The organism is Cellulomonas sp. NPDC058312 (assembly GCF_042880135.1).
Classification (GTDB): Bacteria; Actinomycetota; Actinomycetes; order Actinomycetales; family Cellulomonadaceae; genus Cellulomonas.
In genome coordinates, this window is the sequence record NZ_JBHVZE010000001.1 from 57,672 (window position 1) to 284,605 (window position 226,934).

The following is a 226,934-nucleotide window of genomic DNA, read 5'->3' on the forward strand; positions in this document are numbered from 1 at the left end:
TCGACTAAAGAAGCACGATTTTGCTGCGTTTGCTGATAGCGTCTGTACGCAGCGACTTTCACGCATCGCCGAATTTCAGGGATCAATGCAAGACGCTCTCCCCAAGGTCACAGCAGAAGACGAGGCACGGATTCTCGGCGCACAGCAGCGCCGTCAGCAGGTGAGGGCGCAGATCGGCAATGCCGAGCGTCGCCGTCAGTTCGATCAGTGGACGGATCTACAGGCCGTTTTCGTCGGCTACTGGTCCGGTGCAATGCGTGTCACCGTGGATGATGCAATCGACGAGTTCGTGCTCGAACCGTCACTGTGGCGCAAGAGGCTCAATAATCATCAGAACGCGATGCTGTTTACTCTGAGGCGCGGAATGGTGGGGCAGAGGAAACTGTATGCAGGCTGGGAGACCTTCGTCGCTCTTGCCGAGGGCAATATACGATATTTGCTGCAACTCGTCGGCGAAGCGCTCTCACGCCACATTGCGGACGGGAAGCAGTTGACCGCTCCGGTGTCCCCAGAGATTCAGACAGCGGCAGCGCAGCAGATCGGGCTTCGCATTCTGAAGCAACTCCCCGGCATGGCCGCTCAAGGGGCTCAACTCGCCAAACTGGTCCTCGGGCTGGGACGAGTCTTCCAGGTTATGGCAAGTCAGCCTGAGGGGCACACGCCTGAAATCAGCCAGTTCCGGACCGAAGGCAGCCCTAGCCAAGAGGCGCAGGAGTTGCTAGACGCTGCCGTAATGCACCTCGCCTTGGTCCGCTTCCCGGGCGATAAGCGTGCTGCCAACTCTGGCGAGACCAGCGACTGGAACTACATGCTCCATCCGATATTCGCGCCGTATTTCGTGTACAGCCACAGGCGCAAGCGCCGCATGACCGTAAGCTCGCGGGACTTAATAGCGTTGACCAAGAACCCCAGTCCTACAATCGGCAAAATACTACAAAAGCACAGCCGAAACGATAGAGCTGAGCCGCTTCCCGAGCAGCTGGACCTGTTCGAAGGATTCTACGGTGCCGCTTATTGATGAGCCGCTGCTCACCTTCGAGTACGCACAGGGTTCCTTCTACCCGGCTCCCGGCTCTGGGTATATTCATGGTGCGACAGGTGAGGAGCGCGCAGGCCTACCGACTCCATGGCTTGACGAGCTTCGCCGTCAGGGTACGCGAATATTCTCTGTCGTCGACGAGTCGCGGGACGCTTTCGATGTTGAGGATAGCGGACGCCGTACTCACGTGTCACTGCGGTCCGCTCAGGAAGTGCAACGGTTTGTCGCGTCACTCCCCGGCGCAGTCTATTTGGACATAACGGCACTTACGCATCCGACCTGGGCGCGGATTTTGGCGGCACTCGTCGTCGATAGAGATGAGCACTACGTCGTATATTCAGAGCCACTGCGATATGTAAGGCACGCGAATCCCGCTCACGGAATAATCTACGACCTTTCCGAGCGGATCGAGGGTATCGCGCCCCTTCCGGGTTTTGCGCGGTTCGCCGGTCCCGTCTCAGATGAAGGCAACGTAGTGGCCCTTCTGGGGTTCGAGGGCGCCCGCCTTGGGTACTTGATCGAACGACTCCAGGTTTCACTGACCAACGTGGTTCCTGTCGTGGGCGTTCCGGGCTTTATTCTCGGTCACCCGTTCGAGTCGCTCGCTGGGAACCGAGACGTTTTGACAAGCGACTACGTACATGGGCGGACACGATACGCGAAGGCGAATTGCCCTTTCGACGCGTTTCATCAAATTCATTCGGCGTTTGAGGACGGCGCGTGGGAGTATGGTCGCGTCGCGCCGATCGGTACAAAGCCTCACGGGGTCGGCGCTGTCCTCTATGCGCTGAGTCATCCGAAAGAGGTGGAACTCGTCTATGATCACCCTGTTCGGTCGGCTAAGCGGAGTCAAGGCAAAGGAAGAGTGTGCGTGTACAGCACCGGGGCGTTTTGCCGGTCGGACCTGTTCCTTGCTTCGAATCCAGGTGCCGATTCGTGATTGACGTGCACTATACGCCGAATTGGCTGGCGAAGGCGATGATCGAACTGTTGCCCGAGGGCACGTCGAGTGTCGGTGATTTCTGCATGGGGGAGGGCGCGCTCCTTGAGGCCGCGGAGGCGCGTTTTGGGCAAGCGGCGGCGTATTTTGGAAGCGATATCGATGCGCGAGCAGTAAGGCGCGCGCGCGCTGCCCATTCGAACTGGGTTGTGAGTTTGGCGGATCTGCTTTCGGTTTCATCGCTGAAATCGAGTCGCGCATGGTCTCCGGACTCGTTTGATGCGATTGTGCTCAACCCTCCGTTTAGCTACCGTGGCGGATCGGGTGCGCTTATCGCGGTTCCGGCGCTGGGAACGATACGAGCGAGCCCGGCCGTGGCATATGTCGATAATGCTCTGCGAGCTCTCGCTCCGGGTGGGACGGCGGTGCTGCTGCTACCTGCCAACACGCTGTCGTCGGAGAGGGATCGCGCTTGGTGGGCGTACGCGAGAGGTCGCTGGTCGGTCACCGTTGAGTTAACGAGTGGGCCGCGGGATTTTCCAGGGGTAGTTGCTCGTATGGCGGTCGTGCGCCTGTCGCCGAGGCTCGACGGTGTCGCTCTTGCATCGGATCCGATGCAAGCCGAATCCGCATGGGGTCGTCCGCTCTCGATCGTTCGGGGTCGCGTTCCGGTGCATTCATTGGGTCGCTTCTCCGTGGGTAGCGACGACGGCGTCCCGTTTGTGCACTCAACGGATCTTCGAGGCGACTTGCAGATCCACGGCCGCCCGCGCGTCGTGGCGCGGCTTGGAACTCGAGGGCCGCTCGTTCTTCTGCCCCGGGTCGGGGCCTTGAAGCAGGAGAAGATCGTAGTGTGGGTCGATGCGGCCCCGATTGCTCTGAGCGACTGCGTCTTCGGGCTTAGAGTTCCGGTCGAGCAGGTTGTCATTCTGGCCAAACAACTTCGTGATCGTGCGGACTTGATTTCAGGTCGATACGGTGGATCGTGCGCCCCGTACCTCACGATCAGTCGGCTGTCCGAATTGCTCTCCGAATTAGGCTGGGATCCGGCGCACGTTGGGGCGCAAGCTTGATGGAAGGGTTTGTGGTGCGTGGCTGGAGTGAGCTGCTGCCGCCTAGAGATACAGCGGACTTGACTCGCCGGGTGGGGTTTACCACCGACGGAGTGCTGTGGCGGCGCTTCATCTGGTTTCACGCGCCCCCGGCTACCGCGTGCCACTGGGGCGTTGGCTTCTGACAACGACGCGTTCCCGACCCAGTTAGCGGTGGGAGGAAGTGCGATAGCGCTTAGCGTCCCATAAACGGGGCTCGGCGCTCTCGGAGCCAGGGATCCCAGCACGGTCAGTTGCTCACGCTGAGCTGTGGTTCGCGATCACCGGGTGGGGCGACCTGCTCCCGTCCCGGGCGGGCGGCGCACGGACGATCGGTGCGGCACCGCGCGAGGGTCGCGCGCCCGCATGGCAGATCGCCATCGCCATCGCCATCGCCGCCGACGACGACCGCTTTGGCGAGGTCTCCCTGCAACACCCCGACGACCTCACGATCAGTACGTACGCGGACGGCTGGGATCTCGTCCGGCAATGCCGCGCTGACCTCGACGTGGTCCTACTGGACGCTGGTGCGGCTTCGACACGGCCCACCGCATTCGCGAGGTCGGCCGGCGCCAGCTTCGTCTTCTGCACGCTGATGGCCCAGCTCGCGATCCGCGGGTACGAGGTCGAGGTGCTCGGATACCTGGTGAAGCCCGTCCCGTACGCAGCGTTCTCGCCGAAGCTCGGCAGCTGGTACGTGGTAGCCGTCGAGCTTGACTTCGCCGTTCGCGATACGAGCGACCTGAACAGCCTGCATGGTGGCTTCAACGGCGTCGACGCCAAGGGTTTGGACCGCGACGCCGATCCAGAACGACGGCACCGTCGGCCAGCGGCTCAACTACCTGAGTCCCGACGGCGAGGAGGCGTAGCCGGGCAACCCCGACGTCCAATTCGCCGATACGCTGACCCGCGACCAGAGGTTCGAGATGCACTAACCGCGACGACGGACGCCCCGACGGTCGTGAACATGACGAGCACCTACTGGAACCGCCAAGGGGAGGTCATGTCGTCGATCTTGAACCACGAACTCACCCTGGCGGCCAGCGCCTACGCGCCGGTCGACTCCGGATTGATCCCCACCGGGAAGATGGCGGAGATGTTTGGGCAGGTTTACGACACAACTGGGTGCTCGACTGGCCCGAAGACGGCGGTTTGCAGCGCGCCGCCCGGCTGCGCAACCCCCGACTTCGGGCGGGCGCTGCCGACGTACACGAACGGGCTCGGCATCCAGTACTACACGGGCAGTCGTCCTTGACGCGACGCTCGTCGTCACCGGCGGGTACGTTTACCGGGAGTCCGAAGGGCTGGCGCTGGAAACCCAGCACTTCCCGGACTCGTCCAACCAGCCGCGGTTTCCGAGCACGACGATGCGGCCGGGAGCGGTGTACGACACGACCACGGTGCTGGACCTGTCGCGGGACCGGTGTCAGTTAGCCGTGGCGACTACTGGTCGGACTGTGGGAGCGGTCGCCGGGGGTGCGACTCCTGTACGCCAGATGCGGCGGAGTCTGATGTCGGCTCCGCGCCCTCGCCCGCCAGCGCCGCCATCCCCGCCCGCAGCACCGCCACGATCCGGTCCGTGTCGTACACCGCCCCGTTCCACGTCCCGCCGCTGACCTCCTGCAACGCCGCCCACAGCCGGGTGTCGTCCGGGAGCAGGGGGTGCGGGGCGAGGTCGGGGTGCGGGTCCCGGGCGGCGAGCACGCGCGCGCCCTCCTCGGGGGTCAGCCGCGTCGCGGCGTCCCCGACGTAGTCGACCGTCCCCTCCAGCCGCGTCACGTCGATCCGGATCTCCACCAGGTCGCCGTCGCGGAGCCGCCCGAGGGGCCCGCCGGCGAGCGCCTCGGGGCCGACGTGGCCGATGCAGGCGCCGGTCGAGACGCCGGAGAACCGGGCGTCGGTGACCAGCGAGATCTCCTTGCCGTAGCTGAGGTGCTTGAGCGCGGAGGTGACCTGGTAGGTCTCCTCCATGCCGGTGCCGAGGGGGCCGCCGCCCATGATGACCATGATGTCGCCGGGGTCGACGGCGCGGTCCTTGATCGCCGTGATCGCCGCGGCCTCGGAGGTGAACACCCGCGCCGGGCCGAGGTGGTGGAACACGCCGTCGACGACGCGGGACGGGTCGATGGCGGTGGACTTGATGACCGAGCCCTCGGGGGCCAGGTTGCCGAGGGGGAACGTGGCGGTCGCGGTGAGGCCCCGCCGCCGGGCCTGGTCGGGGCTCATGATGACGTCGTCGGGCTCGACGCCCTCCTGGTCGCGCAGCAGGGCGTGCATGCGGGCGCGGCGCTCGGACCCGGCCCACCAGTCCAGGACGGTGTCGAGCGTCTCGCCCGTGGCCGTCAGGGCGTCGAGGTGCAGCACGCCGAGCGCGCGCAGGTGCAGCATCACCTCGGGGGTGCCCCCGGCCAGGAACATCCGGACGGTCGGGTGCTGGACCGGCCCGTTGGGCAGCACGCTCACGATGCGGGGCACGGCCTTGTTGACCCGCACCCAGTCCTCGACGGTCGGGCGGGGGACTCCGGCGGCGTGGGCGATCGCGGGCAGGTGCAGCAGCAGGTTGGTGGACCCGCCGACGGCGGCGTGCACGGCCATCGCGTTCTCGAAGGCCTCCGGCGTGAGGATGTCCCGCGTGGTCAGGCCGCGCTCGCGCTGCCGGAGGACGGCGCGCGCGGACTGCCGCGCGATCTCCGCCCAGACCGGCTCGCCGGACGGGGCGAGTGCGGAGTGGGGGAGCGCGAGGCCGAGCGCCTCGGCGACCACCTGCGCGGTGCCGGCGGTGCCGAGGAAGTGGCAGCCGCCCCCGGGCGACGCGCAGGCCCGACACCCGAGCTCCGCGGCGTCCTGGAGCGCGAGCTCCCCGTTGGCGAACCGGGCGCCGAGGGTCTGCACCCGGGCGAGGTCCTCGCCGCGGACGGGTGGCAGGGTGACTCCCCCGGGGGCCAGGACCGTCGGCAGGTCGTGCTGCGAGGCGAGCGCCATCATCGTGGCGGGCAGGCCCTTGTCGCAGGTGGCGACGCCGAGGACCGCCGCCCGGGTCGGCAGCGACCGGATGAGGCGGCGCATCACCATCGCGGCGTCGTTGCGGTAGGGCAGCGAGTCGAACATCGCGGTGGTGCCCTGCGCCCGGCCGTCGCACTGGTCGCTGACGTACGCGGCGAACGGCAGCGCCCCGGCGTCCGCGAGCGTCTCGGCCGCGGCCCGTACCTGGTCGACCAGCTCGAAGTGCCCGGAGTGCAGCCCGAGCGCGACCGGCTCGCCCGCCTCGGACCGCAGGCCCCCGGCGGTCGACACGATCATCACCTGCGGCCCGAGCATGTTCGCCACGGGCCAGCCCATGCCGGCGTTCTGGGTCATGCCGAAGACGTCGCCGCTGGGCGAGGTGCGCAGCCCCTCGGCGGTGAGCGGCAGCCGGCCCGCGGGCCCCTCGGCGTGGCTGCGCAGCGTGTAGATGCCGTCGTGCGGCTCGAGCAGGGACTCCCAGGACGTCACGGCATCTCCTCGACGGCGGCCATCAGGGCGACCAGGGCGTCGACCTGGGCGGGGGTGGCGGGCAGGTGCGGGGGCGTGCAGGTGCGGCCGAGCGCGACCCCGCGCCGGACCATGCCCTCCTTGAGCAGCGGGAAGAACGGCACGCCGATCGCGTACAGGTCCATCAGGCGGTCGACCTTCCGCTGGGCGACGGCAATCGCCGCCGCGTCCCCGGAGTCGACCGCCCGCAGGTACGCGGCGCTGATCTCGGGGTACAGGTTCGCGAGCCCGCCGATCACCCCCGCACCACCGGAGGTCACCACGTGGTGCAGGTTCTCGTCGAACCCCGCGAGCACCCGGAAGTCGGGGAACTCGGGCAGCAGCGCGGTCAGCAGGCGGCGGGTGTGGCCGACCTCGAGCACGGTGTCCTTGTAGCCGACGATGTTCGGGTGCCGGCGCAGCAGCCGGCGGACCACGTCCGGGCCGACGTCGTACCCGGTGCGTGCCGGGAAGTTGTACAGGTAGAGGTCGCCGTCGACCTGCTCGGCGACCGCCGAGTAGTACGCCTCGGTGGCGGCCTCGTCCAGCGCGAAGTAGGACGGGCCGACCACCATCACGGCGGGCGCCCCGGCGTCGAGCGCGTACCGGCTGAGCTCGACGGTCTCGTCCAGGCGCGGGCACGCGGTGCCGACGATCAGGTCGGCGCGCGGCGCGACGTGCTGGACGGCGAGGTCGACGAGCGCGCGCTTCTCGTCGGGGCGCAGGGCGAAGAACTCCCCGGTGCTGCCGAGCAGCACGATGCCGTCGACCCCACCCCCGAGCACGTGCTCCCAGACGGCGAGGTTGCCGTCGTGGTCGAGGCTGCCGTCGGGGTGCAGGGCGGTGACGACGGGCGCGTAGGAGCGGGCCACGGCGCTCACCACACCCGGACGCGCGTCGCGCCGGCGTCGAGCCGCGCCAGCGGGCCGGGCGGGTAGGGCGTGCCGGTGACCTTCCGGGTGCCGACCAGGTCCAGGTCCGCGACCAGGGGGGTGCCGTCGGGGTGCTCGAACGCGGCGCCGACGATCCGCACCCGGCCGAGGTCCGCCCCGGTGACGACCGGCACCCGCGGTGCGACGAGCGCGGCCGGCAGGTCGAGCTCGAGGTGCACCTGCGCGCCCTCCTCGACCACGCGGACCGGCGCCGGGCCGGGGGAGACGACGGCGTCGACCTCGTGGGACGCGGGCCGGGCGCCGTCCGCGTAGGCGTTGGACCGCAGCGGCACGGCCTGCCGCTCGTGGTGGAACCGGGAGTGGTCGCCGGACCCGGGGGCGCCGACCCGGTCCAGGTACTCCGCCCACGTCGCGGGCGCTCCCTCGTACGCGTGCGTGCCGAACGTCTCCGGCGGGTGGCCCTCGAGCACCAGCGGGGCGTCCGGCCCGTACACGCCGCCGCGGGCGCCGACGAACAGGTTGCCCGTCCAGCGGTCGTCGCCGGCGTAGACGAACGCGTATCCCGCGACCTGGGTGGAGTGCGGCACGTGGTACGGGGTCGCGCGGTCCAGCACGGGCTGCACGCGGACCGCGCCGAGCACGAGGTTGTGCAGGAACGCGGTGCCCTGGCTGAACAGCTCGACCGCGATCGGCGAGGCCAGCACGTTGTGGTCGACCGTCGCCGGCCCGTGCGCGACCTCGACGAACAGGTCCCGGATGTTCCGGTACAGCAGGTTGCGGCTGACCCGGGTGCCCTGGACCTGCCAGTCGAGCCAGATGCCCAGCGTCGTGTCGTGGATCCGGTTGTGGGCGATCGTGACGTCCAGCGGGGCGTGCAGCTTGATGCCGGCGATCTCGTAGCCCGAGAACTCGTGCCGGGTGCCGATGTGGTGGATGTGGTTGTCCTCGATGGTCGAGAACGCGCAGCCCAGGTGGCCGACGACCCCGTTCTGCCCGCAGTCCCGGATCTCGTTGCGGCGCACGACGTGCGAGCCGACGTGCTCGGCGTCCCAGCCCTGCTGCCGCGCGGTGAACACCGACTCGATCTGGTACTGGTAGCCGGGCTTGTCGCCGCGCTCCGTCGCGAACCCGTCGCCGCTCGCGGCGTTCTTGCCGAGCGAGATCCCGGCGCACCGGGAGTCGCGGACCAGGTTGTCCTCGATGACCCAGCCCTTGGCCCAGTTCGGTCCGACCAGGCCGACCTGGTCGGCGGTCGGGGGCGCCCACGGGGTCGCGGCCTGCGCGAGCTCGAAGCCCCGCACGGTGATGTAGTCGAGGTGGCTGCGCTCGGGGTAGAAGACCGCGGGGCGGACGTTGACCTCGACCACGCCCGTGCCCGGGTCGGCGCCGCCGAAGCCGGCCCAGATGGTCGTGAGGTCCTCGCCCACCTCGGCGTACCAGACCAGGTCGGGGTCGCCGTCGTCGACCACGTCGGTGTCCAGCGCGGTCCACTGGTACCGGGTGCGGGCGGGGCGCGCGGGCGGCGCGAGGACCGCGTCCCGGTCGGCGACCTCGCGCAGCGCGCGGCCGTCGAGGTACACCGCGCCGCGGTGGACGACCGGGCCGGGGTGCAGCCAGTCGCCCGCCACGGGCTCGTCGAACGGGTTGAGGTCGCCGAACAGGGTGTGCGGCACCTCGGCCCGCCAGACGCCGCCCTCCTCGTGGATCCACCCGGCGACGACCTCCGCGCCCGTGATGACGACGTGCTCGCCCGGTGCGGCCTCGAACGTGATCCGGCGGTCCTCGCCCGTACCGCCGCGCACGGGGCGCACCCACTCCCGGTAGGTGCCCGCGTGCACCCGCACGGTGTCCCCGGGCAGGGCGGCGCGGGCGCCGCGGTTGATCGTCCGGAACGGGGCGGCGGCGGTGCCGGCGGCCCGGTCGGAGCCGGTCACGGCGACGTGGAACGTGGTCACGGGGTCGTCCTCCGGTTCGTACCCGGGTGGGTCGCGCGGCGGGCGTCGGTGCCCGTCGGCGGACGAAAGTTTTTCTCCACGCCGGTGTGCTCGGACCGACTGTAGGCGCGCGTCCACGCACAGGGAAGCCGTTCTGGAGCGTGACGCGGTGCTTCTCGCGAGGAAACTATTTCGCTAGGGTGGGCCGCATGCCTGCTGACCCCCGTCGCCGACCGACGCTCGCGCAGGTCGCCGCCGCCGCCGAGGTGTCGACGTCGACCGCCTCGAAGGTGCTCAACGGGCGCCCGGGCATCTCGTCCGCGACGCGCCGACGGGTGGCGGACGCCATCGAGCGTCTGGGCTACGCGCCGTCCACGGGCCCGCGCCCCGGCACCCCGCCGCCCGGGGTGGCGGTGGTGTTCCGCACGCTGTCGGACCTCTACGCGATGCGCGTGCTCGAGGGCGTGGTGGCCTCCGCCCGGGAGCACGACATCGAGGTGGTCGTCGACGTCGTCGACGTCCCCGGTCCCGGCACCCGGCCGCTGTCACCCGCGTGGATCCACCGCCAGGCCGCGGGCGACCGCGCCGGCGTGGTCCTGGTCACCACGCAGCCCGCGCCGGAGCAGCACGCGCTGCTGCGCGACCTCGGCATCCCGACCGTGCACATCGACCCGGCGAACCCGATGGACGACTCCACGGTCTCGGTCGGCTCGACGAACTTCTCCGGCGGGGTCCAGGCCACCCGGCACCTGCTGGACCTCGGGCACCGGCGGATCGCGTTCGCCGGCGGCGCCGAGTCGTTCCTGCCGTCGTCCGAGCGGCTGCAGGGCTACCTCAGCGCGGTGCGTGCCGGGGAGGGGCGGGTCGACGAGTCGCTCGTGCGCTCGCGGGCGCACACGTTCGCCGCCGGGCTCGCGATGGCCGACGAGCTCCTCGACCGGCCGGACCGGCCGACCGCGGTGTTCGCCGCGTCCGACTCGATCGCGCTCGGGGTGCTGGCGTCCGCGCAGCGGCACGGCCTGCGCGTCCCGGAGGACCTGTCCGTCGTCGGCTTCGACGACAGCCCGGCGGCGGCCTCCGCGGCGCCGCCGCTGACCACCGTGCGCCAGCCCGTCGTCGAGATGGGTCGGGTCGCGCTGCGCACGCTGCTCCAGCTGGCGCGCGGCGAGCGCGTGGACTCCCACCACGTCCAGCTGTCGACGACGCTCGTGGTGCGGGAGTCGACGGCGCCGCCGGGGGAGTCCGGGCGGGCGTGACCCTCAGGCGGGCGCCGGGCCGGTGCTCGCGCGGACCGTCAGCGACGTCGCGAGCTCCACGTGCCGGGACGCCGGGCGCCCGCCGTCGGCCATCGCGAGCACCGTCCGGACGGCCATCCGCCCCATGTCCTCGAGGTGCTGGTGCACCGTCGTCAGCGGCGGGGTGGTCCAGGCGGCCTGCGGGGTGTCGTCGAATCCGGTGACGCTGAGCTGCTCCGGGACCCGGACGCCGAGCGCGTGCGCGGCGGCCAGCACGCCGACGGCGATCTCGTCGTCGCCGGCCATGATCGCCGTCGGCGGCTGCGCGGACGTCAGGAGGTCGTGGGCGTGCCGCGTGCCGGTGGCCACGTCGAACCGGTCCGCCCGGACCAGCGCCGGGTCGACCGCGAGCCCGGCGGCGTCGAGCGCGGCCTGGTAGCCGTAGAGCCGGTCGCGGGCGGCGTCGGAGCCCTCGGGCCCGCCGACCCACGCGATGCGCCGGTGCCCCTGCCCGATCAGGTGCTCGGTCGCCGTGCGCGCGCCGGCCCAGTTGCTCGACCCGACGCTGACCATGTGCTCGTGCCGGGTGTCGACGGGGTCGACCATGACGAAGGGCATCGACGCGTCGCTCGCGGCGCGGATCAGCCCGTCCGGGTACGAGAGCGTCAGCCCGACGATCCCGACCACGCCGGCGGCCCGCTGGTCGGCGACCCACTCGCGCGCGACGGCCCGGTGGGTGCGCGCGGAGCGGTCGGGCGCGAGCCGGGAGAGCAGGTCGACGTGCTCGTCGGTGGCACCGGCGAGGGCGCCCTGGAGCACGCCCAGGATGTACGGCGAGGCGGGGATGTCGAAGACGACCGCGACCGCCCGCCGGTCCGGGCCCGTCGCCGGGGTGGTCGTGGGCCGGTACCCGATCTCCGTGACCGCCGCGAGCACGCGCTCCCGCGTCTCCGCCGAGACGTCGTCGCGCCCGTTCAGCGCCTTGGAGACGGTCGCCTTGGACACGCCTGCGGCTGCGGCGACATCGGCCAGGGTGGGCCGTCGCCGGTCCGCGTCACTCGACATGCTGCTCCTTCTGGCCGAAACATTTTCGAGACTTGCGCGTGGTTCGTGGCGTCTGCGACGAGTTCATGCCCGACTCTGGACAGACTCCACGCCGCTCCTCTACGTTCGACCCACGATACCCGTTGCGAAACGGTTTCGGACTAGTGAGGGCCGCATCGTCGCTGCCCTGCCGACCACTGGAGGTCTGCGTGACTGTCGACGCACCGGCGTCAACCCTACTGATCGACGGCCGCCCCGCGGCCGACCTGCCGCTGCGGCACGTCTGGAACGCCTGCCTCGGCGCCGGCCGCGCCAACGAGGCGCTCCGCGCCGACTGGCAGGAGCACTTCCGCGAGGCGGTCGACGTGCTCGGGGCCCGCTCCGTGCGGTTCCACGGGATCTTCCACGACGACATGTTCGTCTACCGCACCGCGAACGGCGGCGGGTTCGGCCCGCCCACCCCGCTCGAGAAGCCCGTCCACACGTTCGCGTACGTCGACAAGGTCGTCGACGCGATCCTCGACACCGGCGCCCGCCCGTTCGTCGAGCTCGGCTTCATGCCCCGCGAGCTCGCCCGGGACACCGAGACGCTGTTCTGGTGGAAGGCGCACGGCAGCCCGCCCACCGACATGGGCGCCTGGGTGGACCTGGTCACCGCGACCGTCGAGCACTGGATCGGCCGCTACGGCCTCGACGAGGTGCGCCGCTGGCCGTTCGAGGTCTGGAACGAGCCGAACCTCGTCCCGCACTTCTGGACGGGGACGCGCACCGAGTACTTCCAGCTCTACGAGGCCACCGCCCGGGCGCTCAAGGCCATCGACCCCGGCCTGCGGGTCGGCGGGCCGTCGTCGTCGGTGTTCGTCCCCGACGCCCGGTACGACGGCGAGGTGCACGACCCGTCCGTGGAGGGCGCGACCGCCGAGGCCCCGGACCCGGACGTCCTGCCCTGGAAGCCCGTGTGGGTGCGCGAGCTCATCGCGTACTGCGCCGAGCGCGACCTGCCGCTGGACTTCCTGTCCACCCACCTCTACCCGACGGACTTCGCGTTCGACACCCAGGGCGTCGGCCGCCCGATCAGCCGGCACCGGGACGCCACGCGCGACGACCTGCGGGTGCTGCGCGCGATCCTCGCCGACAGCCCGTACCCCGACGCCGAGGTGCACATCACCGAGTGGTCCACGTCGCCGTCCAGCCGCGACCGGATGCACGACACCCTGTACGCCGCGACGTACATCGTCCGGGCGTTCCTGCAGTGCCACGACCTCGCCGACTCGATCTCCTACTGGACGTTCACCGACGTCTTCGAGGAGGGCGGCGGCGGGATCGGCCCGTTCCACGGCGGGTTCGGGTTCGTCAACGAGCAGGGCATCCACAAGCCCACGTTCCACGCGATGGCCATGCTCAACCGCCTCGGCGGCACCCTCGCCCTCCAGACCGAGCACGGGGTGGTCACCCGCACCGCGGACGACGCCGTCGCCGCCGTGTTCTTCAACTACCCGGAGTCGATGGGCACTCGGTCCGTCGGCAGCGCGAGCAGCCACCTCGACGCGCGCCGGCACGCCCACGAGGGTCCGGCCCGGCGCGTCCGGCACACCGTCGCCGGCCTCCGTCCCGGCGCCGCCTACCAGGTGGAGGTGCTCGACCACGAGCACGGCGACGTCGCGCACGCCTGGCACGAGCGGGGCGAGCCGCTCAACCTGACCCGCCAGGACGTCGCCGAGCTGCGGGAGGTCGCCGACGACCTCGACCGCCGCACGATCGCGGTCGACTCCCGCGGTGTCCTCACGATCGACCTCGAGCTGGCGCCCTGGGCCGTCGCCTCCGTCGCGCCCGTCGCCTGACCCCCACCCCCTGACCCGCACCACCCCGGAAAGGACCTCTCCATGAGGATCACCCGCACGTCCGTCGCCACCGCCGTCGTCGCCGTGTCCGCCCTCACGCTCACCGCCTGCGGCGGGGGCAGCAGCGCCCCCGAGGCGGCCGGCGAGGGCAACAAGCCGGACCAGCTCACCGTCGCCGCGTGGATGGACTTCCCGCAGGACCTCCTCGACTCGTTCGAGGAGGAGTACGGCATCGAGGTCGTGGTCAACTCGTTCCCCGACGGCGCGTCCGCGCAGACCGTCCTGCGCAACGGCCTCGCCTCCGACGGCGCCGGCCTGTCCGACGTCCACCTGGTCGAGCTCGACTGGTGGACGGAGATGATGGCCGTCCCCGAGGACTGGGCCGAGCTGCCCGAGATCCCGGACCGCTGGGTCGACTGGAAGGTCACGCAGGGCTCGGTCGACGGTGTCGTCACCGGGTACGGCACCGACATCGGGCCGCTGGCCATCGCGTTCAACCAGGACATGACCGCCGCCGCGGGGCTGGCCACCGACCCCGCGTCGATGGGGGACCTCATCGGCGGCGACGACGCCACGTGGCAGACCTTCCTCGACGCCGGCCGCCAGTACGTGGCGGTCAGCGACAACTACTTCGTCGACTCGCTGACCAACGCGTTCCAGGCCGCGATCAACCTGCTCCCGGCCGCGTTCGAGGACCCTGAGTCGGGTCTGCCCTACGACCTGGCGGACAACACCGAGGTCAAGGAGCTGTTCGGCATGTTCGCCGACGCGGCCGAGGACGACATCTCCGCGGGCATCGCGATCGGCCACGCCGACTGGGGCGCCGGGTTCCAGAACCAGCAGTGGGCGACCGTCGTCACCCCCGCCTGGATGACCGGGATCATCGCCGAGAACGCCGTCGGCGTGGACGGCTGGCGGATCGCCAGCACGTTCCCCGAGGGCGGCGGCAACTGGGGCGGCTCGTTCTTCGCCGTGCCCGCCACCGGCGAGAACACCGCCTGGGCCACCACGCTCGCGGACTACCTGACCTCCCCGGACGCCGCGATCGACTGGTTCAACACTACCGGCCAGTTCCCGTCGCAGCTCGAGGCGATGTCCGCGCCCGAGATCGCCGAGGCGCAGAACCCGTTCTACGGCGACCAGCAGGTCGGGCAGATCTACGGCGAGCTCGCGGCCGCCGCCGGGGACGCCGCCGCCGGCGGGTACCGAGGGGAGAACTTCGCCGGCATCCAGACGCTCGTCACCGACGGCATCCGGCTCGTCGAGTCGGACAGCGCCACCGCGCAGGAGGCCTGGGACACCGTCGTGAGCAACTTCGAGGCCCTCGGCTTCGAGACCGCGAGCTGACCCGCCCCGGGAACACGACCGTCACGGAAGGCTCAGCCATGTCATCGAGCTCCAGCCCGCCGCACGGCGCGCGCCGCATGGGGTGGGGTCAGCGGTTCTCCCGGTGGGACATCCGGGTGTCGCCCTACCTGTACGTCTCACCGTTCTTCCTGCTCTTCGCGGTGTTCGGCGCGTTCCCGCTGCTGTTCAACGTCGTCGTCGCCCTGCACGACTGGCACCGCCGCGCCGGCATGGGCGACTTCGTCGGGCTCGACAACTTCACCTGGGTGCTGCGGCAGCCGCTGTTCTGGCGGTCGCTCGAGAACACCTTCTGGATCTTCCTGTGGGGCGGGATCCCGCAGCTCGTGCTCGCCCTGGTGATCGCCGCGGTGCTCGACCAGAACCTGCGCGCCCGGACGTTCTGGCGGATGAGCGTGCTCGTCCCGTTCGTGGTGATGCCCGTCGCGACGTCGATGATCTTCGGGCAGGTGTTCGGGCAGTTCGGCCTGCTGGTGCCGAACCTGCACGACCTCGGGATCCTCACCGGCGTCGACTCGCCGTTCTTCCAGGACCGGATGCTGTCGCACGCGGCGATCGGCTCGATGGTCGTGTTCCGCTGGACCGGCTACAACGCGCTGATCTTCCTCGCCGCGATGCAGGCGGTGCCGCGCGAGCTCTACGAGGCGTCCACGGTCGACGGCGCCAGCCGGACCCGGCAGTTCTTCTCCGTCACCATCCCGAGCATCCGCCCGACGATGATCTTCGTGACGCTGACCATGACGATCGGCGGGCTGCAGATCTTCGACGAGGCCCGGATGTTCGACGGCGGCGGGACCGGCGGCGGCAAGGGCGGCGCCGACAACCAGTGGACGACGGTCGTCCTGTACCTCTACAACCTCGGGTTCGGCGACTGGCAGGACCGCCTCGGGCAGGCCGCCGCCGTCGGGTGGATCTTCGCGGTCATCATCGCGCTGTTCTCCCTCGGCAACTTCCTGCTCACCCGCTCGATCTCGTCGACGCAGACTCGGTCGTCCCGGGTCACCCGGGCGCAGCACAACACCGCTGTCGCCCGGGCGCGGGCCATCGCGGCCGGGGCGCCGCGGGAGCCCGTCGCGCCCGAGCCGGGGGCCGTCGACCGGACCGAGAAGATCCAGGAAGGAGCGAACCGGTGAGCACAGGCTTCATCGAGAACACCGCGGGCCGCGGGGCCGCCGTCTACGCGCAGAAGCGGGCGGCGCGCGGCCGGCCCGTCCGCCCCCACGAGTCCAGCGGGCGCCGACCCGGCTGGGTCACGTACGGGCTGCTCACGGTCGTGTTCGTCGTGTCCGTCTTCCCGCTGTACGCGTCCGCGATGTACGGCTCGTCGACCACACAGGAGGTCGCCCGCGCCGTCGGGACGCTGCCGACGTTCTTCCCGACGCTCGTCCTGCTCGAGAACTTCGGTGAGGTGGTCAACGCGTCGCAGTTCAACTTCTGGACGGCGTTCGCCAACTCGGTCCTCGTCGCCGTGTCCGTCACCGCGTCCACGGTGTTCTTCTCGACGCTCGCAGGCTTCAGCTTCGCGAAGCTGACGTTCCGCGGCCGCAAGGCCCTCTACGTCACGGTCATCGCGACCATGGCGATCCCCGCGCAGGTCGGCACCATCCCGATGTTCATCATGATGAACGACTTCGGGTGGATCGACTCCCTGCTCGCGCTGACCGTCCCCACGCTGGTCACCGCGTTCGGGGTGTTCTGGATGACCCAGTACCTCCAGGAGGCGCTGCCCTACGAGCTCATCGAGGCCGCCCGCGTCGACGGGGCGTCGATGTTCCGGACGTTCTGGTCCATCGCGATGCCCGCCGCCCGCCCCGCCGCCGCGACGCTCGCGCTGTTCACGTTCGTCGGGTCGTGGAACAGCTTCTTCTGGCCGTCGGTGGTGATGCGGTCGCAGCTGACGATGCCGCTGGTGGTGCCGCAGCTGAAGGGGGCGTTCACGACCGACACCGGGCTGGTGATGTCGGGGGTGTTCCTCGTGGCGGCGCCGCTGCTGGTGGTGTTCGTGGTGGCGGGGAAGCAGCTGGTGTCGGGGGTGATGGCGGGGGCGGTGAAGGGGTGAGGCGGGCTCAGCGCCGGTGGTCGGCGGCGTGGTCGGCATCGGGGTCGGTCGGGACCCCGTACAGCGGGTCGGACAGCCGCGACCAGTCGCCGAACTCCGGACGGTCGAGCCAGAACCCCGTGACGGGGGCGTCGTGGAGCTGGACCTCTTCGGCGACCGGGTTGCCGGACTCGACGTAGAGGACGGAACCGCTGCCGTCGGGGGCGAAACGGGCGATGGTGTGTCCGAGGGACTCCAGGCCGCTCAGGTAGAAGCTCTCGTCGTCGGGATAGCGGTAGTCGAGGGTGGTCTCGCGCCACAGCCGGCCGTCTCGCTCGACGTAGTCGATCTGACGGTAGAGAGTCCCGGCGGGCGTGAAGAACGAGCACCGGAAGTCGCCCGTCGTGGACGCACCGATGACCCACCGCTGCCGAGGGCGGTCGTCGTCCAGGCGCTCGCGCGCGTCCACCACGCACACGAGCTCGGCGCGCTGCTCGTAGGCGGACCGAGCCCGGACCTCGTCGTACCAGCCGACGCCGGGGAACGGCCGTCGGGTGTCGCTGCTCCAACGGCCGGTGTACAGCACGTCCGACATGGCGCTCCTCAGGGGTGAACTCGGTAGATGGTGCCGTTCGGGTCACGGATGGTGATGTCGAACTGGCTCGCCCGTTCCAGCACCGTCTGCGGTATGGGAGTGGTCTGCACCGGTACCTCGAAGACCGGGCGGCCCATCAGTCCACCTCCGACCGCATGACTGCCGAGCTGTGATCGGTTGCCGGGTGTGTCCGAGATCCGGAGGGAAGGCTCGAACGGGTTGTACTTCTTCATGATCTCGTCGATGTAGCGCTTGCCCGAGACCTCGGTGATCTCGCCCAGCTGGGTCCAGCGTCGCGAGACGACGAACTCCCCGGGAGAGTAGGAGTCGAGCCGGTAGCGCGCGCCATTCGCGGCGTCGTCGATCCACACCTCGCGGGCGACGTACCGGTCGTAGTTCTGCCAGTTGAACTGCTGGCCGCGGTAGAGCGGGCGAAGCCACTCAGGTGTCGAGGATCGAGCGACGAGCTGCTCGTACATCGCCACTCGTTCCGCACTGAGTGCGGTGAGCCCGCCGCGACTCGCGCCAGTTCGCCCACCTCCGAACGCGAAGACGCTCGCCATCTGGACGGCTTCAGTCGTGCTGTACGCGTCGGCATGCCACGGGTTGTCGCTCGGGCGGAGCCAGTCCATCACGCCCGTCCCGCTGGGGCCCACTTCCGCGCACGCGTGCAAGGCCGATGCGGTGATGCGCTCGGAGTCGGCGACAGCGCGAAGCGTCGAGGCGAGCCCGAGCATCGCCTCGGACTGTGCCGGCGTCGGCCCACTGGCCGCCGAGTCATCGGGGAGGCAGCGCAACTCGGCGAGATAGCCGTCTATGCAGAGCTGCGCGCGCTGGCGTGCCTCGATCAGCACCGACGCGTGGCGGTCCAGCGCGTCTGCGGCGACCGCGAGCGTCTCCGACGCGACGATCAGGCGAGATCGGAGCATTGCGAGAGTGCCGGAGAAGCCGTCGGCAGCCTGTCCCTCCCAGGGGCCGATGTCGACGCGTCCCACGTCGGACGCAGCAACGTCCAGCGAGTGACCGACGGATCGTGTGTGCGCCGCGTCGCTCTGCAGCGCAGCCGAGTCGCCGGGGATGAGGTCTGCGGCACTGGTCCCGAAGCCGATCTGGAACGTCGTCATCCGAGAGGCTCGTCGATGAGAACCGGGTCGTACTGCTCGAGCCGGCGGAACGACTCGGCGACGCTGGCATCGATCTCGTCGTAGGTGCATGCGTTCTCACGGACTCCGGCAGCGAGCTCCGCGGGCGACTCTCGGGCGAAACGCAGCCCCACCGTCCACGAGTCGAGGAAGGCGCGCGCAGCTGACTGGAGCGCGGCGTCGCCGTAGTCGGCCGTGTGGCTGAGCACAGCTGCCGTCGTCGGGCCCTCGAGGTCGGCACTGACGGCGTCGAGGCGGTCGGCGACTGAACGGAGCTTGTCCGTGTTGACGCGCATTCCCAGCATTCAGGCCCCCTCCACCTGTTGATCAGCCTGAACATGATACGAACCGAGAAGCGCCCGAGAGGCCGGTTCCGCGGAGGACGTCGATCAGGCCGGCGTCAGGCGACCGGAGGCGCCCGAGCAAGCGACTCGCGCGCGGTACTGGCGCAGCGAGGGGCGATGGCTCAGAGCACGAACACGACCCCTCGGATGCGGCACTCGCTGGGGGCGGCGACGACTCCGGGTCGTTCCTCGTGAGCCACCGTGCGCCTAACTGGCGTTGTCCCTCGCGTGCAAGCCGACGAGGTTGCCCGGGGACCGTGCGTCGTCCACGAGCCACGTGCCGTCCGTTCGCGGCACCCAGTGGCCGTGGTCGAGCGCCCAGTGCCACCACCCGATCCGCTCGGCGAGGGTGATGGTGTGCCCGAGCCCGCCGTCGGCTGCCCAGACGCCGGTCGGCGAGCCGGGCGCTGCGGGCTCGCGGCAGTCGACGATCACGGGTGTCGTGCCCTGGATCAGCGCGACCCACTCCCGGTGGAACCGCCAGTCCAGATCCGGTCGTGCAGGGTCGACGTCCTGGTCCCAGGTCGCCTCGTGGGCCTGCTGCGACCGTTCGAGCGCGGCTCGCAGGCCGCAGAACACGCCGGTCGGGGTCAGGCTCGGCCTGCCCCAGTCGTCCTCGTACCGCAGCCGGTCGCCGTCGTGCCACATCCACCACGCAGCCGCGTCCGCACTGAGGACGACGTCGAACTCGGCTGCGACCTGGTCGACCTCCGCCCGGGTGAGGCCGGGGCGGAGTCGCTCCACGACGGGCACGCCGAGGTCACGCAGCCGCTGCTCGAAGCCGGCGAGCGCTCGGGTGACCTCGGCTGCCGTCATGGGGGTCCTCCTCAGGTCGGGTTGCGGACCGCCAACGTCGGCATCGTGGGTGCGGATGCGGGCACCGGGACGGCGAGGAAGTCATCCCCGCTCTCGATACCGCGACCGGTCAGGAGGCTGCGGTGCGGCCCGTCCTGGCGCTGATTCTGCCGTCATTGACCTGCTGCGCAGACGGTCCTAGCGTCGATCCTGACCGCACCGCCCCTCCCGGCCCCCGACCCCACCCACGTCACCACGGGTCGCCGCGCCGCGGGACGACGACGTCCCAGGGGGCGGCGCAGGCCGACGTGGACTGGGGGATTCACATGCGCATGCGTCTACTCCGTCGCGGCCTGGCGGGCACCGTCGCCCCGCTCGCCGTCGCAGCTCTGCTCGTCTCCGGCGGTCCCGCGCAGGGCGCCGACGACTCCGCCGACCGCTGGGGCGGGGACAAGGGCGGCGGGCACCACGACAGCGCCACCATCACCGCCGAGCCGTGGGGCACGACCGCCGACGGCACCCCCGTCGAGCGGTACACGCTCAGCAACCGGGGCATGACCGTCCGTATCCTCACCTACGGCGGCATCATCCAGTCGCTCGACGTCCCGGACCGGCGCAACAACCCGGTGGACGTCGTCCTCGGGTTCAGCGACCTGCAGGGGTACATCGACAACAACAACCCCGGCCCGTACTTCGGCGCGATCATCGGCCGGTACGGGAACCGCATCGCGAACGGGCAGTTCGAGCTCGACGGCCAGACGTACACCCTCGCGCAGAACAACAACGGCAACCACCTGCACGGCGGCATCGAGTCGTTCGACAAGAAGGTCTGGGCCGCTACGCCGATCCAGGGCAACCGCAGCGTCGGGCTCCAGCTCGACTACACGAGCGTCGACGGCGAGGAGGGCTACCCGGGCAGCCTCGACGTCCAGGTCACCTACACGCTGACCCGCGAGCAGCGCCTCGAGATCCACTACACCGCGACGACGGATGCCCCGACGGTCGTGAACCTGACGAACCACACCTACTGGAACCTCCAGGGCGAGGGCACCTCGTCGATCCTCGACCACGAGCTCACGCTGCCGGCCAGCGGGTACACGCCGGTCGACGCGGGTCTGATCCCGACCGGGGAGATCGCGGACGTGTCCGGCACGCCGATGGACTTCCGGTCCGCGACAGCGATCGGTGAGCGGATCCGCGAGCCGTTCCAGCAGCTGCTGTACGGGCAGGGCTACGACCACAACTGGGTGCTCGACCGGCCAGACGACGGCAGTCTGCAGCTCGCCGCGCGGCTGCGCGACCCCGACTCCGGGCGGACCCTGACGATGTACACGACCGAGCCGGGCATCCAGTTCTACTCGGGCAACTTCCTCGACGCGACGCTCGTGGGCACGGGCGGGCACGTGTACCGGCAGTCCGACGGGTTGGCGCTCGAGACGCAGCACTTCCCGGACTCGCCGAACCAGCCGCAGTTCCCGACGACGACGCTGCGGCCGGGGGAGGTGTACGACACGACGACGGTGCTGGATCTGTCGCGAGGGCGGCGGTGACTGGAGTTGGGATGCACCCGGTGGTGCCGGGCTCGGGCTGCCTGGCCCCACGGGGTGATCCAGCGACGCGCTAGAAGTGCGCCGCCGGAGGACTCATGGCAGAGCCATCCGATGCCGATTTGGTCAGTGTGCGGTGTTTCAGAGGGCCGCACCTGAACCGGATCCCGGGGGCGCGTGCGTGACCAGGCTGTCTCTCCTCAACGACGTCCGGGCGGTCGTCGGAGCCATTGAAGAGTTTGCCGAGCTCGGGCGGGAGGGTTTCCTCCAGCGCTACGGATTTGCACCGAGTCGTGAGTACTTCCTGCGTGTCGATGGTGCCCTCATCGACACGAAGCCCTTGGTTGCCGCTGCGTACCGCCGCCAGTTCCCAGATCACAGGGACCTTCTCCCCGCGGACTTCTCGGGCGGCGTGGATGGAGCAGCCAAGGTTTTGCGACGCCTCGGGTTCGAAGTGGTGACCCGAGCACAGGCGCGCCCTCCGGTTCTGGGGGACTCGTACGCGAGTCGCACGTCGCTCTACGAGCAGTACGGCGGCGATAAGGTCGCCGGCATCGTGACCCTTCCCGGTGACTCGACTGTGAACGTTTTTTCGGATGCCGACGGCCCGTACGACGATGATCCGCCTACGCTTGTGGCTCCGTTTGGCTACCGGGGGGAGGGGCTGTCCGGGCCTCAGGAGCTCACTCAGCGGGGTAACGCGCACTTGGAGCGCGCGCGGACCGCTCGAGAGCCTGTTCGCTTCTGGTATCGACCTGTTGGTGGCACTTTCTCCTTCCTGACGTGGTGCGTGGTCTTGGGGCGGACATGGATCGACGGCAGAGATGCGAAAGGTCGCCCCCGAGTCGAGCTGGAATGGATGCTCGAGGCAGTACCGGGACCCGCGTCCGAGCAGTGGCCCGCGGCGATCGTCAACGTCATCGACGAAGCGGATGCGACGACCGAAAACCACCCATCGGGACCGGAGGCGGCGCGAGAGCCCACCTACGCCGAGTTGCTCGCGCGGGTGGAGGCTCGCGGGCAAGGACGAAGCGGTTCGCGGGCTCCTCGCGTCGACTATGCGCGTAGTGCGGCAGCCAGGCGGGCCGTGTTGATCCGTTCGGGCGGGCAGTGCGAGAGCGCGCGATGCACGGGCATGCCTGGTGAGCCCAACCGCCAGGGCGAGCCGATCCTCGACGTCGATCACATCAGGGATCTGGCGAGGGGTGGTGCGGATCATCCGCTCAACATGGTCGCACTTTGCCCCAACTGCCACGCCTCGAAGACGCGAGGTGCTTTTGCACTACGGTGGCGCTCCGAACTTGCACGCGTAGCGGCGGCAGCCAACGCCCGCGCGCTGGATCGCACGTAGGCCCGCGCGGCACCTGAGCGCGTGACAGCCGATGCGCACGAGTGGGCAACAGCGATCGGAGACCGGCCGCGCGCCGGAGACATCGACGTGCGGCTCGCCCAGGACCGCGGCGATGACGGCAGGGGCGGTGCCACGACCTACGACGAGCTGCGCATCAGGACGACCCAATGCTCGGTCGTGGTCACTCAGCCCTTAGCGCATCCTGCTGCCTCCCACCAAGGTGCGATCAGCGGGTCGACCTCGGCGAGGGAGCCGGCGTGCCCCGATCAGCGGCTGTCGTCTTCGAGCCGCGACCGAAGCCGGTCTAGCAAGGTCAGGCCCGCCAGCCAGTACTCGTACGTGTTCGGCCACTGACCGAGCAGTTCGTCCGACAGCCAGTAGACGGGGTGCCCGCCGTCGGTCGCCGGCCCGGCGCGGTCGATCACGAAGACCGCGCGTTCGCACACGTGGATGGGGTAGATCGTGTCGCGCGGGGGGGAACCCCGACACGGCCCCGCCTTCGAAGGAGGCGTCGATCATCGCCATCGCGCGCTTCCACCGAGGGCCTCGACCCAGCTCGCGCGCCGGGAGGATGTCGCCGTAGGCGAAGACATCCGGCCAGCCGTCGCCCTCGCGGAGCAGCGACGTGTGCTGCGCGTCGAGCGTGAAGCCGACGCGCTCCTCTGCTGCGGCGAGGTCCCCGTCGGTCGCGCGGACGTCCGGCAGCGTCTCGGGGAAGAGGTCCGGTGCGATCCGCGAGATCTCCGTGCGGCGGATGAGCATCTCGCCGACAAGCACACCCCAGGACAGCGTCTGGCTCGTCACTCCGGTCTCCCGTCCCAGGTCCCGCGGACGACCCTGCCGTCCTGGATCCGTGCTGCAGGCCGACGCGCGGTGCGCTCGGCAGCGGGATCGCGCACCTCGTCGATCGAGATCTGGTTGCGGGCGATCGTTGCCAGGCAGTAGCCGAAGACGTTGGACCACGTGTCAACGACCTCTCCGTGCAGCCAGTAGACCGGGCAGCCCTGGTCCGTTGCGGGTCCGCCACGCCAGATCACGAACACGTCGAGATCGGAGACGTGGAACGGGTAAACCGCGTCTCGCGGTGGGAACGACTCGAACGGCCCGTCCTCGTACATGACGTCGAGCAGCTGCTGAGCTGCGGACCATCGCGGACCGGCCCCCAGGTCGGCTGTCGTGAGCAGGTCGCCGTTGCCGAAGACGTCGCCCCACCCATCGATCTCACGCAGCAAGGCGGCATGCTGAGGATCGAGCTCGAACCCGAGCCGGTGCTCGGCCCTGGCGATCTCCTCGTCGGATGCGTGCGGCCCGGGTGCGGGCATCGGACGCACTCGCGGTGCGACGTCGCCCGCTGCGATGCGCGCCTGCAGCATCTGGCCGATCGTGATTCCCCACCGGCGGCGGTCGATCATCCTGGACTCCGATCCCCGTCTCCTCGCACGATGGTGCCATCCGCCGCGGTCAGGAACGCCACGGCTCAGAGCACGAACACGTGCGCGGACACCGTGGTCTCGAGCGCCACGGCGACCGCGAGGTCCCGCGCGTCGGCCCTCGGCTGCAGGCGGAACCGCAGGCGCGGCACCAGCGTCACGACGGGCGAGCCGTCGCGCCGAAACACCACGCCGCGTCGTCCGGTCGCCGCCATCGTCCACTCCGTGCCGGGCCCGGCACCCGGCTCGACGCCGGTGGCCTCGGAGCGGGACCGCGGCGGCTCCTCGCCGGTGCCGACGCGGGCGCTGACGACCTTGCCCGCCCGCGTCAGGCTGCGGGGCAGACCGAGCAGCGGTCGGCGCAGGGCGGGCTGGTCCACCACGCCCCGCTCCGACCCGAGGGTCAGGGCGAAACCGTGCCACGGGAACGCCTCGAACCCGGTGGTGGTCTGCGGTGCGCCCGTGCGCTCCCGGCCGACGACGTCGAGGATCGTCACCGTCGGCACGCCGTCGCCCCAGGTCACGGTGCCGTGGTGCGCGAGCGACCACGCCGCGAACACGTCGCCGAACGGCGAGAGCACGCGCAGGTGCGCCGGGGCGCCGAGCGGTCCGGCGGGTCCCTGCCCCGGGCGGAGCTGCTGCGCGACGAGCTCGGTCACCTGGTGCTGCCGGCAGACAGGAACGCCCTGAGCGACCGCCACCGCTCGGTCGGCGAGCGGCCGACGAGTCGGTCCCCGCGCACCTCGCTAGCCGCGGACATCGAGCCCAGCGACTCGATCGCGACCTCGTTCAACCGCACGATCCCGCGGCAGAACTCGCTGACGTTCGCCCACTGGTCGACGAGTCCGTTCCCGATCCAGAGCACCGGGTGACCGCCGTCGGTCGGCGGTCCTGCGGCCCAGACCACGAAGACGTCCCGGGTGGACGTGTGCACGGGATACACCTGATCGCGCGGCGGGTAGGTCCCCGCGGGCGCGGCGAGGTAGAGGTCGTCCAGGGCGTCGTTGGCGAGCGACCAGCGTGGACCCGCCCCGAGGTCGGCGGTCGAGAGCAGGTCTCCCATGCCGAAGGCGCCGACCCACCCGTCGGCTCGACCGAGCAGGGCGGCGTGCTGGGCGTCGAGCGCGAAGCCGAGGCGGCCCTCCGCCGCGCGGATGGCGTCAGCGGTCGGCCGGGCACCGGGGAACGTCATCGGGTAGATCGCCGGGGCGGCCTGTGCGAGGGCCATCCGGCTCTCGACGAGCTCGCCCAGGAGGGCGGTCCACCGTTCGGTCGTGACCACTCCGGCCTCCTTTCTCCGCTGCCTCGCCCAGGGTGCCATCAGCGAGTCGGTTACCCGCGGGGTACGGGCGAGCGACCGACGGCTGGGCGGTGCCGCACGTGCGCTCAGCTGTTCTCGAGCCGCATGTAGATCGACGTCGCCGAGGTGTCCAGCTGGTCGGTCAGGTAGACCCGGCGTCGCCTGCCCGGCGCACGCAGCACCAGGCGCGCACCCACCAGCGCCGACCCGCGGCGCACCTGCGCGTCGGTGCCTGCCGTCGGCCAGACCTCCGCGGGCGCCGACACCAGAGCGGAGTTCGCCGAGGGATGCGGCTCGAACCGGATCTCGTCGTCGGTCACGACGAACGCGACGGACCCGAGGGTCGCGGGGCGGTGCTGGAGCCTGCGCCGCCCCCACAGCACCAGGGCCGCTCGTCCGATCAGGAAGACCAGCAGCACGAGGCTGCGTGGCTCGAAGCCCTGGGTCACGTTCACCGCGACCCACGGGACGACGAGCAGCAAGGACAGCAGCACGGCGAGCTGGATGGCCGCCCTGCTCCGGCGGACCGGGTCGGCGATGGCGGCGCTGCTGGCGGAGCCGCTCACCGCGTCGACGCTGCGGCGGCGGGAGGTGCTGCGGCGGCTGGACATCGTGGGGCTGCGGTTGTCGGAGGCTGCGGATCACCACGCGACCGCGGCGATCAAGCGGTGGACGTGAGCCTTTGCGCCTGACCAGTTCGAAAACGGTTTGCGCTAAGACACCGGTGTGCCTGAGCGATCGCGTCGGAGTTTCACGACCAGAACTCGGGTGGCATAGCTGTCATGTACGGATACATGTCCGTAGACCCGGCCCAACGAGCAAGGGGCTGGACCTCTGCGGACGTCGGACTGATGCTGCAGAGCGTCATCACCGATCCGCGATGGGTGACCGAGAGCAGGTGTTCCTCATCTGCGTAACCGAGGACTCTGTGGCTGCCACTACCCGGAGGTGTCGGCCTCCGGGTAGACGATCCTGCGCCGGGCAGCGGCGGGAGCGGACGTTCTTCGCCGTGGCTGAGACGGTGCTCGACGATCCGTCCTTGACGGTCGAGAAGTAGGCGGTCACCGTAACGGTGCCATGCGAGAGAGCCGAGTAGCTGTGCGCCTTCGATCGTGTGCCGGATGTCGCCGGTCGTGGGGTCGAGAATCAGCGTTGTGGGAACGCCCGGCGCTTTCGACATGAGCGAGACAGCGATGAGCGAGCCGTCGGGAGCCCATTGGATGGGGCGGTCGTCTGACGACTTCGGCATCGATGCACGTGCCGTCAGTACGGACCTCGAGGCGTCTCTCGAGGTGTCCACCAGATGGAGCGTGACGTGCACCGGAATATTGGCGGTGGCACGCTGCCGATCGAGGAAGCGATCGGGTCCGAACTGATCGCCGACTGCGTAGAACTCATCAGGCCGCCACTGCTCAGCGACGACGACCACCGTGGCGTCTGGCGAGGTCGCGAGCTCGTGCCGCCATTCCCAGCCGCCGCGCGGCTCGAACGCGAGGCGCGCGGGCTTCAGATCGCGTAGGTCGATCCGGTAGATACCCTCGCAGTATCGGCGCTCCAGCATCGGGATCGCGGCGTCCGACCGCAGCGCCTCAGCCTCGGTGAGCACTGCGTGGCCTCCTGGCTCAGCGACGGCGATGGCAGCGTCTGAGGGCGATCCGATGCGAGGGAGGGGCCGAAGGCGGCCTGAGTCGGGGATCCAAGCCCACGTCCGGCCGTCGGCGTTCACCAGAGCTGCGACGGGACCGCTGGACGGTGGCAGCTCCTCCGCGACCAGCGCGGCGTGCCAGCGGGGTGTGCGAGCCGACTTCTCGCCAGGGGCTGTCATGCATGGGACGCTATCGGCGTGCCGGGCATCCGGCGGCCGTTCGGGTGAAACCCCACGGGTCGACGGGTGACGTCCAGACAAGTGCGCCGAGCTACCGGGTGAAACCTCTAGGGTCTGGGCCATCGTCACGTCACAGGGGGGTTCACAGCATGGGTCTGCTGCACGAGTAGGTGAGACCTGATCTGTGGTGCCGGAAGGCCGACGAAGGACGTCCCGTGACACGCCTCCATCGCCCGCGAGCTGTCCCCGGCGTGTGCGCGCTCCTGCTCGTCACCGCCTGCTCGGCCGGCCCGAGCCAGGGGGAGCGTCAGGCAGCCTCAGACGCTGCAGCGTCGCAGGTCGAGTCGGTCGCCGACCAGGTCGTCGCCGAGTTCGTGCGGACGTACCCGGACTCGGAGTTCGCCCTCGAGCCTGCGGGATCATCGGGCTACCAGCACTGGAGCGACTGCGACAACCTCGTCCCTCCCGCCGACGGTCCGTCGAACGTCCAGTGGATCGCCCGCCGGTCGTTGGTGGTCGAGCCGCAGCAGGAGACGTTCTCTCTGCTCGCTCCGGTCGTGGAGGCGATGCAGGCGGACGGCTGGGCGACGGTGACGGCTCCTGCCGATCCGGATCATGTGGTCGTCCTGGAACGGGACGGGTACGCGTTGACGATCGGCGGCGATCTCGAGGTCGACGAGGGGCGCGTCTCCAAGGTGGGCCTGGACCTGGTGTCCCCGTGCATGGCTGCGCCGGACGGCCTCGGAGCCTGACCGGATGCGGCGTCCGATGGACGGCATCGGGAAGAGGGTCGGCGTCGGAGGGCGGAGTCAGCACGCTCGTCGTGAGCCCATCGCGGCGGCGGTCGTCCCGTCGGTGTCGCGGTACCTGTCGGCAGCCGCGCCGAGCTCGTGGCCCGCCGTGGTGAGCCGCGACCGGAACCGGGACAGCCCCGGTGCCGGCGACGATATCGTCGCCCGAGCACCCAGCCGCGACCAGTCACCCGGAGGACGGACCCGTGAGGTCTCTGCTGTCGAGCCGCTGGCTCTGGCCGGTCGCGGCGAGCCCCCTGCTCCTCATCGGCGTGCTGGTCGCCGTCGGCGGGGGGATGCACCGGCTCGTCGCCGGAGCGGCGCTGGTCCTCGGGTGGGGTGTGACCATCCCGTTCGGCGCGGCCGAACGCAGGTGGCGGGCGAACCCCACGCCGCAGCTGCAGCTCCTCGCCGCCGGGTGGGCGCTCCTCGTCGTCGGGGTGGTCGTCGGCGGGCTGTGGTGGGGAATGTCGCTCGACTCCGAGGCCTGAGGCATCTCCGATGAGCGCACCGACCCCGAAGGGCACGGCCTTCCCGGCTTCTCGCGAGGACGGAACCGCAGACGATCAGCCGGGCCCCGTCCGACACAGAGACGCTCGAGCCCCGCATCCGGGAGAGGTGATCGATGACTGACCCGCAGATCGCCGAGACGCTGCGGCTGGCCAGGACGGAATGTCTCTCGAAGGGGTTCCTGGAGGGCCTCGATTTCCACGTCGAGGGGTTTCCGGCCAGCCTGAGCAGCGAGTACTGCGAGCTGGGCCATGCCGACGGGGCCTACGAGGTCCGGTACTGCGACACGGGGGAACGGCGCGTGCTCACGCGTACCGCCTCCGCTGACGAGGCGCGGACGGCGTTCGTCGACGAGGTCGGGGTGCTCGCCGCCGATCGAGGTCACGGCTCCGCGGCAGCTCGGCCGCCCGAGAAGTCGTGGGTCGTCGGGCTGACGGACGAGGAGGCCATGGCGGAGTACAAGCGTCGGTACGGGCTGTCCTGAGAAGCCCGTGTCGCACGGACGTCCGCACGTCCTCCACTAGGCTCGCGGCGGGGGTGGCAGATGCCAGGGGAGTTCACGCGCCGCCTGCGGGCGGTCGTCGCGCTGGCCGTTCTCAGTGCGAGCATGACGGCCTGCGTGCCCGGCTCCGGCTCGGCCGGCCCGACACCCACGGGGAGCACCGTGTCGACCGCATCACCGGCGAAGGCAGGCACCGGCGAGGTCCGCCACGACCTCACCCCGCTCACGGACCGGATCCCGTCGCTCACGGGGGCGCCGTCGGCGACCTGGATGAGCGGCACGCTCGGGGACGAGCGGGCCCCCGGGCCGTCGCTCTACTGGATCGACGCCGTGGTCGAGTTGCCGGCCGGCAGCGCCGACGCGCTGCGGACCTCCTGGGAGCTCCACCCGGCGGCTGAACGGCCCGACGTCATCGGTGGCCTCGCCGAGGCGATGCCGGACGGCGTGCTGCTGACCGGGACGGCCCTCGACGACGCGTTCGCGTCCGGCGGCTGGAGCACGACCGTGTACCTGGAGGACGGCGGCGACCGCGTCGTCCTGCTGATCGTCGGCGAGTAGGTGGACCGCATCGTCCTCCGGCGAGCCGCCTCGCAGCACGCGGGGGCTCGGGCACCCGCGAGGATGTCCCCGTGACACCCCCGACCCCGTGCGCGCACTGCACCGCCCTGGCCCAGCGCCACGAGCACGAGCCGCTGATCGTCGACGACGCCGCGACCTGGACCCGGCTGTGGCGCTGCTCGCGGTGCAGCACCCTGTGGCTGGAGGGCGACCGCCTGGCCACCCCGATCAGCGAGGCGGACGCCGACGCGCGGGGGCGGTGGCGCGACTACGACCGCTGGATCGCCGGGACGACGGTGCGCCGGCTGCTCCAGGACTACCGCGCCGGCCTCCTGGGTGACGTGCTCTTTGGGCTCGCGATGCTGCACCACGACGTCCTGAGCGTGAGCGGGGACGCCGAGGACGCCGGTGACCTGGTCCTGTACAGCGGTGTCGACGCCGCCCAGGCGGACGGCCGCGACCCGACGACGCTGACGTGGGTCCCGGTCGCGCGTCGTCTGGGGGTCGGCGGCGGCGGGAGCCGGGTCCGGATCGACCCCGCGTCGCCGTGGTGGTGCGACCTCGGCCCGGACATCCGGGGGTACCTCGCCTCCGTGGGTCGGCGGACGGTGCTCCCGACGGATCCGGCCGCGCGGCCGGACGGCGACGTGACGGTCGCCGAGACGCTGGCGAGCGCCAGGGCCGAGTGCCTCGCGTCGGGCTGCATCGAGGGCCTCGACTTCCACGTCGAGGGATTCGCGACGCGGGTGAGCAGTGAGTATCTCGACCTCCGGCACGCGGGCGGGTTCTACGAGATCGTGTACAGCGACATGGGCCGGTCCCGAGTCCTCGCGCGGAGCGCGTCGGCGCACGACGCGCGCACGGCCTTCGTGGCGAAGGTGGCGGTGCTGGCGCAGGGACGGGGCCGCGGCCCGGCGACGAGCATGCCGCCGGAGACGTCGTGGGCCGACGGACTCGACGACGAGCAGTACCTCGTCGAGTACAAGCGGCGATACGGGTTGACCCAGACCGGCACCGGCGTGACCGAGACGCTGGCGAGCGCCAGGGCTGAGTGCCTCGCGTCCGGCTGCGTCGAGGGCCTCGACTTCCACGTCGTGGGCTTTCCGGTCGACCTCAGCAGCGAGCACTACGACCTCGGTCGCCCCGACGGGGCCTACGAGGTGCGCTACTCCGACATCGGCAAGAAGCGTGTGCTCCTGCGGTCCGAGTCCGCTGACGACGCACGGGCGCTGTTCGTGGAAAAGGTGGGACAGCTCGCCGCCATCCGTGGCCACGGCTCGGTGGCCCTGCGTCCGCCGGAGAAGTCCTGGACCGAGGGGCTGACGGACGACGAGGTGCTTGCGGAGTACGACCGCCGGTACGGCCTCGCCTGATCCCGCACCTCACCCCCCGACCAGCCCCCGCACCACCCGGCTCACCGGGATCGCCCGCGCCCCGAGCACCACCTGCAGCTGCCCGCCCTGCGTCACCACCATCACCACGTCGCCCACGCCGCGCACCCCGTCGGTGTCCACGACCCCGTGGTCCCGCAGCACGAACCGCAGCCGCGACGCGCACGCCGTGACCGCCTCGACGTTCCCGGCCCCGCCGACCAGCACGAGCAGCTCGGCGCCGAGCTCCGCGTCGGTGCTCACGACGCCCCCACCGCGCCGGCGAGCCGGGACACGTGCAGCGTCAGGTACAGGACCTCGTCGCCGGTGACCGTCCACGCGTACCGCTCGCTCAGCAGCTCCTGGATCGCGACGGCTGCGGCGTGCGCGGCGGGGTTGGCCCCGCGCACCGCGTCGAGCAGCACGCCCTGCATGTCGGGCGGGGCGACGCCCTGCTGCTGGCGGACGAACAGGTACCGCAGGTGGGTGATGAACCGGGCGACGTCGATGGACTCCTCGTCGACCTCGATGCCGAGCCGGGTCCGCACGATGCCGAGGACGGCCCCGAACACCTCGGTCATCTCGACGGTCCGGGACAGCTCGCCGGCGCCGAACTGCGCGTTGACGAAGTGCAGCGCGAGCGGGACGGCCTCGAGCGCGGGCAGGTCGACGCCGGTGGCGTCGCGGACCATCGTCAGGGCCTCGCGGGCGAACGCGACCTCGCGGGGGTAGAGGTGCAGGACCTCCCACTGCAGCGGGTAGGTGATCTGCACGTCCTGGCGGGCCCGCTGGAGCGCGAACGAGATGTGGTCGGCGAGCGGCACGACGACGTGGCCGGTGATGTGCGGGCCGAGGCGCTCGCGGGCGGCGGTGACGATCCGCTCGGTGAGGTCGATGTCCTCGGCGGGGATCTCGTCGACGAGGGCGACGATCCGCTCGGGGGTGGTGCTGCCGCCGGCGACGAAGGTCCGTTCGACGACGTCCTCGCGCACGGCGTCGCCGGGGCGGACCTGGAACGCCAGGCCCTTGCCCATCAGCACGACCTCCGTGCCGGCGTCGTCGGCCGCCAGCAGGACGTTGTTGTTGAACACCTTGGTCACCCGCACGCGTGTGCTCCTCTGCCGTCCCGGGCGTCGGCGCCCGGGTGTGCCGCCGCCCCGGACCGGGTCCGGGGCGGCGGCGTCCTTGTTCGTCCTACCAGGTCTGCCTGCGGGCGTCGAGACTCAGATCGTCACCCGCAGCAGCGCGTCACCGGCGCCGACGTGGCCCTCGGCGGCGGTCCGGACCTCGGCGGGGTCGGCCCCGCCGGTGACCACGACGACCGTGCTGGTGTCGTGCCCGGCGGCGCGGACGGCGGCGAGGTCGACGTCGGCGAGCAGGTCGCCGGCCCGGACCTGCGCGCCGGTGGCGACGGCGGGGCTGAACCCGGCGCCGCCCATCTGCACGGTGTCGATGCCGACGTGGATCAGCAGCTCGACGCCGGTGCCGGTCCGCAGGCCGTAGGCGTGCGGGAGGACGGTCACGACCTCGGCGTCGACGGGGGCGACGACCCGGCCGTCGCTGGGGACGACGGCCGCACCGGCGCCGAGCGCGCCGGAGGAGAACACCGCGTCGGGGACGGCCGCGAGCGGGACGACGGTGCCGGCGACGGGGGCCAGGACCTCGAGCACACGGGTCGCGGTGAGCGTCGCCGTGCCGCCCGACGAGACGGGGGCGGTGTCCTCGGCGGGCGCGGGCGTGGGCCGCGCGGGGGCGGTCGAGGCGGGCGGGTTCGGGATGTCCGTGAACCCGAGCACGAGGGTGAGCACGAACGCGATCGCGATCGCCAGGCCGCTGCCGAGCAGCTGCATCCCGAAGCTGCCGATGCCGATCGTCGAGGTCAGCGTGATCGCGCCGGGCAGGATGAACCCCTCCGCCGCAGAGCCGCCGGCCGCGGCGATCGCGCCGCCCACGGCGCCACCGATGCACGCGTAGATGAACGGCTTCTTCAGGCGCAGAGTCACGCCGTAGATCGCGGGCTCGGTGACGCCGGCGAGGAACGCCGAGACGGTCGCGGGGCCGGCGACGCCCTTGAGGTCGCGGTTGCGGGTCTTGAGGAAAACCGCGGCGGCGGCACCGGACTGCGCGAGCACGGCGGGGAACAGCGCGCCCATCAGCGGGGAGTAGCCCTGGCTGACGATGTCCTGGAGCATCACCGGGACGAGGCCCCAGTGGACGCCGAAGATGACGAACACCTGCCACAGGGCGCCCATGATCGCGCCGCCCGCGGCGGGGCTCAGGTCCCACAGCCAGTTGACGCCGGAGGACAGGCCGCGGCCGACCAGGTCGGAGACAGGACCGATCGCCAGGAACGTCAGCGGGACGATGACGAGGATCGTCAGCATCGGGTTGAGGAAGTTGCGCAGCGTCTCCGGGAGCACGCGGGTGAGCAGCCGCTCGACCTGGGACTGGGCGTAGACGGCGAGGATCGTCGGGATGACCGCCGACAGGTAGCTGATCATGACGACCGGGATGCCGAAGAACGTCAGCTCGCCGCCGCCGGACGCGAAGGCGTTCAGCGTGACGGTGGCGCCGTCGGGTCCGGGGATGACCGCGATGGTCGACGAGTACAGCAGCGCGCACGCGATCGCGACGGACACGTACACGTTCGCCTTGAACTTCTTCGCGGCGGTGATCGCGAGCAGGATCGGCAGGAACTGGAACACGGCGTCCGCGGCGGAGAACAGGATCGCGTAGGACGACGTGGCCGCCCACTCGGGGGAGGCCTTCACGACGACGGCGAGCAGCGCCTTGAGCAGGCCGGTGCCGGCGAGCACCCACAGGAACGGCGTGAAGATGCTGGTGATGAGGTCGATCGCCCGGGCGAGGAACCCGCCGGACGAGGCGGCGGCCTCGGTGGCCACGCCGCGGGCGTCGATCGCCTGGTAGACGTCGGCGACGGTGTTGCCGATGACGACCTGGAACTGCCCGCCGGCCTCGACGACGGTGATGACGCCCGGGGTCGCCTCGACGGCGGGCCGGTCGGCCAGGTCCCGGTCCTTGAGCCGGAACCGCAGCCGGGTCGCGCAGTGCGTCACCGACGCGACGTTGTCCGCGCCGCCGACGCCGCGCAGGACGTCGTCGGCGATGGTCTGGTACTTGCTGGCGGATGCCACGATTCCTCCTCGAACCCGTGTCCACGCCGGCTGGAAGGTGTCCCCGGGCAACAAAAAAACCCGAGTCGGCGGAGGCGGGGCGTGAATGCCCTGCTCGTCCACGACTCGGGTTTTGCCTGTCGCCAGTAACAATCCCGGTCCTGCGCGGTCGCCGATGTCACGGCGACTGGCGCAGAACCTAGGGGTGCCGGGCGGGGCCTGTCAAGGCCAGTTCTGGAGCGGGTCGTCGGGCGGGCGGGGTCCGCCTTGACGCCCGGGCGTGGCCGCGGGTAGGAATGGCGTCGTCCCCCAGGATTGTGACTGACCCGATCAGGCAAGACCTGCGATGCGCCGGCGTTCCCCGCCCGGTGCGCGCAGGTCTTTTTTGTTGCCCGGACCAGGCGCTCGACCGCACAGGAGCTGCTCGTGCCGCACCGCACCGTGACCATCGCGACCACCACCGGGCTGCACGCCCGCCCCGCCGGAGCCTTCGCCCGGGAGGTCGCCGCGACCCGGGTGCCCGTCCGCATCGGCCGACCCGGCGCCGAGCCCGTCGAGGCGGCGAGCCTGCTGCTCGTCATGGGCCTGGCGCTCCAGCACGGCGAGGACGTCGAGCTCAGCGCCGAGGGCGACGGCGCGGACGCCGCGCTCGACCGCCTGGCCGCCCTGCTCGCGACCGACCTGGACGCCGCCACCGCCTGACCGGCGGGTCCGTCCCACCCCCACGTAGCCGCACCACCGTCCCGCACGCAGAGAGGCGTCACCGTGACCAGCACCGACACCCCGTACCCGCCCGGATTCCTCTGGGGCGGCGCGACCGCCGCCAACCAGGTCGAGGGCGCCTACGACGAGGGCGGCAAGGGCCTGTCCATCCAGGACGTCATGCCGCGCGGCCTGATGGCCCCGCCCACCGACGGACCTACGCCGGACAACCTCAAGCTCGCGGGCATCGACTTCTACCACCGGTACGCCGACGACATCGCGTTGTTCGCGGAGATGGGCTTCGGCGTCTACCGGTTCTCGATCGCGTGGAGCCGGATCTTCCCGCGCGGCGACGAGGCCGAGCCGAACGAGGAGGGCCTCGCGTTCTACGACCGGGTGCTCGACGAGTGCGAGAAGCACGGCATCGAGCCGCTGGTGACGATCTCCCACTACGAGACGCCGCTGCACCTCGCGCAGACCCTCGACGGCTGGGTCAGCCGCGAGATGGTCGACCACTACGCCCGTTACGCGCGGACCCTGTTCGAGCGGTACGGCTCCCGGGTGCGGTACTGGCTGACGTTCAACGAGATCAACTCGGTGCTGCACGCCCCGCTGCTCAGCGGCGGCATCCTCACCCCCAAGGACCAGCTCGCCCCCACCGACCTGTACCAGGCGATCCACCACGAGCTCGTCGCCAGCGCCCTCGCGACGAAGATCGCCCGCGAGGTCGCCCCGGACGCGCAGATCGGCTGCATGCTCATCGCGATGCCGACGTACCCGATGACGCCCGCCCCGGCGGACGCGCTCGCGGTGATGCACGCCGACCACCTCAACCTGGCGTTCGGCGACGTGCACTGCCGCGGCGAGTACCCCGGCTACCTGCTGCGGCACCTGCGCGAGATCGGCGTCGAGCTGGACATCACCGACGAGGACCGCGCGACCCTGCGGCACACCGTCGACTTCGTGTCGTTCTCCTACTACATGAGCGTCTGCGAGACCGCCGACCCCGAGCTCCGCCAGGCCGGCGCGGGCAACATCATGGGCGGCGTCCCGAACCCCACGCTCCCGGCGAGCGAGTGGGGCTGGCAGATCGACCCCGTGGGCCTGCGCGTCGTGATGAACCAGTTCTGGGACCGCTGGCGCAAGCCGCTGTTCATCGTCGAGAACGGCCTCGGTGCCAAGGACGAGCTCGTCGAGGTCGACGGCGTCCCGACCGTCGTCGACGACTACCGGATCGCGTACCTCAACGACCACCTCGTCCAGGTCGGCGAGGCGCTGCGCGACGGCGTCGAGGTGCTCGGCTACACGACCTGGGGCTGCATCGACTGCGTGTCCGCCAGCACCGCCCAGATGAGCAAGCGCTACGGGTTCGTCTACGTCGACCGGCACGACGACGGGTCCGGGACGCTGGCGCGGCACCGGAAGAAGTCGTTCGGGTGGTACCGCGAGGTGATCCGGACCAACGGGGGGAGCCTGGTGGGCTGAGCGCGAGGCGCGGACGATTTTCGTGTACGTTATTTGCATGAGCGAGGAGCCGACGGTGCACGGCACCATCAACGGAGTCCCGATCGACGACGCCCAGGTCCAGGCGTGGGCCGACGAGGCCGAGGCCGGATACGACCTTCCGATCACCCGGCGGCGTGGACGACCGGCGGCAGGGCGCGGTCCGGGACGTCCGGTGACCGTTCGTCTGGACGACACGCTCCTGGCCGCGTTGACCGAGCGGGCCAAGGAGGAGGGCTTGTCCAGTCAGTCCGACGCGATCCGCGCGGCGGTCCGCTCGTGGACGCGGACCGCGTGAATCTGCACGCCGCGGCGCGCAAGCACTTCTCGCGGGACCATCTCGACGACGGCGACGTCCGCCACGCGGCCGAGAACGTCATCCACCGCGAACCGCTCGACGACGAGGACGACCCCCGACGGTGGCTGCTCCTCGGCTACGACCGAGACGTGCGGATCCTGGAGATCGTCGTCCTGGTGTTCGACGATCCGGCGCACAACCCGCCTCTCGTCATCCACGCGATGAAGGCCCGCCCGCAGTACCTCGCCCTGCTCCGGTAGCTCACCCGCAGCCGCCAGGCCGCTCCCGGTCTGCCTTGGTACCGTGACGCCCGCGTGTCCAGCACCGGCCCCGGGGGAGTCACCGACGTGAGCAGCACCGCAGCATCGAGCGGCGTCGTCGCCGTGCGCGCCCTCGACCCGGCCGCGGGTGGCGCCGTCGTCGCGCGCCTCGACCGGGGCACGGGCGTCCTCGATCCCACTCGGCACTCGCTGCGGAACCGTCCCGTCGACCTGAGCCGCGGGGCCTCCGTGGTGCTCACCTCGGACAAGCGCCGCACCGAGCTGATGGCGTCGCGCGGCCTCGGCTGGACGTACGCGGTCGTGCCGCTGATCGAGGTGCACGGCGGGACCGCCTACGGGGTGCCGGCCGACGTGGCGCGCGCCCTCGCGGACGAGCTCGTGACCCGCGGCGTGCGGGAGACCACGGCCGTGATCGCCCCGCTGCGCGCGCACGCCGACCACCTGGACCAGGGCCTGCCCGTGGCGTCGTCGCCGCTGGGCCGGTACATGGGGCTCGGCGGCGGGGGCCTGAGCGCCCTCGGAGACTTCTGAACCCGGACGACGGAGGTACACCCCCATGAGCGTGGACGTCTCGATCGCGGCGCTGGACACCGCGGCCACGGACCTGGAGACGGTGGCGTCGGAGCTGCAGGCGGTGGACGTCGCCGGCGCGTTCGGCGGGATCGAGGCGGCGCTGCCCGGCTCGGCGATCCCGGACGCCGCGGTGTGGGTGTCGACCCGGCTGGGTGCGGCGGTGCAGGTGCTGGGCGACAACGTCCGGGGGATGTCGGCGAGCGCGTCCGGGTCCGCCGACGGGTACCGCACGGCCGACAGCTCGGTGCAGGACCGCTTCGGCACGATGGTGCCCCGCTGATGGCGGCGCTGACGCTCGAGGTCGTCCGCAGCTGGCGGCCCGAGGCGCTCGCCGACGCCGCGACCGGGGTCGGGACGGCCCAGGAGGCCGTCGACGCGCAGGTCCGCGCGGCGAAGACCGCGATGACCCGGCTCACCGACCACTGGGACGGAGACGCCGCCCAGGCCGCCGCGCAGCGGATGGCGAGCGAGGCGACGACCGGGTTCGCGCTCGCGGACGCGCTGGAGTCGGCGCGCACGGCGCTGTCGTCGGGCAGCACCGACCTGGCGCGCGCGAAGTCGGCGCTGCTGTCGACCGTGGACACCGCGACCGCCGGCGGGTTCCGTGTCGACGCCGACGGCCGGGTGACCGCGCCGACGCTGCCGCCGGTGATGACCGCGCCCGGCGACCCCGAGGGTGCGGGGGCGAAGCGCGACGCCGACCAGCGGGCCCTGAACGACGACGCCCAGGTGCACGCCGACGCGATCGCGACCGCCCTGCAGGACGTGGCGACCACGGACCAGCGGGTCGCGGACACGCTCGCGGCCGTGGAGGTGCCGCAGACCCTCCAGTCGGCCGTCGACGCCTACCTGCAGCGCGCGTTCGCGAGCGGCGACGTGATCGGCGCGTTCGGGAGCGTCACGGCGGGCGGCATCGCGCTGGCCCAGGTCATCAAGGGCGTCCTGAAGTCGGCCTCCAAGGGCAAGGCGTTCCTCGACTTCCTGAAGGCGTCGTCGGCGCCGATCACGCACTACGCGGCGATGGTCGAGAACTTCGCGAAGGCCGACGCGGCGCTGGACGTGTTCAAGAACGGCAAGGCGGTCAACCCCCTGCTCGCGCGGATCCTCGGCCCCGGGGCGGCCAACGCGATGCGGGTCGCGGGCAAGGCGTTCCTGCCGCTGACGGTCGCGACCGGGCTTGTGGACGCGGTCACGGGCGGCGGCTACGACGGCGCCCGCGGCTGGGCGACGCGCGGCTTCGGGCTCGCCGGCGCCGCGGGCGCGGGCACGCTGATCGCCGTGGGGACGGGCGCGCTGGCGCTCGGCCCGGTCGGCCTCGCTGTCGCCGGCGGCGCCGTGCTCGCCTACGGCGCGTGGAGCCTGGGCAACCTCGTGTGGGACAACCGCGAGGCGATCGGGGACTTCTTCGTCTCCGCCGGCGGCGCCGTGAAGGACGTCGCGGTGGGCGCGTGGAACGCGACGACGGACGCGGTGTCGGACGCCGCCGACTGGGCGGGAGACCAGGTGGACAAGGCCAAGGACGCGGTGACCGACTTCGGCAAGGGCGCGCTCGACGTGCTCTCGTTCGGGCTGCTGTGAGCGCCGCCGACGCCCCGGTGGCCGTGCCGGTCGAGGTGCTGACCGACGAGGAGCTGGCGATCCTCGCCGGCCCCGGCGGCCTGGTGGTCTCCCCGTACCTGGCGACGCTCGCCGAGGCGGACCGCGAGGTCGCCCTCCGCACCGCCTACCGCGGGCTGCTAGCGCGCGGGGTCGTCGACCCGCCGACCGTCGAGGCGTTGGCCGCCGCCGTGGGCGAGCCGACCGTGGAGCTCCAGGTCCGCGAGGACGTGCTGTCCCTGGTGACGCTGCGCCGTGGGGCCGCCGCGACCGTGTGCGTGGCGCGGACCACGGTGCTCGGGCAGGACTACTGGTACGCCCACGTGGTCCGTGACGTGGTGCTCGTGGAGCAGGTGACGACCGACGGGCAGCACCGGTTCTCCCTCGCGGCCGCCGACGTCCTGGGCGACCTGCTGCTCGACGCGGTCGCGCACCCGGAGACCGGCGACGGCACCGGTCCGGCGATCGAGCTGGCCGACCCCGCCGAGCCGCCGGACGCGGTGGTCGAGGCGCTCGGGCACGCGCTCGCGCGCGCCGACGTCGTGGTCCGGACCGCCGACGACCGGGAGCCCGAGCTGCTCGGGCTGTTCACCGGCCCCGGCGGGGCGTGGGTGCTGTCCGCGGCCGCCGGGTCGGGATCGGCGGTCGTCGCGACGCCGACCACCCGCGCGGTGCTCGACGCCCGGGTGCACGACCTGGCGCGTCGTGCGGCGGCCGTCGCAGCGGCCGTCGCGGCCGCAGCCGCCGGGGAGGCCGGGGCGCCGTGACCGGCGACCTGGTCCGCATCCCGGGGTTCAGCTCGCGGTCCGCCCTCGGGTGGATCGTCGCGACGGTCCTCGCGGTCCTCGCGGTCGGCGGGTACGTCGGCGTCACCCAGCCCGAGAACCGGATCTACGTCGTGACCGTGCTCCCCGCGCTGGCGGTGTTCCTCGGCGTGCTCGTCTGGCAGTCGACGTGGCTCGACCCCGACGGCGGCACGCTGCTCCGCGTCCGGTGCCGCACCTGGCGGCGGGAGGTCCGTCTCGCCCCGGGCACGACCGTGTCCCTGGTGCCGAACGGCGGCGGGACCCTGCTGCTCCGGGCCGCACCCGCGCAGGGTCGTGGCCTGCACGTCCAGCTCGTCGCCCGGACCGACTACCTCGACGCGTCGCAGCCACCCGCGCTGCTCCGCCGGATCGCCGACGCCGTCGAGGCGCACCGCGCGGGCGGCGCCGGGCCGGTCGCCGCCGCGCTGCGGTCGCAGGCCGACCACCTCGACGCGGGCGGCACCGTCGCCGGCTCGCCGCTCGCGGGCCTGATCACGACGGGCGTGCTCGGTGCGGCCAAGGCCGGCGGCGCGGGCGCGGTCGGCGGGCACCTCGGGTGAGCATGTGGCACACCTGGTCGTTCCGCATCCCGCTGCGGGCCGACCTCGACGCGGTGACGCTCCGCGTGCTCGAGGCGGTGGCCCGGGACACCGCCCCCGCCCCGGAGGACCTCGCCCGCCTGCACCCCGTGGTCGCGCACTACCTCGGGAACTGGACCCGCTTGCTCACCGGCGAGGAACCACCCTTCGTCGGCCCGCCGTTGCGCCTGTCCGGGCACTGGTCGGGCGACCGCGTGCTCGCGGTGGACTTCAGCCAGCACGACGACGAGTTCGCGAACGGCGGCTACGTGCTGTGGGCCTGGGCGCTGCAGCTCATCGCGCGGCCCGGACGCGGACGCGTGCTGATCGGGCACCACGCGCCCGACCGTGACGACCTGACCTGGTACCCGGTCGTCGCGGGCCCCGACGGTGTCGACGAGGGCCGCGGCCGGGTCCTCACCTGGGCCGAGATCGAGCGCGGCTGGGCGGAGATGCTGGACGACACGTCGTGGGCGACGTACCCGGACTGAGCGACGCCCAGGCGCCTCGCCGGAGCGACCTACACTCGAACACGTGTTCGACCCGTCCCGCCACGTGCCGCCGTGGGAGGGCTACCGCTCCCTCCCGACCGCGGCGTGCGGCGAGCCGGTCCTGGCGGCACGACAGCCGATCCCGGTGCAGGTGTGGGTGATCGACGCGACCGGCAAGGACCGCTGCATCCACGCGCAGGCCACCGCGTGGACGACCCGCGCGGTCCGCGTGACGTACACCGACGACCGCGGCCGGATCGGGATGATCTGGGTCTGGGCGTCCGCGGTGGCCCGCGACGCCCCGTCCCCCCGCTACCGCTCCCGCCGCTGACCCGCCCGGGTCGTGCGCCCTCGGGTGGGGCGGTCCGTGATCGGTACGGTGTCGGGGTGGTGAAGCGTGCTCGCTCCGGGACGCCGCGCGGTCGGGTGGTCGCGGTCGGTGGCGTCGTCCTCCTGCTCGGCGCGTGCGGTGCGGACGCCGACGCGCGGAGCGGCACCGGAGAGGTCCGCCACGACGTCGAGCCGCTGCTGGACCGGGTCCCCGCCCTGGCCGGTGCGACCTCGGTCAGCTGGTCGAGCGGCGCGCTCGGCGACGCCGACGTCCCGGGCCCCTCGCTGTACTGGATCGACGCGGTGGTCGAGCTGCCGACCGGAGTCGCCGCGGACCTGCGGGCGTCCCTGGACCTGGCGCCCGCGACGGAGCGGCCCGACGTGGCGGACGCGCTCGGCGAGGAGCTGCCGATCGGGGACCTCCTCGCCGGGGCGGCCCTGGACGACGCGTTCTCCGCAGCGGGCTGGCGGTCCACCGCCTACCTCGAGGCCGAGGGCGACGACCTGGTCCTGCTCGTGGTGGGGGAGTAGGTGGACGAGGTCAGCGGCGCTTCGCGCGGCTGGCGCCGAACCGGCCGCCGAACACCAGCGAGATGCCGAGCACGAACCCGACGTCGTACCAGTTCCCGTTGTTGAACACCTCGTACGGCGTGACGGTGTCGGTGAACAGCGACACGATCCACGTGACCGGCAGGATCGCGCCGTGCCACACCCCGAGCCAGAAGCCGGCCGGCTCGGTCGCGCCGGGTGCGACGGCACCGGTCTGCGGGTTGACGCCGGCCGCGCACGCGGACACGACCAGCAGCACCACCACCGCGAGTCCGAGGCCGGTGAGGGCACGGGTACGACGCCTGGGCTCCATGCGCCCCATCGTGGCACCGCCCCTCGCGCGCCGACCCCTCGCGGTCGGGAGCGGGTCGGTGTCGGAGGGCGGGGCTACCGTCGGGGGATGAACGTGGTCCTCATCCCGGGTTTCTGGCTCGACGCCTCCTCGTGGGCGCCGGTCTCCGCGGCTCTCTCGGCCGCCGGACACACCCCGCACCCCGTGACGCCCCTGGGCGCGGGTGGCGCGGCGGAGCAGGTCGCGACGATCACCCTCGCCGACCAGGCGGCCGCGGTGGTCGAGATGGTCGACGGTCTCGACGGGCCGGTCGTGGTCGTCGGGCACAGCGGCGGTGGCGCGGTCGCGCACGCGGTCGCGGACGCCCGGCCCGACCGGGTCGAGCAGGTGGTCTACGTGGACAGCGGCCCGTTGGCGGACGGCGGGGTGGTCAACGACGAGCTGCCGGTCGTCGACGGCGTGGTCCCGCTGCCGGACTGGGGCGTCTTCGAGGAGGAGGAGCTCGACGGCCTCACCGACGAGATCCGCGCGGACCTCCGGGCGCACGCCCTGTCGGTGCCGCCGCTCGTGGCGGGCGGGCCGCAGCGGCTGCACGACGAGCGGCGCTACGAGGTCCCGGTCACGGTGATCTCGTCGACGATGCCGGAGGCCGTGCTGCGGGACCTCATGGCGAAGGGCCACCCGTACGTCGCTGAGCTGGCGAAGGTGCGGGACGTGACCGTCGTCGAGCTGCCGACCGGCCACTGGCCGCAGCTGAGCCGCCCCGACGACCTGGCGGCCGCCGTGGTGCGCGCGGTCGACGGCGAGAAGGACGCCGAGGAGGCGATGGCCGTCCCGACGTGAGCCGACCCACCCCGCGCTCACCCGGACGCGCCGCCGCCCACCAGCGTGGATGACACGTCAGGGGCGTCTCGCCTAGCATCGGCGCGACTCGCCGGAGCCCGCCCGCGACCAGGGGACCGTCGGGCTGCAGCACCTGGGCTCCGGTCGGCCGACGTCCCCCGCGCCGCGGGGGCGCAGACCCCGGGGACCAGCATCGTGATCAGGATCGGCATCGTCGAGGACGACCCGGCGAGCTCCGCGCTGCTCGTCGACCACCTCGCCCGGTACGAGCGCGAGCACGGCGAGACGTTCGCCGTGACCCGGTTCCCGGACGGTGCGGACGTCGTCGCGGGGTACCGGCCGGTGTTCGACATCCTGCTGCTGGACGTCGAGATGCCGGGGCTCGACGGGTTCAGCGCGGCGGAGCGGATCCGGCAGGTCGACCGGGACGTGGTCATCGTGTTCATCACCAACATGACGCAGCACGCGATCCGCGGGTACGAGGTCGACGCGCTGAGCTACGTGCTGAAGCCGGTGCCGTACTTCGCGTTCTCGCAGGAGATCCGTCGGTCGGTCGCGCGGCTGCGCCGCCGGTCCGCGGACTACCTGCTGCTGGCCGTCGACGGCGGGCTGGTGCGGGTCGCGACGGACGACATCGTGTTCCTGGAGTCGGCGAAGCACCGCACGACCGTGCACACCGTGGACGGCCGGTACTCCGTGGTGAGCCCGCTCAAGGGCCTGGAGGCGGAGCTGGCCGGCAAGAGCTTCTTCCGCAGCAACAGCGGGTACGTGGTGAACCTCCGGCACGTCCTCGGCGTGCAGGGCAGCAGCGCGCTGATGGTCGGCGGGCACGACCTGCTGATCAGCCGGCCCCGCAAGAAGGCGTTCCTCGCGGCGTTGACCGACTACCTGGGGGCGCTGAGCTCGTGATCGTCGAGACCCTGCCGGACATCCCCCGGGTGCTGACCGGCCTCGCGGAGTGGGCGGCGTGCCTGGTGTACGTGCTGCTGCGGCGGCACCGGCTGCCGGTCGCGCGCCTGGTCCTCGTCGCGGCGACGGCGCTCGGGGTGGTCGTGGCGGTGCAGGTGCTCGCGGACGAGCTGCCGCGGGCGCTGTGGCCGCTGGGCATGGCGTCGGCGGTGGCGTGCATGTTCGCGTTCATCGTCACGGCCGCGCGGGTGTCGGCCCGGGACGCCGGCTACTTCGCCGCGCGGGCGCTGGTGCTGGCGGAGCTGGTCGCGGCCGCGCACTGGCAGATCCACTGCTTCTTCTTCCTGCCGGCGGACCGGCCGGGCACGGCGTGGCAGGCGGTGTTCTTCGTCGTGGCGTACGGGACCGCGTTCGTCGCGGCGTACCTCATCGAGTCCCGGCACTTCCGGCCCGCGCAGCCCCTCGACGTCACCACCGGGGAGCTGGCCTCGGCGGTCGCGATCGCGCTGGTGACGTTCTTCATGAGCAACATCAGCTTCCTCAGCGCGAACACGCCGTTCAGCGGGCGGCTGGGTCTGGAGATCTTCTACATCCGGACGCTGGTCGACCTGTGCGGGTTCGTGGCGCTCTACGCGCAGCAGGGGCAGCGGCTGCAGCACCACGCCGCGGCCGAGGTGAAGGCGATCGACGAGATGCTCCGCCGCCAGCACGGCCAGTACCTGCAGTCCAAGCGGAGCATCGAGATCGTCAACCGCAAGTACCACGACCTCAAGCACCAGATCGGCGTGATCCGCGCGGAGGGCGACCCGGGCCTGCGCGCCGACTACCTCGACAGCCTGGAGGCGAGCGTCTCCGGGTACGCCGCGCAGGCCGACACGGGCAACGGCGTGCTCGACGTCGTGCTGACGACCAAGAGCCTCGAGTGCGCGGAGCGGGGTATCGACCTGACGTACGTGGTCGACGGCGCGGCGCTGGACTTCATGTCCGCGATGGACGTCTCGGCGGTGTTCGGCAACGCGCTGGAGAACGCCATCGACGGCGTGCTCGCCGTGCCGGACCCGGAGCGGCGGCTCATCAAGGTCGCGGTGTTCGTGCGGGACCGGTTCGTGATGATGACGTTCGAGAACTACTTCACGGGCGAGCTGCGCACCGAGGACGGGGACATCGTGACCCGGCGGTCCGACCGGGACCGGCACGGGTACGGGCTGAAGTCGATCCGGTACACGGCGGAGAAGTACGGCGGCTCGATGACGGTGAACACCGAGGACGGCTGGTTCGTGCTGCGCATCCTGGTGCCGATCCCCGCCACGACGATCACGACGACGGCGCCCGCGCCGGCCCTGCCCTGACCCGGTCAGGCCGTCGCGACCACCCGCGCGAGCGCGCCCGCGGCGACGGACCGCTCGAGCACGGCCCCGCTCGCCCACAGCGACTGCGCGGACGCGATCGCCATGTGCATGTCGAGGTACAGGTACGACCCGAGCCGGCCGCCGAAGTGCACGTCGGGCTCGTCGGCGGCCAGGTCGCGGTAGGCGCGCAGGCGCTCGCGGTCCTGCGGGGTGGCGACGGGGTAGTACGGCTCGTCGCCGGCCTGCGCCGCCCGCGACCGCTCGCGCATGACGACGGTCGCGTCCTGCGCGTGCCGGTCCTCACGCTCCGGGTGGTAGTGCCGGAACTCGTGCACCCGGGTGTAGGGGACGTCGAGGTCGGCGTAGTTCATGACGCTGGTGCCCTGGAAGTCCCGGACCGGCAGCGTCTCGGTCTCGAGGTCGAGGGTGCGCCAGGCGAGCGGCCCGGCGTGCTCGTCGAAGTACCGGTCGACGGGGCCGGTGTAGACGACCGGCAGCTGCCCGCGGGCGCCGGCCTTGCTGAGCGGCTGCGTGGCGTCGAAGAAGTCGGTGCCGAGCCGCACGTCGATCCGGGGGTGGGAGGCCATCGCCTCGAACCACGCGCCGTAGCCGTGCGCGGGCAGGCCCTCGAAGGTGTCGGAGAAGTACCGGTTGTCGTAGGTGTACCGCACCGGCAGGCGGGCGATCACGGAGGCGGGCAGCGACCGGGGGTCGGTCTGCCACTGCTTGGCGGTGTAGTCGCGGATGAACGCCTCGTACAGGGGGCGGCCGATCAGGGAGACCGCCTTGTCCTCGAGGTTCGTGGCGGTCGCGCCGTCGACCTCGGCGGCCTGCTCGGCGACGAGCGCGCGGGCCGCGTCGGGGCTCATCGCGGTGCCGAAGAACTGGTTGAGCGTGCCCAGGTTGATCGGCAGCGGGTACACGGTGCCGGCGTGCGTCGAGTAGACCCGGTGCCGGTAGTCGGTGAAGGCGGTGAACCGGCGGACGTAGTCCCAGACCCGCTCGTTCGAGGTGTGGAAGATGTGCGACCCGTACCGGTGGACCTCGATGCCGGTCGCGGCGTCGACGCTGCTCCACGCGTTGCCGCCGAGGTGGTCGCGGCGGTCGACGACCGTGACGTGCAGGCCGGCCTCGGCCGCGCGCTCGGCGATCGTCAGCCCGAACAGCCCCGCGCCGACGACGAGCAGGTCCATGCGGGGCGCCTTCCGGGGCGGGGGAGCGGCTCGGGTGGCCGCGCGGGCGCCCCGAGTGTAGGACGCGCGCGAGGACCGCGGGACGAACGCCGAGGAACGCGACAGTTCGTGCGCCGGAACCGACAGATCGTGCCCCGGCCAGGGAGGGTGCACCGCCCGGACGGTTGGCTGGCCCCAGCCTCCGCACCGCCCGGCGACGCTGTCGGACCGGGGGCCTACACCCACGACAGTGTTCGAAGGAGAGACTCCTCGTGAGCAGCAGAGCGGCGAAGAGGCCGATGTCCAACAAGAAGTTCCTGGCGATCTGGGCACCCGTGCTCGGGCTGGTCCTCGTCATCGCGATCGTGGCGAACATCCTGCTCGGGGTGTACTCGAACTGGGTCGCCTCGCAGCTCGGCACGGGCACCTACACGGTGACCAACCCCGACGGCACCGAGGACTGGGACACCACCTACGACGAGGCCGACTACGCGACCGCCGACGAGGCCGCGGAGGCCGCCGACGCGCTGGTCCAGGAGATCGCCGCCGAGGGCATCGTCCTGATGAAGAACGAGGGCCAGGCCCTGCCGCTCACGGGCGACGCCCCGCAGGTGACCCTGCTCGGTCGCACCGCCGCGGACCCGGTCTACGGCGGCTCGGGCTCCGGCTCGACGGACACGAGCACCGCGGTCGACGTCCGCCAGGGCCTCGAGAACGCGGGCATCGCCGTCAACGACACGGTGTACGGCGAGCTCGAGGCGTTCGCGCAGGACGCCCCGAAGACGAACATCGTCATGGACCTGCCGGCCGACTCCGTGTACACCATCGGCGAGATGCCGGTCGCGGACTACTCGGACGAGGCGCGCGCGAGCTTCGCGGACTTCTCCGACGCCGCGGTGGTCGTCATCGGCCGCGCCGGCGGCGAGGGCGGCGACCTGGCGACCTCGATGGAGGGCTGGGACGACCACTACACCGAGGGCCAGCACCAGCTCGAGCTGAACCAGGACGAGAAGGACCTCCTCGCCCTCGCGAAGGAGAACTTCGACACGGTCGTCGTCGCGATCAACGCCTCCACCAGCATGGAGCTCGGCCCGCTGGCCGAGGACGCGGGCGTCGACGCGGTGCTGCAGATCGGCTCCCCGGGGCAGAGCGGCCTGAACGCGCTCGGCCGGGTGCTGACCGGCGAGGTCAACCCGTCCGGCCGCACGGTCGACATCTACCCGGCCGACTTCACCGCCGACCCGACGTTCCAGAACTTCGGCAGCTACCAGTACGAGAACATCGCGGGCCTGAGCACGGACGCCGCCAAGGGCGTCGACGGCGGCGCCTACTTCGTCCAGTACGAGGAGGGCATCTACGTCGGCTACCGGTACTACGAGACCGCGGCCGTCGAGGGGTTCCTCGACTACGACCAGGCCGTCGTGTACCCGTTCGGCCACGGCCTCAGCTACACCACGTTCTCCCAGGCCGTGACCGGCACCGAGCTCGGCGCCGTGGACGGCGAGATCAGCGTGGACGTCGAGGTCACCAACACCGGTGCCGTCGCGGGCAAGCAGGTCGTGCAGCTCTACTACTCGGCGCCGTACACGCCGGGCGGCATCGAGAAGTCCTCCGTCGTGCTCGGCGCGTTCGGCAAGACCGACGTCCTCGAGCCGGGTGCCTCCGAGACCGTGACGCTGACGCTCGCGGTCGAGGACATGGCGTCCTACGACTACCGGGACGCGCGGGCCTACGTGCTCGACGCCGGCGACTACGTGCTGACCGTCCAGGACGACTCGCACACCGTGACCGCGGGCACCGAGCCGATCACCTACACGGTCGACGAGACGGTCACCTACTCCGGTGACGACCACCGCGCCTCCGACGAGGTCGAGGTCACGAACCAGTTCGACGACGTGAGCGCGGCGTTCGTGGACACCGCCGAGGAGGGCAAGATCCTCAACCTGTCCCGCGCGGACTTCGCCGGGACGTTCCCGACGGCGCCCACCGCGGCCGACATGGTCGCGACCGACGAGACCGTCGCCGCGTTCGGGAAGTACGACGCCGCCGCGGCGGCCGAGGCCTCCGACGCCACGATGCCGACGCAGGGCGCCGACGGCGACCTCGCGCTGATCGACGTGCGCGGGCTCGACTACGACGACCCGCAGTGGGACGCCCTGCTCGACCAGATCACGGTCGACGAGATGACGAGCGTCATCCTCAACGGCGCCTACAACTCCGGCGCGATCAACTCGATCGCCAAGGAGGTCGCGAACGACTACGACGGCCCCGCCGGCTTCAGCTCGTTCATCAACGACGCCATCTCCGGCGTGGCCTACCCGTCCGAGGTGCTGCTCGGCCAGACCTGGAACGCCGACCTGGCGCACGCGATGGGCGTGTCCATCGGCAACGAGGCGCTGACCCTCGACGCCAACGGCTGGTACGCCCCGGCGGTCAACCTGCACCGCTCCCCGTTCGCGGGCCGCAACTTCGAGTACTACTCGGAGGACCCGGTGCTGTCCGGCGTGCTCGCGACCTCGGTCGTCGAGGGGGCCGCGACCAAGGGCGTCTACACCGCGATGAAGCACTTCGCGATGAACGACCAGGAGACCAACCGCGTCAACCACGGCGTGTCCACCTGGGCGAACGAGCAGGCGATCCGCGAGATCTACCTCAAGGCCTTCGAGCTCCCGTTCAAGGACGCGACGGTCGAGATGGACTACATCGCGGACGACCAGGGCACCGTCGAGACGCGGGAGATGCGCGCCGCCACGGCCGTCATGAGCTCGTTCAACCGCATCGGCAGCACCTGGGCCGGCGGCTCCGAGGCGCTGATGACGAACGTGCTGCGCGAGGAGTGGGGCTTCCGCGGGTACGCGATCACCGACTTCAACCTGTACGAGTACATGTACCCGGACCAGGCCATCAAGGCCGGCTCGGACCTCATGCTCACGTTCCAGCCGATGAAGTCGCTCGAGGACACGACCTCCGCCGAGGCCGTGACCAACATCCGCACCGCGACCCACAACATCCTGTACACCGTCGCGAACTCCAACGCGATGAACGGTGTCGCCTCCGGCGCGACCCTCGACTACACCCCGCCGACCTGGCGGTACGTGCAGATCGCGGTCGACGTGGTGCTGGGTCTGCTGCTGGTGCTCGGCGCGGTGTACGTGGTCCGCCGCGTCCGCCGCCACCGCGGCACCGAGGCCGAGGCCGCCACGGCCGACGCCGACGTCACCTCCGAGGACCCCGCGGGCACCACCGCCCGCTGAGCCCTACCGGGGAGGGACCCGGCCGGCTCGGCACCCGAGCCGGCCGGGCCCCCGACCGGTCAGCCGCACCACCCCGCCGCGCGGCGTCGCCGTCGCGCGGCACCCGCAGCACCACCGCGCACCCGAGGACGCACGCGATGATCGAGAACCTCACCCTGCTGGAGAAGGCCGCCCTGCTGACGGGCAAGTCCGTCTGGGAGACCCACGACCTGCCACGCCACGGCGTGCGGTCGCTCTGGCTGGCCGACGGCCCGCACGGGGTCCGCAAGCAGACCGGGGCCGCGGACCACCTCGGCATCGCCGAGTCCCAACCCGCCACCTGCTTCCCGACCGCGGCCGGCGTCGCGAGCACCTGGGACCCCGAGCTGGCCGAGGAGGTCGGGCGCGCGCTCGGCGCCGAGGCCGCCGCGCAGGACGTCGACGTGCTGCTCGGTCCGGGCCTGAACATCAAGCGCTCGCCGCTGGGCGGGCGCAGCTTCGAGTACTTCTCCGAGGACCCGCTGCTCGCGGGCCGGATGGCCGCCGGCATGGTCCGCGGGATCCAGTCCCGCGGTGTGGCGGCCTGCCCCAAGCACTTCGCGGCGAACAGCCAGGAGCTGCGCCGCATGGTCTCCGACTCGGTCGTGGACGAGCGCACGCTGCGCGAGATCTACCTGACCGGCTTCGGCATCGTCGTCGAGACCGCGCGGCCGCGCACGATCATGTCGGCGTACAACCTGGTCAACGGCACGTACGCCCACGAGGATCCGTTCCTGCTGCAGCAGGTGCTGCGCGACGAGTGGGGCTTCGACGGTGCGGTCGTGTCCGACTGGGGCGGCTCGAACGACGTCGTGGACGCGGTCCGCGCCGGCGGCACGCTCGAGATGCCCGCCGCCGGGCTCGACTCCGTCCGGCAGATCGTCGAGGCGGTCCGCACCGGACGGATCAGCGAGGCCGACGTCGACGCCCGCGCCGCCGAGGTGCTGCGCCTGGTCGCCGACGCCCGCGAGCCCGGCACCGCGCCCGCCGTCGACACCGACGCGCACCACGCGCTCGCCCGCCGGGTGGCCGCCCGGTCCGCCGTGCTGCTCCGCAACGAGGACGCGACGCTGCCTCTGGCCCGCGGCACCCGCGTGGCCGTGATCGGCGACTTCGCGCGCACCCCGCGCTACCAGGGCGCCGGCTCGTCGGCGGTCAACCCGACCCGGCTCGACTCCGTGCTCGACGTGATCGGCGACTCCGGCCTGGAGATGACGGCGTTCGCGCCGGGCTTCCGCCGCAACGGCACCCCCGACGCCGCCCTGCGCGCCGAGGCCGTCGCGGCCGCCCGGGGCGCCGACGTGGCGCTGCTGTTCCTCGGCCTGGACGAGATCGCCGAGTCCGAGGGCCTGGACCGCGAGCACCTGCGCCTGCACGCCGCGCAGACGGAGCTGCTGGCCGCCGTCGCCGAGGTCAACCCGCACGTCGTCGTGGTCCTGTCCGCGGGCGGCGTGGTCGAGATGCCGTGGCTGGCGCAGACCCGCGCCCTGGTGCACGGGTACCTGGCCGGGCAGGCCGGCGCGGGCGGGCTGCTGGACGTGCTGACCGGCGCCGTGAACCCGTCCGGCCGGCTGGCCGAGACCGTGCCCGCGCGGCTCGCGGACACGCCCACCGCCGCGACGTTCCCGGGCCGGCAGCGCACCGCGGAGTACCGCGAGGGCTTGTACGTCGGCTACCGCTACTACACGTCCGCCGGGGTGCCGGTGACGTTCCCGTTCGGGTTCGGCCTGTCGTACACGACGTTCGCGTACGCCGACCTGGTCGCGACGCCCGAGGCCGCGACCGTGACCGTCACCAACACCGGGACGGTCGCCGGCGCCGACGTCGTCCAGGTCTACGTCCGCCGCGAGACCCCCGGCGTGCACCGCCCCGACCGCACGCTCGCCGGGTTCGCCCGCGTCGAGCTCGCGCCGGGCGAGTCCGCGACGGTCACCGTCCCGCTCGGCGACGCCGCGTTCCGGCACTGGGACCTCGGCACCGGGGCGTGGCAGGTGGAGCAGGGCACGTACGCCGTGCTCGCCGGCGCGCACGTCGACGACCTCCCGCTGGCCGCGTCGGTGGCCGTCACCGGCACGACGGCCGCGGTCGTCGACGCGCACGTCCCCGACCGGTACCGCACCGGTGCCGTGGCCCAGGTGCCGGACGCCGACTTCGCCGCCCTGCTCGGCCGCCCGGTGCCGCCCGCCGCGTGGGCCGGCGAGCTCACCGCCAACGACGCGCTCGGCCGGATGCAGCACGCCCGCAGCCCGCTCGCGCGCCTCGCCTACCGGGTGCTCGCGGCGCTCCGCGACCGCGCCGACCGCAAGGGCAAGCCGGACCTCAACATCCTGTTCCTGCTCAACATGCCGCTGCGCGCCGTCGGGAAGATGACCAACGGGATGGTCAGCGCCGAGATGGTCGACGGCCTGGTCCGGATCGTCAACGGCCGGTTCCTGGCCGGCGCCGGGGCCACCCTGCGCGGGTTCGTCCGCAACCGCCGCGCCAACCGCGCCACCGCCCGCCGGCTGCGCGGCGACGTCTGACCCGCCCGAGCCCCGGAAGAGAGAGAACCACCCCCATGCTCACCCGTCTGAAGGCCTCGTGGAGCGCCTTCGCCGAGAAGCGGCCCGGCGTCGCCCAGTTCGTCGTGTTCTTCGTGCTCAGCAACGGGATCACCGTGCTGCAGCTCGCCCTGATGCCCGCGATCAAGTGGCTGTTCGGCATGACCTCGCTGGTCGACACCACGTTCCAGGTCTGGCCGATCGGGTCCAACCCCGACGGCTCGCAGTACTTCGTGTTCGACTACGCCGCGGGCGCCCTGCCGTCCGGCGGCGGCGGGCTGGCATACTTCCTGGCCGTGCAGATCACTCTGCTCATCGCCCAGATCATCAACTTCTTCGCCCAGCGCACGATCACCTTCAAGTCGAACAGCTCGATCGCGAAGGCGGCCACCTGGTACGCCATCGCCTACGTCGTCATCACCCTCGTGGCCGCGGCGCTGCAGGGCCTGTACAAGGCCCCGATCTACGAGCTGTTCATCGACTCGTGGGGCCTGGGCGGCACGGGGGAGACGCTCGCGGACGTGGTCACCATGATCATCAACGCGGCGATCTCGTTCTGGGTGTTCTTCCCGATCTTCAAGGTCATCTTCAAGCAGGAGCCCGAGGATGGCGCACCGGCCGCGGCCGGTGATCCCACGGAGGTGCGCGCGGCGTGACACCCACGGCGAGCCCGGTCCTGTCGGTCGTCGTCCCCGCGTACAACGCGGAGGCGTACCTGGCGCGCGCGCTGGACTCGCTCGTCGGGTTCGGTCCGCAGGTGGAGGTCGTCGTCGTCGACGACGGCGCGACCGACGGGACCGCGGCGCTCGCCCGCACGTACGTCGACCGGTACCCCGGCGAGGTGCGGCTGCTGCGCAAGCCCAACGGGGGCCACGGGTCGGCGATCAACGCGGGCCTGGACCACGCCCGTGGGGCCTACCTCAAGGTCGTGGACGCCGACGACTGGCTCGACCGGGACGCCCTGGTCGAGGTCCTCGCGACGCTGCGCGGGTTCCTCGACCGGGAGCGCCCCGTCGACCTGCTCGTGTCGAACTTCGTCTACGAGAAGCAGGGCAAGAAGACCAAGACCGCAGTCCGGTACCGCGGCGCCCTGCCCGCCGACCGCGTGATGGGCTGGTCGGCGACCCGCGGGTTCGGCAAGCGGCAGTACCTGCTGATGCACGCGTTGATCTACCGCACCGAGGTGCTGCGGGCCGCGGGCCTGCGCCTGCCCGAGCACACGTTCTACGTCGACAGCCTCTACGCCCTGGTGCCGCTCGCCCACGTCGAGACGCTCTCCTACCTCGACGTCGACCTGTACCGGTACTTCATCGGCCGCGCGGACCAGTCGGTGCAGGAGGCGGTCATGCTCCGGCGCATCGACCAGCAGCTCCGGGTCAACCGGCTGATGCTCGACCACGTCTCCCGGGTCCGGGTCACCGACCGGCGGCTACGCGCCTACCGGCTGCACTACGTCCAGCTGATCTGCGTGGTCTCGTCGATCCTGCTCATCCGGTCCGGCACGCGCGCGTCCCTCGCCGAGCGCGACCGGCTCTGGTCCGAGCTCCGGCAGCAGGACTTCTGGCTGTACCGGAAGGTGCGCTGGACCGTGCTCGGACAGCTCGCGAACCTGCCGACGCCCGCCGGTCGGCGCGTGTCGGTGCTGGCGTACCGGGTGGCGCAGCGGGCGATCGGCTTCAGCTGACGCCTGGGCCGCAGGTGTCGCCGAGGTAGGACCGCCGCGTCGACGTAGGACGCTGCGCCGACCTGTCTCGGCGCGGGCGTCCTACGTCGACGAGCGCGGACGCGCGGCGACCGGCGGCGGGAGCGCGCCGCGTGCGTCAGGGGAGGTCGGGCGGGGCGTCCAGGGTGGCGGTCGGCTCCGCGGTGGGGGTGGCCGTGGGGGCCGTCGGGGGCACGGTGATCGAGATGTGCACGGTCGCCTCGCTGCCGAACTGCGCCGACGCGTAGCCGACCGCGGGTCCGAGCAGCGCCGCGCCGACCAGCAGCGTGCCCAGGACGAGCCGCGCCCAGCGCCCCAGCACCGGCCCGTCGCCCGGGTCCCCGGTGCGGGCGTCAGCCGAGGAGGAGCGCATCGTCGTGGAGCTCACGGGCGGAGGGGCGGAGCTCGCCGGCCTCGCGGCGGGCCCGGCGGTCGTCGACCAGGGACAGCACCTCGAGGGTGGCCAGGGCGGCGAGCGGCGGGGCGAGCATCGCGGCGCGGCCCTGCGCGGACCCCGCCCAGTCGAGCACCCAGCCCCAGCGCGGGTAGACGTGCAGGATGATCCCGCGGACCTGCGACAGCGGCGTCGCGTCGGGGTCGGGGTCGATGTTCGCGTCGCCCTTGGTGAAGATGTACGGCCGGGTCAGCGCCTCGCCGGTGGTCGGGTCGACGGTCTGGACCATCTTCCCGGTCGCGAGGTCCTGCTGCATGACCGGCAGGTTGCGCAGCGCGATGATGCGGTGCGTCACCAGCTGGTCGGACCCGGCGGGCCAGAACGTCGCGACCTGCCCGACCCGCAGCTGCGACGGGTCGTCGATCCGCCGCATCACCACGGCGTCGCCCGCGTCGAACCCGCCCTGCTCGGACCCGGCCATCGACCCGGAGGTGACGATCAGCAGGCGCTGCCCGTTCGCCTGGAACCACAGCGGCACCGCGAGCGACCCGGCGTAGGCGAGCCCGCAGACGACGATGACCGTCCACAGCGCCGTGCGCAGCGCGCGCCGGGGCGTCGTGCGCAGGGCCGCGCGCAGCCCGGCCGCGTGCCGGGGCGGGTCCGCGTGCGGCGCCCGGCGCTCGACCGTCGGGTCCGGCCTGTCGGTCATCGAGGGGTCAGCGCCTCACCTGTCGTCGTCGGTCGGCTGCGTCAGGGGGTGGTGCGGTGCGGGTCCGTGGGGTCCTGCGTCGCGAGGAACGTCAGTGCGATGTCGGCGCTGCTGTTCTGGTACGCGTTGCCGAGGTCCTCCGGCAGCGACACGCGGACGCACAGGTCCTCCGCGGCGCCCGCGATCAGGCTGCGGTCCCCGTCGACGACGAGCGTGGGCGTCCCGGCGAGCGGCGCGGCGGCCGAGCCGATCGCCGTCGCGGCGGCGACCCCGTCGGTGGTGCAGGACGCGGCGGGCAGCGCGAACACGTCCAGCGACAGCGCGCCGGCGAGGCCTGCGGCGTCGCTGCTGGTCGCCGCGTACTGCACGTCGTAGACGAGCGCGAGGGAGCCGGCGTTGGTCACGGTGACGGGGCTGACGACCTCGTCCCCGGGGGCGAGGTTGCCGGGGGGCAGCGTGAAGGACGCGTCCTCGCCGGCGGTGATGTCGACGCTGCCGGTGGTGATGCCCGACCGGCCGGTGTCGTCGTTGTCGGTGAAGATCGCGGAGGTCACGAGCGACGTCATGCCGAGCCCGGCCATGCCGAGGATCGCGACGGTGGTGATCAGGCGTCGACGCCGGGCGGGATCGCGCCGCGGGGCGGGCGGCGTGATCATCTCGCGGAGCAGCTCGTCCATCCGGGTGGTCATCCTCACGGGTGAGTCGAAATCGGGCGTACCAGGCTCTATCGGTCCGATGGTGGCTCACCTTGAGCCGTTCTGCCCGATTCGCGGGTGACGGCCGTGACGGCGGGTCGCGGCACCCGGTCACGCGGCAGGTCCTCGGGGCGCAGCTGGTCGGCGGGCACGGCGCGGGAGTACAGGTAGCCCTGCGCCTGGTCGACGGTGAGCCGACGCAGGACCTCGACGACCGCGAGGTCCTCGACGCCCTCCGCGACGACCTGCAGGCCGAACGAGTGCGCGAGGTCGACCATCGCCTTGACGATCACCTCCGAGCCGTCGCGGCCGTCGCCGTGCAGGTCCGCGACGAACAGGCGGTCGATCTTGAGGCCGTGCACCGGCAGGTCCCGCAGCTGGGAGATCGACGTGTTGCCGATGCCGAAGTCGTCGATCGACACCCGCACGCCGATCTCGCCGAGCCGGTGCAGCACGGGCACCACCCGCGAGGGGTCGCTGACCAGGGCGGTCTCGGTGATCTCGACCTCGAGCAGCCGGGCGGGGACGTCGTGGCGCAGCAGCAGGTCCTCGATGACGTCGACCACGGCGTGGGACGTGACGTCGTGCGCGGACAGGTTCACGGCGACCGGCACGGGGTCGCCCTGCTCGGCCCAGTCGGCGAGCTGCGCGACGCAGATCCGCAACGCGTACCGGGTCAGGTCGTGGATCAGGCCGGACTGCTCCGCGAGCGGGATGAACAGGTCGGGCGGCAGCATCCCGCGGGTGGGGTGGTGCCAGCGCATCAGGGCCTCGAGCCCGACGGTGCGGCCGGTGCGCAGGTCGATCTTCGGCTGGTAGTGCAGCTGCAGCTCGTCCTCGACGCCCAGGGCGCGGTGCAGGTCCCCGAGCAGCACCAGGCGGGCGGGGGAGGAGTCGTCCTCGTCCGGGGAGTACACCGAGACCCCGAGCCGGTGGGTCTTCGCGGTGTACATGGCGACGTCGGCCATCCGCATCAGCGACGACGCGTCCTCGGCGTGGTCGGGCAGGCACGCGACGCCGATCGAGGTGTCCACGTGCAGCGCGAGGTCGCCGAGCATGAACGGCGGGACGAACAGCTGCCGCACCCGGCGGGCGGTGGCGTCGGCGTCCGCCGGGGACCGGACGTCGGGGAACAGGATCGCGAACTCGTCGCCGCCGAGCCGGGCGACCATGTCGTCCGACCGCAGGGCGTCGCGCAGCCGGTGCGCGATCTGCTCCAGCAGCTCGTCGCCGCGGTCGTGGCCGAGGGAGTCGTTGATGTCCTTGAACCGGTCGACGTCGAGCAGCGCGAGGCCGACGGTGGTGCCGGAGGCGTGCGAGTCGGCGATGGCGCGCTCGAGGCGGTCGGCGAGCATCCGGCGGTTCGGCAGCCCGGTCAGCGAGTCGAGCAGGGCGAGCCGGGCGTTCTCGAGCGCGGACGACTGCAGCCGGCGGGAGGCGTTGAACACGGTGCGGAACAGCAGCAGCCAGAGCAGGACGAGCCCGCCGGCCACGACCAGGGTGACGGTGCGGGTCGCCGAGGCGACGGCGTCGGAGGTGCCCTGGTAGTCGAGCATCACCTCGGCGGCGCCGACGACCATGCCGTCGTGCTGCACGGGGACGTAGACGTCGAGCAGCGTCGACTCGCTGCCGCCGAACTCCTCGCCGCGCACCTCGGTGACGACCTGCGCGTCGGGCTCGCGCTGCCGGACGGCGGCGTCGAGCCGGTCGCCGTCCGGGAACCCGGTGGTGTCGGCCTGGGAGTCGTAGAGCAGCGTGCTGTCGACGGTCCACAGCCGCAGGCGGCGCAGCTCGCGGAACCCGGCGACCTGCTCGGTGATCCGGGCGGACTCGTCCGGGGGCAGGACGCCGATGGTGAACGCCTCCTGCGGCACGCCGCCGGTGGCGTACGACTCGATGCTGCGCGCCAGGGCCACGCCGTCGCGCCGGGCCTGGTCCTGCATGACGTTCGCGGTCACCAGGACCAGCGTCACGCCGAGCGCGAGCATGGCGACGACGCTGACGACGGCGAAGTACCGGGTCAGCGGCCAGCGGCGGTGGGCGGTAGCCAGCTCGGGCCTCGAGTCGTGCGCAGGGGCGGGGTCGCTCCGGGTCCGGGCGGCCTCGCTGCCGACCCTACGGGCGAGATGTCGCATATGGCGAGAAGATCCTCGTTGCGGCGTTTCGTCGGATTTGCCCAGGGGATGAAATGCCCGGTCACAGGTGCTCGCACCCGTCCGGCGCCTCCCGCGGGCGCGCCCGGGGAGGTAACGTCCCGAGCGCCCTTGCCCCGATCACCTCACCCCGGACGGACCTCGCCCCCATGCACGAGCTCGCCCTCTGCGCCGTCGAGACGGACGACCGCACCGTGCTGAGCGGGTACGTCCGCACGTTCGAGGACGGCGTGCTCTGGGTCGGCACCGAGGGGCTCGTGCGCGGCGTCGGCGAGGACGAGACCTACCTGCTGCGTGTCCTGGACGACGCCCGCGGCGAGTGCGTCTACCAGGGCACGGTCGCGCGCGTCTCCGGCGACACGGTCGCGTTCGTCGAGGTGGAGCTGCTGTCGACGCTCCAGAAGCGCGAGGTCGCGCGGGTCGCCGTGTCCGTCGAGTGCGAGGGCTACGCCCGGGTCGCGACCGACGACGACGCCCCCGGTGCGCACACGCCGGACCCCGAGGACGGGGACAAGGACGCCGACGAGATCCGTGTGACGTTCACCGTGCTCGACGTGTCCGCGCACGGGATGCGTATGATGAGTCAGACCGTGCTGCCGGAAGGCAGCATGGTGAGGTTCGTCTTCCCCGAGCTGTCGGACGCGTTCTGGCTGCAGGCGGTCGTCGTCCGTGCCCAGCCCTCGCGCACCGGGACGCACTACGGCTGCCGGTTCGTGGAGACCTCCCCGCGGGAGACGGACGAGCTCTTCCGTTACGTCCTGCGCACGCAGGGCGCCCTGCGCCGCCAGCAGAAGCTCGCCTGACTGAGCCGCCGGCGCCGGTCGCCGCCCCGTACGTGGGGACGACGGACCCGACCCGACGCCGGAAAGGCGACCCCTCCATGCCCAGCTTCACCGACCTCGGTGTGCCCGCCGCGCTCGCACGTTCCCTCGAGCAGCGCGGCATCACCGAGCCGTTCCCCATCCAGGCGGCCACGCTGCCCGACACCCTCGCCGGCCGCGACGTGCTCGGCCGCGGCCGCACCGGCTCCGGCAAGACCATCGCGTTCGCGCTGCCGGTCGTCGCCCGCCTGTCGGACTCCAAGGCGCAGCGCGCCAAGGCCCGACCGCGCGCGCTGATCCTCGCGCCGACCCGCGAGCTCGCCACCCAGATCCACGCGACCATCGAGCCGCTGGCCGCCGTCACCCGCCTCAGCTCGACCACCGTCTTCGGCGGCGTCGCGCAGAGCCGCCAGGTGTCCGCGCTCAACGGCGGCATCGACATCCTCGTCGCCTGCCCCGGCCGGCTCGAGGACCTCATCAAGCAGGGCCTGTGCTCGCTCGACTCCGTCGAGATCACCGTCCTCGACGAGGCCGACCACATGGCCGACCTCGGGTTCCTGCCCGTCGTGAAGCGCCTGCTCGACCAGACCCCGCGCGGCGGCCAGCGGCTGCTGTTCTCCGCGACGCTGGACAACGGCGTCGACACCCTGGTCAAGCGGTACCTCGACCGGCCGACCACGCACTCGGTCGACCCCGACGCCGCCGCGGTCAGCACGATGACCCACCACGTGCTGGTCGTCTCCGACGCGGACGCCAAGAAGTCGGTCGTCACCGAGCTCGCCTCCGGCGTCGGCCGCCGCGTGCTGTTCACCCGCACCAAGCACCAGGCCAAGAAGCTCGCCAAGCAGCTCACCCAGGACGGCATCCCCGCCGTCGACCTCCAGGGCAACCTCGGCCAGGGCGCGCGCGAGCGCAACCTCGCGGCGTTCACGTCCGGCGAGGTCAAGGTGCTGGTCGCCACCGACATCGCCGCGCGCGGCATCCACGTCGACGACATCGAGCTCGTCGTGCACGTCGACCCGCCGGCCGAGCACAAGGCGTACCTCCACCGCTCCGGGCGCACCGCCCGCGCGGGCTCCGGCGGCGACGTCGTCACCGTGCAGCTGCCCGAGCAGGCCGGCGACGTCCGCGACCTGACCCGCAAGGCGAAGATCACCGTCACCCCGCAGCGCGTCGCCCCGGGCTCGCCCGTGATCGCCGCGCTGGTCGGCGACGTCGCGGCCCGGGTCGCCCCGTCCGCGGCCCCCACGGTCCCGGCCCCGGCGCGGCAGCGCGCCGCGGGCACCGGAACCTCCGGCCCGGGTCGGCAGCGCCGGCGTGGCGGTGCCGGCGGCGGTCGCCCGGCCGAGCAGTCCTCCCGTCCCGCCGAGGGCGGTCGCGGGCGCGGCGGCTCCGGGGGCGGCGCGGCGTCCGGCGGCGCGCGCTCCGGCGGCGCCGGTCGCGGTCGCGGCCAGGGCGTCCCGGCGCTCGGCGGCTCGATGGTCCGGTGGAGCTCCGGCGGCGACGCCCCGTCCACGGGCGGCTCCGGGCACGCCGGCGGCGGCGCGCGGTCCGGCGGTGCCCCGCGGTCCGGTGCGGCGCGGTCCGGCGCCCCGGCGCGGTCCGGCGGCGGCGCACGGTCCGGCGGCGGCGAGGGCGGCGGGCGCGGTCGTGGTCGCGGCGGCGCCGGTCGTGGTCGCGCGGGCCAGTAACGACCTGAGCAGCACGTCGTCGACGGGCGGCGCGGGGACCGGCGGACAGCCGGCCCGCGCCGCCCGTCGGCGTCTGCGCGACCCCGGCCGCGCGCCGCGAGCGCGCGGAACACCCGGGCGCGCCACGATGTTCACCCACCTGCGTGCACCGCGGCCGACCCGGTCCGGTGCCGTCACGAGAGGAGTGCCGCGATGACGGAGCAGAAGGCCTACGAGGTCACCAAGGACGAGCAGGAGTGGCGGGTCGAGCTGAACCCCGCCGAGTTCCAGGTGCTGCGCCTGGCCGGCACGGAGCGGCCGTGGACCGGCGAGCTGCTCGACGAGAACCGCGAGGGCGTGTACCGCTGTCGCGGCTGCGGGAACGAGCTGTTCCGCTCGGACACGAAGTTCGACTCCCACTGCGGGTGGCCGAGCTTCTTCTCGCCGCTCGCCGGGGACAAGGTCGAGCTGATCGAGGACCGGTCGCTCGGCATGGTCCGCACCGAGGTGCGGTGCGCCCGCTGCGGGTCGCACCTGGGGCACGTCTTCGACGACGCGCCGCAGACACCGACGGGTGACAGGTTCTGCATGAACTCGGTGTCGCTGACGTTCGAGCCCGCCGTAAACTGACCGCCATGTGGGGGAGGGCGGCGCGGATGCTTCAGGGACGGTCCGGCGCTGCCGATATCCCGGACGTGGAGCAGGCTCTGATCGTCCGTCGGTGGCGCCGTTACGGTGCCGACCGGCTCTACGTCACGGCCGAGACCGGGGCGCCGCTGGGCAGCGTCGACCTGGCGACCGGCGAGGTCGCCGTCGAGCCCGAGGTGGCGGCCCTCGAGGGCGCCGGCGTCGAGGACGCCGTGCGCGGCGCCGCGCAGGCCTACCTGCGCGCGGACGTCCCCGAGCTGGTCCTGCCCGCCTCCGCCGTCCTCCCCGAGGACACCGAGCCCGAGCCGGAGCCGGTGCGTCGCCCCCGCGGGCGGCGCGCCGCGCCCGGGTCCGCCGACGCCGTCGTCCTCGACCCCGCCTGCGGGGACGAGCAGCCCGGCCGCGGCCGGCACCGCGCGGTCGACCTCGTCAGCCCGCGCGCCGACGGCGAGCCCCGCGGCATGGACGAGACGCTGTGCGACCGGCTGGACCGGCTGCAGCTCGCCGGCTGGCACGTGCTGCACGACGTCCCCGTGGGCCGCCAGGGCTCGGTCGTCGGGCACCTGCTCATCGGGCCCCCCGGCGCGTTCGCCGTCGCGGAGCGCCCCCGCTCGGACGAGGAGGTGTTCGTCGTCGACGGCCGGTCGCTGTCCGCCGACGGCCACGCCGTCTCCGACCTGCGCGCCGTCCGCCTCACCGCCGCCCGCGCGGGCTCGCTGCTGCGCACCGCCGTCGGCACGCCGGTGGCCGTCCGGGGCGTGCTCGTGGTGCACGGCATCGTCGAGGTCCGCCGGCCGTCGCCGTACGAGTCCCTGGTCGTCGACGACGCGCAGGTGCCGGACGTCTTCACGTCGATGCCCGGGCACTGGACGCCCGGCCGGGTGGACGCCGTCACCGCCATCGCCCGTCGCCGGAGCACCTGGGCGCTCGACCGCGCGCTCTGAGCGGGGCGCGCAGCAGCCTGGGCGTGCCTAGACCCCCGGGGCCGCCGGCCGCGGCGGGTTCGCGGTCATCGAGTCGTTGAGCCGGTGCATCTGGTCGGCGAGCAGCTCCCGCTCCTGCGGCGACCACGACTCCAGCACGCGCCCCAGGTACGCCCAGCGCGCCTCGCGGGCGGCCTCGACGCGGCGTCCGCCCTCGGGCGTGACGCGGATCAGCTGACCGCGGGAGTCGTCCGGGTCGGGCCGGCGCTCGATGAGCCCGATCTGCTCCATCCGCCCGAGCTGGCGCGACATCGTGCCGCGGCCCACGCCGATGTGCTCCGCGAGCTCGCTGGCCCGGACGTCGGGCTCCCGCTCGATCCGGGCGAGCAGCGGGTACGCCGACGGCTCCAGGTCCGGGTGCACGCTGCGCGCGAGCCGCTCGGCCGAGGCGCGCGCCCGCCGCAGCAGCAGGCCGAGCTCGGACTCGAGGCGCACGACGGGGTCGTCAGGGGTGTCCACCCGGCCATTGTGGCCGACACGCACGACGCCCGGGCCGTCGGGGGACGGGCCGGGCGTCGTGCGTCGTGCGTGCTGCCGGTCAGGCGCGGGTGCCTGCCGGGGCGTCGGCGGGGGCGGCGGCCTGCGCGGCCTCGGCCTCGGCCTGCGCGCCGGCGGCCTGCTGCGCGCCGGGGGTGCCGGCCTCGGCGACGTCGGCTGCCGTGTCGGAGTCGAGGAGCTGCTCCACGCCGCTGCGGCGGCCGAGCGGGACCTCCTGGAGGAACAGCACCGCGATCAGCGCGACCACGCCGAGCGGGACCGCGTAGAGGAACAGGTCCGCGATGCCGTGGCCGTACGACGACTCCACGATCGACCGCACCGGCTCCGGGATGCTGGACACGTCGGGCACCGAGGAGGTGCCGCCGCCGAGCGCCGACGGGTCGATGCCCGCCGCGAGCAGCCCGTCGGTCAGGTACGCGGTGATCCGGTTGCCGAGCACCGCGCCGAGCGCCGAGACGCCGATCGCGCCGCCGAGCGTCCGGAAGAACGCGACCGTGGCCGTGCCGGAGCCGATCTCGGAGACGTCCAGGATGTTCTGCACCGCGAGCACGAGGTTCTGCATCAGCATGCCGACGCCCGCGCCCATGACGAACATGTACAGACTGACCAGCACGAAGCTCGTGTCGAACCGGATCGTGCCCATCAGCGCCAGGCCGGCGGTCAGCGCGACCGCGCCGGCGACCATGAAGCCCTTGTAGCGGCCGTACTTCGTGATGAGGCGCCCCGCGACCGTGGACGACAGGAACAGGCCCAGGATCATCGGGACGGTCAGCAGGCCGGACTCGGTCGGCGTCTTGCCTCGCGCCACCTGCATGTACTGGCTGAGGAACACCGAGGTGCCGAACATCGCCACGCCCACCGCGACGGACGCGATGACGGACAGGACGACGGTGCGGTTCTTGAACAGGTGCATCGGGATGATCGGGTCGGCGACCTTGGTCTCGACCACGACGGCCACGGCGAGGACGACGAGCGCGCCGAGCACCATCACGGCGGTCTGCCAGGACAGCCAGTCGAAGTTCGTGCCCGCGAACGTCACCCAGAGCAGCAGGGTCGCGATGCCCGCCGAGATCAGGGCGGCGCCCCAGTAGTCGATCGACACGACCTTCCGGGCGCGCTTCGGCAGGTGCAGGGTGCGCTGGAGCACGATGATCGCGGCGACCGCGAACGGCAGGCCGACGAAGAAGTTCCAGTGCCAGCTCAGCGTGTCGGTCAGGACGCCGCCGAGCAGCGGGCCGCCGACCATGCCGACGCCCATGATGCCGCCCATCAGACCCATGTACTTGCCGCGCTCGCGCGGGCTGAGGATGTCGGCGATCAGGACGGTCGCGAGGGCCGTGAGGCCACCGGCGCCGATGCCCTGGAGGGCGCGCATGCTGATGAGGAACCCGACGCCCTGGGAGAACCCGGCCGCCGCGGAGGACAGCACGGAGATGACCAGCGCGAGCTGGATGAGGAGCTTGCGGTCGACGAGGTCGGCCAGCTTGCCCCAGATCGGGGTCGTGATCGTGGTGGTGAGCAGGGTCGCGACGACGACCCAGGTGTAGGACGACTGGGAGCCGTTCAGGTCGCTGACGATCTTCGGCAGCGAGCTCGACACGACGCTCGTGGCCAGGATCGACACGAACATCCCCAGCAGGATGCCGGAGAGCGACTCCATCACCTGACGGTGGTTCATCGCGGGGGCGGGGGCGTCGGTGGGGGACGCGGTGGCCGGGGAGGTCACCGGTGCGGGGCTCTCGGCCCGGGTGGTGCTGGACATGGGGACTCTGCTTTCGACGGTGGTGCGGTGCCCGGCGTCGGCGGCGGACGTGAGGGTGGTGGTGCTGCGCGCCCGGGGGGACGCGTGATCGGTGGGGCGCGGGGCCCGGTGGCTCAGGTGGCCGTGGCGACGAGGTCGCGGTCGGCCGCGACGTCGTCGGTGAGCGCGGGCCCGATGCCGGCGACGGAGTCCGACACCCGCTCGATCACCGCGACCGCCTCGGCGAGGTCCTCGGGCGTCCAGGCGCCGAAGATCCGCGCCGCGCGCTCGTCGAGGGTCTGCTTGGTCGTCGCGGTGAACTGCCGGCCCTGCTCGGTGAGGCGGACGGTGCGGACGCGGCGGTCGGTGCCCGGCGCGTCCGGGGTGGTGCGCTCGGCGTAGCCGGCGTCGACGAGCTGGCTGGCCTGGCGGCTGGCCACGGAGATGTCGACGTGCAGGTGCTGCGCCAGGTCCCCGATGCCGAGCGCCCCGCGCTTGTCGAGCAGCCACAAGGTGCTCAGGGCCGCCCGGGGGCAGTCGAGCTCGCGGGCCATCTCGGTCGCGACCTCGCGCTGCACCCGCTGCAGGCGGGCGATCGCGTCGACGAGCGCGCGGTGGGTCAGGGTGCTGGGCACAGGGGGGACCTCTCTTGGTTGCTGCAGGCAAACTATCACAACGGTTGCGTGGGGCAACTTGTTCCCCGGGGCGGCGGTCCTGGGTCGGTTCTGCTGCCCGGGGTGGATCCACCCGGGGAGTGGAGTCACCGCGACGGCGCGCGTCGGCCAGTCGCCCCGGGTGGATCCACACGGCGCGAGCTGCCGCGGCGTGTGGAGTCGATTTGACGGCGCGCGTCGGCGAGTCGCACCGGGTGGATCCACACGGCGCGAGCTGCCGCGGGGTGTGGAGTCGATCTGACGGCGCGCGTCGGCGAGTCGCACCGGGTGGATCCACCCGGGTGGGGTGGGGCGGGGGTCGGGGTCCGGGGCGGGGTCAGCGGCCGGCGGCGTAGCCCTGCATGCCGCGGGGGTTGGCGGCGGCGTGCAGGAGGCCGTCGGGGCGGCGGCCCGCGGCGCTGACGCGGCCGAGCGACCACGGGCCGGCGTCGTGGACGGCGTGGCCGCGACGGGCCAGGTCGGCGAGCACGTCCGCGCCGAGCCGCGACTCGACCTCGACGCCCCGCCGGGTGCTGGTGCGCGGGTGGAACGAGGACGGCACCTGCGTCGAGTGCCAGCCGGGGGCGTCGATGGCGGCCTGCAGGTCGAGCCCGCCGACCAGGTGGTGCAGGAGGAACGGGATCGTCCACTGGTCCTGCTGGTCGCCGCCGGGGGTGCCGAACGCGAACCCGCTGCCGTCCGGGCGCAGGACCAGGCCGGGGCTCAGGGTGGTCCGGGGTCGGCGGCCGGGGGCGAGCGACGACGGCAGCCCGGGCTCGAGCCAGAACATCTGGGCGCGCGTCGGCAGGCCGAACCCGAGGCCCGGCACGACGGGCGAGCTCTGCAGCCAGCCGCCGGACGGGGTCGCGGACACGAGGTTGCCCCACCGGTCGACGACGTCGACGTGGCAGGTGTCGCCCCGGGTCTCGCCGCCGGGCCGGACGTCCAGGGCGGGGCCGTCGACCGGCGTCGGCCCGGGCCCAGGCCCAGGCCCGCGGGTGGGCTCACCCGTCCCGACCGCGCCGACCGCGCCCGCGTCCTCGAACCGGCCCGGCCACACCGGCGCGCCGTCGGGGCCCGCGGTGGGCGTGCCGAACAGGGTCGCGAGCCGCGGGGTCCTGCCGGCGGGGGAGCCCGGGCGCACGCCGTCGGCGGCCTCGGGCCCGACCAGGCGCGCGCGCTGTTCGGCGTACGCGGGGTCGAGCAGCGCGGCGAGCGGGACGTCGCGGTCAGCGGGGTCGCCGTACCAGGCCTCCCGGTCGGCGAACGCCAGCTCCGTGACCTCCAGCGCGGTGTGCACGAGCTCTGCCGACCCGAGGTCCGCGTCCGCGACGCCCAGCGCGTCGAGCATCTGCAGCTGCTGGAGCAGCACCGGCCCCTGGCCCCAGGCCGCGGTCTTGTGCACCCGCACGCCGGCGAAGTCGACGGCGACGGTCGGCTCCTCGGTGGCGCGCCAGCCGGCGAGGTCGTCGGCGGTGAGCAGCCCGGCGTGCGCGGTGCCGGACGAGTCGAGCACAGGGGTCCGGACGTGCGCGGCCACGGCCTCGGCGACGAACCCCTCGTAGAACGCGCGCCGCGCCGCCTCGATCTGCGCCAGACGGTCGGCGCCCGCGGCCTGCGCCTCGGCCAGCACCCGGGTGTACGTCGCGGCGAGGTCGGGGTTGGTGAACCGCGCGCCGGCCTCGGGCACGGACCCGCCCGGCAGGTAGACCGCCGCGGAGGTGGGCCAGTGCTCGGCGAACAGCCGCTCGACGGTCCGGATCGTCCGCACCGCCGCGGGCACCAGCGGGTAGCCGTCGCGCGCGTAGCCGATCGCGGGGGACAGGACGTCGGCCAGCGGCAGCGTGCCGTACCGGGCGAGCAGGTCGAGCCACGCCCCGAACGCGCCCGGCACGACCGCCGCGAGTTGCCCGGTGCCGGGGACGACGTCGAGCCCGAGGTCGGTGTACGCCTCGATGGTCGCGCCGGCGGGCGCCGTGCCCTGGCCGTCGACGACGAACGTGCGCCCGTCGGCCGCCCGGTGCCCGATGATCGGCGCGTCGCCCCCGGGGCCGTTCAGATGCGGCTCGACCACCTGCAGCGTGAACCCCGCGGCGGCGGCCGCGTCGAACGCGTTCCCGCCCGCCTCGAGCACGGACATCCCGACGGCGCTGGCGAGCCAGTGCGTGGAGGCGACCATGCCGTGCGTGCCGACGAGCTCGGGGCGGGTGGTGAACACGGGCGGCTCCTCGCGAGCGGGGGTGGGGGCGGTGTCGTCCACCGTACGTGCCCGACCGTGGTGGTCACCGCCGCGCGGGCACGCCCTCGGCCGCCAGCCGCGCGGCCTCCGCCACGCGTGCCGCCCGGGTCCCGGGGCGCCGCGCGTCGACCAGCCAGCGCAGCACCGCCTTGCGCGCGCCGGGCCGGAACCCGTCCCAGCGGTCCCGTGCGCCGGGGAGGGCGTCGAGGGCCGCCACCAGGTCGTCGGGGAGGACCAGCGCCTCGACGTCGTCGTGCCGCGTCCACGACCCGTCGGCGCGCGCGGCGGCGATCACCGCGGCGCCCGCGGGCTGCATCCGGCCCGCGGCCTCGAGGCGGGCGACCCGCTCCTTGCTGAGCCGGGACCAGACGCTGCCGGGCCGCCGCGGGGTGAACCACAGCAGGGTCACCTCGTCGTCGGGCGCCCAGGCCTGGCCGTCGATCCAGCCGACCGCGAGGGCCTCCTCGACCATCGCCTCGTAGCCGAACGTCGGCCGGCCGGTCGCGGGCTTCCAGCGCGCGAGCCACACGCCGGCCGAGGTGCCGTGGTGCTCGGCGAGCCAGTCACGCCACTGCTCGGGCGTCTCCGCGTGGAAGCGGGGCGCGTCCCGGAGCCGGCCGGTCGGCACGGTCGGGCCTCAGTGCCCGCCGGTCGGGGCGGGCAGCTCGACGGCCGGGTCGGGGGCCTCGCCGCGGCCGACCCGCGAGTGCCGGTAGGAGTACAGCGCGTAGATGACGATGCCGACGGCCAGCCACGCGGCGAACCGCAGCCAGGTCAGCGTCGTCAGGTTCGACATCAGCCACAGGCAGGCGACGCCGGAGATGATCGGCAGCGCGGGCGACCACGGGACCTTGAAGCCGCGGGTGAGGTCGGGCCGGGTGCGGCGCAGGATCGGGATGCCGAAGCTGACCAGCACGAACGCGGACAGCGTGCCGATGTTGATCATCTCCTCGAGCAGCTCGACCTTCGACAGCCCGGCGATCGCCGCGACGACGATCCCCGCGCCGACCTGCAGGCGGATCGGCGTCTTGTACTTGCGCGAGGTGCGGGAGATGCCGCGGGGCAGCAGGCCGTCGCGGCTCATCGCGAACACGATCCGGGTCAGGCCGAGCAGCAGCACCATGATGACGGAGGTCAGTCCGACGAGGATGCCGATGGAGATGACCTTGCCGGCCCAGTCGGCCCCGACCAGCACGAACGCGGTGGTCAGCGACGGGGACCCGGACGCGGCGAGGTCGGTGTAGGACACCATGCCGGTGACCACGACGGTGACCAGGATGTAGAGCACGGTGACGATGGCGAGACCGCCGAGGATGCCGCGGGGGACCGCACGCTGCGGGTTCTTCGTCTCCTCCGCGGTGGTCGCGACGACGTCGAACCCGATGAACGCGAAGAACACCAGCGCCGCGCCGGACAGCAGGCCCATGACGCCGTAGGTCGACGGGTCGAACCCGGACAGGAACGCGAACAGCGGCTGGTGCAGACCGGACTGGCTCTCCGCGGGCTGCGACGGCGGGATGAACGGCGTGTAGTTCTCGGCGCGGACGTAGAAGAAGCCCGCGACGATGACGAACAGCGTGATGCCGACCTTGATGATCGTGAACACGCTGTTGATCCGGGTGCTGAGCTTGGTGCCGATCGCCAGCAGGGTGGTGAACACCCCGACGACGAGCACCGGGCCCCAGTCGAGGTCGACCGGCCCGAGGCTGACGGTGGTCGGGATGTCGACGCCGAACAGGGAGAACGCGTCGCCCAGGTACACGCCCCAGAACTTCGCGATCACCGCGGCCGCGAGCAGCATCTCGAGGATGAGGTCCCAGCCGATGATCCAGGCGACGAACTCCCCGGCGGTCGCGTAGGAGAACGTGTACGCCGACCCGGCGACCGGCAGCGTCGAGGCGAACTCGGCGTAGCACATGATCGCCAGGGCGCAGACGACGGACGCGATGAGGAACGAGACGATGACGCCCGGTCCGGCGTAGTTCGCGGCGGCGGTCGCGCCGACGGAGAAGATGCCCGCGCCGACCGCGACGGCGACGCCGAGGACGGCGAGGTCCCAGGCCGTCAGGTCCCGCTTGAGGGACCGGTCCGGGTCGTCCGTGGTGGCCAGCGAGTCCTCGACGGACTTCCGGCGCAGGATGCTGCGGTTCGTGGTGGCCACCGGGAGGCTCCCTCGGTCGACGGTGCGTGCCGCGTGAGCATGGCGGACCCCGTGCACCCCTGCACGGAATGGTCCGGCATGTAAGACCCGATCGGGCGACGTGTCAGATACCGCCCGGGAAGCCTAGCTGCCGCCAGGCCTCGTAGACAGCGGTGGCGGCCGCGTTGGTGAGGTTGAGCGACCGGCGGCCCGGTTGCATGGGGATGCGCAGCTGCTCGGTGACGCGGGGGTGCGCGAGGGCCTCGGGCGGCAGGCCGGTGGGCTCGGGGCCGAACAGCAGCGCGTCGCCGTCCTGGTAGGCGACGTCGGTGAACCGGGTCGTCGTGTGCGTGGTGAACGCGAACACCCGCCCGGGGAGCGCCGCCATCGCGGCGTCGAGGTCCGCGTGCACGACGACGTGCGCGAGGTCGTGGTAGTCGAGGCCGGCGCGCTTGAGGCGGGGCTCGTCCATCACGAACCCCAGCGGCTCCACGAGGTGCAGCGTCGCCCCCGTGGCAGCGGCCAGGCGGATGGCGTTGCCGGTGTTGCCGGGGATGCGGGGCTCGAAGAACACGACGTGCAGCACCGGGCGATCCTCTCACCTGCCGGGACGTCGGTGGCGGCGGCTAGCGTGGTCCCGGGTGCTCCCGCCCGCCTACGAGAAGAGGATCGTCGATGCCGACCATGCCCGTTCACCGCGCCGCGGACGACCGGTACGCGTCCATGCCGTACCGCCGCACCGGACGCAGCGGACTCGACCTGCCCGCGCTGTCGCTGGGTCTGTGGCACAACTTCGGCGACACCACGCCGATGGAGACGCAGCGCGCGGTCATCCGGCGGGCGTTCGACCTGGGCATCACGCACTTCGACCTCGCGAACAACTACGGCCCGCCCTACGGCTCGGCCGAGGCGAACTTCGGGCGGCACCTGGCGCAGGACCTCGCGCCCTACCGCGACGAGCTCGTCATCTCCTCCAAGGCCGGCTACGACATGTGGCCCGGGCCGTACGGCGACGGCGGCTCGCGGAAGTACCTGCTGTCCTCGCTCGACCAGTCGCTGACCCGGCTCGGTCTCGACTACGTCGACGTCTTCTACTCGCACCGGCCCGACCCGTCCGTCCCGCTGGAGGAGACGATGGGCGCGCTGCACACCGCCGTGACCAGCGGCAGGGCGCTGTACGCCGGGGTGTCGAACTACTCGCCGTCCCGGACGCGCGAGGCCGCGCGGATCCTCGCCGACCTGGGCACCCCGCTGCTGATCCACCAGCCGTCGTACTCGATGTTCAACCGGCACGTGGAGCAGGTCGCCGAGGGCGAGTCCGAGTCGCTGCTCGACGCCGTGGGCGACCTCGGCGTCGGCATGATCGTGTTCTCCCCGCTGCAGCAGGGGCTGCTCACCGGCCGCTACCTGTCTGGCGAGGTGCCCGCGGGCTCCCGCGCCGCGACCAGCCACTTCCTGTCGGCCGACACCATCGACGAGCCGTACCTGAGCCGGGCCCGGGCCCTGAACGAGATAGCCGCCGGCCGCGGGCAGTCCCTGGCGCAGCTCGCCCTGTCCTGGGTGCTGCGGGACGACCGCGTGACCTCGGCGATCATCGGCGCGTCCTCGGTCGCCCAGCTGGAGGACAACGTCGCCGCCCTGTCCGCGCCGCCGCTGTCCGCCGACGAGCTCGCGGCCATCGAGCCGCACGCCGTCGACGGCACCGCCCGCCGGTGAGCAGCACCGGGGGCCGTCGGGCGCCGGTGCCGGTCGTCCTGCTGCACGGGCTCACCGACTCGTCCGCCTGCTGGCCCACCGTCCTGCCCCGGTACGCCGCGGCGGGTCGGCGGGTCGTGGCGCTCGACGCCCGCGGGCACGGCGGCACGCCGCTGCCGGACGAGACGTTCTCGATCGGCGCGCTCGCCGCGGACGCCGCCCGCGCGCTGCGGGAGCTCGACCTCGGGCCGGCGCTGGTCGTCGGGCACTCGATGGGCGGGGTGACCGCCGAGGAGCTCGCGCTGGTGGCGCCCGAGCTGGTGGCCGGGCTGGTGCTCGAGGACCCGGCGTGGGTCGGGGCGGAGCCGGGCGCTGCCGCGGAGCCGGGCGCCGGGGCGGACCCGGGCGCTGCCGCGGACGCGGTGCACGCAGGCGGTGGCCGCCCCGCGTGGCTCGCCCCGGCGCTCGCCGCGGTCGCCGGGCGGTCGGTCGCCGAGATCGCGGCGGTCGGCCGGCGGGAGAACCCGGGCTGGTCGCCGGAGGAGGTCCTCGGGTGGGCGGACGCGAAGAGCCGCCTCGACCCGCGGCTCGCGGACGTGCCGCACGACTGGACCGGCCGCGACTGGGTGGGTGCGCTCGCGGACGTCCGTGTGCCCGTCACGCTGCTCACCGCGGCGCCGGGCGCGGGTGTCGTGACCCCCGCGCAGGCCGCCCGCGCGGCGGCGGTGCTGGGCGACCGCCTGACCCACGTCCCGGTCCCGTCGGCGGGCCACAACATCCGCCGCGACGCCCCCGCGGCGTACCTGGCGGCCCTCGACGCCGCGGTCGCCCGCGCCTGATCCACCCCGCGGGTCCCAGGTCGAGGGTTTCGTCACCGTGTGCGGCGTGTCGCCCGGCGTGTCGCGCGGAACCCTCGACCTCGGCTGCCGCGCGCCCGCGGGGAGCGCGGGTCAGCCGAGGACGGCCGCGACCACCAGGAGCGCCGGGACCGCGAGGACCGTCGTCACCAGGCCGGCGTCGCGGGACAGGGCGGTGCCGTGCCGGTACTGGATCGCGTACACGAGGACGTTCTGCGCGGTCGGCAGGGCCGAGACCACGGCGACCGCGAGCAGCGCGTGGCCCTCGAGGCCCATCAGCGTGCCGAGCCCGATCGCCAGCGCCGGGTGCACCACCGACCGGAGCACCGCGACCAGCACGACGTCCCCGCGCGGCGCCGACTCGGCCGCCACCCGGGGCGCGGCCAGCGACATCCCGAACGTCAGCAGCGCGAGCGGCGGGGCGGCGGCGCCCAGCATCGACAGCGGCTGGAACACCACGGCCGGCAGCGACCACGGCAGGGCGGCGAGCGCGAGCCCGGTCAGCGTGCCGATGATGACGGGGTTGCGCAGGGTCCGGCGGACGACCGAGCGCACGGCGGCGAACCGGTGCCGGTCGGTCGGGGTGGCGACGTCCGCGCCGCGGGCCCGGCGGTTCCGGGAGTCGAGGACGACCAGCGCGAGCGGGCCGAGCAGGAGCTGCTGGTAGAGCGTCGGCGGCACGACGCTGACGATGCTGCCCAGCAGGTACGCGGTCAGCGGGATCCCGATGTTCCCGGCGTTGACGTACGACGACGCGAGCACGCCCACGACGACGTCGCCCGCGGACCGGCGGCGCACCACCCCCAGCACCAGGGCCGCGACCAGCGCGACGACCGTGGTGCTCGCGAACGTCACCAGCGCCGACCGGGACACGAGGAGGTGCAGGTCCGCGTGCGCGATCGTGTCGACCAGCAGGGCGGGGGTCGCGACCGTGAACGCGGTCGCGGCGAGCACCCGCTGCGCGCCGTCGCCGAGCGCGCCCGTCCGTCCGACGAACCAGCCCACCCCGACGATGACGGCGATCGTGCCGAGCGCGGACAGGACGGCGAGCATCAGGCGCCGGTGCCGCCGTCCTGCGCGAACAGGCCCGACGCGGCGGCCGCGGCGGCGGTCTCCTCGGCGGTCGGCGGCTCGCGCCCCTCGACGGTGGCGATGACGCCCGGGCCGTAGCGGTCGAGCTTGGCCTGGCCGACCCCGCCGATCTGCGCGAGCGCGGTGACGTCGGTCGGGCGGGCCGTCGCGATGTCGCGCAGTGTGGCGTCGTGGAACACCACGTACGCGGGCACGCCCTGCTCCTTGGCGGTCGCTGCACGCCAGGCGCGCAGCCGCTGGAACAGCGCGGCGGCGTCGTCGCCGAGCTCGACCTCGGGGGCCGCGGCGGCCCGGCTGCGACCCCCGCCGCCGGATCGGGACGACCGCCCGGCGGGCTTCGCGTCGTGCCGCAGCGGGACGGGCCGGTCGCCGCGCAGCACCTCGGCGCTCGCCTCGGTGAGCCGCAGCGTCCCGTAGCCGTCGCCGTCCACGCCGAGCAGCCCCTGCGCGAGCACCTGGCGGACCACGCCGCGCCACTGCGTGTCGGACAGCTCGGCGCCCAGGCCGAACGTCGACAGGGCGGTGTGCCCGAGCTGCTCGATCCGCGGGGTGCGCTTGCCGACCAGGATGTCGACCAGGTGCCCGGCGCCGTAGTGCTGGTTCCGCTCGCGCTCCAGCCGGACGACCGTGGACAGCAGCTTCTGCGCGGGGACGGTGCCGTCCCAGGTCTCGGGCGGCGACAGGCAGGTGTCGCAGTTCCCGCACGGCCCGGTCTCCTGACCGAAGTACGCGAGCAGCTGCACGCGGCGGCAGGTGACGGTCTCGCAGAGCGCGAGCATCGCGTCGAGGTGCTGCGAGAGCCGGCGCTTGTGCGTCGCGTCGCCCTCGGACGTGTCGATCATGCGGCGCTGCTGGACGACGTCCTGCAACCCGTACGCGAGCCAGGCCGTCGACGGCTGCCCGTCGCGCCCGGCACGGCCCGTCTCCTGGTAGTAGCCCTCGACGGACTTCGGCAGGTCGAGGTGCGCGACGAACCGCACGTCCGGCTTGTCGATGCCCATGCCGAACGCGATGGTCGCGACCATGACCAGGCCGTCCTCGCGCAGGAACCGCGACTGGTTGCGCGCGCGCACCTGCCGGTCCAGGCCCGCGTGGTACGGCAGCGCGGGCACCCCGTTGGTGGACAGGAAGTCCGCGGTCTGCTCGACCGAGTTCCGGGACAGGCAGTAGACGATGCCGGCGTCGCCCGCGTGCTCGGTGCGCAGCAGGTCCAGGAGCTGCTGGCGCGGGCTGGCCTTCGGGACGATCCGGTACTGGATGTTCGGCCGGTCGAACGACGCGACGAACTGCCGCGCGTCGGTGAGCTCCAGCCGCTCGGCGATCTCGGTGCGCGTCGCGGCCGTCGCGGTGGCGGTGAGCGCGAGCCGCGGGACGCCCGGCCAGCGCTCGTGCAGCACGGACAGCTGCAGGTAGTCGGGCCGGAAGTCGTGGCCCCACTGGGACACGCAGTGCGCCTCGTCGATCGCGAACAGGCTGATCGCGGCGCGGTCCAGCAGCGCGAGCGTCTCCGGCACCCGCAGCCGCTCCGGGGCGAGGTAGAGCAGGTCGAGCTCCCCGTCGAGGAGCGCCTGCTCGACCGCGCGCCGCTGGCCGAGGTCCTGCGTGGAGTTGAGGAACCCGGCGCGCACGCCCAGCGCGGACAGGGCGTCGACCTGGTCCTGCATGAGCGCGATCAGCGGCGAGACGACCACGCCGGTGCCGGGGCGCACGAGCGCAGGCACCTGGTAGCAGAGCGACTTGCCGCCGCCGGTGGGCATGAGCACGAGGGCGTCGTCGCCGCGGACGACGGTGTCGATGATCTCGGCCTGCTCGCCGCGGAACGCGTCGTAGCCCCAGACCTCGCGGAGCACGTCGGCGGGGGAGCGGCCGGTGGTGGTGTCGTGCGCCGGGCGGGCGACGGGGCGTGCGACCGCCGGGTCGCCGTGGGCGGCGGCGTCACGGGCGGCGGCGTCGCGGGCGTCCCCGGGTGCGCTGCTGGTCCGGGCGGGCGACGCGACCGACGAGCGGGCGGCACGGCGCGCCGGCTCGGGCTCGTACGGCGGCTCCTCGGACGGGTCGTACGGGGGCTCGGCCGGCGGCTCGTCCGGGAAGGGCCACTCGTCGTCCCATGCCTGCGTCACGCCGTCCACCCTAGTGGCGGTGGGGGGACCGGCCGCCCTCGTCCACAGGCCCGACCGCGGGCACCCGAGCACCCACCGGTCGTCCTCGGGCGGGGGTTGGCACGGCCCGCGTCGCGGCGTACGGTGCCACCGGGCAGCCGGCCGACGGCGGCCCGGTACCGCACGACGCGAGGAGGTGGACGCATGGACGACAGCGCGAGCAGTCGGCATCCGTCGACGCCCGTCGTGCCGCGCACGCAGGCCTGAGCCGCCCCGCACCGGGGCGAGCCCGCCCGCGTGCGTCGCAGGGCCGGCGTCGTCGGAGCACCGGCGTCGCCCACGGGCGGCGCACCCGGTCCCCGCGCGCGTCCCCGCGCCGAGGGCCTCCGCCCGGGCCGAGCCCGGGATCCGCCACGGCCTCGCCGTGACGTCCGTCCGCCCCGCGACCTCCCGACCGTGCCGCGCCGCCCTCGGCGCGCCCGCCCGTGCCCCGCACGCGACGAGCGCGCCGCCGACGGTGCCGCACCGGTGCGGGGAGCGCCCGGCGGAGCACCGCCGCCCCGGCGCGCCCTCGGGCGCTCCGGGGCCCGGCGGCGCGGGCGTCCGCGCGCGGCCCCTCCCCGCCCAGGAGTGCGACATGACCCCCACCACCACCCGCACCAGCCGCAGCCCCGACGCGACGCTCCCGCTCGACCTGCACGACGTGGTCGCGATCGGCACCCGCCGGGCCCTCGAGGTCTGGCTCGCGTCGACCCCGGAGCCGCGCGCCCGCGCCGACGAGCTCGCGGACCTGTCCGACGCGCAGGTCCGGACCCTCGTCGGGCTGCTCGACCCCACCAGCGCCGCGGACCTGCTCGGCTCGCTCGACGCGCACGCCGTCGCCGAGGTCGTGCACGTCGTCCCGCCGACGGTGGCCGCCGGCCTCGTCGACGCGCTCGACCCGGACGAGGCCGCAGCGCTGCTGCGGGTGCTCCCGGACGCCGAGCGCGCGTCCGTGCTCGCGGCGCTGCCGGTGGTCCGGTCGGCCGTCGTCCGCGGGCTGCTCGCGTGGCCGGCGGAGTCCGCGGCCGCCCGGATGAACCCCGACGTCGTCACCGTCCGGCCCGCCATGACCGTCCGCGAGGCGGTCGACGCCCTGCGCGCGCAGCCCGCGTCCACGGCGGAGGCGGGCGAGGTCTACGTGACCGGCGACCCGGTCGCCGGGGACGGGGTCGCCCTGCTCGGTGTCGTGACGTTCCGCGACCTGGTGCTCGCCGAGCCGGGTGCCCGCGTCGCGGACCTGATGCGCGAGGACGTCGTGACCGTCGCGCCCGAGGCGGACCGGGAGGTCGCGGCCCGGCTGCTGCAGGACCACCAGCTCGCCGCGCTGCCGGTGGTGGACGACGGCCGCCTGGTCGGTGTCCTCACCGGGGACGACGTCGCGGACATCCTCGAGCGGGAGGCCACCGAGGACGCGGTGCGCCAGGGCGGCGCGGAGCCGCTCGACGTGCCCTACCTGCGGGCGACGCCGCTGATGCTCTGGCGCAAGCGGATCGTCTGGATGCTGGTGCTGTTCGTGGCGGAGATGTACACCGGCACCGTGCTGCGGTCGTTCGAGGACGAGCTGGAGACGGTCATCGCGCTCACGTTCTTCATCCCGCTGCTGATCGGCACCGGCGGGAACGCGGGGACCCAGATCACCACCACCGTGATCCGGGCGATGGCCGTGGGCGAGGTGCGGCTGCGGGACCTCGGGCGCGTCGTCCGCAAGGAGGTCGGCACCGGCCTGCTCGTGGCGGTGACGATCGCCGCGCTCGGCTGGGTGCGGGCGTGGATGCTCGGCGTCGGGCCCGAGGTGTCGCTGACCGTCGCGGTCACCGCGGCCGCGGTGATCGTGTGGGCGTCGCTCGTCGCGTCCGTGCTGCCCCTGCTGCTCCGCGCGGTGCGCGTCGACCCGGCCGTGGTGTCGGGGCCGATGATCACCACGCTGGTCGACGGCACCGGGCTGATCATCTACTTCGAGGTCGCCCGGCTGCTCATCTCGTCGATCGGCGGCTGACCGGCGCGCCGTAGGGTGGGCGCCGTGGTGGACGAGCAGGCCGACGGCGCGACGACGGCGGGGTCCCCGGTCGAGAGCGTCGACCGGGCCCTGCGCGCGCTCGACGTCGTCGCGGGCGCGGGTCCGGCGGGCATCGCGCTCGTCGACCTGGCCGCCGCGCTCGGGGTGCACAAGACGACCGTGCACCGGTCGCTCGCCGCGCTGCGGCACCGCGACTACGTCGCGCAGGACCCGCTCACCGGCAGGTACGGGCTCGGACCGGCGGCCGTCGGGCTCGCCGACCGGTACTTCGCCGAGGACGACCTGCCCGCCCGCCTGCACGGCGCGCTGACCGCACTGTGCGCCGCCACCGACGAGCTCGTGCACCTCGGGGTCCTGAGCGGCGTGCAGGTGGTGTACCTCGACAAGGTCGAGCCCGAGCGTCCGGTCCGCGTGTGGTCCGCCGTGGGCCGGCGCAACTGGGCGGCGACGACGGCGCTCGGGCGCGCGATGCTGGCGTTCCGGGACACCCCGGCGTCCGCGCTCGACGGGTACGTGGACGCCGTCGAGCCCGCCGGCCGGGTGGACGTCGCGCGCCTGGCCGACGAGCTCGCCCGGGCCCGCGACCGCGGGTACGCCGTGGAGCTGCAGGAGAACGAGCCGGGCATCGCCTGCCTCGCCGTCCCGGTGCTCCGGGGCAGCCGGCCGGTGGCGGCGCTCAGCGTCACCGCGCCCGCCGACCGGATGACCCCCGCGCGCATGGCCGACCTGCACGGCCGGGTCCGCGCTGTCGTGCCCCCGCTGCTCCCCGCCGGCCTGGCGCTGCCCCCGGCCTGACGCCACCCCGGGTCACCGGCGCGCGGGCGTCCGCCGCCGAGGTAGGACCGGCGCGTCGACTTCCGACGCCGAGGTAGGTCCGGCGCGTCGACTTCCGACGCCGAGGTAGGTCCGGCGCGTCGAGACAGGGCGCCCGGCGGACCTACCTCGTGCGAACGGACCTATCTCGGCGCCCGCCGGTCGGATCCGGCGCCTGCCGGCCGCTCGGCGAACCCGGGCGGCCCGGCGAGTCCGGCGTTGCCGCGGGAGGTCGCCGTGTGCCACGATGCGTTGCGGAGAGCGCAGCGTGCGTTGCGCCTGGCGAAACAAAGGAGTTCCGATGTCCGAGGTGCTGGAGCAGCTGGCGGCCCACCGGATCGTGCCGGTGGTGGTCCTGGACGAGGTCGCGGACGCCGGCCCGCTGGCCGAGGCGCTGGTCACCGGGGGTCTGCCCGTCGCGGAGATCACGTTCCGCACGGCCGCCGCGGCCGACGCGATCCGGGTCATGGCCGACCGCGGCGACGTCCTCGTGGGCGCGGGCACCGTGGTCAGCGCCGACCAGGTCGACCGGGCCGTGGCCGCCGGCGCCCGGTACGTGGTGTCCCCGGGGACGTCGCGCGCGGTGGTCGAGCGCGCCCAGGAGCACGGCGTCCCCGTGCTGCCCGGCGCGGTGACGGCCACGGAGGTGCAGGCCGCGCTCGAGCTCGGGCTCGGCACCGTGAAGTTCTTCCCGGCCGGCACGTCCGGCGGCCCCGCGGCGATCGCGGCGCTGGCGGCCCCGTTCGGAGCGTTGCGGTTCGTGCCGACCGGCGGTGTCGGCCCGGCGAACCTCGACCAGTACCTCGCGCTGCCGTGCGTCGCCGCGGTCGGTGGCTCGTGGATGGTGCCCCGCGACCGGGTCCGCGCCGGCGACCTCGCCGGCGTGCGGGCCCTGGTGGCCGAGTCCGTCGCGCTCGCCGCGAGCCTGCGCCCGCTCGTCCACGCCTGACCCGGCCGTCCGGCGCAGCCCCGGACCCGAACCCCCGCCCCGACACCGCCGTCCCGAGGAGAGCCCCGTGACCCTGCAGATCCGCCCCGCCGCCGACACCCGCTACGACGCCGTCTCCCTCGGCGAGGTGATGCTGCGCCTGGACCCGGGGGAGGGCCGGATCCGCACCGCCCGCCAGTTCCGCGCCTGGGAGGGCGGCGGTGAGTACAACGTCGCGCGCGGGCTGCGCCGGGCGTTCGGGCTGCGCACCGCGGTCGTGACGGCGCTCGCGGACAACGAGGTCGGCCGGCTGGTCGAGGACCTGGTGCTCCAGGGCGGCGTCGACACGTCGTACATCCGGTGGGTGCCGTACGACGGCATCGGCCGGGGGGTGCGCAACGGGCTGAACTTCACCGAGCGCGGGTTCGGGGTGCGCGGCGCGGTCGGGGTGTCGGACCGCGGGCTGACCGCGGCGAGCCAGATGGCGCCCGGCGACGTCGACTGGGACCACCTGTTCGGCGAGCTGGGTGTGCGGTGGCTGCACACCGGCGGCATCTACGCGGCGCTGTCGGAGTCGACCGCGGAGGTGGTGGTCGAGGCGGTCACCGCGGCGAAGCGGCACGGGACCGTGGTCTCGTACGACCTCAACTACCGGCCGAGCCTGTGGAAGGCGATCGGCGGCCAGGCCCGCGCGCAGGAGGTCAACCGCGAGATCGCCGGTCTGGTCGACGTGATGATCGGCAACGAGGAGGACTTCACCGCCTCGCTCGGGTTCGCCGTCGAGGGCGTGGACGAGCACATCTCCGCGATCGAGGTCGCCTCGTTCGCCGCGATGATCGACCGGGTCGCGGCGGCGTACCCGAACTTCCAGGTGATCGCGACGACGCTGCGTACCGTGCGGTCGGCGACGGTCAACGACTGGGGCGCGCTCGCGTGGTCGCGGGAGTCGGGCCTGGTGCAGGCGACGCACCGTCCGGGGCTGGAGATCCTCGACCGGGTCGGGGGTGGGGACTCGTTCGCGTCGGGCCTGGTCTACGGCCTGCTGGAGGGCGAGCCGCTGGCGACGGCCGTCGAGTACGGCGCCGCGCACGGTGCGCTGGCGATGACCACCCCCGGCGACACGACGATGGCGTCGAAGGCCGAGGTGCTGAAGCTGGCCGGCGGCGGGGGCGCGCGGGTGGACCGCTGACCGGACGGCCCCGCACGCCCGCCAGCCCCGCACGCCCGACGGCCCCGCCCCCCACGCAGGAGGGACGGGGCCGTCGGCCGTGCTGGTGCGGTGCGGCGTCAGCGCACGTCGTCGTCGACCCAGTCGAGGGTCTTCGTGACGGCCTTCTTCCACAGCCGGTACTGGCGGTCGCGCTCGTCGGACTCGAGGTTCGGCGTCCAGCGCTTGTCCTCGGCCCAGTTGTCGATGACGTCCTGCTCGCCCTCCCAGAACCCGACGGCGATGCCCGCGGCGTACGCGGCGCCGAGGGCGGTGGTCTCGGCGACCTTCGGGCGGATGACGGGCACGTCGAGGATGTCGGCCTGGAACTGCATGAGCAGGTTGTTGGCGGTCATGCCGCCGTCGACCTTGAGCTCGGTGAGGTCCACGCCGGAGTCCGCGTTCATCGCGTCGAGCACCTCGCGGGTCTGGAAGGCCGTGGCCTCCAGCGCCGCGCGGGCGATGTGGTTGCGGTTGACGTACCGGGTGAGGCCGACCAGCGCGCCGCGGGCGTCGGAGCGCCAGTGCGGGGCGAACAGGCCGGAGAACGCGGGCACGAAGTAGGCGCCGCCGTTGTCGTCGACCTTGTTGGCGAGGTACTCGATGTCCGGCGAGTCGGTGAACATGCCGAGGTTGTCGCGCAGCCACTGCACGAGCGAGCCGGTGACGGCGATCGAGCCCTCGAGCGCGTAGACCTGCGGCTTGTCGCCGATCTTGTAGGCGACGGTGGTGAGCAGGCCGTTCTTGGACTGCACGGGCTCGGTGCCGGTGTTCAGCAGCATGAAGTTGCCGGTGCCGTAGGTGTTCTTCGCGGTGCCGACCTCGAAGCACGCCTGGCCGAACGTGGCGGCCTGCTGGTCGCCGAGGATGCCGGCGATCGGCACGCCGGGGACGAACCCGCCCTTGCGCCCGTGGCCGTAGACCTCGGACGAGGACCGGATCTCGGGGAGCATCGACAGCGGCACGCCCATCTCCGCCGCGATCTCCTCGTTCCAGGTGAGCGAGTCGACGTTCATCAGCATCGTGCGCGACGCGTTGGTGACGTCGGTGACGTGGATGCCGCCGTCGACACCGCCGGTCATGTTCCACAGCACCCAGGAGTCGGTGTTGCCGAACGCGAGCTCGCCGCGCTCCGCCTTCTCGCGCGCGCCCTCGACGTTGTCGAGGATCCAGCGCACCTTCGGGCCGGAGAAGTACGTGGCGAGGGGCAGGCCGACGCGCTCCTTGTAGCGCTCCGCGCCGCCGCCGAGCGCCGCGAGGTCGTCGCAGATCTTCTGGGTGCGGGTGTCCTGCCAGACGATCGCGTTGTAGACGGGCTGGCCGGTCGTCCGGTCCCAGACCACGGCGGTCTCGCGCTGGTTGGTGATGCCGACCGCGGCGATGTCGGCGTAGGTCTTGTTGGCGCGCGACAGGGCGACGCTGACGACCTCGCGGGTGTTCGTCCAGATCTCGTTCGGGTCGTGCTCGACCCAGCCCGCCTTCGGGAAGATCTGCTGGTGCTCGGTCTGACCGACGGAGACGATCTGGCCGCCGTGGTCGAAGATGATCGCGCGGGTCGAGGTCGTGCCCTGGTCGATGGCCAGGACGTACTGCTCGGACATGTGTCTTCCTTCGCGTCGAGGTGGCCCACGTCGGGCGTGGGCGCGGCACCGCGGGGGCGGCGCTGCCGGGAGCGGTGCGGCACGGGGCCGCGGGGTGCGGCGACCGGGGCCGCCGCGGGTGACGGCCTGCGCCGCCGGGGGTGACGGCTCGCGCCGCCGGGAGTGCCGGCCCGCCCGACCCCGCAGGGGTGGGGACGGGCGGACCGTGCGTCAGGGGGTCAGGCGACCCAGGACAGCGACATCGCGACGAGGCCGCCGAGCACGCCGCCGACGACGGGACCGAGCACCGGCACCCACGCGTACGACCAGTCGGACGAGCCCTTGCCCTTGATCGGCAGCAGCGCGTGGGCGATGCGGGGGCCGAGGTCACGGGCGGGGTTGATGGCGTAGCCGGTGGGGCCACCGAGGCTCGCGCCGATCGCGACCACGACGAGCGCGACGCCCAGCGGGCCGATCTCGGCGGGGGTGTTGCCGCTGATCGCGACCCAGAACACCAGCACGAAGGTCGCGACGACCTCGGTGACGAAGTTCCAGCCCTTCGAGCGCAGCTCCGGTCCGGTGGAGAACACCGCGAGCTTGATGCCGGGGTCGGCGTCCTCGTCGAAGTGCTTCTTGTAGACCAGGTAGGCCAGCGCCGCACCGACGGCCGCGCCGGCGAACTGCGCCGCGATGTACATGAACCCGTTGGCGGCGTTGACCTCGATGCCGGGGGCGAACTCGTCCTTGCCGGCGGCCCACAGGCCCAGCGTCACCGCGGGGTTGAGGTGCGCGCCGGACTGGAACGCCACGTACACACCGGTGAAGACCGCGAGGCCCCAGCCGAAGTTGATGAGGAGCCAGCCGCCGCCGAACCCCTTCGTCTTCGGCAGGATCACGTTGGCGACCACGCCTGCACCCAGGAGGAGCAGGATCGCGGTGCCGAGGAACTCGGAGATGGCTGCATCACCGATCGAGATGGACTCCACGGTCGACCTCTTTCTTGACGGACGTCGTTGTCTCGCAGGGATCCGGCGGGTCGATCTGCGGCCTGCCGGAGTGCGGCCGGGGGACCGCGTCTACTTCAGGTACTGCTGATCATGTCCCTGCCGGGCCTGCGCTGGCAGGGGTCTGGGCCGACGAACCGGGCTTGGTCCCGGGCCGCACGGGGGTGGTGTGCAGGTCGACCAGCGGGGCGAGGTCCTCGGCGACGTCGCGCGCGGCCTGCGCGGCGGCGTCGTCGGGCTGCTGCGCCGCGGCGTTCTCGGCGTCCGCGCGCTGCCGGTAGGCGTCGATCTCGCGGGCGCGGGTCGCGTCGTCCCAGCCGAGGCGGGGGGCGACGAGGTCGGCGATCTCCTCGAGGGCGCCGACGCCCTTGTCCACCTGCTCGTAGTTGAGCCGGGTGCGGTGCATGAGGATGTCGTCGAGGTGCAGCGCGCCCTCGTGGGTCACCGCGTAGACGGCCTCGGCGCCGATGTAGGCGGGCGCGTGCGCCAGCGGCTCGCCGAGGCGCGGGTCCTCGTCGACCATCTCGAGCAGCTCGCCGAGCAGGGAGCCGTACCGGTGCAGCAGGTGGTCCATCCGCCCGCGGTCCCAGCCGTAGCGGCCGCCGATGTCGCGGGACTGGCGCTGCAGGACCTCGAGGCCCTCGGCGCCGACCAGCGGGATCTTGTGCGTGATGGACGGCAGCGTGGTGGCGCGGGAGCCGATCGCGAAGTCGACGGCGTCCTTGGCCATCACCCGGTAGGTGGTGAGCTTGCCGCCGGCGATCACCGTCAGGCCCGGGGTGGGGGAGGCGACGGTGTGCTCGCGCGACACCTTGGCGGACGACGTGCCCTCCTTGGTGCCGGGCTGGAGCAGCGGCCGCAGGCCGGCCCAGGTGCCGATGACGTCCTCGCGGGTGATCGGCCGGGACAGCACCGCGTTCGCGTGGTCGATGACGTAGTCGATGTCCTCGCTGGTCGCCACGGGGTGCGTGAGGTCCTGCTCGTACGGGGTGTCGGTGGTGCCGATCACCCAGTAGCGCGACCACGGGATGACGAACAGCACGGACTTCTCGGTCTGCAGGATCAGACCGACGTTGCCGGCGATCCGGTCCCGGGGGACGACGATGTGGATGCCCTTGGACGCCAGCACGCGCAGGCCGCCCTCGGTGCCGGCGAGCGACTCGGTCTGCTCGGTCCACACGCCGGTGGCGTTGATGACGTGCCGGGCGCGGACGGTGAACCGCTCGCCGGTCTCGAGGTCCTGCAGCTCGGCGCCGGTGACGGCCCCGCCGGAGGTGGTCGTGAGGCCGACGACCTGGGTGCGGGACGCGGCGTGCGCGCCGTACGAGGCGGCGGTGCGGACCAGCGTGGACACCAGGCGGGCGTCGTCGACGTTGGCGTCCCAGTACTGGATGGCGCCGACGGCGGCGTCGTGCCGCAGGTCGGGGAACTTGCGCTCGAGGCCCTTGCGGGTGACGTGCTGGTGCAGCGGCATGGCGCGCTTGCGGCCGCCGACGCTCGCGAGGGTGTCGTACAGGGCGATGCCGGCACCGACGTACGCGCGCTCCCAGACCCGGTTCTCCAGCGGGTAGAGGAACGGCACGGGCTTGACGAGGTGCGGGGCGAGGTCGCTGATGAGCAGGTCGCGCTCGGTCAGCGCCTCGCGGACCAGGTGGAAGTCGAGCATCTGCAGGTAGCGCAGGCCGCCGTGCACGAGCTTGCTGGACCGGCTGGACGTGCCGGACGCCCAGTCCTGCGCGTCGATGATCGCCGTCGACAGCCCGCGGGTCACGGAGTCGAGCGCGATGCCCGCACCGGTGACGCCGCCGCCGATGACCAGGACGTCGAGCTCCGGCCCGCCCTCCGTGGTCGCTCGCAGGGTCGCCAGCGCGTCGTCACGCAGTCGGGGGGTCAGTGCTGCGGTCCTCATGTCCCACTCCATCGCGGTGTTGCCGTGCTCGGCCGCCGGTCGCCGAGTCGCGGGGGACGAGTCGCCCGCAGACCGGGACCTCGGTCCTGTCTGTCCGCTATCGTCACCACAGACGAACAGACGCGCAACCGCAGTGCACGAATGTGCAGGACCGAGGTCCCAGGGATGGGACGACGACGAGGAGGTCGTGGGTCGTGGCAGACCGGGAGCAGGACGTGCTGCGCGCGGCGTCCATGTACTACCTGCAGGACGTCAAGATGGAGGTCATCGCCCGGCACCTGGGGACCTCCCGCTCCACGGTGTCCCGGCTGCTGAAGCGCGCGCGCGACACCGGGCTCGTCGAGATCACGCTGCGGCCGTCCAGCACCCGCGCGCCGAGCCTCGGCCGGTCGATCTCCGCGGCGTTCGGCATCGACACCTACGTCGTGCCCGTCCCGGACTCCGGGGAGCAGCTCGACACGCTCGACCAGGTCGCCCGCGCCACCGCCCGGCTGCTGGCGTCCTGGTTCGACTCCGACATGATCCTCGGCGTCGCCTGGGGCACCACGCTCGCCGCGGTGTCCCGCCGGCTCCAGCCCAAGGTCACCCACGGCTCGGTCGTCGTGCAGCTCAACGGCGCCGCGAACACCCGCACCTCCGGCATCGAGTACGCCAGCGACCTGATCGCCTCGTTCGGCACCGCGTTCGGCGCGACCGTGCACCACTTCCCGGTCCCCGCGTTCTTCGACTACCCGGAGACGAAGCAGGCGATGTGGCGGGAGCGGTCCGTGCGACGCGTGCTCGACGAGCAGTCCCGCGCCGACATCGCGCTGTTCTCGGTCGGCTCCGTCGCCGGGTCGGTGCCCTCGCACGTGTACTCCGCGGGCTACCTCGACGACGACGACGTGACGCTGCTGCACGACCAGGCCGTGGTCGGCGACGTGTGCACGGTGTTCCTGCGCGCCGACGGGTCCTGGCGCGACGTCCCCCTGAACGCGCGCGCGACCGGGCCGTCCCCCGACCAGCTCCGCCGCATCCCGCGCCGGCTGTGCGCGGTCGCCGGGGACAACAAGGCCGTGCCGCTGCTCGCCGCGCTGCGCGCCGGGACGATGACCGACCTGGTCGTGGACGAGCGCACCGCCGCCCGGCTGCTCGAGATCGCCTGACCGGGTGAGCCCGCGCGGGGCCGCCCGGGTCGGACACACCCGCGTGACACGCGGCTGCTAGCGTCCGCGCGCATGACCCCGCCCTCCGGCCGCCCCCGCACCGGGGCCGACCGCGACACCCGCGGCGCCGTGCTCGCCGCCGCCGCCGTCCTGTTCAGCAGCGTCGGCTACACCGCGACCTCCACCTACGCGATCGCCGACCGGGCCGGGGTGAAGCAGGCGTCGATCTACCACCACTTCCGCGGCAAGGACGCCCTGCTGCGCACGCTGCTGCTCGAGACGGTGCGCCCCTCGCTGGCGCTCGCGGACCAGCTGCTCGCCGAGCCCGGCGACCCGGCCGCGCGCCTGTGGGCGCTGTGCGACGCCGACGCGCGGTGGCTCGCGGACGGCCCGGTGAACATCGGCGGGCTGATGCAGCTCCCCGAGGTCGAGGGGGAGGCGTTCGGCGAGTTCCACGAGGAGCGGGCGGCGCTGCGCGGGCGGTACGACGCGCTCGTCGCCGCGGTGCTCCGGGCGGTGCACGGCCCGGACCGGGTCACCACAGGGGTCGCGCCGCCGGAGGCCACGCTGGTGTTCGGGCTCGTCGAGAGCGTCATCACCGCGCGGCGCACGGGCGGGACCGCCGCGGTCGCCGACCTGGCGCCGGTCGTCGCGGACGCGGCGCTGCGGGTGCTCGGCCTCCACGGACCCTCGCTGGGCGGGGCCCGGACCGCCGGCGCGGCGCTGGTGCCGGGCCTGGACCGCTGGGCGTCGGCGCCGGTGCACGACGTAGGTTGAGGGGCGTGACCGAGCCCGCCGCACCGCCGTCCGACGCACCGCTGTCCGCAACACCGTCGTCGTCCGCACCCACGTCGCCCGCCGCGTCGTCGTACCGGGTGCGACCGGCCCGGCCCGCGGACGTCCGGGCCATCCGCGACCTGGTGCAGCCCTACGCCGACGAGCGCATCCTGCTCGCCAAGGAGTGGGTCGGCTACTACGAGGCCGTGCAGGAGTTCGTCGTCGCGGAGGCGGAGGACGGCACCCTGATCGGCTGCGGCGCGCTGCACGTGATGTGGCAGGACCTCGCCGAGATCCGGACCCTCGCGGCCGCCCGCGCCTGGCGCGGCCGGGGCGTCGGGCACGCGCTGCTCGAGGCCCTGACCGAGCGCGCCCGCGACCTCGGCCTGCGGCGCCTGTTCTGCCTGACCTTCGAGGTCGACTTCTTCGCCGCGCACGGCTGGGGCACGATCGACGGCGCGGCCGTCCCGCCCGAGGTCTACGCGGAGCTGCTGCGGTCGCACGACGACGGCGTCGCCGAGTTCCTCGACCTGGCGCGCGTGAAGCCGAACACGCTGGGCAACACCCGGATGATCGTCGACCTGGACTGAGCTCAGGCGGTCGGGGCGGTCGTGGCGGTCGGGTCCGTGGCGGCCGTCGCGACCGCTGCCGGCAGGCGGTACCGGGGCTGCTCCGGGTCCTCGCCCGGGACGACCTCCACCAGGCGGTCGACGAGCAGCGACGCCAGGCAGCGGTCGCGCTGCACGTCGTCCGGCCACACCGCGGCCACCGCGTGCGCCGGCGCGGGCTCCAGGGCGTCGCGCAGCAGCGCCATGATCCTGCCCCGCACCTGCCGGTCGGTTCCCGCCCACGCCTGCGTCCGGCGGCGCAGGGCGTGCACGTCCGGCGGTGATCCGGCCCGCCGCCACGCGCAGACGTCCCGCACCGGGCAGGCGTCGCACCGCGGGGCGCGCGCCGTGCACACCAGCGCGCCGAGCTCCATCGACGCCGCCGCCCACCGTGCCGCGCCCGCGTCGTCGGCCGGGACCAGCTCCTCGGCCAGCCGTCGCTCGGCGACCGTCAGCGCCGGGGCCGGCAGCGCCTCGCCCGCCACCACCCGGGCCAGCACCCGCCGCACGTTCGTGTCCAGCACCACCGACCGCCGCCCGAACGCGAACGCCCGCACCGCCGCCGCCGTGTACGAGCCGATCCCGGGCAGCGCCAGCAGCGCCTCCTCGTCGTCCGGCACCGCGCCGCCGTGCCGCTCGACGAGCGCCCGCGCGCAGTCCTGGAGCCGCAACGCGCGCCGCGGGTAGCCGAGCCGGTCCCACGCCCGCAGCACGTCCGCCGGGCTCGCCGCCGCGAGGTCCGCGGGCTCCGGCCACCGCGCCAGCCACGCCCGCCACGCCGGCTCCACCCGGACCACCGGGGTCTGCTGCAGCATCACCTCGCTGACCAGCACGCCCCACGGGGTGCGGTCCGGGGCGCGCCACGGCAGGTCGCGCGCGTGCTCCTCGAACCACGCGACCACCGGCTCGCGGACCGCGGCGGCGGGTAGGGGCAGGACGGGGGAGGACGGCACGGACGCCATCCTCACCCGCCGGCGCCGCGCGACCGAATCGCCGCCCGCCCGCCCGCCGGTCGGTCAGCGCCGCCGAGATAGCACCGCGCCGCCGAGACAGGGCGGTAGGGCGCCCTGTCTCGGCGCGGAGGCCCTGTCTCGGCGAGCGGCGGGGCGCGCCAGGAGGCCAGGCGTGTCCTCGGGCGGGTCCCCGGGGGGTGCGGCGCGGCGGGCTACCGTGTCCGCGTCGACCGAATCGAGAAAGGCCGGGACATGGGCGTGCTGCGGCCGGAGGGTTCGCTCCCTCCGCGCGTGTACTGGGTGCGCCGGGCGGTCGTGCTGATCGTGCTGGTGGCGGTGGTCGTGCTGGCCGTCGTCGGGATCGGGGCGCTCGTGCGCGGCGGCGGCTCGGGCGGCGACGACACCGCGACCGGTGGCGGCACGACGACGCAGACCCCCGCGCCGGAGGAGACCGAGACCGGGACGCCGGTGTGCGCCACCGGGGACCTCAACGCCGAGCTCAGCGCGGACGCCACGACCTACGCCGAGGGCGCGCTGCCCACGTTCACGCTGCGGCTGACCAACGCCGGCAGCGTCGCCTGCCTGGTCGACGCGGGCGGCCCGAACCAGCAGGTCGCCATCACGTCGGGCAGCGACCGGATCTGGGCGAGCACGGACTGCGCGCCCACGGAGCCGCTGCAGCTGCTGCTGGCGCCGGGTCAGGCCGACGAGCGGCAGGTCCAGTGGGACCGCGTGCGGTCGGTCGAGGGCTGCGCGGGCGGGCAGTCGGACGCCCAGCCGGGGACCTACCAGGCGGTGCTCACGCTCGCCGGGGTCGTCACCGAGCCGGTGGTGTTCGGGCTGGAGTGAGCCCGGCGCGGCGGCCGGGTCCGGGCGGACCGCTCGGGATCGGACGTACCGCTCGGGCTCAGACGTACCGCTCGAGGATGCTCGACTCCGCGAGCCGGGACAGCCCCTCGCGCACGGCGCGGGCGCGCTGCTCGCCGACTCCGTCGACGGCCATGAGGTCGTCGATGTTCGCGGCCAGCAGCTTCTGCAGGCCGCTGAAGTGCCCGACGAGGCGGTCGACGATCGCCGCCGGCAGGCGGGGGACCTTCGACATCAGGCGGTAGCCGCGCGGGCCGGTCGCGGCGTCGAGCATCTCCACGCCGGACGGCAGGCCGAGCACGCGGGCGATCAGCGCGAGGTCGAGCAGCTCGGTGGAGTCCAGCGCGGCGAGCTCGCCCTGGACGGCGTCGACGTCGCGGCGGGCCGAGTCCAGGTAGTCGCGGATCACGAGCTCGCTGTCGCTGGTGATGCCGCCGGTGAGCTCGTCGAGCTGGAGGGACAGCAGACGCCCGTCGGTGCCGAGCTCGACGACGTAGCCGGCGATCTCCTCCGAGATGCGGCGCACCATCTCCTGGCGCTGCACGACGACGCACACGTCGCGGACGGTCACCAGGTCCTCGATCTCGAGGGCGGAGAGCGTGCCGCTGACCTCGTCGAGGCGGGACTTGTACCGCTCGAGCGTGGCGAGCGCCTGGTTCGCGCGGGACATGATCGCGTCGGCGTTCTCGAGCACGTGCCGCTGGCCGCCGACGTACAGCGCGATGATCCGCATCGAGGCGGACACCGAGATGACGGGCAGGCCGGTCTGCTTGGCGACCCGCTCCGCGGTGCGGTGCCGGGTGCCGGTCTCCGACGTGGAGATCGACGGGTCCGGGAGCAGCTGGGCGCCCGCGCGCACGATGCGCTGCGACGTCGGGTCCATCACGATGCCGCCGTCCATCTTGGCGAGCTCGCGCAGCCGGGTCGCCGAGAACTCGACGGCGAGCTCGAACCCGCCGGAGCAGATGCTCTCGACCGTGGCGTCGACGCCGAGCACGATGAGCGCGCCGGTCCGGCCGCGCAGGATGCGCTCGAGGCCGTCGCGGAGCTCGGTGCCGGGCGCGACCGCGGCGAGCGTGTGCCGCAGCAGGTCGTCGGGCGGCGTGGGTGTGGGCACGGCGCGATCCTACGCAGCCGGGCGCCGCCACGGGGGCTCGCCGCGCGCCGCGGACGTTGCGATGCGGTCACGGGTCGTCGCCCCGCCGCCCGGGTGGGTGCCGGGCGGCGGGCCGCGTGTCGGTGGCGGCGGCTAGCGTCACGACCCGTGAGCACCACGACCACGAAGAGCGCCAGGCCCGTCTTCCGCTGCGCCGAGTGCGGCTGGACGACGTCCAAGTGGGTCGGCCGCTGCGGCGAGTGCCAGACGTGGGGCTCGGTGACGGAGGACACCGGCCCGGGCGGCGCGGCACCGCGGACCGCCGTGATGGTGCCGCTGCGCGGGGCCGCGCGGCCGATCGCCGAGATCGACGTCGAGACGAGCCGCTCCCGGCCGACGGGGGTCGGGGAGCTGGACCGCGTGCTCGGCGGCGGGCTGGTGCCGGGCGCCGTCGTGCTGCTCGCGGGCGAGCCCGGCGTGGGCAAGTCGACGCTGCTGCTCGACGTCGCGAGCCGGGCCGCCGAGGGCGGTCGCACGGTCCTGTACGTGACCGGTGAGGAGTCCGCGGGCCAGGTGCGGCTGCGCGCGGAGCGGATCGGGGCGCTCGCCGCGACGCTGCTGCTGACGGCGGAGACGGACCTCGGGACGATCCTCGGCCACCTCGCGCAGACCGAGCCCGACCTCCTGGTGCTCGACTCGGTGCAGACGGTGGCGTCCTCCGCCGTCGAGGGTGCGCCGGGCGGTGTCGCGCAGGTCCGCGAGGTGGCGGCGGCGCTGATCTCGGCGGCCAAGGAGCGCGGGCTGCCGGTGGTGCTCGTCGGGCACGTCACGAAGGACGGCTCGGTCGCCGGACCGCGGACCCTCGAGCACCTGGTGGACGTCGTCTGCCAGTTCGAGGGGGACCGGCACTCACGGCTGCGGCTGCTGCGCGCGACCAAGAACCGGTTCGGCCCGACGGACGAGGTCGGCTGCTTCGACCTGACCGAGACCGGGATCGTGGGACTGGCCGACCCGTCGGGGCTGTTCGTCTCGCACGAGCGGCACCACGTCCCCGGCACGTGCGTCACGGTGACCCTGGAGGGGCGCCGGCCCCTGGCGGTCGAGGTGCAGGCGCTCGTCGCGCCGAGCATGCTGCCCAACCCGCGGCGCACCACCAGCGGCATCGACGGCAGCCGGCTCGCGATGGTGCTCGCCGTCCTGCAGCGGCGTGCGGGGCTGAAGGTCGGCGACCAGGACGTCTACGTCGCGACGGTCGGCGGCGCGCGCCTGGTCGAGCCCGCGGCCGACCTCGCGCTGGCGCTGGCGACGGTCAGCAGCCGGGAGAACGTGGCGCTGCCGCCCCGGCTGGTCGCGATCGGGGAGGTCGGGCTGGCGGGCGAGATCCGCCCGGTGACCGGGACGGCGCGGCGGCTCGCGGAGGCGGCGCGCCTGGGGTTCACGCACGCGGTCGTGCCGGCGGGGTCGATCGAGCCGGGCCAGGTCCCCGAGGGGATGCAGGTCGGGCAGGCGGCGGACCTCGGCGAGGCGGTGCGCCTCACCCGACCGGACGCGGTGCGGGTGCGACCGACGGCGGGCTGAGCGGGCGGCCTCGGGCGCAGCGGCGCGGGCCGGGGGAGCGCAGCGGCGCGGGGTCCCGGGCCGGGGGGAGCGCAGCGGCGCGGGGTCCCGGGCCGGGACGGCGGCGGCCAGTAGGCTGCCGCGCGGACGACGGGAGGGCGGGTGCGCCCCGCACCCGTGCAGGCGGCGCAGGGAGTACGTGCATGACCGACACCGACGGCACCCACGACGGGCGGGGCCCGGGCGGGACGACGCCCGAGGGCCCCTCCACGTGGAACCGGCCCACATGGGCCCGGCTCTCCGGGGACGCCGACTCCCCGCCGCCGGTCGCCGCCGCGCCCACGACCCCGGCACCCACGCCCCCCGCACCCACGACCCCGGCTCCAGCTGCCCCGGCGCCCGGCCTCGCCGCGCCGATGCCCACCCGGCGGCAGATCCGGACCGGGGCGATCCCCGTGGTGCCCGCGCCGCCCGCCACGCCCGCCGCCTCGCCCGCGCCCGCCGCCTCGCCCGTGCCCGGGGCCCCGACTGCGCCCGCCGCCGCGCCCGCCGCCTCCGCGGACCGTCCCGGCGAGGAGCCCCGCGCCGGCTGGACGCACCCCAACCTCGTGGGCCGCGAGCCCGGCCTCGCCGCACCCTCGTCCGCCGTCCCCGGGCCGGGTCCCGTGCCCGGTGACGACGCCGACGCCGGCGGCCCCGGTGACGGGACGCCCGGCCTCCAGGACGAGCCGCGCCGTCGTCGCTGGCCCCTGGTCGTGGCGCTGGTCGCCGCGGTCGTGGTGGTCGGCGGGGGCGTCGCCGGCTACGTGCTGACCCGCGAGGACGCCCCTGGGGCCGCGGCCCCCGCGGACGTGGTGCTGCCGTCGCCCACCGCGACCGTCGAGCCGGCCGCCCGCCCGGCGACGACCGCGTTCGCCACGGCGCTGCCCGCGACCGTGCTGCAGTACGCGCTGGCGTCGTCGGCCGACGACGTGGCGTGGCTGGGCCAGGGTGCGATCGAGGCGTACACCGAGACGTACTCGGACGGTGGCGCCGGCCAGGTCACGGTGCAGGCGGGGCAGTGGGAGACGCCCGAGGAGGCCGACGCGGTGCTCGCGGGCCTCGCGGCCGCGCTGCCGACCGCCCCCACGGCCGACGCCGATGGCGACCCCTCGACGGCCACCACCTCCGCCACCGCGGGCGCCGGCAGCACGGCCCCCGCGGTGCTCAGCAGCGGCGAGGTCACCGTCGACGGCACCGCGGTCGGCACGGTCACCGTCGTCGACGCGGGCGACGGCACCGGCGTGGCGCTGTGGCGCAACGGCTCGGCGGTGTTCCTCGTCACGGGCCCGGCGGCGGACATCGCGAACCTCTACGCCGCGTACCCGCTCTGACCTGCGGCTCCGCTCGGCCACGCGACCCCCTCCGCCGCGGCGGTGGGGGTCGCGTGCGTCGGGCCCGGATCGCGTCCGGACGGCCGGGGCGATAGGACGGACGGTGCACGCGCGGCCCCCGGCGGCTGCGACACCCCACCGAGGAGGACCATGACCCGCATCGGCACCACCGACCTGGACGTCCTGCCGCTGAACCTGGGCGGCAACGTGTTCGGCTGGACCGCGGACGAGGCCGCGTCGACGGCCGTCCTGGACGCGTTCGTCGCGGAGGGCGGCAGCTTCGTCGACACCGCGGACGTCTACTCGCAGTGGGCGCCCGGGCACGCCGGCGGCGAGTCCGAGGAGGTGCTCGGCCGGTGGATGGCGTCGCGCGGCAACCGCGCGGACGTCGTGCTCGCGACGAAGGTCGGCAAGCTCGACGGGTACCTGGGCACGTCGCGCGCGACGGTGCGGGGCGCGATCGAGCAGTCGCTGAAGCGGCTCCAGACGGACTACGTCGACCTGTACTACGCCCACATGGACGACCAGGACACCCCGCTGGAGGAGACGGTGGCCGCCCTGGGCGAGGTCGTCAGGGAGGGCAAGGCCCGGTACGTCGCGGCGTCGAACTTCAGCACGGAGCGCCTGGCGGAGGCGCTCCGGATCGCCGACGAGCTCGGCGTGCCGCGGTTCGTCGCGCTGCAGCCGCACTACAACCTGGTGCACCGTGACGAGTACGAGGGCCCGCTGCAGGAGCTCGCGGTCCGCGAGGGGCTGGGCGTGCTGCCGTACTCGTCGCTGGCGAGCGGGTTCCTCACGGGCAAGTACCGCGAGGGCGGTCCGGCCGTCGACAGCCCGCGCGCGGGGTCGGCGGGGCGCTACCTCGACGACCGGGGCCGGCGGGTGCTGGGCGTGCTCGACGAGGTCGCCGCGGCGCACGGGACGTCGGTGACGGCCGTGTCGCTCGCGTGGCTGCGCGTGCAGCCCGGCGTGGTCGCGCCGATCGCGAGCGCCCGCACCGTCGAGCAGCTGCCCGACCTGCTGGCGGGCGCGCGGCTGGAGCTGACGGCGGAGGAGATCGGCGCGCTGTCCGCCGCGTCGGCCTGATCGGGCCGGGCCGTCAGGCGACCGAGCCGGCGCCGTCCCCGCCGCTGCCGTCACCGTCGTCCGCCCGCGGCAGCCGCACGGTGAACGTCGTCGCGCCGGGGGTGCCGTCGACGTCGATGGTGCCGCCGTGCGCGGTGACGACGGCGTGCACGATGGCGAGCCCCAGGCCGGTGGACCCGGCGGCCCGGTTGCGCGACTCGTCGCCGCGCGCGAACCGCTCGAACAGCCGGGACCGCAACGGCTCCGCGATGCCGGGCCCGTCGTCGCGCACCCGGAGCAGCACCTCGTCGCCCTCGGTCAGGACGGACACCACCACGGTGGTCCCGGCCGGGGTGTGCACCCGGGCGTTGGACAGCAGGTTCACCAGCACCTGGTGCAGCCGGTGCTCGTCGCCGCGCACGAGGGCGGGCTCGGCGTCCTCGTCCTCGTCGCCGACGGGGAGCTCGAGGAGCCACGTGTGGTCGGGTCCCGCGACGTGGGCGTCCGCGACGGCGTCCGCGGCGACGCCCCCGAGGTCGACCTCGTCGAGCTCCAGGTCCCGGCCCGCGTCCAGGCGTGCCAGCAGCAGCATGTCCTCGACCAGCGACGTCATCCGGCGCGCCTCGGACTCGACGCGGCTCATCGCGCGCAGGGCGTCGTCGGGCAGGTCGCCCGGGAGCCGCTGCACCAGCTCGGCGTAGCCGCGGATCGACGCCAGGGGGGTGCGCAGCTCGTGGCTGGCGTCGGCGACGAACCGGCGCACCTGCGTCTCGGACTCGTGGCGGGCGGTCAGCGCCTGCTCCACGTGGCCGAGCACCCGGTTCAGCGCGGCGCCGACCTTGCCGACCTCCGTCGTGGGGTCGGTGTCCTCGTCGGGGACGCGCTCGCGGATGTCGACGGCCCCGCGGCTCAGCGGCAGCTCCGAGACGCGCGCGGCGGTCGCGGCGACCCGGTCCAGCGGGCGCAGCTCGCGGCGGACGAGCACGGTGGCGAGCGCGGCGGCCACCAGCAGCCCGGTCGCGGCGACGGCGACCTCCACGACGACGTACTCGTCGACGGTGGCCGTGACCCCGGCGACCGGGATCGCCGTCACCGAGGTGTCACCCCCGGACGAGATCACCGAGATCGCCCGGTAGGAGCCGAGTCCCGGCAGGTCGACGGTCTGCTGTACGCCGTCCGGGGTGATGCTGAGCAGCACGTCGAGCTGGGCGTCGTCGAGCTGCTGCACCGTGGCGTCCGCGTCGAGGTAGCCCGCCTGCAGGGTGCCGTCGGAGCGCTCGAACACGCTGACCGTCCCGACGTCCTGGCCCGGCAGCCCGAACGCGGGCGGCACGCCGTCGCCGCCGGACCGGGGGACGAGGACCTCGCCGGTCGCGTCGTCGGTCGGCGCGTCGGAGGGGATGCCGTCGGCGCCCGCGCGGTCCAGCCGGTCGGGTGCGGACGAGGCCCGCTCGCTGGCCGCCTCCAGCCGGTCGTCGATCTGGCCGAGCAGCGACGACCGCAGCGCGAGCGTCGACACCAGGCCCATCACCGCCGCGACCGTGGCCAGCAGCACCACCACGATCGCGACCAGCCGCCGGCGCAGCGTCCAGCGCGACCGACCCGGTCGGGCGGAGGTCGGCCCGGTGGGGGTCACGCCGCGGGCTTGAGCACGTACCCGACGCCGCGCAGGGTGTGCAGCATCGGCTCGCGGCCCTTGTCGATCTTCCGGCGCAGGTACGACACGTACAGCTCGACGATGTTCGCCTGGCCGCCGAAGTCGTACTGCCACACGCGGTCGAGGATCTGCGCCTTGGACAGCACGCGCTTGGGGTTGCGCATGAAGTAGCGGAGCAGCTCGAACTCGGTCGCGGTCAGCCGGATGTCCACACCGGCGCGGGACACCTCGTGCGCGTCCTCGTCCATCCGCAGGTCGCCGACGGTGAGCACGGCCTCCTCGCGCTCCGAGACCGCCCCGGCGCGGCGCAGCAGCGCGCGCAGCCGCGCGACGACCTCCTCGAGGCTGAACGGCTTGGTCACGTAGTCGTCGCCGCCCGCGGTCAGGCCGGCGATGCGGTCCTCGACGGCGTCCTTCGCGGTGAGGAACAGCACGGGCACGTGCGGGTGGGTGGCGCGGATCCGGCGCAGCACCTCCAGGCCGGACAGGTCGGGCAGCATCACGTCGAGCAGGATGACGTCCGGGTCCAGCGTCTTCGCCTGCTTGATCGCCGTCTGCCCGGTCAGGGCGTGCTCCACCTGCCAGCCCTCGTACCGCAGCGCGGTGGAGAGCAGCTCGGCGAGGGTGGCCTCGTCGTCGACGACGAGGGCGCGGACCGGCTGGCCGTCGGCTCGGGTGAGGGCGTCGCGCTGGAGCGTGGAGGTGGTCATGGCACGAGTGTGCCTGCGCGACCTGAGCCGTCCCTGACGTCGCCCTGTGGGTTTCCTGTGTGCCGGGACGACCGGGTGCTCACTCGTCCTCGATGACCGACAGCACGTTGCCGGACGGGTCGGTGAACCACGCGATCAGCGGCCCGCCGCCCCGGAACACCCCGTCCTCGTCGGTCTGGGTCGGGGTGCCCTCGTACCGCTCGAACACCACGCCCCGACCCCGCAGCTCCGCGACCGCCGCCGGCACGTCCGGGACGGGGAAGTTGAGGATCGTGAACGAGGCGGGCGTGTGCGCGTCGCCCTTCGGGTAGGCGAGCACGTTGCGGCCGCCCGCCAGGTGCAGCACGAGCATGCCGTCGCGTTCTTCGGCGTCGAGCCCGAGCACGTCGCCGTAGAACGCGCGCGCCGCGGGCACGTCCGCGACCGAGAACCCGCTGAATCCGTTGCTGAGGTCGAGCACGGTGGCCTCCGACGTCGTCGTCCTGTAGGTGCCCCCAGGGTGCACCCGGCGGGGGTGCGGCGTGAAGGTCCCGCGGCCCTCAGGTGCCCGTGGGCGCGTCCCCAGCCGGTCCTCAGGGTCCGCGCGTTCGCTGGGTCCCACGTCGCCCCGCACCGGGGCACCAGCGACCCGGGAGCTCACCATGACCGTCCTCGACGCACCTGTGCCCGCCGCCACCGTCCGCCCCCGCCGCCCCCGCCGAGCCCGCCGAGCCCGCCGAGCTGCCCGGCGACGACGGCGCGGGCGCGTGGCTCACCGCCACGGTCCGCCCGGCGGGCTCGTTCGGCCGCGCCGACGCGGGTCGGCTCCGCGCGCTGCTCGACGCGCTGTCCGCGTGCGCCTCGATCGTCGTGCTGGACCTGCGGTCGGCCCGCCTGCGCAGCCGCCGCGCCGCCGACGCCGTCGACGAGGCCGCGACCCAGCTCGAGGCCCGGGGCGGCTGCCTGCTGTGCGTGCACGCCGACCCCGAGACCCGCGCGCACCTCGCCGAGGCCGGCCGGCACGCGGTGCTGCTCGACGGCGACGAGGACGAGGCGCTCGCGGGTCGGGGGGTGGCGACGGCAGGGTGAGCCCCGCTCACCCTGCCCGTCCGCGCACGCCCCCCGGCGGTCGGGTGGAGGAATCGTGCGCGGCGCCCCGTCCGGCGGGGCTGCTGCGCCACCACCGCCTACCGTGGGCCCCATGACCCGCCCGACCGCTGCCCCGCCGACGTCCTGGCGCGGCCCCGAGCCGGACGGCGGCGCGCCCGGGCGCGCCGTCCCCGTCGACCGTCCCCGGCTGCCGGCCCGTCGTGCCGGGGCGATCGTGCGCCGGGTGGTCGCGGCCCTGGTCGTCGCCGCCGTGGCGGTGGCCGGCGTCGCGGTGTCGTGGCGGGTGTTCGTCGGGTCGGAGCGCGGCCAGGCCGTCGACCAGGCCGCGCTGGACGGCGCGCACATCGGGCAGAACCGGCTGTGGGAGGTCGCGGAGCCGGTGCTCGACGTGGTGTCCGTCGGGTTCATCGCGGGCGCGATCATCGCGTGCGCGGTCATCGCGTTCGTCCGGCGCCGGTGGGCGCTCGCGCTGGTCGCGGGCGGGGTGCTGGTCGGGGCGAACGTCACGACGCGGGTGCTGAAGACGATGCTGCTGGACCGGCCGGACCTCGGGTACGGCCCGGACTTCAACACGCTGCCGAGCGGGCACACCACCGCCGCGGCCTCGGTCGCCGCCGCGGTGCTGCTCGTGGTGCCGCCCCGGGCGCGCCCGTGGGTGGCGGTGCTCGGCGCGACCTACGCGGGCGCGACCGGGGTGAGCACCCTGGTCGGGCAGTGGCACCGGCCGTCCGACGTGATCGCCGGGCTGCTCGTCGTGCTGCTCTGGGGGGCTCTCGGGTGCGCGGCCCTGGCGCTGCGCGTCGGGACGACGGTCGACCGGCACCCGCCGACGGCCGCGCTGCCGGCGATCACCCGGGGTGGCAGCGGCACCGGGACCCGGGTCGCGGCGGTGCTGCTCGGGCTCGTCGCGGCGTTCGCCGGGGGTGCCGCGGTGGTCGCGCTGCGCCGGACCTGGTCGTCGCCGGACCCGGTCGGCACGACCGCCGCCCTCCTGACGTCGTACGGTGGCGGGGCGCTGGGCATCGTCGCGACGGCTGCCGCGGTGTTCGCGGTGCTGCTGGTGCTGCGACGGTCCGCCACATCCGGGTCGGACGCCGTGGGACCGACGTCGTAGAGTCACCCCGCACGGGCGGTGGCATGCTGTCCCCGCCTGGCCCCCGGCGCCGCTGTCGGTGCCGTCACCCCGGCAGGTCCGGGAAGTTCTGAGGAAGCAGGAGCGTATGTCGTCAGGTCGCAAGCTGGTCATCGTGGAGTCGCCGGCCAAGGCGCGCACGATCGCCGGGTACCTCGGCGACGACTTCGAGGTCGAGGCGAGCGTGGGTCACATCCGTGACCTGCCGCAGCCGAGCGAGCTGCCCGCGGACATGAAGAAGGGCCCGTTCGGCAAGTTCGCGGTCGACGTCGACAACGGGTTCGAGCCGTACTACGTGGTCGACTCCGACAAGAAGAAGAAGGTCGCGGAGCTCAAGCGGCTGCTCAAGGAGTCCGACGAGCTCTACCTCGCGACCGATGAGGACCGCGAGGGCGAGGCCATCGCGTGGCACCTGCTCCAGGAGCTCAAGCCCAAGGTCCCGGTCAAGCGCATGGTGTTCCACGAGATCACCCGCGAGGCCATCACCCGCGCGCTGGAGAACACCCGCGAGCTGGACACGCGCCTGGTCGACGCGCAGGAGACGCGCCGCATCCTCGACCGCCTGTACGGGTACGAGGTCAGCCCGGTGCTGTGGCGCAAGGTCCGCCAGGGCCTGTCCGCGGGTCGCGTGCAGTCCGTCGCGACCCGCCTGGTCGTCGAGCGCGAGCGCGAGCGCATGGCGTTCCGCGCCGCCGACTACTGGGACCTGACCGCGACGTTCGCGGTCGAGGACACCGCGGAGCCGTCGTTCGACGCGCGTCTGGTCCAGCTGGACGAGCGCCGCGTGGCCACGGGCCGCGACTTCGGCGACGACGGCGTGCTCAAGGGCTCGGCGTCGGCCCGCCCGGTGCACCTGGACGAGGATGCCGCCACCGCCTGGGTGTCCGCGCTCGACGGCGCGGCGTTCGGCGTCCGGTCGCTGGAGACGAAGCCGTACACCCGGCGCCCGGCCGCGCCGTTCACCACGTCGACCCTGCAGCAGGAGGCGAGCCGCAAGCTGCGCATGGCCTCGCGCGCCACGATGCGGACCGCGCAGACGCTGTACGAGAACGGCTACATCACCTACATGCGTACCGACTCGCCGGTGCTGAGCACGCAGGCGGTCGACGCGGCGCGGCGGCAGGCCGCCGAGCTCTACGGCGCGGACCACGTGCCCGACAAGCCGCGCGTCTACGCGTCGAAGAGCAAGGGCGCCCAGGAGGCCCACGAGGCGATCCGCCCGGCGGGGGACAACTTCCGCACGCCGGCGCAGGTCGCCCGCGAGCTGTCCGGCGACCAGTTCCGGCTGTACGAGCTGATCTGGAAGCGGACCGTCGCGTCCCAGATGGCCGACGCGCGCGGCTCGACCGCGTCCGTCCGGATCGCCGCGACCGTCCCGGCGCCGACGCTGCCCGACGGCAGCACCGCGAGCGACGGCCCCGCGGCGGGCGCGCCGACCGCGGCCGTGTTCGCGGCCAGCGGCACCGTCATCACGTTCCGCGGGTTCCTCGCGGCGTACGAGGAGGGTCGTGACGTCGACCGCTACTCCTCCGACGCGGCCGACGGCGCGGACGCGGCCGAGGGCTCCGGCAAGGGCGCGGCGCGCGAGACCCGCCTGCCGCAGATGGCCGAGGGCGACGCCGTGCAGGCGTCCGACCTCACCGCCGACGGCCACCGCACGTCCCCGCCGCCGCGGTTCACGGAGGCGAGCCTGGTGAAGGCGCTGGAGGAGCGAGGCATCGGCCGTCCGTCCACCTACGCCGCGACCATCTCGGTCATCCAGGACCGCGGGTACGTGACCAGCCGCGGGCAGGCCCTGGTGCCGACGTGGCTGGCTTTCGCCGTGACCCGCCTGCTGGAGGAGAACTTCGACCGGCTGGTCGACTACGACTTCACCGCCGGCATGGAGGAGGACCTCGACGCCATCGCCGCCGGCCAGAAGGACCGCGTCGACTGGCTGACCCGGTTCTACTTCGGGCAGCACGCCGCGGACGGCCCTGACGGCGACGGCCTGCGCGACCTCGTCGCGAACCTCGGCGAGATCGACGCCCGCGAGGTCAACTCCATCGCGATCGGCGACGGCATCACGCTGCGTGTCGGCCGGTACGGGCCGTACATCGAGGAGACCGGCGGCGAGCCCGGCCCGGACGGCAACCCGCGGCGCGCGTCGGTGCCGGACGACCTGGCCCCCGACGAGCTGACCCCGGAGCACGCCCGCGAGCTCCTGGAGAACGAGCCCGAGGGCGACCTGGTGCTCGGCACCGACCCGGTCGCGGGGACGACGATCGTGGCGAAGAACGGCCGCTACGGCCCGTACGTCACCGAGCTGCTGCCCGAGCCCGAGCTCGACCCCGGCCTGTCGGCCGCCGCGAGGAAGAGGGCGCTGGCCGCCCTCCCGAAGCCGCGCACCGGCTCGCTGCTGAAGTCCCAGAACCTGCAGACGATCACCCTCGAGGACGCGCTGCAGCTGCTGAGCCTGCCGCGGGTCGTCGGGACGGACCCGGAGACGGGCACGGAGATCACCGCGCAGAACGGCCGGTACGGCCCGTACCTCAAGCGGGGCACGGACTCGCGCACGCTGCCGTCGGAGGAGGCGATCTTCACCACGACGCTGGAGGAGGCGCTGGCGATCTACGCGCAGCCCAAGCGCGGTCGCGGCGCCACCGCGACCCCGCCGCTGCGCGAGCTCGGCGAGGACCCGACCTCCAAGAAGCCGATCGTGGTGAAGGAGGGCCGGTTCGGCGCGTACGTCACCGACGGCGAGACCAACCGGACGCTGCCGCGCGACGTCACCCCGGAGTCGATCACCCCGGAGCAGGCCGTCGAGCTGCTGGCCGACAAGCGCGCCCAGGGCCCGAAGAAGAAGCCGGCGGCCCGCAAGGCGGCGGCCCCGCGCAAGAAGGCCGCCGCCAAGAAGTAGATCGCCTCAGACCTCCAGCACGACCCACCCGAGCGGGGCCACGTCGACGACGTGGTCCCGCTCGGTCGTCCCGGGCCCGTCCTGGGCGACGACCCGGGCGCCGTCGGGCGTCGCCAGCGACCAGGTCCCGGCGTCCAGGTTGAGCGCGACCAGCAGGGCGGGGCCGGTGCCGTCGGACGTCGCGCCGGCCGGACGGGCCTCGTACGCGAGGCGGGTGTTCGTGACCTCGACGACGCGGGTGCGCGCGGTGTGCAGCCACGGGTGGCGGCGGCGCAGGCCGATCAACGCCTGGTGCCGGTGGTAGGCGGCCCACGCGTCGGGAGCCTCGTCGGGTCCGGGGAGGTCCGCGGGGGTGGGCGGGAACGCGGGGCGCACCGCGTCGTCGCCGCCGGCCCGGTCCTCCTTGACCCCGCGGTACGCCAGCTCGTCGCCGGAGTAGACCGCCGGGGTCCCGCCCACCGTCATCAGCACCACGAGGGCGTGGCCCGCGAGCGCGGGGTCGCCGACCTGGTCGGCGATACGCGTCACGTCGTGGTTGCCGACGAACGTGTACGGCACGAAGGAGTCCAGGAACGCGTCGTGCCGACCGAGGGTCCAGACGAGCTCGTGCCAGTTCCGGTCGCGGACGGCGCTCCAGGTGGCCTTCCAGAGCTCGTACTGCGTGACGCCGTCCAGCCCCGACTCCGCGACGAACGCCGGGTAGTCGCCGTGGATCACCTCGCCCATCAGGTACGCGTCGGGGTGCCGCTCGCGGACCCGGGCGACGACCTGCGCCCAGAACCCCGTCGGCACCGCGTACGCGGCGTCGAGCCGCCAGCCGTCGGCGCCCGCGTCCAGCCAGTGCGTCATCACGTCCGCGACCAGGTCGACGACCTCGGGGGAGTCGTGGTCCAGGGCGACCAGCGACCGGTGGCCCTCGAAGCAGTCCCAGTCGGGCGCGCCGCCGTCGTCCGGCCAGCGGATCCGGAACAGCCGGGCCTCGGGGGAGCCGGGGCCGCCCGCCAGCGCGGCGCGGAACAGCGGGTGCTCCTCGCCGACGTGGTTGAACACCCCGTCGAGCAGCACCCGGACCCCGCGGTCGCGCGCGGCGGCGAGCAGCCGGTCCAGGTCGTCCCGGTCGCCCAGGCGCGGGTCGACCCGCAGGTGGTCGACGGTGTCGTAGCCGTGCGTGCTGGACGCGAACACCGGCCCCAGCGCGAGGCCGTTCAGCCCCAGGTCGACGACGTGGTCCACCCAGGCCTCGACCTGCGCGAGGCGGTGCGTCACGGGGGTCGCGTCGTCCGCCACCGGCTCGGCGCCGGTGAAGCCCAGCGGGTAGACGTGCCACCACATCGCGTGGTCCACCCAGGTGGGCGCCATCAGCCGGCCCGGTGCGGGGTCGGCTCCGGCAGCCCGGCGTCCGCGCGGACCTGCCGGGAGAACCCCTCGATCGACCGCAGCGCGTCGACCAGCGCCGGCACCCGCACGGTGAACGGCATCGCGTGGATGGTCTCGCCCTCGGCGGTCGCGGCCTCGGCCACGCGGGTGAGGTCGTCGACGTCGTCCACGCCGAGGCCGACCTCGGTCAGGGTGTTCGGCAGCCCGACGCGGGTGGTGAACTCGACGAAGTCGCGGACCTCCTGGGTCGGCGCGCCCTCGAGGACCAGCTGGGTGACCGAGCCGATGTTGACCTTCTGCCCGTGGGTGAGGCCGTGGGTCTGCGGGGCGGCGGTCAGGCCGTTGTGGATCGCGTGCGCCGCGGCCAGCCCGCCGGACTCGAAGCCCAGGCCGGACAGCAGGGTGTTCGCCTCGACCACCTTCTCGACCGACGGGGTGACGAGGTGGTCGCGCACCGCGGCCACCGCGGGCAGCGCGTGCTCCCAGAGGATGTCCCACGACAGCCGGGCCAGGGCGGTGCCGGTGGTCGTCGGGATGCCGCCGGCCATCGTGGTGGCGTCGGTGCGGGCGACCGCGCGCGCCTCGATCCAGGTCGCGAGCGCGTCGCCCACGCCGGCGACGAGGAACCTCACCGGGGCGTTCGCGACCAGCTGCGTGTCGACCAGCACCAGGTCGGGGTTGCGGGGGAAGAACCGGTACTCCTCGAACCCCCCGTGGTCGTCGTAGATGACCGACAGGGCGGAGCACGGCGCGTCGGTCGAGGCGACCGTCGGCACCGACACCCAGCGGACGCCCGCGAGGAACCCGGCGGCCTTGACCGCGTCGATCGTCGAGCCGCCCCCGACGCCCACGACGACGTCGGCGCCGGTCTCGCGGATCCGGTCCGCGATCCCGTCGACCACCGTGGCGGTGGCGTAGGTCCCGAACCCGTCCCGGGTGAGCGGGAGGCCCGCGGACGCGAACGACCGCGTCACCGCCTCCCCGACGAACGACCAGACGACGTCGTCCGCGACCACCAGGGGCGTGCTGCCGATCGGCTCGACCAGCTCCCCGAGCCGGTCGATCGCACCGACCCCCTGTGCGTAGCGGGCGGGGCTGATCAGGGTGCGGACGGGCGGGTGCTGCAGGAGCGCGGACACGGTTCCTCCTCGGCTCGTACGCCGGCGGCGAGGCCGTCGGTCCCGGCCCACGTGACCCGCCGACGCGTCCACCGTACGGACCCGGAGCGAGCCCGGCACACGGACCTCGGTCCCGAAAAGCGAGAGGCGCCGCGACCGTGGTCTGCAGCGCCTCTCAAAACCCCACTACCGGGGACTACCCCTCCACGTTACCGTCCGGGGGATGCTCGCTCAACCGGCCCCGGCGCTGCTCCCGGCCATCGCCGCCTCGCTCGCGCCCGACCGGCTCCGCACGTTCCGACGCGCCACGAGCGGGAACAACCGGGTGGCGCTCGAGATGTACCTGGTCGACGCGCGCCTCGCCTCGGCGCTGCACGCGACGTTCCGTGCGGTGGAGGTCCTCGTGCGCGAGCGGATGCACCGGGCGCTCTCGACTGCGTTCTCCGAGCGGTGGTTCGACGTCCTGGAGGACAAGGCCGTCCTGGACCCTCGAACGGTCCGGAAGGTCGCCGCCGCCCGCCGTGCGGCGTCCGACGGCTCGGTGCCCTCGGTGGGGAAGGTGGTCGCCCAGCTGATGCTCGGGGCGTGGGTCGAGCTGCTCGACCGGGGGCGTGAGCGACCGGTACGACGCCGAGCTCTGGCCCGCGCTAGCACCGGCGTTCGCCTCCAGCAGCCGGCTACCGGACCGGTCGGAGGTGCACGGTCTGGCCAAGCGTCTCAACTGGGCCCGCAACCGGGTCAACCACTGCGAGCCGGTCGTGTTCGGCTTCCCGCTCGTGGGCGAACGGGCCCCGGACGGCGCTCAACGCAGGCTCGCACCGGCACTCCTCCTGGAGGACGTCCGTGCCCTCGCGGGGATGGTGGACCCGTCGGTCGCGGGGTGGCTGCGCGGCTCCCGGGCCGCGGACGAGATCGCCGCTGATCCCCTGGCCCAGCGCGCGCTCGACCACATCGAGGCGCGACCGTGCGTGCTCCTGCACCGGTGAGGGCGATCCGACCCCCTCGACGTGGGGCAGCCGGCCGCTAGGGTCGGCGCATGGCACTCACCGAAGACCCGCGCTCCGCGCCGCCGATCCGCTGGGGGATCCTGGGTGCGGGCGGCATCGCCGCCGCGTTCGCCGACGCCGTCCGGTCCAGCACCCGGGCCCAGCTGGTCGCGGTCGGCTCCCGCGACCACACCCGCGCCGAGCGGTTCGCCACCGCCCACGGCATCCCGACGACGCACCTGGGGTACCGCGACCTGGTCGAGGACCCGCAGGTCGACGTCGTGTACGTCGCGACCCCGCACTCGGAGCACCGCGAGCACGCGCTGCTCGCCATCGCCGCCGGCAAGCACGTGCTGGTGGAGAAGGCGTTCACCCGGAACGCCCGCGAGGCCGAGGAGGTGCTCGCCGCGGCCCGCGCCGCCGGGGTGTTCGTGATGGAGGCGATGTGGACGCGGTTCCTGCCGCACGTCGCCGCGATCCACCAGGTGATCGACTCCGGGGAGATCGGCCAGATCGTCTCCGTGCACGCCGACCACGGGCAGTACTTCCCGTTCGACCCGACGCACCGGCTGTACGACCCGGCGCTCGCGGGCGGCGCGCTGCTCGACCTCGGGGTGTACCCGGTGGCGTTCGCGCAGGACTTCCTCGGCGTGCCCACGTCGATCCGGTCGGTCGGTGCGCTGACCGAGACCGGCGTCGACGGTCAGCTGGCGATCGTCCTGAGCTACGGGGACCGCACGCAGGCGGCGCTGACGACGACGCTGTGGTCGCGGACGCCGACGACCGCGGCGATCAGCGGCACCGAGGGGACCATCACCGTCGAGGGCAGCTTCTACGCCCCGACGTCGTTCCGCGTGCAGCGCCGGGACGGCCGGACGTGGTCGTTCGACCAGCCCGTCGCGCACGGCCTGCAGTACGAGGCCGCGGAGGTGGCGCGCCGCGTCGCGGAGGGCGCGGTCGAGAGCCCCCGGATGTCGTGGGCGGACACGCTCGGCGTGCTGCGCACGATGGACGAGGTCCGCGCGCAGGTCGGGGTCGTCTACCCCGGGGAGTGAGGGCGGCCCGGCGGCGTCAGGGGGTCGGCGGCAGGACGCGGACCGCGAGCACCGCGACGTCGTCGGCCGGCTGCCCGTCCACGAGGGCGGCGGCGAGCTCGCGGACGAGCTGCTCCGGCTCCCGGTCCGCGAGCCCGCCGGCCGTCCGGGCGAGGCCCACCAGCGCGTCCGGCAGGGGCACGCCGCGGCGCTCGACCAGGCCGTCGGTGTAGAGCACCAGCGTGTCGCCGGGCCGCAGGTCGGCGTGGTGGTCGGCGCGGGCCCGCGCGGGGTCGACGCCGAGCAGCATGTCGGTCCGCCGGTCCAGCACCCGGCCCTCGTCGCCGGGACGGACCAGCACCGGCGGGAGGTGGCCGGCGGTGGACCACTGCGCGCGGACCACGTCCTGGTCGCGGGTGCTGAACCGCACCGCGAGCGCGCTCGCGACGGTCGCGAGGCCGAGCCCGGCGACGGCGCGGTCGAGCCGGGCGAGCCACGACGACGGGGACGCGTCCGGGCGGTCCCACGCGAACGCGCGCAGGGTGGAGCGCAGCTGGCCCATCCGGGCGGCGGCGTCCATGTCGTGCCCGGTGACGTCGCCGACCATCACCGCGAGGTCGCCGTCGGGCAGCACCAGCCCGTCGTACCAGTCGCCGCCGACCTGGTCGGCCTGCGCCGCCGGGAGGTAGCGGGCGGCGAGGCGGAACCGGGCGGGCTGGGGGAGCTCGGTCAGCATCGCGTCCTGGAGCGTCCGTGCCACGGTGCGACGCTGGTCGAGCAGCAGCGCCCGTTCCAGCGACTGCGCGGTGTACGCGGCGAGCGCGGCCTTGACCTCGCGGTTCTCCTGCTGGAAGTCGCGCGGCCCGGGCCAGCCGAGGGTGAGCACGCCGAGGACGCGGCCGCGGGAGGACAGCGGCAGCACGGCGAGCGCCCCGGGCGGCGCGGGCTGGTCGCGGCGCACGTCGCGCGCGACCGCCGGGAACCGCGCGAGCAGCGCGTCCCAGTCGCGGAAGTACATCGGCAGGCGGGTGCGGACGACCTGGGTCGACGGGCGCTCGTCGGTGAGGCGCGCGTGCCGCAGCGACTCGAAGCCGTAGCCGTCGAACGCCTCCAGCGAGGTGTAGGTGAGCCCCTGGGCGTCGGGGTCGAGCAGCGCGACACCGGTCATGGTCGCGCCGAGCCCGATCGCGCCGACCCGGGAGACCGCACGGGTCACCTCGTCGACGGTGGCGGCCGCGGTGAACGCCTCGGCCATCGTCAGCAGCAGCCGGCTGTGCCGGACGGCGTCGGTCGCCTTGTGCTGCGCGCGCTGCGCCCGCTCCCGCTCGGCACGCAGCCGCAGCTCGCTGCTGCACGCGGCCGCGAGGTCGGCCAGGTAGTCGAGCTGGTCCGCGGTCCAGCGGCGGGGCACCGAGTCGATCGCGCAGAGCGAGCCGACCACCTGGCCGGCGTCGTCGTGCAGCGGGCAGCCGGCGTACGCCACGACGTCGAGGTCGGTGACCGCGGCGTGCGCGGCGAGGGCGTCGTGGTCGCGCGCGTCGTCGACGACCACCGGCGCGCCGGTGCGGACCACCTCGAGGCACAGGGCGTGGGTGAGCGGGAGCCGGCGGGCGGCGTCGATCGCGGGGGGCAGCCCCACGGCGCCGAGGATGAGCTCCTCGGTGGGGGTGACGACCGAGACCATCGCGACCGGCACCCCGAGGTGCCCGGCGACCAGGCGGCCGAACCGCTCCAGGTCGGGGTCGGCCCCCGGGTAGGGCTCCGCCGGCAGCGGGAGGTCGCTCTCGACCCACGGGGTGGCCATGCCTCAGTGTGGCAAACGCGGCGGGTGCGGGGGAGTCGACGGCCGTGTCGGCCCGGGTCGTTACCCTGACGTCCGTGACGCTGCCCGCCCCGCCCCCGCCCGTGACCGCCCCCCGCGGGCTGTTCGTCTCGTTCGAGGGCGGCGACGGCAGCGGGAAGTCCACCCAGTCGCGCCTGCTCGGCGAGTGGCTGACCGCGTCCGGGCGCACCGTCGTGCTCACCCGCGAGCCGGGTGGCACCGAGCTCGGGCGGCTGCTGCGCCGCGAGATCCTGCACGGGGGGCACATCGACGCCCGCACCGAGGCGCTGCTGTACGCCGCGGACCGCGCGCACCACGTCGCGTCCCTGGTGAGGCCTGCGCTCGAGGCGGGGTCCGTGGTCGTGACGGACCGGTACCTCGACTCCTCCGTGGCGTACCAGGGCACCGGCCGCGAGCTCGGCGGCGACGAGGTCGAGGGCCTGTCGCTGTGGGCGACGGGTGGGCTGCTGCCCGCGCTGACCGTGCTGCTCGACCTGGACCCGGCGACCGGCATGGACCGGCTCCGCGCCCGGCCCGCCCGGCCGGACCGGCTGGAGAGCGCCGGCGCGGAGTTCCACCGGCGGACGCGCGAGGCGTTCCTCGCGCGCGCCGCGGCGGACCCGGGACGGTGGCTGGTGCTGGACGCCGCGCGACCCGTCGACGACCTCGCTGCCGAGGTCCGGGCGCGGGTCGAGGCGCTGCTCGCGACCGCCGGGCACGGGGACGCCGCGTGAGCACCGTCTGGGACGACGTGGTCGGGCAGGAGCCTGCCGTCGCGGTGCTCCGGGAGGCAGCCGCGGACCCGTCCCGGATGACGCACGCGTGGCTGCTCACCGGCCCGCCGGGCTCGGGGCGGTCCAACGCGGCGCGCGCGTTCGCCGCCGCGCTGCAGGACCCGTCCGGCGACCCGCGCAGCCCCGGGTGCGCGACGGTCCTCGCGGGGACCCACCCGGACGTGACGTTCGTGTCGACCGAGGGCGTCGTCATCCGCGCGGACACCGTGCGCCCCCTGGTCGAGCTCGCGCAGCGCGCGCCGTCGCAGGGCCGGTGGCGGGTCATCGTCATCGAGGACGCGGACCGGCTGAACGAGACCTCCGGCAACGTCCTGCTCAAGGCCATCGAGGAGCCGCCGCCGCGCACCGTGTGGCTGCTGTGCGCGCCCAGCCCGCAGGACGTGCTCGTCACGCTGCGGTCCCGGAGCCGGTCCGTCGCGCTGCGGGTGCCGCCGGTCGAGGCCGTCGCCGAGCTGCTGGTCCGGCGCGACGGCGTGGACCCGCAGGTGGCGCTGGTCGCCGCGCGGGCCGCGCAGTCGCACGTGGGTGTCGCCCGCCGGCTCGCCCGCGACCCCGAGGCCCGCGCCCGCCGCGCCGCGGTGCTGCGCATCGCCCCGCGGGTCCGCGGCGTCGGGGACGCGGTGCTCGCCGCGGGGGAGCTCGTCGAGACCGCGCAGGCCGACGCGAAGGCCGCCACCGAGGAGCGGGACGCCGTCGAGCGCCAGCAGCTGCTGCGGTCGCTCGGCGCCGAGGGCCTGGCCACCGTGCCGCCCGCGCTGCGCGGCGCCGTCAAGCAGCTCGAGGAGGAGCAGAAGCGCCGCGCCACCCGCGCGCAGCGCGACGTCCTCGACCGCGCCATGATCGACCTGCTGTCGTTCTACCGCGACGTGCTGGTGCTCCAGCTCGGCTCCGAGGTGCACCTCGTCAACGCCGAGCACGAGGAGGCCGCCCGGTCGATCGCGGAGTCCACGACGCCCGAGCTCACGGTCCGGCGGATGGACGCGATCGGGGAGGCCCGCACCCGGCTCGACGGGAACGTGGCGCCGCTGCTCGCCGTCGAGGCCATGCTGATCGCCCTGCGGCCCCAGGCCTGACGTGTCGGACGGGACCGTTACCGTGGTCCGGTGACTCCCGACCCGAGAGCCCGGTCCTCCGCGCTGCCCGCCCGCTCCGCCGCCCTCGTGGCCGTCCTCGCGCTGGTCCTCGTCGCCTGCACCGGCCCGCGCCAGCAGACCGCCGTGACCGAGCGCCCCTCCGCCGCACCCGTCGTGGACCTGGACAGCGCGTACGCGCAGCAGCTCGACTGGCAGGCGTGCGGCGACCTCGAGTGCGCGACGCTCGTCGTCCCGATGGACTACGACGACCCCACGGGCGAGATGATCGACATCGCCGTCAGCCGGCACGTCGCGACCGGCGACAAGCTGGGCTCGCTGCTCGTCAACCCCGGCGGCCCCGGCGCCTCCGGGATCGACGCGCTGTCGAGCATCGCGGTGCCGTCGTTCGGCAAGCAGGTCGTCGAGCGCTACGACCTCGTCGGCTTCGACCCGCGGGGCGTCGCGGCGTCCACCCCGGTCGAGTGCGTCGACGGCCCCGGCATGGACGCGATCACGTCGACCGACTTCGACTTCGCCACCGACGAGGGCATCGCCGCCGCCGAGGCCGCGTACGGCGAGTTCGGCGCCGCCTGCCTCGCGAGCTCGGGGCCCGTCCTGGAGCACGTCGACACCGTCAGCGCCGCGAAGGACATGGACGTGCTGCGGGCCGTGCTCGGCGACGACACGCTCACCTACGTCGGCTACTCCTACGGCACGCAGCTCGGCGCCACCTACGCCGCCCTGTTCCCGGAGAACGTCGGCCGCCTCGTCCTCGACGGCGCGCTCGACCCCACGCTGTCCTCCCTCGAGCTGTCCGCGGGCCAGGCCGCCGGGTTCGAGTCCGCCCTGCGCGCCTACGTCGAGGACTGCCAGGCCGGCGCCCAGTGCCCCCTGCGCGGCGACGTCGAGGACGGCCTCGCGCAGGTGAAGTCCGTGCTCGACAAGGCCCGCCGGTCCCCGCTGCCCGGCGACGGCCGACGGTCGCTCACCGGCCAGCTCGCGTTCAGCGGCATCGCGCTGCCGCTCTACAACGAGCAGTCCTGGCCCGCGCTCACCCAGGGCCTGTCCGCCGCGATGTCCGGCGACGGCTCGGTGCTGCTCCGGCTCGCGGACCTCTACAACGACCGCAGCGACGACGGCACCTACGCCAGCAACTCCATGCAGGCGTTCTGGGCGATCGGCTGCGCGGACGACCGCGGCACCACGGACGTCGCGGAGATGCGCGCCCAGGCCGCCGAGATCGAGCAGGCCGCGCCGACCGTCGGGTACTTCTTCGGCTACGGCGGCGTGATCTGCGCGAACTGGCCCGTCCCCGAGGCCGGCGGCCTCGACGACTACTCCGCCGCGGGCGCCGCGCCGATCCTCGTGATCGGCACCACCAACGACCCGGCCACCCCGTACGCGTGGGCGCAGAGCCTCGCCGAGACGCTCGACTCCGGCACCCTGCTCACCTACGAGGGCGAGGGGCACACCGCCTACGGCCGGTCCAACGCCTGCATCGGCGACGCGGTCGACGCCTACCTGGTCGACGGCACCGTCCCGGACGACGGCACCCGCTGCTGACCCCGCCCGGCACGCCGCGCGCGCTCGCTTTGGAGGACGCGCGGTGTGCCGGGTACAGTGGCTCTGCCCGTCCGCCGGTATGGCAGACGTGCCGCCTTAGCTCAGTCGGCAGAGCGTCTCACTCGTAATGAGAAGGTCAAGAGTTCGATTCTCTTAGGCGGCTCAGACCAGAGGCCCAGGATCATCGCGATCCTGGGCCTCTGTCGTTCCGCCGCGACCGGTCAGCTCACGCAGAACTGGCGGCCGTCCGGGTCGAGCAGGACCGTCCACCGTCCGTGGGAGTCCGCGCGCTCCTCGACCACCCGCGCTCCGAGCGTGACCAGCCGCGCGACCTCCCGGTCGCGGTCGGGCGCGCGCAGGTCGAGGTGCACGTCCGTCTCCCGGTCCGCGACCCGCCCCGGCGCCGGCTGCACGATCACGAGCACGCCGGCGCTCGTCACGTGCAGGAACCCGTTGCCGCCGTCGGCGACCGTGCCGTCCAGGCATGCGGCCCAGAAGGCCGCGGTCCGTGCGGGCTCGCTGCTGTTCATCGTGACGGCCGCGACGTGGGACACCATGCCCTGCACGCTAGGCCGCGCGCGGTGGGCGGCGCCGGGACGATCATCCCGGGACCACGCCACCGCCAGCAGGGTCGGGGCGGCCGTAGGGGCTCGCTCAGCAGGCAGCGCCCGGCCCCAGCACCGCGTCGAGCCCCAGCACCCGCAGCACCTCGGCCGCGCGCGGCGGGACGTGCCGGAGCGAGAACCCGACGCCGAGCTCGGCGCAGGCGCGGCGGCACTGCAGCAGGAACGCGACCCCGGACGAGTCGAGGAAGTCGACGTCGCGCAGGTCGGCGACGACGGGGACGCCGCCGCGCACCGCGTCCGCGAGGGCGCTGCTCGCCTGGTCGCGCATGGTCGCGTCGATCTCGCCGGACAGGACGACGACGGTCGTGCTGCCGTCGACGTACGCGGTGATGGTGCCCACCGTCATGGGGGACCGCCCTCCACGGGTCGGTGCGGTGCCGCGCCAGGTCCCCACGCGATGCGCGACGAGCGTGCCACCGATGCCGCGTCGGGGCCAGCGGTGTCAGGTCCGGTCGCGCCCTCGGCGCCGGATCCGGGCGAGCGTCGCGCCCACGACCAGACCGAACAGCACCGCCCCGACCGTGACGCCGACCAGGCGGGGCAGGACGCGCCCATCCGGCTCGGCGGCCGTGAACGCGGCGAACACGGCGACCGCCCAGGGCACCGCCAGTGCAAGGCCGAGCTGCCACCACGGGGCGTGCTCCATCCACCTGCGCATGGCGCGATGGTGGCAGATCCGGGTGCGCACCGCGCAGCCACCGCCCGAGCGCGGTAGGAAGGTGCGCATGGAGCCCCGCATCAGCCTGATCACGCTCGGCATCGACGACCTCGACCGGGAGGTCGCGTTCTACGAGGCGCTCGGCTGGCCCGCCCCGCAGCGCCCGGACGACGAGGTTGCGTTCTTCCAGGCCGGCGGGATGGTGTTCGCGCTCTGGACAGGGGTGTCCGGGCGGGGCGCGTCCGGTGTGGAGCTCGCGTACAACGTGCGCGACGCGGACGAGGTCGCCCCGGTCCTGGCAGCGGCCGTCGCGGCGGGCGGGTCGGTGGTGCGGCCCGCGGAGCTCGCGGAGTGGGGCGGGACGTCGGGGGCGTTCGCTGACCCGGAGGGGTACGTGTGGGAGGTCGCCCACAACCCCGCGTGGACGATCGGGGCGGACGGGTCGATCACGATGTGACGCAGCCGTGGTGCGGACCGGTGCGGACCGGGCGGCGGGTGCGGGTTGGCGCGCGCGTGCGACCCGGTGAGAGGGTCGGCCCCGCCGGTGCACGCCGCCCGGCCCGACCGTGGGGAGCGTCCGTGCCGTCCTACCGGGTGACGCTGACCGTCGGCGTCCTGCGTCCGGGCGTCGACCCGGCTGCCGTGCTGCCTGCCGCCGCCGACGCCGCGCGGGGGCTCGCGAAGGTCGAGGCGCAGGACGTCGCCGTCGTGGCGGGGGAGGCGCGTGTCGTCGTGCGCTACCTCGCGCTGGGCGACCCGGGCGCGGAGCGGGTGGGTCGGCGGGTGCTGGACCGGGTGAGCGGGCTGGCGGAGGTGCGGCGCGCGACGGTGGCGCGGCGCGAGGGGCCGCGCTGGGTGCCGTTGCGGGGCTGACGCGCCGGTCAGCCCCGGGCGCGGTAGTGCGCCGCCAGCCGCGCGAAGCCCTCGTCCAGGCTCACCGCGGGCGTCCACCCCAGGTCCGCGCGGGTGGCGCGCTGGTCGAACCAGTGCGCCGTCGACAGCTGCTCCGCGAGGAACCGGGTCATCGGGGGCTCGTCGGTGCCGGGTCGGAGCCGCCAGACGGCCTCGACCAGTCCGCCCGCGGTCCGGGCGAGCCCGGCGGGGACCCGCCACGCGGGCGGTCGGACGCCGCCGGCGCGGCAGATGCCGGTGAGCAGGTCGGCGACGGTCCGCGGCTCGCCGTTGGTGAGCACGTACGCGCGGCCGTGCACGTCGGGGGCGCGGTCGAGGGCCGCGGCGATGCCGTCGGCGGCGTTGTCGACGTACAGCGTGTCGATCAGCGCGCCGCCGTGGTCGAGCAGCGGGAGGCGGCCGCGGGCGGCGCGGTCGAGGACGCGCTCGACGAGCTGGGTGTCGCCGGGACCCCAGACGAGGTGCGGGCGGACGGCGACGACGCTCATGCCCCCGGGCAGGTCGCCGCGGTCGCGGTCGAGGGCCAGCAGCTCGGCGGCGGCCTTGGTGCGGGCGTAGTCGCCGCGGGCGTGCGCGGGGTCGGCGGGCTCCGCGCCGACACCGACGAGCGAGCTGCCGCCGTGCGCGACCGACGGGGACGACACCTGGACGAACCCGGTGACGCCCGCGCGCTCGGCCGCGTCGAGCAGCACGGTCGTCCCGCCGATGTTCACGGTGTCGAACTCCTGCGCGGGGCCCGCGAGGGACACGCGCGCCGCGAGGTGCACCACCGCGTCCACCCCGTCGACCGCCGCCGCGACGGCGGTCGGGTCGGTGATCGACCCGGCGACGTCGTGCGCCCCGGCGACCCCCGACGGACGGCGCTGCAAGGTGCGGACCGCGTGGCCGCGCTCGACGAGCACACGCGCGACCGCGCCGCCGAGCAGGCCGGACGCCCCGGTCACCAGGACGGTCACGGCGCGCCCACCCGCCCGCCGGCCAGCACGCGCGACGCCCAGGCGGCGAGGCGCGTCCGGTCGATCTTCGAGTTGTGCCGGATGTCCGTGGGCATCCGGGGCACCACCAGGACCGCGGCGAGGGGCACCGGCGACTCGGTGCGGACCGCGGCGGCCAGGGACGCGGGGGCGAGGCCCGCGCGCCGGACGCCGAGGACGTTCTCGACGACGGCGACCGGCTGCTGGACGCCCGCCGGACCGACCCCGACGACCGCGGCCCGGCGGACCCCGGCGACGCGCTCGACGTGCTGCTCCGGCCCGACCGGCGCGAGGGGGCCGTCGGCGGTGACGAGCACGTGCGCGAGCCGCCCCTCGATCCACAGCCGGCCGTCGGCGTCGAGGTGCCCGACGTCGCCGGTGCGGTGCCAGCGGCCGGGCGGGGTGTCGCGCTCGGCGGCGCGGTCGGTGAGCCACAGCCGGTCGTAGCGCTGCTTGAGGTGCGGGGCACGGACCAGGACCTCGCCGAGCACCCCGGGGGTCGACGCGGGGTCCCCCGTCGCGGCGCCGTCGGCGTCCAGCGCGCTGACCAGCACCTCGCCCGGGCCGACCGGGCGGCCGACGCAGACCCCGGCGTCCGGAGCCGCGGCGGCGTCGCGGATGCCGTCGAGCGTGATGTCCGTGACCAGCAGGCACTCGGTCATCCCGTACGGGGTGTGGGCGCTCGCCGCGGGCATCAGCTCGGCGGCGGAACCCAACAGCCCGGCGCCGATCGGGGCCCCGGTCGACAGGAACGTGCGGACCCGGCCCAGGGCCGCGCGGTCGTCGGCGTCCAGGGCGTCCGCGGTGGCGACGACGTTGAGGATCGCCGCGGGGGACAGGAACACGATCGCCCCGTCCGAGGCGCGCACGGCGTCGGCGACCGCGCGGGCGGTGAGCGTCCGGGGTGCGGACACGTCCATGTCCGGGGTCACCGAGCGGGTGCCGAGGGCCGGGCCCAGCAGGGCGAACGGGGCGAACCCGGTGACGAGCCCGGTGTCCGGACGCACGTCGAAGTGGTCGCGCAGCACGTCGCGCAGCGCCGAGAGCTGCGCGTGGGTGTACAGCACGCCCTTCGCGGGGCCCGTCGAGCCGGAGGTGAACAGCACCGCGGCGTCGTCGCCCGGGCCGGGCTCCGGCGGCAGCACCTCGTCGCGGCCGGCGTCGGCGACGTCGACCAGCAGGTGCGTGACGCCCAGGGCGCGGCGGGCGGCGGGCGGCAGGACGTCGGCGGCGATCCGGACCCCCGGCCAGCCGAGGGCGCGCGCCGCGGCGAGGCCCTTCGTCTGGCCGACCACCCAGTCGGGCTGCGCGCCACGCTGGGCGCGGGTCAGGCCGCGCGGGCCGAGACCGGCGTCGGCGACCACGACCACCGCGCCGATCCGCAGGCACGCGTAGACCAGGGCGGTGAGCGTCGGCCCCGGCTGGACCAGCAGCGACACCCGGTCCCCGCGGCGGACGCCGACCGCGTGCAGGCCCGCGGCGATGCGCCGCACCTGGCGAGCCAGCAGCCGCCAGCTCACGGTGCGGGGGCCGTCGGCCGCGGCCATGTCGAGGACCGCGGGGCCGGGGTCGTCGGCGCGCGCGTCGAGCGCGGCCCACAGCGGGGCGGACGCGGGACGGTCGTCGGCGGTGGCGTCGGCAGCGGCGTCGGCGGGCGCGGGGGTGCCCGCGACCTCCTCCGTCAGCCACGCGAGCAGCGCGGGTGCCCAGTCGACGTCCTCGGCCACCAGGTGACCGGCGCCCTCGTACCGGTGCACCCGGGCGTGCGGCAGCCGGTCCAGCAGGTCGTCGAGGTAGCGGTCCCGGAACACCGGGTCCCGCGGCCCCCACAGCAGGAGCGCGGGGACGTCGAGGCGGGCGACGCCCGCGGCGATCCGGTGCAGCTCGGGCGCGCTGGGGTGCGACGACGGCGCGGGGATGTCGGCGACGAACCCCTCGATGCCGTGCCGGTCGTCGGCGTGCCGGTAGGGCGCCCGGTAGGCGTCGGCGACCTCGCGGACCAGCGGGGGGTGCGCGATCGCCAGGGTGGTCTCCAGGAACGCGCGGGTGGTGCTGGTCGCCAGCCGCAGCACGGGGCCGGCGGTCGCGGCGCGCAGCGGGGCGGGGATCGCGTCGCCGTCGGGGTGCGCGACCGCGGTGTTCAGCAGGGCGACGCCCGCGAGGCGGTCGGCGTGGTCGACCGCCCAGCCCATCGCGACGACCCCGCCCCAGTCGTGCCCGAGGACGGTCACCGGGCCGTCGAGGCCCAGCGCGTCCGTGAACGCGGCCAGGTCGCGCACCCGCTCCGCCAGCGTGCGGTGCCGGCCGGTCCGCGCGGAGAAGCCCATGTCGAGCTGGTCGACCGCGACGACGCGCCACGCGGGGCCGCCCGCCGCGGCGGCGTCGACGCTCGCCGTCAGGAGGTCGCGCCACAGGTAGGACCAGGTGGGGTTGCCGTGCACGGCGAGCACCGTGCCGACCGGCTCGATCCCGCGCGCGGCGAGCTCCGGGCCGGTGTCGAGGTAGTGCCAGACGGGCACCCCCGGGCCGAGCGAGGCCTCCGCGCCGTCGACCGCCAGCACCTGGCTGAACCGCGGGTCGAGGCCGGGCAGCCCGGTGGGGGCGTGGGTGGCGGGACGGACGGGGAGCGGGGCGGACCCGCTCACCACTGCAGCTCCATCATCGCGGTGTTGATGCCCGACCCGACGCCCATCAGCAGCACCCGGTCGCCGGCGCGCAGCGCGTCCTGCTCCTCGACCAGGGTGATCGGGATCGACGCGGGGCCGACGTTGCCCAGGTGCGGGAACGTCGTCGGGACGCGCTTGCGGTCCAGGCCGACGGCCTTGACGATCGCGTCGGTGTGCACGCGGGACACCTGGTGCGTGATGTAGCGGTCCATCGCGTCCCAGTCCCAGTCGCCCGCCGCCTCGTGCCAGGCGTCCGTCACCAGGTCGAGGCCGCCCTCGAGCAGCGCCCGGGCGTCGGTGAACATGCCGTCGGTGCTGCCGACGCACAGGTCGTGGAACTGCGTCGCCGCGCGGGTCACGCCGCCGAGCAGCCGGTGCCCGCCGGGGTTCTCGTCCGTGCGTCCCAGGACCGCCGCCGCCGAGCCGGACCCCAGGGTCAGCGTGGCGAACTCCTGCATGAAGTCCTCGCGGCCCACCTCCGGGCGCAGCAGCCGGTCGATCGTCGTGCGCTGGATGTCGTCCGCGTCCTCGCCGTTCACGACGACCGCGTACCGGATCTGGCCGGCCTCGATCATCGTCGCCGCGAGGCTCATGCCGTTGACGAACCCGAGGCACGCGTTCGCGATGTCGAAGTTCACCGCGGAGCTCGGCAGCCCGATCTCGTGGTGCAGCCGCACCGCCACCGACGGCTCCAGGTGCTTGCGGGTCACCGAGGTGTTCACCAGCAGGCCCACGTCCGCGGGGTTCACCGCCGCGTCCCGCAGCGCCTGCCGCCCGGCCGCCACCGTCGCGCTGTCCGCGTCCTCGCCGTCCGCCCAGTTGCGCCGCTCGGTCACGCCCGCGACCCGCTCGAGGACCGTGCGCGGCAGCCGGAGCCGGCGCAGCGCCGACCCCAGGCGCTCCTGGATCTCGGCGGACGTGGTGATGCGGCTCGGGAGGCGGCTCGCGACGGACAGCAGCGAGACGTTCCCGAACCGGGTGGTGGCGTTACCGGACACACAGGCTCCAGAGGCGACGGCGCGAGCAGGGCTCGCAGGATGTGGCGAGGACGCCAGCATGCGGCACCGCGGCACGTCGCGCGCCACGAGAGGGACTGCGGCAGCGGCGGTCGGCGCTCGCAGGTCCGCCTGCGGGGGCTCCAGGAGGGGAACGGGCGAGCGGGCCCCGGTGTTCCAGCACGACGGCGTGGCCTGGGCCACGTCACGCGAGGGCCTCGCCCGTGACCAGCGCCGCGACGTAGCGTGGACGGCATGACCGACGTCCTCGTGACCGCGCCCGACCTCGCCGCCGAGCTCGCCGGGCCGCACCCGCCCCGCCTGCTCGACGTCCGCTGGCAGCTCGGCGGTCCGCCCGGGGTCGACGCCCACCGGGCGGGTCACCTGCCGGGTGCGGTGTTCGTCGACCTGGACGCCGAGCTCGCCGCCCCGCCGAGCGCCGCCGACGGCCGGCACCCGCTGCCCGACGTCGCCGACCTGCAGGCCGCCGCGCGCCGGTGGGGCCTGCGGGCGGGGGAGCGGGTCGTGGTCTACGACGACACCGGCGCCACGTCGGCGGCGCGCGCGTGGTGGCTGCTGCGCTGGGCGGGGGTGGCGGACGTGCGGATCCTCGACGGCGGCCTGCCGGCCTGGGTCGCGGCGGGCGGCGCGGTCGAGCCCGGGGACGTCGCGGTCGAGCCCGGCGACGTCGTCCTCACCGGCGGGCAGCTGCCGACGGTCGACGCCGACGGGGCCGCGGCGTGGGCGGCCGACGGGGTGCTGCTCGACGCCCGGGCGGCCGAGCGGTTCCGCGGCGAGGTCGAGCCCGTCGACCCCCGCGCCGGTCACATCCCCGGCGCCGTGAGCGCCCCGACGGCCGAGAACCTCGACGCGGACGGCCGGTTCCTCGCCCCCGACGCCCTCACCGCGCGGTTCGCCGCGCTGGGCGTGCCCGAGGGCGGCGACGTCGCGGTGTACTGCGGGTCCGGCGTCACCGCGGCGCACGAGGCGGCGGCGATCGTCCTGGCCGGCCGGAACCCCGTCCTGTACCCCGGCTCGTGGTCCCAGTGGTCGAACGACCCGTCCCGCGAGGCGGCCACGGGCGCCTGACCTCCCCGCAGCCGGGCGGGGCTCAGTCCGCGGGGGCGGCCTGCGGGCGGTCGCGGTCCTTGCTCGGCTGGACCCGCTTCGGCTCGCCCGGCATCTTCGGGTACTCCGGCGGGTACGGCAGGTCGCCGAGGCCGTGGTCCCGCTCGTCCTTCGCGGCGAGCTCCAGCAGGCCGTCGAGCGACCCGCGGTCCGCGGCGCCCGCGACGAGCGGCGCGAGCAGGTCGCCGACCTCGGCGAACCGCGCGGGCATCGTCGTCACGTCGAAGTCGTCCGGGTGCACGTCGGGGACCTCGTCCCAGCGCAGCGGGGCCGAGACCGTCGCGCGGCGGTTCGGGCGCACCGAGTACGCGGACGCGATCGTGCGGTCGCGGGCCATCTGGTTGTAGTCGACGAAGATCGCCTCGCCGCGCTCCTCCTTCCACCACTTCGTCGTGACCTGCCCCGGCAGCCGGCGCTCGAGCTCGCGGCCGACGGCGATCGTCGCCCGGCGGCACTGCGTGAACGTCCACCGGGGCTCGATGGGCACGAACACGTGGATGCCGCGCCCGCCCGACGTCTTCGGGTAGCCGGTGAGACCGTGCTCGGCGAGGACCTCCCGCACGTGCGGCGCGACCCGCGCGGCGTCGTCGAAGTCCGTGCCCGGCTGCGGGTCGAGGTCGATCCGCAGCTGGTCCGGTGCCTCGACGTCGGCGCTCGTGACCGGCCAGGGGTGGAACGTCAGCGTCCCGAGGTTCGCGGCCCACGCGACGACGGCGAGCTCGGTGGGGGTGACCTCGTCGGCGGTGCGGCCCGACGGGAACGTGATGGTCGTCGACCCGACGTAGTCCGGCGCGCCCTGCGGCACGCGCTTCTGGAAGAACGCGTCACCCTTGTTGTCCATCCGGGTCGACAGCCGGGCGCCCTCGAACCAGCCCCGCGGCCAGCGCTCGAGCGTCGTCGGCCGGTCGCGCAGCGCACCGAGGATGCCGTCGCCCACCGCGAGGTAGTACTCGACGACCTGGAGCTTGGTGATGCCCCGGTCCGCGAAGTACACCTTGTCGGGGCTGGACACCCGGACCGTGCGGCCGCGCACGTCGATCTCCACCGCGGGCACCTTGGAGGGGCTCATGGGCCCACCGTAGGGCGGGGCGCCCGCCCGCGCACGGGTCGCGGGCCAGGTCGGCGGGTCGGGTCGGCGGGTCAGGCGCCGCGTCAGGCGGCGGGCGCGTGCCCGTCCGCTTCGAGCGCGGCGTCGAGCTCGGCGAGGATCCGCGCGCACTCCTGGACGTCCCACGGCGTGCCGGCGATCTCGAACTCGAACAGCACCGGCCGCCGGGACTGCTCCGCGATCTGGCGGGCGGCCATCTGGTAGTACCGGCCGAAGTTCCGGTTCCCGGAGCCCATCACGCCGACCATCCGGCGGCGGTTCACCGGAGACCGGAGGAACCGGCGGACGCCCTCGGGGATCGTGTCGTTCCGGTCGTTGCCGGTCTTGTACGAGGGCGTGAGCAGCACCCACGGGCCGTCGACCTCGGTGTGCCGCACGTCCCGCTCGGCGAGGTTGAACACCGGCCGCCCGAGCCGCTCGGCGAACGACCGGACGACGCCGGACGCGGAGGAGTAGTAGTACACGGGGGTCTGCCGGCTCACGCCCCGACTCAACCCGCCCCACCCCGCGCCCCCGGAGGACGAAGGTCCCGACCCACGTCCACCCCGCCCCCGCACCCGCACCCCCGCACCCCCGCCCCGCACCCCCGCCCCGCACCCCCGCCGAGATGACAGCCCCCGCTTCTGCGCCCCCGCCCTCACGCAGGCGAGCATCGCCATCTCGACGACGAGAGGTCACGACACGCCGGGCGCGGGACGGCGCGGCCAGCGTGTCGTGACCTCTCGTCGGGTGCGGGGTGCGGGGTGCGGGTGCGGGTGCGGGTGCGGCGACGGCCGGGGCCCCGTGGGGGTCCCGGCCGTCGTCGTGCTGCGTCAGGCGTGCGTCAGAGCTGGTCGCCCGTGCCGGACGCCGTGGGGGCGTCGGAGTCGGAGCCCGGCGTGGATCCACCCGCGGCGGCCGCGATCGACTCGTGCGCGGCGGCGACCACGGCGTCCGCCGTGATGCCGAACTCCTGGTAGAGCGTCTCGTACGCCGCGGAGGCGCCGTAGTGCTCGAGGGAGACGGCGCGACCGGCGTCGCCGAGGATCTTCCACCAGGACAGCGCGATGCCGGCCTCGACGGAGACGCGGGCCTTCACCGAGGACGGGAGCACCGACTCGCGGTAGGCCTCGTCCTGCTCGGCGAACCACTCCAGCGACGGCGCCGACACCACGCGGGTGGGGACGCCGGCGGCCTCGAGCTGCTCACGGGCCGCGACGGCCAGCTGCACCTCGGAGCCGGTGCCGATCAGGATGACCTGCGGCGAGCCGGTGGACGCGTCGAGCAGCGTGTACGCACCGCGGGCGACGCCCTCGGCGGACGCGTAGCCCTCCTCGCCGCGGGGGAACGTCGGGACGTTCTGCCGGGTGAGGATCAGCGCGGCGGGGCCGTCGGTGCGCTCGAGGATGGTCTTCCACGCCTGCGCGGTCTCGTTGGCGTCGGCCGGGCGGACCACGGCGAGGCCGGGGATCGCGCGGACGGCGGTGAGGTGCTCGACCGGCTGGTGGGTCGGGCCGTCCTCGCCGAGGCCGATGGAGTCGTGCGTCCACACGTAGATCGCCGGGACGCCCATGAGGGCGGCGAGGCGGACGGAGCCGCGCATGTAGTCGGAGAACGTGAAGAACGTGCCGCCGTACGCGCGGGTGAGGCCGTGCAGGGCGATGCCCGACAGGATCGCGCCCATGCCGTGCTCGCGGATGCCGAAGTGCAGCGTGCGGCCGTACTGGTCGCCCGCGAACTCGTGCGTGGAGCGCTCGGCGGGGATGAAGGACGGCTCGCCCTTCATGGTGGTGTTGTTCGAGCCGGCGAGGTCGGCGGAGCCGCCCCACAGCTCGGGCAGCACCGGCGCGAGGGCCGAGAGGACCTCGCCGGAGGCGGCGCGGGTGGCGACGGCCTTGCCGGCGGGGAACGTCGGCAGGGCGTCGGCCCAGCCGGCCGGCAGCTCGCCGGCGCGCAGGCGCTCCAGCAGGGCGGCGCGCTCCGGGTTCGCGGCCTTCCAGGCGTCGAAGCCGACGGCCCACTCGGCCTGGTACGCCTTGCCGCGCTCGAGGGCCTTGCGGGTGTGCGCGATGACCTCGGGGGCGACGTCGAACGACTTCTCGGGGTCGAAGCCGACGGCCTCCTTGAGGCCCTTGACCTCGTCGGTGCCGAGCTTGGAGCCGTGCGAGCCGTGCGTGTTCTGCTTGGTCGGCGACGGCCAGGCGATGATCGTCCGCAGGCCGATGAACGACGGGCGGTCGGTGACGGCCTTGGCGGCCTCGATCGCGGCGTGCAGCGCGTCCACGTTCTCCGTGTACTCGCCGCCCTCGGTCCAGTCGACGAACTGGACGTGCCAGCCGTAGGCCTCGTACCGCTTGAGGACGTCCTCGGTGAACGCGATCTCGGTGTCGCCCTCGATCGAGATGTGGTTGTCGTCCCAGATCGCGATGAGGTTGCCGAGCTTCTGCGTGCCGGCGACGGACGAGGCCTCGGAGGAGACGCCCTCCTGCAGGTCGCCGTCGGAGCAGATCGTGTAGACGAAGTGGTCGAACGGGCTGGTGCCCGGGGCCGCCTCGGGGTCGAGCAGGCCGCGCTCGCGGCGGGCCGCCATCGCGAAGCCGACCGCGGAGGAGATGCCCTGGCCGAGGGGGCCGGTGGTGATCTCGACGCCGTCGGTGTGCTTGTACTCCGGGTGGCCGGGGGTCTTGGAGCCCCAGGTGCGCAGCGCCTCGATGTCCTCGAGCTCGAGCCCGAAGCCGGCGAGGTACAGCTGGATGTACTGGGTCAGCGAGGAGTGGCCCGCGGACAGGATGAACCGGTCGCGGCCCAGCCAGTGCGGGTCGGCCGGGTCGTGCCGCAGCACGTTCTGGTAGAGCAGGTACGCGGCCGGGGCCAGGCTGATCGCCGTGCCGGGGTGGCCGTTGCCGACCTTCTCGACGGCGTCGGCGGCCAGGACACGCACCGTGTCGACGGCCTTGACGTCGAGCTCGGTCCATCCGACCTGCTGGGCCAGGGGAGCCTTCGCGTTCACCGCACCTCATTTCCGCCCGGACCTCGGCGGCCCGGATCATCGGGGGTTGCTGCTCGCCCGGTCGCGGGAGGCGACCGGCCGCGGGCACTGCCACCGAGCCTAGACTCCCGCGGGCGTCGCGCAGGACATACCGCCCAGGCGTCCGGTCCACGGACGAGGTAACCGGCATCCGGACAACCGTCTCGTGCGTCGGACGGTTGACCTACGCTTGACCGGTGACCGACCCCCAGCCCTCGCGCGAGGCCCGCCGCGGCCTCGCGCGCCACGAGGTCCCCGACCCGTTGCGCAACGACGTCCGGATGCTCGGCGAGCTCCTCGGCCGCGTGATCCGCGAGTCCGGTGGCGACGCCCTGTTCGACGACGTGGAGCGCGTCCGCGCGCTGACCATCCGCGCCCACGACGAGCAGGACCTCGCCGCGCTCACCGAGGCGGAGGAGCTCGTCGCCTCCTTCTCCATCGAGCGGGCGCAGCAGGTGGCGCGCGCGTTCACCTGCTACTTCCACCTGGCGAACCTCGCCGAGGAGCACCACCGCGTGCGCGTGCTGCGCGACCGCGAGGCGGAGCTGCCCGCCGGCGAGCTGATGCAGGACGACTCGCTGCCCGCCGCGATCGACGCGCTCGCGCACGAGGTCGGCCGCGACGAGGCGCTGCGCCGCCTGCAGACGATGGAGTTCCGTCCCGTCCTCACGGCGCACCCGACCGAGGCCCGCCGCCGGTCCGTGTCCCGCGCGATCCGCCGGATCTCGGACCTGCTGGCCGAGCGTGACGCGCTCGCCGCGGGCGGCACCTCGCGCGCCGAGAACGACCGCCGTGTGGTCGAGGAGATCGACACGCTGTGGCGGACGTCCCCGCTGCGGACCCAGAAGCCCACGGTGCTCGACGAGGTCCGCACCGTCATGAACATCTTCGACACGACGCTGTTCGAGACCTTCCCGACCGTCTACCGCCGGCTCGACGACTGGCTGAACGCCGACGGCGCCGGCCGCGAGGAGCCGCTGGTCCGGCCGTTCGTGCGGCTCGGCTCGTGGATCGGCGGCGACCGGGACGGCAACCCGAACGTCACCGCCGAGGTGACCCGGGCCGCCGCGGCGCTGGCCAGCGACCACGTGCTGCGTGCGCTCGAGGAGTCGGCGCGGAAGATCTCCGCGAAGCTCACCCTCGACGCGGCCGGGACCCCGGCCTCCGCGGAGCTCACCGCCCTGTGGCAGCGGCAGCGCGACCTGTCCGAGGACGCCGCCGCCAAGGCCGCCTCCGAGGTCCGCGACCAGCCGCACCGCCGGGCGCTGCGGATGGTCGCCGAGCGGCTGGCCGCCACCCGCCGCCGCGACGCCGACCTGTCGTTCTCCGGACCCGAGGAGCTGCTCGCGGACCTCGCGGTGGTGCAGCAGTCGCTCGTCGCCGCCGGTGCGCCGCGCGCCGCCTACGGGGACCTGCAGAAGCTGATCTGGCAGGTGCAGACCTTCGGGTTCCACCTCGCGGAGCTCGAGGTCCGCCAGCACTCGCAGGTGCACGCCGCCGCGCTGGCCGACCTCGAGGCGCACGGCATCGACGGCGAGCTGGAGCCGCGCACGCTCGAGGTCGTGGAGACCTACCGCGCGATCGGGGCGATCCAGCGCCGGTACGGCGTCGCAGCCGCGCGCCGCTACATCGTGTCGTTCACGCAGGCCCCGGAGCACCTGGCGACCGTGTACCGGCTCGCCGAGCTGGTGTTCCCGGACCCGGAGACCCGCCCGGTCATCGACGCCGTCCCGCTGTTCGAGACGTTCGCGGACCTCGAGGCGAGCGTCGACATCCTCGAGGAGATGCTGACGCTGCCCGCCGTCCAGGCGCGGCTCGCCGAGAACGGCCGGCACGTCGAGGTCATGCTCGGCTACTCCGACTCGTCCAAGGACGTCGGCCCGGTCGCCGCGACGCTGGCGCTCGACGTCGCCCAGAGCCGGATCGCGGACTGGGGCAGGCAGCACGACCTCAGCCTCACGCTGTTCCACGGCCGCGGCGGTGCCCTCGGGCGCGGCGGCGGCCCCGCGAACCGGGCCGTGCTCGCCCAGCCCCCGGGCTCCGTCGACGGCCGGTTCAAGCTCACCGAGCAGGGCGAGGTCATCTTCGCCCGGTACGGCAACCCGACCATCGGCGCCCGGCACATCGAGCAGGTGGCCGCGGCGACGCTGCTGGCCGGGGCGCCCTCGACCGAGCGCCGCAACGCCGGTGCGACCGAGCGGTTCGCCGACCTCGCCGCCGCGCTGGACGCGTCCTCGCGGACCCGGTTCTACGAGCTGGTCCGCGCCGACGGGTTCCCGCAGTGGTTCGCCCAGGTGACCCCGCTCGAGGAGATCGGCCTGCTGCCGATCGGCTCGCGCCCGGCCCGCCGCGGCCTGTCCGTGGAGTCGCTCGACGACCTCCGCGCGATCCCGTGGGTGTTCTCCTGGTCGCAGGCCCGGACCAACCTCGCCGGCTGGTTCGGCCTCGGCACCGCGCTGGAGTCGGTGGGCGACCTCGCCGAGCTGCAGGCCGCGTACGCGGACTGGCCGCTGTTCAGCACGATGATCGACAACGTCGAGATGTCGCTGGCCAAGACGGACGAGCGCCTCGCGGAGCGGTACCTCGCGCTCGGCGACCGCGACGACCTCGCCGGCCTGGTGCTCGAGGAGATGGCGCTGACCCGCACGTGGGTCCTCGCGATCACCGGCTCGGAGAGCATCCTGTCCCGACGCCGGATCCTCGGCCGCGCGGTGCAGCTGCGCAGCCCGTACGTCGACGCCCTGTCGCTGCTGCAGATCCGGGCGCTGCGCGCGCTGCGGACCGGCGAGTCGGACGACCTGGTCGAGGACAACAAGCGGCTGCTGCTGCTGTCCGTGAACGGCGTCGCCGCCGGCCTGCAGAACACCGGCTGACCCCGCCCGGCCCGCGACGACGACGGCCCGGCTCCCCGCGTGGGGTGCCGGGCCGTCGTGCGTGCCGGGCGGTCGTGCGGGGTCGTCAGCGCCAGAGGCGCCGCGTGGCCAGCTCCGCACCCCGGACCAGCGTCTCGAGCTTCGCCCAGGCGATCTGGTGGTGGATCCGCCCGCCGAGGCCGCAGTCGGTGGCGGCGACGACGTTCTCCCGGCCGACCAGGTTCGCGAACCGCTCGATGCGGTCGGCGACGAGCTCGGGGTGCTCGACGACGTTCGTGGCGTGGCCGACGACGCCCGGGAGGATGAGCTTGCCCTCGGGCAGCTGGACGTCCTCCCACACGCGCCACTCGTGCTCGTGGCGGGCGTTCGCGGCCTCGAACGAGTACGCGCCGGCGTCGACCGTGAGCATCGTGCGGACGATGTCCTCCATCGGCAGGTCGGTCGTGTGCGGGCCGTGCCAGGAGCCCCAGCAGAGGTGGTAGCGGATCCGGTCCTGGGGAAGGCCCCGCAGCGCGTGGTTGAGCGCCTCGACGCGCATCTGCGTGAACCGGAGGTAGTCCTCGACCGTGGGCTCCGGGGTGATCTGGTCCCAGTTCTCGGCCATCGACGGGTCGTCGATCTGCAGCACCAGGCCGGCGTCGATGATCGCGACGTACTCCTCGCGCATCGCGTCGGCGAGCGCCCAGACGTACTCCTCGTCCGTGCCGTAGAACTCGTTGTCCATCCGCGCGGCGCTGCCGGGGGCGATGGACGTCACGAAGCCCTCGCGCGCACCGGTCGCGTCGAGCGCGGTGCGCAGGTTCGCGACGTCCTGCGCCACGGCGTCCTGGCCGGTGTAGGTCACCGGGGCGACGGCCGTCGGGAACGGCTTGGGGTCGCCGCCGTGGAACACCCCGCTGGTCGGGTCGGCGTACGCCTCCTCGAACGCGGCGCGGTCGCGACGCCGGCCGAAGCCGGTCACCCGCACGTCGCCGGGGCCGGACTGCACGTCCTTGACGATCCAGCTGGCGCCGTCGCGCAGCTCCAGGCCGCCGAGCCGCTGGAACGAGTACGACCACCAGGCGCCGTAGTCGATGGCGCTGCTCATCGCCTTGCCGAACTCGCCGTCGCCGGGCACGTCGATGCCGAGGTCCACCTGGCGGCGGACGAGGTCGGTGACGGCGCCGCTGAGCAGCTCGGCGTAGCCGGCCGGGTCCTCGCCGGCCTCACGGGCGGCGTTGGCGGCGATCAGCTCGGGGGTGCGGGGCAGGCTCCCGGCGTGGCTGGTCAGGACGTGGTCGGTGCTGCGGATCATCGGGTCTCCCGGATCGGGGGTGTCGAGCCCCGTCATCGTGGCACGTCAGGTACCGGGCGGCCCGGGGCGTCCACGGCCCGGTCGCGCGGGTCGGGTCGCGCGGGCCGTGCGGGTCCGTCAGGCGACGCGCAGGCCGGACCCGGGCAGGGCGCGGCGGGACAGGTCGCGCAGCACGTGCAGCAGGATCCGGTTGAACGTCACCGGGGCCTCGCTGTTCACGTCGTGCCCGGCGCCGGGTACGACCCACTGCCGGGCGCCCGGGTGCGCGGCGAGGTAGCGGCGGGCCTCGAGGCGCAGCGGGTCGCGGGCGCCGTTCACCAGCCACACCGGCAGGGCGAGGCGGCGCAGGTCGCCCAGCGGGGAGTAGCCGTGCATCGCGGCGAGCATGTCGGTCACGACGTGCCAGGTGCCGCCGCCGAGCCGCAGCGCCCGCGCCACGCGGCTGGACGCGTGCCGGTAGACGTGCAGCGGCTTGCCCTTGATCTCCGTCGAGCAGCCCGCGAGCAGCACGCCCGCGAGGCGGTCCTCGTGCCGCCCGGCGTACGCCAGCGACATGTAGCCGCCGAGCGACAGCCCGACGAGCAGCGGCGGCGCGTCGCAGGACCGGACCGCGTCGTCGATCGCGGCGAGCGCGCCCTCGAAGGTGAACCGCTCGTGCGCGCGGGTGCCGTGGCCGGGCAGGTCGATCGCCACGCTCGCGTGGCCGCCCTCGGTGAGGGCGCGGACCTGGTCGTCCCAGATGCGGGAGGACGTGCGGGTGCCGTGCACGAGCACGATCGGGTGCGGGCTGCTGGTGGGCATGCGGGCTTTCCGGTGCGAGGGGCGGCGGGGTGCTGGGCCGGGGCCGGGGCGGGTCGCCGCGACGTCGGGGCGTCCTCCCGGTGACCGCGGCCTGCCGCGAGCGTAACCCGGCGCCCTGGGAGCGCCCTGGGAACCCGGGTGGGTTCACCCGGGTGGAGCGCCGAGCAGCCCCCGTCGGTGCGCGACCGCGACCGCCTCCGCGCGCCCGCCCACGCCGAGCTTGTCCAGCACCCGCGAGACGTGCACCGAGACCGTCTTGCCGCTGATGTAGAGGCGCTCGCCGATCTGCCGGTTGCTCAGCCCCTCGGCGACGAGCGCCAGCACCTCGGCCTCCCGGCCGGTGAGCACGCCCGCGCCGCCGCCGGCCACGCCGGGCAGGTCGAGGCGCGCCCGCCGGGACAGGTCGGACAGGGCGGTCACGAGCGGGACGGCACCGATCTCCCGTGCCACGGCGAGCGCCGCGGCCGCCTGCTCGCGGGCCGCGTCGCGGTCGCCCGCCGCGAGCAGCGCCTCGGCCCACCGGCGGCGGGTGCGGGCGAGCTCGTACCGGTAGCCGTAGTCGAACTCCGCGGCGGCGCGCGCCCAGGCGTCCGGGTCGGCCTCCCCGAGCAGGCGGGTGTGCTCGGCGTGCGCGCGGGCGAGCCACGCGCGGCCCTCGGGTCCGATCTGCCCGCCGCGGGGCCGGCCGCGGTCGGCGGTGACGACGGCGCGGTCCAGCAGCGCGGCGCCGGCGACGAGGCGGGCGGCGGGGTCGCGACCGGCGAGGCGGTCCGCGGCGGCGAGGTCCGCCAGCGCGGCGAGCCCGAGGGCGGACAGCCAGATGCCGCCGAGGAAGTAGTCGGACCAGACCCGGCTGATCTCGTCGATGAGCTCGTGGGCGAGCGCGACGGCCTCGTCGAGGCGGCCGTCCCCGGTGAGCGCGTCGACGGCGCAGCCCCCGGCGATGAGCGTGATCATCGTGTCGCCGTGCCGGCCGTGCAGCAGGTCCAGGCCGCGGGCGGCGGCGTCGGCGTCGCCACGGGCCGTGGCCGCGTACATCTGGACGCCCTCGATCGCGGACAGCGCGCGCGGCGGGCCGGGGTCGGCGCTCGGGGCCGGGGGCGTGAGGTCCCCGCGGGTGTAGCGGACGATCTCCTCGAACAGGCGCAGCTCGACGCCGTACGTGCTCCACGTGAGCCCGGCGCGTGCGGCGAGCGCGAGCCCGCTCGCCGCGGTGTCCGCGGCCTGGTCGAGCCGGCCCGCGTAGAACCGGTTCGCGGCGAGGTTGTAGGTGCAGCGCAGCTCGGTGGCGGTGTCCCCGGCGTCGCGGGCGCGGTGCAGGGCGTCGCTCAGCAGGTCAGCCGCGCGGTCGGCGTCCTCGACCACGAGCACCGCCAGCGAGATCAGCGCGTCCGCCTCGGCGTCGGCCGCGCCGGCGGCCCGGGCCTCCTCGACCGCGGCGGCCGCGGCGATCTCGGCCTGGTCGTCCAGGTCGGAGTTGAGCGCCGCGCGCGCGTGCGTGGCGAGCGCCCAGGCCCGGTCGGCGCTCGGCCCGCCGCCGGCGCCGCCCGCACGGTCGAGGTCGGCCAGCGCCCGGTCGGTCTCCCGCAGCGCCTCGTCCACCCGCTCGACGCCGAGCAGGTGCCGGGCCAGCGTCGTGCGGAGCGCCGCGACCCGTCCCGACGCCGGGGCGTCGTCGACCGCCTGCACGGCCTCCCGGGCCAGGGCCACGGCCCGGTCGCCGAGCCCGGCGCGCCCGCCGGCCGCCGCGGCCGCGAGCAGGACGTCGACCCGCTGCTCGCCGAGGTCGTCCGCCGCGGTCGGCACCCCGGACCAGAGACGCAGCACGGTCTCCAGGTGCCGGAGCTCCTCCGCGGGGGCGAGCACCCGGCCGGCCTCCCGCGCGGCGTCCCGGGACGCGAGCAGCGCGAGCCGGTTGTCGTGGGACAGCAGGGCGTGCCGGGCCCGCTCGGCGGACGTCGCGAGCGTCGGGTCCGCCGCGGACGCCTCCAGGTAGTCGCGGTGCAGCGCCACCTGCTCGCCGGGCAGCAGGTCGGCGTAGACCGCCTCGGCGAGCAGCGCGTGCCGGAACGCGATCCGGCCGTCCTCGCCGACCAGCACGTGGTGCGCCACGCCGTCCCGCAGCGCCGCGTCGAACGCCGCGTGCCGCGCGGGGTCCGCGCCCGGGGCCGACCCGTCGCCCGAGCCGGCGACCACCGCCCGCAGCAGGGGCTCGGCCACCCGGCGCCCCGCGGCCGACGCGGCCCGCGCCAGCCGCTGCACCTCCGGGTCGAGCTGCTCGAGCCGGGCGCGCAGCACGTCCGCGAGCGTGCCGGGCAGGTCGGTGCCGGCACCCCGGGCCTCCAGCAGCTCCTCGGCGAAGTAGGCGTTGCCCTCCGAACGCCGCACGATCCGCTGCAGCGCGTCCTCCGGCAGGGGCGCGCCCGCCAGCGCGGTGGTGAACGTGCGGACCTCGTCGGCGGTGAACGGCGGCAGGTCGATCCGCTCGACCCGCGGGTGCCGGCCCAGCTCGGCGAGCACGGGGCGCAGCGGGTGCCGGCGGTGCAGGTCGTCGGTCCGGTACGACGCGACCAGCAGCACGGGCTCGGACCGCAGCCGCGCGACCAGGAACCGCAGCAGGTCCCGGCTGGAGGAGTCCGCCCAGTGCAGGTCCTCGAGGACCAGCACGAGCGGGGCGCCGGGGCTGCCTGCGGCGGCGAGCACCGCCGCCACGCCGTCGAACAGCTGCAGGCGCTCGGTCTGCGCGTCCGGCGCGGCCGGCTCGGCACCGGCCGCCGGGAGCAGCCGCCGCAGCGCGGGCCGCGCGGCCACGACCTCCGCGACCCCGGGGCAGTCCGCGGCGGCGAGCTGGTGCAGCGCCTCCGCGAACGGCAGGTACGGCAGGCCGATCTCCCCGAGGTCGATGCTGTGGCTGACCACCACCGTCGCCCCGCGCCCGGTCGCGAGCCGCGCCGTGTGGGTGAGCAGCCGCGTCTTGCCGACCCCGGCGTCCGCCCCCAGCAGCACGAGGCCGGGCTCGCCCGCCCCGGCACGGTCCACGGCCGCGAGCAGCGCGGCGACCTGCGCGTCGCGGGCGACGAACGGGGCGTGCGGCACCGACCGGGTCATGAGGTCGATCGTGGCAGCAGGCACCGACACGCGTCTGCCCCCGGCGACCGCCGTCCCCGCCCCGCCCGGGCCGGCCCCGGTCAGCGCTGCCGCCGGCGCCGCCAGCGCCAGCCCAGGTCGGACCCGCGCACCGCGGCGCGGACGACCTCGTGCCGGTACGCCACCTCGGCGTCGAGCGCCGGTCCCCAGATCGTGTCCATCTCGCGTCCCCCGTCGTGCTCCTCGGCGGACCCGCGGGCGGCGGGTCCGGCCGGTTCCCCGGCACCTCCTACCGTGCTGCTGAGGCGGTGCCCCACGGATCGGACGACCGCCGCGAGCCTGCGCCCCGGTCGCTGCCGATCCGCCCTGAGGTGCCCCTGAGGCGGTGCTGAGGTGGTGCTGAGGTGGGCCGCGGACATGGTCGCCGTGCGAGGCTCGGGGCATGACGACCGCGACGCACGGCCCGGACCGCAGCACCGCCGAGGGCGCGCGCGACGTCCTCGGCGAGACCTTCGACGCGGTGCTGTTCGACATGGACGGCACGCTGATCTCCTCGACCCGCTCGGTGGAGCGCTGCTGGCTGCGGCTCGCCGACGAGTACGGGATGCCCACCGCCGACCTGAGCCCGTTCGCGTTCCACGGCGTGCCCGCGCGCGACATCTTCGAGACCCTGCTCGCCGACCGGGACCCCGCCGAGCGCGCGGCGGCCCTGGCCCGCGTGGTCGAGCTGGAGGTCGCGGACACCGAGGGCATCGAGGTGCTGCCCGGGGCGGCGGACGCGCTCGCGGCGCTCGCCCCCGGTGGACGTGCCGCGATCGTCACGTCCTGCGGCGCGCGGCTGGCGGCGGCCCGGGTCGGGGCCGTCGACCTGACGGCGCCGGCCCAGGTCGTCACCGCCGACGACGTCAGCCGCGGCAAGCCGGACCCCGAGCCGTACCGGGTCGGCGCGCAGCGCCTCGGCGTGGACGTGCGCCGCTGCCTGGTGGTCGAGGACGCGGAGTCGGGCGTCCGCTCCGGCCGGGCGGCGGGTGCCGCGACGCTGGGCCTGCGCACCACCCACCCCGAGGGCCCGGGCGGCGGCGCGGACCTCGTGGTGGCCGACCTGTCGCGGGTGCGGTTCGTCGTCGGGGCGGACGGCGTCCGGGTGACCACCCGCTGACCCCTCAGGGTGCGGATCAGGGTCGCCCCAGGGTCCGCCCCGGATGTGCGGGGGTCGCCCGGCGCGGCACCGTAGGACGTGTCGTCAGGACGACGGCACGACCGACAGGAGTGAGACGACCATGACCGGCATCTACGAGTCCCTCTGGCGCAGCGGCCTGGTGCGGCCGCTGGACGGCCGGGTGCTGGGCGGCGTGTGCGCCGGCCTCGCCCGACGGTTCGGCATGGACGCCTGGCCCATGCGCTGGCTGTTCCTCATCGTGCTCATCGTGCTGCCCGGCAGCCCGCTGATCATCTACCCGCTGCTCTGGATCTTCATGCCCGGGCAGGACTGGGTGGCCCGCACGCACGGACCGGCCGCGTACGCCCAGGCGTTCCCGCAGGCGTTCCCGGCGCAGCCGGCGTACCCGACGTACCCGGCGCAGCCGCAGGGGCCGGCGCAGCCGCAGGAGCCCGCGCAGCCGCAGGAGCCCGCGCAGCCGCAGGGGCCGGCGCAGCCGCAGGACGGCCCGCGCTAGTCCAGCAGCACGTTGTACCGAGGGACCGGGGGGAGGGCCCCGGTCTCGCGGAGCCAGGACGGCGACGCCGTCACGGGGAAGACGGTGACCGGACGGACCCCGTCCGGCCCGACCAGCCCGTAGAGCAGCGCCCCGCCCTCGCCCACGACGCCCTGCCCGCGGTGCACCACCGTGCGCAGGGCGTCGTGCGTGCCCGGCACCGGGTCGTCGCGGACCAGCAGGGTGCCGGGGACGTGGGGGTCGCGCAGCAGCGGCAGCACCGCGTCGGTGACGCGCTCGAGCAGCGTGCGTCCGTCGGGCCGGTGCCAGGGCAGGAGGTGGCGCGGGTCGTGGCCGAGCGCGACGGCGAGCGCGCCGCCGGTCCAGCGCTCGCGCTTGGGGCCGTAGGGGGTCGCGGCGGTCGACAGCAGGTACCCGTAGACGTGCGCGAGGCCGGCGTCGGTGCCGGGGTGCTCGACGGGCAGGCCCGCGCGCGCCTGGAGCCACGCCAGCACCGGGGGGTCCAGCACCGGCTCCCGGGTGTGCTCGTCGACGACGGTCGACCGGGCCCAGGTCCCGAACCCGCCGCGCGCCCGGTCGTCGTCGATCTGCCGGGCGAGCCAGCCGACCGGTCCGCGCGGGTCGAGCGCGGCCGCGGGGTCGTGCGGCGCGGCGGCCGCGGCGGCGTCGAGGTCGCGCAGGGCGCGGGCGTCGGCGTCGGCGGTCGCGGCGGTCGCGGGCGGCTCGGGCGGGTCGGTGGGGCGCACCCGCGCAGGCTAACCGGGCGGTCGGGGCCGGCCCGCGAGAGTTCTCCTGGAGTTCACACGATCGCGGTCAAATCGTCCATGAGCGACCCCTAGCGTGGGCGGAGCGTCCACACGGGCGTGACCCCCGGGCCCAGCGCCCCCGCACGCAAGGCGATCCGTGAGCCGATCCGACACGCTCCTCCTGCTCGACTTCGACGGCACCGTCGCGGTCGGGCACGGCCCGGTGCACGCCTACGCCCGCGCCGCCGCCTCGGGCCTGGCGCCCGCCGCGGCCACTGCGTTCCGCGCCGAGGTGCACGCCGCCGTCGAGGCGCTCGGCGACCCCGCCCCCGCCGGACGCCCAGCCGGACATCGTGCCGGACGCGGCCGGCGGTCGTCCGACGCCCTGCTCCCGCTCGACGGCTACGACCTCGTCCGGGAGCTCGCCGAGCGGCACGGCGTCGGGCCGCTCGCGCTGTCCGCGGCCTACCTCGCGAGCCGGCACGCGCTCGGCACCGACGACGCCCCGGTGAGCGCGCCCCGGGGGCTCGCCGCCGTGCTCGCCGAGCTGCGCACCGAGGCGCGCGTCGTGCTCGCCACCAACGCGCCCGACATCCGGCTCGCGGAGACGCTCGCCGACCTCGGCCTCACCGGCCTGCTCGACGCCGTGCTCACCGATGTCGGCAAGCCCGCCGGCATGGACGGCGTCCTGGACCGGTGCGGCGCCGCGCCCGGCGGTCCCGTCCGCGTGCTCAGCGTCGGCGACGTCTGGGCCAACGACCTGGCGCCCGTCGCCGCCCGCGGTCACGCGACCGCCCTCGTCTCCCGGCGCCCGCCGCCGGAGGCCCGCCCCACGTGGACCGTCACCGAGCTGCCGGAGCTGTACCCGGCGCTGCGGGACTGGGTCCGCGACGGCGGGCGCACCGCGCTCACCGACCACGACACCCCCGCCCGGGCCACCGCGCGGACCACGAGTGAAGGATGACCATGAAGAAGCACGTCCTGCCCGGCGCCGCCCTGCTGGCCGCCGCCGCGCTCGCCCTGACCGCCTGCTCGTCGGGTGACGCCGAGGCGACGCCGTCGGCCGCCGGGACCGCCGCCGACCCCACCTCGTTGACCCTCGCGCTGGTCCCGTCCCAGGACCAGAGCGGGCTGGTCGACACCGCCGCGCCGCTGACCGACTTCCTCACCGAGGAGCTCGGCATCGAGGTCACCGGGGTCGTCTCCAAGGACTACCAGGCCGCCGTCGAGGCGATGGGCGCGGACCAGGCCCAGATCGGGTTCCTGCCGTCCCTGCAGCTCTGGCAGGCGAACGACATGTACGACGCCAGCGTCGTGCTGCAGACCGAGCGCAACGGCAACATCTCCTACCCGGCGCAGTTCATGACGAACAACCCGGACAAGTACTGCGAGGACGAGCCCGTCGAGCGCGACGGGATGCTGTTCTGCAACGGCGCCGACGCGATGCAGGGCCCCGCCGGCCTCGACTCGATCACGAAGGTCGAGGGCGCGAGGACCGCCCTGCTCGGCCCCGCGTCGCCCGCCGGCTACATCTACCCCGTCCTGGCGCTCCAGGAGGCCGGGCTCGACACGGACACCGACATCGAGCAGATCCCGGTGACCGCGAACGACGCCTCCGTGCTGGCGGTCTACAACGGCGACGCCGAGGTCGGCTTCTCGTTCTGGGACGCGCGCACCATCGTCGCCAAGGACGTCCCGGACGTCGGCCAGAAGGTCGTCGTGTTCGCCCTGACCGAGGAGATCCCGAACGACGGCGTCGCGCTGTCCGCGTCGCTGTCGCAGGACCTGCAGGACCGGATCGCCACGGCGCTCGAGGACTACTCGAACACCGAGGAGGGCTCGCAGGTGCTCACCGACATCTACTCCATCTCGAAGCTCGCCCCGGCCGACCCGGCGTCCCTCGACGTCGTCGCCCGCGCGGCGGAGAAGCTCGGCCTGCAGTGAGCGCAGCCACCACGGCCGGCGCCGGCACCGCGACGCACGACGTCGCGGTGCCGGCCCCGTGGCCGGTCCGGATGCGCGACGTCGTCGTGCGGTACCCGAACGGCGTCGTCGCGCTGGACGGCGTCTCGCTCGACGTCGCCGCGGGGGAGATGGTCGCCGTCGTCGGCCTGTCCGGCTCCGGGAAGTCCAGCATGATCCGCACGCTCAACGGGCTCGTGCCGGTCACCTCCGGGACCGTCGAGGTCGGCGGCCACGACGTGCGCGCCGCACGCGGCCGGGGCCTGCGCGCCCTGCGCGGCGAGGTCGGGATGATCTTCCAGTCGTTCAACCTCGCCGGCCGCGCGACCGTGCTGCAGAACGTCCTGGTCGGGCGGGTCGCGCACGCGCCGACCTGGCGCACGCTGCTCGGCGCGCACACCGCGCGGGACAAGGCCGTCGCCTACGAGGCCCTGGACCGGGTCGGGATGCTCGACCGCGCCTGGCACCGGGCGTCGCACCTGTCCGGCGGCCAGCAGCAGCGCGTCGCCATCGCCCGGGCGCTCGCCCAGCAGCCCCGCGCGGTCCTCGCGGACGAGCCGGTCGCCAGCCTCGACCCGCCGACCGCCCACGGCGTGATGTCCGACCTGCGGCGGGTCAACCGCGAGCTCGGGATCACCGTCGTGGTGAACCTGCACCTGCTCGACCTCGCGCGGGAGTACGGCACGCGCCTCATCGGCCTGCGTGCCGGTCAGGTCGTCTACGACGGCGCCGCCGCGGACGCGACCGACCGGGTGTTCGAGGACATCTACGGCCGGTCGATCCGCCCCGACGACGTGCTCGGCTCATGACGACCGACGTCCGCGCGGCCCCGGCCCCCACCCGACCGGCCCCGCTCCCGCCCGCCCGGCCCGCCGGCCGGTGGAAGGTCGTCGTCGGCGCGGCGGTCGTGCTCGGGATCACCGCGCTCACGCTGGTGCCGGGCATCGGCGTCGAGGTCGACCTCGGGGCCATCGTCCGGAACTGGACCAACGGCGCCGACAAGGTCCTGGCGCTGCTCCAGCCCGACTGGTCGTTCTTCCCGCGGACGGTGCAGCCGTTGCTCGAGACCCTGCAGATGGCGGTCATCGCGACCGCGGTCGCCGGGGTCGTCTCGCTGCCGCTGAGCCTGTGGGCGGCGCGCACCACCAACCCGCACCCGCTGCTGCGCGGCGCCGTGCGGGCGGTGCTCAACGTGGTCCGCGCCGTGCCCGACCTGCTCTACGCGTCCGTGCTCGTCGCGATGGTCGGCGTCGGCGCGCTGCCCGGCATCCTCGCGCTGGTGCTGTTCGACGTCGGCATCGTGGTCAAGCTCGTGTCCGAGCAGCTCGAGGCCGCCGACACCGGCGCGCTCGAGGCCGGCCGCGCCGCCGGCGGCACCCAGACCCAGGTCAACCGCGCCGTCGCCGTGCCCGACATGCTGCCGGGCTTCGTCACGCAGCTGCTCTACGTGCTCGAGCTCAACGTCCGCGCGTCCGCCGTGCTCGGCCTCGTCGGCGCCGGCGGCACCGGCCTGCTCATCGACGCCGTCCGGTCGTTCTACCGGTACGACCAGCTGTCGCTCATCATCCTGGAGATCCTCGTCGTGGTGCTCGTCCTCGAGGCCGTCAGCAGCGCCGCCCGGCGGAGGCTGGTGTGACCGCCGCGCCCGCCGCAGTCCTGGTGGCTGCTCCGCCCGCCCGCCCCGCGCGCCTCGGCCGCCGCGCGCTGTCCACCGCCGTCGTGGTCGTCGTCGTGCTGGCGTTCTGGTCCGTCGACATCCAGTGGGACCGGCTCGCCGACCTGCCGTCCGAGGTGGTCCGCTACCTGGGGCTGATGTTCTCCGACCCGGACTGGTCGAAGCTCCCCGAGGCGCTCCGGCAGACCTGGCGGTCCGTGGCGATGGCCTGGCTCGGCACCGTGCTCGGCGTCCTGGTCGCGACGCCCCTGAGCCTGCTCGCCGCCCGCGGCCACGCACCCGCACCGGTGCGGGGGGTGCTGCGGCTGCTGTTCGCGGTGATCCGCGCGGTGCCGGAGATCATCATCGCCATCGTCATCCTCTCGGTGACCGGACTGACGCCGCTCACCGGCGCGTTCGCCCTCGCGCTCAACGGCGTCGGGACGCTCGGCAAGTGGGGCTACGAGGCCATCGAGGGCATCGGCACCGGCCCGGTCGAGGCCGTCCGCGCGGCCGGCGGGTCCGGCACGCAGGTGCTGCGCTGGGGCGTCTGGCCGCAGGTGCTCCCCGCGTTCGGGTCGTTCTGGCTGTACCGGTTCGAGATCAACGTCCGGTCGTCCGCGGTGCTCGGCCTGATCGGGGTCGGCGGCATCGGTGACATGCTCACCTCCTACACGCAGTACCGGGAGTGGGGGGTCGTCGGCGTCCTGCTGCTCGTCGTCGTGGTCGTCACCGTCGCGATCGACGCCGCCTCGGGGGCGCTGCGCCGCCGGATCATGGAGGGAGCCCGTGCCCGTGCCGTCCAGCCCTGACGTCGTCGCGCACCCCACGGTGCGGATCAGCACCGCGCTGCCGAGCCTGCACGCCAGCGAGCGGCGGGTGCTCGAGGAGGTGCTCGCCCAGCCGGAGCGCGTGGTGGAGTCCACCGCGCAGGACCTCGCGGACCGGGTCGGCGTCGGCCGGTCGACCGTCGTGCGCGCCTGCCAGAGCATCGGCTACAAGGGCTACCCGCAGCTGCGGGTCGCGCTCGCGGCCGAGCTCGCGCACGCCGGGGACGCCGTCGACTACGGGTCCAGCGCCCTCGGCCGGCTGCGGGCGGACATCGCGGCGCTCGCGGCCGCGCTGCCGCAGATCACCGCGGTCCTCGACGAGGGCACGGTCGAGCGGGCCGTCGCGGCGCTGCTGGGCTCGCGGCGGCTGCTGGTCCTGGCCAACGGGCTGTCCGCGCCGCTGGCCACCGACATGGCGATGCGGCTCACCGCCGTCGGTCGGCCCGCCGACTGCGTGGCCGACTCCATCGGCCAGCAGATCGCCGCGCGCGGGCTCACCGCCGCGGACGGCTGCGTCGTGCTCAGCGGGTCGGGGGCGAGCGAGGCCAGCCTGCGCGTGGCCCGGGCGGCCCGGCAGGGCGGGGCGACGGTGGTGGCGGTGACGTCGTTCCGCGGGTCGCCGCTGGGCGCGCTCGCCGACGTCGAGCTGGTCGTCGCCCCCGCCGCGGCGACGTTCCGGCACGAGCTCGAGCGGACGTCGCGGATCGCGCTCGCGGTGCTGGTGGAGTCGCTGGTCGGCGTGGTCGCGACCCGGTCCGGCGCCGCCGCCGCGCAGACGCACGACCACGTGCTCGACATCCTCAGCGACAACCTGGCCGACTGACCGGCGTTCAGCCCAGGACGTCCACCGTCACCTCGAACGCGAGGTCGTCGAGGATCTCCGCCGCGTGGGTGTGCGCGGCCCTGACCGCGGTCTCCAGGTCCGGGGCCTCGCCCCGCAGGTCGAACGTCACCGGCGCCGGGCCCACGAACCCCGGCGGGGCGTCGTCGCGCAGCGCGCCGAGGGCGTCGCCCATCCCGGCGCGCGTCTCGTCGTCGGGGACGTCGGGGACGGTGAGGTGGGCGACGTAGTCGGGCATCCCGCGATGATGCCAAACCCCACTGACACCCCTCCCTGTGCGCCGAGACAGGACCTCCGCGCCGAGGTAGGGCCGTCCGCCGCCCTGTCTCGGCGCGACGGTCCTATCTCGGCGACGGGGACGACGGCGACGGCGGGGACGGGGACGGCGGGGGCGGGGACACCGCGGACGCCGACGTCGGGATCGCGACCGCCGCGACCACCGCGCCCGCGGCCATCAGCCCCGCGCAGGTGAGCATCGCGACCGGGTGGGCGCCGGCGAGGACGTCGGGGTCGGACAGGCCGGTGCCGACGCCCGCGACCAGCGGCAGCACCGCCACGGCGAGCAGCCCGGCGACCCGGGACACCGCGTTGTTGGTGGCCGACGCGACGCCCGCGAGGTGGTCGGGTGCCGCGGCCAGGGCGGTGGACGTCAGGGGCGCCACCGTCAGCACCAGCCCGGCGCCGACCAGCAGCACGCCCGGCAGCACCCCGGTCAGGTAGGTCGTCCCGGCCCCGATCCCGCCGAGCAGCGCCGCCCCGGCCCCGGCGAGCAGCGGTCCGACGGTCATCGGGATCCGCGGCCCGATGCGCGCGCCGAGCGCGCCGCCCTGCGCCGAGAGCAGCAGCATCAGCAGCGTCACCGGCAGCGACGCGATCCCGGCGGCGAGCGGCGACCACCCGGTGACGACCTGCAGGGTGATCGGCAGGAAGAAGAAGATCCCCGACAGGGCCGCGTAGACCAGCAGCGTCGCGAGGTTGACCGCCGCGAACGGCCGCCACCGGAACAGCCCGAGCGGCAGCGCGGGGTGCCGCACCCGGCGCTCGGCGACCACGAACCCGCCGAGCGCGAGCAGCCCGGCGAGCCCGACGGCGCCCACCGACGCGTCCAGCGTGCCGGCCTCCGACCAGGCGGTGAGCGACCAGGTCAGGGCCCCCAGGCCGACGGCGGCCAGGGCGGTGCCGACGACGTCCAGCCCGCCGGTCGACTCCGCGTCGACGGACTCCGGCACCCAGCGCAGCGCGACGACGACCACCAGCGCGGCGAGCGGGATGTTGATGCCGAACACCCAGCGCCAGCCGGCCTGCTCGACGATCCAGCCGCCGAGGAACGGGGCCACCGCGCCGACCGCGCCGCCGAGCCCGGACCACGCGCCGATCGCCTTCGCCCGGTCCCCGGCGGCGAACGACGACTGCAGGATCGCCAGGGAGCCCGGCGTCAGGAGCGCGCCGCCGACGCCCTGGGCCGCGCGCGCGGCGATCAGCAGGCCGACCGTCGGCGCGAGCGCGCACAGCACCGACGCCGCCGCGAACGCGACCGTGCCGACCAGGAACAGCCGCCGCCGGCCGAACCGGTCGCCGAGCGAGCCGCCGAGCAGCAGGAACGCCGCCAGGGTCAGCGCGTAGCCGTTGACGGTCCACTGCAGGCCGGCGGTGGTGGCGCCGAGATCGGCGGCGATCGCGGGCAGCGCGATGCCGACCACGGTGCCGTCGAGGAACACCAGCGCGGACCCGAGGACGGTCGCCAGGAGGGTGCCGCGACCGGCGGTGCTGCGCAGCGTCAGCGCAGGCGCGGCGGGTGGGTGCGCTGCCATCGACGGGCCTCCTGCGGGACGGTGCGTGCCTGCGACGGTACGGCCCGGAGTCGCCGTTCCACCCGGCGTCGGCGTGTCGTTCGCGCGGCAGACCGCCGTCGCGTCGGGCACAGTAGGCGGGTGGGTGATGTCAGGGACCTCCGATCGGCACCGGGAGAGCGGCGCGCCGACGCGCGCGCGGAGCACGACGAGCTGGTCCTCGACGCCCGTCGATCCGCCCCGCGGGCGGCCCGGCACTGGATCATGCACCGGGTCGCCGCGGCGGGTGTCGACGGCTCCGCGAACCAGGTGATCGAGCTGCTGACCGGGGAGGTCGTGGCGAACGCGGTCGTGCACGGCCCCGAGCACGGCCGGGTGCGGGTCGCGGTGCGGATCGACCACCGCGGGGTGCGGGTGGCCGTCACCGACGAGAGCCACGTGCGCCCGCAGGTGCAGCACCCGGCGCCCACGGCCGTCAGCGGCCGCGGCATGGCCCTGGTCGAGGCGCTGTCGCGCACCTGGGGCGTCGACCTGCACGAGGGTGCGGGCAAGACGGTGTGGTTCCTGGTCGACCCCGAGACGGACTGACCCGGCCTCAGCGCCGGTCGCGCGCCCCCGGGCCCACCGCGAGGTCCACGACGAGCGCGCGGTGGTCGGACATCCCGGTGTGCACGGACACCGCCGCGCTCGTCGGCGCGACGTCCCCGTCCAGGAGCACGTGGTCGATCTGCCGGGTCGGCGCGTCGACGGGGAACGTGTCCGCCAGCCCGGCGGAGCGCCAGCCGGTGACCCGGGCGGGCGTCGCGCCCTCGAGGTTGAGGTCGCCGGTGATCACGACGGGCCGGGGGAGCGCGCGGCAGGCGCGGACCAGGTGCCGCAGCTGCACGACGTTCCAGCCGGTGATGAACGTCAGGTGGGTCGCGACGACGGTCACGGGCCCGTCCGGGCTCTGCACGACGGCGGCGAGCGCCACGCGCTGCTCGTCCTGCACGAGCGAGGGGCGCCGGTTGCCGCGGTGGATCATCGGCACGCGCCGGCGCAGCGTCGGGAGCGTCAGCACGCGCCACGCCGACACGGGGTGCCGGCTGAGCAGCGCGATCCCGTAGGCGGCGATCGCGGGCTGGTCCTCGCCGGTGGCGGCGGTCCACGTGCCCGGGTGCCCGTGGAGCGTCGCCGCGAACCGGTGGTGCGGCGCGCCCATCGCCTCCGCCGCGACCGCCGTCAGGTCGGCCTGGTGGGACCGGGGCTGGTCGCGGTCGACCTCCTGGAGCGCGAGGACGTCGGCGTCGAGCCCGCGCACGGCGCCGGTGAACCGGTCGAGGTCCACCCGGCCGTCGTCGAGGCCACGGCCGTGCAGGATGTTGAACGTCGCGAGTCGCACGCGCCGATTCTTCCCGTCGCCCTGCGGATGCGCGCGTCGTCGGGCACGATCCTCGCCATGACCTCCGACTCCCCGCCCGCCGGCGACGGGCCCGCGGGCGGCACCGCGGGCGTGCAGGCGGGCGCCGCGGCACCGCCCGACCCGCGCACCGCGCTGCAGGACGCCCTGCGGATGACCGCCGTCGCCCTGGAGGACGCCGGCATCCCGTTCGCCCTGGTCGGCGGGTACGCGGCGTGGGCGCGGGGCGCGCCGGAGCCGAGCCACGACGCGGACTTCGCGGTGAGCGAGCAGGACGTGCCGCGCGCCCAGGAGGCGCTCGCCGCCGCCGGGCTCGAGGTCCGGGAGCCGGCGGAGAACTGGCTGTTCAAGGCGTTCCACCACGGCGCGCTGGTCGACGTGCTGTTCCGGATGGTCGGCGAGCCGATCACCCGCGAGATGCTCGACCGCAGCGACGTGATGGAGGTGCTCGCGGTCCGGATGCCGGTGCTGGACGCGACGGACATCATCTCCGCGAAGATGCGGGTGCTGGGCGAGCACTACTGCGACTTCACGCGGATGATCGCGATCGTGCGGGCGCTGCGGGAGCAGGTCGACTGGCACCGGGTGCGGCGCGAGACCGCGCAGACGCCGTACGGCCGGGCGTTCCTGCTGCTGGTGCACGAGCTCGGCATCTCCCCGGTCGGGCCGGAGCCGCGCTGACCGGTGTCGCGTGGGCTGCAAGGCCGGGGCCCGACGCGACACAGTGAGGGCAGGAGCCGTACCAGGCGCCGCTTCCTGACCCGAGGGGATCCCCGTGCAGAGCAGCCACCAGCCGGCCGCCGGAGCGACCGACGGCGCGCCGTGCCGGGACGACGCGTGGTTCGAGACGCTGTTCGCCCGGCACGCGACCGCCGTGCACCGCTACCTGCTGCGCCGCGGCGCGGGCGACGACGCCGAGGACCTGGCCGCCGACGTGCTGACCGTCGCGTGGCGCCGCCGGGACGAGGTGCCGGACGGCATGGAGCTGGCCTGGCTGTACCGGACCGCGGGCTACGTGCTCGCGAACCACCGCCGCAAGGGCCGGCCTGTCCCGGTCGCGGAGCTGCCCGACGAGCCCGACCCGTCCGACCCCGCCGTCCTCGCGGTCCGCGACGAGCGGGTGCGCGAGGTGCTGGGCCGCCTCGGGGCGCGCGACCGGCAGGTGCTGCTGCTCACCGCGTGGGAGGGGCTGGGCGGCGACGACCTGGCCGTGGTGCTCGGCATCTCCCGCGGGGGCGCCGACGCCGCCCTGTCCCGCGCGCGGTCCCGGCTGCGCGAGGCGTGGGGCACGGACTGACCGCACCGCGCGTGCAAGGTCCGCGCACCGGGGGACACAGACGGGGTGGACGCGCCCGACCCACCGGCGGTGGGGCGCCAGGACACCAGGAGGCACCCCGTGGACGAGCACCGCGCGCAGCACCCGGACGGCACGTCGCCCGACGACGAGGCCCTCGCCCGGCTCCGGGCCGCCGACCCCGCCGCCGACGCCCGGCTCGACACCGCCGCGCTGCGGGCCGAGGTCGCGCGCCGCGCCGCCACGGACGGGTCCGGGCCGGTCGGGGGCGACGCCGACCCGGCCGACGGCGTCGTGACCGAGCTCGCCCCGCGCCGCCGCGCGCGCTGGCTGCAGGTCGCCGCCGTCGGCGTCGGGGCCGCGCTGCTCGCGGGTGCGGGCGGCTACGCGGTCGGCGCGACGGGTGGCGGCGACGGCACGGGCGTCGGCGCGCCGATCGCGCTGCCCGCCCCCGGCGGCGTCGCCCCGATGACCGGGCAGGGTGCGTCCGAGCAGGCCCTGTCCGCGGCGGGCGGCGCGACCGCGGACCTGCGCATCGCCCCCGGGTTCGGGATGCGCGCGGAGTTCACCGCCGCCGGGCTGTCCGACGACGCCACGGCGGCGCACGCCTGGGCGCTGGACGCCGCCGCGGTGTTCTCGGCCGAGACCGCCGCGCGGGTGGCGGGCGTGCTGGGTGTCCCGGGCGAGCCGCGCCAGGAGTACGGGTCCTGGTCGGTCGGCGCCGCGGACGGCTCGGGCCCGAGCCTGTCGCTGCAGCCCGACGGCACGGCGAGCATCAGCTACTACGACCCGTCCCGGGACCCGTGGTCCTGCACGGCGTCGGCGACGGACACGCCCGACGCGTCCGGCGCGCAGCCCGACGTCGCGCCGGTCGACCCGGGCGTGCTGGAGCCCGCGCTGCCCACCGACCCCGCCGGGCTGCCGGCCTGCGACCCGGCGCCGGGCGACGCCCCGACCGGTGACGCCGCGGTCGGGCAGGTCCGGGAGCTGCTCGGGTCGTTGGGGCTCGACCCGGACGCGTTCGCGTACGAGGTGCTGGACTCCGGCGACCTCACCACGATGACGACGGTGAGCGCGGCGCTGGTCGTCGACGGCCAGCAGAGCGGGGTGACCTGGAGCGTGACGCTGGTCGACGACGGGGTGCAGTCCCTGTACGGGTCGCTGGCGACGCTCGTCGACCTCGGCGAGTACCCGGTGATCGGCGCCGCCTCGGCGGTCGACCGGCTCAACGACCCGCGGTTCGGCGCGGGCTACGGCGGCGTCATGCCGCTGGCACGCGAGGGCGCCGTGGCGGACGACATGATGACGACGCAGGAGGCCCCGGCGCCGTCCGACCCGACCGTGCCGCCCACGGTCGCGCCCGGGTCGGCGCTGTCGTGGCCCGTCCAGCAGGTCACCATCACGCAGGCGCGGCTCGGCCTCAGCCTCGTGACCCAGGCCGACGGCGCCGCGGTGCTCGTGCCGGCCTACGAGCTGACCGCCGACGACGGCTCCACGTGGAGCGCGATCGCGGTGGACGAGAGCGCGCTCGACCTCGCCGGCTGACGGCGGGGCCCGGCCGGAGGGTGGCCGGGCCGACGCGGGGGAGCGGGGCGTCGGTGGTGCCGGAGGGGCACCACCGGCGCCCCGCTGTCGCCCGCGGGGGCGTGTGCCCGGGTGTGTGCCCGGGCGCGTCCCCGGGTTGCCGTCCGTCCCGGTCGGGGCGACGGTCGTGACATGGCCCGTCGACACCGCCCGCACGTCCACCACGGCCGGCACCGCCCGGCCGCCGGCCCCGGCCCGGTCGCCGCGCACGCCGGCGCCGGCGCACCCGGCCTGCCGCCCGTGAGCCTGCTCGGCCTCGGGCTGCGCAGCGCCCTGCTCGGGGTCGCCGCCGGCAGCCGGGCGTCGCTGGCGCTCGCGGCCCCGACGCTGCGGGACCCGGCCCGGGGCGCCGTCGCCCGCACGGTCGCGCGCCTCGGCGTCGTCGGCGAGCTGGTCGGCGACAAGCTGCCGTCCGCCCCGAGCCGCGTCGTCCCACCGGGCCCGCAGAGCCGGGCGCTCGCCGCGGCGCTCGGCGGTGCCGCGCTCGCCCGGCAGCGGGGCCGCGCGGTGTGGCTACCGGCGGCGACCGCGGCGGCGTTCTCGCTGGTCGGCACGGTCGGCGGAGCCGCGTGGCGCGGCTGGGTGGCGCAGCGCGGCGCCCCCGACTGGCCGGCGGCCCTCGCGGAGGACGCCACGGCCCTCACTCTGGCCGCCCTCGCCACCCGCCCCTGACCCCCCCGGCACCCCCACCCCCCCCGCCCCCCACCCCCTACCCCCGCACCCCGCACCTTCACCCCCGCACTGCCCCGACCCGGCGCCCTCGCGGAAGGTGCGCGGCGCGGGAGGTGCGCGGCGCGGGAGGGGCGGGGCGGTCGGCTGTGCGCGGGCTGTGTGCGGCCGTGCACGATCACAGTTCGGTCACGACCGACGCCGCCCGCTTCCGCCGCCGCGCGCCCTGTGCCTACTGTGACCGTGCACAGGCAACGCGAGGGAGCGGGAACGCATGACGGAGTTCGGCTGGCCGACCGGGGGCATCTCCTACGGTGGCGACTACAACCCGGAGCAGTGGCCCCGCCACGTCTGGGACGAGGACGTCGCGCTGATGCGCCAGGCCGGGGTGAACCTGGTCAGCGTCGGGATCTTCTCGTGGGCGCTCCTCGAGCCGCGCGAGGGGGAGTTCGACTTCGGCTGGCTCGACGACGTGCTGGACCTGCTGCACCGCAACGGGATCGCCGTCGACCTCGGCACCCCCACGGCCGCGCCGCCGGCCTGGTTCTACGACGCGTACCCGCACGCCCGGGTCGTCACCCGCGACGGCGTCGCGCTCGGCCCCGGCTCGCGGGGCATGGTCTCGCCGAGCTCGCCGGAGTACCGCGCCGCGGCCGTCCGGGTCGCCGGGGAGCTGGCCCGCCGGTACGCCGACCACCCCGCCGTCGTCCTGTGGCACGTGCACAACGAGTACGGCGCCCCGGTCGGCGAGGACTTCTCGCCCGCGGCGGTGGCGGCGTTCCGGGAGTGGCTGCGCGAGCGGTACGGCACCCTCGACGCGCTGAACGCCGCGTGGGGGACCGCGTTCTGGGGCCAGGTCTACGGCTCCTGGGAGCACGTGGGCGCGCCGGCCGCGACGGCCTCGACGCCGAACCCCGCGCAGCGCCTCGACTTCGCCCGGTTCACCGACCACCAGCTGCGCGCGTCCTTCTGCGCCGAGCGCGACGCGATCCGTGCGCACGCCGCGCAGCCGGTCACCACGAACTTCATGGCGCACCAGTCCTGGAACACCGACCTGTGGCGCTGGGCGCAGGAGGTCGACATCGTGTCCGACGACCACTACCTGTGGTCGCCGGACCGGGACGCGCACCTCGGCCTGGCCATCGCCGCCGACCTCACCCGCTCGGTCGCGCGCGGCAAGCCGTGGATGCTCATGGAGCACTCCACGTCGGCGGTGAACTGGCAGGGCCACAACATCGCCAAGCGCCCGGGGGAGATGCACCGCAACGCCCTGACCCACCTGGGCCGCGGCGCCGACGCGATCATGTTCTTCCAGTGGCGGGCGTCGCGGTCCGGCGCGGAGAAGTTCCACTCCGCGATGCTGCCGCACGCCGGCACCGGCTCCCGGGTGTTCCGCGAGGTCGTCGACCTCGGGGAGAAGCTCGGCCGGCTGGCGGAGGTGCAGGGCTCGCGGGTCCGCGCCGACGTCGCCGTGCTGTACGACTGGGAGTCCCTGTGGGCCCAGGACCTCGAGTGGCGCCCCTCGGACGAGCTCGGCTTCCGCGAGCGCGTCCGCGCCTACTACGAGCGGCTGTGGCGCGACGGCGTGCCCGTCGACTTCGCCCACCCGGAGGACGACCTGTCGGGGTACCGGCTCGTCGTCGCCCCGGCGTCCTACCTGCTGACCGCCGCGGCCGCGAAGAACCTCACCGGCTACGTCGAGCAGGGCGGCACGCTGCTGGTCTCCTGCTTCTCGGGTGTCGTCGACGAGCACGACGCGGTCCACGAGGGCGGGTTCGGGGCGCCGCTGCGCACCGCGCTCGGGGTGGCCGTCGAGGAGCTGCTGCCGATCCGCGGCGAGGACACCGCCCACGTCGAGCTCGACGGGACGCTGCTGCCCACGGACGTGTGGAGCGAGCACCTGGTGCTCGACGGCGCCGAGGTGCGCGGCACGTACCGCGGCGGCCCCGCGGACGGCCTGCCCGCCGTGACCCGGCACGCGCTGGGCGCCGGCACCGGCTGGTACGTGAGCACCCGCCTCGGCGTGGCCGCGCTCGCCCCGGTGCTCGCCGCGGTCTACGCCGACGCGGGCGTGACCCCCACGGCGCCGGGCGACGGCGTCGAGCTGATGACGCGCCACGGCGCGGACCACGACTACCTCGTGGCGGTCAACCACCGCGAGGACGCCGCCACCCTCGAGGTGGTCGGCACCGAGCTGCTCTCGGACACGGTCGCCGAGGGCTCCTACCGGCTCGCGCCGGGCGACGTCGCGGTGTTCCGCACGTCGGCGACCGCACCGGGGGGTGGTCGCTGACCGACTCCCGGCGCACGGCCGGCACGGCCGTGCACCGGGGCCTCTGGCGGGGGCGCTCCACCCCCGCACCCACCCCGGGTCGCAACGACGCGACGACGCGACGCGGCGACCCCCCTGAAAGGACGAACACATGCGCAGGCACTTCGCAGCCGGCGTCGCCGCAGTGGCGACCGTCGCCCTCCTCGCCGCGTGCAGCGGCGACCCCGCCCCCTCGACCTCGGAGTCCGCGCCCGCGGCCGACGCCGCGGCCGGCGAGCTCGTCATCTGGTCCGACGCCGAGCGCGCCGAGGCCATCAAGAACGCCGCGGCCGACTTCGAGGCCGACACCGGCGCGACCGTCACCGTCGTGCAGAAGAACTTCGAGGACCTGCGGGCCGACTTCCTCGCCCAGGTCCCGACCGGCGAGGGCCCGGACATCACCGTCGGCGCCAACGACTGGCTCGGCGAGTTCGTGGAGTCCGGCGTGGTCGACACGATCAGCCTCGGCGCCCGGGCCGACGACTTCGACCAGGTGACGGTCGACGCCTTCACCTACGACGGCCAGCTGTACGCCCTGCCGTACGCGCAGGAGTCCGTCGCGCTGATCCAGAACGTCGCGCTCGTCGGCTCCGAGCCGCCGGCCACGTTCGACGAGATGATCCAGATGGCGACCGACGCCGGGTTCGCCGAGCGGCCGTTCGTGCTCTACACCAACGGCGCCGAGGGCGACATGTACACGTCGTACGCCTTCCAGACGTCGTTCGGCGCCCCCGTGTTCGAGCAGGACGCGGACGGCTCGTACACGACCCAGGTCGGCATGGGCGGCGAGGCCGGCCTGGCCTACGCCCGGTGGATCCAGGCCAACGGCTCCGCCGGCACCGGCTACTTCACCGACACCGTCGACTACGACATCGGCAACGAGCTGTTCGCCTCGGGCCAGTCGCCGTTCATCGTCCAGGGCCCGTGGACCATCCCCACGTTCCAGGACGCAGGCGTCGAGGTCGCGGTGAACCCGATCCCGTCGGCCGGCGGCGAGACCGCGGCGCCGTTCGTGGGCGTGCAGGGCTTCTACCTGTCGGCGCAGTCGTCCAACGCGCTGCTCGCCAACGAGTTCCTCGCCAACTACGTCGCGACCGACGAGGCGCAGCAGGCGCTGTACGAGGCCGACCCGCGCATCCCCGCGCTCACCGCCGTGGCGCAGGACGTCGCCGACGACCCGATCATCGCCGGGTTCCTCGCGTCCGCGCAGAACGGCGTCCCGCTGCCCAACATCCCCGAGATGGGCGCCGTGTGGGACTACTGGAACGCCGCGCAGATCGCGCTCATCACGGGCCAGGACCCGGACGCCACCTGGACGTCCGCGATCGGCAGCATCGAGTCGACGATCGGCGGCTGACCGCCCCCGACGCCCGACCCGCCGGCGGGCGGGGACGTCCCGCACGTCCCCGCCCGTCGGTGGCCCCACCCGCACGACCCCCACCCGCACGAGGAGCAACGATGTCCGTCGGCCAGCGCACAGCGGAGCGTCCGCCCGGCACCCCGCCCGGGGAGCCCGACGCGCCGCGCGAGCCCCACGCCCGCGACTGGCGCGGCCTCGGCGGCGGGTTCGTCGCCAAGCTGCTGCTGATGATGCTGGTCAACGCGGCCGGCGTCACCGCGATCCTGTCGGCGTACCACGCCGAGGCCTGGGTGGTGCTGGGCCTGCTGGTCCTGCTGCTCGTCGTCGCCGACTGGGTGTACTTCGCCCGGCGGACCGTCCCGCTGAAGTACCTGCTGCCGGGCCTGGTGTTCCTCGCCGTGTTCCAGGTCTTCACGCTCGGGTACACCGGGTACGTCGCGTTCACGAACTACGGCACCGGCCACCTCGGCTCGATGCAGCAGGCCGTCGACGCCGCGCTGATCCAGGACGAGCGCGAGGTCGAGGACTCCCCGCAGTACCCGCTCGCGGTGGTGCGCGACGGCGACGTGCTCGGCTTCGCGGTCGCCGACGCCGAGGCCGACGAGGTCCTGGTCGGCACCGCCGAGCAGCCCCTCGAGGCGGTCGACGGCGCGCAGCTCGACGACCGCGGTGCCCCCGCGTCCGTGCCCGGCTGGGAGGTCGTGCCGCGGGCGCAGCTGTTCTCCGACGCCGACCTGCAGGCCGCCGTCGTGGCGCTGCGGGTGCCGGTGTCCGACGACGCCGAGGACGGCTCGCTGCGGACCCGCGAGGGTGCGACCGCCGGGGTCTACACGTCGCGGCTGGTCTGGGACGCCGACGCGGAGACGATCACGAACACCGAGACCGGAGTCGTGTACTCCGCGAGCGACCGGGGCCAGTTCGTCAGCCCCGACGGCGACCGGCTCGCCGCCGGCTGGTACGTCAACGTCGGGTTCGACAACTTCGTCCGGGCGTTCACCGACGCGACGTACGCGACCCCCCTGGCCAAGGTGGCGATGTGGACGTTCGCGTTCGCGACCCTCACCGTGCTCACCAGCTTCGGGCTGGGCCTGCTGTTCGCGCTGATCTACAACGATCCGCGCATCCGCGGCCGCAAGGTGCTGCGGACGATCTTCATCCTCCCGTACGCGTTCCCGGCGTTCATGTCCGCGCTGCTGTGGCGCGGGATGCTCAACTCCGAGTTCGGGGTCGTCAACGAGTGGTTCTTCCTCGGGGCGGACATCGGCTGGCTCAGCGACCCGTGGCTCGCCAAGCTCGCGATCCTCTGGGTCAACCTGTGGCTCAGCTACCCGTACTGGTTCCTCGTCACCACCGGGGCGCTGCAGGCGCTGCCCGGCGACGTGATGGAGGCCGCGCGCGTCGACGGCGCCGGCCGCTGGCGGCAGTTCCGGTCGATCACCCTGCCGATGCTCATGGTGTCCACCGCGCCGCTGGCCATCGCCTCGTTCGCCTTCAACTTCAACAACTTCACGATCATCTACATGCTCACGGACGGCGGGCCCGCGTTCCCCGGCGCGAGCACCCCGATGGGCTCGACGGACATCCTCATCTCCGCGATCTACCAGATCTCCGGGGTGTCGGGCGGCCGTGCCGACTACGGCCTCGCGAGCGCCCTGTCGATCGTCGTGTTCGTCGTGATCGGCATCATCTCCGCCCTGGCGTTCCGCCGGACCCGCAAGCTCGAGGAGATCTGAGATGGCCGACGTCGCCGTCCGCAGCACCCGCACCCGGCGCGCCCGCTGGTGGGCCGACATCGGCTGGAAGTACCCGGTCGCGGTCGTCATCGTGTTCTACGCCGCGTTCCCGCTGGTCTACGCGCTGTCCGCGGCGCTGGACCCCGCCGGCTCGCTCGCCGGGTCGAGCAGCCTGTTCCGCCGGATCGGCCTGGACAACTTCGCCGCGCTCGGCGACACCATGTACTGGACGTGGGTCACCAACACGCTGCTGATCGGCGGCGTCGCGGCGTTCGGCGCGGTGCTGATGGGCGCCGCGGCGGCCTACGCGTTCTCGCGGTTCCGGTTCCGGGGCCGGCGCGTCTCGCTGACCGCGCTGCTGATCATCCAGATGTTCCCGCAGACCATCGCGTTCGTCGCGGTGTTCCTGCTGCTGATCGCGCTGGGCAACGTGGTGCCGGCGCTGGGCGTGAACTCCCGGGTCGCGCTGATCTGCGTCTACCTGGGCGGGGCGCTCGGGGCCAACACGTTCCTCATGTACGGGTTCTTCAACTCCGTGCCCCGTGAGATCGACGAGGCCGCCCGGATCGACGGTGCGAGCCACGCGCAGATCTACTGGCGGCTCATCATGCCGCTGGTGACCCCGATCCTCGCCGTGGTCGCGCTGCTGGCCTTCATCTCCGCGTTCGGCGACTTCATCCTCGCCCGCATCGTGCTGACCAGCGAGGAGAACTGGACCCTCGCGGTCGGCATGTACCAGTGGGTGTCGAACCAGCTGACCTCGCGCTGGGGGCTGTTCGCCGCCGGCGCGGTGATCGGCTCGATCCCGGTGCTCGCGCTGTTCCTGTCGCTGCAGCGCTACATCGTCGGCGGGCTGTCCGCCGGCTCGGTCAAGGGCTGACCCGCCCGCCGCACCACCGCACGGCACGACCCCGGGGCGCTCGGTGCGCCCCGGGGCGATCCACCACGACCGGAAGGACACGTCAGTGACGACGAGACCACGACGACGGACGGCCCTGGGTGTCACCGCCCTGGCCGCGGTGCTGGCCCTGGCGGCCACCAGCGGAGCCACGACCGGGGCCGCCGGTGCCGCGGCCGCAGTGCCCGAGCCGGTCCCGGCGGGCATCACGGTGCCGCGTGTCGACGGGATGGGCCCGGACTGGATCAACGGCGCCGACTTCTCGAGCGTGCTGTCGCTCGAGGAGTCCGGGGTGGTGTTCCGGGACTTCGGCGGCCAGCCGGCCGACCTGTTCGAGGTCCTCGCGGACAACGGCGTCAACTGGGCGCGGATCCGCGTGTGGAACGAGCCGTTCGCCAGCACCGACCCGACCCAGGGCTACGGCGCCGGCGACGTGGACGCGGCCCGCGCGGTCGAGATCGGGAAGCGGGCCACCGCGGCCGGCATGAAGGTCCTGGTGAACTTCCACTACTCCGACTTCTGGGCGCACCCGGGTCAGCAGGAGTCGCCGCGCGCGTGGCGGGGGATGGACCTGGACCAGCGCGTCCAGGCCCTGCACGACTACACCGCGCAGACCCTGCAGGCGTTCGAGGACGCCGGCGTCGACGTCGGCATGGTGCAGATCGGCAACGAGACCACGGGCGGCGAGGTCGCGGGCGAGTCCGGCTGGGACCGGACCGCGCGGCTGTTCCAGGCCGGGTCGCAGGCCGTGCGCGAGACCCTCGGGCCGGACGTCAAGGTCGCGGTGCACTTCACCAACCCGGAGCGCGCCGGGCAGTACGCGGCGGTCGCGAAGGCGCTGGACGACCGCGGCGTCGACTACGACGTGTTCCTCAGCTCGTACTACGCGTTCTGGCACGGCAGCCTCGCGAACCTCACGGCCGTGCTCGACCACGTCGCGACCACGTACGACAAGGAGGTCGCGGTCGCCGAGACGTCCTGGGTGCACACCCTCGAGGACGGCGACGGCTACCCGAACGCCGTCCGCACGGTGCCGACCGCGTACTCCGCGTCGGTGCAGGGCCAGGCCCTCGCGGTCCGGGACGTCATGCAGGCCGTCGCGGACGTGTCCGGCGGGCGCGGCATCGGCACCTTCTACTGGGAGCCCGCGTGGCTGCCGGTCGGCCCGCCGGACCAGGTCGACGCCAACCGCCTCCTGTGGGAGCAGCACGGCTCGGGCTGGGCGAACCCCGCCGCGCAGGAGTTCTACGACCCCGACGGCTCGCTCGGCGGGGTGTGGGCCGACGAGTACGGCGGCTCCGGCTGGGACAACCAGGCCCTGTTCGCGTTCGACGGCACGCCCCTGGAGTCCCTGCGGGTGTACGAGTACGCGCGGACCGGCTCCGTGGCCCCGCGGCAGGTGGACGCCGTGGAGCAGCCGCAGCTGACCGTCGCGGCGGGCGACCCGGTCGCGCTGCCCGGGACCGTCCGCGTCGCGTACACCGACGGGACCACCGAGCAGCAGGCCGTGACGTGGCAGGGCGACCCCGCGTGGGTGCTCGGCCCGGGCGCCTACACGTTCGACGGCGTCACCGCCGACGGCCAGCCGACCACCGCCACGGTCACGGTGCTGGCCGACGCCACCCAGGGCGCCAACCTCGTCGTGAACCCCGGGTTCGAGTCCGGCACCGCCCCCTGGACGGGCACCGGCACCGGGTACACGATCAGCTCGACGAACGACCCGTACGCCGGGAGCCGGTCGACGCACTTCTGGTCGGCGACGCCGTACTCCTTCACCGTCGAGCAGACGGTGCGGGACGTGCCGCCGGGGCAGTACCGGCTGTCCGCGCGGGTGCAGGGCGGCGACGCGGGCCCCACGGACACCGTGCGGGTCGTCGCGAGCTCCGGCATCTCGTCGGTGTCCGCCGACGCGCGGCTCCAGGGGTTCGTGAACTGGCAGCAGCCGCAGACCGCGCCGATCACGGTCGCGGCGGACGGCGTGGTCGTCGTGTCCGCGTCGTTCGACCTCAGCGGCGGCGCGTGGGGCACGCTGGACGAGGTCGCGCTGGTCGCGGTCCCCGCCCAGGCGACGGTCGACACGGCCGCGCTGCGGGCGCTGGTCGCCGAGGCCGACGGCGTCGACCCCGCCGCGTGGACGGCCGGCTCGGTCGCCGTGCTGGACGCGGCGCGCGACCGGGCGGCGTTCGTGCTGCGGGCGGCTGCGCCCGCGCAGGCGAGCGTGGACGGGGCTGCGGACCAGCTCCGCGCGGCGCTGGCCGGGCTCGTCGCCGCACCGACGCCGGTTCCGACCCCGGGCCCGACGCCGACGCCCGCGCCCGGGGCGACGGCACCCACGCCCGGCATCGTCGCCTCGTCGACGACGCTGCGCCCCGGCCAGCCCGTGACGCTCACGCTGACCGGCCTGCCCGCCGGCGAGGTCGAGGTCGGGATCGCGTCCGAGTACCGCCGCCTGGCGACGGTGCCGGTCGTGGGCGGCACCGCCACGGTGACCGTGACGATCCCGCAGGACCTCGCCGCCGGCACGCACCACCTCCAGGTGCGCGACGCCGCGGGCACGCTCCTGGTCGAGCTCCCGGTCACGGTCCTCGCGGCCGGCGGGTCGCTCGCCACCACGGGGGCGTCCGTCGGGCTCGCCCTCGCGGGTGCCGCCGCGCTGCTCGGCCTCGGGGCGGGCATGGTCCTGGTGCGCCGCCGGGCCCGTGGCTGACCGGCGATGACGGGGCAGGGGGTGCCGACGCCCGGCACGGGCCCACGGCACCCCCTGCCCGCGACGGGACCCGGCGCGCTGCCGGCGACCGGACCCGGCGCGCTGCGCCGTCCGGCCCGCGGCGGAGCCGTAAGGTCAGGGGTCGTGGACACGACCGCGCGACGGCGCCCGACCATCCGCGACGTCGCGGCGACGGCCGGTGTCTCCCGCGGGACGGTGTCCCGGGTGCTCAACGGCGGGCACTGGGTGTCGCCGGAGGCGCTGGCCGCCGTGCAGGAGGCCATCCGCACCACCGGCTACTCCGCGAACCAGCACGCCCGCAGCCTGGTGACCGGCCGGGCGAACTCGGTGGCGTTCCTGCTCACCGAGCCCCAGCACCTGCTGTTCGAGGACCCGACGTTCTCGATCCTGCTCCGCGCCGCCGCCGAGGCGCTGGCCGCCCGCGAGATGCCGCTGCTCCTCATGGTCGCGGGCACCCAGCAGGAGCGGCGCCGCATCACCGACTACGTCGCCGCCGGGCACGTCGACGGCGTGCTGCTGATCTCCTCGCACCGCGGCAACCCGGTCGTGGGGGACCTGCTGCGCCAGGGCGTGCCGACGATCGCGTGCGGCGAGCCGCTGGGCTACGAGGACCGGATCGGCTGGGTGTCCGCCGACGACCACGGCGGCGCGCGCCGGATGACCGAGCACCTGCTGTCCCGCGGTCGCACCCGGATCGCGACGATCACCGGCCCGCAGGACACCCCCGGCGGGCTGCGCCGGCTCGCCGGCTACCGGGACGCGCTCGGCGACGCCTACGACCCGGAGCTCGTCGCGCACGGCGACTACACCCGCGCGTCCGGGCAGGCCGCGATGCGCGAGCTGCTGGACCGGCGGCCCGACCTCGACGCCGTGTTCGTCGCGTCCGACCTGATGGCCGCCGGCGCGCTGGTCGCGCTGCGCGACGCCGGCCGGAGCGTGCCCGGCGACGTGGCGGTCGGCGGGTTCGACGACTCCGGCGTGGCCGCGACGCTCGAGCCGCCGCTGACCACGATGCGGCAGCCGTTCGAGCGGATCGCGGCCGAGATGATCCGGCTGCTGCTCGAGGTCGTCGAGGGCGAGGAGCCCGCGCGCATCACGCTGCCGACGTCGCTGGTGGAGCGGGCCTCGACCTGAGCGGGCGCGCCCGTCCACCGCCCGCGACGCGGTCGGGTCGCGTAGGTTCGGCGGCATGGCCGACCGTCACGCGCTGATGCTGCTCGACACCGCGTCCCTGTACTTCCGGGCCTTCTACGGCGTGCCCGACTCGGTGAAGGCCCCCGACGGCACGCCGGTGAACGCGGTGCGCGGGCTGCTCGACATGATCGCCCGCCTGGTGACCGACCACCGGCCCGACCGCCTCGTCGCGTGCTGGGACGAGGACTGGCGACCGGAGTTCCGCGTCGCGCTGATCCCGTCGTACAAGGCGCACCGGGTGGTCGGTGGGGTCGACGCCGCCGACGCGGCGCGGTCCGGCGGTCCCGACGCGGTGGAGGAGGTCCCGGACACCCTCGCCCCGCAGGTCCCGGTGATCGCCGACGTGCTCGCCGCGCTCGGTATCGCGCGGGCCGGGGCCGCCGGGTACGAGGCCGACGACGTCATCGGCACCCTGACCGCCCGCGAGGTCGCCCGGCCCGCGGGGGAGCGGTCGCCGACGCTGGTCGTCACGGGCGACCGCGACCTGTTCCAGCTCGTCGACGACGACGCCCCCGTGCGCGTGCTGTACACGATCCGCGGGATCAAGGACATCGAGGTCGTCGACACCGCGAGGATCCGCGAGAAGTACGGCGTGGACTCCGGCGCCGCGTACGCCGACATGGCCGTCCTGCGCGGCGACCCGAGCGACGGCCTGCCCGGGGTCGCCGGCATCGGGGAGAAGACGGCGGCGACGCTGCTGGGCCGGTACGGCACGCTCGACGCGGTCCGCGCCGCGGCCGCCGACCCGGGGGACAAGGGCCTCACCGCGACCCAGCGCCGCCGCCTGCTCGACGCCGCGGACTACCTCGACGTCGCCCCCACGGTGGTCCGGGTCGCCGACGACGCCGCGGTCGAGGTCACCGGCGGCCCGGACGGGTTCGAGCTCCCGCGCGAGCCCGCCGACCCGGAGGCACTCGTCGACCTCACCGCCCGCTGGGGCCTGGAGTCCAGCGTCCGCCGGGTCCTGACGGCCCTCGCCACCCGCTGACCACCCGCACACCCGTACCCCGCCGACGAGGGGTCACGACACGCTGACGCCGGGCCCGAGCGCCCAGCGTGTCGTGACCTCTCGTCAGGCAGGCAGGCAGGGAGGCAGGCAGGCAGGCACGCGAGCCGGGGACGCACCGAGGGGGGTCACCGCCCCCCGGTGACCCCCCTCGTCCGCGGCCGGCGGGCCGCGGTGCGGTCGGACGGCGCCTGGATCACCCCGGCTCGTCCGACCGCCCCCTCGCGCGGATTGCGGGTGCGGCCGACGGTCCCCCCGGCAGCCGGCCGCACCCCGCGCGCGTCCGGGCTCAGCGCACCCGCAGCACCCCCAGCGCGAGGGTCGGGTTGTAGCCGCCGTCGCCCGTGTACAGGGCGGTGACGGCGGTGGTCCCGCGGACGGCGGGCAGCGTGACCGTCGCCGTGCCGTCGGTCAGCGCGACCGTGGCGACCGGGCGGATCCCCGCCAGCACCGTGACCTTGCCGCCGGCGACGGGGCCGCCCTCGACGCCGGTCACGGTGACCGTCACCTCGGGGGTGGCACCGCGGGACACGGTCCAGGACGCCGTCTCCAGGGAGATGCCCGGGATCGCGGGGAGCACCCGGTAGGCGCGCTGGGTCTTCGACCCGGCGACGTCCGCGCTGCCCGTGTAGACGGCGGTCAGGGTGTGCGACCCGGCCTTGAGGTCCCGCGGCAGGGCGATCGTCGCGGTGGCGACGGTGCCCGCCCCGGCGACGAGCTCGCCGGTGGCGAGGACGGTGTCGCGCTCGCGGATCTCCACCGTGCCGGTGGGCAGCGCGCCCTGGCCGGTGACGGTCACGGTCGCGCTGACCTCCGAGCCGTAGCCGCCGGAGTTCTTCGACAGCGTGACCTTGGTGGTCGACCCGGCCTGCTTGACGTCGACGGTCACCGGCTCCGAGGTGGAGCCGGCCCACGCGCCGCTGTCCGGGGTGTAGACGGCGGTCAGCGTGTGCGTGCCGCCGCCCAGCCGGGCGGTGGCGGTCGCGGTGCCGGCGGTGACCGGGGCCGTGGCGACCTCGGTCTCGCCGTCACGGAACGACACGGTGCCGGTGGCCTCCGCCGGGGCGACGGTGGCGGTGAGCGTCAGGTCGGAGCCGACCTTCTTCGGGCCGGACACCGCGAGCGTCGTGGTGGTCGCGGTCGCGGCCGGCACGGCGACGTCGAGCACCTGGGCCCGGGTCGTCGGGTCGGCGTTGTGGCTGTGCAGCACGAGCAGCTGCGCGGGGGTCGCCGCGGTCGTGGACCGGTGGGTCGTGATCGCGGTGTCGTCGGCCCCGACGTACCAGAGCGTGTCGGGCGTGGCCGCCTCGAACCACAGCGGCGGGTCGTACGGGTCGACCGTGAACGGCTCCGTCGCGTCGACCTGCCCGCTCGGGTCTGCGGCGTACTGCGACAGCGTCCAGACCGTGACCTGCGGCTGCTGCCCCGGCTCCAGGCCGAGCGCCGCGATGCCGACGGGGGCGACCAGGACGGAGTTGTCGAACACCGTGGTGTCGACGTCGCCGAAGTAGCCGTTGACCGCCTGGATGTCGAGCGTGTCACCGGTGGCGTAGTCGAACGTCGCGGCGACCGTGACGTCGGTGGCGGCGCTGAGCTTCTGCACCACCGTCTGCGCCTCGGGCGTGCCGTCGCCGTCGACGTCCCAGTCGATGACCGGCCGGACGGCCTGGCCGAGCGTGGCCCAGTCCCCGTCGACGGCGATGCCGACGCCGAGGTACCCGTCCGCGGGGTCGCCGCCCGCCGCCGCGTGCTGCGGGGCGGTGGAGGCCCAGCCGGCCCAGCGGATGTCGCCGGACGCGACCGCGGAGTCGGAGGTGATGAACCCGGGGACCTCCTCGAGCTTCGGGGAGGTGGCGCCGAGGTTCAGCGGGGCGACCAGCGACGTCCAGCCGCCGGAGTCCACGCCGCGGCCCGACAGGGTGAGCGGGGCGGTGCCGGTCGCGGCGTCCGGGAAGGACAGCGGGTCGGCGGTGAGCTCGCTGACCAGGCGCGGGGCGGCCTGCACCGGGACCCGCAGCTCGGAGTCGCCGTCGGTGAGCACGAGCCGGCCGGACAGCGCCGCCACGTACTCGCGCGGCACGCCGCCCTGGGTGGCGGCCGACGTCGGGTCGAGCTCCCGCTCCAGGGTGGCCGGGTCGGCGGTGAGCGTCAGCGTGACCAGGCCCTGCCGGCCGGCGGGGACCGTCAGCGAGGCGGGCGAGGTGGTGACGGTCGCGCCGCCGGCGGTGGTCGCGGCCGCGAACTCGGTGTCGTACGTGACGGACTCCGTGCCCGTGTTCTGCACGGTGACCGTCTTCTGGACGGTCACCGGCGCGGCACCGACGTCGACGACGCCGAAGGTCACGGACACCTGGTCCGGGTCCTCGGAGGCGTACGCGAGCACCGTGTCGGCGACCGCGGCGCGGGCGTCCACGCGGCCGGAGCCGACCCGCTGCGGGCCGTACTGCTCGCCGGTCTGGCCGGGGCCGTTCCAGACGTCGTGCGTCGCGGTGTTCATGACCGCGGCCTTGACCTGGGCGGGCGTCCAGCCGGGCTGCGTGGCCCGGACGAGCGCGGCGATGCCGGCCACGTGCGGCGCGGACATCGACGTGCCGGACAGCGAGTGCGCGGCGTTCCCGGTCCCGGAGGCCGCCGAGAAGATCAGCGTGCCGGGCGCGGCCACGTCGGGCTTGGCGATGCCGAGCGAGCCGTGCGCCCCGCGGGAGGACCCGGGGTTGAGGGCGTCGCCGATCTCGTCGACCACGACGGTGGCCGCGAGCGACGGGCCGATGTGCGCGGTGACGCCGCCGGCCTGGATGGCCGGGAGCAGGGCCGCGGTGGACGAGGCGGTGAGCTGGGCGCCGGGCAGCGTGGCGTTGCCCGCGATGCCGGCCGAGAACACGGTCGACGTCGTGCCGATCAGCACGCCGGCCGCGCCGGCGGCCTCGGCGTTGTTCCACCGGGCGCCGCTGCCGCACGCGCGGGTCGCGTCGTCGTCGTCCCACCACAGGTAGGCGATGTTCCCGGCGAGCTGGGCGGCGTACTGGTCGAGCGGCGCGCAGCCGTCGACGCCGTCGCCGAGGTAGACCACCGGGGCGGTGACGTCGTCGGTGCCCGTGTAGGAGATCGAGTTCTGCGCGGACCAGGACTTCACCAGGGCCGGGTCGGGGGCCGCCGTCACCTCGACGCCGTCGTAGGTCTGCGGGCTGCCGACGGAGTTCGCGACGGTCAGGCCGGACGCCGCCGAGCCGGGGGAGCCGCCGACGTCGGTGATGTCGCCGGAGTTGCCCGCGGACAGCACGGCCAGGACGCCGAGGTCGGACAGGCGGTCGATCAGCAGGTTGTCCGGGTCGTCCGACGGGACGGCGGACGCGCCCAGCGACAGGTTGATCACGTCGAGGTGGTCGTTGAAGTCGCCGTCGCCGTCGGGGTCGGCGGCCCAGTCCAGGGCGAGGCCGGTCAGGTCGGTCGACCCGCCGATGTCGCCGAACACCTTGAGGCCGTACAGCCCTGCGCCGGGTGCCGAGCCGGGGCCGACCTCCCAGTCGGACAGGTCGGTCAGCGTCGCGTAGTCGCCGCGGAAGGTGGTGCCGTCCGCCTGGACGCCGTAGCCGGCGGCGGTGCCGGCGACGTGGGTGCCGTGCCCGGAGTTGTCCGAGGTGTACAGGCTGTCGATCGGGTTGCTGTCCGGGGTGGGCGTCAGGGTCGCGCCCGGCAGCACCGAGTCCGGGTCGGCGTCGTAGAGCGGGCCGGCGAAGTCGTAGCCGCCCAGGTACTTGGTCGGGTCGTACAGGCCCTCGGGGACCGGCTGCGTGCCGTCCTCGCCGTAGGCCGCGGCGTACGCCTCGAGCGTGCCCGGGCCGCCGAACGCGGCGTGGGTGTAGTCGATGCCGGTGTCGATGACGCCGACCCGCACGCCCTCGCCGGTCTGGCCGGTGTCCTGCCAGACCTGCAGCGCGCGCGTGAACGCGTCGGAGGAGGAGTTGTCCGCGGTCTTCGACGTCACGCGGTACACGGCGACCACGGAGTCGGAGCCGGCGAGGTCGCGGACCTGGGCGGCGTCGCCCGTGACGAGCGTGCCCGACACCAGGTTCGACAGGGTGGCGATCCGCTGCGGCGCGGCGGCGGCGGCGCGGGCGCCGGGCTGCTGCTCGGCGGGGACGACCTGCTCGGCGACCTGCTCGACCTGCGCGGTGGCCTCCTGGACCGCCGCGGCGTCGCCGCCGTCCTCCGCCACGTCGAGTCCGGAGGGGGTGTCGAGCTGCACGAACGCGGTGACGGCGCCCTCGGCGTCGGCCAGGTCGGGTGCGACCTTGCCGGTGAACCCGCCCAGCACCTCGTCGGACGCGACCGGGTCGCCCGCGCCGAGCGCGAGACCTCCCGGCGACTGGGGTCGTGGTGGCTGAGCGGGGGCCGGGCCGACGGCGCCCGCGGCCCCTCCCGCCCCGAGCGTGGTGGTGGCGGCGAGCGCCAGGACGGTGAACGAGGCACGCAGGGAGCGACGCGTCATGGGGGATCCGTTCTTCGGGCAGGTCCAGACGGGCACCGCCACATGACTGGCCGTCATGGGATGGGTGACTGCGGGCTCACGGTACAAACTTCTGGGCGATTCGTCACGGTTTCCCCACACATTGCTCGCCCAGCGGGCGCACAGGCGTCGCTAGAGTGGGTGACGCGGGCCACACGCGATCCCCGGTCCGACGGCGTCGTCGGGCCTCGACCGCGCTCGTCACCCGCCGCAGGGGCTGCGGGGCCGCGACCAGCGAGTTTCCCGACCGAGCGGTCCGGGTGTGTGCATCCCGTGAAGGTCGGGCCGTGCCATCGTCACGGGATCTGCGCGTGACGGTCGCGTCCCTCGCGCCTGACGCCGAGGTCCGTTCCCTAGCGTCGACCCCCGTGAGTGACCGCATGCCCGCCGCGCGGGGCACGTCCCCCGGCCGGCACGCAGCTCCGCGAGGTCCCCTGGACCCGGCCTCCGTCGCCCCCTCCGCGACGGCGCTCACGCCGTCCGCGTCGAGCCCGACGACCCCGACCGAAGGTGCAGCCCCCGCTCTCGTGACGTCCTTCCCCTCCGCCCCCGGTTCCACCCCGCCCGTCGACGCACCGGCCACCCGCGCCCGCGGCCGGCGCGCCGCCGGTCCCGTCGACGCCCCGCGTCCGGCCGGGTCGACGCCGCCGCCCGCACCGTCGGGTCGCCGCGCCGCCCGCCTCGCCGACGCCGAGCGGGCCGCCCGCGTGGCCGCGGCGGCCCCTGCCGCACCTGCCGCTCCGACGGACCCCGCTGCGGTCGCGCTCCCCGTCGCCGTCGGCGACCTGCCGCCGGCCGCGCACGCGGTCGCCCGTGCCGTGCACGGGGCCGGCCAGGGCGCGGTCCACGTCGCCCAGCGCGGCTCCCACCGCGCCGACCCGGTCCCCGCCGCGCCCAACCGGGCCGAGCGCCGGCGCCGCCGGGAGCCGCGCCGCCGCGCGACCCGCGTCGCGCAGGGCGCGGTCGCGGTCGGCCTGGCCCTCGGCGTGGGCGGGTTCGCCCTCGCCCCCGTCGCCGCCGACCGCACCGCGACGACCGAGCAGCCCACGACGACCACCGACGCCGACACCGCCGCCCAGGGCCCGCGCCTCACCCCGCAGGTCGTCGAGGCCCGTCAGGCCGCTGTGGTGCTCGCGAGCTCGACGGTGCAGAGCGCCGACACCGTGAAGGCCGACGCGGTCGCGTCCGCCGTGCCCGCCGAAGCCGTGGCCGCCCTGACCACCGCGGTCGCCGACCTCGACACGCTCATCACCACGACGCAGTCGACCCAGCCCGCGCTGACCGCGCTGCTCCCGGCCCGGCTGCCCGCGCCCGTGCTCGCCGGCGACCGGCTCGACGCGGTGGCCGCAGCCGCCGCGTCCGCCGCCGAGGCGGACGCCGCCGCCGCGAGCGGAGCCACCTCGACCTCCGACCAGGTGAGCCCGACGACGGACGCCGGCGCCGCGCCCACCGCCGACGCCACCACCGGCACGGGCGACTCGTCGTCGGCGACCGCCGACGACACCGCCGCCGCACGCCTGACCGCGGCCTCGGAGCGGGTCGCCACGCTCACCGCCGAGCTCCAGGTCGTCACCGTGCAGACGCAGGAGGCCGCCGCGGCCGCTGCGGCCGCGGCCGAGGAGGCGCGCAAGGAGGCCCAGCGCACCTCCCTCGACTCCTACGACAACGGCCGGATCCCGGCGTCCGCGCTGGCGGACCTGGCCTTCGCCCCCGGCCAGCAGCTGCGCGCCGACGCCGCCGAGAGCCTCGAGCAGCTGAACGTCGCCTTCGCCGCCGCGTTCGGCCGGAACCTGGTCATCACCGACTCGTACCGGTCGTACAGCCAGCAGGTCGCCTGCCGCCAGCAGAAGGGCAGCCTGTGCGCGACGCCGGGTACGTCCAACCACGGCAACGGCACGGCCATCGACCTGGGCGGCGACGCCTACCGGTTCGGCTCGGACGAGCACGACTGGATGCTGGCCCACGCCGAGGAGTACGGCTGGACGCTTCCCTCCTGGGCGCGGGCCACCGGCTCGAAGCCCGAGCCGTGGCACTGGGAGTTCACGGGCTGACCCGGTCGGTCGGGCAGCCGGGTGCGCCCCGGCCGGGCTCGTCCTACCGTGGGGGCGCGGCGGCCGACCGGTCGCCCGACCCGTTCTCGTGAGGAGCCCTCGACATGCCCACACGCACCGCACGCACCGCCTGGAACGGCACCCTCGAGCAGGGCGGCGGCCAGGTGGAGCTCACCAGCTCGAAGGTCGGCACGTACGACGTGTCGTTCCCGAAGCGCGCGGCCGACGAGGCCGGGGGCACCACGAGCCCCGAGGAGCTCATCGCCGCGGCGCACTCGTCCTGCTACGCGATGCAGCTGTCCGCCCTGATCGGCGAGGCCGGCGGCACGCCGGACGCCCTCGAGGTCACCGCCGACGTGACGCTGAGCCCCGACCCGGCCGGCGGGTTCCGGATCAGCGGGATCGCCCTGAAGGTCCGCGGCGAGGTCTCCGGGCTCGACGAGGCCGGCTTCCTCCAGGCAGCCCAGGACGCGAAGGCGACCTGCCCGGTGAGCAAGGCCCTGACCGGCACCGAGATCACGCTGGACGCCGCGCTCGACTGAGCCGCGCCGCGCACCACCCCGCACCACGCCGACGCCCCCGCCGCCCGTCCCCTCGGGTGCCGGGGGCGTCGCTCGTCCGCCGCCCACGCCCGGCCGCCCGCACCCCGCCGCCCGCGTGCTGGACGCCGTCGCCCGCGCGCGCAGCGGCGGTGGAACACTGGCCGCGTGTCGACCGCCACGTCCCTTCCCCCGGGCGGCAGCCCCGCCACCGGCCCCTCCGCGCCCGGGCCGGACGCCGCCGAGCTGGTCCGTGCCCTGCGCGCCGCCGTGGCCGGCGGGGTCGACGACTCCGTGCGCCGCCGCGCCGAGTACTCGACCGACGCGTCCAACTACCGCGTGGTGCCGTCCGTCGTGGTGTTCCCGCGCGACGTCGACGACGCGCTGGCCGCGTTGGAGGTCGCCCGCGGGCTCGGCGTCCCTGTGACGTCGCGGGGCGGCGGCACCTCCGTGGCGGGCAACGCGGTGGGCACCGGCGTCGTGCTCGACTGGTCCCGGCACGTGAACCGGGTGCTCGACGTCGACCCCGACGCGCGTACCGCGCGCGTCGAGCCGGGCGTCGTCATGGCGATGCTGCAGCGCGAGGCCGCGCTGCACGGCCTGCGGTTCGGCCCCGACCCCTCGACCCAGGCGCGCGCGACGCTCGGCGGGATGATCGGCAACAACGCCTGCGGCCCCCGGGCGGTCGCGTACGGGCGCACCGCCGACAACGTCCTCGAGCTCGACGTGGTCGACGGCCGGGGGCGGCGGTTCACCGCGGGCCGGGGGCTGGAGCCGGTCGCCGGGCTCGACGCGCTGGTCCGCTCCGAGCTGGAGGTGCTGCGCACGGAGCTCGGCCGGTTCGGCCGGCAGGTGTCCGGCTACTCGCTCGAGCACCTGCTGCCCGAGAACGGCGCCGACCTCGCGAAGGCGCTCGTGGGCACCGAGGGCACGGTCGTCACGCTGCTCGGCGCGACCGTGCGGCTGGTGCCCGTGTCCGCGGCCCCGGTGCTGGTCGTGCTCGGCTACCCGGACATGGCGACCGCCGCCGACGCCGTCCCCGCGCTGCTGGCCCACCGCCCGCTGGCGATCGAGGGGATGGACGCGCGCCTGGTCGACGTGGTCCGCCGCGTGAAGGGCGCGTCCGCCGTGCCGCCGCTGCCCGAGGGCGCCGGGTGGATGATGGTCGAGGTCGGCGGCGACACCCTGGACGAGGCGATGGACCGGGCGCGCGCGCTCGCCGCCGACGCCGGGACCCGCGCGGTCGGCGTCTTCCCGCCCGGGCCGCAGGCGGCCGCGATGTGGCGGATCCGCGAGGACGGCGCCGGGCTGGGCGGCCGCACGCCGTCGGGGGAGCAGGCCTGGCCCGGGTTCGAGGACTCCGCGGTCCCGCCGGAGCGGCTCGGCGCGTACCTGCGCGACCTCGAGGCGCTGATGGCGCAGCACCGGGTCGACGGGCTCGCCTACGGCCACTTCGGCGACGGCTGCGTGCACCTGCGGCTCGACATCCCGCTGGAGCGGTCGGGCGACCCGCTGCGGGCGTTCATGACCGACGCGGCGCACCTGGTCGCGTCGCACGGCGGCTCGCTGTCGGGGGAGCACGGCGACGGCCGCGCGCGGTCCGAGCTGCTGCCCGTCATGTACTCCGAGCGCGCGATCGGCGTGTTCGAGGCGTTCAAGGCCCTGCTCGACCCCGACGACCTGCTGAACCCGGGCGTGCTCGTGCGCCCGAACGCCTTCGACGCCGACCTGCGCCGACCGCACGCGCACCCGCTGCCCGCGGCCCGCGGCGGGTTCGCGTTCGAGCACGACGGCGGGGACTTCACGACCGCGGTGCACCGCTGCGTCGGCGTGGGCAAGTGCCGGGCCGACTCCACCGCGACCGGCGGGTTCATGTGCCCGTCGTACCTCGCCACCCGCGACGAGAAGGACTCGACCCGCGGCCGCGCGCGCGTCCTGCAGGAGATGGCGAACGGCACGCTGGTGTCCCGCGGCTGGTCCTCCCCGGAGGTGCACGAGGCGCTGGACCTGTGCCTGTCCTGCAAGGCGTGCTCCTCGGACTGCCCCGCGGGCGTCGACATGGCGCAGTACAAGGCCGAGGCGCTGCACCAGACGTACCGCGGCCGGCTGCGGCCGGTGAACCACTACGTGCTCGGCTGGCTGCCGCGGTGGACCCGGCTGGTCACCCGCGTCCCCGGGCTCGCGCGCCTGAGCAACGCGGTGCTCGGCGTCCGGCCGCTCGCCCAGGTCGTCCTGCGGCTCGGCGGCATGGACACCCGCCGGAAGATGGTCGACTTCTCGCCCGCGCCGTTCCGGTCCCGGGTGCGCCGCGGCGAGGTCGACGTGCGCCGGGGGAGCGCCCCGCCCGCGACCTCGGACGGCACGACCCTGTCGGTCACCGGCACGTCCGGGCGCCCGCCGGTGCTGCTGTGGACGGACTCGTTCAGCGACGCGCTCGCCCCGTCGATCCCGGTCGCCGCCGTCCAGGTGCTGCGCGCCGCCGGGTACGAGGTGATCGTCCCCGACCACGACGCGTGCTGCGGCCTGACCTGGATCTCCACCGGCCAGCTCGACGGCGCCCGCAAGCGGCTCACCCACCTGCTCGAGGTGCTGGGGCCGTTCGCGGTGAACGGGGTGCCGATCGTCGGCCTCGAGCCGTCGTGCACCGCGGTGCTGCGCTCCGACCTGCTGGACCTGCTGCCCGGCGACCCGCGCGCGGTGGCCGTCGCCCGCGCCACCCGGACGCTCGCCGAGCTGCTGACGGCTCCCGCTCCCGTCGGCCCGGGGGACCGGTGGCAGCTGCCCGACCTGTCGGACGTCACCGCGGTGGTCCAGCCGCACTGCCACCACCACGCGGTGATGACGTACACCGCCGACCGCACGCTGCTCCGGGAGGCGGGTGCGTCGTTCTCCACGCTGGCCGGCTGCTGCGGGCTCGCGGGGAACTTCGGGATGGAGGCCGGGCACTACGACGTCTCGGTGCAGGTCGCCGAGAACGCGCTGCTCCCGGCGCTGCGCGCGGCGGCCCCGGGGGACGTCCTGCTGGCGGACGGCTACTCGTGCCGCACGCAGGCGGACCAGCTCGCGGGCGTCCAGGGCGTCCACCTCGCGGAGCTCCTGGCCGCCCACCTCCCGCTGCCGCCGCCGCAACAGCCGTCGCACCAGCCGCCGCCGAGATAGGACCTCCGCGCCGAGTCAGGCCCTCCGGTCGCCCTCTCTCGGCGCCGAGGTCCTATCCCGGCGCAGGCGGGGCGGAGGCAGTCGGGGGCGGAGGGGCTGGGCGGATTTGGTCCGGCGCGGGGCGTGGCGTAGTCTGGCCGCTGCCCAAAGACCGCAGGTCGTCGGCTCCCGTGCTCTCCCGCTTCCGCGGGGTGCGCCCGCGGGCCGCCCGAAGTCCCGCTCCGGCGGAGGCCCGCGCAGGTTGAGTTTCGATGGTCGTGCGTGAAGACGCACGTGCAACGAGCCCCGGCCTGCGCCGGGGCTCTTCTCGTGTGCGGGGTCGAGGACGACCGGCGGCACCACCATCGGAAGGATCGACATGGCGAGGCCGGACAAGGCAGCCGCAGTCGCAGAGCTCGCGGACCAGTTCCGCGAGTCGAACGCGGCCGTGCTGACCGAGTACCGCGGGCTCACCGTCGCGCAGCTCAAGACGCTGCGTCGGTCGCTCAGCGGAAACGCGAACTACGCCGTGGTGAAGAACACGCTGACCGCCATCGCGGCCAAGGAAGCCGGCATCGAGGGTCTCACCGACGGTCTCAAGGGCCCGTCGGCGATCGCCTTCGTCACCGGTGACCCGGTCGAGGCGGCCAAGGGTCTGCGTGACTTCGCCAAGGCGAACCCCGCGCTGGTCATCAAGGGCGGTGTCCTCGACGGGCGCGCCCTGACCGCCGCGGACGTCACCAAGCTCGCGGACCTCGAGTCCCGCGAGGTCCTGCTGGCCAAGGCGGCCGGTGCGATGAAGGCCAAGCTGTTCCAGACGGCTTACCTCTTCACCGCGCCCGCCTCGAAGGCCGTGCGCACCGTCGAGGCGCTCCGCGCCCAGCAGGAGACTGCCGACACCGCAGCCTGAGCCACCCCGGCTCACGCGCTCCCCACACTGCCCCCACCGGTCGCCGTGACCGGTGAGGACCGAACGGAAGGAACCGCCATCATGGCGAAGCTCACCACCGACGAGCTCATCGAGCAGTTCAAGGGCCTCACCCTCATCGAGCTCTCCGAGTTCGTGAAGGCGTTCGAGGACGTCTTCGAGGTCACCGCCGCCGCTCCGGCCGCCGTCGCGGTCGCCGCCCCCGCCGGCGGTGCCGGTGACGCTGCCGCCGCCGAGGAGGAGAAGTCGGAGTTCGACGTCATCCTCGAGTCGGCCGGCGACAAGAAGATCCAGGTCATCAAGGAGGTGCGCGCCCTGACCTCCCTCGGCCTGAAGGAGGCCAAGGACCTCGTCGACGGCGCCCCGAAGCCCGTTCTCGAGAACGTCGCCAAGGACGCCGCGGACAAGGCGAAGGCCGCCCTCGAGGGCGCCGGCGCCACCGTCACCCTCAAGTGACCCGCTCCGGGGTCGGCGCGTCCGCGCGCTGACCCCGGGACGCCTCGCACGCAGGCCCGCACCCCTCGGGGTGCGGGCCTGCGTCGTGCGGGGGAGCGGGCGAGGTGGGGGTGCCCATACCACGGAGGTTGGACATCGCGCCAGGTCTGTACTACGCTATCGCTTTGCGCTGGCCTGTGCCCGCGACTCCGTATAACCCAGGCTCACCGGCATCGTAGTACGCGATGTCCCGGGGGGCCCGAGGCCGGGGGGTCGCGAACCGCCGGGACCCGCGCAGGGAATCTCGATCTGCTGGGAAGGACCCCTCTTGGCTGCCTCGCGCACCCCCTCCGACCGCTCCGAAGCCATCGCGAACCGCACCATCTCCCGCCGCGTCTCGTTCGCCCGGATCGACGAGCCGCTCGAGGTCCCGGACCTCCTCGGGCTGCAGACGGAGAGCTTCGACTGGCTGCTCGGCAACGAGAAGTGGCAGGCGCGTGTCGCCGCCGCTCTCGAGCACGGCCGGCAGGACGTCCCGGAGACCGCTGGACTGGAGGAGATCTTCGAGGAGATCTCCCCGATCGAGGACTTCGGCGGCACCATGTCGCTGTCGTTCCGCGAGCACCGTTTCGAGCCGCCGAAGTACACGGCCGACGAGTGCAAGGAGAAGGACTTCACCTACGCCGCGCCGCTGTTCGTCACCGCGGAGTTCGTGAACTACACCACCGGTGAGATCAAGAGCCAGACGGTCTTCATGGGCGACTTCCCGCTCATGAGCGAGCGCGGCACGTTCATCATCAACGGCACCGAGCGCGTCGTCGTGTCGCAGCTGGTCCGTTCCCCCGGCGTGTACTTCGAGCGCACCGCCGACAAGACGTCCGACAAGGACATCTTCTCCGTGAAGATGATCCCGAGCCGCGGCGCCTGGCTCGAGTTCGAGATCGACAAGCGCGACAACGTCGGCGTCCGCGTCGACCGCAAGCGCAAGCAGAACGCCACGGTGCTGCTCAAGGCGCTCGGCATGACCGAGTCGGAGATCCGCGAGGAGTTCGCGCAGTTCCCGGCCGTCATCGACACCCTGGAGAAGGACCACGTCCAGACCCAGGACGAGGCCCTGCTCGACCTGTACCGCAAGATCCGCCCGGGCGAGCCGCCCACCGTCGAGGCCGGTCGCGCGCTGATCGAGAACTTCTACTTCAACCCGAAGCGCTACGACCTCGCGAAGGTCGGCCGCTACAAGCTGAACAAGAAGCTCGGCATCGACGTCCCCCTCGCGGACTCCGTGCTGTCCAAGGACGACATCGTCGCGGCGATCAAGTACATGGCCGCGCTGCACGCCGACGTCACGACCCTGCCGGGCACGCGCAACGGCGAGGCCGTCGAGGTCCGCGTCGAGACCGACGACATCGACCACTTCGGCAACCGCCGCATCCGCGCCGTGGGCGAGCTCATCCAGAACCAGGTCCGCACCGGCCTGTCCCGGATGGAGCGCGTCGTGCGCGAGCGCATGACGACCCAGGACGTCGAGGCGATCACGCCGCAGACGCTGATCAACATCCGCCCCGTCGTGGCCTCCATCAAGGAGTTCTTCGGGACGTCGCAGCTGTCGCAGTTCATGGACCAGAACAACCCGCTCGCCGGCCTGACGCACAAGCGTCGTCTGTCCGCGCTGGGCCCGGGTGGTCTGTCCCGCGACCGCGCCGGCATGGAGGTCCGTGACGTCCACCCGTCGCACTACGGCCGCATGTGCCCGATCGAGACCCCTGAGGGCCCGAACATCGGCCTCATCGGCTCGCTCGCGACGTTCGGGCGGATCAACCCGTTCGGCTTCGTCGAGACCCCGTACCGCAAGGTCGTCAACGGTGTCGTCACGGACGAGGTGCACTACCTCACCGCCGACGACGAGGACCGCTACGTGATCGCCCAGGCCAACGCGGCCGTGCGCGAGGACGGCCGGTTCGCCGAGGACCAGGTCCTGGTCCGCGTCAAGGGTGGCGACACCGAGGACGTCCCGGCCGAGGTCGTGGACTACATGGACGTCTCCCCGCGCCAGATGGTGTCGGTCGCGACGGCCCTGATCCCGTTCCTCGAGCACGACGACGCCAACCGCGCGCTCATGGGCGCGAACATGCAGCGCCAGGCCGTGCCGCTGGTCCGCTCCGAGGCGCCGCTCGTCGGCACCGGCATGGAGTGGCGCGCGGCGGTCGACGCCGGCGACGTCATCGTGGCCTCGAAGGCCGGTGTGGTCACCGAGGTGTCCGCCGACCTGATCACGGTCGCGAACGACGACGCCACCACGTCGACGTACCGCGTCGCGAAGTTCCGCCGCTCCAACCAGGGCACGTCCTACAACCAGCGCGTGCTGGTCGACCAGGGCGCGCGCGTCGAGGTCGGCTCCGTGCTGGCCGACGGCCCGGCGACGGACGAGGGCGAGCTCTCGCTCGGCCGCAACCTGCTGGTCGCGTTCATGTCGTGGGAGGGCCACAACTACGAGGACGCGATCATCCTGTCGCAGCGCCTCGTGCAGGACGACGTCCTGTCCTCGATCCACATCGAGGAGCACGAGGTCGACGCCCGCGACACGAAGCTCGGCCCGGAGGAGATCACGCGGGACATCCCGAACGTCTCCGAGGACGTGCTGGCGGACCTGGACGAGCGCGGCATCATCCGCATCGGCGCCGAGGTCTCCGCGGGCGACGTGCTGGTCGGCAAGGTCACGCCCAAGGGCGAGACCGAGCTCACCCCGGAGGAGCGCCTGCTGCGCGCCATCTTCGGCGAGAAGGCCCGCGAGGTCCGCGACACGTCCCTCAAGGTGCCCCACGGCGAGTCCGGCACGGTCATCGAGGTCCGCACGTTCAACCGCGAGGACGGCGACGAGCTGCCCGCCGGCGTGAACGAGCTGGTCCGGGTCTACATCGCCCAGCGCCGCAAGATCACGGACGGCGACAAGCTCGCCGGCCGCCACGGCAACAAGGGCGTCATCTCCAAGATCCTGCCCGTCGAGGACATGCCGTTCCTCCCGGACGGCACCGCGGTCGACATCGTCCTGAACCCGATGGGTGTCCCCGGGCGCATGAACGTCGGCCAGGTGCTGGAGGTCCACCTCGGGTGGATCGCCAAGCAGGGCTGGAACGTCGAGCTGGCCGAGGGCGACCTCAGCTGGGTCGACCAGGTGCCGGACATCGCGAAGTCGTCGACCCCGGGCGTGCCCGTGGCGACGCCGGTGTTCGACGGCGTGCCGGAGGAGACCCTCACCGGTCTGCTCGGCGCCACGCTGCCGAACCGCGACGGCGAGCGCATGGTCGGCGTCAACGGCAAGGCCCGCCTGTTCGACGGCCGCTCCGGCGAGCCGTTCCCGGACCCGGTCGCCGTCGGCTACATGTACATCCTCAAGCTCCACCACCTCGTGGACGACAAGATCCACGCCCGGTCCACCGGCCCGTACTCGATGATCACGCAGCAGCCGCTGGGTGGTAAGGCGCAGTTCGGTGGCCAGCGGTTCGGCGAGATGGAGGTGTGGGCCCTCGAGGCGTACGGCGCCGCCTACACGCTGCAGGAGCTCCTGACGATCAAGTCGGACGACATCCCCGGCCGCGTCAAGGTGTACGAGGCGATCGTCAAGGGCGAGAACATCCCCGACTCGGGCATCCCGGAGTCCTTCAAGGTGCTCCTCAAGGAGATGCAGTCGCTCTGCCTGAACGTGGAGGTGCTGTCCTCGGACGGCGTGTCCATCGACATGCGGGAGAACGACGACGAGGTCTACCGGGCCGCGGAGGAGCTGGGCATCGACCTGTCCCGCCGCCCCAACGCCGCCAGCACCATCGACGAGATCTGACGCCGAGCGTCCGCCGGCCCTGCGCCCCTCACCGGGCGGTGGGCCGGCGGCCCGCCCGCACCCCTTGCACCATTCCGTTCCGCCGGACCGCCTCGACAGCGGGAACCGGCAAGCGAAGGAAGTAGGACCCCTTGCTCGACGTCAACGTCTTCGACGAGCTGCGCATCGGTCTGGCCACGGCCGACGACATCCGGACCTGGTCGCACGGCGAGGTCAAGAAGCCCGAGACCATCAACTACCGCACCCTGAAGCCGGAGAAGGACGGGCTCTTCTGCGAGAAGATCTTCGGCCCCACCCGGGACTGGGAGTGCTACTGCGGCAAGTACAAGCGCGTGCGCTTCAAGGGCATCATCTGCGAGCGCTGCGGCGTCGAGGTGACCCGCTCGAAGGTCCGCCGTGAGCGCATGGGCCACATCGAGCTCGCCGCGCCCGTCACGCACATCTGGTTCTTCAAGGGCGTCCCGTCGCGCCTCGGCTACCTGCTCGACCTCGCCCCGAAGGACCTGGAGAAGGTCATCTACTTCGCGGCGTACATGATCACGTGGGTCGACGTGGACGGTCGCCAGGAGGACCTCCCGAACCTCCAGAACGAGATCGACCTGGAGCGCAAGGAGATCGCGGACCGCCGCGACAACGACATCAACACCCGCGCCGCCAAGCTCGAGGCCGACCTGGCCGAGCTCGAGGCCGAGGGTGCCAAGGCCGACGCCCGTCGCAAGGTCCGCGACTCCGCGGACCGCGAGATGGCGCAGCTGCGCAAGCGTGCCGACGCGGAGATCGACCGCCTCGACACCATCTGGGACCGGTTCAAGAACCTCAAGGTCGCGGACCTCGAGGGCGACGAGCTGCTCTACCGCCAGCTGCAGGACCGCTACGGCAACTACTTCGAGGGCTCGATGGGCGCCGCGGCGATCCAGAAGCGCCTCGAGGCCTTCGACCTGGAGGCCGAGGCCGAGTCGCTGCGCGAGACCATCCGCAGCGGCAAGGGCCAGCGCAAGACCCGCGCCCTCAAGCGCCTCAAGGTCGTCAACGCGTTCCTCACCACGACGAACTCGCCGACCGGCATGGTGCTGGACGCCGTCCCGGTCATCCCGCCGGACCTGCGCCCGATGGTGCAGCTCGACGGTGGCCGGTTCGCCACGTCCGACCTGAACGACCTGTACCGCCGCGTCATCAACCGGAACAACCGCCTCAAGCGGCTCCTGGACCTGGGCGCGCCGGAGATCATCGTCAACAACGAGAAGCGGATGCTCCAGGAGGCCGTGGACTCGCTGTTCGACAACGGCCGCCGCGGCCGCCCGGTCACGGGCCCCGGCAACCGCCCGCTCAAGTCGATCTCCGACATGCTCAAGGGCAAGCAGGGCCGGTTCCGCCAGAACCTGCTCGGCAAGCGCGTCGACTACTCGGGCCGTTCGGTCATCGTCGTCGGCCCGCAGCTCAAGCTGCACCAGTGCGGTCTGCCCAAGCAGATGGCGCTCGAGCTGTTCAAGCCGTTCGTGATGAAGCGCCTGGTCGACCTGAACCACGCGCAGAACATCAAGTCGGCCAAGCGCATGGTCGAGCGCGCGCGCCCGGTCGTGTGGGACGTGCTCGAGGAGGTCATCACCGAGCACCCCGTGCTGCTGAACCGTGCGCCCACGCTGCACCGTCTCGGCATCCAGGCGTTCGAGCCCCAGCTCGTCGAGGGCAAGGCGATCCACCTGCACCCGCTCGTCTGCGGCGCGTTCAACGCCGACTTCGACGGCGACCAGATGGCCGTGCACCTGCCCCTGAGCGCGGAGGCGCAGGCCGAGGCCCGCATCCTCATGCTCTCGAGCAACAACATCCTGAAGCCGTCCGACGGCCGCCCGGTGACCATGCCCTCGCAGGACATGATCATCGGCCTGTTCCACCTGACCTCCGACAAGGAGGAGCCGGTGGGCGCGGGTCGCGCGTTCAGCTCGGTGTCCGAGGCGATCATGGCGTTCGACCAGGGCTCCCTGGACCTGAACGCGGTCGTGCGGATCCGCATGGAGGGCCTCGTGTTCGCCGCGGGCCAGGAGCCCGAGGGCTTCTCGCCGGACGCGCCGTACCTGTTCGAGACCACCCTGGGTCGGGCGCTGTTCAACGAGCTGCTGCCGGTCGACTACCCGTACGAGAACGGGGTCGTCGACAAGAAGCGCCTGTCGGTCATCGTCAACGACCTGGCGGAGCGGTACCCGAAGGTCGAGGTCGCCGCGTCGCTGGACGCCCTGAAGGAGGCCGGCTTCCGCTGGGCCACCCGCTCGGGCGTGACGATCGCGATCTCGGACGTCGCGGCACCGAACCAGAAGGCGGAGATCCTCGCCGAGCACGAGGCGCGCGCGACGAAGGTGCAGGGCCAGTACGACAAGGGCCTCATCACCGACGACGAGCGTCGTCAGGAGCTCATCGAGATCTGGACGCAGGCCACCGACAAGGTCGCCAAGGCGATGCAGGAGAACTTCTCCGCCCGCAACACCGTGTTCCGCATGGTCGGCTCCGGTGCGCGTGGCAACTGGATGCAGGTCCGGCAGATCGCCGGTATGCGTGGTCTGGTGGCGAACCCGAAGGGCGAGATCATCCCGCGCCCGATCAAGGCGAACTACCGCGAGGGCCTGTCCGTCCTCGAGTACTTCATCGCGACGCACGGTGCTCGTAAGGGCCTGGCGGACACCGCGCTGCGGACCGCCGACTCGGGCTACCTGACCCGTCGTCTGGTGGACGTCTCGCAGGACGTCATCGTCCGCGAGGAGGACTGCGGCACCGAGCGCGGCCTGACCATGCCGATCGGCGTGCCGGGCACCAACGGCCTGCGTCGTCACGACAAGGTGGAGACCTCGGTCTTCTCCCGCACGCTGGCGACCGACGCGGAGATCGACGGCGAGATCATCGGCAACGCCGGTGACGACATCGGCGACGTCCTGCTCGACCGCCTGCTGGCGGCCGGCGTCGAGTCGCTCAAGGTGCGCTCCGTGCTCACCTGCGAGTCCCGCGTGGGCACCTGCGCCAAGTGCTACGGCCGCTCGCTGGCCACCGGCAAGCTCGTCGACATCGGCGAGGCCGTCGGCATCATCGCGGCCCAGTCGATCGGTGAGCCCGGCACCCAGCTGACGATGCGTACCTTCCACACCGGTGGTGTCGCGTCGGCGGAGGACATCACGCAGGGTCTGCCGCGTGTCCAGGAGCTCTTCGAGGCCCGCACCCCCAAGGGTGAGAGCCCCATCGCGGAGTTCTCGGGCCGCATCACGATCGACGAGGCCGACCGGACCCGCCGCCTGGTGCTCACGCCGGACGACGGCTCGGAGGAGATCGCCTACCCGATCACGAAGCGCTCGCGCCTCCTGATCAGCGACGGCGACCACGTCGAGGTCGGCACGCAGCTCGTCCAGGGTGCGGTGGACCCGAAGAAGGTCCTGCGCATCCTCGGCCCGCGCGCCACCCAGAAGCACCTGGTGGACGAGGTCCAGGAGGTCTACAACTCCCAGGGCGTGGACATCCACGACAAGCACATCGAGGTCATCGTGCGGCAGATGCTGCGTCGCGTGACCGTGCTGGACTCCGGCGACACCGGCCTGCTCCCGGGCGAGCTGGCCGAGCGTGGCCGGTTCGAGGACTTCAACCGCCGTGCGGTCGCCGAGGGTGGCCAGCCGGCCTCGGGCCGTCCGGAGCTGATGGGCATCACGAAGGCGTCGCTCGCGACGGACTCGTGGCTGTCGGCGGCGTCCTTCCAGGAGACGACCCGCGTCCTCACCGAGGCCGCGATGTCGGGCCGCAGCGACCCGCTGCTCGGCCTCAAGGAGAACGTCATCCTCGGCAAGCTGATCCCCGCCGGTACGGGCCTGCCCCGCTACCACGAGGTGTCGGTCGAGCCCACCGAGGAGGCGAAGGCCGAGCTGTACCCGTCCTTCGGCTACGACGAGATCGACTTCCCCGCCCTGGGCCTCGGCTCGGGCGAGGCGATCCCGCTCGAGGACATCGACTTCGGCGACTTCCGCTGAGGTCACGCCTCACCACCCCGAGGGGGTCCGCCGTGCTCGTCACGGCGGGCCCCCTCGGGCGTCCGGGCCCCGCCACCTCCTGCTTTGACGGTGTGCGGACCGGCGAGTAACGTTGGACACCGTGCCCGCGCCGTCGGGCCCTCGCGCGCGCTCTTCCCTGAGCGCCGGGTGATCACCCCGCCCGCACCGCAGACCGACCCCGTGAGGGGCCCGGGACGCGGAGCAGGACGGGGGCGACACGCCCGAGCGCGGGGGTCGGTTCGGGACGCAAGACCCCACCGGGGTAGCCGCGCGACGGGCGGCGAACCGGACCAAGCCGGCCGTCCAGGGTGACGGGTGCCGGTCAGACCAGACTCATCAACGTAATGGAGACGTAGTGCCTACGATCCAGCAGCTGGTCCGCAAGGGCCGGACGCCGAAGACCAACAAGTCGAAGACCCCTGCGCTGCAGGGGAGCCCGCAGCGCCGCGGCGTCTGCACCCGCGTGTACACGACCACCCCGAAGAAGCCGAACTCGGCGCTCCGCAAGGTCGCGCGCGTCAAGCTCTCCTCGGGCATCGAGGTCACGGCCTACATCCCCGGTGAGGGCCACAACCTGCAGGAGCACTCCATCGTGCTCGTCCGCGGCGGTCGCGTGAAGGACCTCCCCGGTGTGCGGTACAAGATCATCCGTGGCGCGCTGGACACCCAGGGCGTGAAGAACCGTAAGCAGGCGCGTAGCCGCTACGGCGCGAAGAAGGGCTGAACCGATGCCTCGCAAGGGTCCGGCCCCGAAGCGGCCGCTCATCATCGACCCGGTCTACGGATCGCCGGTCGTCACCCAGCTGATCAACAAGGTCCTCCTCGACGGCAAGAAGTCCGTCGCCGAGGCCATCGTCTACGGCGCCCTCGAGGGCGTCCGTGAGAAGACCCAGGGCGACCCGGTCGTCGTCCTCAAGCGCGCGCTGGACAACGTCCGCCCGTCGCTCGAGGTCCGGTCCCGGCGCGTCGGTGGCGCGACCTACCAGGTCCCGGTCGAGGTCCGCCCCGTCCGCCAGACCACGCTCGCGCTCCGCTGGCTCACGGACTACTCGCGCGCTCGCCGCGAGAAGACCATGACCGAGCGTCTGATGAACGAGATCCTCGACGCCTCCAACGGCCTCGGTGCCGCGGTGAAGCGCCGCGAGGACATGCACAAGATGGCCGAGTCCAACAAGGCGTTCGCCCACTACCGCTGGTAATCCCAGCTGTGGCGCGAACCCCACTAACGAGGGGCTGAACCTGTGGCACTGGACGTGCTGACGGACCTGAACAAGGTCCGCAACATCGGCATCATGGCGCACATCGATGCCGGCAAGACGACGACGACCGAGCGGATCCTGTACTACACGGGCGTCAACTACAAGATCGGCGAGACCCACGACGGGGCGTCGACCACGGACTGGATGGAGCAGGAGCAGGAGCGCGGCATCACCATCACGTCCGCTGCTGTCACCGCCTTCTGGAACAAGGGCAAGGCGAACGAGACGCAGATCAACGTCATCGACACGCCCGGTCACGTGGACTTCACCGTCGAGGTGGAGCGCTCGCTGCGCGTGCTCGACGGCGCGGTCGCGGTGTTCGACGGCAAGGAGGGCGTGGAGCCCCAGTCGGAGACCGTGTGGCGCCAGGCCGACAAGTACGAGGTCCCCCGCATCTGCTTCGTCAACAAGATGGACAAGCTGGGCGCGGACTTCTACTTCACGGTCGACACCATCGTGAACCGCCTCAAGGCCAAGCCGCTGGTCATCCAGCTGCCGATCGGCGCCGAGAACGACTTCATCGGCGTCGTCGACCTGGTCGAGATGCGCGCGCTCGTGTGGCGCGGCGAGACCGAGATGGGCGCGAAGTACGACATCGAGGAGATCCCGGCCGACCTGCAGGACCGGGTCGACCAGTTCCGCGCGGAGCTGCTCGAGGCCGTCGCCGAGACGGACGACGCGCTGCTCGAGAAGTTCCTCGGCGGTGAGGAGCTGACGGTCGCCGAGATCAAGGCCGGCATCCGCAAGCTCACCATCTCCGGCGAGGCGTTCCCCGTCCTGTGCGGCTCGGCGTTCAAGAACAAGGGCGTCCAGCCCATGCTCGACGCCGTCGTCGACTTCCTCCCGTCGCCCCTCGACGTCCCGGCCATCCAGGGCCACGACGTCAAGGACGAGGAGGTCGTCATCGAGCGCCACCCGGACGCCACCGAGCCGTTCTCGGCCCTGGCGTTCAAGATCGCGGCGCACCCGTTCTTCGGCAAGCTCACCTTCATCCGGGTGTACTCGGGCAAGGTCGTGCAGGGCGCCCAGGTGCTCAACGCGACGAAGGGCAAGAAGGAGCGCATCGGGAAGATCTTCCAGATGCACGCCAACAAGGAGAACCCGGTCGACGAGGCCACGGCAGGCCACATCTACGCGTTCATCGGCCTGAAGGACGTCACCACCGGTGACACCCTCTGCGCCCTCGACGCGCCGGTGGTCCTGGAGTCCATGACCTTCCCGGAGCCCGTCATCGACGTGGCGATCGAGCCGAAGACCAAGGGCGACCAGGAGAAGCTCTCCACGGCGATCCAGAAGCTCGCCGAGGAGGACCCGACGTTCCGCGTCCGCCTGGACGAGGAGACCGGCCAGACCGTCATCGGCGGCATGGGCGAGCTCCACCTCGACATCCTCGTCGACCGCATGCGGCGCGAGTTCAAGGTCGAGGCGAACGTCGGCAAGCCGCAGGTGGCCTACCGCGAGACGATCCGCCGCAAGGTGGAGAAGATCGACTACACGCACAAGAAGCAGACCGGTGGCTCCGGGCAGTTCGCCAAGGTCCAGATGACCTTCGAGCCGCTCGAGTCCGAGGACGGCGCGATGTACGAGTTCGTGAACGCCGTCACCGGTGGTCGCGTGCCTCGCGAGTACATCCCGTCCGTGGACCAGGGCATCCAGTCCGCGATGCAGCTCGGCGTGCTGGCCGGCTTCCCGCTGGTGGGCGTCAAGGCCACGCTGCTCGACGGTGCCGCGCACGACGTCGACTCCTCGGAGATGGCGTTCAAGATCGCCGGTTCCATGATCCTCAAGGAGGCGGCCCGCAAGGCCGACCCCGTGCTGCTCGAGCCGGTCATGGCCGTCGAGGTGCGCACCCCCGAGGAGTACATGGGCGACGTGATCGGCGACATCAACTCGCGGCGCGGCATGATCCAGTCCATGGAGGACGCCACGGGCGTGAAGGTGATCCGCGCCCAGGTTCCTCTCTCCGAGATGTTCGGGTACGTCGGTGACCTGCGGTCGAAGACCCAGGGTCGCGCGGTGTACTCGATGCAGTTCGACAGCTACGCCGAGGTTCCTCGGAATGTTGCCGACGAGATCATCAAGAAGACCCGGGGCGAGTAGTCCCACAGGTCGAACCGAGTACGACCAATCAACCCGACCCGTAGGACCGCACGTCCGCGGGGGCGCTGAGCCCCCGCATCGTTCGGCAATCTCTACACCAGAGTCCTGAGGAGGACCCAGTGGGTAAGGCCAAGTTCGAGCGGACCAAGCCGCACGTCAACATCGGGACCATCGGTCACGTCGACCACGGCAAGACGACGCTGACTGCTGCGATCTCGAAGGTGCTGCACGACAAGTACCCCGACCTGAACCCCTTCACGCCTTTCGACGAGATCGACAAGGCCCCTGAGGAGAAGCAGCGCGGCATCACGATCAACATCGCGCACGTCGAGTACCAGACGGAGAAGCGTCACTACGCTCACGTCGACGCGCCCGGTCACGCCGACTACATCAAGAACATGATCACGGGTGCGGCGCAGATGGACGGCGCCATCCTCGTGGTCGCGGCCACCGACGGCCCGATGGCCCAGACGCGCGAGCACGTGCTGCTGGCCAAGCAGGTCGGCGTGCCGTACCTGCTCGTCGCGCTCAACAAGTCCGACATGGTCGACGACGAGGAGATCCTCGAGCTCGTCGAGATGGAGGTCCGCGAGCTGCTGTCGTCGCAGGGCTTCGACGGCGACGAGGCCCCGGTCATCCGGGTCTCCGGCCTGAAGGCCCTCGAGGGCGACCCGCAGTGGGTCAAGTCCGTCGAGGACCTGCTGGACGCCGTGGACGAGTCCGTCCCGGAGCCGGTCCGCGACATGGACAAGCCGTTCCTCATGCCGATCGAGGACGTCTTCACGATCACCGGTCGTGGCACCGTCGTCACCGGCAAGGTCGACCGCGGCAAGCTGCAGATCAACTCCGAGGTCGAGATCGTCGGCATCCGCCCGGCGCAGAAGACCACGGTCACCGGCATCGAGATGTTCCACAAGCAGATGGACGAGGCGTGGGCCGGCGAGAACTGCGGCCTCCTGCTCCGTGGCACCAAGCGTGAGGACGTCGAGCGCGGCCAGGTCGTCGTGAAGCCGGGCTCGATCACGCCGCACACCGAGTTCGAGGGCCAGGTCTACATCCTGGCCAAGGACGAGGGCGGGCGTCACAACCCGTTCTACTCGAACTACCGTCCGCAGTTCTACTTCCGGACCACGGACGTCACCGGCGTCATCACGCTGCCCGAGGGCACCGAGATGGTCATGCCCGGCGACAACACGGAGATCTCCGTGACGCTGATCCAGCCCATCGCGATGGAGGAGGGCCTCGGCTTCGCCATCCGCGAGGGTGGCCGCACCGTCGGCTCGGGCCGCGTCACCAAGATCACCAAGTGATCTGACCCCTTCGGGGGCGCAGGACCAGGAGGGCCCGGGTGCTACGGCACCCGGGCCCTCCTGTCGTGCCCGGCGACGGGCGCGAGTGCGCCATTGCGCGGCGAGTGCGGCTCGGCGAGGCCAGCGCGCCCTCGCGCGGGGGCGCACTCGCCGCTCTGGGGCGCCGTCGCGGCCGGGGGCGAGCGGCGCGCGGGCGCGGGCGCGACTGATCCGGGGCTGGGGACGACGGGGGAGGGGGCGTCGGGCGGTGGGAGCGTGGCGGGATGGACGACGCGCTGCTCCGGGACCTGCTCGCCGGCGGGTGCTTCACCGCCAGGGACGCCCTCGCCCGAGGCGCGACGTCGGACCAGCTGCGGGCGGCCGTACGCGCCGGCGCCGTCCAGCGCGTGCGTCGAGGCGTGTACGGGCCCGGCGCCCGCGGTGCGTCCGGCCGAGGCCGAGCCGAGGCCGACGCCGAGGTGCACCGCGTCCGCGTGGCAGCGGCCGCTCTCGCGCTGCGGGACCCGGTCTTCTCCCACCGGTCCGCCGCGGCGGTCTGGGGACTCCCGCTGCTGGGACCCTGGCCGACACACGTGGAGGTGACGTCCCGGACCGCCGGCGGCGGGAGGTCGCGGACGGGGGTGCGGCGGCACGCGTGCGCGGACCCGGTACCGCGCGTGGAGGTCGAGGGCGTGCTCGTCACCGACCTGGCCCGGACCGTCGTCGACCTTGCGCGCTCCGAGGGGCTGGCGTCGGCCCTGGTCGCCGCCGACCACGCCGTGCGCGAGCACCCGGTCGGCCGCGCCGAGCTCGAGCGCGAGCTCCGGTCCGCGGGATCCGGGCGCGGCGTCCGGTCGGCCCGGCTCGTGGTCGCGCTCACCGACGGACGCTCCGAGTCACCGGGCGAGTCCCTGAGCCGCGCGCGGATGTACCAGCTCGGCATCCAGCCCCCGGAGCTCCAGCACCGGCTCGCCGACTCCCGCGGGCCAATCGGCCGGGTCGACTTCTGGTGGCCGGCGGCGGGCGTGGTGGGAGAGTTCGACGGCCGGACCAAGTACCGCGCGGGCGCCGTCGGCGACCCCCTGCCTCCGGAGGAGCGGGTCTGGCGGGAGAAGCGACGGGAAGACCGCATCCGCGCGCTCGGCCTCCGCGTCGCCCGCTGGACCTGGGCCGACGCGTGGGCGGGCGCCCCCCTGCGCACCACCCTCTGCGCGGCCGGCGTCGGACCCGCCACCCAGGCCCCACCGCCCCCCTGACCTCCCGCGCCGACCTACCCCACCCCGCCCCCCGCCCCCCGCCCCCTACCCACCCCACCCACCCCACCCCGATCGCCGGGTGCGCCCCTACGCGTCGACTGCGCCACCGCCCGCAGGCGCACCCGCCGCGAGGGGCGCACTGGCTCCCGATGGTGCGGCGGAGGCGCGCGGCGGCTCGCGGCACGAGGGCGCACGCGAGGGTGGGGGTTCGTCCTCGCCGCGTGATGACGCGGGTGTGACGGAGGACCGGTTGGACCTTTGGGGAACCGCCTGGCACACTAGACAAGTTGCCCGACGACGGGGGTGCCTGCGCGCGTGCGCTCGGTGCGCCACCACGGTCAGGGCAGGGAACGCGTTGCGAGTCCAGCAGGCCCGGGGTCACCCGGCGTCGGACTCCATCACCACAACGACCTCGTTCCCTCCGGCGCGCCCCGCGTGCTGGACGGGAGCCGGCGTGACGGTATGTCGCGAAGAGCGACACGCCCGAGTGCGGGGGTCGGACGTCAAGCAGTTCGAGAGAGAGAAGCAGACGACGCCATGGCGGGACAGAAGATCCGCATCCGGCTCAAGTCCTACGACCACGAGGTCATCGACAGCTCGGCGCGCAAGATCGTCGACACGGTGAGCCGCGCTGGTGCGACGGTCGTTGGCCCGGTGCCGCTCCCGACGGAGAAGAACGTCTTCGTCGTCATCCGGTCGCCCCACAAGTACAAGGACAGCCGCGAGCACTTCGAGATGCGCACGCACAAGCGGCTCATCGACATCATCGATCCCACGCCGAAGGCGGTCGACTCGCTCATGCGTCTCGACCTGCCCGCGGACGTGAACATCGAGATCAAGCTCTGACGCTGGGAAGGAACTGATCTTCATGGTTACCCAGCAGAACGCGCGCCCCGTCACGGCGGTGCTCGGCACGAAGCTCGGTATGACGCAGGTCTGGGACGCCGATGGCCGTCTCGTCCCCGTCACCGTGGTCGCTGTCGGCACCAACGTCGTCACCCAGGTGCGCTCCGCTGACGCGGATGGTTACTCGGCGATCCAGCTGGCCTACGGCCAGGTGGACCCCCGCAAGGTCACCAAGCCGCTCAAGGGCCACTTCGAGAAGGCCGGGGTCACCCCCCGCCGGCACGTGGCCGAGATCCGGACGTCCGACGCGGCCGAGTTCACGCTCGGCCAGGAGATCACCGCGGAGGCCTTCGCGGCCGGCGCGCTGGTCGACGTGATCGGCACGACCAAGGGCAAGGGCACCGCCGGTGTCATGAAGCGCCACGGGTTCTCCGGTGTCGGCGCCTCGCACGGTGCGCACCGCAACCACCGCAAGCCGGGCTCGATCGGTGGCGCCTCGACGCCGTCGCGCGTGTTCAAGGGCGTGCGGATGGCCGGTCGCATGGGCCACGCCCGCCAGACCACCCAGAACCTGACCGTGCACGCGGTCGACGTCGAGAAGGGTCTGCTGCTCCTCAAGGGCGCGGTTCCCGGTCCGAAGCGTGGCGTCGTCGTGGTGCGTACCGCCGTGAAGGGGGCATGACCCCGATGAGTACCCAGACCGAGACCCGTTCGGTCGACGTCGTCGACACCACGGGCAAGAAGGCCGGCACGGCCGAGCTGCCCGGTGAGGTGTTCGACGCCCAGACGAACATCCCGCTGATCCACCAGGTCGTCGTGGCGCAGCGCGCCGCTGCGCGCCAGGGCACCCACGACACGAAGAACCGTGGCGAGGTCCGTGGTGGCGGCAAGAAGCCGTACAAGCAGAAGGGCACCGGCCGCGCCCGTCAGGGCTCGACCCGTGCGCCGCAGTTCGCGGGCGGTGGAGTCGTGCACGGCCCCACGCCGCGTGACTACTCCCAGCGGACCCCGAAGAAGATGAAGGCCGCGGCGCTCCGCGGTGCTCTCTCGGACCGCGCTCGCGCCGGCCGCGTCCACGTCGTCACCGGTTTCGGTATCGACGCGGCGCCCTCGACCAAGGCCGCCGTGGCCGTGCTGGACCAGCTGTCCGGCCGCAAGCACGTGCTGGTCGTCGTCGAGCGTGCGGACGAGCTGGCCTGGAAGTCGCTGCGGAACGTCGAGCGGGTCCACCTGCTCGTCGCCGACCAGCTCAACACCTACGACGTGCTCGTCTCCGACGACGTCGTGTTCACCCAGGGCGCGCTCGACACGTTCCTCGCCGGTCCCGTCAAGGGCCGTGGCGCGACCGCCGTCGCGACGTCGTCCGAGGCCGAGGAGGACGTCAAGTGACTGCCGTCGCCAAGGACCCCCGCGACATCCTGATCGCGCCGGTCGTGTCCGAGAAGAGCTACGGGCTCCTGGACGAGGGCAAGTACACCTTCGTCGTGGACCCGCGTGCCAACAAGACCGAGATCAAGATCGCCGTCGAGCAGGTCTTCTCGGTCAAGGTCGACTCCGTCAACACGATCAACCGCAAGGGGAAGTCGCGTCGCACGAAGTTCGGCATGGGCAAGCGCAAGGACACGAAGCGCGCGATCGTCACCCTCCGCGAGGGCACGATCGACATCTTCGGCGGACCGGTCGGCTGACCGGGCCTGAGAGCAGATTGAGGACAGATCCCCATGGGAATCCGTAAGTACAAGCCGACGACGCCGGGGCGCCGCGGCGCGAGCGTCGCCGACTTCGTCGAGATCACGCGCTCGGTGCCGGAGAAGTCGCTGGTCCGCCCGCTGCACAAGACCGGTGGTCGTAACTCGACCGGCCGCGTCACGATGCGGCACCAGGGTGGCGGTCACAAGCGTGCCTACCGCGTCATCGACTTCCGTCGCCACGACAAGGACGGCGTGCCGGCCAAGGTCGCTCACATCGAGTACGACCCCAACCGCACCGCCCGCATCGCGCTGCTGCACTACTTCGACGGCGAGAAGCGCTACATCATCGCGCCGAACAAGCTGAAGCAGGGCGACGTCGTCGAGAACGGCGCCGGCGCCGACATCAAGCCCGGCAACAACCTGCCGCTGCGCAACATCCCGACCGGTACGACCATCCACGCCATCGAGCTCAAGCCCGGTGGCGGCGCCAAGATCGCCCGCTCCGCGGGTGCCTCGGTGCAGCTGGTCGCGAAGGACGGGCCGTACGCCCAGCTGCGCATGCCGTCCGGCGAGATCCGCAACGTCGACCTGCGCTGCCGCGCGACGATCGGCGAGGTCGGCAACGCCGAGCAGTCGAACATCAACTGGGGCAAGGCCGGCCGCATGCGCTGGAAGGGCAAGCGCCCCTCCGTCCGTGGTGTCGCGATGAACCCGATCGACCACCCGCACGGTGGTGGTGAGGGCAAGACGTCCGGTGGTCGTCACCCGGTGAGCCCCTGGGGCCAGCCGGAGGGCCGCACGCGTCGTCCCAACAAGCCGAGCGACAAGCTCATCGTCCGTCGCCGCCGCACCGGCAAGAAGCGCTGATAGGGAGCCTCGAGAATGCCTCGCAGCCTCAAGAAGGGGCCCTTCGTCGACGGGCACCTGCAGAAGAAGGTCGACGCGCAGAACGCGGCCGGCACGAAGAACGTCATCAAGACCTGGTCGCGTCGATCGATGATCACGCCGGACTTCCTGGGTCACACGTTCGCCGTGCACGACGGTCGCAAGCACACGCCGGTGTTCGTGACGGAGTCGATGGTCGGGCACAAGCTCGGCGAGTTCGCCCCGACGCGCACGTTCCGCGGCCACGAGAAGGACGACCGGAAGGGCCGTCGCCGCTGACCCCCGGGTCAGCCAGGCGACTGCCCTGACGGCAGAGACAGAAGGCAGGACAGCAATGGAAGCCAAGGCGAAGGCGCGGTTCGTCCGCGTCACGCCCCAGAAGGCCCGGCGCGTCGTGGACCTCATCCGTGGCAAGCAGGCCGGCGAGGCCGTGTCGACGCTGAAGTTCGCGCCGCAGGCCGCGGGTGAGACGGTCCTCAAGGTCGTCGAGTCCGCGATCGCGAACGCCCGCGAGGGCGCCAAGCGTGCCGGTGAGCGCTTCGACGAGACCAACCTCTACGTCGCCGAGGCGTACGTGGACGAGGGTCCGACGCTCAAGCGGTTCCGCCCCCGGGCACAGGGACGCGCGAGCCAGATCCTCAAGCGCACGAGCCACATCACCGTGGTCGTCGCCGAGCGTGAGACGAAGGGAAGGGCCTGACAGTGGGACAGAAGGTCAACCCGCTCGGGTACCGCCTGGGCATCACGACCGACCACCGCTCGCGGTGGTTCGCCGACTCGACCAAGCCTGGTCAGCGGTACCGCGACTACGTCCGCGAGGACGTCCAGATCCGCAAGCTCATGGCCACGGGCCTCGAGCGTGCCGGCATCGCCAAGGTGGAGATCGAGCGGACGCGTGACCGCGTGCGCGTCGACATCCACACGGCGCGCCCGGGCATCGTCATCGGTCGCCGCGGCGCCGAGGCCGACCGCATCCGCGGCGAGCTCGAGAAGCTCACGGGCAAGCAGGTCCAGCTGAACATCCTCGAGGTCAAGAACGCCGAGATCGAGGCCCAGCTGGTCGCCCAGGGCATCGCCGAGCAGCTGGCGAGCCGTGTGTCCTTCCGTCGTGCGATGCGCAAGGGCATGCAGTCCGCGCAGCGCGCCGGCGCCAAGGGCATCCGGGTGCAGGTCTCCGGCCGCCTCGGCGGCGCGGAGATGAGCCGCACGGAGTTCTACCGCGAGGGCCGCGTGCCCCTGCACACGCTCCGCGCGAACATCGACTACGGCTTCTTCGAGGCCCGCACGACCTTCGGCCGCATCGGCGTGAAGGTCTGGGTCTACAAGGGCGACATGACCGAGCGTGAGTTCGCTCGCGAGCAGGCCACCCAGGCGCCGCGTCAGAACCGTGGTCCGCGTGCGGACCGTGGCGACCGTGGCGGCGACCGTGGCCCGCGCGGCGGCGGCCGTCGGAACGAGCGGACCGAGGCCCCGGCCGAGGCGACCGCTGCTCCGGCTGCGGCCACCGGCGAGGCGACCGCTCCTGAGACCGGAACGGAGGCCTGAGCCGTGCTGATCCCGCGCCGGCTGAAGCACCGCAAGCAGCACCACCCCGGGCGCTCCGGCGCCGCCACGGGTGGCACCGCGATCGCGTTCGGTGAGTTCGGCATCCAGGCTCTCGAGCCTGCGTACGTGACGAACCGCCAGATCGAGGCTGCTCGTATCGCCATGACCCGCCACATCAAGCGTGGCGGAAAGGTCTGGATCAACATCTACCCGGACCGTCCGCTGACGAAGAAGCCTGCCGAGACCCGCATGGGTTCCGGTAAGGGTTCGCCCGAGTGGTGGATCGCCAACGTCAAGCCGGGTCGAGTGATGTTCGAGCTCGCCGGCGTCCCGGAGCCCCTGGCTCGCGAGGCCATGCGCCGCGCGCAGCACAAGCTCCCGATGAAGACCCGTTTCGTGGTTCGCGAGGGTGGTAACTGATGGCTATCGGCACCAAGGACCTGGCTCCTTCCGAGCTGGACGCCTTTGACGACGAGCGCCTCGTGGCCGAGCTGAAGAAGGCCAAGGAGGAGCTGTTCAACCTGCGGTTCCAGTCGGCCACCGGCCAGCTCGAGAGCCACGGGCGCCTCAAGGCCGTGCGTCGTGACATCGCGCGGATCTACACGATCCTGCGCGAGCGCGAGCTCGGCATCCGGACCGCCCCCACGGCGAGCGAGTGAGGACTCGATGAGCGAGAACACCAACGAGACCACCACCGCCCTGGCGGAGAGCCGCGCGTACCGCAAGACGCGCCGTGGCTACGTGGTCAGCGACAAGATGGACAAGACCGTCGTGGTCGAGGTCGAGGACCGGGTCAAGCACCCGCTCTACGGCAAGGTCATCCGGCGGACCAGCAAGGTCAAGGCGCACGACGAGGCCAGCTCGGCCGGCGTCGGTGACCTGGTCCTCATCATGGAGACCCGCCCGCTGTCCGCCACCAAGCGGTGGCGCGTGGTCGAGATCCTCGAGAAGGCGAAGTAAGGCTCGCGCCTCCTCACCACATATCCGTTCGGCCAGGCTCGCCCTCGTGCGAGAACCGGCAGACGACAGGAGTTCTGTAGATGATTCAGCAGGAGTCGCGACTGCGGGTCGCCGACAACACGGGCGCGAAGGAAATCCTTTGCATCCGCGTTCTCGGTGGCTCCGGCCGTCGCTACGCCGGTATCGGTGACGTCATCGTCGCCACCGTCAAGGACGCGATCCCGGGCGGCAACGTCAAGAGGGGCGACGTCGTCAAGGCGGTCGTCGTGCGCACCCGCAAGGAGCGTCGGCGCGTCGACGGCTCGTACATCAAGTTCGACGAGAACGCCGCGGTGATCCTCAAGAACGACGGCGAGCCCCGTGGGACCCGCATCTTCGGCCCCGTGGGCCGCGAGCTGCGCGACAAGAAGTTCATGAAGATCATCTCGCTGGCTCCGGAGGTGCTCTGAACATGGCGAAGATCAAGAAGGGCGACCTGGTGGTCGTCATCTCCGGCTCCCGCAAGGACCGGGGCAAGCAGGGGCGCGTCCTCGAGGTGCTCGCCGAGCGGGACCGCGTCCTGGTCGAGGGCATCCACCGCGTCACGAAGCACACCAAGGCGGGCCAGTCGCAGCGCGGCACCCGCACCGGTGGCATCGAGACCGTCGAGGCGCCCATCCACGTCAGCAACGTGATGCTGGTGGACCCGGAGACCAAGCGTGGCACCCGGGTCGGCTACCGCACCGAGCAGGTCGAGCGCGACGGCCGGACCCGCACCGTGCGCGTCCGCGTCGCCAAGCGTTCCGGTAAGGACATCTGATGACCGTCATCGACGAGAACCGGACCTACCCGATGCCGCGCCTGAAGGTGCGGTACAACGAGGTCATCCGTGGCGCGCTCCGCGAGGAGTTCGAGCACGGCAACGTGAACCAGGTCGCACGCCTGGTGAAGGTCGTCGTGAACATGGGCGTCGGCGACGCGGCCAAGGACTCGAAGCTGATCGAGGGCGCCATCCGCGACCTCCAGCTCATCACGGGTCAGAAGCCGCAGGTCACCAAGGCCCGCAAGTCGATCGCCCAGTTCAAGCTGCGTGAGGGCATGCCGATCGGCGCGCACGTCACGCTGCGCGGCGACCGTGCCTGGGAGTTCCTGGACCGCCTGCTGTCGACCGCTCTCCCGCGCATCCGCGACTTCCGCGGGCTGTCGCCGAAGCAGTTCGACGGCCACGGCAACTACACGTTCGGTCTGACCGAGCAGTCGATGTTCCACGAGATCGACCAGGACAAGATCGACCGGGTCCGCGGCATGGACATCACGGTGGTCACGACCGCCACGACCGACGCGGAGGGCCGGGCGCTCCTCAAGCACCTCGGCTTCCCCTTCAAGGAGAACTGACATGGCGAAGACCGCCCTGATCAACAAGGCCGCGGGCAAGCAGAAGTTCGCCGTGCGGGCCTACACCCGGTGCCAGCGGTGCGGTCGTCCGCACTCGGTGTACCGCAAGTTCGGCCTGTGCCGGATCTGCGTGCGCGAGATGGCCCACGCGGGTCAGCTCCCCGGCGTGACCAAGAGCAGCTGGTAAACAACGACGTCGCAGGTCCGCGGTCGCTCGCCCCTCGGGGCGGGCGCCGCGGAAACCACGGTGAGGAAGGGCGATAGCCCCCATGACGATGACCGACCCGATCGCAGACCTCCTGACGCGTCTGCGTAACGCGAACTCGGCGCACCACGACACGGTGACCATCCCGTACTCGAAGCTGAAGTCGCACATCGCGGAGATCCTGCAGGCCGAGGGATACATCTCCGGCTGGACCGTCGAGGACGCCCGCGTGGGCAAGAACCTCGTGGTCGAGCTGAAGTACGGCCCGAGCCGCGAGCGTGCGCTCGCCGGCATCAAGCGCGTGTCCAAGCCCGGTCTCCGGGTGTACGCGAAGTCGACCAACCTGCCGAAGGTCCTCGGCGGCCTGGGCGTGGCGATCCTGTCCACGTCCTCGGGTCTCCTGACGGACAAGCAGGCCGCCAAGAAGGGCGTGGGTGGGGAAGTCCTCGCCTACGTCTGGTAAGTCCGAGACGGAAAGGAGCTAGCCAATGTCTCGTATCGGCAGAATCCCCGTCCCGGTCCCGGCCGGCGTGGATGTCAACATCAACGGCAACATCGTGACGGTGAAGGGCCCCAAGGGCACCCTCACGCACACGGTCGCGTCCCCCATCGAGGTCGCTCGCGACGACGAGGGGGCCCTCGTGGTCACCCGTCCGAACGACGAGCGCCTCTCGCGGTCGCTGCACGGCCTGACCCGCACCCTCCTGGCCAACCTCGTCACCGGCGTCACCGCCGGCTACGAGAAGAAGCTGGAGATCGTCGGCACCGGTTACCGCGTCGCGGCGAAGGGTGACACGCTCGAGTTCGCGCTCGGGTTCAGCCACCCCGTGTCCGTCACGCCGCCCGCCGGCATCACCTTCGCGGTCGAGAGCCCCACCAAGTTCTCGGTGGCCGGCATCGACAAGCAGCAGGTGGGCGAGGTCGCCGCCAACATCCGCAAGATCCGCAAGCCCGAGCCCTACAAGGGCAAGGGCGTGCGTTACGCGGGCGAGAACGTCCGCCGCAAGGTCGGAAAGGCTGGTAAGTAGCCATGGCGATCACGGTTATGGGCAAGGGCAAGTTCAAGGCCCGCAAGCGCCGCCACCTGCGGCTGCGCAAGAAGGTCGCCGGCACCGCCGCGCGTCCCCGTCTGGTCGTCACCCGGTCGAACCGCAACCTCGTGGCGCAGGTCGTCGACGACGCCGTGGGTCGCACGCTGGTCTCCGCGTCCACCCTCGAGGTGGACCTGCGGGCCGCGGACGGCGACAAGTCCGCCAAGGCGCGTCGCGTCGGTGAGCTGATCGCCGAGCGCGCGAAGGCCGCCGGTATCGACGCGGTGGTCTTCGACCGCGGCGGCAACAAGTACCACGGCCGGGTGGCCGCGGTCGCCGACGCCGCCCGCGAAGGCGGTCTGGCGCTGTGACGACGACCATCCCCGCACGGAAGAAGAGGATCCACTGATGGCTGCTCCTCAGCGCAGCAACACGGGCGGAGCTCCCCAGGGCCAGGGTGGCGGTGACCGTCGCGACGGCGGTCGTCGCGACGGCGGCCGCCGGGGCGACGCCGCGGAGAAGAGCGCGTTCCTCGAGCGCGTCGTCTCCATCAACCGCGTGGCCAAGGTCGTCAAGGGCGGCCGCCGCTTCAGCTTCACCGCCCTGGTCGTCGTCGGCGACGGCGACGGCACGGTCGGTGTCGGCTACGGCAAGGCCAAGGAGGTGCCCGCGGCGATCGCCAAGGGTGTCGAGGAGGCGAAGAAGAACTTCTTCCGCGTCCCCCGCATCCAGGGCACCATCCCGCACCCCATCCAGGGTGAGGCCGCTGCCGGTGTCGTCTTCCTGCGTCCCGCGTCGCCGGGTACCGGTGTGATCGCCGGCGGTCCGGTGCGTGCGGTGCTCGAGTGCGCCGGCGTCCACGACATCCTGTCCAAGTCCCTGGGCTCCTCCAACGCCATCAACATCGTGCACGCCACGGTGGCGGCGCTGCAGGGCCTCGAGGAGCCGGCTGCTGTCGCCGCGCGTCGCGGTCTGCCGCTCGAGCACGTCGCCCCGGCGCCGCTGCTGCGTGCGCAGGCTGCCGGCATCGCGGCGAAGACCGAGAAGGTGGGTGCCTGATGGCTCGCCTGAAGGTGACCCAGACCAAGTCCGCCATCGGCGGCAAGCAGAACCAGCGCGACACGCTGCGCACCCTGGGCCTCAAGCGGATCGGCGACGTCGTCGTCAAGGAGGACCGTCCCGAGATCCGCGGCATGGTCAAGACGGTGACGCACCTGGTCGCAGTCGAGGAGGTGGAGTGACGATGGCAGAGGACAAGGACACTGCCAAGGTCGACGGCACCGCGGCTCCGAAGGCGACCAAGGCGAAGGCCTCGAAGGCGGCGACCACCGAGTCGTCCGCCGCCGAGAAGCCGGCTGCCAAGAAGCCGGCCGCCCGCACGACCAAGGCCAAGGCCGAGGCCGCCGCGGCGGAGGAGAAGCCCGCTGCGAAGGCCAAGGCTCCGGCCAAGGCCGAGTCGAAGGCTGCTGCGCCGAAGGCCGACAAGGCCGAGGCGAAGGCCCAGACCGGCGCCGGTGGCACCCTCAAGGTGCACCACCTGCGTCCGGCCCCCGGCGCCAAGACCGCCAAGACCCGCGTGGGTCGTGGTGAGGCGTCGAAGGGCAAGACGGCCGGTCGTGGTACCAAGGGCACCAAGGCCCGGTACCAGGTGCCGACGCGCTTCGAGGGTGGGCAGATGCCGCTGCACATGCGGCTGCCCAAGCTCCGCGGCTTCAAGAACCCGTTCCGGGTCGAGTACCAGGTCGTGAACCTGGACAAGCTGTCGGCGCTGTACCCCGACGGCGGCGACGTCACCGTCGCCGACCTCGTGGCCAAGGGTGCCGTCCGCAAGGGCGCCCCGGTCAAGGTGCTCGGGACCGGCGAGCTCACGGTGAAGGTGGCCGTGGCCGTCGACGCGTACTCCGGCTCCGCCAAGGAGAAGATCCTGGCGGCCGGCGGCAGCGTCGCGCAGGACTGATCCCAGCGACACGGGGTCGGCGAGGGCTTCCACGCCCCCGCCGGCCCCGTTTCGTCTTCACCGGACCTCGTGACGGGAGTCCGGACGCCCCGTGCGACCCGGCACGGGACGATGTTCACCCGCGGACCGAAGTCCGTTAGGGTTCACCGCGGCGTCGGGCGGACCCGCCCACCACCGTGAGGCCGGGAGCCGCAGTCACCGGCCGGTCAGACGACATCCCGCTTCGGCGGAGCAGGAGGACACGTGCTCAGCGCATTCGTGCGGGCGTTCAGGACCCCGGACCTGCGGCGCAAGCTGCTGTTCACCATCGGCATCATGGTGGTGTTCCGGATCGGCTCGTTCCTGCCGACCCCCGGCGTGTCCTACCCCAACGTCCAGGTCTGCATCGACCAGAGCCAGTCGAACTCGCTGCTGGGTCTCGTGAACCTGTTCAGCGGCGGCGCGCTGCTGCAGCTGTCGGTGTTCGCGCTCGGGATCATGCCGTACATCACGGCGAGCATCATCATCCAGCTGCTGCGCGTGGTGATCCCCAAGTTCGAGGCCCTGCACAAGGAGGGCCAGTCCGGCACCGCGAAGCTCACGCAGTACACGCGGTACCTGACGATCGGCCTGGCCGTCCTGCAGTCGACGACCGTCATCATCACGGCCCGCAACGGCCAGCTGTTCCAGGGCTGCACCGTGGACGTGATCCCCGACGGCGGGATCGTCACGACGCTCATCATGATCGTCACGATGACCGCCGGTACCGGCCTCATCATGTGGCTGGGCGAGCTCATCACCGAGCGCGGCGTCGGCAACGGCATGTCGCTGCTCATCTTCACCTCGATCGCCGCGTCCTTCCCGGGTGCGATGTGGTCGATCGCGGGCGGCTCGGGCGGCATCGGCGCCTTCCTCGTCGTCATGGCGATCATCGTGCTGGTCATCGCGCTCGTCGTGTTCGTCGAGCAGTCCCAGCGCCGCATCCCCGTGCAGTACGCGAAGCGCATGGTCGGCCGCCGCACCTACGGCGGGTCGTCGACCTACATCCCGATCAAGATCAACATGGCGGGCGTCATCCCGGTCATCTTCGCCTCGTCGCTGCTGCAGGTGCCGGCGCTGCTGGCCGGGTTCGGCGACCAGACGGCGGACTGGAAGCAGTGGGTCGCGGTCAACGTCGCCGACCCGGGCGCGCCCCTGCACATCGCGATCTACGTCGTGCTGATCATCTTCTTCTGCTACTTCTACACGGCCATCACGTTCAACCCGGACGAGGTGGCGGACAACATGAAGCGCTACGGCGGCTTCATCCCCGGCATCCGCGCCGGGCGTCCCACGGCCGAGTACCTGGACTACGTGATCACCCGCATCACGGCGCCCGGGTCGATCTACCTGGCCCTGGTCGCGCTGATCCCGACGATCGCGTTCATCGTGCTCGGCGTGGGGACCAACATCCCCTTCGGCGGCTCCTCGATCCTCATCGTGGTGGGCGTCGGCCTCGAGACCGTGAAGCAGATCCAGTCGCAGCTCGAGCAGCGGCACTACGAAGGGTTCCTGCGATGAGCTCCACCGCCCGCCTCGTCCTCCTCGGCCCTCCCGGGGCCGGCAAGGGCACCCAGGCCGCGCGCCTGGCCGAGCAGCTGGGCGTCCCGGCGATCTCGACCGGCGACATCTTCCGCGCCAACATCAAGGGCGGCACGGAGCTGGGCAGGAAGGTCCAGGAGTACACGTCCCGCGGTGCCCTGGTGCCCGACGAGGTCACGAACGAGATGGTCCGCGACCGGCTCGCGCAGCCCGACGCCGCGCAGGGCTTCCTGCTCGACGGCTACCCGCGCAACGTGGCCCAGGTCGCGGAGCTGGAGCGGATCCTCGAGGAGACCGGCCGCACGCTGGACGCCGCGCTCGAGATCACCGCGGACGCGGACGTCGTGGTCGAGCGCCTGCTCAAGCGCGCCCAGATCGAGGGCCGCGAGGACGACACGGAGTCCGTGATCCGCCACCGGCTCGACGTCTACGCCGAGCAGACCGCGCCGATCTCCGACGTGTACGCCGAGCGCGACCTGCTGGTGCAGGTCGACGGCATCGGTGCGGTCGACGAGGTGACCGAGCGGCTGCTCGCGGCCCTCGCGTCGCACGTCGGCTGACGCGCCGCGAGCGAGGGAGACCCCCGTGTTCGGACGTGACCGCGTCGAGCTGAAGACCCCCGAGCAGGTGCTGCTCATGCGGCGCGCCGGGCTGGTCGTCGCCGACGCCCTCGCGGCGGCCCGCGCGGCTGCCGTGCCCGGTGCGACCACCGCCGACCTCGACGCGGTCGCCGCGCGGGTCATCGCGGACGCCGGCGCGCAGCCGTCGTTCCTCGGCTACCACGACTACCCGGCGACGATCTGCGTGTCGGTGAACGACGAGGTCGTGCACGGCATCCCGTCGGCGCGCGTGCTGCGGCCCGGGGACGTCGTGTCGATCGACTGCGGCGCGATCGTCGAGGGCTGGCACGGCGACTCCGCCCTGACCGTGGTGCTGCCGGAGGCGGACCCCGCCGACGTCCAGCTGTCCGCGGTCACCGAGCGGGCGATGTGGGACGGCATCGCCGCCCTCGCGTCCGGCGCGGGGCTGGCGGACCGGCTGGGTGTCGTGGGCGAGGCCGTCGAGCAGGCCGTCGAGGCGGCCGCGGCGGACGGCGGCCCGCAGCTCGGCATCGTGCAGGACTACGTCGGGCACGGCATCGGCTCGGCCATGCACCAGCCGCCCGACGTCCTGAACTACCGGACGCGCGAGCGCGGCATCCGGCTGAAGCCCGGCATGTGCCTGGCGATCGAGCCGATGATCACCCGCGGCGACCCCGCGACGGACGTCCTCGACGACGACTGGACCGTGGTGACCGGCGACGGTTCCCGGGCCGCGCACTGGGAGCACTCGGTCGCGCTGCACGAGGGCGGGATCTGGGTGCTCACGGCCGTCGACGGAGGCGCGGCGGAGCTCGCCGCCCGCGGGGTCGCGGTCGCTCCGCTCGCCTGAGCCGCGCGGCGCGCCCGGGGGAGCCCCGGGGACCGGTTTCGCCCGTGCGGTGGTATGGCGTATGCTCGTCCGTTGGGTGTGCGCCCAGTCGTCGCCGCACGTCCCGCCTCCGCCACGACCGTCCAGACGGTCGACCGGAGCGGGCGGTGCACGGCGACCGGACCAGCGGGCACCACGCCACGTGAGTCACCGGCCGGTCGTGCCGGACGGCGCCGCGCGTGGGTCGGAAGTTCAGGACAAGAGTTAGCGGAGGACATGGCGAAGAAGGACGGTGTCATCGAGATCGAGGGCAGCGTGATCGAGGCTCTGCCGAACGCGATGTTCCGCGTGGAGCTGACCAACGGTCACAAGGTGCTCGCCCACATCTCGGGCAAGATGCGCCAGCACTACATCCGGATCCTCCCGGAGGACCGGGTGGTGGTCGAGCTGAGCCCGTACGACCTGTCCCGCGGGCGCATCGTCTACCGCTACAAGTAAATCGACCGAACGAGCATCGCCGTCAGCACGCGTCTTCCCTCGCCCCGGCGACGGGAGACGGGGGCGTTCGGCGGCGGAGGAACAGGCCATGAAGGTCAAGCCCAGCGTCAAGAAGATCTGCGACAAGTGCAAGGTGATCCGCCGGCACGGTCGCGTCCAGGTGATCTGCGAGAACCTGCGCCACAAGCAGCGCCAGGGCTGAGCACGCGAGCCCTGCCGCTCGGCCCAGGCTGAGCAGCACCCCGGTCGCCCCCTGAACCCAGGGGAGGACCACCAGCGCACCGCCGAACCGGCGACGCACCCGCACGACGGGACGTGACCGGTGAACCCCTGGCTCGGAGGCCGGGGCCCGCTGCCAGGCGGGAGGACGGTGCGGCAGACCTCCGAACGAAGTACAGGAGCCGGAAGGCACATGGCACGTCTTGTCGGCGTCGACCTCCCCCGCGAGAAGCGGCTCGAGATCGCGCTCACCTACATCTACGGCGTCGGCCGTACCCGCGCCCAGCAGACGCTGGCCGCGACGGGCATCAGCCCGGACGTCCGGGTCAAGGACCTGGACGACTCCCAGCTCGTCACGCTGCGTGACTACCTCGAGGGCAACTTCAAGCTCGAGGGTGACCTGCGACGCGAGGTCGCCGCGGACATCCGCCGCAAGGTCGAGATCGGCAGCTACGAGGGTCTGCGTCACCGCCGCGGGCTCCCCGTGCGCGGACAGCGCACGAAGACCAACGCGCGTACCCGCAAGGGCCCGAAGCGCACCGTCGCCGGCAAGAAGAAGGCCGGCCGGAAGTAGCCCGGGCACGGCCCGCCGCCCCTGCGCCCTCACGGACGCGACGGCCGGGCCGACTCGGACGCACCGACCTCACTGAGCAGCAGCGAAAGAGAACGAGCAGATGCCTCCCAAGACCCGCAGTTCCGTGCGCAAGCCGCGCCGCAAGGAGAAGAAGAACGTCTCCCACGGCCAGGCGCACATCAAGAGCACCTTCAACAACACGATCGTCTCGATCACCGACCCCAGCGGCGCCGTGATCTCCTGGGCGTCCGGCGGCGACGTGGGCTTCAAGGGCTCGCGCAAGTCGACCCCCTACGCCGCGGGCATGGCCGCCGAGGCCGCCGCGCGCAAGGCGCAGGAGCACGGCATGAAGAAGGTCGACGTCTTCGTCAAGGGCCCCGGCTCGGGCCGCGAGACGGCGATCCGGTCGCTGCAGTCCGCCGGCCTCGAGGTCGGCTCGATCCAGGACGTGACGCCCCAGGCGCACAACGGCTGCCGTCCGCCGAAGCGCCGCCGGGTCTGATCGCCCGATCCGTCGCCGGGCCGTCGCGGGCGCAGGGGAGACCTTGCGCCCGCGACGGTGCCGGCCGGACGTGCGGGTAGACCGAGACCCGTCCGCCCACAGAGTCACCTGCGCTGCGTCATATGGCGGACGCACGCTGAGAGGAACCCCGAAGTGCTCATCGCACAGCGCCCCACCCTGACCGAAGAGGTCATCTCGGAGTACCGGTCGCGGTTCTCCATCGAGCCGCTCGAGCCCGGCTTCGGCTACACGCTCGGCAACTCCCTGCGCCGGACCCTGCTGTCGTCCATCCCGGGCGCGGCCGTGACGAGCATCCGGATCGACGGCGTGCTCCACGAGTTCAGCACGGTGCCGGGCGTCAAGGAGGACGTCACCGAGATCATCCTCAACATCAAGAACCTCGTCGTCTCCTCGGAGAACGACGAGCCCGTCGTGATGTACCTGCGCAAGCAGGGTGCGGGTGACGTGACCGCCGCGGACATCGTGCCGCCGGCCGGCGTGGAGGTCCACAACACGGACCTGCACCTCGCCACGCTGAACGAGAAGGGCAAGCTCGAGATCGAGCTGACCGTCGAGCGCGGCCGTGGCTACGTCTCGGCCAACCAGAACAAGTCCTACGAGGCCGAGATCGGCCGCATCCCGGTCGACTCGATCTACTCGCCCGTCCTCAAGGTGACCTACAAGGTCGAGGCGACGCGTGTCGAGCAGCGGACCGACTTCGACAAGCTCATCGTCGACGTCGAGACCAAGCCGGCCATCAGCCCGCGTGACGCGCTCGCCTCGGCGGGCAAGACCCTGGTCGAGCTCTTCGGCCTGGCCCGCGAGCTGAACGTCGAGGCCGAGGGCATCGAGATCGGCCCGTCGCCGACGGACGCGGCGCTGGCCGCGGACCTGGCGCTGCCGATCGAGGACCTGCAGCTGACCATCCGGTCGTACAACTGCCTCAAGCGCGAGGGCATCCACTCGGTGGGCGAGCTCGTGGCGCGTTCCGAGGCCGACCTGCTCGACATCCGCAACTTCGGTGCGAAGTCGATCACCGAGGTCAAGGAGAAGCTGGCCGAGCTCAACCTGTCCCTCAAGGACAGCCCGCTCGACTTCGACCCGAGCGCCGCCGCGTACTACGACGGCGACGAGGGCGACTTCACCGAGGACGAGCAGTACTGACGCCGGGGAGGCGGCGCTCGCCTGACGCGCGCCGCCAGCCCATCACTGGAACCAAGGAGTAAAGACCATGCCTACGCCCACCAAGGGTCCCCGGCTCGGTGGCGGCCCGGCGCACGAGCGGCTGATCCTGGCCAACCTGGCCACGGCGCTGTTCGAGCACAAGCGCATCACGACGACGGAGGCCAAGGCCAAGCGCCTGCGCCCCCTCGCCGAGCGCCTCGTCACCTTCGCCAAGCGCGGTGACCTGCACGCCCGTCGCCGCGTCATGACCGTCATCCGCGACAAGTCGGTCGTCCACGAGCTGTTCGTGGAGATCGCCCCGCAGGTGGCCGAGCGCCAGGGTGGCTACACCCGCATCACGAAGATCGGCCCCCGCAAGGGCGACAACGCGCCGATGGCCGTGATCGAGCTCGTGCTCGAGCCCGTCTCGCCGAAGCAGGCCGTCGTCCGCGAGGCCACCAAGGCCACCGCGAAGGCCGCGCCGAAGAAGGTCGAGGAGGCGCCCGCCGCCGACGAGACCGTCGAGGAGACCACCGAGGCCCCGGCCGAGGAGTCCGCCGAGGCCACCGAGGCCGACAAGGCCTGATCCACCGGTCGCACCGACAGGGCCCGGCCCGCGAGCACCCGCTCGTGGTCCGGGCCCTGTCGCGTCCCCGCGGGGTCGGCGTGCGGGCGGGGGAGTGCGACCCGAGCGGCGAGCGCGCCCCGGGGAGGGGAGCGCGCGTTAGCGTCGGGGGATGAGCGTCCCCGTCGTGCTCGTGCACGGGCTGCGCACCTCCCGCACGATGTGGCGCGCCCAGGTCGCCGCGCTGGCGGACTACGGGCACGCGGCGCTCGCGATCGACCTGCCGGGGCACGGTGCCCGCCGGGGCGAGCGGTTCACGCTGGCCGGCGCCGTCGACGCGGTGGCCGCGGGCGTGGACGCCGTCGGTGGTCGCGCGCTGGTGGTCGGCCTGTCGCTCGGCGGCTACACGGCGATCGCGCACGCCGCCCGGCACCCGGAGCAGGTCGCGGGCCTGCTGGCGGCGTCGTGCAGCACGCGGCCGCTGCCCGCGCTGGTGGGCGGCTGGTCGGTGCTCGCCCGGGGGATCGCGCGGCTCCCGTACGCGGGGGCGGGGCTGAACCAGCAGATGGTCGACCGTGTGCTCTCGGCCGAGGCGGCGCGCGACGTCGCGGCGGGCGGGTTCGCGCTGGACGTCGTCGACGACGTGCTGCGGGAGATGCGCGCCGCCGACCCGCTGGCGGACCTGGCGCGGGTCGAGGTGCCGGTGTGGTTGGTCAACGGGCGGTTCGACCACTTCCGGGGCGAGGAGCGCCGGTTCCTGCGGGCGTGCCGGGACGGGCGCCTGGTGGTCGTGCCCGGGGCGACGCACCTGGTGTCGCTGACCGCGCCGGTGCGGTTCACGCGGGTGCTGCTGGACGTGGTCGACGCGGTCGAGGCGGCCCCCGCGCCCCCGGCCCGCTAGACGCCGAGCTGCCAGGCCCGGACGCCGCCGACGATGCCCGCCTGGTTCGGCACCACGACGACGTCGTCGCCGAGCCGCGCGAGCACCTGCGGCGTGATCTGCCGGGAGTTGCCGCCGCCGAGGTACAGCCGGTCCCAGAGCACCACCGGGCGCAGCCCCTCGACGACCTGGCGCACCCGCCGGGACCAGAGCGCGTCCCCGAGCCGGGCCCGCTGGATCTGCCCGATGTACTCGTCGTACGTGGTGCTGCGCCGCACGGGCGCGTGCGACCACTCCAGGTGCGGGGCGACGCGGCCGCCGTCGAACAGGGCCGACCCGAGCCCGGTCCCCAGCGTGAGCACCAGCTCGACGCCCGTGCCGGACACGACGCCGGCGCCGTGGACCTCGGCGTCGTTGAGCACCAGGGTCGGGACCGCGAACCGCTGCTCCACCGCGGCCCGGATGTCGAAGCCCGCCCACGCCGCGACGAGCTCCGGGTCGACCCGGGTGTGCGGGCCGGAGCGCGTCACGTAGTGCGGGGTGGCGACGACGACGCCGTGCCGGATCATCCCGGGCATGCCGACCGTGGCGCGCTGGAAGGCCGGGAGCCGGCCGGCGATGTCCGCGATGGTGTCGACGAGCCGCTCGGGCGGGAGCGGGTACGGCGTGGGCACGCGCAGCGCGGGCGCGTGCAGCGTGCCGGACGCGTCGAGGACCGAGGCCTTGATCCCGCCGCCCCCGCAGTCGACGGCGAGCGTGTACGGGGTGGACGGGGGCACGGGCACCCGACCACCGTAGAGCAGCGCCGGGCGGACCTGCGCCGCCCCGTAGGCTCGGGGGCGTGCACGACCAGTCCCACGCCGCCGCCCGACCGCTCGACCGCGACGTCCGCCCCACCGAGGTGCTGGACCGCGCGACCGCCGTCCTCGTCGCCCAGGCCGCGGGTGACGCGCTGGGCGTCCCGTACGAGTTCGCCCGCCCGCCCGGCGCCGCCGAGCTGCCCGAGATGCGCGGCGGCGGCCTCGGCCCCTACGCCCCGGGGGAGTGGAGCGACGACACCCAGATGTCGGTGTGCGTCGCGTGGGTCGCCGCGCTCGGCGGCGGTCTGGCGTCCGAGGAGGAGCTCGACGACGTCGCCGCCCGGTTCGAGGCGTGGCGCACCGGCGGCGCCACCGACGTCGGGACCCAGACGGCCGCCGTGCTCGGGTCGGCGGCCCGTCGTGCCGGGCGCCCGGCGGAGCGCCTGCGCGCCGCCGCCGCCGAGCTGCACGCGACCACCGGTCGGACCGCGGGCAACGGCGCCCTGATGCGCACCGGGGTCGTCGGCCTGGTCGGGCTGGACGACCGGTGGGCGACCGCGCGCGCGGCACGGGCCGTCGCGGAGCTGACCCACCCGGACCCGCTCGCGGGCGATGCGTGCGTGCTGTGGTCGGAGGCGATCCGGGTCGCGGTGACCGAGGCGCGCCTCGACGTCCGCGCCGGTCTCGACCTGCTGCCCCCCGAGCGCCGCGCCGCGTGGTCCGGGTGGGTCGACGACGCCGAGCGCCCCGAGCCCGCGACCGACCTGACCGGCAACGGGTTCACGGTCACCGCGCTCCAGGCGGCCTGGCACGCGATCACGGTGCAGCCCCCGCTGCCCGACGGGGTGGCCTTCCCCGGTCAGGTGCACCTGCCCCTCGCGCTCGCGGCCGCCGTGCGGATCGGGCAGGACACGGACACCGTGGCGGCGATCGCCGGCGCGCTGCTCGGCGCGCGGTACGGCACCGCGGCGGTGCCCGCGACCTGGGCGGCCGCGGTGCACGGCTGGCCGGGGATGCGGGCCCGGCGCCTGGGTGCGCTGGCGCGGGTGACGGCCCAGGGCGGTCCGGGGGTCCCCGGCACGCCGGGGCAGCAGGTCTGCCCGCTGTGCGGCACGCGCGAGCGGCTCGTGGAGCGCTACCCGGACCACGTCTGCTCCTGGTGCGCGCACGGGGTCACCGACCGCGCCGGGCGGCCCGTGCGGCTGTTCAACGCGTCGATGAGCGGAGGGTTCACCGCCCAGTACGAGGACGGCACGACCGCCGCCGACGAGGTGCTCGCGGGCCGTGTGTGGGTGGACGGCGTCGAGCTGCACGCGCAGGAGGCCAGGTTCGGCGGCACGGTCGTGGTGCTGCCCGCCGGGACGGTGGCGGACCCGACGGCGGTGCGGCCGTGACCGCGCAGGTCCGCGTCCGCGTCGACCTCCGGTACGACGGGACGGAGTTCGCCGGCTGGGCGCGGCAGCCCGGGCTGCGCACGGTGCAGGGGGTCGTCGAGGACGGCCTCGGCGTCGTGCTGCGGGCGGCCCACCGGGGCGAGGGGCCGCCGCGGGTCACCGTCGCCGGCCGGACGGACGCGGGCGTGCACGCGCGCGGGCAGGTGCTGCACGTCGACGTGCCGTCCGAGGCGTGGGCGGCGCTGCCGGGGCGGTCCGACCGCGGGCCGGAGGAGTCGCTGGTGACCCGCCTCGCCGGGGTGCTGCCCGGGGACGTCGTCGCCACCCGCGCGCGCGTCGTGACCGAGGACTTCGACGCGCGGTTCTCCGCGCTGGCCCGGCGGTACGTCTACCGGATCTGCGACGACCCGCGGCTGCGCGACCCGCTGCGGCGCCACCACGTGCTGTTCACCCGGCGCCCGCTGGACGCCGCGGCGATGCACGAGGGCGCGTCGCGGGTGCTCGGGCGGCACGACTTCGCGGCCTACTGCAAGCCGCGGCCCGGCGCCACGACGATCCGCACCCTCGACGAGCTCACGTGGGAGCGGCCGGCGGACGGGCCGGACGCGGGGCTCGTCGTCGCGACGGTCCGCGCCGACGCGTTCTGCCACAGCATGGTCCGCGCCCTGGTCGGCGCGAGCATCGCGGTGGGGGAGGGACGCCGTGGGGTGGACTGGCCCGCCGAGCTGCTGGTCGGCGGGCGCCGCGACCCGTCGGGCACCGTCGTCGCGGCCCACGGTCTCACCCTGGAGGAGGTCGTCTACCCGCCGGACGCCGACCTCGCCGCCCGCGCCCGCACCACCCGCGCCCCCCGCGCGCCCCACGACGTCGACCCCCACCCCCTGCGCTGACTCCACCCCCCGCGCTGACCCACCGCCGCGAGGGCGCACGAGACACCACGAGGGCGCATCCCGTGGGATGCGCCCTCGTGGTGTCGCCTGCGCCCTCGGCGGGGTCAGAGGCGGGGTCAGTCCTCGTCGACGACGTGGACGGCGGCCTCTTCGGCGCTCGCGGCGCCGCCGTCGATGCCGGAGTCGACGGCGAACTGGTCGTTGCCGCCGGCCTCGACCGCGTCGTCGTCCTCGGCGAGGCGGCCCGCGCGGTTCGGGTCGGACTGCTGCGGGGCCTCCCAGACCTCGGGCTCCTCCTGGGCGACGCGCTGGTCGAGCGTCTCGCCGCGGGACTCCTCCCAGGGGGTCTCGCCCCAGTGCGCGGACGCCGGGCGCGGGCGGTCCGGGACGGTGTAGCCCTCGTCGAGGGGGTCGACGCCCCGGTCGGAGAGCGTGTCCTCGCCGGGCAGCTGGTCGGCGTCGCCCTCGGTCCCGGTCGCCGGGTCGGTGCTGGTGGCAGGGGTGTTCTCGGTCATGGCACCGAGCGTGGCACCGCGGGGCCCCGGGTGCCACCGGTGTGCCCCTCCCGTCGCGCGCGGGTATCCGGTTGGGTCCGGCGGGCCCGGCCTGGGACCATCGGCGGCATGGGTCATCTGGAGGCGCACGACGTGCGCTACGTGCTCCCCGACGGTCGGCCGCTGCTGGGCGGGGTCGACCTGCGCGTCGGCGAGGGGCAGCGCACCGCGCTGGTCGGGCCGAACGGCGCGGGCAAGTCCACGCTGCTGCGGATCATCGCCGGCGACGAGCAGCCGCACGAGGGCGCCGTCGTGCGCACCGGCGGGTTGGGCGTGATGCGGCAGGACGTCGGCCGGATCGCGGACGACCGCTCGGTGCGCGACCTGCTCGCGTCGCTCGCGACGGGCGCGGTGGGCGCGGCGGCGCTGGAGCTCACCGCCGCCGAGCTGCTGATGATGGAGGTCGACGACGAGCCCGCCCAGATGCGGTACGCGCAGGCGCTCGCGGACTGGGCGGACGTCGGCGGCTACGAGGTCGAGTCGGACTGGGACCGGGTGACGGACGCGGTGCTGTCCATCCCGTTCGACCAGGCGCAGCACCGGTCGGTGCGGACCCTGTCGGGCGGCGAGCAGAAGCGCCTGGTCCTGGAGGCCCTGCTCCGCGGCCCGCAGGAGGTGCTGCTGCTCGACGAGCCCGACAACGCCCTGGACGTCCCGACCAAGCGGTGGCTGGAGCGCCGGCTGATCGAGAGCCCGAAGACCGTGCTGCTGGTCAGCCACGACCGGGAGCTGCTGTCCCGGGTGCCGACGCACGTGGCGACGCTGGAGCCCGCGCGCGCGGGGGCGACGGTCTGGGTGCACGGCGGCACGTTCGTCAGCTACGCGCAGGCCCGGGACGCGCGGCGCGAGCGGCTCGCGGAGCTCGCGCGCCGCTGGGACGAGGAGCACCAGAAGCTCGTCACCCTGGTCAACACCCTGAAGACGAAGGCGGCGTTCAACGACGGGCTGGCCTCGCGGTACTCCGCGGCGCAGACCCGGCTGCGCAAGTTCGAGGAGGCCGGCCCGCCGGAGGTCGTGGCCCCCGACCAGCAGGTGCGGGTCCGGCTGCGCGGCGGGCGCACCGCCAAGCGCGCGGTCGTCGCCGAGCGGCTGGAGCTCACCGGGCTGATGCGGCCGTTCGACCTCGAGGTCTGGTTCGGCGAGCGGGTGGCCGTGCTGGGGTCCAACGGGTCGGGCAAGTCGCACTTCCTGCGGCTGCTCGCGGCGGGCGGCACCGACCCGCAGCCGGAGCAGGCCCTCGCCGACGGCGAGCTGCCGATCGACCCGGTGCCGCACACGGGTGCGGCCCGCCTGGGCTCGCGCGTCGTGCCCGGGTTCTTCGCGCAGAACCGCCAGCACGCGCAGGACGCGGCGTTCGCGGGCCGGACGCTGCTGGAGATCCTGCACCGCGGTGAGGGCCGCCGGCCGGGGATGGGTCGCGAGCCCGCGAGCAAGGCCCTGGACCGGTACGAGCTCGTGGCGTCCGCGGAGCAGCGGTACGAGACGCTGTCGGGCGGCCAGCAGGCGCGGTTCCACATCCTGCTGCTCGAGCTCGGCGGGGCGACGCTGCTGCTGCTCGACGAGCCGACCGACAACCTCGACCTGCACTCGGCGGAGGCGCTGGAGGTCGGGCTCGCGGCGTTCGAGGGCACGGTGCTCGCGGTGACCCACGACCGGTGGTTCGCGCGGGGGTTCGACCGGTTCCTCGTGTTCGGCGCGGACGGGGAGGTCGTCGAGACGCCGGAGCCGGTGTGGGACTCGGGCCGGGTGGTCCGCGCGCGGGGCTGACCGCGCGTCGGGGACGGTGCCGCGGGGGCGTGACCGAGGTCGCACCCCCGCGGCCGGGCCGCGCTTTGACCCCCGGTGAGGCGGCGGCTACCCTGGTGAGTCGTTGTGCTTGCAGTCCGCGTCGACCGGTGCGTTCCCATTCACCGGTCCGTGGACGAAGTGCAGACGGTACTCATCGGCTGACCCCGGCTTCTACGGGATTGCCGTGGACACAGTCAGAGACACAGAGAAGGCAACGACCGTGCGCACGTACACCCCGAAGCCCGGCGACATCCAGCGGAACTGGTTCGTCATCGACGCGACCGACGTCGTCCTGGGCCGTCTGTCCACCCACGTGGCGACCCTGCTGCGCGGCAAGCACAAGGCGACCTTCGCCCCGCACGTGGACGGTGGCGACTTCGTCATCGTCATCAACGCGGAGAAGGTGGCCCTGACCGGCAACAAGCGGGAGACCAAGCTCGCCTACACCCACTCGGGCTACCCGGGTGGTCTGCGGGCGACCGCGTACTCCGACCTCCTCGAGAAGCACCCCGAGCGTGTGATCGAGAAGGCCGTGCGCGGCATGCTCCCGAAGACCTCGCTGGCCCGCCAGCAGCTCTCCAAGCTCAAGGTCTACGCCGGTGCGGAGCACCCGCACGCCGCCCAGCAGCCCCAGCCCTTCGAGATCACCCAGGTCGCGCAGGGCTGACGCCCGCGAGGACTCCGAGACAGGACGCGAGGACACACCAGTGGCCGAGACCACGGTCGACATCGACCTTGAGGGCGGCGAGACGCCCAGCAGCTACACCTCCGAGAGCAGCGCTCCCGCGGGCCGGGGCCAGAGCCTCACGGCTCCGGGCCAGGCGCTGGGCCGCCGCAAGGAGGCGATCGCCCGCGTGCGCCTGGTGCCCGGCACCGGCCAGTGGAAGATCAACGGCCGCACCCTCGAGGACTACTTCCCGAACAAGGTGCACCAGCAGATCGTCAACTCCCCGCTGAAGCTGGTCGACGTCGAGGGTCGCTTCGACGTCGTCGCCCGCATCAACGGTGGCGGCGTGACCGGCCAGGCCGGTGCGCTGCGCCTGGGCATCGCCCGCGCGCTGAACGCGATCGACGAGGAGCACAACCGTGCGACCCTCAAGAAGGCCGGCTTCCTGACCCGCGACCCCCGCGTCGTGGAGCGCAAGAAGGCTGGTCTCAAGAAGGCCCGCAAGGCTCCGCAGTACTCGAAGCGCTGATCCGCGGATCGGCGTCGACGGCCGACGGCCCCGGGGGTCCGACCCCCGGGGCCGTCGGCCGTTCTGTGCCCTGACGGGCACCGCGGCGCGCCACCGACGGCGCGCCGCTGGCAGGATGCTGGGGGCCGCGTGCGCGGCCGACGACGAGGGGGTCCTCGATGGGACGACTGTTCGGCACCGACGGAGTGCGGGGCCTGGCCAACCGGGACGTGACGGCGGAGCTCGCGCTCGACCTGTCCGTCGCCGCGGCGCACGTGCTGGGCTCTCTGGGGGCGTTCGAGGGGCACCGCCCGCGCGCCGTCGTCGGCCGTGACCCCCGCGCCTCGGGCGAGTTCCTCTCCGCCGCCGTCGCGGCGGGCCTGGCGAGCGCGGGCGTGGACGTGCTCAACGTCGGCGTGCTCCCCACCCCCGCCGTCGCGCACCTGACCGGCGCGCTCGACGTCGACCTGGGCGTCGTGCTGTCGGCCTCGCACAACGCCATGCCGGACAACGGCATCAAGTTCCTCGCCAAGGGCGGCCACAAGCTCGACGACGAGCTCGAGGACGCCATCGAGCAGCGCCTGCGCGAGACCTGGGAGCGACCGGTCGGCGCCGCGGTCGGGCGGATCCGCTCGGACACCGGGCGCGCGGGGGAGCAGTACGTCGAGCACCTGGTGTCGACCCTCGGCAACGACCTCACCGGCCTGCGCGTGGCCGTCGACTGCGCGAACGGCGCGGCCAGCGAGGTCGGCCCCGCCGCCCTGCGCGAGGCCGGCGCGGACGTGGTCGTCATCAACGCGTCCCCGGACGGCCGCAACATCAACGAGGCCTGCGGCTCGACGCACCCCGAGCAGCTGCAGGCGGCCGTCGTGGCGTCCGGCGCGGACCTCGGCGTCGCGTTCGACGGCGACGCGGACCGGTGCCTCGCGGTGGACCACACCGGCACCCTGGTCGACGGCGACCAGATCATGGGCGTCCTGGCGCTCGACCTGCGCGAGCGCGGCCTGCTGGCCCACGACACCCTCGTCGTCACCGTCATGAGCAACCTGGGTCTGCGGCTCGCGATGCAGGCGGCCGGCGTCCGGACCGTCGAGACCGGGGTGGGCGACCGCTACGTGCTCGAGGCCATGCGCGCGGGCGGCTTCAACCTGGGCGGCGAGCAGTCCGGCCACGTGATCCTCGCGGACCACGCGACGACCGGGGACGGCACGCTCACCGCGCTGCAGCTCGCGGCGCGCGTCGCCGCCACCGGGCAGAAGCTCAGCGAGCTCGCCGCGGTCGTCCGCCGGCTCCCGCAGACGCTCGTCAACGTGCCCGGCGTCGACAAGGCGCGGGCGGCCACCGACCAGCCCCTGGCCGACGCCGTCACCGCCGCGGAGACGACGCTCGGCTCCACCGGCCGGGTGCTGCTGCGCCCGTCCGGCACCGAGGCGCTGGTGCGGGTCATGGTCGAGGCCGCCACGCAGGCGGACGCCGACCGCGTCGCCGGCGACCTGGCCGACGTCGTCCGCGCGCGCCTGGCGCTCTGACCGACGTGACGGCGCCCCAGGCCCGGATGCCCGCCGCGCTCGTCCGGGAGCACGTGCTGCGGCTGGTCGACGCCGCCGCGGCGGACCCGTCCGGCACGGTGCCGATCGTCCAGGCCGGGCACCCCGCGCTGCGGCTGCGGGCCGTGCCGTTCGACGGGCAGGTCGGCGACGACGAGCTCGGGGCGCTGGTCGCGTTGATGCGCCGCACGATGCACGCCGCGCCCGGCGTGGGCCTGGCCGCGCCGCAGATCGGGCTGCCCCTGGCGGTCGCGGTGCTGGCGGACCCCGGCGCGGCGGGCACCGAGACGGGCGCCGTACGCCAGCGGCCCGCGCTGCCGTTCCGCGTGCTGGTGAACCCGCGCTACGAGCCCGTGCCCGACGAGGGCGACGCCCCGCAGCGGGTCGGCTTCTACGAGGGCTGCCTGAGCGTCGTCGGCTACCAGGCCGTCGTGGCGCGGCTGCGCCGGGTGCACCTCACCGGGCACGACCTGGACGGCACCGCACTGGACGAGGTCCTCGAGGGCTGGCCGGCGCGGATCGTGCAGCACGAGACCGACCACCTGGGCGGGACGCTGTACCTGGACCGCGCGGAGCTGCGGTCGCTGTCCGCCACGGACGAGATCGGCGCGCACTGGGCGTCGGAGCCCCGGCCCGCCGAGGCCGCGCGGACGCTGGGGTTCGACCTCGACGCCTGAGCGCCGGTCGTGGCGTGCGTGCGCGCCCACGAGGAGTTCACACGGCCGTCGCCGAAACGCCGTGACCTCTGTCGGTGCCGCGTGGTGCACTGGGCCGACGGCCGGTCCTCCGTGAGGGGGAGGACGCCGGGACGGATGTCGACCCTGGGGGCGATGCTCGCGTGCGAGCCCCCGGACCACGATGGGGGGAGGACCAGGGGCCGATGGGGGGAGTCCCCCATGTCGGGGCCCGTGCCCACCCACCTAGCGTGGAGCCCGGCGGTTCGTCCGGGCCGCCACGACCACCCAGGAGCTGATGTCACGTGCTGCAGGACTGGATCAGCGCCGTCGAGGGCTGGATACCGAGCCTCGCGGAGTCGCTCTGGGTGTACCCCGCGCTGACCCTGCTGGCGACCGTCGACGGGTTCTTCCCGCCGGTGCCGAGCGAGTCCGTCGTGATCGCCCTGGCGTCGCTGTCCGTCGCGCACGGCGAGCCGCACCTCGCGCTGATCGCGCTGGCCGGGGCGGTGGGGGCGTTCGCCGGTGACCAGATCGCCTACACGATCGGCACCCGGGTCGACGTGCACCGGCTGCGGATGTTCCGGTCCCCGCGCGGCCGCAAGGCGCTGGCCTGGGCCGAGCACGCCCTCGCGCACCGCGGGTCGTCGTTCATCCTCGCCGCGCGGTACATCCCGGTGGGCCGCGTGGCGGTCAACATGACGGCCGGCGCCCTGGGCTACCCGCGCAAGCGGTTCGTCGGGCTGACCGGGCTGGCGGCGGTGACCTGGGCGGCCTACGGCACCCTCGTCGGCGCCGGGGCCGGCCTGTGGCTGGCGGACCACCCGGTGATCGCCGTCGTCGCCGGCGTCGTGGTGGGCACCCTCGTGGGCATCGGGATCGACTGGGTGCTGCGCCGCTGGACCGGCCTCGGCCGCACCGCGTCGGGATCCGCCCCGGAGGGCGAGCCCGTCGTGCTCAGCCGCGCCGCGGCCCCCGCGCCCGCTCCGACCCCCGCGCCCGCCCCGGCCCCCGTGCCCGCCCCGGCCCCCGTGGCCGCCGGCGTCGCCTGCGACCCGACCGACTGACGCCGGGTCACGGACCGGCAACGATCGGGTCACACCCGCTAACGATCCGGTCTCACGGCCCGTCCGCGCCCGGACGCGCACCTACGCTCGAGTCCGGGCCACGACGGCGTCGCCCCCAGCGACGGAGGTCGGGCGGTCCGCCCGCCTCCGTCCCGGGCAGGGTCCCGGTCCGGGGCCCGTCCAGGGTCCCGTTCGGCGGGCGACGAGAGGCGACGGGACGATGGCAGCACCGCACGTCCGCGCGCGCAGGGGCAGCGCCACCGGCCGGCCCGCCGGTCGTGCCGCGGGCCCGGTCGCGGTGCTCGGCGCGCTCGGCGTCCTCGGCGTGCTGCTGGCCGGGTGCTCCGGCGGCACACGTGCCGCGGACGAGGCGGCCGACGTCGCGGCGTCCGGCTCGGCGCGCAGCGCGGTGGCCACGGGCGCGGACTGCCTCGCCCCGCAGGTGCTCGACGCGCTCGGCTTCGACGCCGCGGAGTACACCGGGTCGCGGCACCCCGACGCCCCCGACGCCGGGGTGGTGCCGGACGGGTTCACCGCCGTGTCCGCGGTGACGTGCAGCACGGGGGAGACCCTGACGGACGCGGCCGGCCGGTGGGCCGCCGTGACCGCGAGCCGCCTCGAGGGCGACGTCCGGCCGCTGCTCAGCGCGCTGGGCACCCCGGCGACGCTGCCCGCGACGGGGACCGCGCCCACGGCCTGCGCACCGACCGCGCCGCGGACCGCGCTGTGGCTGGTCGACGCGGTCGGCGCGGCGGTGCGGGTCGCCCTGCCGGCCGACGGCTGCGGACGGCTGCCGACGGCCCTCGCGGACGGGATCGCCGCGCTGGACGCCGTCGACGTCGAGCACTACCCGGTGGCGCTGGTCGAGCCGCGCCCCGGTCCCTCGGACGGCACGGCCTCGGACGGGTCGGCCGGCGGCTGAGCGCCCGCGGGCGTCAGAGCTTGCGCAGCCGGGCCCGCCGCACCGAGTGGTCGGCGCCCTTGGTGAGCACCAGCGTCGCGCGGCTGCGCGTCGGCCGGACGTTCTGCACGAGGTTCGGCGCGTTGATCGCGTCCCAGATGCTCTCCGCGCGCGCCACCGCCTCCTCGTCGGACAGGTCGGCGTACCGGTGGAAGTACGACTCCGGCTTCGCGAACGCCGTCGACCGCAGGGACAGGAACCGGTCCACGTACCACTGCCGCACGTCCTGGGTGCGGGCGTCGACGTAGATCGAGAAGTCGAAGAAGTCGCTCACCGCGAGGTTCGACCGCCCGGACACGCCCGCCGCGACGGGCGCGGGCTGCAGCACGTTCAGGCCCTCGACGATCAGCACGTCCGGGCGGCGCACCACGACCTCCGCGCCCGGGACGATGTCGTACGTCACGTGGTCGTACACCGGGGCCCGCACCTCGGCGTGGCCGGCCTTCACCCGGGAGACGAACTGCAGCAGGGCCCGGCGGTCGTACGACTCGGGGAACCCCTTACGGCCCATCAGGCCGCGCCGCTCGAGCTCCGCGTTCGGGTGCAGGAACCCGTCGGTGGTCATCAGCGCGACGTTCGGGGTGGCGGGCCAGCGCGCCATCAGCTCGCGCAGCAGCCGCGCGGTGGTCGACTTCCCGACGGCCACCGACCCGGCGACGCCGATCACGAACGGCGTGCGCGGGGTGTCCTCGCGCAGGAACGTCGACGACGCGGCGTGCAGCCGACGGGTCGCCGTCACGTACAGGTCGAGCAGCCGGGACAGCGGCCGGTAGATCGCGTCCACCTCGGCCAGGTCGATGGGGTCGCCCAGGCCCCGCAGCCGCGTCACGTCCGCGTCGGTGAGGGGCAGCGGCGTCGACTCCGAGAGCCTGACCCAGTCCTCGCGGTCGAGCTCGACGTAGGGCGACGGCTGCACGGGGGCGTCAGTGGCTCGCACCTGTCGATTCTGCACGACGTGCGGCGGGGCGCCCGACGACGGTCCGCGCCGGGTGCGCCCCCGCGCGCGGCTAGACTCGCGCCCATGTGTGGAATCGTCGGGTATGTCGGTGACCATGAGCCGGACGAGCGGCCGCTCGGTGTCGTCCTGGAGGGCCTGCGCCGCCTGGAGTACCGCGGGTACGACTCGGCCGGTGTCGCCCTGGTGACCGGGGCCGGCGGCCTCGCGACCGCCAAGAAGGCCGGCAAGCTCGCGAACCTGCTCGGGCTGCTCGACGACGAGCCGCTGCCCGCCGCGACCGCGGGCATCGGGCACACCCGGTGGGCCACCCACGGCGGCCCGACGGACGTCAACGCGCACCCGCACGTGGCGGGTGGCGTCGCGCTGATCCACAACGGCATCGTCGAGAACTTCGCCGTGCTGCGCGAGGAGCTGCTCGCCGACGGCGCGGTGCTGCTGTCGGAGACCGACACCGAGGTCGTCGCGCACCTGGTGTCCCGCGCCTACGCCGAGGTCAAGGACCTCGGCGAGGCGATGCGGATGGTCGTGCGCCGCCTGCACGGCACGTTCACGCTGCTCGCCGTGCACGAGGACCACCCCGACACCGTCGTCGGCGCGCGGCACGACTCGCCGCTGGTCGTCGGTCTCGGTGACGGCGCCAACTACCTGGGCTCGGACGTGGCCGCGTTCATCGCGGAGACCCGCCGGGCGCTCGAGCTCGCGCAGGACCAGGTCGTCGTCATCACGCCGCGGTCCGTGACCGTCACCGACTTCGACGGCAACCCCGCGCAGGGCCGCGAGTACACGATCGACTGGGACGCGGCCGCCGCCGAGAAGGGCGGCTTCCGCTCCTTCATGGAGAAGGAGATCGCGGACCAGCCGCAGGCCGTGCAGGACACCCTGCTGGGCCGGACCGACACCCACGGCCGCCTGGTGCTCGACGACCTGAAGATCGACGAGGCCGTGCTCCGCGCGGTCGACAAGATCATCGTCATCGCCTGCGGCACCGCCGCGTACTCGGGCCACGTCGCCAAGTACGCCATCGAGCACTGGTGCCGTATCCCCGTCGAGGTCGAGCTCGCGCACGAGTTCCGGTACCGCGACCCGATCCTCAACGCCCGCACCCTGGTGGTCGCCATCTCGCAGTCCGGCGAGACGATGGACACCCTGATGGCCGTGCGGCACGCCCGCGAGCAGGGCGCCAAGGTCCTCGCGATCTGCAACACCCACGGCTCGACCATCCCGCGCGAGTCCGACGCCGTGCTCTACACGCACGCCGGCCCGGAGATCGCCGTCGCGTCGACCAAGGCGTTCCTCGCGCAGATCACCGCCGCCTACCTGCTCGGCCTGTACCTGGCGCAGCTGCGCGGCAACAAGTTCTCCGACGAGATCGTCGAGATCCTCGACGACCTGCGCGCGATGCCCGGCAAGATCCAGGAGGTGCTGGACCGTTCCGGGCGGGTGCGCGAGATCGCCCGCTGGATGGCCGACACGTCCTCGGTGCTGTTCCTCGGCCGGCACGTCGGGTTCCCGGTGGCGCTCGAGGGCGCGCTGAAGCTCAAGGAGATCGCGTACATCCACGCCGAGGGCTTCGCGGCCGGTGAGCTCAAGCACGGCCCGATCGCGCTGATCGAGCCGGGCCAGCCGGTGTTCGTCATCGTGCCGAGCCCCCGGGGTCGCGACTCGCTGCACTCGAAGGTCGTCTCCAACATCCAGGAGATCCGCGCTCGCGGGGCCCGGACGCTCGTGATCGCGGAGGACGGCGACGAGGCGGTGCGCGCGTACGCCGACGAGGTGTTCTACGTCCCGCAGAGCCCGACCCTGCTCGCGCCGCTGCTGTCCGTGGTGCCGCTGCAGATCTTCGCCTGCGAGCTCGCGACGGCCCGCGGCCTGGACGTCGACCAGCCGCGGAACCTCGCGAAGTCCGTCACCGTCGAGTGATCGTCGGCGTCGGGGTCGACGTGGTCGACGTCGCCCGGTTCCTGGCGACCGTCGAGCGGGTGCCCGCGCTCCGGGAGCGGCTGTTCACACCCGAGGAGCGGGACCTGCCGCCGGCGTCGCTCGCCGCGCGGTTCGCCGCCAAGGAGGCCATCGCGAAGGCGCTCGGCGCACCCGCCGGGATGTCGTGGCAGGACGCCACCGTCCGCCGGGTCCGCGGCGAGCAGCCCGTGGTCGAGGTGGTCGGCACGGTCGCGGCCCGCGCCGCGGCCCTGGGCGTGACGCGCTTCCACCTCTCCCTGAGCCACGACGCGGGCATCGCCTCCGCCATGGTCGTCGCCGAATCCGCCTGACCTCCCCACCCCGCGAGTCCCACCCCGCACGACCCGGGCTGCGGACCGCGGGAGGGAGGGTCAGCGGAGGGCCGGGGCCACCTCGCGCTCGAAGAGCTCGATGCCGCTGCGGTCGTAGGCGGCCTCCGCGAAGTAGGTGATCGCGTAGGTCATGCCCAGGTCGCGCAGCTCGGTCAGCTTCGCCACGACCTGCTCCGGGGTGCCGACGAGCGGGCCGCGCCGGAAGTCCTCGGCGATGCCCGGGGCCTTGTCGGGGACGGTGCGGGCGTAGTGCTCCTCGATCCACGCGATCCGGTCGTCGACCTCCGCCTCGGTCGCCCCGATCACCACGTTGTAGTTGGCCGAGCGGGTGATCTCGCCGAAGTCCCGGCCGAGGTCGGCGCAGTGCTGCCGCAGCACCGCGGACTTGTGGGCGAAGCCCTCGGGCGTCCCGTCGAAGTTCGTGTACTGCGCGTGCTCCGCGGCGATCCGCAGGGTCTTGCGCTCGCCGCCGCCCGCGATCCACAGCGGGGGGCCGTCGACCTGCAGCGGCAGCGGGGCGAGCTGGGCGCCGTCGACCTGGTAGTGGGTGCCGTGGTGCGTCGCGACGCCGTTCGTCCACAGCTGCTTCATGATCTGGACGCCCTCGTCGAGCATCGCGATCCGCTCGCCGGCCCGCGGGAACCCGTAGCCGTACGCCCGCCACTCGTGCTCGTACCAGCCGGCGCCGATGCCCATCTGCACGCGGCCGCCGGAGATGACGTCGGCGGTGGCCGCGACCTTCGCGAGGTAGGCGGGGTTCCGGTACGCCATGCACGTGCACATCTGACCGAGCAGGACGCGGCTGGTCGTCGCCGCGTACGCGTTCACCAGGCTCCACGCCTCGTGCGTCGCCTCGCCGTTGGGCTCGGGGACGGCGTGGAAGTGGTCGTAGACCCAGATCGAGTCGAACACGTCGCCCGTGTCGGCGTGCTGGGCGAGCCCGTTCATGAGGGACCAGTGGTCGCGGGTCTCGATGCCGGTGAGGTCCTGCCGCCAGCCCTGGGGGATGAAGAGTCCGAAGCGCATGGCCCGAACCTAGCCCCACGCCGCGCGCGCGTCCCGACGACCTCGGCCAGGATGGGCGGATGATCCTCGGGTACACGGCAGCAGAGGTCCGCGCGGCGGAGGAGCCGCTGCTCGCGCAGGACGTCCCGCTGATGCAGCAGGCGGCCTCGGCCCTGGCGACGCACGTGCTGCGGGAGGTGGCCGAGCGCCGCGGCGGGGAGCCCGGCGGCGCGCGCGGCGGCGTGCAGGGGGCGACCGTCGTCGTGCTGGTCGGGTCCGGCAACAACGGCGGCGACGCGCTGCACGCGGGGGCGCTGCTGGCGCGCCGCGGGGTGCAGGTGCTCGCGGTGTGCACGACGGACGCCCCGCACGCCGAGGGGCTCGCCGCGCTGCGGGCCGCGGGTGGCCGGGCCGTCCGGGCGGTCGACCCGGCGGACGGTGCCTCCGGCGTGGTCGCGGGTGGTGCGGCGGGCGGCGACGGGCTGCCGCCGGTGTGGCTGGGCGACGCGGTCGCGGAGGCCTACGCGGCGGACGCGGTGCTCGACGGGCTGCTGGGCATCGGCGGTCGCGGAGCCGCCCGCGGCGTGGCGGGGTTGCTCGTCGGGCTGCTGGCGGACCTGCTGGACGACGAGGACGCCCCCGCGGGCGGCGCGGCCGGGCCGCTGGTCGTGGCGGTCGACGTGCCCAGCGGCATCGGCGTCGACGACGGCGCGCTGCCGGACGCCCCGGTGCTGCCGGCCGGGCTCACCGTGACGTTCGGTGCCGCGAAGCCGGGCCTGCTGCTGCCGCCCGCGTCGCGCCGCACCGGCCGGCTCGAGGTGGTCGACCTGGGGCTGCCGCTGCCGGAGCGGCCCGCGGTGGCGCGGCTGGCCCCGGCGGACGTCGCGGCGCTGTGGCCGGTGCCGGGTCCCGAGGACCACAAGTACAGCCGCGGGGTGCTCGGCGTGGTCGCCGGGACGCCCGCCTACCCGGGCGCGGCCGTGCTGACGACGTCGGCCGCCGTGCTGGCGGGGGCGGGCATGGTCCGGTACCTCGGCCCGGCGTCGGTGACCCGGTCCGTGCTCGCCGCGCGCCCCGAGGTGGTCTCCGGGCGCGGCCGGGTGCAGGCGTGGTTGCTCGGACCGGGCGTGGACCCGGCGCACCCGAAGCAGGCGCGGCGGGTGCGCCGGGCCCTGGACGAGGCGCTCGCGGGCGGGCTGCCCACGGTGCTGGACGCCGGCGCGCTGACCCTCGCGCCGCGGGAGCTGGCGCCGTGGTGCGTGCTGACCCCGCACGCCGGCGAGCTCGCGGCGCTGCTGGCCCGGTGGGGCGAGGACGTGGACCGGGCGGCCGTCGAGGCGGAGCCGCTGCGCTGGGCCCGCCGCGCCCACGACCTCACCGGCGCCACCGTGCTGCTCAAGGGCAGCACGACCGTCGTCGTCGGGGCCGGCGGCGCGGTGTACGCGCAGGCGGACGCCCCCGGCTGGCTCGCGACCGCCGGGGCGGGGGACGTGCTCGCCGGGGTGCTCGGCACCCTGCTCGCGGGCCGGGCGGCGCAGGTGCTGGAGGACCCGCCGCTCGCCGCCGCCCTCGCGGCCGCCGCCGCGCTCGTGCACGGGCGGGCCGCCGCCGAGGCGGTGCCGGGCGGTCCGGTGTCGGCGCTCGCGGTCGCGCACGCGGTGCCGGCGACGGTGGCCGCGGTGCTCCGTGGCTGAGCCGGTCGGGGGACCGGTGCCGGACGCCGCGCCCGTGCCGGACGCCGCGCCCGCCCCGCTGCCGGACGCCGCGCTCGCGCCCCTGCCGGACGACCTGCGCCGGCGGGTGGAGGCGCTGCTGGCGAGCACCACCGCGGACGGCGTGCCACGGCGCCGGCTGCTCGGCGTGACGGGCCCGCCCGGTGCGGGGAAGTCGACGCTGTCCGCCCGGCTGCGCGCGGCGTTCGCGGACCGGTGCGTCGTCGTGCCGATGGACGGGTTCCACCTCGCGCAGACCGAGCTCGAGCGGATCGGCCGCGCGGACCGCAAGGGCGCCCCGGACACGTTCGACGCGGCCGGGTACGTGGCGCTGCTGCGGCGGCTGCGGGAGCCGGCGCCCGGCCAGACCGTGTACGCCCCCGAGTACCGCCGGGACCTGCGCAACGGCGTCGCGGGGGCGATCGCGGTGCCCGCCGACGTGCCGCTGGTGGTCACCGAGGGGAACTACCTGCTGCTGGACGACCACGGGTTCGCCCCGGTGCGGGACCTGCTCGACGCGTGCTGGTACGTCGAGCTCCCCGAGGAGGTGCGGGCCGAGCGGCTGGTGGCCCGGCACCGGCTCTTCGGGAAGTCCGCGGACGCGGCGACCGCCTGGACCCACGGGCCGGACCAGCGCAACGCCGACCTGGTCGCCGGCACCCGCGCCCGTGCGGACCTGGTGGTCGAGGTCCCCTGAGCCGGTGGGAGACTGGTGCCGTGAGCATGTTCCCCGCGCGGGCGGTCGTCGACCTCGGTGCCGTGCGCGCCAACGCGCGGGTCCTCGGCGACCTCGCCCCGTCGTCGCAGCTCATGGCCGTGGTCAAGGCCGACGCGTACGGGCACGGGCTGCTGCCGGTCGCCCGGGCGGCCGTCGAGGGCGGTGCGACCTGGCTCGGCGTCGCGCAGCTGTCCGAGGCGCTGGCCCTGCGCGCGGGCGGGATCTCCGCGCGCGTCCTGACCTGGCTGTACGCGCCCGGCGCGCCGCTGGCCGAGGCGGTCGCCGCCGACGTCGACCTGTCCGTGTCCGCGCCGTGGGCGCTGGACGAGGTGGCCGCCGCCGCGCGCGCCACCGGCCGGACCGCGCGGATCCACGTGAAGGTCGACACCGGCCTCGGCCGCAACGGCATCCCCCCGGCCGACCTGCCCGCGGTGCTGGACGCGGCCCTGCGCCTCGAGGCCGAGGGCGTCGTGCGGCTGGTCGGGATGTGGTCGCACCTGGCGTTCGCCGACGAGCCCGGCCACCCGAGCCTGCACGCGCAGGGCGACCTGCTCCGGGCCGCGGCCGACGACGCGACGGCCCGCGGCGCCCGCCTGGAGGTGCGGCACATCGCGGCGTCGGCGACGACGCTCACGGACCCGGAGCTGCACCTGGACCTCGTGCGGCCCGGCATCGCCCTCTACGGGCTGACCCCGGTGCCGCAGCTCGGCGGGCCGGACCGGTTCGGACTGGTACCGGCGATGACGGTCGAGGCGGAGCTCGCGACGGTCAAGCGGCTGCCCGCGGGGCACGGGATGTCCTACGGGCACCACTACGTCACGGACCGCGCGACGACGGTCGGCGTCGTCCCCCTCGGCTACGCGGACGGGGTGCCCCGGCACGCGTCCGGCGAGGACGGTCGCCCCGGTGCGCCGCTGGGCGTCGGCGACCGGCGCCTGGCGATCGCCGGGCGGGTCTGCATGGACCAGGTGATGGTGGACCTCGGCCCCGGCGCGACCGAGCGGGCCGGCGACCGCGTGGTGCTGTTCGGCACCGGCGCCGACGGCGGGCCGACCGCCCAGGACTGGGCCGAGGCAGCGGGGACCATCAGCTACGAGATCGTGACGCGGCTCGGCGCCCGGGTGCCGCGCGTGCACGTGGACAGCGAGCAGGACGAGCGGGAGGTGTCGTGAGCGGGACGACGACGGTGGCCGAGGTGACGGTCGAGCTGACGGACGCGGACGCGACGCGCGCGTTCGGCACGGCGCTCGCGGGGCTGCTGCGCGCGGGGGACCTGGTGGTGCTCACCGGCGACCTCGGCGCGGGTAAGACCACGCTGACCCAGGGCCTCGGCGCGGGCCTGCACGTGCGGGGGGCGGTCGCGTCGCCCACGTTCGTGATCGCGCGCGTGCACCCGCCGCTGCCCCACGAGGACGGCTCGACGGGTCCCGCGCTGGTGCACGTCGACGCGTACCGGCTCGGTTCGCTGGACGAGGTCGACGCGCTGGACCTGGACACCTCGCTCGAGGAGTCGGTGACCGTCGTCGAGTGGGGCGCCGGGCTGGTCGAGTCGCTGGCCGACGACCGCCTGGAGATCGCCCTGCGGCGCCCGCGCGGCGCCGGCGCGGGCGACCCGGGTGCCGACCCCGAGGACGCCGCGGCCGGCGTCCGCACCGTCACCGTCCGCGCCCACGGCGAGCGGTGGCGCGGCGTCGCGCTGCCCGCCTGACCCCCACGACCCCCTTCCCGGAAGGAACCCCACCGGTGCCCGTCCTCGCGCTCGACACCTCCGCCGCCGCGTCCGCCGCCGTCGTCGACGACTCCGGCCGCACCCTCGCGACCCGCTCCTCGGGGCAGACGCGTCGGCACGCCGAGGCGCTGACCCCGCTGCTCGACGCCGTCCTGGCCGAGGCGGGCGTCGACCGCCGGGACCTGACCGCCGTCGTCGTCGGGACCGGCCCGGCGCCGTTCACGGGCCTGCGGGTCGGGCTGGTCACGGCCCGCACGCTCGGCCTGGCGCTCGGCATCCCGGTGCACGGGGTGTCGTCGCTGGACGCGCTCGCGCTGGCGACCGTCGACGCGGGCCTGTCGGGCGCGGGACCGGACCTGGCCGGCCGCGAGGTGCTGGTGGTGACGGACGCCCGGCGCAAGGAGGTCTACCACGCGCGGTACCGGGCGGTGGTGGGCGCGGCGACGCTGCCGACCGTCGAGCCGGTCGACGGCCCCGGGGTGGACACCCCCGCGGCGGTCGCGGCCGCGGGTCTCGACGAGCTGCTGGTGGTCGGCCCGGGCACCGCGCTGTACCCCGACCTGCTGCCCGCGACGCCGGGCACCCCCACCGAGGTCGACCCCGCCGACCTGGCGCGGGTCGCGCTCGCGCGGCTGGCGGTGGCGGGCGACGGCGTGGTGCTGCCGACCGAGCCGCTGTACCTGCGCCGGCCCGACGCCGTGCCGCCCGCCCCGGCGAAGCGCGCGCGGGCATGACGGAGCCCGCCGACGTCCTGCTCCGTCCCCTGGTGGCCGCCGACCTCGACGCGCTGGAGGACCTGGAGCGGACGCTGTTCGGCGCGGGCGCCTGGTCGCGGGCGGCGCTCGCGGAGGAGCTGGGCGGCCCGGGGCGCTGGTACGTGGGGGCGCAGGACCGCGCGTCGGGCGAGCTGGTCGGCTACGCGGGCCTGTGGTTCGACGGGTACGACGGCCAGGTGATGACGGTCGGCACCCGACCGGACGCGCAGGCCCGGGGGATCGGCCGGCTGCTGCTCGACGCGCTGCTGGACCACGCGCGCGAGCTGCGGGCCGGGGACGTGCTGCTCGAGGTGCGCGTCGACAACGAGCCCGCGCTGCGGCTGTACGAGCGCGCCGGGTTCGAGCGGTTCGGCCGGCGCAAGGGCTACTACCAGCCCGAGAACGTCGACGCGTGGACGATGCGCCGCCCGGTGGGCCCGCCCCGCTGACCCTCCGACGACGAGGGGCCCGCACCGGTGCCGGTGCGGGCCCCTCGTCGGTGTGGGCTCAGAGCGTGCGCGCGACGTCCTCGAAGTCGAGGCGCGTCTGGCGCGGGTACGACGCCGGCAGCGGGAAGCCGTCGAGGTCCGCGGGGGCGGTGCCGACGTTCAGCACCATGAGCGAGCGCCACGGGGTGCCGGCGAACAGGTCGGCGTCCAGCCCGGGGGCGTCGAAGCCGGTCATCGGCCCGACGTGCAGCCCGGCGGCGCGCAGGCCGACGATCAGGTAGCCCGCCTGGAGGAACCCGTTGTCGCGGGACATCCGCACCCGCGCCTCCTCGGCGCCGGCGAGGTTCTCCCGCACGCCGGCCATGTGCGGGGCGAGGCGGGGCAGGTTCTCGTGGAAGTCGACGTCCGCGGCCACCACCAGGCTCAGCGGGGCGCGCAGGGTCTTGGCCTTGTTGCCCTCGTTCATGTGCGCGACCAGGCGCTCGCGGGCCTCGGGGGAGCGGACCAGCAGCAGGCGCAGCGGCAGCGTGTTCATCGCGGTCGGGCCCCAGCGCACGACGTCCCACACGGCGCGGACCTGCTCGTCGGTGACGTCGCCGTCGGTGAACGTGTTGACGGTGCGGGCGGCGCGGAAGACGAGGTCGGTGATCTCGTCCGGGACCAGGGGTGCGTGCGTGGCGGTGTCGGTGCTCATGACTGGTTGAATCCACAACCAACCCACGGCATTCCGGTTGCCTGGGTGAACTGGGTCACACGGCCGCTCCGCCTAAACTGGCCCCATGTCCGACGCGCCGCTGGTCCTGGGGATCGAGACGTCCTGCGACGAGACCGGGGTCGCCCTGGTCCGCGCCCACCCCGACCGCAGCGAGCTGCTGGTCGACGCCGTCGCGTCCTCGATGGACGAGCACGCGCGGTTCGGCGGGATCATCCCCGAGATCGCGTCCCGCGCCCACCTCGAGCAGATGATCCCGACCATCGAGCGCGCGCTGGGCACCGCCGGCGTCACCCTCGCCGACGTCGACGCGGTGGCCGTCACCGCCGGACCCGGCCTGGTCGGCTCGCTCACCGTCGGCGCCGCCGCCGCCAAGGCGCTCGCGTACGGGCTCGGCACGCCGCTGTACGGCGTCAACCACGTCATCGGGCACGCCGCCGTCGACGAGCTCGTGCACGGGCTGTTCCCCGACCGGGTCATGGCGCTCGTCGTCTCCGGCGGGCACTCCAGCCTGCTGCTGGTCGACGACGTCGTCACCGGCGTGCACGAGCTCGGGTCGACCCTGGACGACGCCGCGGGGGAGGCGTTCGACAAGGTCGGCCGGCTCCTCGGGCTGCCCTACCCCGGCGGGCCGCACATCGACCGGCTCGCACGCGAGGGCGACCCCACCGCCATCCGGTTCCCGCGCGGGCTGACCGCCGCGAAGGACCAGGAGAAGCACGCGTACGACTTCTCGTTCTCCGGCCTGAAGACCGCCGTCGCGCGCTGGGTCGAGGCGCGCGAGGACGCCGGCGAGGAGATCCCGCTCGCCGACGTGTCCGCGTCGTTCGCGGCCGCGGTCGCCGACGTGCTGACCGCCAAGACGATCGCCGCGTGCCGGCGGCACGGGGTCGACACCCTCGTGGTGGGCGGCGGGTTCTCCGCGAACTCCCAGCTGCGGGACATGGCCGCGCAGCGGTGCGCCGAGGCCGGCATCGACCTGCGGATCCCCCCGATCAAGTACTGCACCGACAACGGCGCGATGATCGCGGCGCTCGGCGCGGCGGTGGTCCGGCGCGGGCTGGCACCCTCGGACCTCGGCATCGGGGTCGACTCGACGATGCCGCTGGAGACCGTCACGGTCTAGAGCGGCCGGCCCGCGCGCATCTCGGCGACCAGCGACGCCACCACGGCGTCCAGCTCGCCCGCGTTCCGCCGCGCCACCGCACGCTGCCGCTGGTAGGACGCCCCCTTGCGCAGGATCACGCGCACCGCGTCCAGCTCCGCCGCGCAGCCGAGCCGCTCCGCGATGGGCGCCAGGTCGACCAGCAGCCGGCCCACGGCGTCGGTCACGAGCTCCTCGTCGCCCGCGGCGTTCGTGATGATGATCGCGTCCATCCCGTACCGGGCGGAGCGCCACTTGTTCTCCTGCGCGAACCACGGCGGGATCGTCGGCAGCGGCTCGCCGCGGTCCAGCAGCGTCGAGAAGTGCTCGACCAGGCAGTGCGTCAGGGCGGCGAGCGCGGTCACCTCGAGCAGGCTCGGGGAGCCGTCGCAGATCCGGGCCTCGATCGTGCCGAACCGCGGCGACGGCCGCACGTCCCACCGCACCTCGTCGAACGCGTCGATCACGCCGGTGTGCAGCATGTCGCCCACGTACGCCTCGAGCTGCTCCCAGCGCTCGAACGGGAACGGCAGCCCCGCGGTCGGCAGCTGCTGGAACATCAGCGCCCGGTTGGACGCGTAGCCGGTGTCCTTGCCGCCCCAGAACGGGCTCGACGCGGACAGCGACTGCAGGTGCGCGAAGCAGGTCAGCAGCGCCCGGGAGATCGGCAGCACCTTGTCCCGGTCCTCGATCCCGACGTGCACGTGCACCCCGTAGATGAGCATCTGCCGGCCCCACCACTGCGTCCGGTCGATCAGGGTCGCGTACCGCTGCTTGTCGGTGACCTTCTGCTGGGCCCACCGCGCGAACGGGTGGGTGCCCGCGCTCATCAGCTCGACGCGCAGCGGGTCGGTGACGGTGCGGACCTCGTCGACGGCGCGCTGCAGGTCCGCGCCGGCCTCGCCCACGGTCCGGCACACCCCGGACACGACCTCGACGGTGTTGAGCAGCAGCTCCTGCCGGATCGACGGGTGCTCCCCGCCGCCCGCGGGCCGCACGGCGTCCAGGACCGTGCTCGCGACCTGCCGCAGGTCCCCGGAGTCCGCGTCGACGAGCGCGAGCTCCCACTCGATGCCGACCGTCGAGCGCTCCGAGCGCGCGAACGGCAGCCGCGCCGGGGCGGTCACGCGGCGGCGCCCACGGGCTCGACCACCAGCACCTGCTGCTGCCCGGCGACCCGGGTCAGCACGATCGTCGCCGTCGTGGTGCCCCGCAGGTCGAGCTGCCGGCGCAGCTGCTCGGGCACGACGGCGGTGCCGCGCTTCTTGATCGTCAGCGAGCCGACCGACCGCTCGCGCAGGTACGCGCGCAGGCGCTTCAACCCGAACGGCAGCTGGTCGAGCACCCGGTAGGCCGTGGCGAACGGCGTCGGCTGGAGCACGTCGGAGGTCACGTAGGCGATGGTGCGGTCCACGAGGCGGCCCTGCACCTCGGCGGCGGCCTCCGCGACCAGCCCGGCCCGGATCACCGCGCCGTCCGGCTCGTACAGGTACGCCCCCACGGCACCGACCGGCGGGTGCGCGTGCGCCTCGGCGTCCCCGGCCCGCAGCACCGCGGAGCCGCCGCCCGCGCCGAGCAGCAGCGCGGACCGCCCGGGCCCGTCGGGGGCGAGCGGTCCGAACCACAGGCCCAGCTCCACCACGTCGCCGTCGACCGAGACCCACTGGGCCTCCGCGTCGTCGGGCAGCGCGGAGTGCGGGACGCCCGGGCCGAGCTTGAGCCCCAGCGCGGGCACGCGCTCGCGCACGGCCAGCACCGCGTCCAGCGGCGGCGAGTACGCGGCGGGGTCGTGCACGCGGCTGCCGCCGGTCGTCCGCCGGGCCGGGTCGGCGTAGACGCCGTCGACGCCCTCCGCGGCCAGGTCGAGCGCGAGACCGTCGCCGTGCCGCACGACCGCCTCGGGGAACGCCCGCAGGTTCACGGTCGCCAGCGCGGCCGTCGTCTCGTCGGCGTCGACCGCGAGGACCCGCAGCCCCATCGCGGCGAAGGCCATCGCGTCGGCGCCGATCCCGGACGTGAGGTCGGCCACGTGCTGCAGCCCGGCCGAGCGGTAGCGGCGCGCGTGCTGGGCGGCGACGACGAGCCGGGTCGCCTGCTCCAGCCCGGCGGGGGTGAACAGCATCGCGTCGGCGAACTCGCCGAGCTTGTCGTGCGCCCGCGCCCGCAGCCGGGACTGGGTGAGCGCGGCGGCGACCAGGTCGGCGTCGAAGCCCTCCTTGCGCAGCTTCTCGGACAACGCCATCGCCCGCTGCTCGTCGTAGGGCGGCAGGGCGGACAGCAGGGCCCACCCCTCGGGGCTGAGCAGCTTCGCGAGGCCGGACGCGTCCATCGGGCGATCCTCGCACGCCGGGTGCCCGGAGCGCCCCGCGCGGCCCCGCCGGCGGACGTCCGTGACCGACACGTTTCTGGCACTCGCCTTGACCGAGTGCTAACCGGTTCCTAGAGTGCTGGTGGGCACTCCCTCCGGGGCGTGCCCGCGCACCGCACGGCTGCCGGCACCCGCGACGACGGTCGGCCGTGGACACGGGGCGACAAGGACATCAGGCAGCACTCACACGCGAAGGGGAGGTCCGCTGTGTCGGTCTCCATCAAGCCGCTCGAGGACCGCATCGTCGTCAAGACGCTCGAGGCGGAGCAGACGACGGCTTCCGGTCTGGTCATCCCGGACAGCGCCAAGGAGAAGCCCCAGGAGGGCGAGGTCCTGGCGGTGGGCCCGGGTCGCATCGACGACAACGGCAACCGCGTCCCGCTGGACGTGGCCGTGGGTGACAAGGTCATCTACAGCAAGTACGGCGGCACCGAGGTCAAGTACGACGGCGAGGAGTACCTCATCCTCTCCGCCCGCGACATCCTGGCGGTCGTCACCAAGTGACGCCCCCGCCGGCCTGAGCGCCGGCGACGCCCGACGAGGCCCCCACCGCTCCGGCGGCGGGGGCCTCGTCGCGTCCGGGGCCGCCGTTCGGGGGTGCCGGGCCGGGCCGCCGTGCGGGTGCGCCGGGCCGGCCGCCGTGCGGGGGTGCGGCGCGACGCCGAGGAAGGACCGGCCGGCCGAAACCGGTCCGCCCGGGGCCCTGTCTCGGCGCGGCGGTCCTGTCTCGGCGCCCCCTCAGGCCGCCGCTGCAGCTGCGGGCGCACGACGAGGCCCCCTCCGCACGCGGAGGGGGCCTCGTCGTCGTGGACGGCGACCGCCGGCGGTGTCGCACCGCCCGTGGGGGTCGCCACGTGGTCAGCCGCGCTCGCGCGCGGCTGCGGGTGTCCGCGACGGCCGGCGGTATCCCACCGCGGGCCGTCGCGAAGCGGGTGGGGTCAGCCGACCTCGGCGCGGGTGCGGCCGGCGCGGCTGGCCAGGGTGGCGGCGCGCTCGTCCTCGGACAGGCCGCCCCAGACGCCGTACGGCTCGCGGACGGCGAGCGACTGCTCGCGGCACTCGTTGATGACGGGGCAGCCGGCGCAGATCGCCTTGGCGGCCTCGGCCCGACGGCGGCGGGCCGCGCCGCGCTCGCCCTCGGGGTGGAAGAACAGGTCCTGGTCGGCGTCGCGGCACGCGCCCTCGTACTGCCACTCCCAGAGCTCCATGACGGGTCCCGGAAGGCGAGAGATCTCAGCCATGGTGTGTCCTCCATCTGTGCGGCGGCGTCAGCCGTCAGTACCTCGTGCTCGGTGCGGGTCCGGCTGCGACTCGGGACCGAAGTCCCTGGTGAGCCGGTGAACCCTGCTGATGAGGACAGTACAACCGCGCCAGCAGTTGTTCAAGACCGTGTCGTGACCGAGTTCTGGCGCGGTTGTGCACAGGGTTGTTCACGGCTGTGGAGCGATTCGGGCAGATCGGGGCGGGCGCGGTCCTGCGCCGCGACCAGGGCTGACGCGATCCGGCCCGGGTCGGCCGCTGGAAACCGCGCCAGATCCCCGGCACAATCACTGCGGGACCACGGGGACGAGACGGACGAGATGCACATCAGCGAGGACGGCGACGCGCACGTCGCCGACGGGACCGACGGCGAGTCGGGCCCGATGCTCACGGTCGCCGCGGTCGCGGGTCGGCTCGGCGTGGCGCCGGCGACCCTGCGCACCTGGGACCGGCGCTACGGTCTCGGCCCCTCGGCGCACACCGCCGGCGCGCACCGCCGGTACGGCGCCACCGACGTCGCCCGGCTGATGACGATGCGCTCGCTGACGCTCGACGGCGTCCCGCCCGCCGACGCCGCGCGGATCGCGCGCGACTCGACGCCCGCCGACGCCGGGGGAGCCGCCGACGCCTCGCCCGCCCGCCACCTCAGCGCGGTGCCCGACGCGGAGTCGCCCGCCGTGGCGTCCGGTACCGGGACGTCCGGCACGGGGGCTGCCGGAGCTGCGCACGGTGCCGACGACCCCCACCCCGACGGCGACCTGGCCC

216 protein-coding genes and 1 tRNA gene (2 of these 217 cut by a window edge) are annotated in these 226,934 nt (G+C 73.9%); 149 read left to right on the forward strand and 68 right to left on the reverse strand.

The window, feature by feature from the left end; genetic code table 11:
- The 4 genes from ACFVXN_RS00270 to ACFVXN_RS00285 form a co-directional block, all read left to right on the forward strand.
- Positions 1–1,018: the 3' portion of a hypothetical protein gene (locus ACFVXN_RS00270; protein WP_389225477.1), read on the forward strand. 629 nt of this gene lie to the left of the window's left edge; the window shows 1,018 of its 1,647 coding nt (coding positions 630–1,647); its start codon lies off the left edge, out of view; its stop codon occupies positions 1,016–1,018.
- Entirely contained in the window at positions 1,005–1,979 is a 975-nt protein-coding gene (locus tag ACFVXN_RS00275) for a hypothetical protein (protein WP_389225480.1), read from the forward strand. The genes ACFVXN_RS00270 and ACFVXN_RS00275 overlap by 14 nt, the downstream gene beginning before the upstream one ends.
- On the forward strand, positions 1,976–3,052 hold the full coding sequence (locus ACFVXN_RS00280) for an N-6 DNA methylase (RefSeq protein ID WP_389225483.1): 1,077 nt from the start codon (positions 1,976–1,978) through the stop codon (positions 3,050–3,052). Before ACFVXN_RS00275 ends, ACFVXN_RS00280 begins: the two co-directional genes overlap by 4 nt.
- A gap of 613 nt (positions 3,053–3,665) precedes the next feature.
- Positions 3,666–4,325, forward strand: coding sequence for a hypothetical protein (locus tag ACFVXN_RS00285; protein WP_389225486.1), 660 nt, complete (start codon positions 3,666–3,668; stop codon positions 4,323–4,325).
- 188 nt (positions 4,326–4,513) lie between these two features.
- On the opposite strand, the gene ACFVXN_RS00290 is transcribed toward ACFVXN_RS00285, so the two are convergent.
- From ACFVXN_RS00290 to ACFVXN_RS00300, 3 genes are read right to left on the reverse strand one after another with little or no spacing between them, the layout of a single operon-like run.
- On the reverse strand, positions 4,514–6,562 hold the full coding sequence (locus ACFVXN_RS00290; protein ID WP_389225489.1) for a YjhG/YagF family D-xylonate dehydratase: 2,049 nt from the start codon (positions 6,560–6,562) through the stop codon (positions 4,514–4,516).
- Positions 6,559–7,452 carry a dihydrodipicolinate synthase family protein gene (locus ACFVXN_RS00295; RefSeq protein ID WP_389225491.1) on the reverse strand — a complete coding sequence of 298 codons (894 nt, stop codon included), beginning with the start codon at positions 7,450–7,452 and terminating at the stop codon, positions 6,559–6,561. Before ACFVXN_RS00295 ends, ACFVXN_RS00290 begins: the two co-directional genes overlap by 4 nt.
- Before the next feature lie 5 nt (positions 7,453–7,457).
- Entirely contained in the window at positions 7,458–9,428 is a 1,971-nt protein-coding gene (locus ACFVXN_RS00300) for a right-handed parallel beta-helix repeat-containing protein (RefSeq protein ID WP_389225494.1), read from the reverse strand.
- A 188-nt stretch (positions 9,429–9,616) separates the two neighbouring features.
- Here ACFVXN_RS00300 and ACFVXN_RS00305 point away from each other — a divergent pair, with 188 nt between their 5' ends.
- Positions 9,617–10,663, forward strand: coding sequence for a LacI family DNA-binding transcriptional regulator (locus ACFVXN_RS00305; RefSeq protein WP_389225497.1), 1,047 nt, complete (start codon positions 9,617–9,619; stop codon positions 10,661–10,663).
- 3 nt (positions 10,664–10,666) lie between these two features.
- Here the strand turns inward: ACFVXN_RS00305 and ACFVXN_RS00310 are convergent, their stop codons facing one another.
- Complete coding sequence (locus ACFVXN_RS00310; RefSeq protein ID WP_389225500.1) at positions 10,667–11,707, reverse strand: LacI family DNA-binding transcriptional regulator; 1,041 nt, start codon at positions 11,705–11,707, stop codon at positions 10,667–10,669.
- 188 nt (positions 11,708–11,895) lie between these two features.
- Here ACFVXN_RS00310 and ACFVXN_RS00315 point away from each other — a divergent pair, with 188 nt between their 5' ends.
- Genes ACFVXN_RS00315 through ACFVXN_RS00330 form a run of 4 tightly spaced genes read left to right on the forward strand, consistent with a single transcriptional unit; the run spans position 11,896 to position 16,951 of the window.
- Positions 11,896–13,527, forward strand: a complete 1,632-nt coding sequence (locus ACFVXN_RS00315; protein ID WP_389225503.1) for a beta-xylosidase — start codon at positions 11,896–11,898, stop codon at positions 13,525–13,527.
- A 42-nt stretch (positions 13,528–13,569) separates the two neighbouring features.
- Positions 13,570–14,874 (forward strand): extracellular solute-binding protein, encoded by a 1,305-nt coding sequence (locus ACFVXN_RS00320; RefSeq protein WP_389225506.1) that lies wholly within the window; start codon positions 13,570–13,572, stop codon positions 14,872–14,874.
- A 38-nt stretch (positions 14,875–14,912) separates the two neighbouring features.
- A complete protein-coding gene (locus ACFVXN_RS00325) occupies positions 14,913–16,025 on the forward strand; it encodes a carbohydrate ABC transporter permease (protein ID WP_389225509.1) in 1,113 nt (370 codons plus the stop codon).
- Positions 16,022–16,951: a carbohydrate ABC transporter permease gene (locus ACFVXN_RS00330; RefSeq protein WP_389225512.1), complete on the forward strand. Its 930-nt coding sequence runs from the start codon at positions 16,022–16,024 to the stop codon at positions 16,949–16,951. The genes ACFVXN_RS00325 and ACFVXN_RS00330 overlap by 4 nt, the downstream gene beginning before the upstream one ends.
- A 7-nt stretch (positions 16,952–16,958) precedes the next feature.
- On the opposite strand, the gene ACFVXN_RS00335 is transcribed toward ACFVXN_RS00330, so the two are convergent.
- From ACFVXN_RS00335 to ACFVXN_RS00350, 4 genes are all read right to left on the reverse strand, one after another.
- Positions 16,959–17,525, reverse strand: coding sequence for a hypothetical protein (locus ACFVXN_RS00335; protein WP_389225515.1), 567 nt, complete (start codon positions 17,523–17,525; stop codon positions 16,959–16,961).
- A gap of 8 nt (positions 17,526–17,533) precedes the next feature.
- The gene (locus ACFVXN_RS00340) at positions 17,534–18,649 is read right to left on the reverse strand and encodes a putative T7SS-secreted protein (protein ID WP_389225518.1); all 1,116 of its coding nucleotides are present in this window, start codon (positions 18,647–18,649) and stop codon (positions 17,534–17,536) included.
- A complete protein-coding gene (locus ACFVXN_RS00345; RefSeq protein WP_389225521.1) occupies positions 18,646–18,972 on the reverse strand; it encodes a hypothetical protein in 327 nt (108 codons plus the stop codon). Before ACFVXN_RS00345 ends, ACFVXN_RS00340 begins: the two co-directional genes overlap by 4 nt.
- A 246-nt stretch (positions 18,973–19,218) precedes the next feature.
- Complete coding sequence (locus ACFVXN_RS00350; protein WP_389225524.1) at positions 19,219–19,827, reverse strand: hypothetical protein; 609 nt, start codon at positions 19,825–19,827, stop codon at positions 19,219–19,221.
- A 311-nt stretch (positions 19,828–20,138) separates the two neighbouring features.
- On the opposite strand from ACFVXN_RS00350, the gene ACFVXN_RS00355 reads away from it, so the two are divergent.
- Positions 20,139–21,356 (forward strand): aldose epimerase family protein, encoded by a 1,218-nt coding sequence (locus ACFVXN_RS00355; protein WP_389225527.1) that lies wholly within the window; start codon positions 20,139–20,141, stop codon positions 21,354–21,356.
- Between the two features lie 178 nt (positions 21,357–21,534).
- The gene (locus ACFVXN_RS00360; RefSeq protein WP_389225530.1) at positions 21,535–22,704 is read left to right on the forward strand and encodes an HNH endonuclease; all 1,170 of its coding nucleotides are present in this window, start codon (positions 21,535–21,537) and stop codon (positions 22,702–22,704) included.
- Positions 22,705–22,970: 266 nt separating this feature from the next.
- Here ACFVXN_RS00360 and ACFVXN_RS00365 read toward each other — a convergent pair whose 3' ends face one another.
- The 5 genes from ACFVXN_RS00365 to ACFVXN_RS00385 all read right to left on the reverse strand — a co-directional run bounded on the left by ACFVXN_RS00365 (position 22,971) and on the right by ACFVXN_RS00385 (position 25,928).
- Positions 22,971–23,129, reverse strand: a complete 159-nt coding sequence (locus ACFVXN_RS00365; RefSeq protein WP_389225533.1) for a hypothetical protein — start codon at positions 23,127–23,129, stop codon at positions 22,971–22,973.
- A gap of 375 nt (positions 23,130–23,504) precedes the next feature.
- Positions 23,505–24,116 carry an SMI1/KNR4 family protein gene (locus tag ACFVXN_RS00370; protein WP_389225536.1) on the reverse strand — a complete coding sequence of 204 codons (612 nt, stop codon included), beginning with the start codon at positions 24,114–24,116 and terminating at the stop codon, positions 23,505–23,507.
- A gap of 65 nt (positions 24,117–24,181) precedes the next feature.
- Positions 24,182–24,793: a hypothetical protein gene (locus ACFVXN_RS00375; RefSeq protein ID WP_389225538.1), complete on the reverse strand. Its 612-nt coding sequence runs from the start codon at positions 24,791–24,793 to the stop codon at positions 24,182–24,184.
- Positions 24,790–25,416, reverse strand: coding sequence for a hypothetical protein (locus ACFVXN_RS00380; RefSeq protein ID WP_389225540.1), 627 nt, complete (start codon positions 25,414–25,416; stop codon positions 24,790–24,792). Before ACFVXN_RS00380 ends, ACFVXN_RS00375 begins: the two co-directional genes overlap by 4 nt.
- A gap of 104 nt (positions 25,417–25,520) precedes the next feature.
- Complete coding sequence (locus ACFVXN_RS00385) at positions 25,521–25,928, reverse strand: hypothetical protein (RefSeq protein WP_389225543.1); 408 nt, start codon at positions 25,926–25,928, stop codon at positions 25,521–25,523.
- 10 nt (positions 25,929–25,938) lie between these two features.
- On the opposite strand from ACFVXN_RS00385, the gene ACFVXN_RS00390 reads away from it, so the two are divergent.
- A complete protein-coding gene (locus tag ACFVXN_RS00390) occupies positions 25,939–26,112 on the forward strand; it encodes a hypothetical protein (RefSeq protein WP_389225546.1) in 174 nt (57 codons plus the stop codon).
- A 73-nt stretch (positions 26,113–26,185) separates the two neighbouring features.
- On the opposite strand, the gene ACFVXN_RS00395 is transcribed toward ACFVXN_RS00390, so the two are convergent.
- Positions 26,186–27,040: a hypothetical protein gene (locus ACFVXN_RS00395; RefSeq protein WP_389225550.1), complete on the reverse strand. Its 855-nt coding sequence runs from the start codon at positions 27,038–27,040 to the stop codon at positions 26,186–26,188.
- 470 nt (positions 27,041–27,510) lie between these two features.
- Here ACFVXN_RS00395 and ACFVXN_RS00400 point away from each other — a divergent pair, with 470 nt between their 5' ends.
- The 5 genes from ACFVXN_RS00400 (at position 27,511) to ACFVXN_RS00420 (ending at position 30,993) form a co-directional block, all read left to right on the forward strand.
- Positions 27,511–28,011, forward strand: coding sequence for a hypothetical protein (locus ACFVXN_RS00400; protein ID WP_389225553.1), 501 nt, complete (start codon positions 27,511–27,513; stop codon positions 28,009–28,011).
- A gap of 245 nt (positions 28,012–28,256) precedes the next feature.
- Entirely contained in the window at positions 28,257–28,541 is a 285-nt protein-coding gene (locus tag ACFVXN_RS00405; RefSeq protein ID WP_389225556.1) for a hypothetical protein, read from the forward strand.
- Positions 28,542–28,675: 134 nt separating this feature from the next.
- Positions 28,676–29,044, forward strand: a complete 369-nt coding sequence (locus ACFVXN_RS00410; protein WP_389225559.1) for a hypothetical protein — start codon at positions 28,676–28,678, stop codon at positions 29,042–29,044.
- 60 nt (positions 29,045–29,104) lie between these two features.
- Positions 29,105–29,620: a hypothetical protein gene (locus tag ACFVXN_RS00415; protein ID WP_389225562.1), complete on the forward strand. Its 516-nt coding sequence runs from the start codon at positions 29,105–29,107 to the stop codon at positions 29,618–29,620.
- Between the two features lie 71 nt (positions 29,621–29,691).
- Complete coding sequence (locus ACFVXN_RS00420) at positions 29,692–30,993, forward strand: hypothetical protein (RefSeq protein WP_389225565.1); 1,302 nt, start codon at positions 29,692–29,694, stop codon at positions 30,991–30,993.
- 9 nt (positions 30,994–31,002) lie between these two features.
- Here ACFVXN_RS00420 and ACFVXN_RS00425 read toward each other — a convergent pair whose 3' ends face one another.
- The 3 genes from ACFVXN_RS00425 to ACFVXN_RS00435 form a co-directional block, all read right to left on the reverse strand.
- Positions 31,003–31,254: a PTS transporter subunit EIIB gene (locus ACFVXN_RS00425; protein WP_389225568.1), complete on the reverse strand. Its 252-nt coding sequence runs from the start codon at positions 31,252–31,254 to the stop codon at positions 31,003–31,005.
- Positions 31,251–32,096 carry a PRD domain-containing protein gene (locus ACFVXN_RS00430; RefSeq protein ID WP_389225571.1) on the reverse strand — a complete coding sequence of 282 codons (846 nt, stop codon included), beginning with the start codon at positions 32,094–32,096 and terminating at the stop codon, positions 31,251–31,253. Before ACFVXN_RS00430 ends, ACFVXN_RS00425 begins: the two co-directional genes overlap by 4 nt.
- A 117-nt stretch (positions 32,097–32,213) precedes the next feature.
- Complete coding sequence (locus ACFVXN_RS00435; RefSeq protein WP_389225574.1) at positions 32,214–34,145, reverse strand: beta-glucoside-specific PTS transporter subunit IIABC; 1,932 nt, start codon at positions 34,143–34,145, stop codon at positions 32,214–32,216.
- Positions 34,146–34,550: 405 nt separating this feature from the next.
- Between ACFVXN_RS00435 and ACFVXN_RS00440 the strand changes: the two genes are divergently transcribed.
- The 12 genes from ACFVXN_RS00440 to ACFVXN_RS00495 all read left to right on the forward strand — a co-directional run bounded on the left by ACFVXN_RS00440 (position 34,551) and on the right by ACFVXN_RS00495 (position 41,813).
- Positions 34,551–34,826, forward strand: coding sequence for an HPr family phosphocarrier protein (locus ACFVXN_RS00440; RefSeq protein WP_389225577.1), 276 nt, complete (start codon positions 34,551–34,553; stop codon positions 34,824–34,826).
- 63 nt (positions 34,827–34,889) lie between these two features.
- The gene (locus tag ACFVXN_RS00445; RefSeq protein ID WP_389225580.1) at positions 34,890–36,311 is read left to right on the forward strand and encodes a glycoside hydrolase family 1 protein; all 1,422 of its coding nucleotides are present in this window, start codon (positions 34,890–34,892) and stop codon (positions 36,309–36,311) included.
- Positions 36,312–36,348: 37 nt separating this feature from the next.
- Positions 36,349–36,627 carry a ribbon-helix-helix domain-containing protein gene (locus tag ACFVXN_RS00450; RefSeq protein ID WP_389225583.1) on the forward strand — a complete coding sequence of 93 codons (279 nt, stop codon included), beginning with the start codon at positions 36,349–36,351 and terminating at the stop codon, positions 36,625–36,627.
- Complete coding sequence (locus ACFVXN_RS00455; protein ID WP_389225586.1) at positions 36,624–36,887, forward strand: toxin; 264 nt, start codon at positions 36,624–36,626, stop codon at positions 36,885–36,887. The genes ACFVXN_RS00450 and ACFVXN_RS00455 overlap by 4 nt, the downstream gene beginning before the upstream one ends.
- 54 nt (positions 36,888–36,941) lie before the next feature.
- Positions 36,942–37,439: a hypothetical protein gene (locus ACFVXN_RS00460; protein ID WP_389225589.1), complete on the forward strand. Its 498-nt coding sequence runs from the start codon at positions 36,942–36,944 to the stop codon at positions 37,437–37,439.
- 25 nt (positions 37,440–37,464) lie between these two features.
- Entirely contained in the window at positions 37,465–37,761 is a 297-nt protein-coding gene (locus ACFVXN_RS00465) for a hypothetical protein (protein WP_389225592.1), read from the forward strand.
- The gene (locus ACFVXN_RS00470; RefSeq protein ID WP_389225596.1) at positions 37,761–39,059 is read left to right on the forward strand and encodes a hypothetical protein; all 1,299 of its coding nucleotides are present in this window, start codon (positions 37,761–37,763) and stop codon (positions 39,057–39,059) included. The genes ACFVXN_RS00465 and ACFVXN_RS00470 overlap by 1 nt, the downstream gene beginning before the upstream one ends.
- Positions 39,056–39,844 (forward strand): hypothetical protein, encoded by a 789-nt coding sequence (locus ACFVXN_RS00475; protein WP_389225599.1) that lies wholly within the window; start codon positions 39,056–39,058, stop codon positions 39,842–39,844. The genes ACFVXN_RS00470 and ACFVXN_RS00475 overlap by 4 nt, the downstream gene beginning before the upstream one ends.
- The gene (locus ACFVXN_RS00480; protein ID WP_389225602.1) at positions 39,841–40,443 is read left to right on the forward strand and encodes a hypothetical protein; all 603 of its coding nucleotides are present in this window, start codon (positions 39,841–39,843) and stop codon (positions 40,441–40,443) included. Before ACFVXN_RS00475 ends, ACFVXN_RS00480 begins: the two co-directional genes overlap by 4 nt.
- Complete coding sequence (locus tag ACFVXN_RS00485) at positions 40,440–40,952, forward strand: hypothetical protein (protein ID WP_389225605.1); 513 nt, start codon at positions 40,440–40,442, stop codon at positions 40,950–40,952. Before ACFVXN_RS00480 ends, ACFVXN_RS00485 begins: the two co-directional genes overlap by 4 nt.
- A 43-nt stretch (positions 40,953–40,995) precedes the next feature.
- On the forward strand, positions 40,996–41,283 hold the full coding sequence (locus ACFVXN_RS00490; RefSeq protein ID WP_389225608.1) for a hypothetical protein: 288 nt from the start codon (positions 40,996–40,998) through the stop codon (positions 41,281–41,283).
- A gap of 56 nt (positions 41,284–41,339) precedes the next feature.
- Positions 41,340–41,813, forward strand: a complete 474-nt coding sequence (locus tag ACFVXN_RS00495) for a hypothetical protein (protein WP_389225610.1) — start codon at positions 41,340–41,342, stop codon at positions 41,811–41,813.
- 10 nt (positions 41,814–41,823) lie between these two features.
- Here ACFVXN_RS00495 and ACFVXN_RS00500 read toward each other — a convergent pair whose 3' ends face one another.
- Entirely contained in the window at positions 41,824–42,144 is a 321-nt protein-coding gene (locus tag ACFVXN_RS00500) for a hypothetical protein (RefSeq protein WP_389225613.1), read from the reverse strand.
- Positions 42,145–42,231: 87 nt separating this feature from the next.
- On the opposite strand from ACFVXN_RS00500, the gene ACFVXN_RS00505 reads away from it, so the two are divergent.
- From ACFVXN_RS00505 to ACFVXN_RS00515, 3 genes are all read left to right on the forward strand, one after another.
- Entirely contained in the window at positions 42,232–42,966 is a 735-nt protein-coding gene (locus tag ACFVXN_RS00505) for an alpha/beta fold hydrolase (RefSeq protein WP_389225616.1), read from the forward strand.
- A gap of 195 nt (positions 42,967–43,161) precedes the next feature.
- The gene (locus ACFVXN_RS00510) at positions 43,162–43,875 is read left to right on the forward strand and encodes a LytR/AlgR family response regulator transcription factor (RefSeq protein WP_389225619.1); all 714 of its coding nucleotides are present in this window, start codon (positions 43,162–43,164) and stop codon (positions 43,873–43,875) included.
- Positions 43,872–45,224 (forward strand): ATP-binding protein, encoded by a 1,353-nt coding sequence (locus ACFVXN_RS00515; RefSeq protein ID WP_389225622.1) that lies wholly within the window; start codon positions 43,872–43,874, stop codon positions 45,222–45,224. The genes ACFVXN_RS00510 and ACFVXN_RS00515 overlap by 4 nt, the downstream gene beginning before the upstream one ends.
- A 5-nt stretch (positions 45,225–45,229) precedes the next feature.
- On the opposite strand, the gene glf is transcribed toward ACFVXN_RS00515, so the two are convergent.
- Positions 45,230–46,417: a UDP-galactopyranose mutase gene (gene glf, locus ACFVXN_RS00520; protein ID WP_389225625.1), complete on the reverse strand. Its 1,188-nt coding sequence runs from the start codon at positions 46,415–46,417 to the stop codon at positions 45,230–45,232.
- A 251-nt stretch (positions 46,418–46,668) separates the two neighbouring features.
- On the opposite strand from glf, the gene ACFVXN_RS00525 reads away from it, so the two are divergent.
- The 4 genes from ACFVXN_RS00525 to ACFVXN_RS00540 all read left to right on the forward strand — a co-directional run bounded on the left by ACFVXN_RS00525 (position 46,669) and on the right by ACFVXN_RS00540 (position 53,892).
- A complete protein-coding gene (locus ACFVXN_RS00525; RefSeq protein ID WP_389225628.1) occupies positions 46,669–49,650 on the forward strand; it encodes a glycoside hydrolase family 3 C-terminal domain-containing protein in 2,982 nt (993 codons plus the stop codon).
- A gap of 137 nt (positions 49,651–49,787) precedes the next feature.
- Positions 49,788–52,190: a glycoside hydrolase family 3 C-terminal domain-containing protein gene (locus tag ACFVXN_RS00530; RefSeq protein WP_389225631.1), complete on the forward strand. Its 2,403-nt coding sequence runs from the start codon at positions 49,788–49,790 to the stop codon at positions 52,188–52,190.
- Between the two features lie 35 nt (positions 52,191–52,225).
- Positions 52,226–52,864 carry a hypothetical protein gene (locus ACFVXN_RS00535; RefSeq protein WP_389225634.1) on the forward strand — a complete coding sequence of 213 codons (639 nt, stop codon included), beginning with the start codon at positions 52,226–52,228 and terminating at the stop codon, positions 52,862–52,864.
- Positions 52,861–53,892 (forward strand): glycosyltransferase family 2 protein, encoded by a 1,032-nt coding sequence (locus tag ACFVXN_RS00540; RefSeq protein WP_389225637.1) that lies wholly within the window; start codon positions 52,861–52,863, stop codon positions 53,890–53,892. The genes ACFVXN_RS00535 and ACFVXN_RS00540 overlap by 4 nt, the downstream gene beginning before the upstream one ends.
- A 136-nt stretch (positions 53,893–54,028) precedes the next feature.
- Here ACFVXN_RS00540 and ACFVXN_RS00545 read toward each other — a convergent pair whose 3' ends face one another.
- The 4 genes from ACFVXN_RS00545 to ACFVXN_RS00560 are packed head-to-tail and all read right to left on the reverse strand — an operon-like array spanning position 54,029 to position 57,843.
- Positions 54,029–54,298, reverse strand: coding sequence for a hypothetical protein (locus ACFVXN_RS00545; protein ID WP_389225640.1), 270 nt, complete (start codon positions 54,296–54,298; stop codon positions 54,029–54,031).
- Positions 54,264–55,013, reverse strand: coding sequence for a signal peptidase I (locus ACFVXN_RS00550; protein WP_389225643.1), 750 nt, complete (start codon positions 55,011–55,013; stop codon positions 54,264–54,266). The genes ACFVXN_RS00545 and ACFVXN_RS00550 overlap by 35 nt, the downstream gene beginning before the upstream one ends.
- 41 nt (positions 55,014–55,054) lie before the next feature.
- Complete coding sequence (locus ACFVXN_RS00555) at positions 55,055–55,690, reverse strand: hypothetical protein (RefSeq protein ID WP_389225646.1); 636 nt, start codon at positions 55,688–55,690, stop codon at positions 55,055–55,057.
- A 47-nt stretch (positions 55,691–55,737) separates the two neighbouring features.
- The gene (locus tag ACFVXN_RS00560) at positions 55,738–57,843 is read right to left on the reverse strand and encodes a putative bifunctional diguanylate cyclase/phosphodiesterase (protein ID WP_389225648.1); all 2,106 of its coding nucleotides are present in this window, start codon (positions 57,841–57,843) and stop codon (positions 55,738–55,740) included.
- Between the two features lie 167 nt (positions 57,844–58,010).
- Here ACFVXN_RS00560 and ACFVXN_RS00565 point away from each other — a divergent pair, with 167 nt between their 5' ends.
- From ACFVXN_RS00565 to ACFVXN_RS00580, 4 genes are all read left to right on the forward strand, one after another.
- Positions 58,011–58,664, forward strand: coding sequence for a PilZ domain-containing protein (locus ACFVXN_RS00565; protein ID WP_389225651.1), 654 nt, complete (start codon positions 58,011–58,013; stop codon positions 58,662–58,664).
- Positions 58,665–58,741: 77 nt separating this feature from the next.
- Positions 58,742–60,373: a DEAD/DEAH box helicase gene (locus ACFVXN_RS00570; protein ID WP_389225654.1), complete on the forward strand. Its 1,632-nt coding sequence runs from the start codon at positions 58,742–58,744 to the stop codon at positions 60,371–60,373.
- A gap of 192 nt (positions 60,374–60,565) precedes the next feature.
- The gene (gene msrB, locus ACFVXN_RS00575) at positions 60,566–60,982 is read left to right on the forward strand and encodes a peptide-methionine (R)-S-oxide reductase MsrB (RefSeq protein ID WP_389225657.1); all 417 of its coding nucleotides are present in this window, start codon (positions 60,566–60,568) and stop codon (positions 60,980–60,982) included.
- 65 nt (positions 60,983–61,047) lie between these two features.
- On the forward strand, positions 61,048–61,944 hold the full coding sequence (locus ACFVXN_RS00580; protein ID WP_389225660.1) for an NERD domain-containing protein: 897 nt from the start codon (positions 61,048–61,050) through the stop codon (positions 61,942–61,944).
- 27 nt (positions 61,945–61,971) lie between these two features.
- On the opposite strand, the gene ACFVXN_RS00585 is transcribed toward ACFVXN_RS00580, so the two are convergent.
- The 7 genes from ACFVXN_RS00585 to ACFVXN_RS00615 form a co-directional block, all read right to left on the reverse strand.
- Positions 61,972–62,442 (reverse strand): MarR family winged helix-turn-helix transcriptional regulator, encoded by a 471-nt coding sequence (locus tag ACFVXN_RS00585; protein WP_389225663.1) that lies wholly within the window; start codon positions 62,440–62,442, stop codon positions 61,972–61,974.
- A gap of 79 nt (positions 62,443–62,521) precedes the next feature.
- A complete protein-coding gene (locus ACFVXN_RS00590) occupies positions 62,522–64,243 on the reverse strand; it encodes an MFS transporter (RefSeq protein ID WP_389225666.1) in 1,722 nt (573 codons plus the stop codon).
- 113 nt (positions 64,244–64,356) lie between these two features.
- Positions 64,357–64,857 carry a MarR family winged helix-turn-helix transcriptional regulator gene (locus ACFVXN_RS00595; RefSeq protein ID WP_389225669.1) on the reverse strand — a complete coding sequence of 167 codons (501 nt, stop codon included), beginning with the start codon at positions 64,855–64,857 and terminating at the stop codon, positions 64,357–64,359.
- A 355-nt stretch (positions 64,858–65,212) separates the two neighbouring features.
- Entirely contained in the window at positions 65,213–67,054 is a 1,842-nt protein-coding gene (locus tag ACFVXN_RS00600; protein ID WP_389227792.1) for a gamma-glutamyltransferase family protein, read from the reverse strand.
- Positions 67,055–67,157: 103 nt separating this feature from the next.
- On the reverse strand, positions 67,158–67,742 hold the full coding sequence (locus ACFVXN_RS00605) for a YdeI family protein (protein WP_389225672.1): 585 nt from the start codon (positions 67,740–67,742) through the stop codon (positions 67,158–67,160).
- Positions 67,743–67,751: 9 nt separating this feature from the next.
- Positions 67,752–69,275 (reverse strand): APC family permease, encoded by a 1,524-nt coding sequence (locus ACFVXN_RS00610; protein WP_389225675.1) that lies wholly within the window; start codon positions 69,273–69,275, stop codon positions 67,752–67,754.
- 103 nt (positions 69,276–69,378) lie between these two features.
- Positions 69,379–69,840, reverse strand: coding sequence for a tRNA (cytidine(34)-2'-O)-methyltransferase (locus ACFVXN_RS00615; RefSeq protein WP_389225678.1), 462 nt, complete (start codon positions 69,838–69,840; stop codon positions 69,379–69,381).
- Positions 69,841–69,929: 89 nt separating this feature from the next.
- Between ACFVXN_RS00615 and mgrA the strand changes: the two genes are divergently transcribed.
- Together mgrA and ACFVXN_RS00625 are read left to right on the forward strand one after the other, a co-directional pair.
- Positions 69,930–70,970, forward strand: coding sequence for an L-glyceraldehyde 3-phosphate reductase (gene mgrA, locus ACFVXN_RS00620; RefSeq protein WP_389225681.1), 1,041 nt, complete (start codon positions 69,930–69,932; stop codon positions 70,968–70,970).
- Positions 70,967–71,788, forward strand: a complete 822-nt coding sequence (locus tag ACFVXN_RS00625; protein ID WP_389225684.1) for an alpha/beta fold hydrolase — start codon at positions 70,967–70,969, stop codon at positions 71,786–71,788. Before mgrA ends, ACFVXN_RS00625 begins: the two co-directional genes overlap by 4 nt.
- Positions 71,789–71,899: 111 nt before the next feature.
- Here the strand turns inward: ACFVXN_RS00625 and ACFVXN_RS00630 are convergent, their stop codons facing one another.
- Both ACFVXN_RS00630 and recQ read right to left on the reverse strand, forming a co-directional pair.
- Positions 71,900–72,859, reverse strand: coding sequence for an AEC family transporter (locus tag ACFVXN_RS00630; RefSeq protein WP_389225687.1), 960 nt, complete (start codon positions 72,857–72,859; stop codon positions 71,900–71,902).
- Positions 72,859–75,027 (reverse strand): DNA helicase RecQ, encoded by a 2,169-nt coding sequence (gene recQ / locus ACFVXN_RS00635; RefSeq protein WP_389225690.1) that lies wholly within the window; start codon positions 75,025–75,027, stop codon positions 72,859–72,861. Before recQ ends, ACFVXN_RS00630 begins: the two co-directional genes overlap by 1 nt.
- 607 nt (positions 75,028–75,634) lie before the next feature.
- Here recQ and mgtE point away from each other — a divergent pair.
- The 4 genes from mgtE to ACFVXN_RS00655 all read left to right on the forward strand — a co-directional run bounded on the left by mgtE (position 75,635) and on the right by ACFVXN_RS00655 (position 79,986).
- Positions 75,635–77,035, forward strand: a complete 1,401-nt coding sequence (gene mgtE, locus ACFVXN_RS00640; protein WP_389225693.1) for a magnesium transporter — start codon at positions 75,635–75,637, stop codon at positions 77,033–77,035.
- Positions 77,036–77,059: 24 nt separating this feature from the next.
- Complete coding sequence (locus ACFVXN_RS00645) at positions 77,060–77,851, forward strand: IclR family transcriptional regulator (protein ID WP_389225696.1); 792 nt, start codon at positions 77,060–77,062, stop codon at positions 77,849–77,851.
- 319 nt (positions 77,852–78,170) lie between these two features.
- Positions 78,171–78,818, forward strand: a complete 648-nt coding sequence (gene eda, locus ACFVXN_RS00650) for a bifunctional 4-hydroxy-2-oxoglutarate aldolase/2-dehydro-3-deoxy-phosphogluconate aldolase (protein WP_389225699.1) — start codon at positions 78,171–78,173, stop codon at positions 78,816–78,818.
- Between the two features lie 67 nt (positions 78,819–78,885).
- The gene (locus ACFVXN_RS00655) at positions 78,886–79,986 is read left to right on the forward strand and encodes a sugar kinase (RefSeq protein ID WP_389225702.1); all 1,101 of its coding nucleotides are present in this window, start codon (positions 78,886–78,888) and stop codon (positions 79,984–79,986) included.
- A gap of 98 nt (positions 79,987–80,084) precedes the next feature.
- Here the strand turns inward: ACFVXN_RS00655 and glpK are convergent, their stop codons facing one another.
- The 3 genes from glpK to ACFVXN_RS00670 all read right to left on the reverse strand — a co-directional run bounded on the left by glpK (position 80,085) and on the right by ACFVXN_RS00670 (position 84,497).
- Positions 80,085–81,605 carry a glycerol kinase GlpK gene (glpK, locus tag ACFVXN_RS00660; RefSeq protein ID WP_389225705.1) on the reverse strand — a complete coding sequence of 507 codons (1,521 nt, stop codon included), beginning with the start codon at positions 81,603–81,605 and terminating at the stop codon, positions 80,085–80,087.
- Between the two features lie 218 nt (positions 81,606–81,823).
- Positions 81,824–82,570, reverse strand: a complete 747-nt coding sequence (locus ACFVXN_RS00665) for an MIP/aquaporin family protein (RefSeq protein ID WP_389225708.1) — start codon at positions 82,568–82,570, stop codon at positions 81,824–81,826.
- Between the two features lie 109 nt (positions 82,571–82,679).
- Positions 82,680–84,497: a glycerol-3-phosphate dehydrogenase/oxidase gene (locus ACFVXN_RS00670; protein ID WP_389225711.1), complete on the reverse strand. Its 1,818-nt coding sequence runs from the start codon at positions 84,495–84,497 to the stop codon at positions 82,680–82,682.
- 194 nt (positions 84,498–84,691) lie between these two features.
- Between ACFVXN_RS00670 and ACFVXN_RS00675 the strand changes: the two genes are divergently transcribed.
- The 3 genes from ACFVXN_RS00675 (at position 84,692) to ACFVXN_RS00685 (ending at position 87,009) form a co-directional block, all read left to right on the forward strand.
- The gene (locus tag ACFVXN_RS00675) at positions 84,692–85,642 is read left to right on the forward strand and encodes a sugar-binding transcriptional regulator (RefSeq protein WP_389225714.1); all 951 of its coding nucleotides are present in this window, start codon (positions 84,692–84,694) and stop codon (positions 85,640–85,642) included.
- A 72-nt stretch (positions 85,643–85,714) separates the two neighbouring features.
- Positions 85,715–86,419, forward strand: a complete 705-nt coding sequence (locus tag ACFVXN_RS00680) for a TetR/AcrR family transcriptional regulator (protein WP_389225717.1) — start codon at positions 85,715–85,717, stop codon at positions 86,417–86,419.
- A 41-nt stretch (positions 86,420–86,460) separates the two neighbouring features.
- Complete coding sequence (locus ACFVXN_RS00685; protein ID WP_389227795.1) at positions 86,461–87,009, forward strand: amino-acid N-acetyltransferase; 549 nt, start codon at positions 86,461–86,463, stop codon at positions 87,007–87,009.
- A gap of 2 nt (positions 87,010–87,011) precedes the next feature.
- On the opposite strand, the gene ACFVXN_RS00690 is transcribed toward ACFVXN_RS00685, so the two are convergent.
- Entirely contained in the window at positions 87,012–87,989 is a 978-nt protein-coding gene (locus ACFVXN_RS00690; protein ID WP_389225720.1) for an A/G-specific adenine glycosylase, read from the reverse strand.
- Between the two features lie 282 nt (positions 87,990–88,271).
- Between ACFVXN_RS00690 and ACFVXN_RS00695 the strand changes: the two genes are divergently transcribed.
- Positions 88,272–88,829 carry a hypothetical protein gene (locus ACFVXN_RS00695; protein ID WP_389225723.1) on the forward strand — a complete coding sequence of 186 codons (558 nt, stop codon included), beginning with the start codon at positions 88,272–88,274 and terminating at the stop codon, positions 88,827–88,829.
- A gap of 58 nt (positions 88,830–88,887) precedes the next feature.
- Here the strand turns inward: ACFVXN_RS00695 and disA are convergent, their stop codons facing one another.
- Positions 88,888–89,964 (reverse strand): DNA integrity scanning diadenylate cyclase DisA, encoded by a 1,077-nt coding sequence (disA, locus tag ACFVXN_RS00700; RefSeq protein ID WP_389225726.1) that lies wholly within the window; start codon positions 89,962–89,964, stop codon positions 88,888–88,890.
- Positions 89,965–90,111: 147 nt separating this feature from the next.
- Between disA and radA the strand changes: the two genes are divergently transcribed.
- The 3 genes from radA (at position 90,112) to ACFVXN_RS00715 (ending at position 93,959) form a co-directional block, all read left to right on the forward strand.
- On the forward strand, positions 90,112–91,521 hold the full coding sequence (gene radA / locus ACFVXN_RS00705) for a DNA repair protein RadA (protein ID WP_389225729.1): 1,410 nt from the start codon (positions 90,112–90,114) through the stop codon (positions 91,519–91,521).
- A 182-nt stretch (positions 91,522–91,703) separates the two neighbouring features.
- Positions 91,704–92,873 carry a hypothetical protein gene (locus ACFVXN_RS00710; protein ID WP_389225732.1) on the forward strand — a complete coding sequence of 390 codons (1,170 nt, stop codon included), beginning with the start codon at positions 91,704–91,706 and terminating at the stop codon, positions 92,871–92,873.
- A gap of 150 nt (positions 92,874–93,023) precedes the next feature.
- Positions 93,024–93,959 (forward strand): aldo/keto reductase, encoded by a 936-nt coding sequence (locus tag ACFVXN_RS00715; protein ID WP_389225735.1) that lies wholly within the window; start codon positions 93,024–93,026, stop codon positions 93,957–93,959.
- A gap of 13 nt (positions 93,960–93,972) precedes the next feature.
- Here the strand turns inward: ACFVXN_RS00715 and ACFVXN_RS00720 are convergent, their stop codons facing one another.
- From ACFVXN_RS00720 to ACFVXN_RS00730, 3 genes are all read right to left on the reverse strand, one after another.
- Positions 93,973–95,574 carry a sensor histidine kinase gene (locus ACFVXN_RS00720; protein ID WP_389225738.1) on the reverse strand — a complete coding sequence of 534 codons (1,602 nt, stop codon included), beginning with the start codon at positions 95,572–95,574 and terminating at the stop codon, positions 93,973–93,975.
- The gene (locus ACFVXN_RS00725; protein ID WP_389225741.1) at positions 95,571–96,305 is read right to left on the reverse strand and encodes a response regulator transcription factor; all 735 of its coding nucleotides are present in this window, start codon (positions 96,303–96,305) and stop codon (positions 95,571–95,573) included. The genes ACFVXN_RS00720 and ACFVXN_RS00725 overlap by 4 nt, the downstream gene beginning before the upstream one ends.
- Positions 96,306–96,384: 79 nt before the next feature.
- Entirely contained in the window at positions 96,385–96,765 is a 381-nt protein-coding gene (locus ACFVXN_RS00730) for a VOC family protein (protein ID WP_389225744.1), read from the reverse strand.
- A 389-nt stretch (positions 96,766–97,154) separates the two neighbouring features.
- Here ACFVXN_RS00730 and ACFVXN_RS00735 point away from each other — a divergent pair, with 389 nt between their 5' ends.
- The 3 genes from ACFVXN_RS00735 (at position 97,155) to topA (ending at position 101,425) form a co-directional block, all read left to right on the forward strand.
- Positions 97,155–97,373: a hypothetical protein gene (locus ACFVXN_RS00735; RefSeq protein ID WP_389225747.1), complete on the forward strand. Its 219-nt coding sequence runs from the start codon at positions 97,155–97,157 to the stop codon at positions 97,371–97,373.
- Positions 97,374–97,485: 112 nt separating this feature from the next.
- Entirely contained in the window at positions 97,486–98,508 is a 1,023-nt protein-coding gene (locus ACFVXN_RS00740) for a phosphatase PAP2 family protein (protein ID WP_389225750.1), read from the forward strand.
- Between the two features lie 106 nt (positions 98,509–98,614).
- Entirely contained in the window at positions 98,615–101,425 is a 2,811-nt protein-coding gene (topA, locus tag ACFVXN_RS00745) for a type I DNA topoisomerase (protein ID WP_389225753.1), read from the forward strand.
- A 6-nt stretch (positions 101,426–101,431) separates the two neighbouring features.
- On the opposite strand, the gene ACFVXN_RS00750 is transcribed toward topA, so the two are convergent.
- Positions 101,432–102,784, reverse strand: coding sequence for an alpha-amylase family protein (locus ACFVXN_RS00750; protein ID WP_389225756.1), 1,353 nt, complete (start codon positions 102,782–102,784; stop codon positions 101,432–101,434).
- A complete protein-coding gene (locus tag ACFVXN_RS00755; protein ID WP_389225759.1) occupies positions 102,784–103,941 on the reverse strand; it encodes a glycerol dehydrogenase in 1,158 nt (385 codons plus the stop codon). The genes ACFVXN_RS00750 and ACFVXN_RS00755 overlap by 1 nt, the downstream gene beginning before the upstream one ends.
- 590 nt (positions 103,942–104,531) lie before the next feature.
- Between ACFVXN_RS00755 and ACFVXN_RS00760 the strand changes: the two genes are divergently transcribed.
- Both ACFVXN_RS00760 and ACFVXN_RS00765 read left to right on the forward strand, forming a co-directional pair.
- On the forward strand, positions 104,532–104,906 hold the full coding sequence (locus ACFVXN_RS00760) for a hypothetical protein (RefSeq protein WP_389225762.1): 375 nt from the start codon (positions 104,532–104,534) through the stop codon (positions 104,904–104,906).
- A 50-nt stretch (positions 104,907–104,956) separates the two neighbouring features.
- Positions 104,957–105,961 carry a Gfo/Idh/MocA family protein gene (locus tag ACFVXN_RS00765; protein ID WP_389225765.1) on the forward strand — a complete coding sequence of 335 codons (1,005 nt, stop codon included), beginning with the start codon at positions 104,957–104,959 and terminating at the stop codon, positions 105,959–105,961.
- A 16-nt stretch (positions 105,962–105,977) separates the two neighbouring features.
- Here the strand turns inward: ACFVXN_RS00765 and ACFVXN_RS00770 are convergent, their stop codons facing one another.
- Positions 105,978–107,744 (reverse strand): GAF domain-containing SpoIIE family protein phosphatase, encoded by a 1,767-nt coding sequence (locus ACFVXN_RS00770; RefSeq protein ID WP_389225768.1) that lies wholly within the window; start codon positions 107,742–107,744, stop codon positions 105,978–105,980.
- Positions 107,745–107,818: 74 nt separating this feature from the next.
- On the opposite strand from ACFVXN_RS00770, the gene tmk reads away from it, so the two are divergent.
- From tmk to ACFVXN_RS00790, 4 genes are all read left to right on the forward strand, one after another.
- Entirely contained in the window at positions 107,819–108,496 is a 678-nt protein-coding gene (gene tmk / locus ACFVXN_RS00775) for a dTMP kinase (protein ID WP_389225771.1), read from the forward strand.
- On the forward strand, positions 108,493–109,629 hold the full coding sequence (locus ACFVXN_RS00780) for a DNA polymerase III subunit delta' (protein WP_389225774.1): 1,137 nt from the start codon (positions 108,493–108,495) through the stop codon (positions 109,627–109,629). The genes tmk and ACFVXN_RS00780 overlap by 4 nt, the downstream gene beginning before the upstream one ends.
- Before the next feature lie 30 nt (positions 109,630–109,659).
- Complete coding sequence (locus tag ACFVXN_RS00785) at positions 109,660–111,192, forward strand: alpha/beta hydrolase (protein ID WP_389225777.1); 1,533 nt, start codon at positions 109,660–109,662, stop codon at positions 111,190–111,192.
- Positions 111,193–111,282: 90 nt separating this feature from the next.
- A tRNA-Thr gene (locus ACFVXN_RS00790) sits at positions 111,283–111,355 on the forward strand.
- A 58-nt stretch (positions 111,356–111,413) separates the two neighbouring features.
- Here the strand turns inward: ACFVXN_RS00790 and ACFVXN_RS00795 are convergent.
- From ACFVXN_RS00795 to ACFVXN_RS00805, 3 genes are all read right to left on the reverse strand, one after another.
- Positions 111,414–111,749, reverse strand: coding sequence for a VOC family protein (locus ACFVXN_RS00795; RefSeq protein ID WP_389225780.1), 336 nt, complete (start codon positions 111,747–111,749; stop codon positions 111,414–111,416).
- A gap of 97 nt (positions 111,750–111,846) precedes the next feature.
- Positions 111,847–112,164 (reverse strand): STAS domain-containing protein, encoded by a 318-nt coding sequence (locus tag ACFVXN_RS00800; protein WP_389225784.1) that lies wholly within the window; start codon positions 112,162–112,164, stop codon positions 111,847–111,849.
- Between the two features lie 96 nt (positions 112,165–112,260).
- The gene (locus tag ACFVXN_RS00805) at positions 112,261–112,476 is read right to left on the reverse strand and encodes a hypothetical protein (RefSeq protein ID WP_389225787.1); all 216 of its coding nucleotides are present in this window, start codon (positions 112,474–112,476) and stop codon (positions 112,261–112,263) included.
- Between the two features lie 67 nt (positions 112,477–112,543).
- Between ACFVXN_RS00805 and ACFVXN_RS00810 the strand changes: the two genes are divergently transcribed.
- Complete coding sequence (locus ACFVXN_RS00810) at positions 112,544–112,933, forward strand: VOC family protein (protein WP_389225790.1); 390 nt, start codon at positions 112,544–112,546, stop codon at positions 112,931–112,933.
- Between the two features lie 122 nt (positions 112,934–113,055).
- Positions 113,056–113,349, forward strand: coding sequence for a hypothetical protein (locus ACFVXN_RS00815; RefSeq protein WP_389225794.1), 294 nt, complete (start codon positions 113,056–113,058; stop codon positions 113,347–113,349).
- Positions 113,350–113,357: 8 nt separating this feature from the next.
- On the opposite strand, the gene ACFVXN_RS00820 is transcribed toward ACFVXN_RS00815, so the two are convergent.
- From ACFVXN_RS00820 to ACFVXN_RS00830, 3 genes are read right to left on the reverse strand one after another with little or no spacing between them, the layout of a single operon-like run.
- Positions 113,358–114,344, reverse strand: a complete 987-nt coding sequence (locus ACFVXN_RS00820; RefSeq protein ID WP_389225797.1) for an NAD-dependent epimerase/dehydratase family protein — start codon at positions 114,342–114,344, stop codon at positions 113,358–113,360.
- On the reverse strand, positions 114,341–117,007 hold the full coding sequence (locus ACFVXN_RS00825; RefSeq protein WP_389225800.1) for an alpha/beta fold hydrolase: 2,667 nt from the start codon (positions 117,005–117,007) through the stop codon (positions 114,341–114,343). The genes ACFVXN_RS00820 and ACFVXN_RS00825 overlap by 4 nt, the downstream gene beginning before the upstream one ends.
- Positions 117,004–118,026: a 3-oxoacyl-ACP synthase III gene (locus tag ACFVXN_RS00830; protein WP_389225803.1), complete on the reverse strand. Its 1,023-nt coding sequence runs from the start codon at positions 118,024–118,026 to the stop codon at positions 117,004–117,006. The genes ACFVXN_RS00825 and ACFVXN_RS00830 overlap by 4 nt, the downstream gene beginning before the upstream one ends.
- Positions 118,027–118,278: 252 nt before the next feature.
- Here ACFVXN_RS00830 and ACFVXN_RS00835 point away from each other — a divergent pair, with 252 nt between their 5' ends.
- Positions 118,279–119,112 carry a sulfurtransferase gene (locus ACFVXN_RS00835; protein ID WP_389225806.1) on the forward strand — a complete coding sequence of 278 codons (834 nt, stop codon included), beginning with the start codon at positions 118,279–118,281 and terminating at the stop codon, positions 119,110–119,112.
- A gap of 22 nt (positions 119,113–119,134) precedes the next feature.
- On the opposite strand, the gene ACFVXN_RS00840 is transcribed toward ACFVXN_RS00835, so the two are convergent.
- From ACFVXN_RS00840 to tkt, 3 genes are all read right to left on the reverse strand, one after another.
- Positions 119,135–120,220, reverse strand: a complete 1,086-nt coding sequence (locus ACFVXN_RS00840) for a DNA polymerase domain-containing protein (RefSeq protein ID WP_389225809.1) — start codon at positions 120,218–120,220, stop codon at positions 119,135–119,137.
- 83 nt (positions 120,221–120,303) lie between these two features.
- On the reverse strand, positions 120,304–120,741 hold the full coding sequence (nrdI, locus tag ACFVXN_RS00845) for a class Ib ribonucleoside-diphosphate reductase assembly flavoprotein NrdI (RefSeq protein ID WP_389225812.1): 438 nt from the start codon (positions 120,739–120,741) through the stop codon (positions 120,304–120,306).
- Positions 120,742–121,082: 341 nt separating this feature from the next.
- Positions 121,083–123,248, reverse strand: coding sequence for a transketolase (tkt, locus tag ACFVXN_RS00850; RefSeq protein WP_389225815.1), 2,166 nt, complete (start codon positions 123,246–123,248; stop codon positions 121,083–121,085).
- Between the two features lie 215 nt (positions 123,249–123,463).
- Here tkt and ACFVXN_RS00855 point away from each other — a divergent pair, with 215 nt between their 5' ends.
- On the forward strand, positions 123,464–126,139 hold the full coding sequence (locus tag ACFVXN_RS00855) for a phosphoenolpyruvate carboxylase (RefSeq protein WP_389225818.1): 2,676 nt from the start codon (positions 123,464–123,466) through the stop codon (positions 126,137–126,139).
- An 85-nt stretch (positions 126,140–126,224) separates the two neighbouring features.
- On the opposite strand, the gene ACFVXN_RS00860 is transcribed toward ACFVXN_RS00855, so the two are convergent.
- From ACFVXN_RS00860 to ACFVXN_RS00870, 3 genes are all read right to left on the reverse strand, one after another.
- Positions 126,225–127,433: a cobalamin-independent methionine synthase II family protein gene (locus tag ACFVXN_RS00860; RefSeq protein ID WP_389227798.1), complete on the reverse strand. Its 1,209-nt coding sequence runs from the start codon at positions 127,431–127,433 to the stop codon at positions 126,225–126,227.
- Between the two features lie 117 nt (positions 127,434–127,550).
- On the reverse strand, positions 127,551–128,234 hold the full coding sequence (locus ACFVXN_RS00865) for an alpha/beta fold hydrolase (protein ID WP_389225821.1): 684 nt from the start codon (positions 128,232–128,234) through the stop codon (positions 127,551–127,553).
- A gap of 144 nt (positions 128,235–128,378) precedes the next feature.
- Positions 128,379–131,366: an AAA family ATPase gene (locus ACFVXN_RS00870; protein ID WP_389225824.1), complete on the reverse strand. Its 2,988-nt coding sequence runs from the start codon at positions 131,364–131,366 to the stop codon at positions 128,379–128,381.
- A 397-nt stretch (positions 131,367–131,763) separates the two neighbouring features.
- On the opposite strand from ACFVXN_RS00870, the gene ACFVXN_RS00875 reads away from it, so the two are divergent.
- Together ACFVXN_RS00875 and ACFVXN_RS00880 are read left to right on the forward strand one after the other, a co-directional pair.
- Positions 131,764–132,480, forward strand: a complete 717-nt coding sequence (locus tag ACFVXN_RS00875) for an HAD-IA family hydrolase (protein WP_389225827.1) — start codon at positions 131,764–131,766, stop codon at positions 132,478–132,480.
- 121 nt (positions 132,481–132,601) lie between these two features.
- Positions 132,602–132,997 (forward strand): PspC domain-containing protein, encoded by a 396-nt coding sequence (locus ACFVXN_RS00880; protein ID WP_389225829.1) that lies wholly within the window; start codon positions 132,602–132,604, stop codon positions 132,995–132,997.
- Here ACFVXN_RS00880 and ACFVXN_RS00885 read toward each other — a convergent pair.
- Entirely contained in the window at positions 132,994–133,743 is a 750-nt protein-coding gene (locus ACFVXN_RS00885) for an amino acid deaminase (RefSeq protein WP_389225832.1), read from the reverse strand. The genes ACFVXN_RS00880 and ACFVXN_RS00885 overlap by 4 nt on opposite strands.
- Positions 133,744–133,900: 157 nt before the next feature.
- On the opposite strand from ACFVXN_RS00885, the gene ACFVXN_RS00890 reads away from it, so the two are divergent.
- The 6 genes from ACFVXN_RS00890 to ACFVXN_RS00915 all read left to right on the forward strand — a co-directional run bounded on the left by ACFVXN_RS00890 (position 133,901) and on the right by ACFVXN_RS00915 (position 139,012).
- Positions 133,901–134,707 (forward strand): HAD family hydrolase, encoded by an 807-nt coding sequence (locus tag ACFVXN_RS00890; RefSeq protein WP_389225835.1) that lies wholly within the window; start codon positions 133,901–133,903, stop codon positions 134,705–134,707.
- A gap of 2 nt (positions 134,708–134,709) precedes the next feature.
- The gene (phnD, locus tag ACFVXN_RS00895; RefSeq protein WP_389225838.1) at positions 134,710–135,687 is read left to right on the forward strand and encodes a phosphate/phosphite/phosphonate ABC transporter substrate-binding protein; all 978 of its coding nucleotides are present in this window, start codon (positions 134,710–134,712) and stop codon (positions 135,685–135,687) included.
- 71 nt (positions 135,688–135,758) lie between these two features.
- Complete coding sequence (gene phnC, locus ACFVXN_RS00900) at positions 135,759–136,514, forward strand: phosphonate ABC transporter ATP-binding protein (RefSeq protein ID WP_389227801.1); 756 nt, start codon at positions 135,759–135,761, stop codon at positions 136,512–136,514.
- Positions 136,511–137,341 (forward strand): phosphonate ABC transporter, permease protein PhnE, encoded by an 831-nt coding sequence (gene phnE / locus ACFVXN_RS00905; protein ID WP_389225841.1) that lies wholly within the window; start codon positions 136,511–136,513, stop codon positions 137,339–137,341. The genes phnC and phnE (ACFVXN_RS00905) overlap by 4 nt, the downstream gene beginning before the upstream one ends.
- 23 nt (positions 137,342–137,364) lie before the next feature.
- Positions 137,365–138,171 (forward strand): phosphonate ABC transporter, permease protein PhnE, encoded by an 807-nt coding sequence (phnE, locus tag ACFVXN_RS00910; RefSeq protein WP_389227804.1) that lies wholly within the window; start codon positions 137,365–137,367, stop codon positions 138,169–138,171.
- The gene (locus tag ACFVXN_RS00915) at positions 138,155–139,012 is read left to right on the forward strand and encodes a MurR/RpiR family transcriptional regulator (protein ID WP_389225844.1); all 858 of its coding nucleotides are present in this window, start codon (positions 138,155–138,157) and stop codon (positions 139,010–139,012) included. Before phnE (ACFVXN_RS00910) ends, ACFVXN_RS00915 begins: the two co-directional genes overlap by 17 nt.
- Positions 139,013–139,019: 7 nt before the next feature.
- Here ACFVXN_RS00915 and ACFVXN_RS00920 read toward each other — a convergent pair whose 3' ends face one another.
- Entirely contained in the window at positions 139,020–139,268 is a 249-nt protein-coding gene (locus tag ACFVXN_RS00920) for a hypothetical protein (protein ID WP_389225847.1), read from the reverse strand.
- A gap of 103 nt (positions 139,269–139,371) precedes the next feature.
- The gene (locus tag ACFVXN_RS00925) at positions 139,372–140,841 is read right to left on the reverse strand and encodes a DHA2 family efflux MFS transporter permease subunit (RefSeq protein ID WP_389225850.1); all 1,470 of its coding nucleotides are present in this window, start codon (positions 140,839–140,841) and stop codon (positions 139,372–139,374) included.
- Positions 140,842–140,961: 120 nt separating this feature from the next.
- Between ACFVXN_RS00925 and ACFVXN_RS00930 the strand changes: the two genes are divergently transcribed.
- Positions 140,962–141,408, forward strand: a complete 447-nt coding sequence (locus ACFVXN_RS00930) for an ATP-binding protein (RefSeq protein ID WP_389225853.1) — start codon at positions 140,962–140,964, stop codon at positions 141,406–141,408.
- A gap of 7 nt (positions 141,409–141,415) precedes the next feature.
- Here the strand turns inward: ACFVXN_RS00930 and ACFVXN_RS00935 are convergent, their stop codons facing one another.
- Positions 141,416–142,201, reverse strand: coding sequence for an endonuclease/exonuclease/phosphatase family protein (locus ACFVXN_RS00935; RefSeq protein ID WP_389225856.1), 786 nt, complete (start codon positions 142,199–142,201; stop codon positions 141,416–141,418).
- Positions 142,202–142,258: 57 nt separating this feature from the next.
- Between ACFVXN_RS00935 and ACFVXN_RS00940 the strand changes: the two genes are divergently transcribed.
- From ACFVXN_RS00940 to ACFVXN_RS00990, 11 genes are all read left to right on the forward strand, one after another.
- A complete protein-coding gene (locus ACFVXN_RS00940) occupies positions 142,259–142,900 on the forward strand; it encodes a nucleotidyltransferase family protein (RefSeq protein ID WP_389225859.1) in 642 nt (213 codons plus the stop codon).
- A gap of 94 nt (positions 142,901–142,994) precedes the next feature.
- Positions 142,995–143,516, forward strand: a complete 522-nt coding sequence (locus ACFVXN_RS00945; RefSeq protein WP_389225862.1) for an RNA polymerase sigma factor — start codon at positions 142,995–142,997, stop codon at positions 143,514–143,516.
- Positions 143,517–143,615: 99 nt separating this feature from the next.
- Positions 143,616–145,058 carry a hypothetical protein gene (locus ACFVXN_RS00950; RefSeq protein WP_389225865.1) on the forward strand — a complete coding sequence of 481 codons (1,443 nt, stop codon included), beginning with the start codon at positions 143,616–143,618 and terminating at the stop codon, positions 145,056–145,058.
- Between the two features lie 171 nt (positions 145,059–145,229).
- The gene (locus tag ACFVXN_RS00955) at positions 145,230–145,769 is read left to right on the forward strand and encodes a hypothetical protein (RefSeq protein WP_389225869.1); all 540 of its coding nucleotides are present in this window, start codon (positions 145,230–145,232) and stop codon (positions 145,767–145,769) included.
- A 271-nt stretch (positions 145,770–146,040) separates the two neighbouring features.
- On the forward strand, positions 146,041–148,059 hold the full coding sequence (locus tag ACFVXN_RS00960; RefSeq protein WP_389225872.1) for a beta-galactosidase: 2,019 nt from the start codon (positions 146,041–146,043) through the stop codon (positions 148,057–148,059).
- 130 nt (positions 148,060–148,189) lie between these two features.
- Positions 148,190–149,434 (forward strand): extracellular solute-binding protein, encoded by a 1,245-nt coding sequence (locus tag ACFVXN_RS00965; protein ID WP_389225875.1) that lies wholly within the window; start codon positions 148,190–148,192, stop codon positions 149,432–149,434.
- 101 nt (positions 149,435–149,535) lie between these two features.
- Positions 149,536–151,170: an ABC transporter permease subunit gene (locus tag ACFVXN_RS00970; protein WP_389225879.1), complete on the forward strand. Its 1,635-nt coding sequence runs from the start codon at positions 149,536–149,538 to the stop codon at positions 151,168–151,170.
- 1 nt (position 151,171) lies between these two features.
- Entirely contained in the window at positions 151,172–152,050 is an 879-nt protein-coding gene (locus tag ACFVXN_RS00975) for a sugar ABC transporter permease (RefSeq protein ID WP_389225882.1), read from the forward strand.
- 85 nt (positions 152,051–152,135) lie between these two features.
- A complete protein-coding gene (locus tag ACFVXN_RS00980) occupies positions 152,136–154,775 on the forward strand; it encodes a glycosyl hydrolase 53 family protein (protein ID WP_389225885.1) in 2,640 nt (879 codons plus the stop codon).
- 144 nt (positions 154,776–154,919) lie between these two features.
- Positions 154,920–155,930 (forward strand): LacI family DNA-binding transcriptional regulator, encoded by a 1,011-nt coding sequence (locus tag ACFVXN_RS00985; RefSeq protein ID WP_389225888.1) that lies wholly within the window; start codon positions 154,920–154,922, stop codon positions 155,928–155,930.
- 55 nt (positions 155,931–155,985) lie between these two features.
- Positions 155,986–156,978 (forward strand): 5'-3' exonuclease H3TH domain-containing protein, encoded by a 993-nt coding sequence (locus tag ACFVXN_RS00990; RefSeq protein ID WP_389225891.1) that lies wholly within the window; start codon positions 155,986–155,988, stop codon positions 156,976–156,978.
- 307 nt (positions 156,979–157,285) lie between these two features.
- Here ACFVXN_RS00990 and ACFVXN_RS00995 read toward each other — a convergent pair whose 3' ends face one another.
- A complete protein-coding gene (locus tag ACFVXN_RS00995) occupies positions 157,286–161,485 on the reverse strand; it encodes a S8 family serine peptidase (RefSeq protein ID WP_389225894.1) in 4,200 nt (1,399 codons plus the stop codon).
- Between the two features lie 545 nt (positions 161,486–162,030).
- Here ACFVXN_RS00995 and ACFVXN_RS01000 point away from each other — a divergent pair.
- From ACFVXN_RS01000 to ACFVXN_RS01210, 43 genes are all read left to right on the forward strand, one after another.
- Positions 162,031–163,554: a D-alanyl-D-alanine carboxypeptidase family protein gene (locus tag ACFVXN_RS01000; protein ID WP_389225897.1), complete on the forward strand. Its 1,524-nt coding sequence runs from the start codon at positions 162,031–162,033 to the stop codon at positions 163,552–163,554.
- A 104-nt stretch (positions 163,555–163,658) separates the two neighbouring features.
- Entirely contained in the window at positions 163,659–164,096 is a 438-nt protein-coding gene (locus ACFVXN_RS01005) for an OsmC family protein (protein ID WP_389225900.1), read from the forward strand.
- Between the two features lie 243 nt (positions 164,097–164,339).
- Positions 164,340–167,252 carry an FAD-binding and (Fe-S)-binding domain-containing protein gene (locus ACFVXN_RS01010; RefSeq protein WP_389227807.1) on the forward strand — a complete coding sequence of 971 codons (2,913 nt, stop codon included), beginning with the start codon at positions 164,340–164,342 and terminating at the stop codon, positions 167,250–167,252.
- 358 nt (positions 167,253–167,610) lie between these two features.
- On the forward strand, positions 167,611–168,141 hold the full coding sequence (rplJ, locus tag ACFVXN_RS01015) for a 50S ribosomal protein L10 (RefSeq protein WP_389225903.1): 531 nt from the start codon (positions 167,611–167,613) through the stop codon (positions 168,139–168,141).
- A gap of 81 nt (positions 168,142–168,222) precedes the next feature.
- Positions 168,223–168,615, forward strand: coding sequence for a 50S ribosomal protein L7/L12 (gene rplL / locus ACFVXN_RS01020; RefSeq protein WP_389225906.1), 393 nt, complete (start codon positions 168,223–168,225; stop codon positions 168,613–168,615).
- A gap of 307 nt (positions 168,616–168,922) precedes the next feature.
- Positions 168,923–172,429 carry a DNA-directed RNA polymerase subunit beta gene (rpoB, locus tag ACFVXN_RS01025; protein ID WP_389225909.1) on the forward strand — a complete coding sequence of 1,169 codons (3,507 nt, stop codon included), beginning with the start codon at positions 168,923–168,925 and terminating at the stop codon, positions 172,427–172,429.
- A gap of 131 nt (positions 172,430–172,560) precedes the next feature.
- Positions 172,561–176,427, forward strand: coding sequence for a DNA-directed RNA polymerase subunit beta' (locus ACFVXN_RS01030; protein WP_389225912.1), 3,867 nt, complete (start codon positions 172,561–172,563; stop codon positions 176,425–176,427).
- Positions 176,428–176,803: 376 nt separating this feature from the next.
- Positions 176,804–177,172, forward strand: coding sequence for a 30S ribosomal protein S12 (gene rpsL, locus ACFVXN_RS01035; RefSeq protein WP_122147700.1), 369 nt, complete (start codon positions 176,804–176,806; stop codon positions 177,170–177,172).
- Between the two features lie 4 nt (positions 177,173–177,176).
- Positions 177,177–177,647: a 30S ribosomal protein S7 gene (gene rpsG / locus ACFVXN_RS01040; RefSeq protein ID WP_179687208.1), complete on the forward strand. Its 471-nt coding sequence runs from the start codon at positions 177,177–177,179 to the stop codon at positions 177,645–177,647.
- Between the two features lie 42 nt (positions 177,648–177,689).
- The gene (gene fusA, locus ACFVXN_RS01045) at positions 177,690–179,807 is read left to right on the forward strand and encodes an elongation factor G (protein ID WP_389225917.1); all 2,118 of its coding nucleotides are present in this window, start codon (positions 177,690–177,692) and stop codon (positions 179,805–179,807) included.
- Positions 179,808–179,926: 119 nt separating this feature from the next.
- Complete coding sequence (gene tuf, locus ACFVXN_RS01050; RefSeq protein WP_389225920.1) at positions 179,927–181,117, forward strand: elongation factor Tu; 1,191 nt, start codon at positions 179,927–179,929, stop codon at positions 181,115–181,117.
- A gap of 263 nt (positions 181,118–181,380) precedes the next feature.
- Positions 181,381–182,352: a type IV toxin-antitoxin system AbiEi family antitoxin domain-containing protein gene (locus ACFVXN_RS01055; protein WP_389225923.1), complete on the forward strand. Its 972-nt coding sequence runs from the start codon at positions 181,381–181,383 to the stop codon at positions 182,350–182,352.
- A gap of 537 nt (positions 182,353–182,889) precedes the next feature.
- Positions 182,890–183,198: a 30S ribosomal protein S10 gene (gene rpsJ / locus ACFVXN_RS01060; RefSeq protein WP_122147693.1), complete on the forward strand. Its 309-nt coding sequence runs from the start codon at positions 182,890–182,892 to the stop codon at positions 183,196–183,198.
- Between the two features lie 22 nt (positions 183,199–183,220).
- The gene (gene rplC, locus ACFVXN_RS01065) at positions 183,221–183,880 is read left to right on the forward strand and encodes a 50S ribosomal protein L3 (protein WP_389225927.1); all 660 of its coding nucleotides are present in this window, start codon (positions 183,221–183,223) and stop codon (positions 183,878–183,880) included.
- Between the two features lie 5 nt (positions 183,881–183,885).
- Positions 183,886–184,587 carry a 50S ribosomal protein L4 gene (gene rplD / locus ACFVXN_RS01070; protein ID WP_389225931.1) on the forward strand — a complete coding sequence of 234 codons (702 nt, stop codon included), beginning with the start codon at positions 183,886–183,888 and terminating at the stop codon, positions 184,585–184,587.
- Positions 184,584–184,886, forward strand: a complete 303-nt coding sequence (gene rplW, locus ACFVXN_RS01075; protein WP_389225934.1) for a 50S ribosomal protein L23 — start codon at positions 184,584–184,586, stop codon at positions 184,884–184,886. Before rplD ends, rplW begins: the two co-directional genes overlap by 4 nt.
- Positions 184,887–184,919: 33 nt before the next feature.
- The gene (rplB, locus tag ACFVXN_RS01080; protein WP_389225937.1) at positions 184,920–185,756 is read left to right on the forward strand and encodes a 50S ribosomal protein L2; all 837 of its coding nucleotides are present in this window, start codon (positions 184,920–184,922) and stop codon (positions 185,754–185,756) included.
- A gap of 15 nt (positions 185,757–185,771) precedes the next feature.
- Positions 185,772–186,053 carry a 30S ribosomal protein S19 gene (gene rpsS / locus ACFVXN_RS01085; protein ID WP_146838615.1) on the forward strand — a complete coding sequence of 94 codons (282 nt, stop codon included), beginning with the start codon at positions 185,772–185,774 and terminating at the stop codon, positions 186,051–186,053.
- A 55-nt stretch (positions 186,054–186,108) separates the two neighbouring features.
- A complete protein-coding gene (rplV, locus tag ACFVXN_RS01090; protein WP_146838613.1) occupies positions 186,109–186,474 on the forward strand; it encodes a 50S ribosomal protein L22 in 366 nt (121 codons plus the stop codon).
- Between the two features lie 2 nt (positions 186,475–186,476).
- Entirely contained in the window at positions 186,477–187,319 is an 843-nt protein-coding gene (gene rpsC / locus ACFVXN_RS01095; protein ID WP_389225942.1) for a 30S ribosomal protein S3, read from the forward strand.
- A 3-nt stretch (positions 187,320–187,322) separates the two neighbouring features.
- Positions 187,323–187,739, forward strand: coding sequence for a 50S ribosomal protein L16 (gene rplP / locus ACFVXN_RS01100; RefSeq protein ID WP_389225945.1), 417 nt, complete (start codon positions 187,323–187,325; stop codon positions 187,737–187,739).
- On the forward strand, positions 187,739–187,978 hold the full coding sequence (rpmC, locus tag ACFVXN_RS01105) for a 50S ribosomal protein L29 (protein ID WP_309032072.1): 240 nt from the start codon (positions 187,739–187,741) through the stop codon (positions 187,976–187,978). Before rplP ends, rpmC begins: the two co-directional genes overlap by 1 nt.
- 7 nt (positions 187,979–187,985) lie before the next feature.
- On the forward strand, positions 187,986–188,279 hold the full coding sequence (gene rpsQ / locus ACFVXN_RS01110) for a 30S ribosomal protein S17 (RefSeq protein WP_389225948.1): 294 nt from the start codon (positions 187,986–187,988) through the stop codon (positions 188,277–188,279).
- 80 nt (positions 188,280–188,359) lie between these two features.
- The gene (gene rplN, locus ACFVXN_RS01115) at positions 188,360–188,728 is read left to right on the forward strand and encodes a 50S ribosomal protein L14 (protein WP_389225951.1); all 369 of its coding nucleotides are present in this window, start codon (positions 188,360–188,362) and stop codon (positions 188,726–188,728) included.
- Between the two features lie 2 nt (positions 188,729–188,730).
- Entirely contained in the window at positions 188,731–189,078 is a 348-nt protein-coding gene (gene rplX, locus ACFVXN_RS01120) for a 50S ribosomal protein L24 (protein WP_389225954.1), read from the forward strand.
- Positions 189,078–189,653: a 50S ribosomal protein L5 gene (rplE, locus tag ACFVXN_RS01125; RefSeq protein WP_389225957.1), complete on the forward strand. Its 576-nt coding sequence runs from the start codon at positions 189,078–189,080 to the stop codon at positions 189,651–189,653. Before rplX ends, rplE begins: the two co-directional genes overlap by 1 nt.
- A gap of 1 nt (position 189,654) precedes the next feature.
- Positions 189,655–189,840 (forward strand): type Z 30S ribosomal protein S14, encoded by a 186-nt coding sequence (locus ACFVXN_RS01130; RefSeq protein ID WP_122147680.1) that lies wholly within the window; start codon positions 189,655–189,657, stop codon positions 189,838–189,840.
- Positions 189,841–189,922: 82 nt separating this feature from the next.
- Positions 189,923–190,321, forward strand: coding sequence for a 30S ribosomal protein S8 (rpsH, locus tag ACFVXN_RS01135; protein WP_389225961.1), 399 nt, complete (start codon positions 189,923–189,925; stop codon positions 190,319–190,321).
- A gap of 25 nt (positions 190,322–190,346) precedes the next feature.
- Positions 190,347–190,886, forward strand: a complete 540-nt coding sequence (rplF, locus tag ACFVXN_RS01140; RefSeq protein WP_389225964.1) for a 50S ribosomal protein L6 — start codon at positions 190,347–190,349, stop codon at positions 190,884–190,886.
- A gap of 2 nt (positions 190,887–190,888) precedes the next feature.
- Positions 190,889–191,260, forward strand: coding sequence for a 50S ribosomal protein L18 (gene rplR / locus ACFVXN_RS01145; protein ID WP_389225967.1), 372 nt, complete (start codon positions 190,889–190,891; stop codon positions 191,258–191,260).
- 37 nt (positions 191,261–191,297) lie between these two features.
- The gene (rpsE, locus tag ACFVXN_RS01150) at positions 191,298–191,948 is read left to right on the forward strand and encodes a 30S ribosomal protein S5 (RefSeq protein WP_389225970.1); all 651 of its coding nucleotides are present in this window, start codon (positions 191,298–191,300) and stop codon (positions 191,946–191,948) included.
- Positions 191,948–192,130, forward strand: coding sequence for a 50S ribosomal protein L30 (gene rpmD, locus ACFVXN_RS01155; RefSeq protein WP_146838591.1), 183 nt, complete (start codon positions 191,948–191,950; stop codon positions 192,128–192,130). Before rpsE ends, rpmD begins: the two co-directional genes overlap by 1 nt.
- 2 nt (positions 192,131–192,132) lie before the next feature.
- Complete coding sequence (gene rplO / locus ACFVXN_RS01160) at positions 192,133–192,846, forward strand: 50S ribosomal protein L15 (RefSeq protein ID WP_389225975.1); 714 nt, start codon at positions 192,133–192,135, stop codon at positions 192,844–192,846.
- A gap of 243 nt (positions 192,847–193,089) precedes the next feature.
- On the forward strand, positions 193,090–194,385 hold the full coding sequence (secY, locus tag ACFVXN_RS01165) for a preprotein translocase subunit SecY (RefSeq protein ID WP_389225978.1): 1,296 nt from the start codon (positions 193,090–193,092) through the stop codon (positions 194,383–194,385).
- Entirely contained in the window at positions 194,382–194,966 is a 585-nt protein-coding gene (locus ACFVXN_RS01170) for an adenylate kinase (RefSeq protein WP_389225981.1), read from the forward strand. Before secY ends, ACFVXN_RS01170 begins: the two co-directional genes overlap by 4 nt.
- A 25-nt stretch (positions 194,967–194,991) precedes the next feature.
- On the forward strand, positions 194,992–195,837 hold the full coding sequence (map, locus tag ACFVXN_RS01175; RefSeq protein WP_389225993.1) for a type I methionyl aminopeptidase: 846 nt from the start codon (positions 194,992–194,994) through the stop codon (positions 195,835–195,837).
- 255 nt (positions 195,838–196,092) lie between these two features.
- Positions 196,093–196,314: a translation initiation factor IF-1 gene (infA, locus tag ACFVXN_RS01180; RefSeq protein ID WP_146838576.1), complete on the forward strand. Its 222-nt coding sequence runs from the start codon at positions 196,093–196,095 to the stop codon at positions 196,312–196,314.
- An 88-nt stretch (positions 196,315–196,402) separates the two neighbouring features.
- Positions 196,403–196,516 (forward strand): 50S ribosomal protein L36, encoded by a 114-nt coding sequence (gene rpmJ / locus ACFVXN_RS01185; RefSeq protein WP_013117849.1) that lies wholly within the window; start codon positions 196,403–196,405, stop codon positions 196,514–196,516.
- Positions 196,517–196,726: 210 nt separating this feature from the next.
- On the forward strand, positions 196,727–197,107 hold the full coding sequence (rpsM, locus tag ACFVXN_RS01190) for a 30S ribosomal protein S13 (protein WP_389225999.1): 381 nt from the start codon (positions 196,727–196,729) through the stop codon (positions 197,105–197,107).
- 100 nt (positions 197,108–197,207) lie between these two features.
- Positions 197,208–197,609: a 30S ribosomal protein S11 gene (rpsK, locus tag ACFVXN_RS01195; protein WP_389226002.1), complete on the forward strand. Its 402-nt coding sequence runs from the start codon at positions 197,208–197,210 to the stop codon at positions 197,607–197,609.
- 153 nt (positions 197,610–197,762) lie between these two features.
- Positions 197,763–198,773 (forward strand): DNA-directed RNA polymerase subunit alpha, encoded by a 1,011-nt coding sequence (locus tag ACFVXN_RS01200; protein WP_389226005.1) that lies wholly within the window; start codon positions 197,763–197,765, stop codon positions 198,771–198,773.
- Between the two features lie 67 nt (positions 198,774–198,840).
- Positions 198,841–199,359, forward strand: a complete 519-nt coding sequence (gene rplQ, locus ACFVXN_RS01205; RefSeq protein WP_389226008.1) for a 50S ribosomal protein L17 — start codon at positions 198,841–198,843, stop codon at positions 199,357–199,359.
- A gap of 151 nt (positions 199,360–199,510) precedes the next feature.
- The gene (locus ACFVXN_RS01210) at positions 199,511–200,239 is read left to right on the forward strand and encodes an alpha/beta fold hydrolase (protein ID WP_389226011.1); all 729 of its coding nucleotides are present in this window, start codon (positions 199,511–199,513) and stop codon (positions 200,237–200,239) included.
- Here the strand turns inward: ACFVXN_RS01210 and ACFVXN_RS01215 are convergent.
- Positions 200,236–200,997 (reverse strand): ROK family protein, encoded by a 762-nt coding sequence (locus tag ACFVXN_RS01215; RefSeq protein WP_389227811.1) that lies wholly within the window; start codon positions 200,995–200,997, stop codon positions 200,236–200,238. The two genes, ACFVXN_RS01210 and ACFVXN_RS01215, sit on opposite strands and share 4 nt — an antisense overlap.
- 62 nt (positions 200,998–201,059) lie before the next feature.
- Between ACFVXN_RS01215 and ACFVXN_RS01220 the strand changes: the two genes are divergently transcribed.
- Both ACFVXN_RS01220 and ACFVXN_RS01225 read left to right on the forward strand, forming a co-directional pair.
- Positions 201,060–202,412, forward strand: coding sequence for an ADP-ribosylglycohydrolase family protein (locus ACFVXN_RS01220; RefSeq protein ID WP_389226014.1), 1,353 nt, complete (start codon positions 201,060–201,062; stop codon positions 202,410–202,412).
- Positions 202,409–203,302 (forward strand): tRNA pseudouridine synthase A, encoded by an 894-nt coding sequence (locus ACFVXN_RS01225; RefSeq protein WP_389226017.1) that lies wholly within the window; start codon positions 202,409–202,411, stop codon positions 203,300–203,302. Before ACFVXN_RS01220 ends, ACFVXN_RS01225 begins: the two co-directional genes overlap by 4 nt.
- Positions 203,303–203,418: 116 nt before the next feature.
- On the opposite strand, the gene ACFVXN_RS01230 is transcribed toward ACFVXN_RS01225, so the two are convergent.
- The gene (locus tag ACFVXN_RS01230) at positions 203,419–203,817 is read right to left on the reverse strand and encodes a DUF5709 domain-containing protein (protein ID WP_389226020.1); all 399 of its coding nucleotides are present in this window, start codon (positions 203,815–203,817) and stop codon (positions 203,419–203,421) included.
- Between the two features lie 108 nt (positions 203,818–203,925).
- On the opposite strand from ACFVXN_RS01230, the gene ACFVXN_RS01235 reads away from it, so the two are divergent.
- From ACFVXN_RS01235 to ACFVXN_RS01265, 7 genes are all read left to right on the forward strand, one after another.
- Positions 203,926–205,623 (forward strand): ABC-F family ATP-binding cassette domain-containing protein, encoded by a 1,698-nt coding sequence (locus ACFVXN_RS01235; protein ID WP_389226023.1) that lies wholly within the window; start codon positions 203,926–203,928, stop codon positions 205,621–205,623.
- 241 nt (positions 205,624–205,864) lie between these two features.
- Positions 205,865–206,311: a 50S ribosomal protein L13 gene (gene rplM, locus ACFVXN_RS01240; RefSeq protein ID WP_389226026.1), complete on the forward strand. Its 447-nt coding sequence runs from the start codon at positions 205,865–205,867 to the stop codon at positions 206,309–206,311.
- 40 nt (positions 206,312–206,351) lie between these two features.
- The gene (gene rpsI, locus ACFVXN_RS01245) at positions 206,352–206,840 is read left to right on the forward strand and encodes a 30S ribosomal protein S9 (RefSeq protein WP_389226029.1); all 489 of its coding nucleotides are present in this window, start codon (positions 206,352–206,354) and stop codon (positions 206,838–206,840) included.
- A gap of 158 nt (positions 206,841–206,998) precedes the next feature.
- Positions 206,999–208,348 carry a phosphoglucosamine mutase gene (glmM, locus tag ACFVXN_RS01250; RefSeq protein ID WP_389226032.1) on the forward strand — a complete coding sequence of 450 codons (1,350 nt, stop codon included), beginning with the start codon at positions 206,999–207,001 and terminating at the stop codon, positions 208,346–208,348.
- A gap of 26 nt (positions 208,349–208,374) precedes the next feature.
- Entirely contained in the window at positions 208,375–209,043 is a 669-nt protein-coding gene (locus ACFVXN_RS01255; RefSeq protein WP_389227814.1) for a peptide deformylase, read from the forward strand.
- A gap of 302 nt (positions 209,044–209,345) precedes the next feature.
- Entirely contained in the window at positions 209,346–210,107 is a 762-nt protein-coding gene (locus ACFVXN_RS01260; RefSeq protein WP_389226035.1) for a DedA family protein, read from the forward strand.
- Positions 210,108–210,327: 220 nt separating this feature from the next.
- The gene (locus ACFVXN_RS01265; protein ID WP_389226038.1) at positions 210,328–211,029 is read left to right on the forward strand and encodes a hypothetical protein; all 702 of its coding nucleotides are present in this window, start codon (positions 210,328–210,330) and stop codon (positions 211,027–211,029) included.
- 13 nt (positions 211,030–211,042) lie between these two features.
- Here the strand turns inward: ACFVXN_RS01265 and coaA are convergent, their stop codons facing one another.
- Positions 211,043–212,005, reverse strand: a complete 963-nt coding sequence (gene coaA / locus ACFVXN_RS01270; protein WP_389226041.1) for a type I pantothenate kinase — start codon at positions 212,003–212,005, stop codon at positions 211,043–211,045.
- Positions 212,006–212,089: 84 nt separating this feature from the next.
- On the opposite strand from coaA, the gene glmS reads away from it, so the two are divergent.
- Entirely contained in the window at positions 212,090–213,946 is a 1,857-nt protein-coding gene (gene glmS / locus ACFVXN_RS01275) for a glutamine--fructose-6-phosphate transaminase (isomerizing) (protein WP_389226044.1), read from the forward strand.
- The gene (locus tag ACFVXN_RS01280) at positions 213,943–214,296 is read left to right on the forward strand and encodes a holo-ACP synthase (protein ID WP_389226047.1); all 354 of its coding nucleotides are present in this window, start codon (positions 213,943–213,945) and stop codon (positions 214,294–214,296) included. The genes glmS and ACFVXN_RS01280 overlap by 4 nt, the downstream gene beginning before the upstream one ends.
- Before the next feature lie 60 nt (positions 214,297–214,356).
- Here the strand turns inward: ACFVXN_RS01280 and ACFVXN_RS01285 are convergent, their stop codons facing one another.
- Complete coding sequence (locus ACFVXN_RS01285; RefSeq protein ID WP_389226050.1) at positions 214,357–215,343, reverse strand: LLM class F420-dependent oxidoreductase; 987 nt, start codon at positions 215,341–215,343, stop codon at positions 214,357–214,359.
- A 59-nt stretch (positions 215,344–215,402) separates the two neighbouring features.
- Here ACFVXN_RS01285 and ACFVXN_RS01290 point away from each other — a divergent pair, with 59 nt between their 5' ends.
- Genes ACFVXN_RS01290 through rimI form a run of 6 tightly spaced genes read left to right on the forward strand, consistent with a single transcriptional unit; the run spans position 215,403 to position 220,685 of the window.
- Entirely contained in the window at positions 215,403–217,016 is a 1,614-nt protein-coding gene (locus tag ACFVXN_RS01290) for a bifunctional ADP-dependent NAD(P)H-hydrate dehydratase/NAD(P)H-hydrate epimerase (RefSeq protein ID WP_389226053.1), read from the forward strand.
- A 58-nt stretch (positions 217,017–217,074) separates the two neighbouring features.
- Positions 217,075–217,731 (forward strand): nucleoside/nucleotide kinase family protein, encoded by a 657-nt coding sequence (locus ACFVXN_RS01295; protein ID WP_389227817.1) that lies wholly within the window; start codon positions 217,075–217,077, stop codon positions 217,729–217,731.
- A 26-nt stretch (positions 217,732–217,757) separates the two neighbouring features.
- Positions 217,758–218,924: an alanine racemase gene (alr, locus tag ACFVXN_RS01300; protein WP_389227820.1), complete on the forward strand. Its 1,167-nt coding sequence runs from the start codon at positions 217,758–217,760 to the stop codon at positions 218,922–218,924.
- A complete protein-coding gene (gene tsaE / locus ACFVXN_RS01305) occupies positions 218,921–219,460 on the forward strand; it encodes a tRNA (adenosine(37)-N6)-threonylcarbamoyltransferase complex ATPase subunit type 1 TsaE (protein ID WP_389226056.1) in 540 nt (179 codons plus the stop codon). The genes alr and tsaE overlap by 4 nt, the downstream gene beginning before the upstream one ends.
- 35 nt (positions 219,461–219,495) lie before the next feature.
- Positions 219,496–220,215 carry a tRNA (adenosine(37)-N6)-threonylcarbamoyltransferase complex dimerization subunit type 1 TsaB gene (tsaB, locus tag ACFVXN_RS01310; protein WP_389226059.1) on the forward strand — a complete coding sequence of 240 codons (720 nt, stop codon included), beginning with the start codon at positions 219,496–219,498 and terminating at the stop codon, positions 220,213–220,215.
- Entirely contained in the window at positions 220,212–220,685 is a 474-nt protein-coding gene (gene rimI, locus ACFVXN_RS01315; protein WP_389226062.1) for a ribosomal protein S18-alanine N-acetyltransferase, read from the forward strand. The genes tsaB and rimI overlap by 4 nt, the downstream gene beginning before the upstream one ends.
- A gap of 58 nt (positions 220,686–220,743) precedes the next feature.
- Here the strand turns inward: rimI and ACFVXN_RS01320 are convergent, their stop codons facing one another.
- Positions 220,744–221,379 (reverse strand): malonic semialdehyde reductase, encoded by a 636-nt coding sequence (locus tag ACFVXN_RS01320; protein WP_389226065.1) that lies wholly within the window; start codon positions 221,377–221,379, stop codon positions 220,744–220,746.
- Between the two features lie 85 nt (positions 221,380–221,464).
- Here ACFVXN_RS01320 and tsaD point away from each other — a divergent pair, with 85 nt between their 5' ends.
- Positions 221,465–222,523 carry a tRNA (adenosine(37)-N6)-threonylcarbamoyltransferase complex transferase subunit TsaD gene (tsaD, locus tag ACFVXN_RS01325; protein WP_389226068.1) on the forward strand — a complete coding sequence of 353 codons (1,059 nt, stop codon included), beginning with the start codon at positions 221,465–221,467 and terminating at the stop codon, positions 222,521–222,523.
- Here tsaD and ACFVXN_RS01330 read toward each other — a convergent pair.
- Positions 222,520–223,668 carry a glutamate--cysteine ligase gene (locus tag ACFVXN_RS01330; protein ID WP_389226071.1) on the reverse strand — a complete coding sequence of 383 codons (1,149 nt, stop codon included), beginning with the start codon at positions 223,666–223,668 and terminating at the stop codon, positions 222,520–222,522. The genes tsaD and ACFVXN_RS01330 overlap by 4 nt on opposite strands.
- On the reverse strand, positions 223,665–224,870 hold the full coding sequence (locus ACFVXN_RS01335; protein WP_389226074.1) for an SAM-dependent methyltransferase: 1,206 nt from the start codon (positions 224,868–224,870) through the stop codon (positions 223,665–223,667). Before ACFVXN_RS01335 ends, ACFVXN_RS01330 begins: the two co-directional genes overlap by 4 nt.
- A gap of 246 nt (positions 224,871–225,116) precedes the next feature.
- On the opposite strand from ACFVXN_RS01335, the gene groES reads away from it, so the two are divergent.
- A complete protein-coding gene (gene groES / locus ACFVXN_RS01340) occupies positions 225,117–225,413 on the forward strand; it encodes a co-chaperone GroES (RefSeq protein WP_122149810.1) in 297 nt (98 codons plus the stop codon).
- A 434-nt stretch (positions 225,414–225,847) separates the two neighbouring features.
- Here groES and ACFVXN_RS01345 read toward each other — a convergent pair whose 3' ends face one another.
- Positions 225,848–226,150: a WhiB family transcriptional regulator gene (locus tag ACFVXN_RS01345; protein ID WP_389226077.1), complete on the reverse strand. Its 303-nt coding sequence runs from the start codon at positions 226,148–226,150 to the stop codon at positions 225,848–225,850.
- Between the two features lie 339 nt (positions 226,151–226,489).
- On the opposite strand from ACFVXN_RS01345, the gene ACFVXN_RS01350 reads away from it, so the two are divergent.
- Positions 226,490–226,934, forward strand: the 5' portion of a protein-coding gene (locus ACFVXN_RS01350) for a MerR family transcriptional regulator (RefSeq protein ID WP_389226080.1). Its footprint extends 668 nt past the window's final position; the window shows 445 of its 1,113 coding nt (coding positions 1–445); the start codon lies at positions 226,490–226,492; its stop codon lies off the right edge, out of view.

Excerpts from the sequence above, each read along its gene's own strand:
- ACFVXN_RS00285 (WP_389225486.1), top strand. The coding sequence starts at position 3,666 with ATGGCCCAGCTCGCGATCCGCGGGTACGAGGTCGAGGTGCTCGGATAC.
- ACFVXN_RS00305 (WP_389225497.1), top strand. The coding sequence starts at position 9,617 with ATGCCTGCTGACCCCCGTCGCCGACCGACGCTCGCGCAGGTCGCCGCC.
- ACFVXN_RS00310 (WP_389225500.1), bottom strand. The coding sequence starts at position 11,707 with ATGTCGAGTGACGCGGACCGGCGACGGCCCACCCTGGCCGATGTCGCC.
- ACFVXN_RS00320 (WP_389225506.1), top strand. The coding sequence starts at position 13,570 with ATGAGGATCACCCGCACGTCCGTCGCCACCGCCGTCGTCGCCGTGTCC.
- ACFVXN_RS00325 (WP_389225509.1), top strand. The coding sequence starts at position 14,913 with ATGTCATCGAGCTCCAGCCCGCCGCACGGCGCGCGCCGCATGGGGTGG.
- ACFVXN_RS00335 (WP_389225515.1), bottom strand. The coding sequence starts at position 17,525 with ATGTCGGACGTGCTGTACACCGGCCGTTGGAGCAGCGACACCCGACGG.
- ACFVXN_RS00340 (WP_389225518.1), bottom strand. The coding sequence starts at position 18,649 with ATGACGACGTTCCAGATCGGCTTCGGGACCAGTGCCGCAGACCTCATC.
- ACFVXN_RS00345 (WP_389225521.1), bottom strand. The coding sequence starts at position 18,972 with ATGCTGGGAATGCGCGTCAACACGGACAAGCTCCGTTCAGTCGCCGAC.
- ACFVXN_RS00350 (WP_389225524.1), bottom strand. The coding sequence starts at position 19,827 with ATGACGGCAGCCGAGGTCACCCGAGCGCTCGCCGGCTTCGAGCAGCGG.
- ACFVXN_RS00355 (WP_389225527.1), top strand. The coding sequence starts at position 20,139 with ATGCGTCTACTCCGTCGCGGCCTGGCGGGCACCGTCGCCCCGCTCGCC.
- ACFVXN_RS00370 (WP_389225536.1), bottom strand. The coding sequence starts at position 24,116 with ATGATCGACCGCCGCCGGTGGGGAATCACGATCGGCCAGATGCTGCAG.
- ACFVXN_RS00390 (WP_389225546.1), top strand. The coding sequence starts at position 25,939 with ATGGCCGCCCTGCTCCGGCGGACCGGGTCGGCGATGGCGGCGCTGCTG.
- ACFVXN_RS00410 (WP_389225559.1), top strand. The coding sequence starts at position 28,676 with ATGACTGACCCGCAGATCGCCGAGACGCTGCGGCTGGCCAGGACGGAA.
- ACFVXN_RS00415 (WP_389225562.1), top strand. The coding sequence starts at position 29,105 with ATGCCAGGGGAGTTCACGCGCCGCCTGCGGGCGGTCGTCGCGCTGGCC.
- ACFVXN_RS00450 (WP_389225583.1), top strand. The coding sequence starts at position 36,349 with ATGAGCGAGGAGCCGACGGTGCACGGCACCATCAACGGAGTCCCGATC.
- ACFVXN_RS00465 (WP_389225592.1), top strand. The coding sequence starts at position 37,465 with ATGAGCGTGGACGTCTCGATCGCGGCGCTGGACACCGCGGCCACGGAC.
- ACFVXN_RS00470 (WP_389225596.1), top strand. The coding sequence starts at position 37,761 with ATGGCGGCGCTGACGCTCGAGGTCGTCCGCAGCTGGCGGCCCGAGGCG.
- ACFVXN_RS00500 (WP_389225613.1), bottom strand. The coding sequence starts at position 42,144 with ATGGAGCCCAGGCGTCGTACCCGTGCCCTCACCGGCCTCGGACTCGCG.
- ACFVXN_RS00505 (WP_389225616.1), top strand. The coding sequence starts at position 42,232 with ATGAACGTGGTCCTCATCCCGGGTTTCTGGCTCGACGCCTCCTCGTGG.
- glf (WP_389225625.1), bottom strand. The coding sequence starts at position 46,417 with ATGGACCTGCTCGTCGTCGGCGCGGGGCTGTTCGGGCTGACGATCGCC.
- ACFVXN_RS00530 (WP_389225631.1), top strand. The coding sequence starts at position 49,788 with ATGATCGAGAACCTCACCCTGCTGGAGAAGGCCGCCCTGCTGACGGGC.
- ACFVXN_RS00535 (WP_389225634.1), top strand. The coding sequence starts at position 52,226 with ATGCTCACCCGTCTGAAGGCCTCGTGGAGCGCCTTCGCCGAGAAGCGG.
- ACFVXN_RS00550 (WP_389225643.1), bottom strand. The coding sequence starts at position 55,013 with ATGACCGACAGGCCGGACCCGACGGTCGAGCGCCGGGCGCCGCACGCG.
- ACFVXN_RS00555 (WP_389225646.1), bottom strand. The coding sequence starts at position 55,690 with ATGGACGAGCTGCTCCGCGAGATGATCACGCCGCCCGCCCCGCGGCGC.
- ACFVXN_RS00560 (WP_389225648.1), bottom strand. The coding sequence starts at position 57,843 with ATGCGACATCTCGCCCGTAGGGTCGGCAGCGAGGCCGCCCGGACCCGG.
- ACFVXN_RS00565 (WP_389225651.1), top strand. The coding sequence starts at position 58,011 with ATGCACGAGCTCGCCCTCTGCGCCGTCGAGACGGACGACCGCACCGTG.
- ACFVXN_RS00570 (WP_389225654.1), top strand. The coding sequence starts at position 58,742 with ATGCCCAGCTTCACCGACCTCGGTGTGCCCGCCGCGCTCGCACGTTCC.
- msrB (WP_389225657.1), top strand. The coding sequence starts at position 60,566 with ATGACGGAGCAGAAGGCCTACGAGGTCACCAAGGACGAGCAGGAGTGG.
- ACFVXN_RS00590 (WP_389225666.1), bottom strand. The coding sequence starts at position 64,243 with ATGTCCAGCACCACCCGGGCCGAGAGCCCCGCACCGGTGACCTCCCCG.
- ACFVXN_RS00600 (WP_389227792.1), bottom strand. The coding sequence starts at position 67,054 with ATGGTCGCCTCCACGCACTGGCTCGCCAGCGCCGTCGGGATGTCCGTG.
- mgrA (WP_389225681.1), top strand. The coding sequence starts at position 69,930 with ATGCCGACCATGCCCGTTCACCGCGCCGCGGACGACCGGTACGCGTCC.
- ACFVXN_RS00630 (WP_389225687.1), bottom strand. The coding sequence starts at position 72,859 with ATGCTCGCCGTCCTGTCCGCGCTCGGCACGATCGCCGTCATCGTCGGG.
- mgtE (WP_389225693.1), top strand. The coding sequence starts at position 75,635 with ATGACCCCCACCACCACCCGCACCAGCCGCAGCCCCGACGCGACGCTC.
- eda (WP_389225699.1), top strand. The coding sequence starts at position 78,171 with ATGTCCGAGGTGCTGGAGCAGCTGGCGGCCCACCGGATCGTGCCGGTG.
- glpK (WP_389225705.1), bottom strand. The coding sequence starts at position 81,605 with ATGTCCGAGCAGTACGTCCTGGCCATCGACCAGGGCACGACCTCGACC.
- ACFVXN_RS00670 (WP_389225711.1), bottom strand. The coding sequence starts at position 84,497 with ATGAGGACCGCAGCACTGACCCCCCGACTGCGTGACGACGCGCTGGCG.
- ACFVXN_RS00680 (WP_389225717.1), top strand. The coding sequence starts at position 85,715 with ATGACCCCGCCCTCCGGCCGCCCCCGCACCGGGGCCGACCGCGACACC.
- ACFVXN_RS00690 (WP_389225720.1), bottom strand. The coding sequence starts at position 87,989 with ATGGCGTCCGTGCCGTCCTCCCCCGTCCTGCCCCTACCCGCCGCCGCG.
- ACFVXN_RS00710 (WP_389225732.1), top strand. The coding sequence starts at position 91,704 with ATGACCGACACCGACGGCACCCACGACGGGCGGGGCCCGGGCGGGACG.
- ACFVXN_RS00715 (WP_389225735.1), top strand. The coding sequence starts at position 93,024 with ATGACCCGCATCGGCACCACCGACCTGGACGTCCTGCCGCTGAACCTG.
- ACFVXN_RS00725 (WP_389225741.1), bottom strand. The coding sequence starts at position 96,305 with ATGACCACCTCCACGCTCCAGCGCGACGCCCTCACCCGAGCCGACGGC.
- ACFVXN_RS00740 (WP_389225750.1), top strand. The coding sequence starts at position 97,486 with ATGACCCGCCCGACCGCTGCCCCGCCGACGTCCTGGCGCGGCCCCGAG.
- topA (WP_389225753.1), top strand. The coding sequence starts at position 98,615 with ATGTCGTCAGGTCGCAAGCTGGTCATCGTGGAGTCGCCGGCCAAGGCG.
- ACFVXN_RS00750 (WP_389225756.1), bottom strand. The coding sequence starts at position 102,784 with ATGGCGCCCACCTGGGTGGACCACGCGATGTGGTGGCACGTCTACCCG.
- ACFVXN_RS00765 (WP_389225765.1), top strand. The coding sequence starts at position 104,957 with ATGGCACTCACCGAAGACCCGCGCTCCGCGCCGCCGATCCGCTGGGGG.
- ACFVXN_RS00770 (WP_389225768.1), bottom strand. The coding sequence starts at position 107,744 with ATGGCCACCCCGTGGGTCGAGAGCGACCTCCCGCTGCCGGCGGAGCCC.
- ACFVXN_RS00795 (WP_389225780.1), bottom strand. The coding sequence starts at position 111,749 with ATGGTGTCCCACGTCGCGGCCGTCACGATGAACAGCAGCGAGCCCGCA.
- ACFVXN_RS00800 (WP_389225784.1), bottom strand. The coding sequence starts at position 112,164 with ATGACGGTGGGCACCATCACCGCGTACGTCGACGGCAGCACGACCGTC.
- ACFVXN_RS00805 (WP_389225787.1), bottom strand. The coding sequence starts at position 112,476 with ATGCGCAGGTGGATGGAGCACGCCCCGTGGTGGCAGCTCGGCCTTGCA.
- ACFVXN_RS00810 (WP_389225790.1), top strand. The coding sequence starts at position 112,544 with ATGGAGCCCCGCATCAGCCTGATCACGCTCGGCATCGACGACCTCGAC.
- ACFVXN_RS00835 (WP_389225806.1), top strand. The coding sequence starts at position 118,279 with ATGACCGACGTCCTCGTGACCGCGCCCGACCTCGCCGCCGAGCTCGCC.
- ACFVXN_RS00840 (WP_389225809.1), bottom strand. The coding sequence starts at position 120,220 with ATGAGCCCCTCCAAGGTGCCCGCGGTGGAGATCGACGTGCGCGGCCGC.
- ACFVXN_RS00860 (WP_389227798.1), bottom strand. The coding sequence starts at position 127,433 with ATGATCCGCAGCACCGACCACGTCCTGACCAGCCACGCCGGGAGCCTG.
- ACFVXN_RS00865 (WP_389225821.1), bottom strand. The coding sequence starts at position 128,234 with ATGCCCACCAGCAGCCCGCACCCGATCGTGCTCGTGCACGGCACCCGC.
- ACFVXN_RS00875 (WP_389225827.1), top strand. The coding sequence starts at position 131,764 with ATGACGACCGCGACGCACGGCCCGGACCGCAGCACCGCCGAGGGCGCG.
- ACFVXN_RS00880 (WP_389225829.1), top strand. The coding sequence starts at position 132,602 with ATGACCGGCATCTACGAGTCCCTCTGGCGCAGCGGCCTGGTGCGGCCG.
- phnD (WP_389225838.1), top strand. The coding sequence starts at position 134,710 with ATGAAGAAGCACGTCCTGCCCGGCGCCGCCCTGCTGGCCGCCGCCGCG.
- phnC (WP_389227801.1), top strand. The coding sequence starts at position 135,759 with ATGCGCGACGTCGTCGTGCGGTACCCGAACGGCGTCGTCGCGCTGGAC.
- phnE (WP_389225841.1), top strand. The coding sequence starts at position 136,511 with ATGACGACCGACGTCCGCGCGGCCCCGGCCCCCACCCGACCGGCCCCG.
- ACFVXN_RS00920 (WP_389225847.1), bottom strand. The coding sequence starts at position 139,268 with ATGCCCGACTACGTCGCCCACCTCACCGTCCCCGACGTCCCCGACGAC.
- ACFVXN_RS00925 (WP_389225850.1), bottom strand. The coding sequence starts at position 140,841 with ATGGCAGCGCACCCACCCGCCGCGCCTGCGCTGACGCTGCGCAGCACC.
- ACFVXN_RS00940 (WP_389225859.1), top strand. The coding sequence starts at position 142,259 with ATGACCTCCGACTCCCCGCCCGCCGGCGACGGGCCCGCGGGCGGCACC.
- ACFVXN_RS00955 (WP_389225869.1), top strand. The coding sequence starts at position 145,230 with ATGGCCCGTCGACACCGCCCGCACGTCCACCACGGCCGGCACCGCCCG.
- ACFVXN_RS00960 (WP_389225872.1), top strand. The coding sequence starts at position 146,041 with ATGACGGAGTTCGGCTGGCCGACCGGGGGCATCTCCTACGGTGGCGAC.
- ACFVXN_RS00965 (WP_389225875.1), top strand. The coding sequence starts at position 148,190 with ATGCGCAGGCACTTCGCAGCCGGCGTCGCCGCAGTGGCGACCGTCGCC.
- ACFVXN_RS00970 (WP_389225879.1), top strand. The coding sequence starts at position 149,536 with ATGTCCGTCGGCCAGCGCACAGCGGAGCGTCCGCCCGGCACCCCGCCC.
- ACFVXN_RS00975 (WP_389225882.1), top strand. The coding sequence starts at position 151,172 with ATGGCCGACGTCGCCGTCCGCAGCACCCGCACCCGGCGCGCCCGCTGG.
- ACFVXN_RS00990 (WP_389225891.1), top strand. The coding sequence starts at position 155,986 with ATGGCCGACCGTCACGCGCTGATGCTGCTCGACACCGCGTCCCTGTAC.
- ACFVXN_RS00995 (WP_389225894.1), bottom strand. The coding sequence starts at position 161,485 with ATGACGCGTCGCTCCCTGCGTGCCTCGTTCACCGTCCTGGCGCTCGCC.
- ACFVXN_RS01005 (WP_389225900.1), top strand. The coding sequence starts at position 163,659 with ATGCCCACACGCACCGCACGCACCGCCTGGAACGGCACCCTCGAGCAG.
- rplJ (WP_389225903.1), top strand. The coding sequence starts at position 167,611 with ATGGCGAGGCCGGACAAGGCAGCCGCAGTCGCAGAGCTCGCGGACCAG.
- rplL (WP_389225906.1), top strand. The coding sequence starts at position 168,223 with ATGGCGAAGCTCACCACCGACGAGCTCATCGAGCAGTTCAAGGGCCTC.
- rpsG (WP_179687208.1), top strand. The coding sequence starts at position 177,177 with ATGCCTCGCAAGGGTCCGGCCCCGAAGCGGCCGCTCATCATCGACCCG.
- ACFVXN_RS01055 (WP_389225923.1), top strand. The coding sequence starts at position 181,381 with ATGGACGACGCGCTGCTCCGGGACCTGCTCGCCGGCGGGTGCTTCACC.
- rpsJ (WP_122147693.1), top strand. The coding sequence starts at position 182,890 with ATGGCGGGACAGAAGATCCGCATCCGGCTCAAGTCCTACGACCACGAG.
- rplC (WP_389225927.1), top strand. The coding sequence starts at position 183,221 with ATGGTTACCCAGCAGAACGCGCGCCCCGTCACGGCGGTGCTCGGCACG.
- rplD (WP_389225931.1), top strand. The coding sequence starts at position 183,886 with ATGAGTACCCAGACCGAGACCCGTTCGGTCGACGTCGTCGACACCACG.
- rplB (WP_389225937.1), top strand. The coding sequence starts at position 184,920 with ATGGGAATCCGTAAGTACAAGCCGACGACGCCGGGGCGCCGCGGCGCG.
- rpsS (WP_146838615.1), top strand. The coding sequence starts at position 185,772 with ATGCCTCGCAGCCTCAAGAAGGGGCCCTTCGTCGACGGGCACCTGCAG.
- rplV (WP_146838613.1), top strand. The coding sequence starts at position 186,109 with ATGGAAGCCAAGGCGAAGGCGCGGTTCGTCCGCGTCACGCCCCAGAAG.
- rpmC (WP_309032072.1), top strand. The coding sequence starts at position 187,739 with ATGGCTATCGGCACCAAGGACCTGGCTCCTTCCGAGCTGGACGCCTTT.
- rpsQ (WP_389225948.1), top strand. The coding sequence starts at position 187,986 with ATGAGCGAGAACACCAACGAGACCACCACCGCCCTGGCGGAGAGCCGC.
- rplN (WP_389225951.1), top strand. The coding sequence starts at position 188,360 with ATGATTCAGCAGGAGTCGCGACTGCGGGTCGCCGACAACACGGGCGCG.
- rplX (WP_389225954.1), top strand. The coding sequence starts at position 188,731 with ATGGCGAAGATCAAGAAGGGCGACCTGGTGGTCGTCATCTCCGGCTCC.
- rplE (WP_389225957.1), top strand. The coding sequence starts at position 189,078 with ATGACCGTCATCGACGAGAACCGGACCTACCCGATGCCGCGCCTGAAG.
- ACFVXN_RS01130 (WP_122147680.1), top strand. The coding sequence starts at position 189,655 with ATGGCGAAGACCGCCCTGATCAACAAGGCCGCGGGCAAGCAGAAGTTC.
- rpsH (WP_389225961.1), top strand. The coding sequence starts at position 189,923 with ATGACGATGACCGACCCGATCGCAGACCTCCTGACGCGTCTGCGTAAC.
- rplF (WP_389225964.1), top strand. The coding sequence starts at position 190,347 with ATGTCTCGTATCGGCAGAATCCCCGTCCCGGTCCCGGCCGGCGTGGAT.
- rplR (WP_389225967.1), top strand. The coding sequence starts at position 190,889 with ATGGCGATCACGGTTATGGGCAAGGGCAAGTTCAAGGCCCGCAAGCGC.
- rpsE (WP_389225970.1), top strand. The coding sequence starts at position 191,298 with ATGGCTGCTCCTCAGCGCAGCAACACGGGCGGAGCTCCCCAGGGCCAG.
- rpmD (WP_146838591.1), top strand. The coding sequence starts at position 191,948 with ATGGCTCGCCTGAAGGTGACCCAGACCAAGTCCGCCATCGGCGGCAAG.
- rplO (WP_389225975.1), top strand. The coding sequence starts at position 192,133 with ATGGCAGAGGACAAGGACACTGCCAAGGTCGACGGCACCGCGGCTCCG.
- ACFVXN_RS01170 (WP_389225981.1), top strand. The coding sequence starts at position 194,382 with ATGAGCTCCACCGCCCGCCTCGTCCTCCTCGGCCCTCCCGGGGCCGGC.
- infA (WP_146838576.1), top strand. The coding sequence starts at position 196,093 with ATGGCGAAGAAGGACGGTGTCATCGAGATCGAGGGCAGCGTGATCGAG.
- rpmJ (WP_013117849.1), top strand. The coding sequence starts at position 196,403 with ATGAAGGTCAAGCCCAGCGTCAAGAAGATCTGCGACAAGTGCAAGGTG.
- rpsM (WP_389225999.1), top strand. The coding sequence starts at position 196,727 with ATGGCACGTCTTGTCGGCGTCGACCTCCCCCGCGAGAAGCGGCTCGAG.
- rpsK (WP_389226002.1), top strand. The coding sequence starts at position 197,208 with ATGCCTCCCAAGACCCGCAGTTCCGTGCGCAAGCCGCGCCGCAAGGAG.
- rplQ (WP_389226008.1), top strand. The coding sequence starts at position 198,841 with ATGCCTACGCCCACCAAGGGTCCCCGGCTCGGTGGCGGCCCGGCGCAC.
- ACFVXN_RS01210 (WP_389226011.1), top strand. The coding sequence starts at position 199,511 with ATGAGCGTCCCCGTCGTGCTCGTGCACGGGCTGCGCACCTCCCGCACG.
- ACFVXN_RS01230 (WP_389226020.1), bottom strand. The coding sequence starts at position 203,817 with ATGACCGAGAACACCCCTGCCACCAGCACCGACCCGGCGACCGGGACC.
- ACFVXN_RS01235 (WP_389226023.1), top strand. The coding sequence starts at position 203,926 with ATGGGTCATCTGGAGGCGCACGACGTGCGCTACGTGCTCCCCGACGGT.
- glmM (WP_389226032.1), top strand. The coding sequence starts at position 206,999 with ATGGGACGACTGTTCGGCACCGACGGAGTGCGGGGCCTGGCCAACCGG.
- ACFVXN_RS01255 (WP_389227814.1), top strand. The coding sequence starts at position 208,375 with ATGCCCGCCGCGCTCGTCCGGGAGCACGTGCTGCGGCTGGTCGACGCC.
- ACFVXN_RS01265 (WP_389226038.1), top strand. The coding sequence starts at position 210,328 with ATGGCAGCACCGCACGTCCGCGCGCGCAGGGGCAGCGCCACCGGCCGG.
- glmS (WP_389226044.1), top strand. The coding sequence starts at position 212,090 with ATGTGTGGAATCGTCGGGTATGTCGGTGACCATGAGCCGGACGAGCGG.
- ACFVXN_RS01285 (WP_389226050.1), bottom strand. The coding sequence starts at position 215,343 with ATGCGCTTCGGACTCTTCATCCCCCAGGGCTGGCGGCAGGACCTCACC.
- ACFVXN_RS01290 (WP_389226053.1), top strand. The coding sequence starts at position 215,403 with ATGATCCTCGGGTACACGGCAGCAGAGGTCCGCGCGGCGGAGGAGCCG.
- alr (WP_389227820.1), top strand. The coding sequence starts at position 217,758 with ATGTTCCCCGCGCGGGCGGTCGTCGACCTCGGTGCCGTGCGCGCCAAC.
- rimI (WP_389226062.1), top strand. The coding sequence starts at position 220,212 with ATGACGGAGCCCGCCGACGTCCTGCTCCGTCCCCTGGTGGCCGCCGAC.
- ACFVXN_RS01320 (WP_389226065.1), bottom strand. The coding sequence starts at position 221,379 with ATGAGCACCGACACCGCCACGCACGCACCCCTGGTCCCGGACGAGATC.
- tsaD (WP_389226068.1), top strand. The coding sequence starts at position 221,465 with ATGTCCGACGCGCCGCTGGTCCTGGGGATCGAGACGTCCTGCGACGAG.
- ACFVXN_RS01335 (WP_389226074.1), bottom strand. The coding sequence starts at position 224,870 with ATGGACGCGTCCGGCCTCGCGAAGCTGCTCAGCCCCGAGGGGTGGGCC.
- ACFVXN_RS01345 (WP_389226077.1), bottom strand. The coding sequence starts at position 226,150 with ATGGCTGAGATCTCTCGCCTTCCGGGACCCGTCATGGAGCTCTGGGAG.